The organism is Lacrimispora sanguinis (assembly GCF_044987295.1).
Classification (GTDB): Bacteria; Bacillota; Clostridia; order Lachnospirales; family Lachnospiraceae; genus Lacrimispora; species Lacrimispora celerecrescens_B.
Map to the genome: position 1 here is coordinate 5,022,920 of NZ_CP173277.1, position 230,686 is coordinate 5,253,605.

The 230,686-nt window shown below is 43.5% G+C and carries 223 protein-coding genes and 1 other annotated feature (2 of these 224 cut by a window edge); of the genes, 184 read left to right on the forward strand and 39 right to left on the reverse strand.

Going from position 1 to position 230,686, the window contains the following annotated elements; genetic code table 11:
- The 4 genes from ACHZES_RS23465 to ACHZES_RS23480 form a co-directional block, all read left to right on the forward strand.
- A protein-coding gene (locus ACHZES_RS23465) for a hypothetical protein (protein ID WP_395547622.1) crosses the window boundary here: on the forward strand, positions 1–593 show its 3' portion. The gene continues 4 nt to the left of window position 1, outside the view; 593 of the gene's 597 nt are visible here — the last part of the coding sequence; its start codon lies off the left edge, out of view; the stop codon is at positions 591–593.
- A gap of 24 nt (positions 594–617) precedes the next feature.
- The gene (locus tag ACHZES_RS23470; RefSeq protein ID WP_395547621.1) at positions 618–1,184 is read left to right on the forward strand and encodes a GGDEF domain-containing protein; all 567 of its coding nucleotides are present in this window, start codon (positions 618–620) and stop codon (positions 1,182–1,184) included.
- Positions 1,185–1,297: 113 nt separating this feature from the next.
- Positions 1,298–2,110: a DUF2785 domain-containing protein gene (locus ACHZES_RS23475; protein ID WP_395547620.1), complete on the forward strand. Its 813-nt coding sequence runs from the start codon at positions 1,298–1,300 to the stop codon at positions 2,108–2,110.
- A 117-nt stretch (positions 2,111–2,227) separates the two neighbouring features.
- Positions 2,228–2,860 carry a type 1 glutamine amidotransferase family protein gene (locus ACHZES_RS23480; RefSeq protein WP_395547619.1) on the forward strand — a complete coding sequence of 211 codons (633 nt, stop codon included), beginning with the start codon at positions 2,228–2,230 and terminating at the stop codon, positions 2,858–2,860.
- A gap of 131 nt (positions 2,861–2,991) precedes the next feature.
- On the opposite strand, the gene ACHZES_RS23485 is transcribed toward ACHZES_RS23480, so the two are convergent.
- The 3 genes from ACHZES_RS23485 to ACHZES_RS23495 all read right to left on the reverse strand — a co-directional run bounded on the left by ACHZES_RS23485 (position 2,992) and on the right by ACHZES_RS23495 (position 5,769).
- Positions 2,992–4,152, reverse strand: coding sequence for a cobalamin-independent methionine synthase II family protein (locus ACHZES_RS23485; protein WP_395547618.1), 1,161 nt, complete (start codon positions 4,150–4,152; stop codon positions 2,992–2,994).
- 109 nt (positions 4,153–4,261) lie between these two features.
- Positions 4,262–5,191: a LysR family transcriptional regulator gene (locus tag ACHZES_RS23490; protein WP_395547617.1), complete on the reverse strand. Its 930-nt coding sequence runs from the start codon at positions 5,189–5,191 to the stop codon at positions 4,262–4,264.
- Positions 5,192–5,205: 14 nt separating this feature from the next.
- Positions 5,206–5,769 (reverse strand): TetR/AcrR family transcriptional regulator, encoded by a 564-nt coding sequence (locus tag ACHZES_RS23495; RefSeq protein ID WP_038279712.1) that lies wholly within the window; start codon positions 5,767–5,769, stop codon positions 5,206–5,208.
- A 179-nt stretch (positions 5,770–5,948) separates the two neighbouring features.
- On the opposite strand from ACHZES_RS23495, the gene ACHZES_RS23500 reads away from it, so the two are divergent.
- On the forward strand, positions 5,949–7,844 hold the full coding sequence (locus ACHZES_RS23500) for a heavy metal translocating P-type ATPase (protein ID WP_395547615.1): 1,896 nt from the start codon (positions 5,949–5,951) through the stop codon (positions 7,842–7,844).
- 126 nt (positions 7,845–7,970) lie between these two features.
- Here ACHZES_RS23500 and ACHZES_RS23505 read toward each other — a convergent pair whose 3' ends face one another.
- A complete protein-coding gene (locus ACHZES_RS23505; protein ID WP_154521098.1) occupies positions 7,971–8,123 on the reverse strand; it encodes a hypothetical protein in 153 nt (50 codons plus the stop codon).
- A gap of 334 nt (positions 8,124–8,457) precedes the next feature.
- On the opposite strand from ACHZES_RS23505, the gene ACHZES_RS23510 reads away from it, so the two are divergent.
- The 4 genes from ACHZES_RS23510 (at position 8,458) to ACHZES_RS23525 (ending at position 18,930) form a co-directional block, all read left to right on the forward strand.
- A complete protein-coding gene (locus tag ACHZES_RS23510; protein WP_395547614.1) occupies positions 8,458–14,577 on the forward strand; it encodes a glucoamylase family protein in 6,120 nt (2,039 codons plus the stop codon).
- Positions 14,578–14,596: 19 nt separating this feature from the next.
- Positions 14,597–17,029 carry a GH36-type glycosyl hydrolase domain-containing protein gene (locus tag ACHZES_RS23515; RefSeq protein ID WP_395547613.1) on the forward strand — a complete coding sequence of 811 codons (2,433 nt, stop codon included), beginning with the start codon at positions 14,597–14,599 and terminating at the stop codon, positions 17,027–17,029.
- Positions 17,030–17,102: 73 nt separating this feature from the next.
- Positions 17,103–18,026 carry a metallophosphoesterase gene (locus ACHZES_RS23520; protein ID WP_038279703.1) on the forward strand — a complete coding sequence of 308 codons (924 nt, stop codon included), beginning with the start codon at positions 17,103–17,105 and terminating at the stop codon, positions 18,024–18,026.
- A gap of 151 nt (positions 18,027–18,177) precedes the next feature.
- Positions 18,178–18,930 (forward strand): SDR family oxidoreductase, encoded by a 753-nt coding sequence (locus ACHZES_RS23525; protein ID WP_154521092.1) that lies wholly within the window; start codon positions 18,178–18,180, stop codon positions 18,928–18,930.
- Between the two features lie 30 nt (positions 18,931–18,960).
- Here ACHZES_RS23525 and ACHZES_RS23530 read toward each other — a convergent pair whose 3' ends face one another.
- Genes ACHZES_RS23530 through ACHZES_RS23540 form a run of 3 tightly spaced genes read right to left on the reverse strand, consistent with a single transcriptional unit; the run spans position 18,961 to position 20,518 of the window.
- The gene (locus tag ACHZES_RS23530) at positions 18,961–19,200 is read right to left on the reverse strand and encodes a hypothetical protein (RefSeq protein WP_038279700.1); all 240 of its coding nucleotides are present in this window, start codon (positions 19,198–19,200) and stop codon (positions 18,961–18,963) included.
- A 29-nt stretch (positions 19,201–19,229) separates the two neighbouring features.
- Positions 19,230–19,379, reverse strand: coding sequence for a hypothetical protein (locus ACHZES_RS23535; RefSeq protein ID WP_166429703.1), 150 nt, complete (start codon positions 19,377–19,379; stop codon positions 19,230–19,232).
- Between the two features lie 56 nt (positions 19,380–19,435).
- Entirely contained in the window at positions 19,436–20,518 is a 1,083-nt protein-coding gene (locus ACHZES_RS23540) for a beta-propeller fold lactonase family protein (RefSeq protein WP_084719553.1), read from the reverse strand.
- Positions 20,519–20,752: 234 nt separating this feature from the next.
- Between ACHZES_RS23540 and ACHZES_RS23545 the strand changes: the two genes are divergently transcribed.
- Positions 20,753–21,865, forward strand: coding sequence for a cysteine desulfurase family protein (locus ACHZES_RS23545; RefSeq protein ID WP_395547612.1), 1,113 nt, complete (start codon positions 20,753–20,755; stop codon positions 21,863–21,865).
- A 67-nt stretch (positions 21,866–21,932) separates the two neighbouring features.
- Here the strand turns inward: ACHZES_RS23545 and ACHZES_RS23550 are convergent, their stop codons facing one another.
- Complete coding sequence (locus ACHZES_RS23550; RefSeq protein WP_154521086.1) at positions 21,933–22,340, reverse strand: MerR family transcriptional regulator; 408 nt, start codon at positions 22,338–22,340, stop codon at positions 21,933–21,935.
- Between the two features lie 160 nt (positions 22,341–22,500).
- On the opposite strand from ACHZES_RS23550, the gene ACHZES_RS23555 reads away from it, so the two are divergent.
- The 3 genes from ACHZES_RS23555 to ACHZES_RS23565 all read left to right on the forward strand — a co-directional run bounded on the left by ACHZES_RS23555 (position 22,501) and on the right by ACHZES_RS23565 (position 25,540).
- Positions 22,501–23,352, forward strand: a complete 852-nt coding sequence (locus ACHZES_RS23555; RefSeq protein ID WP_395547611.1) for an aldo/keto reductase — start codon at positions 22,501–22,503, stop codon at positions 23,350–23,352.
- Between the two features lie 90 nt (positions 23,353–23,442).
- On the forward strand, positions 23,443–24,570 hold the full coding sequence (locus ACHZES_RS23560) for an iron-containing alcohol dehydrogenase (RefSeq protein ID WP_404820288.1): 1,128 nt from the start codon (positions 23,443–23,445) through the stop codon (positions 24,568–24,570).
- 55 nt (positions 24,571–24,625) lie between these two features.
- Entirely contained in the window at positions 24,626–25,540 is a 915-nt protein-coding gene (locus ACHZES_RS23565; protein ID WP_395547609.1) for an aldo/keto reductase family oxidoreductase, read from the forward strand.
- 106 nt (positions 25,541–25,646) lie between these two features.
- Here the strand turns inward: ACHZES_RS23565 and ACHZES_RS23570 are convergent, their stop codons facing one another.
- The gene (locus tag ACHZES_RS23570; protein ID WP_395547608.1) at positions 25,647–26,477 is read right to left on the reverse strand and encodes a class I SAM-dependent methyltransferase; all 831 of its coding nucleotides are present in this window, start codon (positions 26,475–26,477) and stop codon (positions 25,647–25,649) included.
- A 488-nt stretch (positions 26,478–26,965) separates the two neighbouring features.
- Here ACHZES_RS23570 and ACHZES_RS23575 point away from each other — a divergent pair, with 488 nt between their 5' ends.
- The 13 genes from ACHZES_RS23575 (at position 26,966) to ACHZES_RS23635 (ending at position 35,417) form a co-directional block, all read left to right on the forward strand.
- A complete protein-coding gene (locus ACHZES_RS23575) occupies positions 26,966–27,514 on the forward strand; it encodes a flavin reductase family protein (RefSeq protein ID WP_038279678.1) in 549 nt (182 codons plus the stop codon).
- A gap of 132 nt (positions 27,515–27,646) precedes the next feature.
- Entirely contained in the window at positions 27,647–28,402 is a 756-nt protein-coding gene (locus ACHZES_RS23580) for a MerR family transcriptional regulator (protein ID WP_154521079.1), read from the forward strand.
- A 202-nt stretch (positions 28,403–28,604) separates the two neighbouring features.
- Positions 28,605–29,168, forward strand: coding sequence for a helix-turn-helix transcriptional regulator (locus tag ACHZES_RS23585; protein ID WP_395547607.1), 564 nt, complete (start codon positions 28,605–28,607; stop codon positions 29,166–29,168).
- A gap of 62 nt (positions 29,169–29,230) precedes the next feature.
- Entirely contained in the window at positions 29,231–29,719 is a 489-nt protein-coding gene (locus ACHZES_RS23590) for a flavodoxin family protein (RefSeq protein WP_395547606.1), read from the forward strand.
- On the forward strand, positions 29,719–30,321 hold the full coding sequence (locus ACHZES_RS23595; protein WP_395547605.1) for a class I SAM-dependent methyltransferase: 603 nt from the start codon (positions 29,719–29,721) through the stop codon (positions 30,319–30,321). Before ACHZES_RS23590 ends, ACHZES_RS23595 begins: the two co-directional genes overlap by 1 nt.
- Complete coding sequence (locus tag ACHZES_RS23600; protein ID WP_395547604.1) at positions 30,305–30,472, forward strand: hypothetical protein; 168 nt, start codon at positions 30,305–30,307, stop codon at positions 30,470–30,472. The genes ACHZES_RS23595 and ACHZES_RS23600 overlap by 17 nt, the downstream gene beginning before the upstream one ends.
- A gap of 326 nt (positions 30,473–30,798) precedes the next feature.
- On the forward strand, positions 30,799–31,245 hold the full coding sequence (locus ACHZES_RS23605) for an N-acetyltransferase (protein WP_395547603.1): 447 nt from the start codon (positions 30,799–30,801) through the stop codon (positions 31,243–31,245).
- 95 nt (positions 31,246–31,340) lie between these two features.
- A complete protein-coding gene (locus ACHZES_RS23610; RefSeq protein WP_395547602.1) occupies positions 31,341–31,667 on the forward strand; it encodes a CD3324 family protein in 327 nt (108 codons plus the stop codon).
- A gap of 145 nt (positions 31,668–31,812) precedes the next feature.
- Positions 31,813–33,096, forward strand: coding sequence for an RNHCP domain-containing protein (locus tag ACHZES_RS23615; protein ID WP_395547601.1), 1,284 nt, complete (start codon positions 31,813–31,815; stop codon positions 33,094–33,096).
- A gap of 153 nt (positions 33,097–33,249) precedes the next feature.
- Positions 33,250–33,717: a MarR family winged helix-turn-helix transcriptional regulator gene (locus ACHZES_RS23620; protein ID WP_195841079.1), complete on the forward strand. Its 468-nt coding sequence runs from the start codon at positions 33,250–33,252 to the stop codon at positions 33,715–33,717.
- Between the two features lie 17 nt (positions 33,718–33,734).
- Positions 33,735–34,259: a nitroreductase family protein gene (locus ACHZES_RS23625; protein WP_395547600.1), complete on the forward strand. Its 525-nt coding sequence runs from the start codon at positions 33,735–33,737 to the stop codon at positions 34,257–34,259.
- 8 nt (positions 34,260–34,267) lie between these two features.
- Positions 34,268–34,558 (forward strand): putative quinol monooxygenase, encoded by a 291-nt coding sequence (locus tag ACHZES_RS23630; protein ID WP_395547599.1) that lies wholly within the window; start codon positions 34,268–34,270, stop codon positions 34,556–34,558.
- Between the two features lie 19 nt (positions 34,559–34,577).
- The gene (locus tag ACHZES_RS23635) at positions 34,578–35,417 is read left to right on the forward strand and encodes a nitroreductase family protein (protein WP_395547598.1); all 840 of its coding nucleotides are present in this window, start codon (positions 34,578–34,580) and stop codon (positions 35,415–35,417) included.
- Between the two features lie 49 nt (positions 35,418–35,466).
- On the opposite strand, the gene ACHZES_RS23640 is transcribed toward ACHZES_RS23635, so the two are convergent.
- Entirely contained in the window at positions 35,467–36,009 is a 543-nt protein-coding gene (locus ACHZES_RS23640) for a hypothetical protein (RefSeq protein ID WP_395547597.1), read from the reverse strand.
- A 216-nt stretch (positions 36,010–36,225) separates the two neighbouring features.
- Between ACHZES_RS23640 and ACHZES_RS23645 the strand changes: the two genes are divergently transcribed.
- Entirely contained in the window at positions 36,226–36,714 is a 489-nt protein-coding gene (locus tag ACHZES_RS23645; protein ID WP_395547596.1) for a pyridoxamine 5'-phosphate oxidase family protein, read from the forward strand.
- Positions 36,715–36,837: 123 nt separating this feature from the next.
- On the opposite strand, the gene ACHZES_RS23650 is transcribed toward ACHZES_RS23645, so the two are convergent.
- Entirely contained in the window at positions 36,838–38,028 is a 1,191-nt protein-coding gene (locus ACHZES_RS23650) for a coenzyme F420-0:L-glutamate ligase (protein ID WP_038279649.1), read from the reverse strand.
- Between the two features lie 243 nt (positions 38,029–38,271).
- On the opposite strand from ACHZES_RS23650, the gene ACHZES_RS23655 reads away from it, so the two are divergent.
- The 16 genes from ACHZES_RS23655 to ACHZES_RS23730 all read left to right on the forward strand — a co-directional run bounded on the left by ACHZES_RS23655 (position 38,272) and on the right by ACHZES_RS23730 (position 51,698).
- Entirely contained in the window at positions 38,272–39,132 is an 861-nt protein-coding gene (locus ACHZES_RS23655) for an effector binding domain-containing protein (protein WP_395547594.1), read from the forward strand.
- A 34-nt stretch (positions 39,133–39,166) separates the two neighbouring features.
- Positions 39,167–39,925: a bifunctional 2-polyprenyl-6-hydroxyphenol methylase/3-demethylubiquinol 3-O-methyltransferase UbiG gene (locus ACHZES_RS23660; protein WP_154521070.1), complete on the forward strand. Its 759-nt coding sequence runs from the start codon at positions 39,167–39,169 to the stop codon at positions 39,923–39,925.
- Positions 39,926–40,156: 231 nt separating this feature from the next.
- Positions 40,157–40,465 (forward strand): DUF6506 family protein, encoded by a 309-nt coding sequence (locus ACHZES_RS23665; RefSeq protein WP_038279641.1) that lies wholly within the window; start codon positions 40,157–40,159, stop codon positions 40,463–40,465.
- A 37-nt stretch (positions 40,466–40,502) separates the two neighbouring features.
- Positions 40,503–41,003, forward strand: coding sequence for a GNAT family N-acetyltransferase (locus ACHZES_RS23670; RefSeq protein ID WP_038279638.1), 501 nt, complete (start codon positions 40,503–40,505; stop codon positions 41,001–41,003).
- A 52-nt stretch (positions 41,004–41,055) separates the two neighbouring features.
- Entirely contained in the window at positions 41,056–41,718 is a 663-nt protein-coding gene (locus tag ACHZES_RS23675; RefSeq protein WP_038279636.1) for a response regulator transcription factor, read from the forward strand.
- The gene (locus ACHZES_RS23680; RefSeq protein ID WP_154521067.1) at positions 41,715–42,725 is read left to right on the forward strand and encodes a sensor histidine kinase; all 1,011 of its coding nucleotides are present in this window, start codon (positions 41,715–41,717) and stop codon (positions 42,723–42,725) included. Before ACHZES_RS23675 ends, ACHZES_RS23680 begins: the two co-directional genes overlap by 4 nt.
- A 103-nt stretch (positions 42,726–42,828) precedes the next feature.
- The gene (locus ACHZES_RS23685; protein WP_395547593.1) at positions 42,829–43,290 is read left to right on the forward strand and encodes a VOC family protein; all 462 of its coding nucleotides are present in this window, start codon (positions 42,829–42,831) and stop codon (positions 43,288–43,290) included.
- 173 nt (positions 43,291–43,463) lie between these two features.
- Entirely contained in the window at positions 43,464–44,093 is a 630-nt protein-coding gene (locus tag ACHZES_RS23690; protein ID WP_154521065.1) for a biosynthetic peptidoglycan transglycosylase, read from the forward strand.
- A 184-nt stretch (positions 44,094–44,277) separates the two neighbouring features.
- Positions 44,278–45,090, forward strand: coding sequence for a TraX family protein (locus ACHZES_RS23695; protein ID WP_154521064.1), 813 nt, complete (start codon positions 44,278–44,280; stop codon positions 45,088–45,090).
- A 17-nt stretch (positions 45,091–45,107) separates the two neighbouring features.
- Positions 45,108–45,872: an ABC transporter ATP-binding protein gene (locus ACHZES_RS23700; protein WP_038279627.1), complete on the forward strand. Its 765-nt coding sequence runs from the start codon at positions 45,108–45,110 to the stop codon at positions 45,870–45,872.
- On the forward strand, positions 45,862–47,835 hold the full coding sequence (locus tag ACHZES_RS23705; RefSeq protein ID WP_395547592.1) for an FtsX-like permease family protein: 1,974 nt from the start codon (positions 45,862–45,864) through the stop codon (positions 47,833–47,835). The genes ACHZES_RS23700 and ACHZES_RS23705 overlap by 11 nt, the downstream gene beginning before the upstream one ends.
- Positions 47,836–47,973: 138 nt before the next feature.
- Complete coding sequence (locus tag ACHZES_RS23710; RefSeq protein WP_038279624.1) at positions 47,974–48,585, forward strand: hypothetical protein; 612 nt, start codon at positions 47,974–47,976, stop codon at positions 48,583–48,585.
- A gap of 102 nt (positions 48,586–48,687) precedes the next feature.
- On the forward strand, positions 48,688–49,242 hold the full coding sequence (locus ACHZES_RS23715; protein ID WP_395547591.1) for a GNAT family N-acetyltransferase: 555 nt from the start codon (positions 48,688–48,690) through the stop codon (positions 49,240–49,242).
- A gap of 228 nt (positions 49,243–49,470) precedes the next feature.
- Positions 49,471–50,553, forward strand: coding sequence for a DUF1648 domain-containing protein (locus tag ACHZES_RS23720; RefSeq protein ID WP_395547590.1), 1,083 nt, complete (start codon positions 49,471–49,473; stop codon positions 50,551–50,553).
- A gap of 32 nt (positions 50,554–50,585) precedes the next feature.
- Entirely contained in the window at positions 50,586–51,149 is a 564-nt protein-coding gene (locus ACHZES_RS23725) for a methyltransferase family protein (RefSeq protein WP_395547589.1), read from the forward strand.
- A 210-nt stretch (positions 51,150–51,359) separates the two neighbouring features.
- On the forward strand, positions 51,360–51,698 hold the full coding sequence (locus tag ACHZES_RS23730; protein ID WP_404820289.1) for a GNAT family N-acetyltransferase: 339 nt from the start codon (positions 51,360–51,362) through the stop codon (positions 51,696–51,698).
- Positions 51,699–51,732: 34 nt separating this feature from the next.
- Here the strand turns inward: ACHZES_RS23730 and ACHZES_RS23735 are convergent, their stop codons facing one another.
- Positions 51,733–53,415 (reverse strand): flavin monoamine oxidase family protein, encoded by a 1,683-nt coding sequence (locus ACHZES_RS23735; protein WP_395547588.1) that lies wholly within the window; start codon positions 53,413–53,415, stop codon positions 51,733–51,735.
- A gap of 194 nt (positions 53,416–53,609) precedes the next feature.
- Here ACHZES_RS23735 and ACHZES_RS23740 point away from each other — a divergent pair, with 194 nt between their 5' ends.
- The 11 genes from ACHZES_RS23740 (at position 53,610) to ACHZES_RS23790 (ending at position 62,991) form a co-directional block, all read left to right on the forward strand.
- Positions 53,610–54,572: a helix-turn-helix transcriptional regulator gene (locus ACHZES_RS23740; protein WP_395547587.1), complete on the forward strand. Its 963-nt coding sequence runs from the start codon at positions 53,610–53,612 to the stop codon at positions 54,570–54,572.
- Positions 54,573–54,586: 14 nt separating this feature from the next.
- The gene (locus ACHZES_RS23745) at positions 54,587–55,597 is read left to right on the forward strand and encodes a GNAT family N-acetyltransferase (RefSeq protein WP_395547586.1); all 1,011 of its coding nucleotides are present in this window, start codon (positions 54,587–54,589) and stop codon (positions 55,595–55,597) included.
- A gap of 43 nt (positions 55,598–55,640) precedes the next feature.
- The gene (locus tag ACHZES_RS23750) at positions 55,641–56,333 is read left to right on the forward strand and encodes an aspartate/glutamate racemase family protein (RefSeq protein ID WP_395547585.1); all 693 of its coding nucleotides are present in this window, start codon (positions 55,641–55,643) and stop codon (positions 56,331–56,333) included.
- Positions 56,334–56,359: 26 nt separating this feature from the next.
- The gene (locus ACHZES_RS23755) at positions 56,360–57,235 is read left to right on the forward strand and encodes a metallophosphoesterase family protein (RefSeq protein ID WP_395547584.1); all 876 of its coding nucleotides are present in this window, start codon (positions 56,360–56,362) and stop codon (positions 57,233–57,235) included.
- Between the two features lie 61 nt (positions 57,236–57,296).
- Positions 57,297–57,722: a GNAT family N-acetyltransferase gene (locus ACHZES_RS23760; protein WP_395547583.1), complete on the forward strand. Its 426-nt coding sequence runs from the start codon at positions 57,297–57,299 to the stop codon at positions 57,720–57,722.
- A gap of 55 nt (positions 57,723–57,777) precedes the next feature.
- Entirely contained in the window at positions 57,778–58,497 is a 720-nt protein-coding gene (locus ACHZES_RS23765) for an MBL fold metallo-hydrolase (RefSeq protein WP_395547582.1), read from the forward strand.
- Positions 58,498–58,681: 184 nt separating this feature from the next.
- Positions 58,682–59,086 (forward strand): VOC family protein, encoded by a 405-nt coding sequence (locus ACHZES_RS23770; RefSeq protein WP_038279605.1) that lies wholly within the window; start codon positions 58,682–58,684, stop codon positions 59,084–59,086.
- Positions 59,087–59,283: 197 nt separating this feature from the next.
- Positions 59,284–59,826 carry a hypothetical protein gene (locus ACHZES_RS23775; RefSeq protein WP_395547581.1) on the forward strand — a complete coding sequence of 181 codons (543 nt, stop codon included), beginning with the start codon at positions 59,284–59,286 and terminating at the stop codon, positions 59,824–59,826.
- Positions 59,827–59,869: 43 nt separating this feature from the next.
- Positions 59,870–61,237 carry an MBOAT family O-acyltransferase gene (locus tag ACHZES_RS23780; protein WP_395547580.1) on the forward strand — a complete coding sequence of 456 codons (1,368 nt, stop codon included), beginning with the start codon at positions 59,870–59,872 and terminating at the stop codon, positions 61,235–61,237.
- An 11-nt stretch (positions 61,238–61,248) separates the two neighbouring features.
- Complete coding sequence (locus ACHZES_RS23785) at positions 61,249–62,355, forward strand: DHHW family protein (protein ID WP_395547578.1); 1,107 nt, start codon at positions 61,249–61,251, stop codon at positions 62,353–62,355.
- Positions 62,356–62,394: 39 nt separating this feature from the next.
- Positions 62,395–62,991, forward strand: a complete 597-nt coding sequence (locus ACHZES_RS23790; protein WP_154521050.1) for a DNA-3-methyladenine glycosylase — start codon at positions 62,395–62,397, stop codon at positions 62,989–62,991.
- A gap of 27 nt (positions 62,992–63,018) precedes the next feature.
- Here ACHZES_RS23790 and ACHZES_RS23795 read toward each other — a convergent pair whose 3' ends face one another.
- Positions 63,019–63,750: a bifunctional 2-polyprenyl-6-hydroxyphenol methylase/3-demethylubiquinol 3-O-methyltransferase UbiG gene (locus ACHZES_RS23795; protein ID WP_154521049.1), complete on the reverse strand. Its 732-nt coding sequence runs from the start codon at positions 63,748–63,750 to the stop codon at positions 63,019–63,021.
- Between the two features lie 335 nt (positions 63,751–64,085).
- Between ACHZES_RS23795 and ACHZES_RS23800 the strand changes: the two genes are divergently transcribed.
- The 5 genes from ACHZES_RS23800 (at position 64,086) to ACHZES_RS23820 (ending at position 68,867) form a co-directional block, all read left to right on the forward strand.
- Positions 64,086–64,664, forward strand: a complete 579-nt coding sequence (locus ACHZES_RS23800; RefSeq protein ID WP_404820290.1) for an NUDIX hydrolase — start codon at positions 64,086–64,088, stop codon at positions 64,662–64,664.
- A gap of 20 nt (positions 64,665–64,684) precedes the next feature.
- Positions 64,685–65,635 carry a peptide-methionine (R)-S-oxide reductase MsrB gene (msrB, locus tag ACHZES_RS23805; protein WP_038279590.1) on the forward strand — a complete coding sequence of 317 codons (951 nt, stop codon included), beginning with the start codon at positions 64,685–64,687 and terminating at the stop codon, positions 65,633–65,635.
- A gap of 37 nt (positions 65,636–65,672) precedes the next feature.
- Complete coding sequence (locus ACHZES_RS23810; protein ID WP_395547574.1) at positions 65,673–66,215, forward strand: beta-class carbonic anhydrase; 543 nt, start codon at positions 65,673–65,675, stop codon at positions 66,213–66,215.
- Positions 66,216–66,282: 67 nt separating this feature from the next.
- Positions 66,283–67,272 carry a Gfo/Idh/MocA family protein gene (locus ACHZES_RS23815; protein WP_395547573.1) on the forward strand — a complete coding sequence of 330 codons (990 nt, stop codon included), beginning with the start codon at positions 66,283–66,285 and terminating at the stop codon, positions 67,270–67,272.
- Between the two features lie 54 nt (positions 67,273–67,326).
- Positions 67,327–67,581, forward strand: a binding site (T-box leader).
- A 68-nt stretch (positions 67,582–67,649) separates the two neighbouring features.
- A complete protein-coding gene (locus tag ACHZES_RS23820; protein ID WP_089987784.1) occupies positions 67,650–68,867 on the forward strand; it encodes a pyridoxal phosphate-dependent aminotransferase in 1,218 nt (405 codons plus the stop codon).
- A gap of 57 nt (positions 68,868–68,924) precedes the next feature.
- Here ACHZES_RS23820 and ACHZES_RS23825 read toward each other — a convergent pair whose 3' ends face one another.
- The 8 genes from ACHZES_RS23825 to ACHZES_RS23860 all read right to left on the reverse strand — a co-directional run bounded on the left by ACHZES_RS23825 (position 68,925) and on the right by ACHZES_RS23860 (position 77,215).
- On the reverse strand, positions 68,925–69,890 hold the full coding sequence (locus ACHZES_RS23825) for a hypothetical protein (protein WP_038279578.1): 966 nt from the start codon (positions 69,888–69,890) through the stop codon (positions 68,925–68,927).
- Between the two features lie 11 nt (positions 69,891–69,901).
- Entirely contained in the window at positions 69,902–71,485 is a 1,584-nt protein-coding gene (locus ACHZES_RS23830; RefSeq protein ID WP_395547572.1) for an MBOAT family O-acyltransferase, read from the reverse strand.
- A gap of 3 nt (positions 71,486–71,488) precedes the next feature.
- On the reverse strand, positions 71,489–71,716 hold the full coding sequence (locus ACHZES_RS23835; RefSeq protein WP_395547571.1) for an acyl carrier protein: 228 nt from the start codon (positions 71,714–71,716) through the stop codon (positions 71,489–71,491).
- 13 nt (positions 71,717–71,729) lie between these two features.
- Positions 71,730–72,902, reverse strand: a complete 1,173-nt coding sequence (locus ACHZES_RS23840) for a diaminopimelate decarboxylase family protein (RefSeq protein WP_395547570.1) — start codon at positions 72,900–72,902, stop codon at positions 71,730–71,732.
- Positions 72,903–72,904: 2 nt separating this feature from the next.
- Positions 72,905–74,416: an amino acid adenylation domain-containing protein gene (locus tag ACHZES_RS23845; protein ID WP_395547569.1), complete on the reverse strand. Its 1,512-nt coding sequence runs from the start codon at positions 74,414–74,416 to the stop codon at positions 72,905–72,907.
- 6 nt (positions 74,417–74,422) lie between these two features.
- Positions 74,423–75,751, reverse strand: a complete 1,329-nt coding sequence (locus ACHZES_RS23850; RefSeq protein ID WP_395547567.1) for a histidine kinase dimerization/phospho-acceptor domain-containing protein — start codon at positions 75,749–75,751, stop codon at positions 74,423–74,425.
- On the reverse strand, positions 75,741–76,454 hold the full coding sequence (locus tag ACHZES_RS23855; protein WP_395547565.1) for a response regulator transcription factor: 714 nt from the start codon (positions 76,452–76,454) through the stop codon (positions 75,741–75,743). Before ACHZES_RS23855 ends, ACHZES_RS23850 begins: the two co-directional genes overlap by 11 nt.
- Positions 76,455–76,576: 122 nt before the next feature.
- The gene (locus tag ACHZES_RS23860; RefSeq protein WP_395547564.1) at positions 76,577–77,215 is read right to left on the reverse strand and encodes a DUF1801 domain-containing protein; all 639 of its coding nucleotides are present in this window, start codon (positions 77,213–77,215) and stop codon (positions 76,577–76,579) included.
- 96 nt (positions 77,216–77,311) lie between these two features.
- Between ACHZES_RS23860 and ACHZES_RS23865 the strand changes: the two genes are divergently transcribed.
- The 15 genes from ACHZES_RS23865 (at position 77,312) to ACHZES_RS23935 (ending at position 90,699) form a co-directional block, all read left to right on the forward strand.
- Positions 77,312–77,914: a rubrerythrin gene (locus ACHZES_RS23865; RefSeq protein WP_395547563.1), complete on the forward strand. Its 603-nt coding sequence runs from the start codon at positions 77,312–77,314 to the stop codon at positions 77,912–77,914.
- A 142-nt stretch (positions 77,915–78,056) separates the two neighbouring features.
- Complete coding sequence (locus ACHZES_RS23870; RefSeq protein WP_286173271.1) at positions 78,057–78,923, forward strand: MBL fold metallo-hydrolase; 867 nt, start codon at positions 78,057–78,059, stop codon at positions 78,921–78,923.
- Between the two features lie 440 nt (positions 78,924–79,363).
- The gene (locus ACHZES_RS23875) at positions 79,364–81,271 is read left to right on the forward strand and encodes an NADH-quinone oxidoreductase subunit L (RefSeq protein WP_395547562.1); all 1,908 of its coding nucleotides are present in this window, start codon (positions 79,364–79,366) and stop codon (positions 81,269–81,271) included.
- Position 81,272: 1 nt separating this feature from the next.
- Complete coding sequence (locus ACHZES_RS23880) at positions 81,273–82,133, forward strand: respiratory chain complex I subunit 1 family protein (protein WP_395547561.1); 861 nt, start codon at positions 81,273–81,275, stop codon at positions 82,131–82,133.
- 48 nt (positions 82,134–82,181) lie between these two features.
- The gene (locus tag ACHZES_RS23885; RefSeq protein WP_089991004.1) at positions 82,182–82,604 is read left to right on the forward strand and encodes an NADH-quinone oxidoreductase subunit B family protein; all 423 of its coding nucleotides are present in this window, start codon (positions 82,182–82,184) and stop codon (positions 82,602–82,604) included.
- An 18-nt stretch (positions 82,605–82,622) separates the two neighbouring features.
- Complete coding sequence (locus ACHZES_RS23890; RefSeq protein WP_038279556.1) at positions 82,623–82,964, forward strand: NADH-quinone oxidoreductase subunit C; 342 nt, start codon at positions 82,623–82,625, stop codon at positions 82,962–82,964.
- A gap of 36 nt (positions 82,965–83,000) precedes the next feature.
- Positions 83,001–84,080 carry a nickel-dependent hydrogenase large subunit gene (locus ACHZES_RS23895; RefSeq protein WP_038279554.1) on the forward strand — a complete coding sequence of 360 codons (1,080 nt, stop codon included), beginning with the start codon at positions 83,001–83,003 and terminating at the stop codon, positions 84,078–84,080.
- Between the two features lie 69 nt (positions 84,081–84,149).
- A complete protein-coding gene (locus ACHZES_RS23900) occupies positions 84,150–84,500 on the forward strand; it encodes a 4Fe-4S dicluster domain-containing protein (protein ID WP_242843073.1) in 351 nt (116 codons plus the stop codon).
- Positions 84,467–84,805: a hydrogenase maturation nickel metallochaperone HypA gene (locus ACHZES_RS23905; RefSeq protein WP_038279551.1), complete on the forward strand. Its 339-nt coding sequence runs from the start codon at positions 84,467–84,469 to the stop codon at positions 84,803–84,805. The genes ACHZES_RS23900 and ACHZES_RS23905 overlap by 34 nt, the downstream gene beginning before the upstream one ends.
- Before the next feature lie 14 nt (positions 84,806–84,819).
- Positions 84,820–85,482, forward strand: a complete 663-nt coding sequence (gene hypB, locus ACHZES_RS23910; RefSeq protein ID WP_038279547.1) for a hydrogenase nickel incorporation protein HypB — start codon at positions 84,820–84,822, stop codon at positions 85,480–85,482.
- Positions 85,446–87,788, forward strand: coding sequence for a carbamoyltransferase HypF (gene hypF, locus ACHZES_RS23915; RefSeq protein ID WP_395547559.1), 2,343 nt, complete (start codon positions 85,446–85,448; stop codon positions 87,786–87,788). The genes hypB and hypF overlap by 37 nt, the downstream gene beginning before the upstream one ends.
- A complete protein-coding gene (locus ACHZES_RS23920; RefSeq protein ID WP_038279545.1) occupies positions 87,761–87,976 on the forward strand; it encodes a HypC/HybG/HupF family hydrogenase formation chaperone in 216 nt (71 codons plus the stop codon). Before hypF ends, ACHZES_RS23920 begins: the two co-directional genes overlap by 28 nt.
- A 3-nt stretch (positions 87,977–87,979) precedes the next feature.
- Positions 87,980–89,017, forward strand: coding sequence for a hydrogenase formation protein HypD (gene hypD / locus ACHZES_RS23925; RefSeq protein ID WP_395547558.1), 1,038 nt, complete (start codon positions 87,980–87,982; stop codon positions 89,015–89,017).
- A 23-nt stretch (positions 89,018–89,040) separates the two neighbouring features.
- The gene (gene hypE, locus ACHZES_RS23930; RefSeq protein WP_395547557.1) at positions 89,041–90,018 is read left to right on the forward strand and encodes a hydrogenase expression/formation protein HypE; all 978 of its coding nucleotides are present in this window, start codon (positions 89,041–89,043) and stop codon (positions 90,016–90,018) included.
- Positions 90,019–90,129: 111 nt separating this feature from the next.
- Positions 90,130–90,699 (forward strand): N-acetylmuramoyl-L-alanine amidase, encoded by a 570-nt coding sequence (locus ACHZES_RS23935; protein ID WP_154521034.1) that lies wholly within the window; start codon positions 90,130–90,132, stop codon positions 90,697–90,699.
- Positions 90,700–90,809: 110 nt separating this feature from the next.
- Here the strand turns inward: ACHZES_RS23935 and ACHZES_RS23940 are convergent, their stop codons facing one another.
- The gene (locus ACHZES_RS23940; protein ID WP_395547556.1) at positions 90,810–91,772 is read right to left on the reverse strand and encodes an aromatic acid exporter family protein; all 963 of its coding nucleotides are present in this window, start codon (positions 91,770–91,772) and stop codon (positions 90,810–90,812) included.
- Positions 91,773–91,922: 150 nt separating this feature from the next.
- On the opposite strand from ACHZES_RS23940, the gene ACHZES_RS23945 reads away from it, so the two are divergent.
- From ACHZES_RS23945 to ACHZES_RS23990, 10 genes are all read left to right on the forward strand, one after another.
- Complete coding sequence (locus ACHZES_RS23945) at positions 91,923–92,441, forward strand: DUF1456 family protein (RefSeq protein WP_395547555.1); 519 nt, start codon at positions 91,923–91,925, stop codon at positions 92,439–92,441.
- Positions 92,442–92,653: 212 nt separating this feature from the next.
- Positions 92,654–93,433: a hypothetical protein gene (locus ACHZES_RS23950; RefSeq protein ID WP_038279530.1), complete on the forward strand. Its 780-nt coding sequence runs from the start codon at positions 92,654–92,656 to the stop codon at positions 93,431–93,433.
- 157 nt (positions 93,434–93,590) lie between these two features.
- On the forward strand, positions 93,591–93,914 hold the full coding sequence (locus ACHZES_RS23955; RefSeq protein WP_038279528.1) for an RNHCP domain-containing protein: 324 nt from the start codon (positions 93,591–93,593) through the stop codon (positions 93,912–93,914).
- A 14-nt stretch (positions 93,915–93,928) separates the two neighbouring features.
- The gene (locus ACHZES_RS23960; protein ID WP_084719547.1) at positions 93,929–94,615 is read left to right on the forward strand and encodes an MgtC/SapB family protein; all 687 of its coding nucleotides are present in this window, start codon (positions 93,929–93,931) and stop codon (positions 94,613–94,615) included.
- 127 nt (positions 94,616–94,742) lie between these two features.
- Positions 94,743–95,420: a DUF554 domain-containing protein gene (locus tag ACHZES_RS23965; protein ID WP_353655100.1), complete on the forward strand. Its 678-nt coding sequence runs from the start codon at positions 94,743–94,745 to the stop codon at positions 95,418–95,420.
- A gap of 151 nt (positions 95,421–95,571) precedes the next feature.
- A complete protein-coding gene (locus tag ACHZES_RS23970; RefSeq protein WP_038279522.1) occupies positions 95,572–96,441 on the forward strand; it encodes a shikimate dehydrogenase in 870 nt (289 codons plus the stop codon).
- A gap of 414 nt (positions 96,442–96,855) precedes the next feature.
- Complete coding sequence (locus ACHZES_RS23975) at positions 96,856–101,577, forward strand: Ig-like domain-containing protein (protein ID WP_395547554.1); 4,722 nt, start codon at positions 96,856–96,858, stop codon at positions 101,575–101,577.
- A 60-nt stretch (positions 101,578–101,637) separates the two neighbouring features.
- Positions 101,638–107,145, forward strand: a complete 5,508-nt coding sequence (locus ACHZES_RS23980) for a polysaccharide lyase family 8 super-sandwich domain-containing protein (RefSeq protein WP_395547553.1) — start codon at positions 101,638–101,640, stop codon at positions 107,143–107,145.
- Positions 107,146–107,162: 17 nt separating this feature from the next.
- On the forward strand, positions 107,163–108,182 hold the full coding sequence (locus ACHZES_RS23985; RefSeq protein WP_395547552.1) for a hypothetical protein: 1,020 nt from the start codon (positions 107,163–107,165) through the stop codon (positions 108,180–108,182).
- A gap of 289 nt (positions 108,183–108,471) precedes the next feature.
- A complete protein-coding gene (locus ACHZES_RS23990) occupies positions 108,472–110,082 on the forward strand; it encodes a response regulator (protein ID WP_395547551.1) in 1,611 nt (536 codons plus the stop codon).
- Between the two features lie 141 nt (positions 110,083–110,223).
- Here the strand turns inward: ACHZES_RS23990 and ACHZES_RS23995 are convergent, their stop codons facing one another.
- Both ACHZES_RS23995 and ACHZES_RS24000 read right to left on the reverse strand, forming a co-directional pair.
- Positions 110,224–110,808 (reverse strand): class I SAM-dependent methyltransferase, encoded by a 585-nt coding sequence (locus tag ACHZES_RS23995; RefSeq protein ID WP_051835086.1) that lies wholly within the window; start codon positions 110,806–110,808, stop codon positions 110,224–110,226.
- Positions 110,809–110,826: 18 nt separating this feature from the next.
- Positions 110,827–112,635 (reverse strand): aminotransferase class I/II-fold pyridoxal phosphate-dependent enzyme, encoded by a 1,809-nt coding sequence (locus ACHZES_RS24000; protein WP_395547550.1) that lies wholly within the window; start codon positions 112,633–112,635, stop codon positions 110,827–110,829.
- A gap of 189 nt (positions 112,636–112,824) precedes the next feature.
- Here ACHZES_RS24000 and ACHZES_RS24005 point away from each other — a divergent pair, with 189 nt between their 5' ends.
- From ACHZES_RS24005 to hcp (ACHZES_RS24015), 3 genes are all read left to right on the forward strand, one after another.
- Complete coding sequence (locus ACHZES_RS24005) at positions 112,825–113,436, forward strand: sugar O-acetyltransferase (protein WP_154521024.1); 612 nt, start codon at positions 112,825–112,827, stop codon at positions 113,434–113,436.
- A gap of 150 nt (positions 113,437–113,586) precedes the next feature.
- The gene (locus ACHZES_RS24010) at positions 113,587–113,808 is read left to right on the forward strand and encodes a hypothetical protein (protein WP_038279507.1); all 222 of its coding nucleotides are present in this window, start codon (positions 113,587–113,589) and stop codon (positions 113,806–113,808) included.
- A gap of 241 nt (positions 113,809–114,049) precedes the next feature.
- Positions 114,050–115,681 (forward strand): hydroxylamine reductase, encoded by a 1,632-nt coding sequence (gene hcp / locus ACHZES_RS24015; RefSeq protein ID WP_395547549.1) that lies wholly within the window; start codon positions 114,050–114,052, stop codon positions 115,679–115,681.
- Between the two features lie 80 nt (positions 115,682–115,761).
- On the opposite strand, the gene ACHZES_RS24020 is transcribed toward hcp (ACHZES_RS24015), so the two are convergent.
- Both ACHZES_RS24020 and ACHZES_RS24025 read right to left on the reverse strand, forming a co-directional pair.
- Positions 115,762–116,133 carry a nuclear transport factor 2 family protein gene (locus ACHZES_RS24020; RefSeq protein WP_395547548.1) on the reverse strand — a complete coding sequence of 124 codons (372 nt, stop codon included), beginning with the start codon at positions 116,131–116,133 and terminating at the stop codon, positions 115,762–115,764.
- A 47-nt stretch (positions 116,134–116,180) separates the two neighbouring features.
- Positions 116,181–116,588, reverse strand: coding sequence for a cytidine deaminase (locus ACHZES_RS24025; protein WP_089987470.1), 408 nt, complete (start codon positions 116,586–116,588; stop codon positions 116,181–116,183).
- A gap of 273 nt (positions 116,589–116,861) precedes the next feature.
- Here ACHZES_RS24025 and ACHZES_RS24030 point away from each other — a divergent pair, with 273 nt between their 5' ends.
- The 8 genes from ACHZES_RS24030 (at position 116,862) to ACHZES_RS24065 (ending at position 125,651) form a co-directional block, all read left to right on the forward strand.
- Entirely contained in the window at positions 116,862–117,050 is a 189-nt protein-coding gene (locus tag ACHZES_RS24030; protein WP_038279497.1) for a ferredoxin, read from the forward strand.
- A 99-nt stretch (positions 117,051–117,149) separates the two neighbouring features.
- Complete coding sequence (locus ACHZES_RS24035) at positions 117,150–118,373, forward strand: DUF438 domain-containing protein (protein WP_395547547.1); 1,224 nt, start codon at positions 117,150–117,152, stop codon at positions 118,371–118,373.
- A gap of 675 nt (positions 118,374–119,048) precedes the next feature.
- Complete coding sequence (locus ACHZES_RS24040; protein ID WP_395547546.1) at positions 119,049–120,722, forward strand: methyl-accepting chemotaxis protein; 1,674 nt, start codon at positions 119,049–119,051, stop codon at positions 120,720–120,722.
- 395 nt (positions 120,723–121,117) lie between these two features.
- A complete protein-coding gene (locus ACHZES_RS24045) occupies positions 121,118–121,900 on the forward strand; it encodes a shikimate kinase (protein WP_154521021.1) in 783 nt (260 codons plus the stop codon).
- A 114-nt stretch (positions 121,901–122,014) separates the two neighbouring features.
- Positions 122,015–122,440, forward strand: a complete 426-nt coding sequence (locus tag ACHZES_RS24050; protein ID WP_038284448.1) for a bacteriohemerythrin — start codon at positions 122,015–122,017, stop codon at positions 122,438–122,440.
- Positions 122,433–122,879 (forward strand): chemotaxis protein CheX, encoded by a 447-nt coding sequence (locus ACHZES_RS24055; protein WP_038284446.1) that lies wholly within the window; start codon positions 122,433–122,435, stop codon positions 122,877–122,879. Before ACHZES_RS24050 ends, ACHZES_RS24055 begins: the two co-directional genes overlap by 8 nt.
- Before the next feature lie 141 nt (positions 122,880–123,020).
- Positions 123,021–124,898: a sulfite exporter TauE/SafE family protein gene (locus ACHZES_RS24060; RefSeq protein WP_395547545.1), complete on the forward strand. Its 1,878-nt coding sequence runs from the start codon at positions 123,021–123,023 to the stop codon at positions 124,896–124,898.
- 195 nt (positions 124,899–125,093) lie between these two features.
- Positions 125,094–125,651, forward strand: a complete 558-nt coding sequence (locus ACHZES_RS24065) for a DUF2318 domain-containing protein (protein WP_395547544.1) — start codon at positions 125,094–125,096, stop codon at positions 125,649–125,651.
- On the opposite strand, the gene ACHZES_RS24070 is transcribed toward ACHZES_RS24065, so the two are convergent.
- Positions 125,648–126,016, reverse strand: a complete 369-nt coding sequence (locus ACHZES_RS24070; RefSeq protein WP_038284442.1) for a helix-turn-helix domain-containing protein — start codon at positions 126,014–126,016, stop codon at positions 125,648–125,650. The two genes, ACHZES_RS24065 and ACHZES_RS24070, sit on opposite strands and share 4 nt — an antisense overlap.
- A 228-nt stretch (positions 126,017–126,244) precedes the next feature.
- Between ACHZES_RS24070 and ACHZES_RS24075 the strand changes: the two genes are divergently transcribed.
- The 9 genes from ACHZES_RS24075 to ACHZES_RS24115 all read left to right on the forward strand — a co-directional run bounded on the left by ACHZES_RS24075 (position 126,245) and on the right by ACHZES_RS24115 (position 134,591).
- Positions 126,245–128,725 (forward strand): heavy metal translocating P-type ATPase, encoded by a 2,481-nt coding sequence (locus ACHZES_RS24075; RefSeq protein ID WP_038284439.1) that lies wholly within the window; start codon positions 126,245–126,247, stop codon positions 128,723–128,725.
- Positions 128,726–128,732: 7 nt separating this feature from the next.
- The gene (locus ACHZES_RS24080) at positions 128,733–129,455 is read left to right on the forward strand and encodes a hypothetical protein (RefSeq protein WP_154521017.1); all 723 of its coding nucleotides are present in this window, start codon (positions 128,733–128,735) and stop codon (positions 129,453–129,455) included.
- A 24-nt stretch (positions 129,456–129,479) separates the two neighbouring features.
- Positions 129,480–129,686 carry a copper chaperone CopZ gene (gene copZ, locus ACHZES_RS24085; protein WP_038284435.1) on the forward strand — a complete coding sequence of 69 codons (207 nt, stop codon included), beginning with the start codon at positions 129,480–129,482 and terminating at the stop codon, positions 129,684–129,686.
- 84 nt (positions 129,687–129,770) lie between these two features.
- A complete protein-coding gene (locus ACHZES_RS24090) occupies positions 129,771–130,478 on the forward strand; it encodes a response regulator (protein ID WP_395547543.1) in 708 nt (235 codons plus the stop codon).
- Complete coding sequence (locus ACHZES_RS24095; protein WP_154521015.1) at positions 130,475–131,860, forward strand: HAMP domain-containing sensor histidine kinase; 1,386 nt, start codon at positions 130,475–130,477, stop codon at positions 131,858–131,860. The genes ACHZES_RS24090 and ACHZES_RS24095 overlap by 4 nt, the downstream gene beginning before the upstream one ends.
- 127 nt (positions 131,861–131,987) lie before the next feature.
- Complete coding sequence (gene pta / locus ACHZES_RS24100) at positions 131,988–132,959, forward strand: phosphate acetyltransferase (RefSeq protein ID WP_154521014.1); 972 nt, start codon at positions 131,988–131,990, stop codon at positions 132,957–132,959.
- 191 nt (positions 132,960–133,150) lie between these two features.
- Positions 133,151–133,543 carry a YbaN family protein gene (locus ACHZES_RS24105; RefSeq protein WP_038284430.1) on the forward strand — a complete coding sequence of 131 codons (393 nt, stop codon included), beginning with the start codon at positions 133,151–133,153 and terminating at the stop codon, positions 133,541–133,543.
- A 13-nt stretch (positions 133,544–133,556) separates the two neighbouring features.
- On the forward strand, positions 133,557–133,841 hold the full coding sequence (locus ACHZES_RS24110; protein WP_038284428.1) for a DUF4491 family protein: 285 nt from the start codon (positions 133,557–133,559) through the stop codon (positions 133,839–133,841).
- A 363-nt stretch (positions 133,842–134,204) separates the two neighbouring features.
- Positions 134,205–134,591, forward strand: a complete 387-nt coding sequence (locus ACHZES_RS24115) for a hypothetical protein (protein WP_395547541.1) — start codon at positions 134,205–134,207, stop codon at positions 134,589–134,591.
- Between the two features lie 146 nt (positions 134,592–134,737).
- Here the strand turns inward: ACHZES_RS24115 and ACHZES_RS24120 are convergent, their stop codons facing one another.
- Positions 134,738–135,412: a DUF5680 domain-containing protein gene (locus ACHZES_RS24120; RefSeq protein WP_154521011.1), complete on the reverse strand. Its 675-nt coding sequence runs from the start codon at positions 135,410–135,412 to the stop codon at positions 134,738–134,740.
- A gap of 582 nt (positions 135,413–135,994) precedes the next feature.
- Here ACHZES_RS24120 and ACHZES_RS24125 point away from each other — a divergent pair.
- The gene (locus ACHZES_RS24125) at positions 135,995–136,648 is read left to right on the forward strand and encodes a class I SAM-dependent methyltransferase (RefSeq protein WP_404820291.1); all 654 of its coding nucleotides are present in this window, start codon (positions 135,995–135,997) and stop codon (positions 136,646–136,648) included.
- A 64-nt stretch (positions 136,649–136,712) separates the two neighbouring features.
- Here the strand turns inward: ACHZES_RS24125 and ACHZES_RS24130 are convergent, their stop codons facing one another.
- A complete protein-coding gene (locus tag ACHZES_RS24130) occupies positions 136,713–137,261 on the reverse strand; it encodes a GNAT family N-acetyltransferase (protein WP_038284420.1) in 549 nt (182 codons plus the stop codon).
- A 290-nt stretch (positions 137,262–137,551) separates the two neighbouring features.
- Here ACHZES_RS24130 and ACHZES_RS24135 point away from each other — a divergent pair, with 290 nt between their 5' ends.
- The 9 genes from ACHZES_RS24135 (at position 137,552) to ACHZES_RS24175 (ending at position 147,905) form a co-directional block, all read left to right on the forward strand.
- Positions 137,552–138,490: a UbiA family prenyltransferase gene (locus ACHZES_RS24135; protein ID WP_395547539.1), complete on the forward strand. Its 939-nt coding sequence runs from the start codon at positions 137,552–137,554 to the stop codon at positions 138,488–138,490.
- A 410-nt stretch (positions 138,491–138,900) separates the two neighbouring features.
- Positions 138,901–139,752, forward strand: a complete 852-nt coding sequence (locus ACHZES_RS24140; RefSeq protein ID WP_395547538.1) for an N-acetylmuramoyl-L-alanine amidase family protein — start codon at positions 138,901–138,903, stop codon at positions 139,750–139,752.
- Between the two features lie 192 nt (positions 139,753–139,944).
- Positions 139,945–141,981 (forward strand): BglG family transcription antiterminator, encoded by a 2,037-nt coding sequence (locus ACHZES_RS24145; protein ID WP_395547537.1) that lies wholly within the window; start codon positions 139,945–139,947, stop codon positions 141,979–141,981.
- Complete coding sequence (locus ACHZES_RS24150) at positions 141,975–142,250, forward strand: PTS sugar transporter subunit IIB (protein WP_025233773.1); 276 nt, start codon at positions 141,975–141,977, stop codon at positions 142,248–142,250. Before ACHZES_RS24145 ends, ACHZES_RS24150 begins: the two co-directional genes overlap by 7 nt.
- A 37-nt stretch (positions 142,251–142,287) precedes the next feature.
- On the forward strand, positions 142,288–143,646 hold the full coding sequence (locus tag ACHZES_RS24155) for a PTS ascorbate transporter subunit IIC (protein WP_395547536.1): 1,359 nt from the start codon (positions 142,288–142,290) through the stop codon (positions 143,644–143,646).
- Positions 143,567–144,265, forward strand: coding sequence for a tryptophan synthase subunit alpha (gene trpA, locus ACHZES_RS24160; RefSeq protein WP_395547535.1), 699 nt, complete (start codon positions 143,567–143,569; stop codon positions 144,263–144,265). Before ACHZES_RS24155 ends, trpA begins: the two co-directional genes overlap by 80 nt.
- 339 nt (positions 144,266–144,604) lie before the next feature.
- A complete protein-coding gene (locus ACHZES_RS24165; protein WP_038284412.1) occupies positions 144,605–145,168 on the forward strand; it encodes a TetR/AcrR family transcriptional regulator in 564 nt (187 codons plus the stop codon).
- A gap of 115 nt (positions 145,169–145,283) precedes the next feature.
- Entirely contained in the window at positions 145,284–147,701 is a 2,418-nt protein-coding gene (lon, locus tag ACHZES_RS24170) for an endopeptidase La (protein WP_395547534.1), read from the forward strand.
- A complete protein-coding gene (locus ACHZES_RS24175) occupies positions 147,702–147,905 on the forward strand; it encodes a DUF1858 domain-containing protein (protein WP_195841074.1) in 204 nt (67 codons plus the stop codon).
- 80 nt (positions 147,906–147,985) lie between these two features.
- Here the strand turns inward: ACHZES_RS24175 and ACHZES_RS24180 are convergent, their stop codons facing one another.
- On the reverse strand, positions 147,986–148,369 hold the full coding sequence (locus ACHZES_RS24180) for a DUF6483 family protein (protein ID WP_051835355.1): 384 nt from the start codon (positions 148,367–148,369) through the stop codon (positions 147,986–147,988).
- 182 nt (positions 148,370–148,551) lie between these two features.
- Here ACHZES_RS24180 and ACHZES_RS24185 point away from each other — a divergent pair, with 182 nt between their 5' ends.
- The 3 genes from ACHZES_RS24185 (at position 148,552) to ACHZES_RS24195 (ending at position 152,395) form a co-directional block, all read left to right on the forward strand.
- Positions 148,552–149,676 carry a CdaR family transcriptional regulator gene (locus ACHZES_RS24185; RefSeq protein WP_395547533.1) on the forward strand — a complete coding sequence of 375 codons (1,125 nt, stop codon included), beginning with the start codon at positions 148,552–148,554 and terminating at the stop codon, positions 149,674–149,676.
- A 120-nt stretch (positions 149,677–149,796) separates the two neighbouring features.
- Positions 149,797–151,188 (forward strand): GntP family permease, encoded by a 1,392-nt coding sequence (locus ACHZES_RS24190; RefSeq protein WP_395547532.1) that lies wholly within the window; start codon positions 149,797–149,799, stop codon positions 151,186–151,188.
- A gap of 49 nt (positions 151,189–151,237) precedes the next feature.
- On the forward strand, positions 151,238–152,395 hold the full coding sequence (locus ACHZES_RS24195) for a glycerate kinase (protein WP_395547531.1): 1,158 nt from the start codon (positions 151,238–151,240) through the stop codon (positions 152,393–152,395).
- A gap of 51 nt (positions 152,396–152,446) precedes the next feature.
- On the opposite strand, the gene ACHZES_RS24200 is transcribed toward ACHZES_RS24195, so the two are convergent.
- A complete protein-coding gene (locus tag ACHZES_RS24200) occupies positions 152,447–154,702 on the reverse strand; it encodes a methyl-accepting chemotaxis protein (RefSeq protein WP_395547530.1) in 2,256 nt (751 codons plus the stop codon).
- Between the two features lie 362 nt (positions 154,703–155,064).
- Positions 155,065–156,060, reverse strand: coding sequence for a spore photoproduct lyase family protein (locus ACHZES_RS24205; protein WP_154520999.1), 996 nt, complete (start codon positions 156,058–156,060; stop codon positions 155,065–155,067).
- 159 nt (positions 156,061–156,219) lie between these two features.
- On the opposite strand from ACHZES_RS24205, the gene ACHZES_RS24210 reads away from it, so the two are divergent.
- A complete protein-coding gene (locus ACHZES_RS24210) occupies positions 156,220–156,921 on the forward strand; it encodes an ATP-binding protein (protein WP_395547529.1) in 702 nt (233 codons plus the stop codon).
- A gap of 86 nt (positions 156,922–157,007) precedes the next feature.
- Here the strand turns inward: ACHZES_RS24210 and ACHZES_RS24215 are convergent, their stop codons facing one another.
- Complete coding sequence (locus tag ACHZES_RS24215; protein WP_038284401.1) at positions 157,008–157,685, reverse strand: Crp/Fnr family transcriptional regulator; 678 nt, start codon at positions 157,683–157,685, stop codon at positions 157,008–157,010.
- 112 nt (positions 157,686–157,797) lie between these two features.
- Here ACHZES_RS24215 and ACHZES_RS24220 point away from each other — a divergent pair, with 112 nt between their 5' ends.
- From ACHZES_RS24220 to ACHZES_RS24275, 12 genes are all read left to right on the forward strand, one after another.
- Positions 157,798–158,133: a cupin domain-containing protein gene (locus ACHZES_RS24220; protein ID WP_038284400.1), complete on the forward strand. Its 336-nt coding sequence runs from the start codon at positions 157,798–157,800 to the stop codon at positions 158,131–158,133.
- 44 nt (positions 158,134–158,177) lie between these two features.
- Positions 158,178–159,770, forward strand: a complete 1,593-nt coding sequence (hcp, locus tag ACHZES_RS24225) for a hydroxylamine reductase (protein ID WP_395547528.1) — start codon at positions 158,178–158,180, stop codon at positions 159,768–159,770.
- Positions 159,771–159,807: 37 nt separating this feature from the next.
- Positions 159,808–159,990: a DUF1858 domain-containing protein gene (locus tag ACHZES_RS24230; RefSeq protein ID WP_025233757.1), complete on the forward strand. Its 183-nt coding sequence runs from the start codon at positions 159,808–159,810 to the stop codon at positions 159,988–159,990.
- A gap of 15 nt (positions 159,991–160,005) precedes the next feature.
- Positions 160,006–160,626 carry a hypothetical protein gene (locus ACHZES_RS24235; RefSeq protein ID WP_154520998.1) on the forward strand — a complete coding sequence of 207 codons (621 nt, stop codon included), beginning with the start codon at positions 160,006–160,008 and terminating at the stop codon, positions 160,624–160,626.
- The gene (locus tag ACHZES_RS24240) at positions 160,614–161,162 is read left to right on the forward strand and encodes a hemerythrin domain-containing protein (protein ID WP_395547527.1); all 549 of its coding nucleotides are present in this window, start codon (positions 160,614–160,616) and stop codon (positions 161,160–161,162) included. Before ACHZES_RS24235 ends, ACHZES_RS24240 begins: the two co-directional genes overlap by 13 nt.
- Before the next feature lie 78 nt (positions 161,163–161,240).
- A complete protein-coding gene (locus ACHZES_RS24245; protein WP_038284392.1) occupies positions 161,241–161,648 on the forward strand; it encodes a hemerythrin domain-containing protein in 408 nt (135 codons plus the stop codon).
- A 204-nt stretch (positions 161,649–161,852) separates the two neighbouring features.
- Positions 161,853–162,422 (forward strand): helix-turn-helix domain-containing protein, encoded by a 570-nt coding sequence (locus ACHZES_RS24250; RefSeq protein ID WP_084719838.1) that lies wholly within the window; start codon positions 161,853–161,855, stop codon positions 162,420–162,422.
- A 22-nt stretch (positions 162,423–162,444) separates the two neighbouring features.
- Positions 162,445–165,144, forward strand: a complete 2,700-nt coding sequence (locus ACHZES_RS24255; protein ID WP_395547526.1) for a cation-translocating P-type ATPase — start codon at positions 162,445–162,447, stop codon at positions 165,142–165,144.
- A 188-nt stretch (positions 165,145–165,332) separates the two neighbouring features.
- Positions 165,333–166,103, forward strand: a complete 771-nt coding sequence (locus ACHZES_RS24260) for a ThiF family adenylyltransferase (protein WP_395547525.1) — start codon at positions 165,333–165,335, stop codon at positions 166,101–166,103.
- A 4-nt stretch (positions 166,104–166,107) separates the two neighbouring features.
- Positions 166,108–167,277, forward strand: coding sequence for a rhodanese-like domain-containing protein (locus ACHZES_RS24265; protein ID WP_395547524.1), 1,170 nt, complete (start codon positions 166,108–166,110; stop codon positions 167,275–167,277).
- A 24-nt stretch (positions 167,278–167,301) separates the two neighbouring features.
- Complete coding sequence (locus tag ACHZES_RS24270) at positions 167,302–167,733, forward strand: Rrf2 family transcriptional regulator (protein ID WP_038284388.1); 432 nt, start codon at positions 167,302–167,304, stop codon at positions 167,731–167,733.
- Between the two features lie 139 nt (positions 167,734–167,872).
- The gene (locus ACHZES_RS24275; RefSeq protein ID WP_195841071.1) at positions 167,873–168,661 is read left to right on the forward strand and encodes a CAP domain-containing protein; all 789 of its coding nucleotides are present in this window, start codon (positions 167,873–167,875) and stop codon (positions 168,659–168,661) included.
- A gap of 497 nt (positions 168,662–169,158) precedes the next feature.
- On the opposite strand, the gene ACHZES_RS24280 is transcribed toward ACHZES_RS24275, so the two are convergent.
- The 3 genes from ACHZES_RS24280 to ACHZES_RS24290 form a co-directional block, all read right to left on the reverse strand.
- On the reverse strand, positions 169,159–169,650 hold the full coding sequence (locus ACHZES_RS24280; protein WP_038284386.1) for a DUF6773 family protein: 492 nt from the start codon (positions 169,648–169,650) through the stop codon (positions 169,159–169,161).
- Positions 169,647–169,847, reverse strand: coding sequence for a helix-turn-helix transcriptional regulator (locus ACHZES_RS24285; RefSeq protein ID WP_038284384.1), 201 nt, complete (start codon positions 169,845–169,847; stop codon positions 169,647–169,649). Before ACHZES_RS24285 ends, ACHZES_RS24280 begins: the two co-directional genes overlap by 4 nt.
- Positions 169,848–170,155: 308 nt before the next feature.
- Positions 170,156–170,623, reverse strand: a complete 468-nt coding sequence (locus tag ACHZES_RS24290; protein ID WP_038284455.1) for an exosporium glycoprotein BclB-related protein — start codon at positions 170,621–170,623, stop codon at positions 170,156–170,158.
- A gap of 460 nt (positions 170,624–171,083) precedes the next feature.
- On the opposite strand from ACHZES_RS24290, the gene ACHZES_RS24295 reads away from it, so the two are divergent.
- The 21 genes from ACHZES_RS24295 (at position 171,084) to ACHZES_RS24395 (ending at position 202,523) form a co-directional block, all read left to right on the forward strand.
- Positions 171,084–171,896: a ParA family protein gene (locus ACHZES_RS24295; RefSeq protein ID WP_395547522.1), complete on the forward strand. Its 813-nt coding sequence runs from the start codon at positions 171,084–171,086 to the stop codon at positions 171,894–171,896.
- A gap of 3 nt (positions 171,897–171,899) precedes the next feature.
- Positions 171,900–172,916, forward strand: coding sequence for a ParB N-terminal domain-containing protein (locus ACHZES_RS24300; RefSeq protein WP_395547521.1), 1,017 nt, complete (start codon positions 171,900–171,902; stop codon positions 172,914–172,916).
- An 861-nt stretch (positions 172,917–173,777) separates the two neighbouring features.
- Entirely contained in the window at positions 173,778–174,056 is a 279-nt protein-coding gene (locus tag ACHZES_RS24305) for a TnpV protein (RefSeq protein WP_404820405.1), read from the forward strand.
- Between the two features lie 4,883 nt (positions 174,057–178,939).
- Positions 178,940–180,805 carry a DUF6908 domain-containing protein gene (locus ACHZES_RS24310; protein ID WP_404820406.1) on the forward strand — a complete coding sequence of 622 codons (1,866 nt, stop codon included), beginning with the start codon at positions 178,940–178,942 and terminating at the stop codon, positions 180,803–180,805.
- An 8-nt stretch (positions 180,806–180,813) separates the two neighbouring features.
- The gene (locus ACHZES_RS24315; RefSeq protein WP_395547519.1) at positions 180,814–181,254 is read left to right on the forward strand and encodes a hypothetical protein; all 441 of its coding nucleotides are present in this window, start codon (positions 180,814–180,816) and stop codon (positions 181,252–181,254) included.
- Between the two features lie 11 nt (positions 181,255–181,265).
- Positions 181,266–181,937, forward strand: coding sequence for a hypothetical protein (locus ACHZES_RS24320; protein ID WP_395547518.1), 672 nt, complete (start codon positions 181,266–181,268; stop codon positions 181,935–181,937).
- Positions 181,927–183,306: a hypothetical protein gene (locus ACHZES_RS24325; protein ID WP_395547517.1), complete on the forward strand. Its 1,380-nt coding sequence runs from the start codon at positions 181,927–181,929 to the stop codon at positions 183,304–183,306. The genes ACHZES_RS24320 and ACHZES_RS24325 overlap by 11 nt, the downstream gene beginning before the upstream one ends.
- A complete protein-coding gene (locus ACHZES_RS24330) occupies positions 183,303–187,430 on the forward strand; it encodes an S-layer homology domain-containing protein (protein ID WP_395547515.1) in 4,128 nt (1,375 codons plus the stop codon). Before ACHZES_RS24325 ends, ACHZES_RS24330 begins: the two co-directional genes overlap by 4 nt.
- Before the next feature lie 75 nt (positions 187,431–187,505).
- Positions 187,506–188,189, forward strand: coding sequence for a DUF4314 domain-containing protein (locus ACHZES_RS24335; RefSeq protein ID WP_395547514.1), 684 nt, complete (start codon positions 187,506–187,508; stop codon positions 188,187–188,189).
- Between the two features lies 1 nt (position 188,190).
- The gene (locus ACHZES_RS24340; RefSeq protein WP_395547513.1) at positions 188,191–188,745 is read left to right on the forward strand and encodes a hypothetical protein; all 555 of its coding nucleotides are present in this window, start codon (positions 188,191–188,193) and stop codon (positions 188,743–188,745) included.
- A gap of 37 nt (positions 188,746–188,782) precedes the next feature.
- On the forward strand, positions 188,783–189,805 hold the full coding sequence (locus ACHZES_RS24345) for a DUF3991 domain-containing protein (RefSeq protein WP_395547512.1): 1,023 nt from the start codon (positions 188,783–188,785) through the stop codon (positions 189,803–189,805).
- Between the two features lie 12 nt (positions 189,806–189,817).
- On the forward strand, positions 189,818–189,940 hold the full coding sequence (locus tag ACHZES_RS24350; RefSeq protein WP_404820292.1) for a hypothetical protein: 123 nt from the start codon (positions 189,818–189,820) through the stop codon (positions 189,938–189,940).
- Positions 189,941–190,582: 642 nt separating this feature from the next.
- The gene (locus tag ACHZES_RS24355; RefSeq protein ID WP_395547511.1) at positions 190,583–190,912 is read left to right on the forward strand and encodes a helix-turn-helix domain-containing protein; all 330 of its coding nucleotides are present in this window, start codon (positions 190,583–190,585) and stop codon (positions 190,910–190,912) included.
- Between the two features lie 339 nt (positions 190,913–191,251).
- Positions 191,252–193,837 carry a LuxR C-terminal-related transcriptional regulator gene (locus ACHZES_RS24360; protein WP_395547510.1) on the forward strand — a complete coding sequence of 862 codons (2,586 nt, stop codon included), beginning with the start codon at positions 191,252–191,254 and terminating at the stop codon, positions 193,835–193,837.
- Positions 193,838–194,174: 337 nt separating this feature from the next.
- The gene (locus ACHZES_RS24365; RefSeq protein ID WP_395547509.1) at positions 194,175–194,510 is read left to right on the forward strand and encodes a hypothetical protein; all 336 of its coding nucleotides are present in this window, start codon (positions 194,175–194,177) and stop codon (positions 194,508–194,510) included.
- 434 nt (positions 194,511–194,944) lie between these two features.
- A complete protein-coding gene (locus tag ACHZES_RS24370) occupies positions 194,945–197,029 on the forward strand; it encodes a methyl-accepting chemotaxis protein (protein WP_395547508.1) in 2,085 nt (694 codons plus the stop codon).
- Between the two features lie 47 nt (positions 197,030–197,076).
- Complete coding sequence (locus ACHZES_RS24375) at positions 197,077–197,754, forward strand: hypothetical protein (protein WP_395547507.1); 678 nt, start codon at positions 197,077–197,079, stop codon at positions 197,752–197,754.
- Positions 197,755–197,790: 36 nt separating this feature from the next.
- Positions 197,791–198,675 (forward strand): methyl-accepting chemotaxis protein, encoded by an 885-nt coding sequence (locus tag ACHZES_RS24380; protein ID WP_395547506.1) that lies wholly within the window; start codon positions 197,791–197,793, stop codon positions 198,673–198,675.
- Between the two features lie 27 nt (positions 198,676–198,702).
- Positions 198,703–199,209 (forward strand): methyl-accepting chemotaxis protein, encoded by a 507-nt coding sequence (locus ACHZES_RS24385; protein ID WP_395547505.1) that lies wholly within the window; start codon positions 198,703–198,705, stop codon positions 199,207–199,209.
- A gap of 16 nt (positions 199,210–199,225) precedes the next feature.
- The gene (locus ACHZES_RS24390) at positions 199,226–199,726 is read left to right on the forward strand and encodes a chemotaxis protein CheW (protein ID WP_395547504.1); all 501 of its coding nucleotides are present in this window, start codon (positions 199,226–199,228) and stop codon (positions 199,724–199,726) included.
- A 268-nt stretch (positions 199,727–199,994) separates the two neighbouring features.
- Positions 199,995–202,523 carry an HD domain-containing phosphohydrolase gene (locus ACHZES_RS24395; RefSeq protein WP_395547503.1) on the forward strand — a complete coding sequence of 843 codons (2,529 nt, stop codon included), beginning with the start codon at positions 199,995–199,997 and terminating at the stop codon, positions 202,521–202,523.
- 292 nt (positions 202,524–202,815) lie between these two features.
- Here the strand turns inward: ACHZES_RS24395 and ACHZES_RS24400 are convergent, their stop codons facing one another.
- Positions 202,816–203,685 carry a helix-turn-helix domain-containing protein gene (locus ACHZES_RS24400; protein WP_395547502.1) on the reverse strand — a complete coding sequence of 290 codons (870 nt, stop codon included), beginning with the start codon at positions 203,683–203,685 and terminating at the stop codon, positions 202,816–202,818.
- 204 nt (positions 203,686–203,889) lie between these two features.
- Positions 203,890–204,369: an SAM-dependent methyltransferase gene (locus ACHZES_RS24405; RefSeq protein WP_395547501.1), complete on the reverse strand. Its 480-nt coding sequence runs from the start codon at positions 204,367–204,369 to the stop codon at positions 203,890–203,892.
- Between the two features lie 381 nt (positions 204,370–204,750).
- On the opposite strand from ACHZES_RS24405, the gene ACHZES_RS24410 reads away from it, so the two are divergent.
- From ACHZES_RS24410 to ACHZES_RS24435, 6 genes are read left to right on the forward strand one after another with little or no spacing between them, the layout of a single operon-like run.
- Positions 204,751–205,224: a hypothetical protein gene (locus ACHZES_RS24410; RefSeq protein ID WP_395547500.1), complete on the forward strand. Its 474-nt coding sequence runs from the start codon at positions 204,751–204,753 to the stop codon at positions 205,222–205,224.
- A 19-nt stretch (positions 205,225–205,243) separates the two neighbouring features.
- A complete protein-coding gene (locus ACHZES_RS24415; RefSeq protein WP_395547499.1) occupies positions 205,244–205,738 on the forward strand; it encodes a hypothetical protein in 495 nt (164 codons plus the stop codon).
- Between the two features lie 12 nt (positions 205,739–205,750).
- Positions 205,751–206,272, forward strand: coding sequence for a hypothetical protein (locus tag ACHZES_RS24420; protein WP_395547498.1), 522 nt, complete (start codon positions 205,751–205,753; stop codon positions 206,270–206,272).
- A 16-nt stretch (positions 206,273–206,288) separates the two neighbouring features.
- Positions 206,289–207,509: a MobP3 family relaxase gene (mobP3, locus tag ACHZES_RS24425; RefSeq protein ID WP_395547694.1), complete on the forward strand. Its 1,221-nt coding sequence runs from the start codon at positions 206,289–206,291 to the stop codon at positions 207,507–207,509.
- Between the two features lie 20 nt (positions 207,510–207,529).
- Positions 207,530–208,201, forward strand: coding sequence for a hypothetical protein (locus ACHZES_RS24430; RefSeq protein ID WP_395547497.1), 672 nt, complete (start codon positions 207,530–207,532; stop codon positions 208,199–208,201).
- Between the two features lie 11 nt (positions 208,202–208,212).
- Positions 208,213–208,896, forward strand: coding sequence for a hypothetical protein (locus ACHZES_RS24435; RefSeq protein ID WP_395547496.1), 684 nt, complete (start codon positions 208,213–208,215; stop codon positions 208,894–208,896).
- 29 nt (positions 208,897–208,925) lie between these two features.
- Here the strand turns inward: ACHZES_RS24435 and ACHZES_RS24440 are convergent, their stop codons facing one another.
- Positions 208,926–209,234, reverse strand: coding sequence for a helix-turn-helix domain-containing protein (locus ACHZES_RS24440; RefSeq protein ID WP_395547495.1), 309 nt, complete (start codon positions 209,232–209,234; stop codon positions 208,926–208,928).
- 145 nt (positions 209,235–209,379) lie between these two features.
- On the opposite strand from ACHZES_RS24440, the gene ACHZES_RS24445 reads away from it, so the two are divergent.
- The 27 genes from ACHZES_RS24445 to ACHZES_RS24575 form a co-directional block, all read left to right on the forward strand.
- On the forward strand, positions 209,380–210,216 hold the full coding sequence (locus tag ACHZES_RS24445; protein ID WP_395547494.1) for a hypothetical protein: 837 nt from the start codon (positions 209,380–209,382) through the stop codon (positions 210,214–210,216).
- A gap of 98 nt (positions 210,217–210,314) precedes the next feature.
- Positions 210,315–210,992 carry a hypothetical protein gene (locus ACHZES_RS24450; RefSeq protein ID WP_395547693.1) on the forward strand — a complete coding sequence of 226 codons (678 nt, stop codon included), beginning with the start codon at positions 210,315–210,317 and terminating at the stop codon, positions 210,990–210,992.
- The gene (locus tag ACHZES_RS24455; protein WP_395547493.1) at positions 210,989–213,280 is read left to right on the forward strand and encodes a VirD4-like conjugal transfer protein, CD1115 family; all 2,292 of its coding nucleotides are present in this window, start codon (positions 210,989–210,991) and stop codon (positions 213,278–213,280) included. Before ACHZES_RS24450 ends, ACHZES_RS24455 begins: the two co-directional genes overlap by 4 nt.
- A complete protein-coding gene (locus ACHZES_RS24460) occupies positions 213,252–213,614 on the forward strand; it encodes an Mbov_0395 family pilin-like conjugal transfer protein (protein ID WP_395547492.1) in 363 nt (120 codons plus the stop codon). The genes ACHZES_RS24455 and ACHZES_RS24460 overlap by 29 nt, the downstream gene beginning before the upstream one ends.
- Before the next feature lie 157 nt (positions 213,615–213,771).
- Positions 213,772–213,987, forward strand: a complete 216-nt coding sequence (locus ACHZES_RS24465) for a DUF6133 family protein (RefSeq protein ID WP_395547692.1) — start codon at positions 213,772–213,774, stop codon at positions 213,985–213,987.
- Between the two features lie 8 nt (positions 213,988–213,995).
- A complete protein-coding gene (locus ACHZES_RS24470) occupies positions 213,996–214,337 on the forward strand; it encodes a SpoVG family protein (RefSeq protein WP_395547491.1) in 342 nt (113 codons plus the stop codon).
- A gap of 57 nt (positions 214,338–214,394) precedes the next feature.
- The gene (locus ACHZES_RS24475; protein ID WP_395547490.1) at positions 214,395–215,237 is read left to right on the forward strand and encodes a conjugal transfer protein TrbL family protein; all 843 of its coding nucleotides are present in this window, start codon (positions 214,395–214,397) and stop codon (positions 215,235–215,237) included.
- A gap of 13 nt (positions 215,238–215,250) precedes the next feature.
- On the forward strand, positions 215,251–215,463 hold the full coding sequence (locus ACHZES_RS24480; RefSeq protein ID WP_395547489.1) for a mercury transporter: 213 nt from the start codon (positions 215,251–215,253) through the stop codon (positions 215,461–215,463).
- Between the two features lie 137 nt (positions 215,464–215,600).
- Positions 215,601–216,062 (forward strand): hypothetical protein, encoded by a 462-nt coding sequence (locus tag ACHZES_RS24485; RefSeq protein ID WP_013274137.1) that lies wholly within the window; start codon positions 215,601–215,603, stop codon positions 216,060–216,062.
- An 87-nt stretch (positions 216,063–216,149) separates the two neighbouring features.
- The gene (locus ACHZES_RS24490) at positions 216,150–216,473 is read left to right on the forward strand and encodes a hypothetical protein (protein ID WP_395547488.1); all 324 of its coding nucleotides are present in this window, start codon (positions 216,150–216,152) and stop codon (positions 216,471–216,473) included.
- Positions 216,458–218,194: a DNA (cytosine-5-)-methyltransferase gene (gene dcm, locus ACHZES_RS24495; RefSeq protein ID WP_404820293.1), complete on the forward strand. Its 1,737-nt coding sequence runs from the start codon at positions 216,458–216,460 to the stop codon at positions 218,192–218,194. The genes ACHZES_RS24490 and dcm overlap by 16 nt, the downstream gene beginning before the upstream one ends.
- A complete protein-coding gene (locus ACHZES_RS24500) occupies positions 218,191–218,766 on the forward strand; it encodes an MT-A70 family methyltransferase (RefSeq protein WP_395547486.1) in 576 nt (191 codons plus the stop codon). The genes dcm and ACHZES_RS24500 overlap by 4 nt, the downstream gene beginning before the upstream one ends.
- Before the next feature lies 1 nt (position 218,767).
- Positions 218,768–219,331, forward strand: a complete 564-nt coding sequence (locus ACHZES_RS24505; RefSeq protein ID WP_395547485.1) for a prepilin peptidase — start codon at positions 218,768–218,770, stop codon at positions 219,329–219,331.
- A 24-nt stretch (positions 219,332–219,355) separates the two neighbouring features.
- The gene (locus ACHZES_RS24510; protein WP_395547484.1) at positions 219,356–220,207 is read left to right on the forward strand and encodes a Flp pilus assembly protein CpaB; all 852 of its coding nucleotides are present in this window, start codon (positions 219,356–219,358) and stop codon (positions 220,205–220,207) included.
- 18 nt (positions 220,208–220,225) lie between these two features.
- Entirely contained in the window at positions 220,226–221,077 is an 852-nt protein-coding gene (locus ACHZES_RS24515; RefSeq protein WP_395547483.1) for a hypothetical protein, read from the forward strand.
- Entirely contained in the window at positions 221,077–221,550 is a 474-nt protein-coding gene (locus ACHZES_RS24520) for an XF1762 family protein (protein ID WP_395547482.1), read from the forward strand. The genes ACHZES_RS24515 and ACHZES_RS24520 overlap by 1 nt, the downstream gene beginning before the upstream one ends.
- A complete protein-coding gene (locus tag ACHZES_RS24525; RefSeq protein WP_395547481.1) occupies positions 221,535–222,890 on the forward strand; it encodes an ATPase, T2SS/T4P/T4SS family in 1,356 nt (451 codons plus the stop codon). The genes ACHZES_RS24520 and ACHZES_RS24525 overlap by 16 nt, the downstream gene beginning before the upstream one ends.
- A gap of 14 nt (positions 222,891–222,904) precedes the next feature.
- Positions 222,905–223,774 carry a hypothetical protein gene (locus tag ACHZES_RS24530; protein ID WP_395547480.1) on the forward strand — a complete coding sequence of 290 codons (870 nt, stop codon included), beginning with the start codon at positions 222,905–222,907 and terminating at the stop codon, positions 223,772–223,774.
- A gap of 4 nt (positions 223,775–223,778) precedes the next feature.
- Complete coding sequence (locus tag ACHZES_RS24535; protein WP_395547479.1) at positions 223,779–224,711, forward strand: type II secretion system F family protein; 933 nt, start codon at positions 223,779–223,781, stop codon at positions 224,709–224,711.
- 14 nt (positions 224,712–224,725) lie between these two features.
- Complete coding sequence (locus ACHZES_RS24540) at positions 224,726–225,403, forward strand: secretion protein F (protein ID WP_395547478.1); 678 nt, start codon at positions 224,726–224,728, stop codon at positions 225,401–225,403.
- 139 nt (positions 225,404–225,542) lie between these two features.
- Complete coding sequence (locus ACHZES_RS24545; RefSeq protein ID WP_395547477.1) at positions 225,543–225,944, forward strand: DUF4320 family protein; 402 nt, start codon at positions 225,543–225,545, stop codon at positions 225,942–225,944.
- 14 nt (positions 225,945–225,958) lie between these two features.
- Positions 225,959–226,495, forward strand: coding sequence for a hypothetical protein (locus ACHZES_RS24550; RefSeq protein WP_395547476.1), 537 nt, complete (start codon positions 225,959–225,961; stop codon positions 226,493–226,495).
- A gap of 131 nt (positions 226,496–226,626) precedes the next feature.
- Positions 226,627–227,166: a DUF6550 family protein gene (locus ACHZES_RS24555; protein ID WP_395547475.1), complete on the forward strand. Its 540-nt coding sequence runs from the start codon at positions 226,627–226,629 to the stop codon at positions 227,164–227,166.
- Positions 227,167–227,236: 70 nt separating this feature from the next.
- Positions 227,237–228,916 (forward strand): hypothetical protein, encoded by a 1,680-nt coding sequence (locus tag ACHZES_RS24560; RefSeq protein WP_395547474.1) that lies wholly within the window; start codon positions 227,237–227,239, stop codon positions 228,914–228,916.
- 8 nt (positions 228,917–228,924) lie between these two features.
- Positions 228,925–229,566 carry a hypothetical protein gene (locus ACHZES_RS24565; RefSeq protein ID WP_395547473.1) on the forward strand — a complete coding sequence of 214 codons (642 nt, stop codon included), beginning with the start codon at positions 228,925–228,927 and terminating at the stop codon, positions 229,564–229,566.
- A complete protein-coding gene (locus ACHZES_RS24570; protein ID WP_395547472.1) occupies positions 229,567–230,262 on the forward strand; it encodes a hypothetical protein in 696 nt (231 codons plus the stop codon).
- Positions 230,255–230,686 carry the 5' end (the start) of a VirB4 family type IV secretion system protein gene (locus tag ACHZES_RS24575; RefSeq protein WP_395547471.1) on the forward strand. The gene runs 1,407 nt beyond the window's last position, so only the first 432 of its 1,839 coding nucleotides appear in the window; the start codon lies at positions 230,255–230,257; its stop codon lies off the right edge, out of view. The genes ACHZES_RS24570 and ACHZES_RS24575 overlap by 8 nt, the downstream gene beginning before the upstream one ends.

Sequence of the window (230,686 nt, forward strand, 5' to 3'; positions counted from 1 at the left end):
AGGTGGGGAGCAATAAAATGAGTTTAGACTTCAGTATCAAAACTCTTATATTTACAATTGTTATAGGACATCTTTTTTCTGGAATATTAGGTATCGCCTACATGATCCAGCATAAAAAGGATTCTTCTTTATATATCTTTTTATTTGCAAGACTGTTTGATACAATTGCATGGGTTTTTCTTGGGTTACGGGACGTTATCAATATATTTATTTCAATATCCCTTGGTAATTCCTTTTTAATTATAGCTCAGACCACGCAGATTATTGCGTTCCTAATTATAAAGAAACGCTGTAACAAATTGATAAAACGGGCATATGTTATTGCTTCCGCCATTTCTATTGTGGTGATCCATCTAGCCATATTGCTGCAATATACAGAGGGTGTGCGGATTTCAATTATGTCTATCAGTATGATTATCCTTTGGTGCTTCCCAATCTATGTATTTTTAATGGATAAAAATTCATCGGTTTTACAAAAGACAGTTGCTTTTATTTATTTAGCAGGATTTATTTTACTTATTCTAAGGGCCTATATGGGAATCGGTTTAAGAGAATCCGTGTCTTTGATGTCGAATAATATATACAATGTTTAGTTTTTCCTTTGCTTATATCTGATTATGCTGATCGGAAATATTGGTTTTATCCTTATGGCAAAGGAAAAGTCGGATTTGGAATTGACTAAGGTTGCTACATATGACGAATTGACGGGTATATTCAACCGAAGAGAATTTTTACTGCGGGCTAAAGAGAACGTCTCATTATTCTCAAGAAGAAAGGAGCCTATTTCATTCTTTCTTATTGATCTGGATAATTTTAAAAAGATCAATGATGTTTATGGTCATTTTGCAGGAGATATGGTGCTGAAAGATTTTGCAGTGAAAATAAAAAGTCAATTAAGGGATTATGATCTGTTTGGCAGAATTGGCGGCGAAGAATTTACAGTACTGCTTCCGGGAACGAATGAAAAGGAGGCCCTGGAAGTTGCAGAAAGATTACGAAGGATTTCAGAGAAAGCTACTGTCAACGTTGGCAGAGATCATATTATAAAATATACAATAAGTATAGGAATTGTCACTGTTATTCCAGATGAACACACTTCTATAAACACACTATATAAAATAAGTGATGATGCCTTGTATGCGGCAAAAAGAAATGGACGGAATCGGATTGAAGTAGTTAAATAGTAGCAAGAGCATTAATCTTTCATTTATTAAAATATGCAAAAGGAGTAGAGCGGTTGAACTATAAAAGAGAACAGCTTATATTAGAATTAAGAAAGATCCAGGAAAATCAATACATGGTGTCAGAAGAACAGGACCCCTGGGATTTTGTATTGCAGATGCTTGATCATATCGGTGATACGGATTCAGAGTTTCGTGATGATTTAATATATAATACTTTTAGTGAGTGGATAGAAGGGAAGGAATTTTTCAATGAAGAGCAGCTTAAATATATTCTTTCCGTTCTTATAGATAAAGAACATTTATTTTATCAAATAGGCAGCGACGGGAATGACAGTGTTTTTACAAGGACATTCTCAGCGCTTGTCGTGGTTCTGATTTTAATTAGACATAGAAAAAAGGCATTTTTAAATGTTGATGAGTTTATTGAAATCAAGAACAAAGTGTTAGAATACTATATTTCGGAAAAAGACTTAAGGGGTTATATTCCGAAATCGGAATGGGCACATGCAGCAGCGCATGGCGCCGATTTAATGGATGAGTTGGTACAATGCCGTGAATGCAACGAGGATATAACGAAAGAAATTTTAAATGCTTTTAAGAAAATTTTGCATAATGGAAAATATATTTTTCATACGGAAGAAGACGAGCGTATCTGTCGTGTTGTTTTTAGAATCATGAAAGGGAATCTTTTGTTAAACCAGGCGATGATCAATTGGATCGAAGAGCTAAGCGAATGTGCTGAATGGCAGAATGGCCGGAAACAGTATATTGCCAGAGTCAACTCAAAGAACTTCTTAAGATGTTTGTATTTTAAAACAATGCACTACGACAGTACATTGAACCTAATAAATGTAATGTTTAAAGCAGAAGAAAAACTAAACCGCTTTCTTAAAATTGATAAGGAATTAATAGAAGATCAATTTTAACAGCTTCACTGACAGTAGTTGTCAGTGAAGCTGTTTTATAATAAAGATAACATCGTTTTTTCTTGCGGCTGGCCATTTGGTCCGCACTGAGAAATTAAAAAAATGGAGGATAAGTATATGAATAAAAACGTTGTATATCTTTATGTTTTTGATACAATGGCTGATTGGGAAATAGGTTATTTAACTGCGGAACTGGCCTCCGGAAGATATTATAAGAAAGGCCTGGCCCCTTCGAAAATCGTTACGGTTGGAACGAAAAAAGCTCCTGTTATAACAATGGGAGGTCTAAAAATATTACCGGATATAGAACTTGATGAGTGTACCATGGAAAACGCAGATGCCTTGATATTGCCTGGAGGAGATACATGGTTAGAAACGGTTCATGACCCCATTTTGTCTATGGCAGAGCAGTGTTTAAAGAAAGGTATTATTGTGGCTGCTATTTGCGGAGCTACAATGGGCCTTGCCCGGAAAGGATTGTTGGATTCAAACCGGCATACAAGCAATGACTTGGGATACCTTAAAATGATCTGTCCAGGCTATGGAGGAGAACAGTACTATAAGCAGGAGGCTGCCGTAACGGATGGGAACTTAATAACCGCTTCCGGAATCGCTCCCCTGGAATTTTCTCTCCATGTACTGAAAGCTTTGGATGTATTTTCTGCAAAAACACTAGATCCCTGGTATAATCTTTATAGGACACAGAAAGCCGAATATTTTTATGCGTTAATGGATTCAATCCAATCATGAAATTACTATTTAATCGTGTCCCGAACAAATTCAAAGTACAGGAATTATAGTGAAGCAGTTAAACTGCTAATAAACATAACGCCAAGGGCGCATTTTGCGTCCTTGGCGTTATGCTTATTTTTGCTTTAAAATCATTCGCCCCAGAATGACAGAGCAATCCTCTGCCCCTGATCAATTTTCGCCCACTGTTCTTCTTCTGTCAGCTCGTTGCCGCCGTCACAGGAAGCAAATCCACACTGGTGAGAGAGGAGCAGACGGTCCTTTGGGATTATTTCAGATGCCTCGTTTAGCAACCGGATCACACGGGCTTCGTCGTCCAGTGTGTTGGTTTTTGATGATAATAAGCCCAGCACAATCTCTGTATCTGGCTTATCCTGAAATACTTTTAACGCTTCAAGTGATCCAGCCCGGTCGTCATCCCATTCCAGGAAAAAGCGGTCATATTTTAACTGTTTTAAAAACAGGTTGGCAATCTTAACATAGGAGCCGCCGCCCATATTTCGTGAATCGTAGTTGCCGCGGCAGTTGTGGGTCCACATAGCAAGCCCCAGGCTGTGCCCGAAATCAATCACTGCATTATTGATTTCAATAAATTCGGCGGCAAGTGTCCTAACTTCCTCCTGGTTGATGTGTTCACCCGTATACGGGGAATTGGGATTATCGTCTGCGAAAAGTTCCCAAAGACAATCATCCAGCTGCAGGATTTTTCCGCCGGCAGCAGCATATTCTTCTACAAATTCTATGTAGGCCCGGGTCAGTCCAGCTTTCAGCTCCTGCGGGTTATTGTAAACAGAATTATCACCGCCGATGTTATCTGACCACAAAAGCTCTCCAAAGATATGGGATGGTGATGGGATACATAGCTTTGTTTCTCTGTTTTCGGCAATGGATTTCAACTGCTCAAAAACTTTGATGAAATGATGATTCCTGCCGCTTAACGGTTCCGTGATCCTAAGGCCGATGTCCCGGCGGGTTTCGTATTTCTGGGTATCATCTTTGTCGCGGAAGAAGTAGCCGTGCTCTGCGATGTAACGGCTTACGCCATGAAATCCCCAAACAAAGTCCAGATGCCACATGGACTTGGAATACTCGCCATCGGTAATGACGGTTAATCCATGCTCGATTTGTTTTGCGATGACATCTTTCGTTGACTCGGTTTCGCACTGTTCATAGCCCTCAAATTCTTTATAGAACGGGTAGGTAATATCATCCCGCTTTTCAATCTGGTTCTTGTATTTCAATAAAGCTGCCGGGCGCAGCAGACTGCCTACTGTCTGGAATTTTTTGCTCATTGGAAAGTCCTCCTTTATCAGGTACATCAATTATTTAGTAAACTGATTGTATCATCCAGGGAGGACTTATTGGTAACATGAAAAAAGTATGTCGAGTTATAGCTTTAGACTATAACCCGTTTTTAACATCAACACCGTATTCGGCCACAACCGTTTTCAATTCCTCAAGGTACATTGCCGCCTGACGTGATAACTGAATATCTTTGTGGGAAATCCAGCCAACCTCAATTGAATCGTTAACGCGGAGCGGTACTGCCGTGATATTATCGCCGTTTAAGTCTGCGCTTACAATTCCTGTGGAAATTGTATAACCGTTAAGTCCTATCATAAGGTTAAAAATAGTGGCTCTGTCACCGACATGAATGTCTTTCTTTGCGTATTCCGTGCTTAGTATTTCCTCTGAGAAATAGAAGGAGTTGTAATCCCCCTGCTCAAAGGACAAGCGGGGGTAATCAGCCAGGTCTTCAAGAGTCACGTATTTTTTCCTGGCAAGGGGATTGGAGGTACTTATAAAAACATGAGGAACGGCGGTAAACAGCGGGTGAAATGTCAGATTGTTTTCCCGCATCAGCTTTTCTAACACCTGGCGGTTAAAATTGTTCATGTAGAGGATACCGAGTTCGCTGCGCAGGCTTTTCACATCCTCCACAATCTCAAAAGTCCTTGCTTCCCGCAGCGTGTATTCATATTCTTCTGCATCGGTTTTCTTCACCATATTAACAAATGCATTCACGGCAAAGGCGTAGTGCTGAGTGGATATGGAGCACAAACGCCGTGACGGTTTCTTGTTCAGCCAACGTTGTTCTAAGAGGCTCGATTGTTCAATCACTTGACGGGCATAGCCCAGAAACTCCGCTCCGTCAGTGGTCAGAGAGATGCCTCTGGGAGTCCGGGTGAGAAGTTCGTGTCCTATTTCTGCCTCTAATTCGCGAAGTGCGTTTGAAAGGCTTGGCTGGGCAATAAATAAGCGCTCGGCAGCTTTGTTAATGGAACCGCAGTTAGCCACTTCGATAAAATATTTTAACTGTTGTAATGTCATCTCATATTCCTCCCTTACACAACCGGCTGTATTACCGCCCAAAAATATTCTGCGATTTCCTCCGGCGGCTGTTTCATTTGATTTTTCAACCACCATCGTACCAGATTGACAAAGCTCCCTGAAATATGATCGATGAGAAAGTCATCCGGTACAATGGTATTTTTACGGGTGTTTCCACGAAACATATGCAGCGTCACAAGCTCATGGAAGTATTGATGAAAGTAGCGCTGGAACAGTTCCCCGTTCTCACAGGTCAATAGGATAATCATGGTCCGTCCATGCTCTCTTAAATGATAAAGGATATGAGTGACAATTGTTTTAGGATCGCCGGTCGCCATTGAAAAGTCATGAGTCGGTTCGGCCTCCGGCTTATGAGAGAAAACATGTTCAAAAAGTTCCGCACACATTTCACGCAAAAGATCGTCCTTTGTAGGAAAGTGTGCATAGAAGGTTGTTCGGCCCACGTTAGCCTCATCAATGATTTCCTGTACGGTGATTTGTGAATAGCTGTTATGAATCAGCAGTTTGCTGAATGCATCGAAAATAGCTTCTCTTGTTTTACGTTGTCGTCTGTCCATATACATCTCCATTTTGAACAAATTTACAAATTTGTTCGGTATCGTACATTTTAAAAAAATCGTTTCTTGTATCGCTAATATGTCATTGTTATACTACTTAAAGAACAATATGTTCTGTTGTGAACTTATTGTACTGAAAAGTAACGAAAGAATCAAGAGACAATTTTGGAGGACAGATCATGTTAAAAAAAATAAGCGACTTATTTGCCGGGCCTGCAATGACTATCGTTTCCGGCGGGTTTCTGGTGCTCAGCCTGATGTTTCTGTTTACGGGGAAGGGATTTCTTTTTAACCCGGCATGGATAACCATTGCTTTGTCCGGATACCCGCTTACATATCTTGCAATCACTCGATTGGTATATGAAAAATGGATCTCTTCCGCATTACTGATTTCTATTGCAATGGCGGCCTCCATTGCCATTGGCGAGCTTTTTGCTGCCGGTGAGGTTGCCTTCATCATGTCCATAGGCGCAATTTTAGAGGAAAAAACAGTTGAGCGGTCAAAAAGGGGATTAAAACAGTTAATCAGTCTTACACCCATGATGGGAAGAAGAATTCTTTCTGATCCATCGGGTATCCATGAAGAAATAATCCCGGTGGAACAGATCAAAGAGGGTGATATTCTTCGTATACTGCCAGGGGAAACAATTCCCGTAGACGGTGAAATAGCAGAGGGAAATACATCAATCGACCAATCGATCATAACCGGAGAATCACTTCCAGTGGATAAAAGCGTGGGAGATCAGGTCTTCTGTGGTACGATTAACCGTTTCGGCTCAATTGAAATTGTTACAGCCAGGGTTGGTGAGGATTCTTCCCTGCAAAAACTCATCCGAATGGTACAGGAGGCTGAAAATAAAAAAGCACCTATGCATCGTATCGCGGATAAATGGGCTGCATGGCTTGTGCCGGTGGCATTAGGCATTTCTGTGGCAGCATTTGGTATTACATGGGCTCTTGGAAATGAAATCATGGAAGCTTTAAACCGCGCCGTTACCGTCCTTGTGGTTTTCTGTCCATGTGCGCTGGCTCTGGCTACTCCCACTTCCATTATGGCGGCCATCGGCCAGGCAACTAAGCACGGCATTATCATTAAATCCGGTGAAGCTTTGGAAAACATGGGAAAGGTGGACTGCATTGCTTTTGATAAAACCGGGACTCTGACCAACGGTAATCTTGTAGTCACAGATGTGGTTCCTTTGAACGAAGAAGTAGGGAAAGAACAGCTTTTAAGCTTAGCAGCATCTGCGGAAACCTATTCAGAACATCCCTTAGCCAAAGCAATTGTTGCTCATGCGAAGGAATTGCAGATTGCAATAGGGCCTGCAGACAATTTTCAGATGATGCCGGGAAAAGGTATCTCGGCAACGATCAGCGGACAGACACTGCTTTGCGGAACTGTAAAGTTCTTAAAAGAGTATCAGATACCTATGAATGAATTGGTGTACATCAAATTGAATGAGTTTCGTACACAGGGAAAGGCGATGATACTTGTTGCAAAAGAAAGGTCATTGATCGGAGTGATAACCCTTTCCGATACACTGCGGGATACGGCTCATAGCGTGGTAAGTGAACTCCATGGAATGGATACCCAGGTCGTTCTGCTGACCGGTGATCATATGCAAGCGGCAGGTTATTTTGCTAAACAAATCGGCATTTCGACTGTGAGAGCTGAGCTGCTTCCCGAAGATAAAGTCAGCAGTATTGCGGAACTTAAAAAACAAGGAAAAAGGGTGTGCATGATCGGGGATGGCGTCAATGACGCACCGGCACTTAAACTCGCAGATGTAGGTGTGGCTATGGGGAGTATGGGAAGTGATATCGCCATCGAAGCGGCAGATATTGCTTTGACTGGTGACGATATTTCAATGATTCCATATTTGAAGAGGTTGTCCAATGCCACGGTTCGCACCATAAAATTCAACATCACTGTGTCAATGACAATTAATTTTATCGCCATACTTTTATCCGTAACAGGCGTATTAAACCCGGTTACCGGTGCATTGGTACATAATGCTGGTTCTGTATTGGTGGTATTGAATGCGGCACTGCTCTATGACCGGAAATTCACATAAAAAGGAGACCATGTATTTGCGTGGCTTTATATATGCTATTTTACCAAATTTAATGGAAAATAAATAAGAGTGCAGACCCATAATAATTCGATAGGTCTTGCACTCTTTCATGAATTTATTTTTATTTTATGCAATTACATTTATTTTTTCTTTGATTTGCCTAATTTCATTTTCTAGTGTTAACTGAAGATCAGTTACATTATTTTCAATGGAATTCAAACGGCTTTTTAATTCTTGCGTATCTTTATATATTGCTTGCAATAATTCGTTATCGGTCATGCGTCTGTCCTCCTTTTTATATGTAAAGATTATATCATGACCAAAGTATAAAGTCTATTCAATTATCAAAATACTGGTGTTTCCGTTTGGAGAGCGAGTAATCTATTGTTAAATGCCTGCTCAGGAATTACACCTGACTTTAACGTTGAGTTACTATTTTGCCCACATACCAGTAGGAACGCGGATTTCGTATAAATTTTACAGGAAATTAATAAAAAAACATAAAAAGTGCTACAATATAATATTGCGCTATTTTTTATTGAAAAATAGGCAAACTATCTGTAAAAGAATATCGCTATATCAGAAGGATTTCTTAAATAAGGAGGAGCTTCAATTGCAGAGCTTTTTGGAAAAAACTAATTTTTATATAAATTCCCCGTTTCTGCTGAATAGTTTATTCATATTGGCAGCTTTGATTTGTATTGTGCTATTCCTATTGTATTACCGCCGTTATCATTTTAGTAAGAAGGTGCGTTTCCTGGCCTGCTTCCAGGGAGAAGATAATAAACTTGATCCTGGCGAGTGGGAGAAGCAGATGCTTGATCTGGCAGAAAGCCATAGCCAGGTCAGACTGGTGGGCCATAGCTTTGTTCTTAATGATTATAATCAGGCCGCCTACAAAAAGCTGAATAATATTAGAGACAGCATTTCTGCCGTTTCCACAGATATTATTTCCCTGATTCCGGCAGCACGATGGCTCTTTGATAATTTCCAGATGTTGTACCGGGAAATTAAAAAAGTCCGTACATCGGGAACCAGTTATGCCGTATTGCCGGTTCTGGAAGGAAAAGAATACCGGAACTTTCCCCGTATTTATGTTGTGGCAAAAAAGATGGTGGCTCTTTCCGGCGGACACTTAAGTGAAGAAAATATTTCCGTGATGTTAAAGGCTTATCAGCAGAAAATCCCCCTTACGGACAAGGAGATCTGGGTTCTGCCGGAAGTGCTGGGCTTTTGTATCCTTGAAGAAATCATTGTAATCGCAGATGAAATTCTTCATATGATTGAAGTAAAATCTAAGGCTGAAAAGTTTCTGCGGGATAAGTTAGCGGATAGGAAGGGACCAGCCGATATATCAGCACTGCTTTGCAAAACAGAGGATAACTTAAGACAGAATTACTCGTTCCATGCCCATGTAATACATCTGTTGAAAAACTTATCTTTTGATGAAGCTTCCATTCAAAAATATCTGGAGCATCATTTCTCTTCCCTTGAAAGGCAGGTAAAAACCTCCGGCATTTTCATGGAGGAAGGAAGAATTGAATCATTTCTCGAGACAACCATCCGTACATTAATTGTCAGTCTGAGGGATATTAATGAGGTTGATGAAGAAAAATTCTTTGAGGAATATTCTTGTCTGGAGCGGATTTTATCACAGGATCCGGATGGGGTATATCCAAAGATGGATTTGGAATCCAGAGGTATGTACCGCGGGGTTATCGTTAAATTATCCCATCGTTATCGGCTGCTGGAGGAAAAGATAGCCGGGGACTGTCTGGAACTGGCGGATCAGGGCAGGGAGGACTTACATTGTTCTCATCATGTGGGAGCCTATCTATTGGGTAAGGGTTATCCGATTTTAAAAGCAAAGGCGCTAGGAAAACCGATTCCTCAAACCATTAAGAAAAGGATGAATGTAAATGGCTTCCTTTATTTCCTTACCTTATTCCTTATTATTCCGGGACTTTGCGCCTGCTTCCTCTATGCTTTCCGGAACCTTGGCGGACTTTTAAAGATCAGCCGGCAAGTAATTACCCTTCTGGCGGCACTGCCGCTTTTAATGGGTATTTCCATAGAGATCACAAATTTTATTTTTACAAGAAGAATTAAGGTCAGGAAGATTCCTTCCCTGAATTATCTGGAGGAAATACCAGAGGAAGCAAAAACGTTTGTAGTTATGCCGGTTATTGTCTCCTCAAAGGAACAGGGCCTTGGGTATATGGAACGGCTTCAAAAGCATTATCTGGCAAACCGGCAGCAGGGCCTTTTCTATGCATTACTGTTTGATTTTTCAGATTCTCCGGACCAGTTCATGGAACAGGACCAGGTGATTGAAAATGCCCTTGTTGTACGTATGAAGGAGTTAAATGAGCTCTATCCGTCGGAACAACAGCGCTTTTCCCTGTTTTTTCGCTGCCGCAAATGGAATAAAGCAGAGAACTGTTATATGGGCTGGGAGCGTAAACGAGGAAAGCTTGAAGAGTTTAATAACCTTTTAAATGGAGCGGAAAAGGAGAATACCACCTTCACCTCCATTTACTGTGACGAAAAGCTCCTAACCACCTTCCGGTATGTTATTACACTGGACGCGGATACCAATCTGCTTCGCGACAATGCAGCAAAACTGGTCGGACTGATTGATCATCCTTTAAATAAACCGATTCTGGATCCGGAAGGCCAAAAGGTGGAAGAGGGCTATGTCATCATTCAGCCATCGGTCAGAAACCATATTGTGGATAAGAACGGCAGCAGGTTCACGAAAATCTTTGGAGGAGAATCGGGACTTGCCCATTATGGAACCGTAATATCAGATATTTACCAGGATATTTTTAATAAAGGAATCTATACCGGGAAGGGTATCTATGATCGGGAAGCCTTCCACAAGGTGCTTCAGAACAAAGTACCTGAAAACAGGATTCTCAGCCATGACCTTTTTGAAAGCTGCTATGCAAAGACGGCTTTTTCCAGTACGGTCAAGATTATGGACAATTTCCCGACCAGCGTTTTATCCTTCACCAAAAGGGAACACCGATGGCTGCGCGGGGACTGGCAGCTGCTGCCCTGGCTGTTTTTAAAAAATACCCGGGACGGGAGAAGCTTATGTGCGCTGTCAAAGTGGAAAATCTTTGACAACTTAAGAAGAAGCATGGTTCCTTTCAGTAAGACGTTATTTGTACTACTGAATCTGGCATGGATGCCAAAGGCATATTATCTTTGGTTACCCATTGTTTTCTTTAATGATATATTTACCCTGGTGATTCTGCTGCTTGCAGTAATCACCCAGAAGCTGTTCCGGCCAAAGCTTGCCCTTGTTTATAAATGCTTTTTCAAGGAACTTGCTGCGATGTTTTATAGAGCATTCCTGGAGTTTACAATCACTCCATATCGTGCTTATGTCGCAACGGATGCAATGATCAGAACTCTGTATCGGATCTTTATCAGCAAAAAGAATCTGCTTCGCTGGAATACGGCAGAAGCAGTGGACGCCTCCATTGTCAATACCAGAAGAGGTTATTTTCTTACCATGTGGAGTTCTCTTCTTCCGGCGGCTGCCCTCGTTATCGTTTTATTTATGGGATATTTAAGCCCGGCAGGAATGATCTTAACAGCAATTGTAATCGCTGACTGGTGCTTTGCCTATGAAATCGCCTACCGGATCAGTCAGCCGGATAAACAGCTTCATCTTAAGAATAAAGCACAGAATAATGAACTGCTTCTGGATACTGCGCGCAGAACCTGGCAGTTTTTTAAGGAGCTTTCCACAAAAGAAAATAACTGGCTCTGTCCGGATAATTACCAGATCTCAATGGTTGAAAAAGTCAGTGATAAAACATCACCGACCAATATGGGGCTTCAGTTTCTGGCAATTTTATCAGCCAGGGATTTGGGATTTGAAACCTTAAGCTCTACGGTAACAGCCGTGGAAAACTTAATGGACACGGTTCAGAAAATGCCGAAATTTAATGGGCATCTCTATAACTGGTATCATATCGGGACTCTGGATGTATTAAACCCTGCCTATATTTCAACCGTAGACAGCGGCAATTTCCTGGGTCATTTGGTAGCTTTAAAAAATGGACTTTTGGAACTGATCGACAGGCCGGTTTATCCGGAGAATTTTCTATCCGAACTCAGAATTGCGGTTGAAAACAGCAATGAGGAAATTCGTATGAAAACAGGCAATCCTGCCGGTAATGAACTGAAGACCAGGTATCAAAAGATCGGGGAGCTGATAGACGATATTACGGAAATCAGGGAAGATTTAAACGACAGGGAGCTTATACCGCGTGAAGATTACCAGTGGACCAGACAGTTATTGAATCTAATTGACAGCACGATAAAGGAGGCTGAGTCCTTAAAACTGAAGGAAGAGGCCTTTTCTTCCAGTCCTTCTCTTCGTAGTATTACGTCGGAGGATAATAAAATTGTGGTTGGCATAATGGAGCGGATCAGAACGCTCAGCAATAAAATAGACGGCATTTTAACAAATGTCGATTTCCGTTTTTTGTTTAATGAAAAGCGAATGCTGTTTCATATCGGATATCATGTTTCTTCCCACACGCTGGATGAGGGCTGCTATGACCTGATGGCGTCGGAATCAGCACTGACTAGCCTTCTTGCCATAGCCATGGGAGAAGTTCCGTTAAAGCATTGGTATAAACTGGGAAGACCGCTGACCATTGTGGGGGGCATTCCCTGCTTTGTGTCCTGGAGCGGTACGATGTTTGAATATTTGATGCCAAATCTCGTATTCAAAGAATATGAAGACTCCGTCTATGCCCAGACCGCCAGGGCAGCGGTGCTCCAGCATATGAAGTATGCAAAGGAGGCGGAAATACCCTGGGGAATATCGGAGTCCCAGTATTACCGGTTTGACTTAAATTCAAATTACCAGTATAAAGCTTTCGGAGTTCCAAAGATAAGACTCCAGCCGGTCCGTAAGAACTCCATGGTTGTCGCCCCCTATGCGACGATGCTGGCATTGGATATTGCAGAAGAGGAATGCATGGGAAATTTAAAACGGCTGAAGGAATTAGGCGCTTACGGCACTTACGGTTTCTATGAATCCGTCGATTTTAATGTACCGAATTCTGTGGACTTAACACCTTATTGTATTGTTAAATCCTATATGGCTCATCATCAGGGAATGAATCTGGCCGCAATTAATAATTATCTAAATGGGGGAATCCTTCGGGAGAGATTTCACGGAGAGATGATGATAAAAGCCACAGAGGTTCTGTTGGAAGAAAAACGCCAGTCCTATTTGATTTCCATTGCAAAGCAGGGATATACAATAAAGATCGGAAAGCCTCTTTTTAAAGAAGACATCTACAGCAACCGGTATGTTAACCGTACCGGTATGAGTTCACCGGTTGTTAATTATTTATCAAATGGCACCTATTCCCTGATGATAACCAGCGATGGGGACGGGTTCAGTAAATACGAAGACCGGATGCTCTACCGTTTCCGGTCGGATATTTATGCGAATACAGGTAATTATATCTATATCAAAGACATGAAGAAAGGGAAGGTCTGGAGTGCTGCCTATCATCCGACCAAAAAGTCGCCGGATGATTACCAGGTGGTATTCAGCCCGCACCAGGCGGAATTTAAGCGCAGGGATGGGGATATCTCATCACACATGATTGTCAGCTTGAATGCGGACCAAAACTATGAGATACGTAAGATTATATTTACCAATCACGGGAATGAGGAAAAGCATTTGGAGGTGACCAGCTACCTGGAGGTAGTGGATGATACCCATCTGGCAGAAATAAGCCATCCTGCATTCAATAAGCTGTTTCTGGAGAGTGAGTACCTGGAAGAACAGGACATCTTCCTTGCAAAAAGACGGCGGAAAGATGAGGATGATAATTCTTATGTGATGCACATGGTAAGAACAGGAACAAAGTTATGTAAAAAGTTAGAATATGAAAATGACAGAAAACGTTTCATCGGAAGAAACAACACCTTAGAAAATCCGGATTCTGTGGTTAACAGCATTGCTTTTTTAAATAATTCCGGTTTTTGTAATGATCCGATCATGAGCCTGCGGGCACAGATCTGCATTGGGGCAGGTGAGACTGCCTGCATCTCTTTCATTACCGGAGTATGCCAGAGTAAAGAGGAAGCAATAAAAATCGCCGGGGAATTAAATGTAAGTTACCGGATCGATGACATCCTGGAGAAATTCCGGCTTCAAACGAATCTGGAGTTAAAGTATCTGGAGATTACCAGAGCACAGTTAAACGCTTTTCAGGATCTGATCAGCCCGGTATTCTATCCTTCGGGTATTTACCGGGGCCCGGATGAAAATATTAGGCGGAACTTTATGAATCAAAGCTTTCTATGGAAATTCGGAGTATCCGGCGATAATCCCATTCTGCTTTTAATGGTCCGGTCCATGAAAGAGGAGAGAATTGTAAAGGATGCATTAAAGGCTTACGAATATTTACGAATCAACCGTGTAATGGTGGATTTAGTTATCCTGATTGATTCCAAGCATGGTTATCATCAGGAGGTGGATGAACTAATCAATGATATGACAAGCTCTCTTCGGATTTATGATTCCAGAAGTGAGAAGCCAAGCTTCTTTACGCTTCATACGTATGAGATGAAACCAGCGGAGCTGGATTTGCTGTATACGGTAGCGAGGGTCGTATTTTCAGGGAAAACGGGGATCTATTTTACCAATGTCAAAGAAAAACAGTATGAATTACTTGAAGAATATTAGGCTTTAAGGAGGAAGGGCTTTGGACACAGCATATGCACCTACAACAGAGGAGAAAGAAACAGAGAATTATGAATTTTTTAACGGCTTCGGGGCATTTGCCTGTGAAGGCAGGGAATATGAAATTCTGCTTGAGGGTAATAACAGGCCGCCGGCACCCTGGATTAATGTTGTCTCAAACAAGAATTTTGGATTCCAGATATCAGAGTCGGGTGCCGGCTTTACCTGGAGTATCAACAGCAGGGAGAATAAGCTGACTCCATGGTCCAATGACCCAGTCAGTGACAGAGCCTCTGAGGCAATCTATATTCTGGATGAAATATCTGGTGAGGTAATGACTCCCATGTCCCTAGGAAGATCTGACCGGGGCACTTACCGGGTAAGGCATGGCTTTGGATACAGCAGATTCCTTCATGAAGAAGCGCAAATTAGTCAGGAGCTGACTGTTTTTACTCCTTTAGATGAGTCATTGAAGCTATGGAGCCTTACCCTTACAAACCGCTCGGATCGGGTGAAATATGTAAGCCTGACCTATTATGTGGAATGGGTTTTGGGAACCCAGGGGGAGCAAACCAATCCCTATATCCTGACCTCCTATAACAATGAACATGAATGCTTATTTGCAAAGAACATTTATACCATGAACTTTCAAAACACCTATTCCTACCTGTTCTCCAGTGAAACCATTATCGGTTATACCGGAGACAGGCAGGAGTTTCTGGGGCAGAAGGGCAGCGTCCGGGAGCCGCGGGGCGCGGAGGTCAAGCTATCCTGCAATACGGGGGTATCCTATGATCCCTGCGGAGCAATTCAGGTTTCCGTCGCAATACAGCCGCAGGAGTGCAAAACGGTGTTATTTGGGCTGGGGCAGAGCACCAGTCTTGAGGAGATATACAGGATCAAAAACAAATACAGGGAGATTACCGCTTCTGAAAAGGAACTTGACAGGGTAAGAACCTATTGGGATGGATTATTAGGGACGGTTAAAGTCAAAACAAAGGACCGGGCGGTGGATATCCTGGTTAACGGCTGGCTGCTCTATCAGACCGTGTCCTGCCGCATCCAGGCAAGAGCAGGCTTTTATCAGTGTGGAGGAGCCTATGGATACCGGGACCAGCTGCAGGACACCCTTTCCCTTCTCTTTGCAGATTCTAGTATACTGCGCGGGCAAATTCTGATTGCCTGCAGCAGGCAGTTTGAAGAGGGAGATGTCCAGCATTGGTGGCATCCTCCCATGGGGATCGGGGTAAGAACCAGAATAACTGATGACCTGCTGTGGCTGCCATATTGTACCGCCGCATATATACGAAGTACCGGAGATACCACAATTTTAAAGGAGAAAGTCCCTTACATTAAGGGGCCGGTGCTTCAGGAAGGGCAGCATGATGTGATGTTTACCCCGGAGATATCCCAAAGTTTCGCAACTGTTTATGAACATTGCAAAAAAGCCATCGACCGGACCAGCTTCGGAGAACATGGACTTCCTCTCATGGGAGGCGGCGACTGGAATGACGGCATGAATGAGGTAGGAATAGAGGGGAAGGGAGAGAGTGTCTGGCTGGCATGGTTTTTCTATACGGTGCTGGGGGACTTCATTCCTTTGTGCCATAAGGAGGATGATGAGGCTTACGGCCGGGAACTGGAGCAGAAACGGGAAAGTCTGCTTCAAAGCATCGAAGAACACACCTGGGATGGGGAGTGGTATCTTCGTGCCTTTTACGACGATGGCTCGAAACTGGGGTCAAAGGAAAATGATGAGTGCAGGATCGATTCCATCAGCCAGTCCTGGAGTGTGATATCAAAGGGGGCGAAAGAGGAACGTGCAAAAACAGCAATGCAGTCGGCATGGCGTTATCTGGTAAGAGAGGAAGAGGCCATTTCCTTACTTTTGACACCTCCCTTTAATAAAACAAGCAAAAACCCAGGTTATATTAAAAATTATATTCCCGGCATGCGTGAAAACGGAGGCCAGTATACCCATGCTGCGGTTTGGCTGGCCATTGCCACATCAATGCTCCGTGACTATCACATGGCACAAACCCTATTCACCATACTTAATCCGATTCATGTGACACAAACCAGGAAGGATGTGCTCAGGTACGAGAAAGAGCCTTACGTTATGACGGCGGATATCTCTTTAAGCCCGCCCTATACCGGCAGAGGCGGCTGGAGCTGGTATACCGGTTCCGCAGGCTGGATGTACCAGGGGTTATTAAGCTGGTTTCTTGGCATTCGGAAAGAGGGAAATGAACTGATTATTGATCCGGCCACGCCGGCAAGCTTCGGTGACTTTTCCGTTGAGTATAAGTTTGGCAGGTCACTCTATGAAATCAGGGTTGAAAGCAGAAGTAAGGGAACACTGACAACGGAAGCAATCACTGTGGATGATAGTCTCATTCAAGGGAACCGGGTTTCGTTGGTGGATGATGGAGAAAAACATCTGATTATCGTATAGTACCTTGTTCACCATTCCTGGGAAACAAAAGTCCTATTGCGACAGGAATGGAAAAATCGGAAAGGAGGGTAACATGAAGACTGACAGACGATTGAATCAAGCTTACAAAAATGCTGAAGTTGTGTATTTTGATGATAATTCAAAATATATATTTTTTAGTGATATCCACAGAGGGGATGACAGCATCTCAGATGAATTCACTAGAAATCAGAATGTTTTTTTGCATGCATTAAATTATTATTATAAAGAGGGATATGAATATATAGAAGTTGGGGATGGAGATGAACTTTGGGAATATAAGAATTTCAGCGTGATTCGTTTAGCCCACAGCGATGTTTTTACAGTAATAAAAAAGTTTTATGATGAAGGCCGCTTTATCATGTTATATGGGAATCATAATATTTATTTAAAGTCAAAGCTATTTATCAGAGAAAATTATTATCAATATTATGATGAATATAATCAGATAAAGGTGGACTTATATAGGGGATTGAAGCCGAAGGAGGCGATCATTCTCAAACATAAGAAAACGAAACAGAAGATTCTTGTACTGCATGGGCATCAGGGTGACATTATGAATGATCAGCTATGGCTCTTTTCCATGTTATTACTTCGATATTTTTGGCGGTATCTGCATATCGTTGGATTTGGCAATCCAACCAGCCCAGCCCGTAATCTATTTAAAAGACATAAAGTAGAGAAGGTTTATGACAGATGGATAGAAAAAAATAAAATGATGCTGATCTGTGGACATACTCACAGACCAAAGTTCCCGAAAGCAGATGACCTCCCATACTTTAATACTGGCTGTTGTATCCGTACCCGTGGGATTAATGGAATTGAAATTATAAATGGTATGATACAGATGGTTGATTGGAGAATTGCTGCGAATGAAAAAGGAGAATTGCGTGTTCACAGGACAGTAGTTAGAGGACCCATGCCACTTGAAAATTATGATTATAAAAACAATCCTTATTCAACTCATTATAATAACTAAAATGTCGTTATCCCCCCTGAACTGCCGGAAAGGCTGGAACCCTTGCCATAAGGCTGTTTCAGTATCTTCACAAAATAATCTCTTGACATGAATCATAGCTCTAATGTTATATTGTCCTTATAATCATTTTTGGAAAAATAAGGAGGATATCATGAATAGAGGAATTGTCGTTACCGGAGGCGCACATGGGATAGGAAAACAGATATGTCAGGATTTTATTCAAGCTGGCGATCAAGTGTGTTTTATTGATATAGATGAAAAGAAATCGGCTGATTTTGCGAAAGAGAATCCAAATCTGTTTAACTTTTGCGGAGATGTAGCAGATCCACTGACATTAAAACGGTTCATTGATTTTTCCCTTGAAAAGCTGAAACGGATTGATGTTTTAGTCAACAATGCCTGCCGTGGAAATAAAGGTATTTTATCCGGTTTATCCTATGAAGAATTTGATTATACCTTATCCATCGGATTGAAAGCTCCATTTGAATTAAGCCGTCTATGTAAAGATGAATTAATCAAAAATCACGGTAGAATTATTAATATTGCTTCATCACGTGCATTTCAGTCTGAGCCTGATACAGAAGCATACGCAAGTGCGAAAGGCGGAATTGTTGCATTGACACATGCTCTGGCAGTATCACTTGGGCCGGATGTTCTTGTTAACTGTATAGCTCCAGGCTGGATCAATGTAACGGATCAGCAGGAATTCAGCCGTGAAGACCGCTTCGCAATTCCGGCAGGAAAAATAGGAACGCCAAAGGATATATCGAATATGGTATTGTTTTTATGTGAGCAGGATTTTATTACAGGGGAGACCATTACGGCAGATGGGGGAATGAGTAAACGAATGATTTATCATGGAGATTGGAATTGGCATTATAAATGGAAACCGCAATCCTCTTAAAAAGGACTGCGGTTTTCATTTACAGTTCATTTACTTCCAATCGGAAAGCCAGGACTTGTCATTTGCAATCGCATTTACGATCTCTTCCCCTGATTTGAAATTATCAAAGGTGCCCCTGTTGATTTCACTAATGGCTTTACCTAACAGGTTTTCATAGTACGCTTCCGGTGTTATTTCGGTTGTGGTCTGGTGGAAATGCTGTTGGGATTCAGAAGAAGCGATTCGTGCATATTCGTTTTTTACTTGGGATATGAGCTTATCACGGTTCATACAATTTACTCCTTTGCATAGAAAGTTAATTATTTATCATTGCCGGGTTTGTGACGGCTGCCGGACTGTTTCTTTGTATTTCGGCTTTCTCCATCTAATGCGCTCTCAGCCATGGTAGGGCCTCCATTGGCTTTTTTCTTACGGATTGATTTTGGGTCAAGTTGTGAATCCTTTGCCATAATTATTCTCCTTAATATTAATAGGATTATTATTTACAGGTAAAAGGATATTATTCTTATTTAAATTTGTTTGGCAAGCATAAGATCGCCATACCTTGTGAACCCAATTCCGGTAAGTGTGTATCGCGGATAACCTGTGTCAGGATAAGTCTGCCATCACGGTCAGTTCGGAGAACGCTGATCGAGCCCTCATTACCGTTGAGTACATAGAAGGTATTGGAACAAACGCCGCTGTCAATTGGTGCACCAGATCCATTTTTCGTACTATAGACAACGTTTGAAACCCTCAAGCGTCCATTTCTTTCAACTTCATATGTCGTTATTGTATGGCTGCCGGCATTGGAAGTATAGGCAAAACGTCCGTTTTCAGATAGCGAAACCCAACAGGTAGCTGACTGGAAATTCAATACAGATGGACTGATTACAGAAAGAGTTCCATCCGGATTAACTTTGTAAGAAGATAATGCATTGATTCCAACTTCAGTAACCAACAAGATTTCATTTGTTAAGAAAACAGAGCCAAAAGGTCCGGGACCGCTGGAATTGCTGAGGATCGGGTCAGTGAGGGTTCCATCTGGTTGAACGGTAAATACACTGATTAGGTTCGTGTTCTGCTCGGAAACTGCTATTCTTTTGCCATTATAATTAATGACAATGCAAGTAGGCTTGGCATTTACTGAACTCAATGACTTAGTAGAGCCTATGATTTCGGCAAGATTGCCGTTTTCGTCTATATGAAAACCGGTAACATTGGACGCAATACTGCTTCCGTTGCCTGCATTTGCCACATAGAGAAGATTACGGTGGGTTGTCAGGCTTATTGGAAGAAAGCCGCCGGACGGCTTCTCGTCTGCGAGGATCAAGGCTCCCGAACTGGTGATTTTGAAGCTGGAGATACTGTTGCTGCCTGCGTTCACGACGAAAAGGAAACGTCCGTCATGGGATAGTACAATCGATCCCTGTGAACCAAGTGGATCAACTATCGGGTTTCCAGTACCTTGACCACCTGTTTTGTAAGCCTTAATAAATGTAAAATCATCATTGAATCTCTGGCGTATAGCGATTACTTCATTAAAATCAGCGGCATTTGTCATAGAGTAAAGGGCGTATCCATGCCGACAGTTTGTCATATCATACATTTATTTATGACTCCTTTATATGAACTATTTATAATAGGAATGTGCGTAATATGGTGTTTACGCTAATACTAATATATGCTATATTTATTAAAATGCGATGATATCAAAATACGGCTCAACAGATTATTTTATCATATATAAAAAAGTAATGAAAAGTACAAATTAACCAACATGAAACTTATTCTGTGCCGGTTAATTAAATGCGAAATATTATCTGTGCAAGGAGGATCTTTTATGATTTATTTAGACTATAATGCAACAACCCCTATTGACAAAGATGTATATCATGCCATGCTTCCCTATCTGGAGTCAGAGTTTGGAAACCCATCCAACAGCTACGATTTAGGACAGCTTGCGAAATTTGCCGTTGAGAATGCCAGAAAACAGGTCTCAGAATTGCTTGGTGCAAAAAGCAGCGAGATTTTATTTACAAGCTGCGGCAGTGAATCCAATAATGCTATAATCAAGGGAGTTGCCTACACTTATAGGAGCAAGGGTAAGCATATCATTACCTCTTGTATCGAGCATCCTTCAATCATGGAACCACTCTCATTTTTAAAGAAAAACGGTTATAACGTTACCTATCTTCCAGTAAACCGGCAAGGCTCTGTGAATCCGCAAGATTTACGGAATGCCATCTGTGAGGAAACGATTTTGGTCAGTATTATGCATTCCAATAATGAGGTGGGGACCTTGCAGCCTATCAGTGAGTTGGGGGAAATTTGCAGGGAGCAAGGCGTTTTGTTTCACACAGATGCATCTCAGTCCATTGGGAAAGTGGAGATAGACGTTTCCCGGTTACCAGTAGATTTTCTAACTCTTGCAGGACATAAACTCTATGCTCCAAAAGGAATTGGTGCATTATTTATTCGAGATGGAGTTGTAATGGAATCATTTCTGCATGGCGCAAGCCAGGAGAATGGCAGGCGTGCCGGTACGGAAAATGTGCCTTATATTGTGGCTTTGGGAGAAGCTGCGGCTCAGGCAAAGAAACACTTGGATCAAAATGATTTGATGCCAAAAAGAGATTATTTTTATGAAAAATTACTGGAGGCATTCGGCAGTAATATTCACTTAAACGGTGATGCAGTCCACCGCCTGCCCAATACTCTTAATATCAGTTTTGTAGGAAAAAATGGTGCCCAAATATTGGCGGCACTACCTGAACTATGTGCTTCCACTGGTTCTGCCTGCCACTCTGGCTCAAAAACCATTTCGCCTGTTTTAGCAGCAATGGGTGTTGAAGAAGAAATAGCATTGGGCGCTATACGTTTTAGTGTAGGCAGGTATACCACAAAGCAGGAGATTGATACGGTTGTGAATATGTTGAAAGAGCACTTTAGTTAAGCATAAAAGATAAGAAGCCATTCTTTTGGATATCCCAAGAGAATGGCTTCCTTTTTGTAATTTATCATTATACTTCTTGCATTTCTAATTTCTGATGAGATTCGACATTTTTGTATTCATTATACTGCTTTGTATAATGGTCAATTTTATGGGATACCTTATCAAGATGCTTATGCATTTCCTGAATCTGAGCTTCCACATTCTTTTTGTGCTCAATCAATATATCACAGCGCTGTTTCAGGGTCTTCTTGCCTTCCGCACTTAGATCCATAAATTCTTTAATTTGTTTGAGGGACATGCCTGTATTCTTAAGACAGCAAATCAGCCCCAGCCATTCCAGATCGTCTTCGGAATAACTGCGGATGCCGCTCTTGCTTCTGTTAATATTAGACAAAAGACCTTCTTTTTCGTAAAAACGCAGTACGTGTGCGCTTAGATTAGTTCGTTCCGATACCTGCTTGATTGTATACCCCATGTGGATATCATCCTCCCCCTATTTTGAAATTGTTTTATTATTTTTCAAATGTTTTTAAGTTTTTTGAAATTTGTATTGACTTAGAGTTAAGGTTAAGGTTTATAGTACAAATATACTATCAAATAAACAGTTTGTCAAATTATAGATAGGGGGAAATATAGTGAAAACATTAACAGATTGTTATGAACTCTCAGGCGGGGTAAAGATTCCCTGTATTGGTTTCGGTACATGGCGGGCAGAAAATGGGGATATGGCCACCACATCAGTGAGAGAAGCTTTGAAATGCGGTTATCGTCATATTGATACGGCTGCAGGTTACGGGAATGAAGAGAGCGTTGGCATGGCAGTAAAGGAGAGCGGTATTGCCCGCGAGGATATCTTTATTACCAGCAAACTGCAAAATGATATGCATGGATACGAAAATACCATGAAGGCCTTTAAGCAGACGTTGGAAAATCTTGATATGGACTATCTGGATCTTTATCTGATTCACTGGCCGAATCCAGTCAAGTACCGCGATCATTGGCAGGAAGCCAATGCCGGCACCTGGAAAGCTTTTGAAGAGCTGCACAAAGCCGGACACATTCGTGGGATAGGTGTCAGCAATTTCCACCCACATCATCTTGATGCTCTTATGCAGACGGCAAAGATCCAGCCGATGGTTAATCAGATCCGGCTTTGCCCCGGCGATACACAGGATAACGTGGTGGATTATTGCAGAAAGCACTCGATTCTTCTGGAGGCATACAGCCCCCTTGGCGTAGGCAAGATTTTTGAAGTTCCGCAGATGCAGTCACTGGCAGAAAAGTATGGAAAGTCCATCGCCCAGATTTGCGTGAGGTGGAGCCTGGAACGCGGATATCTGCCGCTGCCCAAATCCATCACACCGAAACGTATCCAGGAAAATGCTGATGTATTTGATTTCCAGCTTACCCCTGAGGACGTTCAGATCATAGCCGACTTGAAAGGCTGCTGCGGATATTCTGCAGATCCTGATACCATCACATGGTAAAGCAAAATAAAAAATAAACCAAAAGAAAGGGTAAAAATAATGCTTAATTTTGATTTCTATTCACCGGCACGTATACTATTTGGAAAAGATATGGAGAAACAGATTGGTGCGCTTTTAAAACCCCATGCAAGCAAGGTTTTGCTGCATTACGGCGGAGGCAGCATTAAAAAGAGCGGACTATACAACACAGTGACCACTTCACTGAAAGAGAATGGGCTCTCTTATGTAGAGCTTGGTGGCGTAGTGCCAAATCCCCGTCTTTCACTGGTACATGAAGGAATTGCTTTGTGCAAAGAAGAAAAGGTGGATTTAATCTTAGCTGTGGGCGGCGGAAGCGCAATTGATTCTGCCAAGGCCATTGCCATGGGTGTATATTATGATGGCGATGTATGGGAGATTTATGAGCAGGGCAAAGCAATCGAAAAGGCGCTGCCTGTAGCCACGATACTTACCATTCCTGCTGCAGGAAGCGAAGCAAGCGGTGACTCAGTCATAACCAATGAGGAGAAGCAACTGAAATACGGTTATGGCAGCCCCCATCTGCGTCCCTTACTCAGCGTCATGAATCCAGAATTGTTCTACACCCTGCCAAAGAATCAGATCGCCAACGGTGTGGCTGACATGATGAGTCATGTTTTTGAACGCTACTTTACCAACACCATCCATACCGATTTAACGGACGGTTTGTGCGAAACAGTATTAAAGACCATCATAAAGAATGCCCCCCTTGTCCTTGAAAATCCCGGGGACTACGATGCATGGTGCGAGGTAGGTTTTGGAGGTACCGTTGCTCATAACGGTTTAGTGGGTATGGGCCGTGAACAGGACTGGGCCTGCCATGGTATGGAGCATGAACTCAGTGCCATCTACGATGTGGCACACGGAGCAGGTCTGGCTGTACTGACTCCTGCATGGATGCAGTATGTATACAAGGACAATGTGAACATGTTTGTTCAGTTTGCAGTCAATGTCATGGGTGTGAAGGGCAGCTATCGTGATCCTGACGCAATGATTCAGGAGGCTATTTTGCGCCTGCGTGAATTTTTCAATAAGATGGGACTTCCGGCAACCCTCGGAGAACTTGGAATCGACGCAAGCCAGCTTGAAGTAATGGCTAAAAAAGCGACAGGTGCTGCATTTGGAAATGAGGCGCCAATTGGCGGCTTGAAAAAGCTATATTGGCAGGATGTGCTTGAGATTTATAAGCTGGCTCAATAAAAACAGTTTGGAATAATGAGAATACAATTTAATTCTGTAAAGGAGGTTCTTTGCCATGAGAACAGTTAAGTTAGGAACTTTGCAGGTACCGACGATTGCAGTCGGATGCATGCGTATCAATAAGCTGGATAAGTCCGAAGCTGAGCGCTTCGTACAGGAAGCACTGGATTTAGGTACTAATTTTTTTGATCATGCAGATATCTATGGCGGCGGTGTGTGTGAGGAAATATTTGGAGAAGCGGCACATATGAACGCAACCGTGCGTGAAAAGATGTTCCTGCAATCCAAATGCGGAATCCGTCCAGGTATTGCTTTTGATTTTTCTAAAAAACATATTTTGGAAGCAGTAGAAGGCAGCTTGAAAAGACTGAGAACGGATTATCTGGATGTATTGCTGCTCCATCGTCCGGATGCTCTGATGGAGCCGGAAGAGGTTGCCGAGGCATTTGACATTCTGCAAAGCACAGGTAAGGTACGTAATTTTGGCGTTTCCAACCAGAATCCCATGCAGATACAGCTTCTGAAGAAATTTGTTAAACAGCCGATTATTGCGAACCAGCTGCAGTTAAGCATTACAAATGCCAACATGATCTCCCAGGGCATTCATGTCAATATGCTCGATGATCAGGCAGTGAACCGGGACGGCAGTGTCATAGATTTCTGCCGAATTCATGACATCACCATTCAGCCATGGTCTCCTTTCCAGTACGGATTTTTTGAGGGTGTATTCCTGGGCAATGAGAAGTTCCCGAAACTCAATGCAAAGATTAATGAAATTTCTGCGAAATATGAAGTTAGCAACACTACCATTGCTATGGCGTGGCTGCTGCGCCATCCGGCCCATATGCAGCCTGTGACCGGGACTATGAATGTGGAGCGTCTGAAAGATTGTGCCAAGGCTGCCGATATTAAGCTTACCAGAGAGGAATGGTACGAGATCTACCTTAGTGCCGGGAACATTTTACCGTAAGTAAAAAGATGTATAGATACGGCGGTTATCTTCCAACCACCATAGACCACCCTGCCGGATTGCAGTTTTTTATTCGGCAGGGTGTATTGATGAGATACCGTTCCATTTATTTTTCCAGCAGTATAGAAATCGTTGTGTTATCTGTACGATAAGTGCTGCCTGCAATATCTCCAAACACTTCGCATACTCTAAAACCCACATCAGTTGCTTCTTTCATCAACATTTCTCTGGTAAAACAGGTATTCCATAAATAGTAAGAAATTGCCCCTGTATCAGAAACAACAGAAGTTTGTTCTAATGTTACATTCTCTGGATACCGATAGCATCCGTTAAATGCAATATAGTTCTCTTTGCACCAAAATCCCCCATCCTGACAAATTTCCCATGTTTGCCTTTCTTCAAAATCGTTATACTTAGACATTGAAAAAACATCCAATAAGAACCTTCCCCCAGGCTTTAGATGATGATAAACCGCTGTCATTACCGTTTGCCTGTCTGCTGTTGAAAGTGCACCATAGTCACAGTAGATCATTGTTGATAAATCATAGTTACGATTCAAACTCATGGTTAAATAATTCTGATATAAGTAATGAATATCTAAATTACTTTTTTTCGCAGATTCTATGGCGTAATCTATAGATCGTCTGGAAAAATCAATTCCTGTTACCTGATAGCCCATTTGTGCAAATCGTTCCGCATATATTCCTGGCCCGCAGCCAATGTCAAGAAGCTGCCTGTACTTTGACGGTGGTGCAATCTCTTTTATCCAAATAGCAGATTTATCAATGAACGCAAACTTTCTGCTGGCACCTTCAAAGCCAGGATCCAGATGGGCGATGAGCATTTGCTTGGATATATGCTCATCATCCCAAAATGGAACTGCTGTTTTCGTATACAGTGGCGGTCTTTCTAAAATTGGAATTAAGCTTTTAAACATAATGTTTTCTCCTTTCAGAATGAACAAAAGAAAAAGCCGTAGATTTTACTCTACGACTAATCTTCCTAAGATAATAAGAAGTTAAGAGTAAAATAAAATCAAACATCAGGCACAAAAACAAAACTGTGTTAACAGCCCGTTTTTAAACCTATTGAATTGATTTTATCTGCTCTTTTCCAGTAATATTCATGCCACCGATTATGTGGCATCAGATATGCCGGACTTCCATCACCTTTTCTTTTAAATTTTATGTTTTCATTTTATAGTACATAACTTACTTTGTCAACAATGTCTGACAGATGTATGGGTTCCCTTTTGAGGGTATAATAACTTTAACATAAGATATCAAATAAAAAAAGAGTATTCCCATGGGGCGCACTCTATCTATATGATAATCGATCAGAAAGAAAAAGTCTATATCTTTATAAAATTTTATTATATAATTTTCACTGTTGCAACAAATATAAATGATTGATAGGAGAATAAAAATGACAAAAACAAAGATAGCCAATATCCCTTATGGACCGTATGTTACTGTTTTAGCAGGGGCTTCTGTAAAGGGAAAGCCAAACTATGCCACCATTGGAGCGTACGGAGTAGTAAGTCAAAAGCCTGTACTTTATATTTCTCTAAAAAATACCCATTACACAACAGCCGGAGTCATAGAAAACGGATACTTCTCTGTAAACATTCCCTCTTCCGATGACATAGAAAAAACGGATTATTGCGGGACTGCAACAGGAAATAAAACAGATAAATCAAACATTTTTGAATCATTTTACGATGATGCAGGTAATGCACCCATGATAAAAGAGTGCCCGGTAAATTATCTTTGTAAAGTAATTCAAACGATCCCAATCTTTGACTTTACAATGTTTCTTGGAGAAATTGTTGCGGCATATGCGAATGAAGATTGTCTGGAAAATGGCAAACCAAATGCTTTAAAGGTCAACCCTACCATCATGATGGGCTCTGGGTATTTTGATATAAAGGACAGAGTAGGTTCCATATTTCAAACATGCAGCATGAATCGATAGAATTTAAAAGTTAAATAGGTATTTGCCTGAACCGACTGAAGAAAAATCTGGCATCAGAATAAATCTTTCATAAAACGGTTGACATTGACGCTGCGTAATAGTTTATAGTGGTTTTTGCAAGGGGGTGATAAGATGGAATACACCATAAATAAGCTGGCGAAATTAGCGGGGATAAGTACAAGAGCACTGAGGTATTACGATGAGTTAGGATTGCTTTCACCCGCCCGAGTCAGTTCCAATGGATACCGGATTTACGGGCAAAAGGAGATCGATCGGCTGCAGCAAATCCTTTTTTACCGTGAACTGGGGGTATCGCTGGAAGAAATCCGAAATATTCTTGCTTCCAAAGACTTTGACGGACTATCGGCGCTGGAGAGCCATTTGACTGCCTTGCTTGCCAGGCGAGAGCAATTGAATTTGCTGGTCGCCAATGTCGAAAAAACCATTAAGACCATGAAAGGAGAAATGATAATGAGTGATCAGGAGAAGTTTGAAGGCTTCCTTCAAAAGCTGGTGGACCATAACGAGCATCAATATGGAGAGGAAGCCCGGGCAAAATATGGAGATGAGCGCGTAAACCGCTCCAACGCCAAGGTTTTAAATATGAGCAAGGAACAATTCACTGAATTGGAAAGGCTGACGGAAGATTTGAACGAAACATTAAAAGCGGCCTTTGAGCAAGGCGACCCAGCCAGTGAACTGGCGCAAAAAGCCTGTGAGCTGCATAAAAAATGGCTCTGCTTTTATTGGGACGATTACAACAAAGAAGCTCATAAAGGCGTGACGCAGATGTATGTGGATGATCCTCGCTTTACTGCGTATTACGATAAGATTGCACCCGGCTGCGCAGCGTTTTTGCGGGATGCGGTAGCGATATACTGCAAATAATTTTATAGAATGATAGAAAGTCCACTTGCTGGAAAGCAAGTGGGCTTTTTCGCCTCCGTGATTGTACTACGAGAAACGATTACCGGTATTGCTGTATTCGGGATTGTGCTTATTTGAAAAATTTGCGATCAGAAAGTCTTGACAGTACATATCATTATGATATATCATGATGATATATATAAAACGAACAAAAGGTATAGAGATGAAAGAAAATACAGGTAAATCGAAATATGTAATGCTAGGTATGCTTGCCCGCATGCCGCAGACTGGTTATACCATAAAAAAATGGATAGAGAACGAATACAGCCATTTCTGGCAGGAGAGTTTTGGTCAGATATATCCGACTCTCAAGAAACTGGTAGCTGAGGGGCTTGCCGTCACCTCAAATCATACACAGAATGGAAATGGACGGGGACAGATCGTATACACTATCACTGACGCAGGCAGAAAAGAGCTTTCAGATTGGCTGAGAGAGGAACCGGAAATCGAGAAGATCCGGTACGAACTGTTACTAAAAGTTTCCTTTGGTGAAAATACAGAACCAGAGGTGCTGCTTGGTCATCTGGACAATTTTATCATAAGAAATGATAAGCTTGTCAAAGAAATGAACGGCTATATCGAACTTTGCGGACAGTTTAAGGAGCAAGATATTGACTGCTCCTACAGTCAGCTGACCGCACTTTGCGGTGCTTATATTTATTCCGCAATGAGGGATTGGGCTGTTGAGGCAAAGAGAATCATTAAAGAGAAGGAAGATGATAAATAACAGTACAATTTTATTTGAAATGTAACAATTAACCGTATCGATGAGTTAAGAGGAGAATAGCTATGAACACTCTGGTTGTATATTTTTCGTTTACCGGCAGTACAAGATCCATTGCAAAAAAGATTGCAGAAACGCTAGGCGCTGACATTACGGAGTTAAAAACAAGCAAAAACTATCCGACAGAAGGATTTCGGAAATACTTTTGGGGAGGAAAGAGCGTTATTTTTGGTGAGAAGCCTGAATTAATTAACAAACGCATTGATTTAAGCCAGTATGATACGATTATCATCGGAACACCGGTCTGGGCCGGTTCGTTTACACCACCCATAAAAAGCTTTATCAGCCAATATAAGATCCAGGGCAAACGGATCGCGTTGTTTGCCAGCCATGCTGGTGGCGGAGCTCAAAAGTGCTTTACGAAATTAAAGAAAGAACTCTCAGGGAATGAGTTCATCGGTGAAATAGATTTTGCAGAGCCGAAGAAAAGCCTGGAGGAAAATCTATCTGAAACTGTCAAGTGGGCCAAGTGCCTGCCTATGGAGATGCAATAATGGGCAATACGGAAAAATTTGAAATGATAGCAGATAAATATGACACTCCTGAAAGAATCCAAATTGCAAAAGTATCATCAAACGCCATTCGTGAATACGTAGTTGATGCTAAGAGTAAGAGTGCAATTGATTTTGGGTGCGGAACCGGCCTGGTTGGAATGAATTTGCTCAATGATTTTAGTTCGATGCTTTTTCTGGATACATCACAAAACATGATTCATCAAATAGAGCATAAGATTTCCGGCTCTAATATACAGAATGCAGCTACCTTGTGTTTCGATTTTGAAAAGGATCATCTTTCGGACTTACAGGCTGACTATATTTTTATGGCCCAGGTTTTGCTCCATATCAATGACATTGAATTAATTTTATCAAGATTATATGAGACCTTAAATGAACATGGGCATTTGCTAATCGTAGATTATAATAAAAATGAAAAAGTAGCTTCCGATATGGTTCATAATGGATTTGATCAAACAGAGTTAGCGGCTGTTATGACAAAAATAGGTTACAGGGAGATTCAATCTAAAACTTTTTACACTGGAAGTAAAATATTCATGGGGCAGGATGCATCTTTGTTTGTCCTTGATTCACAGAAATAAAATATTTAAAATCCCAGATAAGCTGGGTGAAATGGACAAAAGCATTAGAAAAGCAGTGAATTACAAAAAACATATTGCAAAATATAAAGATATTCGTTATGATGAATTTAATTATGCAAAGGGAGGTGGCTTGATGTCGTCTATTCGCTAAGATAATGAACAATAAAATTTTAGCTCTCAAATCACGAGGGGTCTTTTGTTGTACTTATTTTGTGGATATAGGCTCAGGCTGCCTGTAATTTGATTAAGCAAATTATAGGTTTTATTTACGCAGGCAATGAGCCAGGTGGACTTACATGTAAGTTCATTTGGTGGCTGTCACAATAACGTGAGAAACCGGAATAGCAGGTTTCTTTCTGTTAATGTATTATAAGTAAGCAGACAACTCTAAGTGGCAGAGTTATCTGTTTTTTTATTGTCCAGAATAAACGTAATTGAAACAATTGATTTTTAATTAAAAGGAGAAAGCATTGTATTATGATCCGAGACTTTAAAAGTACCGATATCGAGCAAATTATGAAGATATGGCTTAATGCTAATATTACGGCTCACCATTTTATTGACAGCAGCTATTGGGTAAACAGCTATGCCACAGTCAATGAAATTCTGCCCCAGGCGTCTGTCTATGTGTATAGTTCAAGTGGTCAGATTCAAGGATTTCTTGGACTTAACGAAGATTACATTGAGGGAATCTTTGTTGATTCAGAATACCAATCCAAAGGAATCGGCAGGCAGCTGCTCCACTATGCCAAAGAGAGGCATAATAGACTTCTTTTAAATGTTTATAAGAGAAATGAGCGGGCAGTAACGTTCTATTTAAGAGAAGGATTCAAGATCTTAACGGAACAAATTGAGGAGGAAACAAAAGAAAGCGAGTTCACAATGGTATGGGAGTCGCTTGAAGCAAGAATTAGTGACGTTTAAAGATAACCTTTACGAAGGGGGGAAGCATTTTATGAAATTTAGTTCGGCTTGCTATGCATAGCAAAGGCTATCGCATAGCATCAGAAAATTGATACTTGTATAGCCTTTGCTCAGTCCTGAAAACATGGATTAGGAGGAGCATAATGAGCTATATCAAAGCAGCCGATGTGCTGCCTAAAGAAATTATAGACTTAATACAAAATTATATTGACGGTGAATATATTTACGTCCCAAGAAAAGAAATTAACCGTAAGACCTGGGGAGAAAATACTAAAAGCAAAGAAATGATTCTTTGCAGAAACATGGAGATTTACGAAAAATTTACAGATGGAATATCGATTGACCATCTTTCGAAAACTTACTATTTATCACCGAAGAGTATACAAAAAATTATTGCAAAAATTAAGCTGGATAACCAGTAAACAAAGAAGCGCCATGAAGCTGCATGGTGCTTCTTTGCTTCTGAAACGTCAATTCGGTTGCGGCTATTCCCAAATAGAACCTATAATATTACCTGAAGCGGGCAAGTGCATCCTCAAAAGCTTGCCTATATCAGGAGGAAACAAAGTGAAGAAGAAAAAGGAATCAGAAGTTTTTCAGGCTACTGTTGTAAATGTCATGAATAAACAAGTCCATATATTATCAGAAGGTGAAATCATTACTTGCCTGCTTCCCGGTTCTATGATCTCGAATAAAAATACTCTGATCGTCGGGGATCAGGTTGAAGTAGGGCTTGCAGGAAAGGATCAATATAAACTGATTCATATTCTGCCGAGAAAAACCGCCTTATATAGGGGAAATCGCCGCTCCAAAGAGGAAAAAGTACTGGTAGCGGCGAATGCTCACTGTCTTTTGGCAATCGTGACTGCTGATTATCTGCTCAATCAGGCAGGTTACCTGGAAGCGGCGATCATTGCCGCCAAACGGGCAGGAATTCAAGCCGGTGTATTTATCAGCAAATGGGATATGATTGGGGAGAGAGCTCAGGCTCTGTTAGAAGGCAAACTGGCCCTATATCAAAATACTGCTGACTTTGTATTTAAAGGTTCTGCCCGTGAAAAACAAGAGAATCTAATTAAAATAGTTGAGGGAAAAACGGTTGTTGTCGTCGGTGACAGGTCTTGCGGCAAAACATCTTTAATTCGTGGGAGTTTAAACGAACGATTAGAAAAAGAAGATTGCTACTGTACGACGCCTAGCACACATACCAGTACTTTGCAGGTAGGCTCCAGAGGGACCTTATGGATCGATACACCAGGCTTCCGGGATTTTGCCCTGCAGCAAATCACCGAGGAGGAACGAAACGCAGTATTTCCGGAAATAACACAATTGATTGAAGGATGCTATTTCCGGAACTGTACCCATGTCCATGAAGATGGCTGCCAGGTTCTTGAGGCGCTTCGAGCGAAGAAGCTTAAAAGAGAACGATATGATGCTTATCAGAAAATGGGAGACACCAAAATTGTTTCCGGTAATGTACCTAAAATGGATTATCGGCATTCTGCCTGCGCAGAGAGCTTCACTTGCAAAGTCTGTGGGTCGCTTGTGGTGCCGGAAGGTGCTGGGAGCCGGCACCGCAACCATTGTCCCAAGTGCCTGTCCAGTGTTCATGTAGACAATGAACCGGGCGACCGGGCCTCCCTATGCCAGGGAATTATGGAGCCGGTCAGTGTTTGGGTGCGCAAGGGTGGTGAATGGGCGATTATTCACAGATGCCGAATGTGCGGAACCCTAAGTTCAAATCGGATCGCTGCAGATGACAATCCGGCCCTGCTCATGTCCATCGCAGTGAAACCTTTGGCTATGACTCCTTTTCCGCGCAATAAATTGGACGATATATTCGCACAATGATTTTATAAAACAATATATATAAATACCATAGTTATTAGGGCGGAATACATTCACGCCCTAATTTTTTTGCAGAAGATATAACCACTATAATCTTACTTGACAGCAAAATACGGAAATGTTATATTTGTATGTACAAACAAAGGAGGGAATATCTTGAGTTGTAATTATGAATCAGACGATCAGGAATGTAAGCTTAATGGCTGCCTGTTTTTTACTTCTACAAAACTCGCCAGGGAATTCGGTAAAATAGCGGATGAAGCGTTCCGTAAAACAGGTTTTTCACCCAGTCATGCAATACTCCTGTATCATGTAAATCTAACAGGCGGTATACAACAGAAGGAAATTGGTGAAATACTGCATCTAACACCATCTACCATAACCCGTTTGCTTGAGAGTATTGAGCGAAAAGGGCTTATTGCGAAAAAGGCGGAAGGAAAGAATGTATATCTTTGCACCACACAAGAAGGCTTGGCTATGCAAAGTGAAATTATAGCAGCATGGAATCAGCTTCAGGATAAGTACAAGGATGTATTGACAGAAGAAGAAACCCGTAGATTTTTAGAGATCAGCAACAAGCTGCTTAAAAGTCTGGATAATAGAAAATCAGATAAGAAAATATAATTCAGGAGGTCATGTCTATGGAAGAAATATTTATCAGAAGAAGCATTCGCAAATTTAAAGCCCAGGAGGTAGAACCTGAAAAGATTGATAAGCTGCTCCGGGCCGCCATGCAGGCTCCATCGGCCGCCAATCAGCAGCCGTGGGAATTCATTGTGGTACAGGATAAGGAGCGATTGGCTCAAATTGCTGAAACCTCACCTTATGCAAAGCTGGCTGCGAATTCCGCTGTAACCTTTGTTTTACTGGCTAATGATAAAGATCTGACTGTACCGACCGGATGGGAACAGGACATGAGCGCTGCGGCACAGAACATGCTTTTAGAAGCCGTTCATTTGGGTCTTGGCGGTGTATGGCTTGGCGTTGCTACATCGAATGTTGTTACAGAAAATGTGAGCCGTTTGTTTGGACTTCCGGATCATATCCGGCCCTTTGCACTGATTTCCGTAGGCTACCCGGATGGGCAGAAAAATCAATTCATTGACCGTTATCAGGCGGATCGAGTGCATTACGAAACCTGGAACCAAATCGAAAAGGAGAGCTAATAAGAAAAATGATTAAAATCGTTGCGGAGAATTTCATCAAATCAGAAAAAGTAGAGGAATTTATCTTATTAGCAAAGCAGCTTGTACAGGATACCCGGCAGAATGACATTGGCTGCCTCCGTTATGAGTTGCTGCAGGATATAAAAGACCCACAGTTGCTGACAATTCTCGAGGAATGGGAAGATCAGGAAGCGTTAAACAAACATATGGCGGCTAAGCATTTTAAGGAAGCCATTGCATTGTTTGCAGATCTCGTGGAGAAACCAGGTAAGATCAATCTTTATAAGATGTTAGTCTAAAAGGGAGGAGCAGTAAAATATGAACGTGGATTTCCCTGTTGAAAAAACAGTTATGGCTCGCAGCAGCGTCCGGACATATGAGAACCGTGTCCTTACAACCAATGAAAAGGATCAACTAAACGCCTATATTGATAGTTTAACCAACCCATTTTCCATAGATATTACCTTTCGTCTGCTGGAAAAAGCTGCATCAGCCGATGGAGAAAAGCTGGGGACCTATGGGATCATTAAAGGTGCTGAGAATTATATTGGTGCTTCTGTGGCAGATAAAGAACTGGCTTTGGAGGCATTGGGCTATTCATTTGAAAATTTGATTTTGTACGCTACATCCCTTGGGCTTGGCACATGCTGGCTTGGCGGGACTTTTAACCGGAGCGGTTTTGCAGCAGCCATGAACCTAAAAGATGGAGATCTTTTCCCCTGCATTTCCCCCGTTGGTTATCCAACAGGTAAAAAAAGGACGCTGGAATCCGTGATGAGGTGGGTAGCAAAGTCAGGAAAAAGAAAAGAATGGAATGAATTGTTTTTTAAGCAGGAGTTCTCAAAACCCTTGACGAAAGTTGAGGCAGGGGACTTTACTTTTCCGCTGGAAATGGTACGCCTGGCTCCTTCCGCCGTTAATAAGCAACCCTGGAGAATTGTGCAGGATAAAGATACGTATCATTTTTATCTGGCAAGAACCCTAAAAAACGACAACGAGAAAATTGATCTCCAAAGGGTCGATATAGGAATCGCTGCCAGCCATTTCCATCTGGCCGCATTGGAAAAAGGATTACCTGGAAAGTTTCAAAAACTTGTAAAACCCGAAATTCAAAGTCCGGATCAGGTGCAGTACATTTTTTCCTGGACCGCAGATTAATATTATGGAGCCGCTGATCAAAACCTACCGGTCAGCGGCTTTTTTATGATTAGCAGCTTAAATATCTAAATTCAATGCTGGTTATAGCTACAGGGCCAGCATAGTCATCAAAAGCTGGAATACGGGCAATGCTCAATAATGCAAAATCTTCTGCATTGAAAAAATCATCTAATATAAATTCTATAACATAATGATTGTATTGCTGGTTACCCGGCGAGTTTTGAACCGGAATATCGATTCTTTCAACGGTTCTCAAATCATCGATGCTGATTACTCCATTAGCTCTGGTAAATAAGGATGAAAGTCTAATTGAAAATCTGGTTCCAACTGGTATACTTGAATTATCACTGATCAGATGAACAAATATTTTAGCCTTTGGGAATCGTTTGCGCGCATCTTTTGGTACGCTGAACGTTAATGAATATTCATCTGTATCGCCTTGGGGCATTTGCCATCCTAATATAAAAATGCCGGATTCTCCCAGTTGTTCCGTATCAGGTCCAGTGGTATTTGCATCATTCATATTTCCTGCATTGAATATTAAAGATTTAAAAACGAGTTCTTCATGATTATGCTCATAACCATATGCCATATTAAAACACCTCCTTTCATAATATATTGTATTACGCATGTCCAATTAATGTTACTCATTATATAAACTTCACTTTCCTCCATAAATCATTTATAATTGAGGTAGTTTGGAAACATGTTTCAGACGAGCAAAAGGATATGGAAAGAGTACAATTGTTTTCTAAGCAATGAGAAGTTCAAAAAATTAAATGGATTATAGAAAAGAGAGGAATACGATATGTTTAGAGAAATGAGAAGAATCAAACAATTATTATCGCCTGAAGATACAAAAGCGGTAATGGACAGATGTACTAATGGGGTATTGGCCTGCTTAGGTGATGAAGATTATCCGTATGCTGTTCCCCTAAGCTATGTTTATTTTAATGGAAAGATATATGTCCATTCAGCAAAAGCCGGGCATAAGGTTGATGCTGTCATGAAATATCCAAAAGTATCTTTTTCCGTCATTGATGAAGATACGATTGTAAGTAAGGAATATACTTCTTACTTCCGCAGTGTTATCGCCTTTGGAAAAGCCAGAATTGTGGAAGGTGATGAGAGAGTGGAAGCATTTAAGGCTCTGGTGGAAAAGTATTCAGGCGATCAGCCGGAAGAGGCCAAGAATAAGGAAATAGACGGTTGCACACATGCTTACATTATTGCGATTGATATTGAACACATAACCGGCAAGGAAGCAATGGCATATGTCAGAGCGAAACAGCAATAATTTTTATACACATATACATAATAAAAAGACAATGGCTGAATGAACTGCCCCCCATAAGTTGGATTTTTATGTCTAACTTATGGGGGCACCTCAGTATGCCATTGCCTTTTTATTATATCCGATTTATTTCGTGTAATTATCGAAGTAGCCTTGTACTAATACGATAGGCGTTCCTTTATCACCGCTTCCGGAAGTAAGGTCACAGAGAGAACCGATTAAGTCGGTTAAACGGCGAGGGGTAGTTCCCTGAGAAACCATGCTGCCGACTAAATTGTTGTCTTTGCTTTGAATATAGTTTGAAATAGCAGCCTTTAATTCCGCACCGCTTAAATCAGCAAAATCATTATCAGCAAGATATTTTAATTTGACTTCATTAGGCTGGCCTTCCAGACCTTCTGTATATGCCGGAGAAACCACCGGATCTGCCAATTCCCAAATTTTACCCATAGGATCTTTGAAAGCACCGTCGCCATAAATCATGACTTCAATATGTTTTCCAGTTCTTTCAAGGAGTCCATCCTGAATGCTTTTAACAATTGGTTCGCAATTGCGGGGGAATAGCTTAACCGTATCTTCGGTAGCTTTATTGCTTCCAAGCAAACCATAATTTTCGTTATATCCACTGCCATTAACCTGTGCGGTTAAGATATCGTCAAGACCAAACACAGTCTCTGCTCCGGCAGCATTTAATAAGCGTTTGGTTCTAAAACGGGTATGAATATCGCAGTTAAGAACATGCTTGGTGTAATTTAAAATTGTGCGGCAGTCATTTGCAAGAATAACTTCTACTTCACAGCCTTCTTTTTGAATAAGCTCTTTGTAGTATTCAATGTAATCAACTCCGGTAAAGGTATGCTTACGGAAGCCAAAAAGCTCACGGTAACGTGCCTCAGTTAAAACATCAGTCCAGGGGTTAATCCCTTTTTCATCTAAAGCATCGAGATCGATTAAGTGATTACCTACCTCATCGGAAGGATAGCTTAACATGAGTACGATCTTTTTTGCACCTCTTGCAATACCCTTAAGACAAATGGAAAAACGGTTGCGGCTTAAAATAGGGAATACAATACCGATGGTTTCATTACCGAATTTATCTTTAATATCAGCAGCGATCTGGTCAACAGTAGCATAATTTCCCTGAGCACGGGCAACAATGGCCTCGGTTGCAGCAACAACATCTCGGTCACGTAATTCAAAATTCTCACTTTTTGCTGCATCAAGTACACTTGTAATTACTATTTCTGCAATGTCGTCTCCCTGACGGATAATTGGAGCACGTACACCTCTTGAAACAGTACCTATTAATCTCTCCATATGCATGACTCTCCTTTAAACCCATGACAAATGCTCATGGGGTGTATTTAATTCACCTTATTATAACACGATAATTGATATTGGTAAACTTAATGCTTTTTATATATAACATAACTTCTACTTATATCAGATTTGATTATTAATGCAGTAACTAATAAAATTCAGCAAAGCAGGAACATTTTATTTTAATATTAATGTTATAATTAACTTATTAAATATAGAAATATCAGGTGGGGGTATGCATTGAATTACAGAGAACATATAGAAAAAAGTATTAAATTTATGGAAGACCATATGAAAGAAAACGTTACAATAGAAGAAATTGCAAGTCAATCCGGGTATTCTCTTTATCATTTTTGCAGAGTTTTCAATTTATGTATGGGTGTATCTGTCATGGAATACTTAAGGGCGCGCAGATTATCCTTAGCAGCCACGGAACTTTTTAAAGGTAGGAAAGTCATAGACATTGCTGTGGATTATGGGTTTGAGACATCAGGAGGTTTTACTAAAGCGTTCCGTAAAGCGTTTGGCTATACCCCCACACAGTATGTGGAGAGGAAGACCGGGTATTCTGATGTGAAAAGTGTATGTCCTGCGATTGTAGAAAGGCCTGCATTTAAGGTGGCCGGATATGGAATTAAAACAGATATTACGGGAGCATCCTATACAAAGGATATTGCTTCTTTCTGGAGCAATTATAATGGCGAAAACTTAGAAAGTAAAATGTACAAAGTTTTGAATCCCACAAAACATGGGGAAGTGGGGTTATACGTTCCTTTATCGGAGGATGGCAATGCAATCTATCTTTTGGGTGTGATTGTGGAGGATTTTACAAATGTAGGGGAAGATATGCTGACAGTAGAAATACCAAATGCAGAGTACGCTGTTTTTACAACCAATCCTGTGGATACCAGCAATGATTGGGAACAAAAAGAGTTTGCAGAGGTTATTGCAGGTACATGGAAATATATATTTGAAGATTGGTTCCCGGGCAGCGGGTATATTTTCGATGAAAGTAAATTTGATTTTGAATTCTATGATGAGCGTTGTCATCATAGGCAGGATACGGTTATGGATATCTATATCCCAGTCAAAAAAGAATAGTTACATAATAATTATGGAAGAAAGGTGATAAAGAATGTTGAACTATTATGGTAGATTGTCTTCCGAAGTATATGATATGGATAAGCCTGTGGGCCATTCTTTTGGAGATATCGAATTTTATACGGATAGGCTAAAGTCATGTAAAGGACCGGTTCTTGAGCCTGCGACAGGAACCGGACGAATGTTGATCCCCCTTTTAGAAAAAGGATTCCATGTCGAAGGTTTTGACAGTTCAAAGGATATGCTGGGTATCTGTCATGAGAACTGCAAAAAGAGAGGCCTGGATCCTAAACTTTTTGAGGAAAAGATGGAGTCTTTTTCTCTGGATACAAAATACGATGCTATTATCGTACCGACGGGAACATTTCTTTTATTGTACAAAAGAGCTGATTCTATAAAAGCTTTAAAAAACTTTTATGAGCATCTATCTGACGGCGGCCGGCTAATTGTAGACATATTTTTGCAAAATAAAATATCAACAGGGATAGTATCCACAAGAACTTGGGAATGTTCCAATGGGGATATCATTACATTAGAAAATAAAATTGTAGAGATTGACTATATCAATCAATATACAATTTCTCATGGACGATATGAAAAATGGCGTGATGGCGTGCTTTTGCAGACGGAATTAGAGCATTTTCCGTTACGGTGGTATGGAGTGGAAGAGTTTCGGTTAGTGCTTGAAAGCGTCGGATTTAAAGATATCAAGATTTCTTCAGATTATAAATTGGGAAAATATCCATCATCATCTGAAGATATGATCACTTTTGAAGCCGTAGCAGTGAAATAAAAATGATCCCAATGCAAAGAACATTGACGAATGGTCTAATAAAATATATAATAATACCAGTTTAAAAGGTCTGGGACCAAGAGAGAACTCACAGTTTTAAAATGAAAAAGGCCTGGGAGATATCAAGATGATATCTTTCAGGCTTTATTGATATTTGCAGCTGAATCGCCGGCATTGGGAGCGGGCATCGGACAGTTTTGGATTACAAATTATATATAAGGAGAAAATAATATGAAGAAAAAATTCGCTTTTTTATTGATGGGAAGTCATTATAATCCGGCGGTACATCAGGCTTGTTTTGAAACAGAGAAACAAATCAGCTATATTGTTACAGTTAAGAATTTCAAAGAAGCCTGTGATAAGATTACTTTCTTAGAAAGTGAAGGGGTTGGCGCTGTTGAACTATGCGGTGCATTTGGCGAAGAAGGTGCACAAAAGTTGATTGAACTGACAAACAATAGAATCGCTATAGGCTATGTCACTCATAAGCCTGAACAGGATCAGTTGTTTGCTGATTTCTTTTCAAACTTTAGTCGATGAAGCAGTACCGTTTACAAAAGAGGAGGTATAAGATTTTATGGGTGTTATCGTCAGACCTATTGAAGAAAACGACGCTGAATCACTTTGGCAAATGATGTCTGCGCTGGATTCTGAGACAAAATACATGATGTACGAGCCGAATGAGCGGACGAAAAATATTGATAGAATAAAATCTACCATCAATGAAACTGTCACAGGCAATAATCTGTTTTTAGTTGCCGAAGCAGATCATGAAATCGTTGGATATATATCTGCGCAAAAAGGCATTTTTAAAAGAGTAAAACATTCTGCATATATCGTTGTGGGCATTCGTGCATCTTATCAGCGGCAAGGGATCGGCACCTCTTTTTTCAAACAGCTGGACATATGGGCCAGTGAGAAAGGGGTTACCAGACTTGAACTAACGGTAATGTGTATCAATGATACCGCAAAACACCTCTACGAAAAAAATGGTTTTGTTGTAGAAGGGATCAAAAGAAATTCCATGGTAGTAGATGGAACATATGTGGACGAATATTATATGGCAAAACTATTATAAGCAACAAATATGGTGTCAAAATGATAAATAAGAATCTGGAGGTGATTTCAATATGAAGCTGTTTATTATTGAAGACGATATCGTTCTAAGAACAGAATTAATTTCGCTGCTGGAAAGCTATAACTATTCTTGTGAAACAAGTGATAACTTTAAAAACATTATATCGGAGGCCGTGGATTCAAATGCAGATTTAATTTTGCTTGATATCAATCTCCCTTATTATGATGGGTATCATGTATGCAGGGAAATCCGCAAGATATCGGATGTACCGATTATGGTTGTGACAAGCCGCAACAATGATATGGATGAACTGATGAGCATGAATCTGGGTGCAGATGATTTTATAACAAAACCCTATAACATTCAAATCCTACTTGCCAGGATCGCCGCAATACTCAAACGCACCAACCAGAAGAATTATTCATCAGAAGTAGAATATAAGGGCTTAACATTATCAATGGCAAAAAGCACAGTATATTACGAAAGCAAAGAGGCTGAGCTTACGAAAAATGAATTGCGTATTCTCTCTGTTTTAATGCAAAATGCAAACAGCATCATTTCACGGGATGATTTGATGGATGAGCTTTGGCAGTCGGATGAATTCGTCGATGACAATACACTGACAGTTAATGTCAACCGCTTGCGTAAAAAACTTGAAGAAATCGGTGCTGCAGATTTTATTAAGACCAAACGTGGACAGGGGTATATGATATGAATTTATCAAGCTTTTTGAAAGATAAGATCCTGTTTTTACTGGCGCAAAGCTTTATCATTGTTTTTTTAGTTTTAATGTTAGATGTCTACCATATCAGTCGCTATGCCACAATACTTATTTGCATAACCATTGTCTTCATCTCTTTCGCTGCATTGGCATACGAATACCTGATTCGCAGCAGATATTATAATAGACTAAATAAAACGCTGGAATCAATGGAGCAAAAGCAGTATATCGCTTCCCTATTAGAGGCACCTAATTTCGCTGAAGCGGAAGTTTTATGCGAGATTCTTAAGCATGTTACAAAAGCCATGAACGATGAGATTGCCTCCTATAAGATATCCCAGGATGAATACCGGGAATATATTGAAACATGGATCCATGAGATAAAGATCCCTATTTCCTGCATCGACCTTATCTGTCAGAACAACCGCAATGACATAACTAAGAAAATATCCGAGGAAACAGTACGGGTGGATTCTTATATTGAACAGGCTCTTTATTATGCCCGGAGCAAAAACGTGGCGTCTGACTACAGTATCAGAAGACTTTCTCTTGACAGCTTGGTGAAGGCTGCTGTTAAGAAACATTCAAAACAGCTGATAGGCTGCGGTGCGCAGGTGAAACTGGACAATCTTGATTATACGGTTTATGCTGATGAAAAGTGGCTGGATTTTATCATTGGACAGATAATAGCAAACAGTATCAAATATAAAGAGGATGCCTTGACTCTATGGTTTTCTGCTTCAGAAAACCAGGAGAATATCATTCTTTCTATCCGGGATAATGGAATCGGCATATCTGAAAGCGACCTTGGGAGAGTGTTTGAAAAGGGATTTACGGGAGAAAATGGAAGAGCGTTCGCCAAATCTACTGGGATCGGCCTGTACCTTTGCAAAGAACTTTGTAATAAGATGTATCTGGGATTGGAAGCCCAGTCATCTGTCGGGAACGGTACAACAATTCATATAATATTTCCAAAAGACAGGCAGTCATTTCTACAGTAAAGGGTTCCGCTTTCGCATATGCGGAGCCGTGCAGTATAATTAAGTTTGAAGCAGAGATAAGTAGAAAATTATTATTTAAGACAGAAGAGGGGGAATAATGGTCATGCTTCGTTATGTACACACAAATATTATTGCTAAAGATGCAAACAAACTGATTGATTTTTATAAAAAGGTGTTTCACTGCAAAAGCATCAATGAAACACGTGACCTGCGAGGGGTGTGGTTAGACGGACTAACAGGACTGAATGATGCACATATTACAGGAGAGCATCTTCTTTTGCCAGGATACGTAGAAGACCACCCGACGCTCGAAATATTTTCATACGACAAGCTGGAAGGAACTATACCTTCGGAGATTAACCGCCCGGGAATTGCACATATAGCTTTTGAAGTGGATGATGTGGAAGCAACCTTGGCAGAAGTCATTAGGGCGGGAGGAAGTAACTTCGGAGAGTTGGTTACTGCGGCTTACCCAAACGGCAAAGAAGCAGTATTTGTTTATGCGCGGGACCCTGAAGGCAATATTCTTGAACTGCAAAGCTGGAGACAGATAAATCAAACCTAAAGAATGAGGCTAGCGAAGTCGTGTGCCAACAAAAAAAGGCTGTATGTTCCCTATGCGGGAGCATACAGCCTTTTTATCTTACAAATTTGTTCGTTTACCGTAAGTAAAATCTATGGTTCCATGATTCTTTCCCTGTTATACTGAGGAAGCAAAACACGAAAGGAGTAATTTTGATGAAAAATAAAACAATTAGTATCAGTATATTGTTACTTGCTGTCATCAGCTTCCTTATGGGTAGTGTAAAAATATCTCCTATGGTTTCTGCCGGATATGAAATGTATAGGAATGCGACAGATGCCATAAGCGTGCCGGATAGAATAGAGGAGCTTAAACAGCAAAATGGTTATATTACATTTGATGAGATACCCGAAGGATATAAAGAGCAGGTGTTAAATTCAGAAGATAAACGTTTTTACTATCATTTCGGCTTTGATCCCATTGCGACAGCAAGGGCCATGGCAAACAATCTGATCGCAGGAAGCTTTGTGCAAGGGGGGAGCACCATCACCCAGCAGCTTGCAAAAAATATGTACTTTTCTTTTGAAAAGAAATATGAGCGAAAGGTAGCAGAATTATTTGTTGCTTTTCAGCTTGAAAGAGATCTTACAAAAGATGAAATACTGGAACTCTATTGTAATATTGCTTACTTCGGAGAAGGATGCTATGGACTAAAACAAGCGGCGAATCACTATTACGGTGTTGAGCCATTAGAGTTGACAACTACGCAGATCAAAGCCCTTGTCTGGACAATTAAAAGTCCAAATAACTACAACCCCAATGCTTACAAAGCGATTCCGGTATAATATATGTGACATCAATTATCGTGTTGCATTTGCCATATGCCTCTTTACGGCGTTTAGCTCATTGCTTTTCACGGTATAATGAAAAGTGACAAAAATGTTCGTTCCTTGTAAGCAAAATCAATGGCTGACAGAGGCAGATGGAATTATAATAGACATAAGTTAGAAATAGAAAAGGAGATCATAAATGTTACAAAAAGGATTAAATAGTTTTCAGATTAAAATAATTGCTTTGGTGCTCATGGTATTCGATCATATTCACTATATTTTTACAGGTGTTTTCCAAGTTCCCCTGTGGTTTACCATGCTGGGCAGATTATCAGCACCTTTATTCATCTTTGCTACGGCCAATGGCATGAGATACACAAGAAACCCGGTAAAATATTTAATGCGTTTATGGTTTGGATTTGTATTTATGAACTTTGGCAATGATCTGATTAATCAATATTTCCCGTTGCCTAATGGGGGTATTATCATAAATAATATATTTTCCACACTGTTTGTAATATGCCTGATCATATTCAGTATTCAGCGTATTTCTGTATGCAGGAAAGAGAATCGTCCATTTTTGCAATATATATTTTTAATGCTTGTTCCTGTTTTCAGCAGTATCATTATTTTTATGACCATGTCTAATCCCAGCTTATTTTTTATGGTAAGAGGAATAATGTTCTTTGTCCCCTCTCTCTTATTCTGTGAAGGCGGTATTATACTGGTTGTTTTAGGCGTCGGATTATATTTATGCAACCAGGATAAAAAGAAAATAGGTATATTTTATCTGGTGCTCAGTATTTTAGTCTTTGCAATGGGTTATAACCCTGAGATCGGTGTGGAAAGCATGTTTTTGGATAACATCCAGTGGTGCATGGTATTTGCTTTACCATTTATGCTGCTTTACAATAAGCAAAAGGGCCGTGGAATGAAATATTTCTTTTATGCCTTTTATCCGGCCCATATCTATATTTTTACAATTTTAGCCAATATAATTTCTAAATACTAGGGGAGAGGATAGACAATATGAATACAATCTTAAAGGTTGAGAACCTTCAGAAATATTACGGTAATAAAGGGAATGTCACAAAGGCTGTTGACAATATCAGCTTCAATGTTTTAGAAGGAGAATATATCGGTATTATGGGGGCATCGGGCAGTGGAAAAACTACCATTCTTAATTGTGTTTCCACCATTGATGATGCGACCTCAGGTCATATTTTTATAGATGGAATGGATGTCACTGAGATGAAAGCAGAAGCTTTATCAAAGTTCAGACGTGAAAAGCTTGGCTTTATTTTTCAGGACTTTAATCTTTTAGATACCCTGACTGCCCATGAAAATATTGCCCTGGCCCTGGCAATTATGAAAGCTCCAGCAGGAGAAATGGATGAGCGGATCCACCAGGCTGCCTCCCTTTTAAACATTACGGAGGTATTGCAAAAGTACCCATATCAGATGTCAGGCGGCCAAAAGCAGCGTGTAGCTGCAGCAAGAGCCATCATTACAAATCCGACCCTGATTCTTGCCGATGAACCTACCGGAGCCCTGGATTCTAAGTCTGCAAAGATGCTTTTGGAAAGCTTCAAAAATTTAAATGAACAGATAAATGCTGCTATTTTAATGGTAACCCATGATGCATTTACTGCCAGCTATTGCAAACGCATTTTGTTCATCAAAGACGGAAAGCTGTTTAATGAGCTTATCCGGGGAAATGAATCACGCAAGGAATTTTTTGACCGGATCATGGAGGTTATGGCCCTTCTTGGAGGTGATTTAAGTGCTGACTAAGCTTGTTTTTAAAAATGTCGGAAAAAGCATGCAGGATTACACGGTATATTTTTTCACTCTTGTTTTTGGCGTTTCAATCTTTTATATGTTTAACTCCATCTATGCGCAGCAGGATATCATGGTTGTGACGGAAATACTGACCGATTCTATGATTGCACTTAGAAAGATATTATCAGTCATATCTGTGTTTGTTGCAGTGATCCTGGGTTTTTTGATCGTATATGCAAACAGTTTTTTTATCAGACGCCGTAAAAAAGAAATGGGTATTTACATGACTCTGGGGATGAGCAAAGGTAAAATTTCTGCCATTCTTGTATCTGAAACATTTCTCATGGGACTTATTGCTTTAATTGCAGGGCTGATCATCGGTGTTTTCGGCTCCCAGTTTATGTCTGTGTTCACTGCTAAAATATTTGAGGCAGACATGACCGCCTATAAATTCATATTTTCACCAGATGCAGCGGTGAAAAGTAGCCTATATTTCGCAGTTATTTTTTTGACCGTAATCATTTTCAATACAATTACAGTCAGCAAGTATAAACTGATTGACTTGATCTACGGCGGTCGGAAAAATGAAAGCTTAAAAATTAGAAGTACCAAATTATCGGTTCTGGTTTTCCTGGTATCCATTGTTTTCTTAGGTACCGCCTATGCATTGGTTTTAAAAAATGGAATTATTAATATTAACCGTATCTTCCTTTGGTCCATTATTTTAGGAACGGCCGGTTCGTTACTTTTTTTCTTTTCTCTTTCGGGAATACTTACAAAGCTGATACAATCAAATAAAAAGCTTTATTATAAAAACCTGACCATGTTTGTAACCCGTCAGCTCACCAGTAAGATCAACACAAATTTTATATCCATATCCGTGGTCAGCATTGTCTTGCTTCTGGTAATCGGTATTTTTTCAACCGGTTACAGCATGAAAAATATTCTGTCAGCCAATTTAAAGGAAACTGCACCCTATGATGTCAGTTTTTATGGCGATGGGAAAGGGAATTATAAGACCATATATGAAAGCCTGCCTATGTCAATAAAAGGTATTGATGCAATTAGCCATGAATATAGTATTTACCGCGGGGACCTTCATTACAAGGATTTTCCGGTTGATTATTCTTCCCTGTCCTTTGATATAGGGAAACGCGGCCTCGATTTTGTTATGTTTTCTGATTACCAGAAGTTTTTAGAAATGCAGGGAATGGAAAAAGCCGATCTTCCTGGAAATGGATATTTCATTGTTGCGACCGGCGATGTTTACCAGCATGCTGCGCAGCAGTTTCTTGATAGAAATGTATCAATCTCCCTTGGAGGTAAAACGCTCCAGCCAAAGGGGAAAGTACAAAACATAAAGCTTTCCAACAGTGATTCCGGTATCACGTTTGTTGTAAATGACGGGTTTTCTGAAACCCTTAGCAAGTCACCGGATCAGGTGCTTAACATGATATGCAAAACCGGGGAAGGATCAAAGGAACTTCAGGAAAACCTAAAACAATATAGTAACAGCGAGGATTATCAGGAAAAGGGCTTTTGGTACTATTCAAGCAGAGAAGAGATCTATGCTTCATCGCTTGCCATGAAAGCCATCATATCTTTTTTAGCCATTTATCTTGGCATTGTGTTTATGGTTGCCTGCGCGGCAATTCTTGCAATCCAGCAGCTTGCCCAGGCATCGGATAACAAGGAGCGTTATGCACTGTTAAGGAAGCTGGGTGCTGAAAAGAAAATGCTGGACAGAGCATTGTTTGTACAAATACTTTGTTACTTTTTACTTCCTTTTATACTTGGAATTGTTCATTCCATTGTTGGGCTTACTGCTGTAAATAATGTAATGATGGCCTTTGAACGTGTGAATGTGATGGATAGTGTTTTTATCCCGGCGTTGTTTATTGTTTTTATTTATGGCGTTTATTTTGGATTGACTTATATCGGGTGTAAGCATATTTTAAGAAGAGATCAATATTAAATGTGTTTGAAAACCTAAAACAGGTCCGTGTTTTTCACATATTGAAAAACATGGACTTTTTGTAACATTGTTTTTCTTTACGAAACGCAAGACTGGTACTATAATTCATCTATAGTATAAATGAAGTGAGGAGAAAAGATGAAGAAAGAATTGTCCTATTTTAGAGTCGGAGATTCCTTTGGCGGAAATCAGGATTGGTTCCGGGACCCTATGATGCATCTGGGTGGCTGTGGGGCGGCTGCAGCCTGTGATGCCTGCATCAATTTGGCGCTCCATGATAATAAAACCCATCTGTATCCCTATGATATCCAAAGACTTGACAAGGAAGATTATATAAATTTTTCCAAGATAATGAAGCCCTATTTGAAGCCCCGATTTCATGGAATCGATACACTGGATATATTTATGGACGGGTTTTATAAATATTTGCAGGATGTGGGTGCACCGAATATACAGCTGGTAGGCTGTCCAGGAAAGGTTCCTGCAAAGGCAGCCGCCAGGGAAGTCATGAGCCAGATTGACAAGGGAATCTCGATTCCTTTCTTGCAGCTGCGGCATAAGAATGTTAATTTTAAGGATCTGGTCTGGCATTGGTTCATGTTAGTGGGATATGAAGAATTCGAAGATGAGTTTTATGTAAAAATTGCAACTTATGGTGGGTTTCGCTGGCTGTCCTTTTATGAGCTGTGGGATACTGGTTTTGAGCGCAAAGGTGGGATGGTATTGATAAGAATGAAGCAGTCACAGTAAAGTGGCGGCTGTTCTCTGATAAAGAAAGCGGCTTTTGGATATATGAAGAACCTCCAATCCAAAAGCCGCTTAAGTGATATTCTTTAACAAAAGGAGATTGTTATGAAACATATGATTTATGATACGGAACGATTGACTCTAAAAGTGTTGGATACATCTTCAGCGAAAATGGTTTTAGATTATTATTTGAGAAACAGGTCTTTTTTAGGAGCGTGGGAGCCTGTGAGGAACGAGAAGTTTTATACAAAGGCATATCATGAGGAGCAACTTGACAATGATCGGTCTCTAATAGAAAATAAAGATCTGTTAAGACTATGGATTTTTAAGAAGAATGATGAAAGCCGTATTATTGGGACTATAGGTTTCAGCAACATTGTGCGGGGTGCTTTTTTATCTTGTTACCTTGGTTACAAGCTGGATCAAGATGAAATTAATCAAGGATATATGACCGAAGCAATTCAAAAAGGAATTGATATCGTTTTTAATGAATACGGATTACATAGAATAGAAGCCAATGTCATGCCTAGAAATCAACGTTCTCTGAGGGTGACCGAAAAACTGGGGTTTTACAATGAGGGGATTGCTCAAAGGTATTTAAAAATAAATGGGATATGGGAAGATCATGTCCATATGGTTTTATTGAATGATAAGGTGTAGATAATCATGAGGGAGTGTCAAGGATAAATAAGCGGCTTTGCCGTCCTTGACACTCCTCATGTCGTTTCTGGGTAATCAAGGCCGTGTAACATTAATTTTAATGGCTACAAATCATGAAATTGACAAATCCTATTTTAGTGCTATATTTGTTGTATGATGAATACAAAGAATGGCTTGCAGTTTTACTGAATGACCGATTGAATAAAAGCATAGAAGGAGGAAGTTGTCTTGAGTGAAAATTTAAGTTATATAATTGGGATAATGGGATTCTCATGGGTACTTGTATTGTTTGCCACTGCTTTAACTCCATATTTTATGCAAAAAAATATATGCTTTGGTATTTCTATACCGGTAAGCGAATATAACGATCCTAAGATAAGATTATTGCGGCGCAATTACTGCATCAGCTGTCTTTCGATTGGTTTGGTTTTGGGAATTGGAAGCACGATTTGCTATATCTGGATGCCGGCAGAACGGGGGCTATGGCTCCAGCTTAGCGGTATAATCCTGTATCTCGCTGCCAGTACTATCATATATTTTTTCGCACGTTCAGAGATAAAGGCGATCAAACTAGAACGTGATTGGGAATTTGATACGGAAACAGTAATAAAAACCAGTGGAAAGTCTGGTAAAACAATTGGCACTGCGTGGTATCTTTTATATTTTGTTCCGATTGCCATTGCCGTTTTTGCAGCAGTGCTGAAATATCCATCTTTACCCGGGCATATCCCCATGCATTACAACCTTGCAGGAAAAGTGGACCGCTATGCTGCTAAATCCATAGGAACTTTTGCAGTGATGCCATTGATCCAATGCTTCACCGGCCTTTTGTTTGCAGGAATCAACTTTGGCATTGGTACAGCCGGGCATCAGCGGAATTACCGGAGAACTCAGGCATTCCAGGGGATAATGAGTATTTTCTTATATACGATCGGATTTATGGTAATGCTGTTATTTACCTGCATTCAACTTACTATGCTGTCCGTAATAAATGAAAAGCTCATGATGGTTCTGCCCTTTGCCTTTTTAGTTATTATTTTTTTGAGCTGTATTTATCTCACGGTAAAGGTCGGTCAAGGAGGAAGCCGGTTGGATATAAGGGATGATGCACCACTAAACCGAATGGACGATGACCGTTATTGGCTGGGAGGTTTTCTGTATTGCAACAAAGATGATCCGTCTCTTTTTGTAGAAAAACGATTTGGAATGGGTTATACCTTAAATTTTGGAAACCCTAGAAGCCTCATTGCAATTGCCGCATTTGTAGTCTTTATTTTGGCAGTTACAGTGATTCCATTCATGTTAGAATAAAATAGGTTGTGTTTCCAAGAGGAGTGAATAACATGGTAAGATATGTTGCAGCATCAACATTGGTTTTGCTTGTAATGCTTGTTATGATCCGGACCCTTCAATTAAAAAGGCTGGGGATAAAAGCCGTTCAATTTGGCGAGAAGGATAAAAAAGATTTTCTAATCCTGCCATTTGCTTTTCTATTATTTTACATTGTATTTGCCAGCGCTTTTGGCCTGCCTGAAATAGGCGCCCAGTTGTTCGATGATACATTTACCGGCTGGATAGGCGTGATTGTATGTATAATGGGTATTTTATTGTTTATATACGCACTGAATTCATTTGGAAAAAGCTTTCGTGTAGGTCTTGATGAAGACCATCCGGGAGAGCTTGTGACCACAGGCGCATTTTCCATAAGCCGTAATCCCATATATACCGCATTTGAATTGGTTCTGGCAGGCATATTTTTAATTATTCCCAATTGGATCGTATTGATATATGTTTTTGCCGGAATATGGCTTTTTAACCGTCAAATCCTGCTTGAGGAACAGTCGTTAAAAGGAATATACGGGGAAAAATACATGGAATATTGTAAAAAGGTCAGACGGTTTTTATAACTAGGGAATAGGAGAGGGAGGTTAAGGTTGATAGGAAATAAAGTAATAGGGAGACATGAATACAATATCCGGTTATTGTCAGGCGCTGATGAGACCGATGTACAGGATCTATGCGAAAGATGTTCGGATTTTTTTGAGTTATCAGAAGGCAGGCCGCCTGAAAAGGATGCGGGAAAAAACCTTCTGTTTGACTTGCCACCGGGTAAAACCATGAAAGATAAGTTTGTTTTTGGAGTATATAAAAAGAATGTTTTAATTGCTATCATTGATATGGTTAAAGATTATAAAGCAACCGGAGAGTGGATAATAGGATTATTTATGCTTGATCCAAAGGAAAGAGGAAAAAATCTGGGCAGAAAATTGCATGATTCTATAAAAGACTGGGTTTTGGAAGAGCATGGAAGGGCATTAAGAATTGGGGTATTAGAAGATAACCACAGGGGATATCAGTTTTGGTGTAAGATGGGATATATTGAAGTAGACCGTGTGAAAATGACCTACGGAAATAAGGAACATAACGTAAAAGTCATGAATTTATTTCTCAAATGAACCGCTGCCCTTATTTATGGGGCAGCGGTTTTGCTTATTTAAGCTGCTTGTGAAACGTATTCGCCAGCTGATTAGCGGCTTCCTTACCGGTATATAATGCTCCCTGCATCCAGCCATGTTTTGTGGATAAGTGTTCTCCGGCAAAGTACACTCTTTGATTAAATTCCGGCTTCAGCATCTCATAAGCAAATAGTTTTTTCTGGCCTGGAAGTGTCATTGCAAAAGCTCCCCGGTTATTGGGTTCATTATCCCAAACCACAGTCTTATGGTCTTCCACAATGGAATCTAAGAATCCCCTTGGCAATCCGTGAACTTCCTCCACATTTCTCTTTATCAGTCTATAACGGAGGGATTCTTCCATATTTCCCACCCTTGTTGCATTTAAATGATAATTATAGGAAGCCACCAGCGCCCCAGGTTCATACGGCGAACAGGAAGAAACATCAGGGCAAAGAATATGATCTCCCGGATAGAAGATGGACTGAATAGGCAGGTCTGTCTGGGAAAATCCACCTACCATTCTTCCGTAATCGGTATCCTGCTCCCAAAAGCGTTTATTACACATAAAAAGTGTTTTTTGCGAATTAATATAGTTAAATTCTAAAATGGCCTGCATCTTGATGTTGCTGAAATATGGTTTGATCTCAACCTCCCTTAAGGTGGAGTAGGGAAGCGCGCATACAACATAATCAAAAATTTCGACAGTTCTCTTAAGATTCCGTACATTGCGATGAGTTAGTATGATTTGGTTGTTATACGGTGACTGATAAATACCTATAACCGTCTGTCCGGGCTTATAAGTAACTGTGCCAAGCTGGGAAACCGGAATATTTTGATATTGGGTCGGATTGTCTGCAAGAAGGGATTGGATAAAAGCATATGGTAGATTTACAATTCCGCCTTCTATGTTATAAGTGTTACGGTAATCAAGAGTATATTCTTCATTGGTGATTTCATCATAACTAACATTCAGTAAAGCACCAGTACCTGGGTTGACCCCTGAGATCAAGCTGATCGCTCCCTGGCTTAACCCCAGATTTTCCAGGGTCTGCCGGACGGAATATTTTGTAAGAGTTAAATATTCCGGGGAATACTCCGGTAAAATCTGTATTAGCTCTGACCGGATATCAGGCGGTAGCTGCATCATCAGATACAAAAAAGCATAGTCATCAAGCTCAGACCAGGGAGTGCTTCTTTCCTGTGGGGTTAAATCGTATAAGGGATAAAGCATTTGCTCAATGGAGTCCGATGTTCTCAAACGTGTATTATGTACGTATAAAAAGTTGTTTCGCTGCCTTACGGACAGTGGACGGGTGTTAAGGCCCAACAAATTGATATAGTGCCAGGTGGTTTCATGAGTTGCCGGAATTCTATGAGCGCCGAATTCATTGTAGTATTTGCCTTCCGAATCAAAATAATAGGTATAAACTCTTCCCCCGATTCTATTTTCATTGGCTTCCAGAATTGTAATATCGGCTCCCAGCTTACGAAGCTCGAATGCGGCGGACAAGCCGGCCAGGCCGCCTCCTATGACACCGATCTTTACTCCTTTCATCTCTCCCGGCGATGCATAATTTATGATATCAGCTGGAGGACTCAGTAATTTAATAATATATTCGTAATCTTCCGGCCGGCCTGCCGTTTTCAATGAATTTCTGATCATTTCGTGCCGTTGTTCATTTGTGGGGTTTATAACCTGATTTAATGGAACCGCCATTGATTATACCTCATGATATCATTACAGTTTAATATATTGGAAACCTTACGCGATTATCACAAAATAGGGGCGTCATAAGCTGCAGGTCATCACATTAGAACTTGTAATTTCGATATTTATTGTGTAAATTAATTACAGAGTATATACTGTTTCTAATGATGAATTGAAAATAGGGGAACAAATGAGGTTAAGCAATGTCTAAAAACGATAATATGCTGGCAATTCTCTGGATGCTGAATTCAGAATCAAAAATTACTGCAAAACAAATAGCAGAAAGGCTGGAGATCAATATACGGACTGTTTACCGCTATATTGACTCGCTTTGTGCCAGCGGGGTACCCATTGTATCCGATGCAGGCCAGAATGGCGGATATAGTCTGCTGAATGATTTTATCAATGCGCCCTTATTTTTTGATGTTGAGGAACAAAAGGCGATTCTCCATGCAGCAGTATTTGCAAAAGAATCAGGATACCCTTTTAACGAAGTATTAAGCAGGGCAACTGAAAAGCTGAAGATGTATACCAACCGGGAGCAGGAACGCATTCTGAATCGCCATTTAACCGGCTTTGAAGTGATAAGCCGCGGGATCGATTCTTCTGTTAAGCAGAAATTGGTAGAATTAGAGCGGGCTGTGGCAAATGAGTACTCCGTAGAAATTGAATACCGTACAGGCCATGAGGAAACAGCCAGACAAAGGGTAATTGATCCTTATGGCGTAATTTATTGGAATAATAAATGGTATACCATTGGATTTTGCCACTTGAGAAATGAGATCCGTAGCTTTCGCGCTGAAAGGATTTTGCAGATAAATCGGACGCAAATGACTTTTAAAAGGCCGGAAGCCTTTTCTGCCAAGGAATTCTTCTTACAAAATCTTTTGCCTGACCTGGCTGATAATGATAAGGTGGTTTCAGTCGTGATCGGGGGCAGGGCAGAGGCCTTGGATGACTTGAGCATTCACTGGTTTTTAGGCCATCATCTGAAAGAGAGGACTCAAAACCAGGCAGTCTTTTTACTTGATGAAAGAGTAATGAATGGATATGTACCATATTTTCTCTTACCCTATGGGAGAGCTCTTGAGATCATAGAACCCGAGGGCCTGAAGAAAAGGATGGTGGACGTTGCGGCGGAGCTAATGGAATATTATCAAAAATAAGAGGGGGAGTAGATATGAAATTGTATGAATTCAGGCCAATCAGTAATGATGATGTGCCGGCTATGACTGACCTGATGATGTGCCGGCAAAATCTTGAGAGTAATGAATTTCCATTTTTAAGAAACAGCTGTCTCAATACAAAATATATCGGGGATTTACTTGAAAAGCTATTTATGACTAATAAAGCAATTGGGATAGGTGCATTTGTTAATGATGAACTGGTCGGATATATCGCAGGAAAGATAAAGATCGATCATGAAAGAGGCAGGCATGTCTGGGTGCCTTATGAAGGGATAGCGGCAAGGACGGACCAGCCCTCAGAACTCATAAGAACTCTTTATGCGAAAGTTTCTATCCTATGGATCCACCAAGGATGTTTTCACCATTATGCATTGATACCTCTTGGAAGCAAGGTGTATTATGAGGCTTTCCTGGGGTTGAGCTTTTCTATCCAGCAAGTGCATGGGATAATGAATATTAGAGATTACAATACATTTGAAACTGCATCTGATGCAAAAGTCAGGCTAGCCAATAAAATGGATAGGGAAGCAATGGGGAGAATGTCTGATATCATCTTTTCCTATCAAAATTCTGCGCCTGTGTTTGAACCAGCCTTACCTGAGCTTGTAGGGAGAATAAGGGAAGGGTACAAAGGGCTTGTGGAGGATGAGGAAGCAGTGATCCTCATTGCGGAAAAAGACAGAAAGGAATTGGGATTTCAGGTATACGAGCCAGTTATTCCGGATTTAATGGCGCCTGATGATGGAGTGGAGCTAAGTATCGCAGGCATTTACCCGACTCAAATGCGAAGTGGTGTTGGGAAGAAATTAATGAATGAAGGCAGCAGGCTGGTGAAAGAAAAAGGATATCAGAGAATCATAACTGACTGGAGGATAACCAATCTTGCCTCTTCAACATTTTGGCCAAAGTGCGGATTTAAGCCAATGGCTTACAGAATGGTTCGGTGTATTGATAATAATTTCACATGGGCAAACTTCAACAATCCATGTTTGAAGGAGTTGTAGGGCTGGCGGCTTTTATATTATTGATAAGGGGGAGGAAACAAAAATGAAAACAATTGGATTGATCGGCGGAATGAGTTGGGAAAGTACGGTCACTTATTATAAAATTGTGAATGAAACAGTGAAAAAGGAGTTGGGAGGATTACACTCAGCTAAGGTATTGTTGTATAGTGTGGATTTTTCTGAAATAGAGAAGTGCCAGGCAGACGGTGACTGGGATAAAAGTGCTGCTATTTTATCAGCGGCTGCTAAAAATCTTGAAAATGCAGGGGCAGACTTTATTGTGATCTGTACAAATACGATGCACAAGGTAGTTCCCCAGATCCAAAACAGCATTACGATTCCTGTAATTCATATAGCAGAGGCAACGGCAGATGAGCTGAAATATCATAACATTACAAAAGTCGCATTGTTGGGTACAAAATATACCATGACTCAGGACTTTTATAAAGACAAGTTAATGAATGCAGGAATTACAGTTCTTATCCCAGATGAAGAAGAAATTGAACTTGTCAATGATGTGATTTATAATGAATTGTGTTTGGGAATTATTTTTGAGGCTTCAAAAGATAAATACCTCAGTATTATTCAAGGCCTTGCAAAACAAGGTGCACAGGGAGTTATTCTCGGATGCACAGAAATTGGCCTGCTGATACAGCAAAAAGATGTGGAATTGCCTGTTTTTGATACTGCACAAATTCATGCAGTAAGGGCTGCAATGTTATCCATTGAAGAATAAGTGCCGATGTAAGGAGGTAATCAATAATGGATCTTGCAGTACTTTCAGATATCCATGGAAATTACATTGCTTTGGAAAAATGTGTGGAATACGCGTTGTCAAGAGGCGTAAAATCCTTTGCTTTTTTAGGAGATTATGTTGGTGAATTAGCATATCCGGAAAAGACAATGAAAATTATTTTTGAAATGGCTGAGAAGTATGACTGCTATTTTATCAAAGGAAATAAAGAAGATTATTGGATCGATTATTATAATAATGGTGAACTTGGCTGGAAAGATAAAGATTCCACAACAGGTTCTTTGCTATATACATATCAGCATTTAGTTGAAAAAGATTTAAACTTTTTTAAAGGATTGCCAATTTCGAAGAAAATTTCTATTAAGAATATGCCCTCATTTACCATATGCCATGGTTCTCCATACGCAGCGAATCAAAAATTGGTACCTGATAATGATAAAATATTTGAAACTTTAAATGCTGTAGATACGTCTATGATAATATGTGGGCATACTCACATCCAGGCCAAATTTGATATTAACGGAAAAACGGTATTAAATGCTGGATCAGTCGGAGTTCCTTTGTATAGTAATAGAAAATCTCAATTTTTAATTTTACATCAAATAGACAAACAGTGGAAAGAAGAATTTATTAGCATGGAATATGATGTAGAAAAGGTAATTGAGGAATTACATTTATCGGGGCTCAACAAACACGCACCATACTGGTGTATTATGACAGAAAATTTATTGCGTAACGGTAATATACCGCACAGCGCAGCATTGAAAAGGGCTATGGCATTATGCAACGCTGAAACAGGTACTTGCATATGGCCTGATATACCTGAAAAGTATTGGAGACAAGCGGTAGAAGACATTTTGGTAAGTAAACAAATGAAAGTCTGATTTAATAATCAGGCTGTGAACGTTTCTATTATATAAAGTTAGAAAGTTGAGGGAGGAAAAAATGGATATACAGATAGTATATGAAGCTCCGGAAGCCCAGGATTACATAAGTCTTCGGTTACGTGCCGGAATGAATAATAAAGATTTGGAAAGAAGCAAAATAGCTTTACAGAATTCTTTGTTTACAGTTTCACTGTATGATAAAGAAAAATTGATCGGTTTTGGAAGAGTAGTGGGAGATGGCGGCATCACCTACGTCGTAAGTGACATTATGGTTGATAAAGATTACCGGCGGAAAGGTTATGCGGAACAAATTATGAAGGCCATTGACGGTTACTTCGAAGAGAACTCACATGAAGACAGCTATATATGTCTGATAGCAAATTGTCCTGCTGATCTATTGTATCATAAGCATCATTTTGAATATTTACCGGACGATAAATGCGGAATGCTGCGGAATCAGAAAAAAGAAAACAATAATTGCTAAATGTGAAAGGCTAGTCTATGGATGTAAGATTTAAATATTCAGGAGGTTTTTATTTATGGAATTTAGACAACTAACAGATCGCGTATTTTACAGCATGTTTGATAAACCGGCCGACAGACCGGTTCTTGGATATGTAAACGGACAGAAGTATTCTTTAATGATAGACGCAGGCAATTCCCAAAAGCATGTGGAATCATTTTATGAAGCTCTGAGCAAGGAAGGATTAAAAAAACCAGGTTTTACTGTGGTCACCCATTGGCATTGGGATCATACATTTGGTATGCATTCGGTGGAAGGGATCACAATCGCTCATAAAAAAACAAATGCCAAATTAGCAGAAATGGCGAAATGGGAATGGACGGATGCAGAAATGAAAAAAAGACTGGAAGCAAAGGTTGAAATTGAATTTGCTGATACGAGTATCCGTACAGAGTATCCCCTGCTTTCAGAGATACGAGTAGTAACCTCAGATCTTACTGTTGGCGAATCAATGGTAATTGACTTAGGAGATGTAACTGCAGAACTTCATCATGTGGAATCTCCTCACAGTGAGGATTGCATTTGTGTACTCATACCTCAGGAAAAAGTACTATTCATCGGAGATGCGGTTGGAGTGGATTATTATAACAACTGCTTCTTAGATAAAGAGAAACTTCGTTCATTAATTACGTCAATGGAAGGATTTGATTTTGATACTTGTGTCATGGGACATGCCGAACCAATGAGCAAACAAAATATCCTTACTATCATGAATTCTCTTATGGAACGCCAGTAGAATGTATGACAAACAAGGACTGCATAAGTAAAGCTTATGCAGTCTTTTTATGGAGCGTAAAGTTTATTTAAGAAAATCGTTGGTTTGCGGGAATTTATTTTCATGGTATATTTAAAACGAGAAAGTAAAAAATAACAATGATCATTAAAATTACTTGATACAGATGAAAACAGGAGGTTTTACTATGCTAGGTCATTATTTGATGTTTAATAGAAACTGTGAAGAAGCAATTAAAACGTATGAAAAAGCATTTAACGGTACAATTACTGAACTGCGGAAATATAGTGACATGCCGTCAAATCCCGCTTTTCCTATTCCCGAAGAAAACAAAAATCTTGTTCTGCATGCACGCCTTCAGATTGATGGTATGGAAATCATGTGTGCCGATAGTTCTGAGAAAAGCACAAAAGGAACGAATATGTATGTTTCCATTACAACAAAGGATGAGGCGCTTGTTAAAAATGCCTGGGACCTTTTAAAGCAGGATGGTGAGATCTATATGGATCTTAACCCATCATTTTTTGCAGCACTGCACGGATCTTTACAGGATAAATACGGCATCAACTGGATGTTTACAGCTTTAAAGTAGACACTAGTCTGCTTTATGAAATCCCCATCTCAATACATTGATGAGAAAATTGAAGAACTGGGTGATTGGAGGGTAACACCAGGAGGGCCATCGACTTTCACGAAGGAGAGGAAGTGGACGAGGAGGCGTTTCAGGAACTAATCCTGGCCGCCGTTACCTTAAACCGGTTCGGTAAAAAGAAATAAAGGAGATCGTTTATGAAGATGAGAAATAAGATATCAACAATTTTTATATTTGCGGCCATGGTTATGGTTTTAGTCACCGGATGCAAGAAGACAGAGGGCGGCGGCAATATGCCGGAGGCTCTGAAAGGAGATTTGACCACAATCATTGGTACAATTTACGAAAAAGCAAAGGTTGATTTAAGGCTGGAAAATACACCAATTGATTTAACGAATAAGGATATGGTGAAATATAACATGGGACTTGACGATGCTTCTAAAGTAAAGGAAGCCGTTGTATCTGAGGCGATGATTGGTTCACAAGCTTATTCACTGGTGCTCGCCCGCGTAAATAATGCATCCGATGCAGAATCAGTTGCAAAGGCAATGCTTGACGGAATTGATCAGAGAAAGTGGATTTGTGTTATGGCAGATGACCTTCAGATTGTTACCTACAATGATCTGGTAATGCTTGTTATGGTTGATTCTAATTTAAAGGATGCGGTAACCTCCCAAAAGGTTGTAGATGCCTTTGGAGAAATGTGCGGTTCAGATTTCGATCTTAAGTTATCTAAATAGTGACGGCATGGTATTTTCAAGTATAACATTTTTATATTATTTTTTGCCGTTAGTTATTGGCTTATACTTTGTATGTCCGAAGAAGTTAAAAAATGGTGTGTTGCTTTTTTCTTCCCTCATATTCTATGGCTGGGGAGAGCCGAAGTACATCATATTTATGGTCCTATCCATAGTGGTGAATTACATTCTTGGTTTGCTCATTGAGCGGCACTCCGGTTCGGCATGGGGGAAGAGATGGCTGATTGTTTCAGTGGTCTTTTCCCTGGGAATGCTGGGGTATTTTAAATATGTGGATTTTTTTATTGAAAACGTCAATTCTCTGACCGGATTATCAGTCCCTTTGCTGAAAGTAGTTCTTCCCATTGGCATCAGCTTTTATACGTTTCAAATTCTAAGCTACACCATTGATGTTTACCGAAAAAGCACAAAGGCCCAGAAAAATCTATTATCATTGGCCACCTATGTGGCTTTCTTTCCTCAGCTGATCGCAGGTCCCATTGTAAGATATACGGATATCGCACAGGCTCTTGACAGCAGGGAACACAGTCTTATGAAAATCCGCATTGGAATCCGCAGGTTTTTATTTGGAATTTCAAAAAAGGTACTGATTGCCAATTCCCTTGGAGAATTGTGCAAAATCTTTGCAGATTCTCAGGAACGAAATGTATTATTTTACTGGCTTTATGCAGTGGCATTTACTTTACAGATTTACTTTGACTTTTCCGGATACAGTGATATGGCAATCGGTTTAGGAAAAGTATTTGGCTTTGATTTTCAGGAGAATTTCAATTATCCGTTTATTTCCCAAAGCATTACTGAGTTCTGGCGCAGGTGGCATATGTCCCTGGGGACCTGGTTTCGGGATTATTTATATATTCCCTTAGGAGGAAACCGTGTTGGCAGGATGCGCTGGCTCTTTAATATCTTTCTGGTATGGATGTTGACCGGCTTATGGCACGGCGCTGCATGGAATTTTGTCATCTGGGGAATGTTATTTGCTGTTCTTCTGATGATTGAGAAGCTGTGGCTTGGCAGTTTTCTAAAGAAAATGCCCAAAAGTATTTCACATTTGTATGTCATGCTTCTTGTAATAATAAGCTTCGTCATATTCGATGCTCCTGATTTAAGTACATCAGCAGAACGGATTCGTTCCATGTTCGGAATGAGCGGACTGCCGTTTACAGGAGTCCAGTCAGTCTATTATTTAAGAAGCTATCTTATTATATTTGTGTTAGCCATAATCGGAAGTACCGATTTGCCAAAGAGGATCATAGGCCGCATCCGTAAAACGCCATTTGGTTCATTAGCCCTAACCGGGGCAGAGCCTGTGGTATGTGTGGTGCTGCTTTTGCTGACAACGGCGTACTTAATCGATGCTTCCTTTAATCCATTTCTGTATTTTCGCTTTTAAGGAGGGCAGGAATGAAGAATAAAAAAACAAATAGGATGTTAGTGATTTTGGTAGGAACGGTATGGGTTCTTTTGGCGATTTCCTCATGGCTTTCCCCGTCACAGGAAATATCAGCCAGTGAAAGAAGAAAGCTTGCCGGTTTTCCGGAAATCACCATTAAAAGTCTTGTAACGGCAGATTTTATGGAGGGTTTTGAGCAATATGCCAAAGATCAATTCCCCGGCCGCTTTTTATTTCGTACCATGAAAGCATATGTTAAGTTTTATCCATTGGGTCAGAAGGATAATAACGGTATCTATATTCAGGATGGCTATGCCGTTAAAATGGAATACCCTTTGAATGAAGCTTCCATTCAAAACGCGGCGGATAAATTCCGGTATCTTTATGAAAAATACATGGAAGGCAAAGACGTGAAAACGTATCTTACCGTAGTTCCTGATAAGGGATATTTTCTCTCCCAGGCAAATGGTTATCCCTCCATGGACTATCCAAAACTGTTTGAAATGATGAAGGCAAATACAGACTTTGCGAAGTATATTGATCTATCGGATATTCTGGAAATCGAAGATTATTATAAGACAGATATTCACTGGAAGCAGGAGAAGATTGCAAAGGCAGCGGATATAATCCGGGGAGAATTAGGGGAAGAGAAGGAACGTGCCGGTCAATATAAGACCATCGAAGTGGAAACCCCTTTTTACGGAGTATATTATGGGCATTCTGCTCTTCCAATGAAACCGGATAACCTGAAATACCTTACCAATGATCTCATAGATGCCTGTACCGTTTATAATTGGGAGACAGGAAAAACTACGACTGTATATGATACCCAAAAGCTTACGGGAAATGACCCTTATGACGTATATTTATCAGGTGCGGCGGCTCTTTTGGAAATCACCAATCCTAATGTAAATAACGGAAAAGAGTTGGTGATATTCCGGGATTCTTTTGGAAGCAGCCTGGCGCCCCTTTTGCTTGACGGGTACTCCAAAGTGACCATGGTCGATATCCGTTATATTGCCAGTGATTTAATCGGTGATTACATCACCTTTGATGATCAGGATGTGCTTTTTGTATACAGTACTTCCGTATTAAATTCCAGTGCAATGTTCAAATAGAAAGAATCATAATTAGAATGCGAAAGGAAGGCCGCTGGGATGAAAAAACTAGACAGAGAATTCTATAACAGGGATTCGGTCCTGGTTGCCCGGGAGTTATTGGGGAAGGTGCTTGTGCACGAATGGGAAGGACAGAGAATCGCCGCTAAGATTGTAGAGGCAGAGGCATATATGGGCGTTGAAGATAAAGCTGCCCATTCTTACGGCGGGAAGAGGACACCAAGAGTGGAAGTGATGTATGGAGATCCCGGTTTTGCTTATATGTTTCTAATTTATGGGATGTACTGGTGCTTCAACGTAGTGACGAGAGAGAAGGGGATTCCGCAGGCAGTCTTAATAAGAGCTGCTGAACCATTGGAGGGAATCCAGCTAATGGCGCAAAAGAGATTTGAGAAAGAGTATGAGCAGCTTTCTAAAAGCCAGCGCAAGGGCCTTATAAACGGCCCGGGAAAGTTATGCATGGCATTATCGCTGGATAGAAGCGTTAACGGCATAGACCTATGCGGTGATCAGGTATATTTTGAGGAAGGCACAGACGAGAATTTCAATATCATAGCGACAAAACGAGTGGGAATCGATTACGCGGAGGAAGCCAAAGACTACCTCTGGCGGTTTTGTATCGAAGGGAGCGAATAAGCTCCCTTTTTTTCTTTCGGATACCGGTTATTTTTTCCTTGCTGAAATGATCAGCATCATGGGCCTGCGAAGCTCATCTTCCATGCCTTCCACGGTCTGAAGAAGGTGTTTCGATGGCTGAGGCTCCACAATACCGGTGATTTCAAACCCTGCCAGTATCAAACCATTCAAATAGGTGGTCAGGGTCTTATGATATTTTGTGACATGTTCACCGAGAAAATTGGCCTGTCTTTGTCCCTCAAAAAAGTAATTGTCAACTGGAAAGTGAAGAATCTTACCGGTTTCGTCGTAATACCATTCCTGGCTGCCGTACGCAGTAAAAACCGGATGCTCCACAGAAAAGACAAAATCGCCTCCTTTTACAAGGCAGCAGGACACCTTTTCAACAATCTGCTCAAAAGATTCGATATAGTGGAACGCAAGAGAGCTGATGACTGCATCAAAGGAATTTTCGCTGAAAGATATTTCTTCAATTGGCATTTGGCGATAGCAGATTTTATCACTTGTCTTTTCCTTTGCAATAGCAAGCATTTTTTCGGAAATGTCAATGCCTGTGACAGTTTTTGCACCATGCTCTATGGCATACTGGCAATGCCAGCCAAATCCACAGCCCAAATCCAGCACCCGCTTGTCTTTAAATTCAGGCAGCATTGATTCAAGAGTTTTCCATTCCCCTGCACCGTCAAGCCCTTTTGTGGAACGGTCCATTTGGCTGTATTTTTCAAAGAATGCTTTGTTATCGTAAGGGTTCTGTTTCATTGTTAATTTCTCCCGTCCATATAATTTTATCGCGTATCCGCATGGATATGTTTTTCTTTTATTTGTATTAAAGGGATTATATCACAATTATCTACAAAAAGCATAAAATTCCGATCATGTTTCGTAATAGTCATACATTAGCTCAATATCATTCTGTCAGTCTATAACATAGTAAAAAAGGATGAATATATAGTATGTAAGTAGGAATTACTATTGTTATTATATTAGATTTAGTGTAGAATTTATATAGCATTTATCCCATGGTTTTTGGGATCAATCCTAGGAAGGAGGCCATTATTCTGGAGAAAGAACAATTTTTAATCCGGCGTCCAGGAATGATCGGAGAAGAAAAATTCAGACAGTATGCAGTACTGATTCCCCTGATCCGTATTTCAGGAGTCAATTATCTGCTTTTTGAAAAAAGGTCTAATGAGTTAAAACGGCAGCCGGGAGAGGTTTGTTTTCCAGGCGGAAAACTGGAAGCCGGGGAGTCCCTTCAGGAATGCGCGGTGCGTGAGACCGTTGAAGAACTGATGGTATTGCCGCAGCAGATTGAGGTGATGGGGCCGGGAGATATTTATCTGTCCCCCTTTAACTTGATGATCCATCCTTTTATTGGCGTTATAAGCGATTATCATGATACATTCAGCAGAGATGAAGTAGAAGAGGTCATAAAAATACCACTGGATTTCTTCCGCAGTCAGGAGCCGGAGCGATTTGTGAGTAAACTGATTTCGGAGCCGCCGGAGGATTTTCCGTATGAATGGATTCCGGGAGGGGTAAAATACCCTTGGGCAAAAGGAACTTATGACGTCTTGTTTTACAAATATGAAGACTGGATCATATGGGGCATGACGGCTCAGATCGTAAAGTCTGCAGTTAAGCTAATGGAAGAATATCATTTGATACCATAACAGAGAACGAGGTGATTACTATGAAGAAGGAAATTTATCTGGCAGGCGGCTGCTTTTGGGGAACAGAAAAGTATCTGGAGAATATTCCGGGCATCCTGTTTACAGAGGTAGGATATGCCAATGGAAATACGGAGAATCCAACTTATAAGGAAGTGTGCAGCCATAATACCGGGCATGCAGAAACGGTGAAGGTGGAATACGACGACAGCATAATAGGTCTTACCTATTTACTGCAGCTTTACTATGACGTGATCAATCCCATAAGCGTGAACCGCCAGGGAGGCGATGTTGGTTCCCAGTACCGGACAGGAATCTATTTCACGGATGACAAGGATGAGGCGGTAATCCGGGATTCCATCAATGAGCTTCAGAAAAAATATAAAGAGAAAATAGCGATTGAAGTAAAGCCTCTTTCCTGTTACTACCGGGCAGAGGAGTACCATCAGAAATATCTGGATAAAAACCCGGGCGGATACTGCCATATTGGAGCTGATAAATTCGAAAAAGCAAAGAAGGCAGAGGATAAAAGCAAAAAGTACGGTAAAAAGCCAAAAAGTGAATTGAGAGAAAATCTGACTGACTTACAGTTTGAAGTAACACAAAACAGTGCAACAGAGCCTCCCTTTCAAAATGAATATTATAATAAATTTGAAGAAGGAATTTATGTGGATATTACAACAGGGGAACCGCTTTTTATGTCCACTGATAAATTTGAATCAGGCTGCGGCTGGCCCAGCTTTTCTAAGCCCATTGACTTAGATACTCTTAATAATGTTGAGGACCGGAGCTTTGGAAGGCTCCGCACGGAGGTCAGAAGCAAACTGGGAGATGCCCATTTAGGCCACGTATTTGAAGATGGTCCGATAGACCGGGGAGGACTGCGCTATTGTATTAATAGTGCTTCTTTAAGATTTATTCCCAAAGAAAAGATGGAAAAAGAAGGATATGGGAATTATTTAAAGCTGTTTTAATGATAGGCTGAATAAACATGCGGAAGAGGAATGAAGGATGATTAACGAGATACTGAAATTTAATAGGGAATTTGTTGAAAACAAAGGATATGTAAAATATATTACCAATAAGTTCCCGGATAAAAAAGTCGCAATCGTATCCTGTATGGACACTCGATTAACAGAATTACTGCCCATGGCTCTGGGGATTAAAAATGGGGACGCCAAAATTATAAAAAATGCCGGAGGAGTGATATCCCACCCATTCGGAAGTGCCATGAGAAGCCTTCTGATCGGTATTTATGAATTAGATGTCAAGGAGATCCTCGTAATCGGTCATACCGATTGCGGGGCCAGACATACGGACAGTAAAAAAATCATAGAAAAAATGAAACAGCGGGGAATCGAACAAAGGAATATTGACCTGGTAAAATACTATGGCATTGATTTTGATTCATGGCTGGGAGGATTTAGAGATTTGGATTTGTCTATTAAAAATTCCGTTGAGCTGATACGCAATCATCCCTTTGTCCCGGAGGAGATCATGATATACGGTCTGGTAATAGATTCTGTAACAGGGGAATTAAGAAAGGTTATTTAAGCATTTGGGAATGGTAAGGTCATATGGGATAAAGGTATCACAAAATTGTACTTGAGAGGTGATTAGGATGAAATTAGGTATTGTTGGATCAGGAATGATTGTAAAGGAGTTTCTGCCAATCGTTCACCATTTAGATAAGATGGAGCTTACGGCCATTTGCTGTACGAAAAGAAGTGAAGCAGTGGGAAGGGAGCTTGGAGAAAAATATAGCATCAAACATATTTTTACGGAATATCAGGACTTCTTAAACAGCGATGTGGATACGGTTTATGTGGCGCTCCCCAATCATTTGCATTTCCAGTTTACAAAAGAGGCACTGGAGGCAGGAAAACATGTGATTGTTGAAAAACCCTTTACTACAACCTTTAAGGAGTCCTTGATATTAAGCGGACTGGCCAGAGAGAAGAGGTTGTTTTTGTTTGAGGCGGTTACAACCCTGCATTTGCCGAACTATAAAAGAATAAAAGAACTTCTGCCTTCCCTGGGTAACATAAAAATTGTGCAGTGTAACTATTCTCAGTATTCCAGGAGATATGACAGCTTTAAAGAGGGCCGTATTCTGCCCGCCTTTGATCCCAATTGTTCCGGCGGTGCACTCATGGATATTAATATTTATAACATCCATTACGTTGCGGGTTTATTCGGCAGGCCGCTTAAGGTAGAATACTTCCCCAATGTAGAGAGAGGGATTGATACCTCGGGAATTTTGATTTTGGACTACGGTACTTTTAAATGCACCTGCGTTGGCGCAAAGGACTGTAAGGCTCCGGTTGCAAATTACATTCAGGGGGAGAAGGGGGTTATCCATCAGGATACGCCTGCCAGCATCTGCAGAGGCTTTGAGTTGATCATGAATGATGAGACTAAAACCTTTGTGAATGAAGATAACTTTGAACATCGCATGATGAATGAATTCATGGATTTTCAGGATATGATCTGCGGCAATGATTTAGAAATGTGCTATCAGCTCTTAGATCATACCCTGCTTGTAAGTGAGATACAGACAACTGCAAGACAAAAAGGAGGAATCCGGTTCCCGGCTGATGAGGAAATTTAAGTACTTTTAGTAATTGACAATTTCTTCTGCCTGTGTTATTATTGCGGAAATAGTGAAAAGGCAATGAAGAGAAATAGTACATATACAATGAATTTCAGAGAGAAGATGGTTGGTGCGAATCTTTATTTTAGTATATCGAAGCAGTCTCGGAGCTTTGAACCGAATAATGGTTTCCCTGATACCAGGGAGATGGTTTAGTAGGCTTCAACGTATTCCCACGTTACAGGGGCACGATATGCTTGTATCGTAGAGAGTGCAGAGATTTCTCTGAATTTAGGTGGTAACACGGATTGTACATTCGCCCTAAACGTTTCGACGTTTAGGGCGTTTTTTTATTACCTTCACTTATTAAATTACTTAGAAAGAGGAGAGCAATGATGAGAAATTTTGAAAAATCCAGTAAGCTGGATCATGTGTGTTATGATATCAGAGGACCGGTCATGGATGAAGCAAACCGGATGATTGATCAGGGAGTTGATATATTAAAATTAAATATTGGGAATCCGGCTCCCTTTGGTTTTCGTGCGCCGGAGGAACTGCTTAAGCGAATGAACGAAAATCTGTCCCATACGGAAGGCTACTCGGATTCCAAAGGGCTGCTGTCAGCCAGAAGGGCCATCGTAAAATACTGTAAGAAAAAAGGGATTGAACAGGTTACTGTGGATGATGTATACACGGGAAATGGCGTAAGCGAGCTGATCACCTTAGCCATGCAGGGGCTGTTAAACAGTGGGGATGAGATTTTGGTCCCTTCTCCAGACTATCCTCTGTGGACGGCTTCGGTAACCCTTTCGGGAGGAACTGCGGTCCATTACATGTGCGACGAAAAGGCGGAGTGGTACCCGGATATCAATGACATAAAAAGTAAAATAACAAGCAGAACCAAGGGAATTGTCATCATCAATCCCAACAATCCTACGGGTGCCCTGTATCCCAGGGAAGTTCTGGAGGAGATTGTGGAAGTATGCCGGAAACATGGGCTGATCATCTTTGCAGATGAAATTTATGACAGGCTTGTCTTTGACGGCTTGGAACATAGATCCATTGCCTCTTTGGCACCGGATCTTTTGACCATTACATTCAACGGCCTTTCAAAGTCCCATTTAATTGCAGGATACCGTTGCGGCTGGATGAGTCTCTGCGGCGATAAATCCTTTGCAAAAGGCTATGTAGAAGGAATAAACTTATTATCCTCCATGAGGCTTTGCTCCAATGTTCCGGCCCAGTCCGTGATCGAAGCTGCACTGGAAATGGAAGAGGAAACAGAACGGTTGATGATACCGGGCGGGAGAATATACGAACAGAGAGAATACACCTATCAGGCATTGAATGAGATTCCGGGAGTTTCCGTAATAAAACCCAAAGCAGCCTTTTACATGTTTCCTAAAATACAGACCAGTAAATTTAATATTTATGATGATGAAAAGTTTGTATTAGACTTTTTAAAGGATAAGAAGATCCTCTTAACTCATGGAGGCGGGTTCCACTGGGAAAAACCGGATCATTTCCGGGTCGTTTACCTTCCAGAGCTTGACCAGTTAAAGATGGCATGTGATAAGCTGGCGGATTTCATGTCCTATTACATACAGAAATAGTGAAAAAAGAGCATTGGAGACAGCCTGTTTTCCAGCTGCCCCAATGCCCTTTACCTGTTAATTCTGTTCCGTCAGTTTGAGATAATTTTTTAACTCTTTGTTCCAGCCTGCAAACAAATCATCCTTGCGATGGTCGGTTAAGTCTGCGTGCTCTGATAAATAGTTTCCCATGTAGTCTGACACTTTTTTTGCTCCAAAGTAGTTTAAGTGATCACCGTCATCCCGGGAGTCTTTTGCCCAATCAATGCCAAGGGTATCGATATCTAAATTTAAGTCAATGTAAGTCAGCTGGTTTTCGTTGGCAAAGGCTGCGGCCGCATTGTGTTTGGCGTAGGACCAGCATTTTGGCGATGGTGCGCTGTATAGGATCAGCTGAATATCCTTATCCTTGCACAGGCTTGCAATTTTATTTAAGTATAATAAAGGCTGCTCGTCAATCACATAAACATCATCTGTTTCAGTGACATAAGGCCCGCGTTTGTAGGGATTCACGATTGCGCTGTACTGATATCCCTTATATACCGTGATCTGCTCCTGCTTTATCTTATGGCCTAATGCTTTCAGCATATAAAAGTGAAAGTATTTCCAGTTATCATGGTATTTGTAAATGGGAAATATTTTTTTAACTGTTTCTTCAATGGAAGTTTCAAGGGTGTTGATGTATTTGAAATCCCGGTAAAACGCATTGGTTTCCAGGAAAACAACTTTCGGATGCTGGTTTTTAAGCAGCCGTTCCAGCAGATAGTAAGTATCCTGCAGCTGCTGGCTTGGGACGCCGCAGTTATATCCTGTGTAGCCGTAATCATTCCACACCTCCATGGGTGAAATGCTGGCGCTGCATTCGCTGTCCCCGATCGCCACATAGTCTATGGTGTTTTTGGGTTCCTTTAGGATGCCGTTTGCCTTTTTATATAGGCTGTCTCCCATATTGTTGTAGGGAATAAGCAGGTATGAGGCAATGTACAATAAAAGGAAAAGCCCGGTTAAAAATGAAATTGATTTTATCCTATTTTTGTTTTTCATCACATCACCTCTTAAAATCCGGCATAAATAAGTTTTGCAGGTAAGTATCCGTCGCCGTAAGCCCCTAAAACAATGACAAGGAGAATGGCAACGTAAAGAAAGCTCCAGCGGGCGAACACATTCCACCCGGCAATCCTTTCACGGATAGAGATCCCCCGTTCATGGATCACACCCACCGTATATACCGCAATAAAACCAAAGAATACGGCAATGAAATCCGGCAGAGTCAGACCAAGCTTAAGCAGGGAACCGTCAGTGATCGCAGACCAGTGAAAGCCGGTGAAGATAGACCGGAACATATTCATGCCGGCAGTTAAGTTGTTGGCCCGGAAGAAGAGTTCTCCCGTAAACACGATTATAAGCAGCTTTACGGTCTGAAACCCTCTGTACAAGCTGTTGGTCCTGTCAATCCTTAAAGAGCTTGTAATCCGTTCCACCGCCGGTTCCAACAGATTCCCCATGAGAATGAGGACAAAATAATACATTCCAAAGAAAATATAGTTCCAGCCTGTTCCGTGCCACAGTCCGTTTAAAATCCATACGCCAAACAAGGCGACAGAAGAGGAAAGGATCTGCCCAAAATGCTTTCCGAATTTAGCCCGGGATCTCTTCCCCAGATTCTTAACGAATTTGGTTAAGGATATGGGATAAAAAATGTAATCCTTTAACCAGGCACCAAGGGTAATATGCCAGCGTCTCCAGAATTCCGATGCGGTCTTGGAGAAAAAGGGCTGACGGAAGTTTTCGGGAATGGTTACCCCAAACATTTCCCCGGTTCCGATGGTCATGTCAATACAGCCGGAAAAATCTGCATATAGCTGAAAAGTATATAAAACAGCACCTGCGATCACGATAATGCCGCCGTAATGATTGGGGGTGTCGAAAATCGTTTCCACAAGCAGATTAAGACGGTCTGCAATCACAAGCTTTTTAAATAATCCCCATATCATTCGCTGAAGGCCGTAAGTAACGTTCTTGTATTCCAAAGGCTTTCCCAGACAAAGGGCTTCGGCAGTCTGAGAGTAGCGGCAGATAGGGCCTTCCAAAAGGGTTGGAAAAAAAGCGAGATACAAGGCCAGTCTGCCTAAATTGTCATCGGCTTCTATTTTTTCATAATAAACGTCAATCAGGTACGAGATCGCCTGCAAGGTGTAAAAGGAGATACCGATAGGCAGAGCGAACTTCATGGCAGGCAGAAGCCTTGGGAAAGATATTGCCTTTAACACCAGATTGAAGTTTTCAAAAAGGAAGCCGGAGTATTTTAAAATCAATAAAATGCTAAGCTGCAATCCGATCCCAAGCCATAAGATTCTGCGGCGTTTGGCCTCATAAGCTACTTTTTCTGCCTTTTTATTCTCAGGGGCGTGAGATGCCGATAAAAAGTCCTTTTTACAGGAAGTAAGCCATAGACCGATATGGTGAATGGAAAGGGTAGAAAAAAGCAGGTATACCAGCAGCTTTCCGCTAAAGGAAAGGAAAAAAACATAACTGGCAGAAAGCAGTACTTTATAACGGAAGTTTTTGGGCGCAAGCTGGTAGGCCAGCAATACAACCGGCAAAAAGATGAAAAGGTATAGGAGTGAATTGTAGGCCATCTTTTATTCCTCTTTTAAACGATGGATCATATCCCACATTGCTTGTGCAGAGTTAAAATTAGCGGGTACCATGTCTATGGGAGTGATCTCAATGCCAAATGCATTTTCAAGCTCCGGGATGAGAGAGAGAATGGAAAATGAGTCTAAGAGCCCTCCGTCAATAAGCTTTGTTTCTGTTTCATAATCAAGGCTTGGGTTTATATCGTTTAAGATTTCTAATAATTGTTCCATGGTTTTATCTCCTTTATAGTTGAAAATAATTTAAAACATTCGTTTGTAAATGAGGTCTTGCAATACGGAAGCCATCTTTTGCAGAATAGATAAGAATCTGCGGTAAATCCCGGCTTAAAAATAAGGACATGCCTTCTGTTGCGGAATAAGCACCGGTTTTTTGGAAAATAAGCCGGTCTCCCCCCTGGAGGTTTTGGAAAGGGTATTTCTTTACAAGCACATCGTTCACCGTGCAAAGGGAGCCGCATACCGTCCATTCCTTTTGCTCTCCCTCCCGGTGATTAACATGAAGGATGTTCGGCTTTTTCATGGCGAGCATTTGCCCGTAATAATTTAGCTGGTGGATCCCGCCGTCAACAATGCAGTAAGGTTCCCCCTTGTTTGTCTTCTGATCCACCACGCTGGTCACGTAGAAACCGCAGGGGGCAGCGATGAATCTGCCCATCTCCAGTGCGACCGTTCCGCCAAACGTAAGATTTTTGATAGAAAGGGCAAGGCTGTTTAACATCAGTTCTTCTTCATTTTTCTCTTCTTCAAAATAGCAGATAGGAAGTCCGGGACCATATTCCAGCCTTTTGACAGGAAAACCGTAATCCTGATATAATTCCCGGCAAAACTGATCCAGCATATGAAGTTCATTTTCCAGTTTTGTTATTGATTTCTTTTGGGTACCGGAAAAGTATTGGATTCCTTCAATGGTTATAAATTCATGGGCTCTGCCTTCCACGATTTGGCGGATCAGGCTTTCATCCATACCGAACTGGTTTCCGGAGGTCAGGCGGAGGAGGACCCGGATGGGTGTTTGAAGCAATGTGCTGCAGGCATCAAGTATCTGCCAGTGGGAGAGGGACTCGACGGTGTAAATGATCTTATCTCCATAATGGTTCAATGCGTATTCCACGTCCTCAAGTTTCTTATGTACGCCAGACATAATAACTTTCCCCATGTTGATTCCGGCTCTTTCGCAGATGGCGAATTCACCGGGAGAGCAGACCTCAAAGGAATCCACTACTTCCTCTAAATCCTTAATTACAAATGGATTGGCCTTCATGGCATAGCATAATTCTACATCCTCTTCAAGGACACCCCTGATTTTGTTGACCTGTTCTGCCAGGATATCCGTATCAAAAATGTAGAAGGGGGTCTGGTACTCATGAATGTCATATTCAAACTTTTTCTCGTTCATGGCTATTTTCCTTTACACATTTCCAATAATTTTTTTCTGTCTATTTTACCGTTTGCCGTAACCGGCAATTCCGGCAGAGGATAAAATGCAGACGGGATCATATAAACCGGCAGGGATTCCCTCATCCGTACCGAAATTTCCCTTCCTTCCATCTCGCCAACATAAAATGCCCCAATCCTGCTTTTCTCCTCATCAAAGACGCAGCATGCCCGCTGAATAAGAGGATAGCTGTTTATAACGGCTTCGATCTCTTCCAGTTCTATGCGGTGGCCCATGTGTTTGATCTGAAAGTCCTTGCGTCCGGCAAAGCAAAGCTCTCCGTTCTCCACATAGAAGGCCAGATCACCGGTCCGGTAAATCGTTTCCAGGCAGTGAGTGTTAAGGGGATTCTGGACAAATGCCCGTTTTGTCTGCTCCGGATTGTTATAGTATCCAAGCGCCAAAGCGGTTCCGGATACACAAAGCTCTCCAATCCGTCCCTTTTCAGTGACTGGTTTGTCATCCTGATCCAGGAGGAAGACCCTTTCATTGGGGAACGCCTTTCCTATAGGAAGGGTTTCATGGGATTCAAATTTCCGTTCAACAGGGTAGTAGGTACAATTGCATGTGATTTCTGTAGGTCCATATAAGTTTACGTATCTCGCGTCAGGAAGGTATTTCTGCCAGATCGTTAAATGCTTAACAGGCATTGCCTCGCCGCTGAATAATACCTTATTAACCCTGGAGGGAACCTTATAGGTGAACCCCTTTAACTGGGTAATCAGACACAGGGCGGAAACCGCCCAGATCAGAGTGGTTACCTTACGTTCGCATAAGAAGTCAAGGAGCTGGGTTGGAACTAAGAAAAATTTTTTCGGGATAATGACCATGGTGGCTCCCATTTTAAATGTGGAGTAAATATCCTTAACAGACACATCAAAATCAAAGGGGGCCTGATTCCCGATAATGTCTTCTCCGGTTATGCCGAACATGGAAGGAAAATATTCCATAAAATCAATAACGGAACGGTGGCTGACCAATACTCCCTTAGGAACGCCGGTAGAGCCTGAGGTAAAGTTGCAGTACAGAGGATCGATGTCCAGGGACAGATCACGGATAAGTTTTAGGCGCTCCTCCATAATTTCGGTTTTTATTATCTCATGGTAATCAAGCAGATTGCCGGAAAATTCCACGCCTTCCGGCAGGATCTCGGTATCCCCTAAGGTGATGATGGAGTTTGCTTCCAGCACCTTAAGTATCTGATTGATCCGCACGGCCGGCTGCACCGGGTTGATCAGGACATAGAAGCATCCGGCATATACAATGCCCATGAATGCTGTAAGTGCCTCCACACGTTTATCCATAAAAACCACAACAGGGTTTCCGGGTGATTCAAAACCGGAAAGAAAGCTGCCGATTTGTTTGGCATGTAATAACAGTTCTTGATAAGAGCAGCTTTTATCCTGATCTTCCACAGCAATTTTCTCCGGATAGATGCTTTCTGAGTGTTCAAGGTATTCCAATACGTTTCTCATAGGTTTTTACTCCTCTCTGACTGGTTCGATTGGAAACGTGACTCGAACTTTAAAATTAGTCCGGTTTTTTTGTATCTTAAAAGTGCCATTCATTTGTTCTACTATTTTCCGGCAGGTTTTAAGTCCTATGTTGGTGCTTTCTAAAAACATGCTGTCCATGCGGATCATATTGGAAATGATGATGATCAGGTCATTGCCGTCCGTGTAACTTTTGACCAAGACCGGTCCATCCATGCCGGCGTATTTTCTCACATTGGAAAACAGATTATCGAATAGCCGTCTTAAATATTGGATATCAGCGGTTATGCTGCAGGATTCCTCTACATATTCTGTTTTTACGTCAAGTCCTAAGTTGCTAAGATCAAAAACGTACTCCATAAGAAGCTGCTGGAGAAGGATCTTAGCGTCGAAGGTCTCCATTTGCATCAACATCTTCTCTTTGCCGAACACAAGAAAATACTGGAACAGACGGTCAGATAAATCCTTTAGCTGAATGGACTTTTCCCTGCAGCTTTTGATGTATTTGTCAAACTGTTCTTCCGATTGATAGCTTTTTGAATCCAGTATTTCTAAGTAGCCGATCAGTGAAGTTAGGGGAGTCCGGATGTCATGGGACATGGAAGTGATCAGCTCACTGTTTGCCTCCCAGGCTTCTTTTTCGCTCTTATATCTTGTTATGATAGAATTTCTCATGTTATCCGCATTTTTAGCAAGTAATGCGATTTCATCGTTTCCTTTATAAAAAATCGGCTGCTCCAAATCCCCTTTTTCAATTAAGGACACCTCTTTTGATAAAAGCATGATCCTGGCAATGATCCGGTGGTTATAGAAAATTAGGATCACAAACAGAAACAGGAAGAAGACTCCCCAGGAAATATAAGTGACCAGGTTATACCATTTGATTTCCGACGAATCTATGATGGATACGGAATAGGTACCGTCGCTGAAGGAAATATCCCGTATGGCCTGTTTGCTGCTTTCCCCAATGGAGCTGGCAGTTTCATAGGGCGCATATGCATCATTCCAGAAACCGGATTCGTAGATGATCTCGTTGCCGTTAAAAATGGTCACGTAGACATATTTATGGTTCTTTACCCATTTGGATATGGATCTTACATTTTTCACTGATATGTTGTATTTATTGATGTAATTTTCAAAAGAGTTTTGATAACCGGTCAGTCGTTTCCAAGCGGCATCTTCATTCAGATGGTTTCTGGATACCAGATAATCACCGAAAGCCTGGGAAGCAAAGTACATCCCAAAGCTGATGACCGCTCCAAGGATCAATACAAATATTTGTTTATATCGTAAAGATGAGATCCATTTATGTTTCATCGATCTGATAGCCCTTTCCCCAAACGGTTCGTATGATGGTAGGATTGTTAAAATCCAATTCCAGTTTTTTCCGAAGCTTTAAAATATGTACCATGACAGTGTTCGTGGAAGAGGGTAGGAACTTGTCATTCCATACGCCCTCGTAGATGGCCTGTGCATCCTTGGCTTTTCCTCTGTTCTTGACCAGATACATCAAAACCTGGAACTCTGTGTCCGTAAGCTCAATTTTTTGATTTTCCCGATAAACAAAATGGCTTGCAGTGTCGATCATAAGATCCTGCAGCCGGATTTCTGAACTATTAAAGGGAGATGTCCCTTTCCCTTTATAAACAACATATCGTCTCAAAAGAGAACGGACCTTCATGAGAAGCTCTGCCTGAGAAAATGGCTTTACAAGATAATCATCGCCGCCGTTTTCATAGGCCTCTGTTTTATCACTTTCTTTTGATTTTGCTGTTAAAAACAAAACGGGGGCAGAAGATATCCTCCGGATCAGGGTACAGGCGTCGGTTCCTGATAAACCGGGCATCATGATGTCTAAAATAATAAGGTCAATATCAGGATTGTCTGTGACGGCTGCGACCGCATCGTTTCCGTTTGCTGCTTCTGACACGGAATAGCCTTTGTTTTCCAGCTGGATGCGAAGGACTTCCCGGATGTCTGCATCGTCATCCACTACCAATATCTGCTGCGCTGAACTCATGGATCGACAGCCTCCTTATCTATATTTAATATGAAAAATTATATCATTTATGGATAGAATAACAATGAAATTTAAGGGAATTAAGAATTATTAAGATTTGGTCTGTGAGTAAAAAAGACCGGTCAGGAAAGACCGGTCTTTGTGTTCTTTTTAGGGGAATATGCCATGCCCATGTAGGCATCACCGGATCGCAGCTCTTCAAGCATCTGATCGATCCGCTTTCTGCGGGTTTCCGGACGCCTGGCCCTTGTGATCCAGCCGATATAGTCATTTTTCTGATAAGGTGGACGGGTATCGTAAGCCCCTGTTAAATCCTCTCTCTGAAGCTCCGCCATTACATCCTCAGGCATGGGATAGCGGGGACGCAATGTTTTTTCCTTTGTTATTCCCGCTTTTTTCTCCTCTAAAAGTACGGCCTGTTCGGCTGTCCGAAAGCGGACCATTCGTTCAATGAGTTCAAGGGGGAGGGGCTTGTCATATGGAAACTGAACCGTGCCCTTTGAGTAATGGTATTCCTTCAGTTCTTCATGAAAGGCAATGATTGCGGATGGGGCCGGATGAAATCCGACATGCCTTTTCCCCGCTGAGAAATGTACCAGATTACCGTGATAGACAAATGTGGCCATTCCCCAGCTGATTTTTTCCGTTGCTTCCGGTGCGGCCTTTTTTATGGTCTGGTACAGCGTTTCCAGGACGGGCTGTATATCCAGGCTTTGGCCTGCAATGTATTCTCCAATGGTATTTGGGAGCTTCTGTTCCATATCATACCTCCTCTTTCTGCATCTTTGTTATATCATATCACATTTCTAATATTTTTACCTGAAACCAGCACTGGTTATACGGAAATATCATAAAATATGGAAAGACTCTTATTTGGAGATTATAAAATGGGTTATTACGACTACGAAGGTTACCAGCCTTATTCTTATGACTACATTCCTCAATACTGGAATACGGTGGCATCTCCTCTGAACTTTCAGCAGGTGATGAACCCTGACATTTTCACATATCCCCAGAATCTGGATGGTGCCCTTGAATTGATTCTGGAAGCACTTTCGGGTGAAACGGAGGACCGGGTATTTTATATGTGGCTCATAAACCAGGCTTCCTCAGAAGCGGATAAACAGATTATATCCGGCATCCGTGACAATGAAATAGGACATTATGCTTTATTCCGGCAAATTTACCAGGATTTGACCGGCGAGATGCCCCCATCTACAGAAGGGGAATCTTTTGTAGAACCTGAAAGCTATTGCGCTGGTTTGTCAAGAGCCTTGTTAGGCGAGCAGAATGCAGTACAAAAATACCGTAAGATCTTTTATGCCATGCAGTCACGTATTCATATAAATATGATGGTTGAAATTATTACAGACGAAATCAGGCACGGAATTCTTTATAGTTATCTTTATTCTAAAAATGGCTGTGGTAGCCAGAACCAGAATCAGACCAAAAATGCCTAAAAAAATATATAAAAGCAGCCGGATCTTATGAAATCCGGCTGCTTATTTCTCGTTCATTTTTGTATGATATGTACCTTCGCAAAGGAAATCGTGTTATGATATATATACGATAGAAAGCAGAAAAACGAAAGGTGGATTATATATGGGCATTTCGGAAAGCAATATTCAAAACGATGGTACCGGGATTATGAAAGAAGGTAAGGAATTAATACATGAGATAAATGAGAGTGCACCGGCTTTTGGAGAAGCAGCAATTTGGTGGCTTGGACAGATGGGCTTTGCCGTAAAGCTTGCCGGCAGGACTTTTTATCTGGATGCGTTCTTATCCCAGCATCCGAACAGGAGGATACCGTCCCTGTTAAAGCCTGAGGAAGTGACCAATGCGGATTACATCTTTGGCAGCCATGATCATACGGACCACATTGACAGGAAGGTCTGGCATCAGCTGTCGGTCAGCTCTCCAAATGCCAAGTTCATAGTGCCAAAGCTGCTTATTCCTTCCCTTTCCAATGATTTACATATAAACTTGGACCGGTTCATTGGCCTTGATGATGGGATCACCCTGGAGCTTTTGGATAATATCCGCATAACAGGAATCGCTTCTGCCCATGAATTCCTTGACCAGGACCCAGAGACAGGTTCCTACCCCTATATGGGCTGTGTTTTGGAGGGGGGCGGATGCTCCCTGTATCATTCCGGCGACACCTGTGTTTATGAAGGAATGTACGGAAAGCTTAGGAAATTCGGGAAACTTGATGTGATGTTCCTTCCTATTAATGGGCGTGACGGAAGGAGATACAGAGAAAACATCATCGGTAACATGACGTTTCAGGAGGCGGCGGATATGGCAGGGACTTTTCGACCCGGCCTGGTAGTTCCGGCGCATTATGAGATGTTTGCAAAAAACAGGGAAGACCCATTGCTGTTTGCGGATTATCTTGCGGCCAAATACCCTGGCATAAACCACTGGATCGGCAGACATGGAGAGAAGTTTCTGATTAAGCACTGAGGAGTAAAAAAAGGCATCCGAATGGCCATACGGATGCCTTTTTTCTATTATTTAACGGTTTCTTTACACCGCGATTTTCTGTATTGAAGTTAAAATTTCGTTAAAAATTGATGCATTATTTTTTGAAGTCTGTTAAGAAGTTGTATATATTTTTGCAAAAATATATGGTTTATTCTTGTATTTTCCCGTTTTATCCTGATTTGTGGGAAGCTCTCTCTTTCTTTTGAAATGGTTTTTTATACTGTGCTTTTGAGTGTAAAAACTGTGTAAATTGTACATAAAACAAAACATTGACAACCACTTTTAGTGTGTTATAATGAGCACGAATTAATCGATGATGCGGTAGAGAGCATACAGCTGGAGAATTTTGACGGTATCGTTGATTTTTTTTATTCTCAATTGTGACAGATATAATAAAACAAAAACAAGGTGATGAGTGTATGGGTGCGATTACAGGTTTAATTTTATTTCCATTGGCTGCAGCATTAGGAATCTTACTGGTCAAAAATGATGAGGTAAGAAATATGATTGTCAGGGTAGGAGCCGCAGGTACGGCTGTTTTGACTCTGGTAGTTGTAGGGTTATATTTTAAGAGCGGAATTGCTTTGTCCTTCCGTTTGGAAAAAGCAATTGAGGCTGTTATGGCAATTGCAGAGACGGCTATCGCTGTGTATGTGATTTCCATCGGCATCAAGTACAAAAAGTATGTTATTTCGGTTTTATCGTTTGTTCAGGCATCAGCAATGCTTTGCTTTGAATTTACGGTAAAACATAATATTGAAGTGAAACATGCCATGATTTTCGATAAACTGACGGCAATTATGGTACTGGTTATTGGACTGGTAGGAAGCCTGATTTGTATTTATGCGGTGGGATATATGAAGACTTATCATATCCACCACAAAGAATATAAAGAAAGGAAAAACTTCTTTTTCGCAGTTCTATTTTTATTCCTTTCCGCCATGTTTGGAATCGTATTGAGCAATGATCTTACCTGGATGTATTTCTGCTGGGAGCTGACCACACTATGCTCATTCCTGTTGATCGGTTATACCAGGACAAAAGAAGCCAGAAACAATTCCTTCCGTGCCTTGTTGATTAATCTGGGCGGCGGAGTTGCTTTTGCAGCTGGTATCATTTTCATCGGTATTTATTATAAAACCTTAGAATTGTCAGTGGTTACTTCCATGAAGCCGGAAGCGGCAATGATGATACCCGTATTTTTCCTGTCCCTGGCTGCACTGACCAAATCAGCCCAGCTTCCGTTTTCCTCCTGGCTTCTTGGAGCGATGGTGGCACCAACTCCTTCTTCTGCATTGTTGCATTCCGCTACCATGGTAAAAGCAGGTGTGTATTTAATTATCCGTCTTGCGCCACTCTTAGGAGCGACTCCTGTTGGAAAAACCGTAACCTTTGTGGGAGGAATTACGTTCCTTGCCTGTTCCCTGATGGCGATTTCCCAAAGTGACGCCAAGAAGATTTTAGCTTATTCCACTTTGGCTAACTTAGGGCTCATCGTAATATGTGCCAGCATCGGAACCCAGGAATCGTTATGGGCTGCCATCCTTTTGATTATATTCCATGCAGTATCCAAATCACTGCTTTTTATTTCCGTTGGTTCCATCGAGCATCAGATTGGAAACCGGGATGTGGAAAATATGGATGTACTCCTTGGGATTTCAAAAAAGCTTGCGCTCTATATGATGATCGGAATCGCAGGAATGTTTCTGGCCCCGTTTGGAATGTTGATTTCAAAATGGGTTGCCATGAAGGCGTTTATAGATTCTAATAACGTTATTATTGTTATTATTCTGGCCTATGGAAGCGCCGCAACATTGTTTTACTGGACAAAATGGATGGGGAAACTGGTTTCAAGGGCCAATATGAATCAACAGAGTGAGAGCAAATTCCATCTTGATGAGGAGATTCCCATTACAATCCTTGCGGGAATGGTAGTGGTATCCTGCTTTACCTTTCCACTTGTGTCAAAATACGCTCTGATTCCTTATCTGACAGATGTGTTTGGAAGGACGGCATTGATCCCAATCGGAACGAATGACATTAAGCTGATGCTGTGCATGTTGAGTATGCTCATCCTTCTGCCTATCAGTTTTATTCCGATTTATAAAAATGATAAAAGAAGAAAAGTTCCGGTTTATATGGCAGGAGAAAACACCGGAGATAACGAAACATTCTACGGTGCCATGAATGAAAAACGAAAGATGGAACTGAGTAACTGGTATATGGTAGATTATTTTGGGCCTAAGCGATTAACTCTGTGGAGTGATGTCATCGCTGCCGCAATTTTAGTTTCCGGAGTTATCATGATGATAGGAGGAATGGCGTAATATGAATATTTTAATCTTGATAGGGATCGCCATGCTTGCTCCTGTTGCCGGAGGGTTGCTGACCGGTATTGACCGTATTATATCAGCCAGGCTTCAGGGGAGACAGGGACCGCCCTTACTTCAGCCATTTTATGATGTACTGAAGCTGTGTCAGAAGGAATCCATTGAGGTGAATTCCATGCACCGTTTCTTCGTGTATATCTCCCTTGCATTCGTGATATTTACCACTGTGATCCTGCTTTCAGGGGGAGATATCCTGTTAGCCATATTTGCTTTGACTCTTGGCTCCGTATTTTTCGTATTGGGCGGTTATGCCTCCAATTCTCCTTATAACACCATTGGTTCGGAACGGGAATTGCTGCAGATCATGGCTTATGAGCCTATGGTACTGCTTACCTGCGTTGGCCTCTATTATGCGGAAAACAGTTTCTTTGTAAAGGATATCGTAGCGGCACAAACGCCTTCGATCGTCTATCTTCCGGGAGTGTTTGTTGGACTTATATTTATCCTGACATTTAAGCTTAGAAAATCTCCCTTTGATTTAAGCATGTCCCATCATGGGCATCAGGAAATCGTAAAGGGAATTACCACGGAGTATTCCGGTAAGGATCTGGCTGTGATTGAGGTAACTCACTGGTATGAAGTGATTATTGCTCTGGCACTTGTTTATGTGTTTTTTGCAACGGCTGCGCCTATGAGCCATGTATTTGCGGTCATCGTATGTCTGTTGGTTTATTTTCTTGAGATCATCATAGATAATGGAGCTGCCAGGGTGAAATGGCAGCAGGCTCTTAAATCAGCGTGGATCGTTACCGGAATCATGGGTACGGTAAACTTAATCATCCTGTCATTTTTTAAGTGATTTTCCGGCAGGTCATGAAAGCTGCCAAGAGGCGGAATGGAGGATATTATGAGTGTTGTAAAAAAATCGCCATGGATTCTGCATTATGACGGAACCAGCTGCAACGGCTGTGATATCGAGGTACTGGCATGTCTGACACCTCTTTATGATGTGGAACGTTTTGGAATCATCAATACAGGCAATCCAAAGCATGCGGATATTTTACTCATTACCGGCAGCGTAAATGAGCAGAATATCCCGGTTGTAAAACAACTATATGAACAGATGCCTGATCCAAAGGCAGTGGTGGCTGTTGGAATCTGTGCCACCTCAGGAGGCATTTTTGCAGAGTGCTATAACGTGGTTGGCGGAGTAGGGAAGGTGATCCCGGTGGATGTTTATGTACCGGGCTGTGCAGCTCGTCCGGAATCGATTATTGACGGCGTAGTGAAAGCGCTTGATATTCTGGAAGAAAAGAGAAAGAAACGTTGATGCATTAGGAGGCAAATTATGGCTGAACAGATATTAAAAGAGATCTCCGCAAATGATCTGCTGGCGGAGACACTGAAAATAAAAAATGACGGTTACCGGCTTGTTGCTGTAACCTGTACCAATAAAGACGGCATGGAATTGACCTATTCCTTTGATAAGGATCATGAGCTTTTAAACCTTCGGATCTTAACCGATACAGAGACAGAACTGCCAAGTATCAGTATTATTTATCCGTATTCCTTTCTATATGAAAATGAGATAAAGGAACTGTTTGGAGTAAAGATCACAGGTATAATGCCGGACTTTAACGATAGCTTGTATAAGATTCCGGTCAAAACACCGTTTCAAATGAACGATTAGGCATGATGCCATCTGGCGTCAGAATGGAGGCTACTTATGGGAAACAGGACAATTGTTCCGTTTGGTCCTCAGCATCCGGTGCTTCCGGAACCGATCCATTTGGATCTGGTTTTGGAGGATGAAAGGGTTATTGAGGCGATCCCCAGAATCGGATATATTCACAGAGGTCTGGAAAAACTGGTAGAAAAGAAGGATTATCAGCAGTATGTCTATGTTGCGGAGCGGATCTGCGGCATCTGCTCCTTTATGCATGGCATGGGATACTGTATGTCTATAGAAAGCATTATGGAGGTGGAAATCCCGGAACGGGCAAAATTCCTGCGGACCATATGGGCAGAGCTTTCCCGTCTCCACAGCCATCTTTTATGGCTGGGCCTTTTGGCAGATGCTTTTGGATTTGAAAGTCTGTTCATGCAGTCCTGGAAGTTAAGAGAGCAGATTCTGGATATTTTTGAAGAGACTACCGGAGGCAGGGTTATATTTTCCGTATGCGAAGTGGGCGGTGTGAAAAAGGATATCTCTTCTGAGACCTTAAATAAGATGAAAGAGGTCTTAACCGCCATGGAGAAGGAATTAAAGGAGGCTGCCGCCGTATTTTTAAACGATTCAACCGTAAAACTCCGTACAAAAGGAGTTGGCGTACTGTCTAGGGAGGCGGCTTTCGAACTGGGAGCGGTCGGTCCCATGGCAAGGGCCAGTGGGATTGAAATGGATATAAGGTCCCAGGGATATGCAGCATATAATCAACTGGATTTTAAACCGATCACAGATCAGGGCGGGGACTGCTATGCAAGAACCAAAGTCCGGATCGGGGAATTGTTCCAGTCCATTGATCTGATCAGGCAGTGCATTGCCATCATACCCGATGGTGAGGTAAAAAGAAAAGTGACGGGTAATCCAAAGGGAGAGCATTTTACCCGTTTGGAGCAGCCGAGAGGAGAGGTGCTTTATTATGCAAAGGCAAACGGAACAAAATTCTTAGACAGAGTCAGGGTCCGTACTCCTACCTTTGCCAATGTCCCGGCCTTGTTAGAGACGTTAAAGAACTGTTCTCTTGCCGATGTGCCGATTCTGATCCTTACCATTGATCCATGCATCAGCTGTACCGAGCGATGACAGGCCCGGTCCATAGATATCATTGCTGGAAAGAACAGCGGAATTGAGGATAGTATGTCTATATTAAGGATGTCAAAGACGCTTTTAAAAAACCTGTTACATGGTCCCTATACGGTTCCATATCCGGTTAAGCGAAAAGAAACATATGAACGCACCAGAGGAAAAATCGAGATATCGATAGATGATTGTATCTTCTGTGGGATGTGTGAAAGAAAGTGTCCCACAGGAGCCATTCAAACAGATAAATCGAAAGCTCTTTGGAGCATTGAGAGGCTTCAGTGTATTCAATGCGGTTATTGCAGCGAAGTATGTCCGAAGAAATGTCTGAGGATGGAAAATCAATACACAGAGCCATCATACGGAAATGTAAGGGATGAATATGTAAAATGCATGAATACCCAATCACCCAGCGAATCATAGAAATTGCCGGAGAATATGCTGAAAAAAACCATGCAGAGGAAGTAAAGGTCATTCATCTGGTGGTGGGAGATACTTGCGGTTATGTGGCCAGTTCCATTGAACTTTATTTTGATATAATAGCGGAAGGAACTCCTTGTGAGAAAGCAAAGCTTCATATTAAAAGGGTAACACCTGAGCTTAAATGCAGTGCCTGCGGCAAATTATTTGTCCGGAAGCCCTTCACCTTTGAATGTCCTTTCTGCAAAGGAGAAGGCCGTCCCACAGAGATTGGACAAGAATTTTATATTAAGTCGATTGAAGTTTAGAAATGGAGGAAACGATGTCTGAGAATAAGGAAATAGAAATCATGCAGTCGGTCTACGACAAGAATGACCAGGTTGCATCACAGATCAATGCATCATTAACAAGTAAAGGCATCTATGCCATCAATGTAATGGGAGCACCGGGAGCGGGAAAAACTACCTCCTTAATACAGATTATCAAACGCCTTACAGATGTGACCTCTTATGTAATCGAAGGAGATATTGAGGCGGACTTTGATACGAAAACTCTCCAGTCCCTTGGAGTAAAGGCCATTCAGATCAATACAGGCGGAGCCTGCCATCTGGATTCTCCCTTGATCGGAGAAGCGGTGGATGAACTGAATATCAGCGATGGAGTTTTGTTTATTGAGAATATCGGCAATTTAGTGTGTCCTGCCGAATTCATGATCGGTGAACATGCAAAGATGCTGATTTCTACCGTAACAGAGGGCAGTGATAAGCCCTATAAATATCCCCTTGCTTTTGAAAAAGCCGACTTGATTTTATTGAATAAATGTGACCTTCTGCCATATATTGATTTTGACGAGGACTTTTTTATGAAGGGAGTCCGGGCTTTGAATCAAACGGCTCCGGTGATCAAGGTATCTGGAAAGACAGAAGAAGGTTACGAAAAGGTAGTAGAATGGATTGTGGAAAAAACAAGGTCATTGCAAAAATAATAAAGGTTTACGGCATTGTACAAGGGGTTGGATTCCGGCCCCTTGTTTATCGTGCAGCCAAACAATACGGGATAAAGGGGACGGTCCGCAATGTGGGCGGCTATGTTGAGATCGTGGCACAGTCCAAAGAGGCAGTTCTTGACCGGTTCCTATCTGACCTTAAGGAAAACAAGAGGGGCGGATATGAAATCATAAAGATGGAAACTGAGGAACTTCCTTTCATGGAGTTTAAAGATTTCCTCATTATAAAGAGTGAGTCCAGTGCGGAAATACTAGTGATCCCGCCGGATCTGCCGGTTTGTCCGGAATGCATGAGAGAGCTTTCCGACGCATCGGACAGAAGATACCAAAATCCCTTTACCAGCTGCATGTCCTGCGGCCCCAGATATACCATCATGGAAGATTTGCCTTATGACAGAAACAGAACTTCCATGGAGGATTTTCCCATGTGTGATGCCTGCCGGGAAGAATATACCTCACCGGAAAGCAGACGTTTTCATGCACAGACCATTTCCTGCAACGACTGCGGCCCCTACCTAATCTATCAGGATAAGGTAAATGACTTTCATGAACTGTTAGAAAGGGAAGCGTATGAAAAGACGGTAAAGGTTCTGTCACAAGGAGGCATTGTTGCGGTAAAGGGGATTGGGGGCTTTCATCTGGTTTGTTCTCCTTTTTTGGAAGAAACCGTAAACCGGCTTCGTAAATTAAAGGGGAGGGAGGAAAAGCCTTTTGCGGTCATGTTTCCGAATATTTCGGAGATAAAAAAGCACTGTCTGGTCTCTGAGGAAGAAACGGCATTGCTGGAATCAAAAGCAAGGCCAATCGTGCTGCTTTCCTTGAAACAGGAACTTATGGCACCTTCTACTGGGAATGGTAGTCTTTCTTGCGGTGCCTTTCTGCCGTACACGCCCCTTCAGCATATGCTGACTGAAGAACATGGACCTCTTATCATGACAAGCGCCAATTTTTCCGGACAGCCTATTATACGGGAGGATGGCCCTATGCTGGCTCTCTCATCCCCTTATCTAAGCGGAGTATTATATAATAAAAGAAGGATCGTCCGTTCTGTTGATGATTCTGTTGCCAAAATCATAGAGGGTAAGCCTCAGCTGATCCGAAGAAGCAGAGGCTATGTCCCTTATCCTGTTTTTCTTTCTCAGGAAGAAGGAAAGGATAATGGGACAAACACCGGGATTTTTGCGGCGGGTGGAGATTTAAAGGCTGCCTTTTGTCTTTGCCAAAAGGGAAATGCAGTGGTATCCCAGTATTTCGGGGACCTGGAGGAAGACGCAGTGATGGAGGAATATCAAAGATCCTATGAAGATCTGACCAGGCTGTTACGAATGGCTCCGGGGTTAGCGGTATGTGATCTCCATCCCAATTATCATTCGGCACGTTTTGCGGAAGCTTTGGGGCTTCCTGTTCTTAAGGTACAGCATCATCATGCTCATATTGCATCGGTCATGGCTGAGCACGTTTTAAAGGGGCCTGTAATCGGAGTTGCGTTTGACGGGACCGGCTATGGAACGGACGGGAACATATGGGGCGGAGAGTTTCTTGTCTGTGAGGGAAGTGACTTCATACGGGCAGCCCATGTAAGCATGTTTCCCATTCTGGGCGGTGACGGGTCTATGAAGGATGCCAGGAAAACGGCGTCCTGCTTTCTGCTTCATGAAGGCCTTGAAGCTTATGTCCAGGATGAGAGAATCGGAGTGATAAAAGCCGCACTGGAGCATAACGTCAACAGGGTGTTTACTTCCAGTATGGGGCGTCTATTTGATGCAGCAGCATCTGTTTTAAATATCGGACATGAGAGCCGTTATGAAGGGGAATGCGCCATATTGTTTGAAAAAGAGGCTGTGCTTGCAGAAAGAGGAGATATAAAGCCGGCTGACTTGTGTTTTGGCATAAAGGATAAGGAGGGGATCCTGGAATTAGATCCCCGGCCGGTTTTTGAGGCTCTTTGCTGTATGAGGAATAAGGTGGAGACAGGGGCTCTTGCCCTTGGCTTTCATCTTGCCCTGGCGCAAGCCGCCGCATCTGTGTGCGAAAGGCTGGAGAAAAAATACTTAAGCAATAACGTAGCCTTAAGCGGCGGAGTTTTTCAGAATTCCCTGCTGACAGAGCATACGGTCAGGCTTTTAAAGGAAAAGGGATTTAACGTTTATTTGAACAGGTCTGTTCCTCCAAACGATGGAGGAGTGAGCCTGGGTCAGGCTTATCTGGGAAATAACTATTTAAAATCCAATTATGGATTTGGAAAGGACAGGATGCCATGTGTGTTGCAGTACCGGGAAAAATAATACAGATAAAAGGTGATTATGCAAAAGTCAATATTATGGACAACATTACCGATGCCAATATAAAACTGGTGGATGCGAAAATCGGAGATTATGTTCTCATACATGCCGGCTGTGTGATTGATGTCTTAAAGGAAGACTTAGCCGAGGAAATTCTCTCGATATTTTCCCAGCTTCAGGAGGAACAGTAGAATATGATTGACCAGGTGATCGATGAATTAAAAAATTATGATGGAAGGCCGGTAAAGATCATGGAAGTATGCGGAACCCATACGTCCAGTATCTTTAAAAACGGCATCCGTTCCATGATCTCTCCCAAGATCCAGTTGATTTCCGGTCCGGGCTGTCCGGTCTGTGTTACCCCCTCCGCCTATATTGATAAGCTGACTGAATATTCCCTAAAGGAGAACCATTGTGTGCTGACCTTTGGAGATATGATGAAAGTCAAAGGAAGCAAGATGACACTGACAGAGGCAAAGGCGGCCGGAGGCAAGGTAAAGATCCTCTATTCTCCACTTATGGCAGTCGCGGAAGCGGAACAAAACAGAGAGATCCAATATATCTTTGCGGCAGTGGGGTTTGAAACCACGGTTCCTGTTTATGCCCTGCTTCTTGAGGAAATCCGGCAGAAGAAACTAAATAATTTAAAACTCATGACTTCCTTAATGACCATTGTACCGGCTCTTTCCTTTATTTGCGAAAATGAGAAAAACATCGATGGATTTTTAAGCCCCGGACATGTCAGCGTAATCACCGGAAGCAAAGCATACCGGGAACTGGCGGACAGATACCGAAAGCCTTTTGTAATAGCAGGCTTTGAAGGAGAGCATATCCTTGCCGCCATATATGAGATCATGACCCAGATCAAGAAGCAGCGCTATGAGGTGAAAAATATGTATGCCAGTGCTGTGACAGAGGAGGGGAACCAGAAAGCAGCCGCTTTTATCAAGGAATATTTTGAAGCAGCCGATGGCTTTTGGCGGGGAATCGGGATTATAGAAGGATCTGCTCTGAGACTTAAGGAAGAATACGGAGCCTATGATGCAGGAAGCGGGGAAGAAGAGACTAAAGAGGATATGCCAATTGGCTGCAAGTGTACGGATGTGATTCTTGGACGGATCAATCCGTCAGATTGCCCGCTGTTTAAGATCGTCTGTAATCCGCTTCACGCAGTTGGCCCCTGTATGGTGTCTCCGGAAGGATCCTGCGGCATCTGGTATCAGAATTCATGATCATAGGAAGAGGAGGCAAAGCTATGAAAATCGATATGTCCTACGGCAGCGGAGGAAAGCAGACCGGCAATCTCATTAACGAGGTATTCCTAAAACACTTTAATAATAAAACCTTAAATAAACTGGAAGATGCCGCGGTATTAAATATAACGGGGAAAATTGCCTATACTACGGATTCCTTTGTAGTCACACCCCTGTTTTTTAAAGGTGGGAATATAGGAAAGCTTGCGGTATGCGGGACAGTGAACGACCTTTCCATGATGGGAGCTGCTCCAAGATTTTTGACTGCAGGGTTTATTATAGAAGAAGGCGCGGAGCTTGAGATCATCGAGCAGATTGCTGCCTCCATGGCCCAGGCGGCAAAAGAGGCTGGAGTAAGGATTGTAGCCGGTGATACAAAAGTGGTGGAAGGAAACGGTGGAATTTATATCAATACTTCCGGAATAGGAGAGATCCAAAAGGAAGGGATCAGCATCTCGAACTGCAGGCCCAAGGATGCCATTATTCTATCCGGGAATTTAGGAGAGCATCATGCTGCCATTCTGTCTCACCGGATGGGAATTGAAAATCAGATCGCAAGTGACTGCGCTCCCCTCTATTCCATCGTAAAAAATCTTTTTGACGAAAATATCCGGGTCCATTGCATGAGGGATGTTACCAGGGGCGGACTTGCTACGGTCCTTAATGAGGCAGCAGACCAGTCCTCCTGCAAAGTGGAGATATGGGAGGAAGCTCTTCCGGTCAGCGCCCCGGTGAGAGGCTTTTGCGATATCCTTGGCCTTGATCCTCTCTATATGGCAAATGAAGGGAAAATGATAGCAGTTGTTCCTGAAAATCAGGCGCAAAAGGCTCTGCAGGCAATTCAGAAAAGCAAATATGGAAAAAATGCCAGAATTATTGGTACTGTTATGGAAGGCAGGGGCGTAACAATGAAAACCAGGCTGCAGGGAAGCAGAACCATTGATGTTTTATATGGAGAGGGCCTGCCCAGAATCTGCTAGGGGAAACTCGTGTTTTTATATGTAATAATAGCCAAATAACTGGATAAAATGTGGCATTCGCAGGATTATGTCATATATTTATTATAGTTAAGTATGAAAGGAAATGCTAATATGGCTATTAAAATATTTATCGATCAAGGTCATAATCCTAGCGGCTTTTTTAACAGTGGGGCGGAGGCCAATGGTTTAAGCGAGTCTGAAATTAATTTTCAGGTTGGAATTTATCTGCAAAATTTGTTAAACAGTGACCCAAGGTTTGAGGCGCGCGTATCAAGGCCGGAACCCAATACCGTATTAGGAACCAATAATACTACCAGTTTGGCGCAGAGAGTAGCGATGGCAAATGATTGGCCGGCCGACTATTTTATCAGTATCCATTGTAATGTGAATCCGAATCCGGCAATTAATGGAACGGAAGTATATATTTATCAGTATTATACTCAGTCTCAGTGGCTGGCGGAACATCTCATGGAAGGGATAAACCAGGTGGCTGGTACGGCAAACAACGGGATCAGGGAAAATCCGTCCCTTTATGTATTAAGAAATACAAATATGCCGTCCAACCTTATTGAATTGGGTTACTTAAGCAACTTGTCGGATGCCGATAAGCTGCGTAATGATCAGTATGGATTTGCCTATGGCATTTTCTTAGGCTTTATGAGGTATTTTGGTTTCGCGTAATGTTTTTAATCAGGCTGCTGTGATATGCTCCCTTTGTGGTAATTGGATGAGGAATTCATCTATTTGCTGCAAGGAGGGCATTTTTCTGTGGGTGGGATGTCGGGCGGCTCTTATCTGCGATGGGCCAGAATAAATTCCCTCTTTATCACCAGCAGTTTTTTTGTCTGCTTTAAAATATAAAACAGAATTGCTCTTGCTTCAAATTCCTCCCGGTTGGAAGGAAGCTCATGGCTTTTTAAATCCTGAAATAAAAGGTCTAAATCCTTTAGAAGTCCTTCTGCTGTATTTTCCCTGTGGTACCCCTGTTCAATTCCTTCAAAAAGCAGTGCCACCTGTTTTGCCTGCCTGGGCAGGCAGGTGATGCTTTTGATATTTTCATAGATTTCCTGAAGAACCATGCTTTGCTGCTGACGCATCTGGATATAATCCACCTCATAAGAATCCTTTTTCCAAAGGGCATTGTTGTAATTATTAAGCGCACATGTTCTGGCAAGGTCCAGGCTTTCCTTAAGCTGTATCAGACAATCCGGGCTATATCCGCTTTTATCTTCTTCCATCAGCCAGAGAGACATGCGGCTTAAGATCCCCTTTATCTGTAAATCCACAACATCTGCCAGTTTCTGAAATACTTTTTCCTTCTTCCGAAGGTGCATATTGACCAGAACCCCAACGGTAGTACCAATTAAGAACAGGGCAATCTCATTACCTATGAGAGGCACAGACATGGATCGCTCGGACAGAAAATGAGTGATTAAGACAGAATCCATGGCAATTGCTTCTCCCCAGTCCGCATACAGGCAAAGCAGGGCGAATAATAGAAGGTACCAGGCAAATGCAAAAAGCGTAAAGCCCAAAAGATGAAAAGAAGCGGCAGCCAGTATTAACGCGCATACAAAGGCAAGCGTCCGGTTCCTGGCGCTTTTAATGGTTTCTCTCTTGGTATTCTGTATGCTGAGCACCGTGATGATGCCGGCCGTAGCAGAATACTTTAAACCAAGCTCAGCCGCAATGGTAATTGCAAGCACGGCGGCTGCGGCGATTTTAATGCTTTTTATAATCTTTTCTTTGTCCATATGTGTTACCTCTAAAAATGCAGTTTATAATACCAGTATACCATATTTTTAAAAACATCCCATTAGAAAGATTGCTATTTCCTTCACAAGTTAGTATAATTCCTATATTGCAGTTTTCATGTAAAAATGTATTTCCTAAGGAGGAACCGAGTGGATAACAACGATATATTAATAAGATTGCGGTATGCGATGGATATTAAGGATTCTGATATGATTGAAATATTCAAACTGGGCGGAATCACGATTACTAAGGAAGGGGTCCGAAGGCTTCTGACAAAGCCTCAGGCCGATATAAGTCCTTCCGCAGAGCAGAAGGCAATTGATGATAAAGACAGGGACATCTGCAATGATTTTACGCTGGAGTCCTTTTTAAACGGTTATATTATTTTTAAACGGGGAAAGCAGGAATCAAAGACGGGTGAGCCGGAAAAACAGCTGTTCATGGTGAAGGATCACCGATCAGTCAATAATGTCCTGCTTAAGAAAGTTAAAATCGCTCTGTCCCTCACCGGTGAAGACATGCTCGATATTTTTAATTCGGTAGGAATCAATTTGTCCAACGGCGAATTAAGTGCACTTTTGCGGAGGGAAGGGCAGCGCAATTATAAGGAATGCCAGGACCGGTATATCAGGAATTTCTTAAAGGGCCTCGCGATCCGATACAGATAGTTGTCTGAAGATACAGGGGGGGGCCTTGCTTATTATTTTTTTTGTGTTATAATGTAATTAGACGTTAAATCCGAGCGTTACAGAAGATTTGATGTTTCATGAACAATCTTATAATTGACATGTAAAGAACCGTCTTTTTAAGAAGGGCTTTTAGTATTGTGCCAATGGCATGGATATGAAAAGCCCTTCTTTTTTTTGAAAGGAGGAACATTATGCAGTTGGAAGGAATGGAAGTCAGTCACATGAAGTTCGGTGAAGGGAAGGTTATGGAGCTTCAGGAGAAATACATCACGATCCTGTTCCCTCAGGGTGAAAAAAAGTTCTTGTATCCTAATTCTTTTAACAAATTTCTGACACTAAAGGATAAAAAAGTACAAACAGAAATGAACAATATGCTGAAGCATATCATGGAGGAAGAAGAAAGCAGACGGGCGGAGGAAATCAGTGAGCAGGAACGTCTGGAAGAAATACAGAGCTTGAAGATCCGTCCCGATTCTCAGGCTGCTTTTGGATTTGTAGAGAATGATAAGGGAAGTGTTTTTTCTACCTGGTCAGTCTATGCAGGTTCCTATCAGAGCGGTGCCTCCAAAGGAAAACCTAAACTTCCGGTCCGGCTTAAACTGAATTCGGCCTGTCTCCTTACGGAATGCCCTAAGGGGGTAGCAGAAAAGAGAAGGCGCATTATAGGGGCCTTTATGCTGCAGGACAATTTTGAAAGCTCTGCCTGCAGGGATGGGATGATTCAAAGCAACGAAAAATACAGGATTCAGTTAAATGATAAAGAAACTCTGTTCTACTGGGATTATTTTTCCGATGGAGGGGAGATTTCAAAATGGGGAAATGTGGAGCTTAAATATTTTTCCAATATGATTATGCAAAAGATTCTTTATGATATGCAAAATGGTCTGACTGATGCGGAGCGTCGGAAAGATGCAGAAGAATTTTACCAGTACTTCTGCCTGGTGAACAGGTTAAAGCCCTTGGGCCAGTAGAGAGTTGGGGAAAGAAAAGGAGTGATGCGCATGGAATATGAGCGTAACAGAAGAAAAGAATATGAAAAACGGAGGCTGCATAGATTCTAATATGCGGCTCATTGTGATAGAATCATGAGACATTGCCTCCGTTTTTTAAAAATGGAGGCGATTTTTTATGCAGAAAAGAATATTGAATACAGCATTCATCTGTCAAAATTGTAAAAGAGAGGTATTGCCCATACCAAACGGCACTTACAGAAACCATTGCCCCTTTTGCCTGTTTTCTCTCCATGTAGATGGCGAAATCCCGGGTGACAGAAAAAACAGCTGCAAGGGGCTTATGGAGCCGACAGGGATCCGATACCATACGAAAAAGGGATTTCAACTGATCCACCGGTGTACCAGGTGCGGGACATACAGACACAATGTCATTTGTGAAGGTAAGTGCCAGCCAGATAATAAAGAATTGATTCAGGAACTTATGTATTTGATTACATAGAGCGGGAGAGGTGATTGATTCATTATATGTTATCGCAGGTAAATATTGCCTCCATTGCATTCCGGCTTTTTCTGTCCATTATATTATGTGGGGCAATCGGAATGGAAAGAGGTTTAAGAAACCGACCGGCAGGTTTTATGACTTACCTCCTGGTAGGGTGCGGCTCAGCCCTTATTATGATTACCAATCAATATATTGCAACAATCTATACCAATGTGGATCCTACCCGAATGGCATCCCAGGTAGTAAGCGGAATTGGTTTTTTAGGAGCCGGAACCATTATCACTACCTCTAAAAACGAGATCAGGGGCCTTACAACTGCGGCGGGCATCTGGGCGGCTGCAGCGGTTGGCCTGGCGGTTGGAATCGGTTTTTACGGCGGAGCCATTATAGGAAGTATTTTTATTATTTTTTCTCTAATGTATTTAAAAAAGATTGATCTTTACATAAAAACCCATGCAAAAACTATGGAAATATATTTGGAATACAACGAAGAATTTTCCATGCAGAATCTATCCCTGTATACAGAACAATCTCATTTCGAAATTTTTGATATGGAAGCCGGTAAAATAAAGACTTTAAACGGGGAATTTGGCACCCTGACCTTTGATGTCAATTTCCACCATAAGGTAAACCATATAAAGATCATAGAAGAAATCAGGCAATTGCCTGGTATTCTTTATGTAAGAGAGGTGGCATAAACCGGCAAAGAATCGCAGAACCAATGATACAATGTCTTGCAAAATGGAAGGAATCTGTTATACTGTTTTTCATAGGAAAAACATGAAAACTATGGAAGACTAGTTATGACAGAGAGGAAGAGCGAACGTGATCGGGACCATTGTAAATACAGCTGCGATTCTGACCGGCAGTGTAATAGGAACTTGTTTGAAAAAGGGGATCGACGAGAAATATCAGGATGCATTATACAATGCCATGGGACTTTCCGCCTGTGGACTGGGCATCAATGCAGTCGTACAAAATATGCCTAAAAGCAGCTTTCCTGTGTTGTTTATCATCAGCCTTGCAGTAGGCAGCCTCCTTGGAGCCAGGTTAAATCTGATGGAGAAGTTTGACAAGGTTGTAGCCCGTTTTTCAAAAGGAGATTTGAGTCAGGGGCTGTCTACGGCCATATTACTGTTCTGCATTGGAACGCTTTCAATTCTGGGTCCCATGGAAAGTGCTCTTCATGGAAACAATACCTATCTGTTTACAAATGCCACCCTGGACTTTGTAACATCCATGGTTCTGGCATCCACCTATGGGATTGGGATTGCAATATCCGCAGTAATTCTGTTTTTGTGGCAGGGAAGTATCTATCTTTTTTCCGGCCGCCTGTCTGTTTTTTTAACTCCCGAATTATTAACTGAGATTTCACTTGTGGGCGGCTTTTTAATCTTTAGTTCCGGTCTTTCCATATTAAAGATTAAGAACTGTAATACGTTAAATATGCTTCCTTCTTTATTGGTGCCTGTCTTATGGTTCTTAATAAAAGCCATTCTATGATTGTACCGATTCTAAGCCTGACGAAAGGAAATTGTTGACAAGCCGGTGAAAGAAGTGTATCTTATCGTTAATACAGGCATACCTTTACACCCGCTAAAACGGGGTGGATCCTGCCCGGAAAAGATGGGCAATCGATGAAGGAGAAAAGACAATGGAAAAAAGAATTTCGGGAAAAACAGGTTTGTTAGGTTTGATTGGTTCACCGGTAGGGCATTCTGGTTCACCGGCTATGTATAATTATTGCTTTGAGAAGCTGGGTCTGGATTATGCATATCTTGCTTTTGATATCAAGGTGGATGAGGTTGAAAAGGCAATTGAAGCCATAAAAACATTCCGCATGAGGGGCTGCAACGTGACCATGCCCTGTAAAAATGAAACAGTGAAATACATGGATGAGTTATCACCCGCCGCTCGTATCATTGGCGCGGTCAATACCATTGTAAATGAAGATGGAAGGCTGATCGGGCATATTACGGATGGCAAGGGCTTTGTGGATAATCTCCGTGACCACGGAGTAGAAATTGCCGGCAAGAAGATCATTGTCTGCGGCGGAGGCGGAGCGGCTGCCGCAATCCAGGTGCAGTGTGCCCTGGAGGGAGCCAGGGAAATTTCCGTCTTTAACATAAAGGATGCATTCTTTGAGAGAACCCTTCAACTGGCCGAAAAGATCAGGCAGGAAAAGCCGGAATGCATTGTAAACGTATATGACATTGCAGATATTGAAAAGATGAGAGAAGAGATTGCTTCCAGTGATATTTTGGCGAATGCCACCATTGTCGGGATGAAGCCAATGGATAATGAGAGCGTGGTAAAGGATGTTACCATGTATCACCCTGGCTTAGTCGTAGTTGATGCGGTATACAATCCAAAGGAAACGAAAATGTTAAGAGAGGCAAAGGCGGCAGGCTGCACATGCATTGACGGACAGGGAATGCTAGTATGGCAGGGAGCCGAGGCCTTTAAGCTCTATACAGGGCAGGAAATGCCTGTACAGGAAGTAAAGGAACTGTTCTTCAGTTAATGAGTCAGTAATTAAATACAGCGGGCTAAGTCCGGGGACGGTGTGGAATATAGGAGAAAGGTTCAAAGGATCGGTAACGGTTCTTTGGACCTTTTTTGCTGAGACGGATGAGATCTGTTCGAAGGGTATTGCTTATTATTTGTTTGTGCTATAATGTAATCGGCCTAAGGCAATCCTAAGAAATATCAAATATGAAAAGATGATGAAAATATAAAAATCGTAAAATTCTGTAATAAATAAAAACAGAAAAATGAAGATAATGCCAAAAACCTTAAGATGATTTATTTTTACACCGATCCATAAATGCTATACTTTTTATAGAAACAAGCGCCATAACTCCGCTGTTTTATAGAAAGTACTTATGGTTTCAATCGAAACGGATATGGGCGTAAAAAGTAAGGGGGATCTTTTCTTATGCTTAAAAGCAGCAGGCTTTTCAAAAGAAAAGCGGCTGGCATGATGGCAGCAGTGATGATGATCGGCATCTTGCCCGTAAACATGATCGGATTTGCTGATGTCCTGGAAATGTCGCCGGACAGCTATGAAGACTTGGATGAACACAAGGCGACAAGGTCCAATGCCAGCTATGCCACTGCATCCAATGCACAGAAAACACAGGAACTTAAAGAAGAGGGAACGGTGTATTACGTGGATGCCCAAAATGGCATGGACAGTGGAGACGGAAAAACAGAAGAGACTGCGTGGAAGACCTTTGACAGGGTCAATTCTAAAACCTTTTTACCTGGGGACAAGATACTGTTAAAAGCGGACGGTATCTGGAATCAGGCACTGAATCCCAAAGGAAGCGGCCGGGAGGGCGCACCCATCACCATTGATACATATGGAGCAGGCAGCCGCCCGGTGATTAATGGCAATGGTACCTCCGGTCCTTCCATTACCGGCGCAGTGACGATCTACAATGAAGAGTACTGGGAAATTTACAATCTGGAAGTAACGAATTTAGAAGACACGGATAAGATGGGGGAAGCCATGGACAGCGGTACCAGTGAACGTGCCGGGATCCTGATCTATTCTTCCAATCAGAAAAAGAGATACAAACACATTACTGTGAAGAATTGCTATGTACACGATGTCAACTCCAACTTCAAAGGCGGAAAAACTTCCGGTGGCATCATCGTTATGGGCCATTACCTGGATAAAGACGGAAACCGGGTTACGATCGATGACAACGGTAATCCGACTGCAAAAGCCATGGGGCGGGCAGCTTTTGAGGATGTGCTTATTGAGGGGAATTATGTAAAGAACGTGGCGATTGAAGGAATCCGGAATAAATGCAATACGGATATATCCGGTTCCGGCTGGGGAAAAAACGAATTCCTTAAAAACTATTCCAATGTGACCATTCGCAATAATTATCTGGAAAATGTCGTGGGCGACGGCATCGTTCTGACTGAAACCAAAGGCGGACTGATCGAGGGAAATATGGTAAATTCCTCCTGCGGCTTTGACCGGGGTTCAGTAAACTACGCCCAGTGCTGGACCATGTTTGCTGATGACGTCACCGTACAGTACAATGAAGTTTACGGCAACCGGTACGGGTACGATGACGGCGAGGCCTTTGACTCCGATATGATGAATGTGGACAATATTTTTCAATATAATTTAAGCCATGACTGCGGCGGCGGTGTCATGCTGTTCATGTCGAGCCAGAAAAATACCATATTCCGTTATAACATAAGCATTAATGACGGTACAGGCACTTACCCCGGAGAAAACAGGATGCAGCAGCAGACCTTCCATTATGACAATACATCTTCTGCGGGATCCGGCGTAGGCAAAATTTATAACAATACCATCGTTGTTTTTGGAGAAGATAAAAAAACCTCATTGTTTGGCGGAATGAGCAAAAGAACTTGTTTTGTGGATTTTAAAAACAATATCGTTCTGGCTAAAGATGGAGCAACCATTGATTTTGCAGTTTTAGCCCAGGGATCTACCATACATAATGACAGCGTGATAGAAAATAACTGTTTTTATCCGGATACCATTGCAAACACCAGTGCAGGTCCTGTTTTGAATAAGGAGAGCCTGGTAGCCAAAGGAAATGTATTTAAGGATCCCATGCTCATCGATTATAAGGCGGGGAAAGATTATTCCAGATTTAAGTATCCTCTTGAGGAACTGGAAGACCTTATGGATTCCGATTTTACCAAAGACAGGATCCGGATGCTGGCAGAACCTTATCAACTGACGGATGAATCTCCCTGTATCCGCGCTGGTCAGAGGCTCGAAGGCATGCCTACTGAAGATATTATGGGTAATACCATTGCCGGACGTGTGGATATAGGCGCTCTGGAATATTCCAGCGAAGATGAACTGGCAGAGGAAGTGGAGGAGGTTCATATTGTAACGACTCCCGGAGTTGTGCCGAAACTGCCGGCAACCTTAAAGATCATTCTGGATGGGGAATCCTATGACTATCCGGTTAAGTGGGATGAACTGACTAAGGAGGACTGCATACAGACGGGAGTAATCGAACTTGCCGGAGTCCTGCCGGGATTGTCCAATCAGGTTGTGGCTTCTATCATTGTGGCAGATGCACCGGAACGCTTTGAGCCGGTTGAAGTATGGACATTCGCAGGAATTTACCCGGTACTCCCTGATAAGGTCACAGCAGAATTTACAGGCGGTCTGACCCTGGAGCTTGGAGTGACATGGGAAACCCTTACCCTGGAACAGTATTCCCATGAAGGTGAGATCACGGTAGAAGGGACCGTTTCAGGTCTAAAGGAACGATTCAGGGCAAAGGTAACGGTCATCGGTGAACTGGGAGATGGAACAAGCGTAACGGAAAAGGTGACTTCAAAAGATGCCTATACCCAGCAAAGCGACGGAAACAAGGCTTACGGAAGCTCCGACCCCAATGTGATTAAGGTCAAAACAGCCAATAACTCGCCTTCCTACACCAGAAATGGGCTGATTGGCTTTGATTTAAGTGATGAAGAGCAGATGCTAAGATCCGCCTCCAGCATTATCATAAAGCTGCAGATGACAAGACCGGTTTCGGAGGCGGATTATAAAACCATTAACAATCATTTTTATCTCAAGGTTTATGAGGTGGATGACCTTTGGAATGAAGGAACGGTGACGTGGAATTCCTCTCCCAATGCATCTTCTGAGAACATGGTGATCAAAGATAAAAAAATCGTATATGCCAACATCCGGGATGTCCATGAGAATATTGTAGAACTGGATGTGACCGATTGGGTAAAAAATGCTTTTGCTAAAAAGGGTCAGACAAAGTTTTCCTTCCTTATGACAACTGATTATTTTGGCGAGTATGCAAATGGTGATAACGGCGGCATTGATTTCGCTTCCAAAGAGACTAGCGGAAAGATGGCTCCTACCATGGTATTAAGCAATGTTTACGAAAGAACGGTGGAAGCTGTTTCCGTATCAACACCGGCAGGGAAGAGTCCGGTTCTTCCGGAGACGGTATCAGTCAGTTACTCAAATGGAGAACAAAAGAATGTCACTGTAGAATGGAACAGCATTGATTCCGCAAATTACCAGAGCGAGGGTAACTTTGTAGTGTATGGGAAGGCAAATGGGGTTAAGCTTCCCATAAGGTGCACGGTTTATGTCATGGAGGCGATGCATAAAGTTGTCTCGGTCAGAGATATGGCTCCGATCATCCAACTGGTTGGAACGCCATGGGAGGATCTGGGACTTCCGGGAACAGCAGCAGCACGGTTAGATAATGGGCAGGAAGCGGAAGTACCCATTGCATACTGGTTCCCGGATCATGCATATGACCCGGAAAAGGTGTTCACCTATACCTGCATCGGATATCTGGATCTTACCGGCCATGAGGCCATTGAAAATCCGAATCAGAAGTTTGCCGCAGTAACCGTGAACATCATTGAACCGGAAGACAAGAATGCCCTCCTTGTTCTCTATACCGAAGCAGCGGATCTGGTCAATCAGGGCGCATTGGATAAGCTGACCGATGTGGCTAAAAACCGCTTTATAAAGGCATTCAACCAGGCTGCTTCCGTACTGATCAATGAGAAGGCTACCGAATCAGAAGTACATAAGGCATATATTAGTTTGATGGAGGCAATCTGGTATCTGGATTCAGAAGAGAATTTAAAACCGGATACTTCCGCTCTCCGGGATCTGGTGCTCATCGCGGAATCCAAGAACAAGAAGGATTATACCGAGGAGTCCTATGAGGTGTTAAAGGATGCTCTTTCAGAAGCTAAGTCCGTCTTAAAGGATAAGACGCTTACAAAGGGCGATCAGGAGCGGGTAGACCAGGCGTATGACAATTTGAAAGAGGCTGTCGAAGGCCTGGAATTTAGCGGGAATTCGGGAACGGAAACCAGAATTGTCACAGGGATTAAAATTATTGCATTGCCGAACCAGACAAAATACAAAACAGGAGAGCGAATCAGCCATGTCGGATTAAAGGTGGCTGCCGTGTACAGTGATGGCTCATTAAAAATCATAAACGGCTATGAGATATCAGATGTAAACACTTCGGTGCCGGGAGTAAAGGATGTGATCATCACTTATCGTACAGCGGTCAATAATGCCATTAAAGTGTTCACAGACGTCTTCCAGATAACGGTGATAAAGGAGAATTCCCAGGGAGGCGGTTCCGGCTCAGGCAGTTCGGGAGGAGGCACGTCTTCTCCAAGGACGGGGGGCAGTATAAATGGACAATGGCAGAAGGTCAATGAAATGGCCTGGAGATTTTTAAAGGCAGACAAAACCTATGCTTCCAACGAATGGGCAAGCATTAATGGGAAATGGTACCGATTCGATCAAGACGGTATCATGCAGACCGGATGGATCGTGGATCAGGGCACATGGTATAGACTAAGCCAGGATGGTTCCATGGAGTCTGGCTGGGTAAAAGAAGAATCAGATGGATACTGGTATTACCTTGATTCGTCCGGTGCCATGAGAACCGGCTGGGTATTTATCAATGGGGTCTGGTATTACTTTAATCCTGCTACCAAAGGAGAAACCGGCTGGCATAAGACAGAAGACGGCAAATGGGGACATCAGACTGGAGAAAGCGGAAGCAGACCAATGGGAGCCCTTTCTACCAGTACCACAACGGCAGACGGATATCGGGTAGATGATAACGGAGCCTGGGTCCAGTGATCAATTTGACCTGAAAGAGGGAGTTCCCTCTTTCAGGGACCATTTGGGGGAAACGGTCTTATGAAGGTGAAATGGAAAAAAATGTGCGGGACAGCGCTGATTTGTTCTATACTTATGGAGACTCTTATTTATGCAGCTCCTTTACCCGGGAGTCCTGCGTCTGATACGGATCAAAACGGTCTGGAGACGATTTTAAATGACGGGCTGGTCATGCATTCTTCTTTTGATGAAAGCAGTATATCCGGGAGCAGGGTAAAAGATCAGACCGGAAGAGGAAATGATGGAATCATTAACGGACAGCCTGCCTTTACAAAGGGGATTCGGGGCAACGGCGTTTCCTTGGATAACGGAAGCAAAGCCGGGCAGCCAAACACCAAAGCCGACCATTATATTTCTTATGGTCAGACGGCGGATTTAAAATTTGGAACGGAAGATTTTTCCTTATCCTTTTGGATGAAGACGGAAAATCATGGGCAGAATAACGGTACCATCCTTTCCAATAAAAACTATATAAGCGGCAGCAATAGGGGTTGGGCATTTGGAAATTTTAACAATGTCAGTGATGTGGATATGAGAATGAACTTTTCCGGAACAGGAAACAGCCGGGTGGAATTAAAGGGAATCCCAGCCAATGATGACAAATGGCATCATATAGCCGGCAGCTTTGACAGGGATGGCGATATGACGGTTTATCTGGATGGCGAGAAATATTCGTCTACTTCTATGACAGGACACAAAGGAAAATCTGTTGATACGGGACTGGACTTCATTTTAGGCGGTGATGGCAGAGGATGCTATGGCATGAGCGGCTGTATCGTCGATGAACTCCGGGTTTATAAGAAGGCAATCAGTGCCTCTACCGTAAAAACAATTTATGAAGCAGAAGGAGTGATGGCAGCAGTGGAACAAATGAAAAAACAGTTGGCCTCCATCAAGCCGGGTTCCCAGTATTCTCTGGATGGGATCCGTGCAATGGAGCAGGAAATTGAGAATGTAGAAAAGGAACTGGAGGGCATGACAGCCGCCGCAGCCATGGCAGCCGTCAGCAGTCTGAAAGAAAAGTACAATGAATTTTTGGAAGGTAGTGAGCCGCTTTGCAGCTTCCAGGTGGTATCCGATGTCCATATAAAATCTGACAACTTATCGGAAACCAATGCAGTGAATTTCATAGCAGGGTTAAAGGATATGAAAACCATTGCCCCTGACTCTCTGGGGGTATTAAATCTGGGTGATTTTACACAGAGCGGTACAGAAGCCCAGTATCGTGGGATTTATAATATCATGGATCAGTATTCGCCGGTTTCTGACGATAAGGTTATTATGGCCCTTGGAAATCACGATGTCAGGGGATTCAATTCTGCTGACTGGAACAAGGATGAAACGGTTATCAGCGCATACTGGCCTACCGCAAAAGCTCTTTATCTGAAACATAATAAAAGATATATGCCGGGAAACGGTGAAGCCCTCTATTTTGACCGGTGGCTGGGAGGGTATCATTTTATCGTACTCAATACGGAAAACGGCTTAAAAGATACCATGTACCTTTCCGGGGAACAGTTAAGCTGGCTGGAAAAGACTCTGGCTGAAAATGCCAGCCAGGATAAGCCGATTTTTGTCATGGGACACAATGCATTAAAGGATAGTCACTGGAGAAGCAATATCCTGCTGGATTTCGGCAATCAGGATTCCAAAGTAAAGGAGATATTTGCCAAATATCCCCAGGTGATTTACATGTCCGGTCATATTCACAACGGTTTCGGCGTGGCAGAGGCCATTGACAGGGAATACGGCACCTTAATTGATCTGCCCTCTTATAATGAGACGGAAAACGGAGTAACAGAAGCCGGAACAGGTTACCATGTAAAGATTTATGAAGACAGTGTGGTATTTAAAGCAAGAAACTTTAAAACCTCTGCCTGGCTGCCGGAGTACGATATAACCGTGACGCTTCCCGGTCTTCCATCCCTTTACAAAAAGGCCAAGAGCTTAAATCCCGGTGCTTATACGCCTGAGTCTTATGGGAAAATAGTGCAGCTTATGGAAGAGGGCAAATCGCTTTTCCAGAAGGAATACGATCAGAGTAAGCTGACCTATGAAAATGTGGCTCCACCTGAAGTCAGCCTGTTTACCAGAGAGGTGAGGGAAAGAATCAATGAACTTGCGTCGGAGCTTTCCGTGGCGATGAATGCACAACCAGTTGATTCCCAGTTTCAGGAACTAAGGGAAAGGTGGCTGGTTACGCTGCTGGGCGGTGAACTGGATACCGGTAATGAGGCGGTCCGCACCTATATCCGGGTGCTTGATGAAAAGGCCGGGGAATACTGGAATGCCATGATAAAGGAAAATGATGAGTCCAGGACAAATCTCTGGAGCGACCTGGATATGAGCTACATCAAAGGAACCGGCGCAGAAGCCAAGGTCCACTCCGGCAATGTAGCTGTGACCTTCTACCGGTTAAAAGATGTGGCGATCGCATGGGCAACAAAGGGAAGCCGGCTGTACCAGAATGAGGAAGTAAAAAAAGAGCTGATCAAAGCCCTGGATTTTATGAATGAACATCATTATAACAGCAGTGATGAAAAGAATCCGGTATTCGGAAACTGGTGGCACTGGGAAATCGGAGGTCCCATTGCATTTCTGGATACGGCTCTGATTCTATATGGAGATTTGACACCGGATCAAATTGATCGCTATGCAGCGGCAGTCAACCGGTTTACCAGCGTATGCGACCGTCCCTCCGGTTATCCTGGTTCCCCGGCCATGACAGGGGCAAATCTAATCGACAAAGGCATGGTGGTAGTCCAAACCGGTATTTTGACCAATAATCGGGATAAACTGGATCATGTGAAAAAGGCATATAAGACCGTATTTGAGTATGTGACCACAGGAGATGGATTCTATGAGGACGGGTCCTTTATCCAGCACCAGGCTCTTTCCTATATGGGCGGATATGGTTCCCAGCTGTATGAGAAGCTGAGCATTCTATTTTCAATATTTTCCGGCACTGATTTTGAACTGACCTATGAGGATCACGCAGAACAGCTGATCTTTGATATGGTATTTGAAGGGATCGAGCCATTTATTTATAATGGTCTGTGCATGGATATGGTATCGGGAAGAGATGTTACCAGGAAAACCTCAAATGACAAAACAAGAGGCGCTGGAATCATGGATGCCATGATGCTGATGGGGGATGCCATGCCTGCAGAACAGCAGGACCGCTTTAACAGCATGATGAAATATTACATTGGGGTGGATGAGGGTTATTATTACAGCCACAGTACCCATATTGCTTCTTTAATGAAGGCTAATCAGATTATGAACGATGCTTCCATTGAACCGAGGAGTGAGTATGTGCTTCACAAACTGTTTGCAGGTATGGATAAGCTGGTACATATAATGCCGGAATTCGGATTTGCTTTATCCATGCATTCCAGCCGTACGTACGGACATGAGCTGATCAACGATGAAGGCAAGCGCACCTGGAATGTTTCCGATGGAATGACATACCTCTACAACCGTGACAGAGAACAGTACGGGGAAGGCTACTGGGCTACCGTAGATCCAAAGCGTCTGGCAGGAACGACCACGGAATATGTCACCCGCCCCGACGGCGCCGGTGACCGGACAAAGAATATTTACAGCTGGGTCGGCGGTTCCAGCCTTGGCAGTTACGGCGCGGCAGGAATGCATTATAAGACCCTGGGCAATAGCGGTAGTACCAGATCAGGCACGGACGCTAAAAAGTCCTGGTTCATGTTTGATGACGAAATCGCGGCAGTGGGAAGCGGGATTACTTCTTCCACCGGCAATTACGTGGAGACCATTATTGACAACCGGAAACTTAATGAGACTGGAAGCAACGAGGTACTGTTCGATGGGGAAGCAAAGGATATCAGGGACGATGGTGAGGAACGTGCATCAAAAGGAACGAATATACCCGGCGTTTCCTGGATCCATCTGGAGGGAAATGCGTCAGGCTCCGATATCGGCTACTATTTTCCTGAGAAAACTGATGTCATGGCCTTGAAAGAAAAGAGGACCGGTAACTGGAATTCCCAGGGTACCAGTGAAGGAGAGGAGACAAACCAGTTTGCCTCATTCTGGTTCGAGCACGGGAAAAGGCCATCAAACGCGGACTATTCTTATGTGATTCTCCCTGGTAAGAATGCGGAAGAAACGGCACAGTACTGCGAAAATCCGGACATTGAAGTCCTTGCGTGCAGCGAGGATGCTCATGCAGTCAGAGAAAGGGCTCTGGGAATCACGGCAGTGAATTTCTGGAATAACAAGGCAACGACTGCGGCGGGGATCACCTCTAGTAAAGCCGCTTCTGTAATCATGCAGATCAATGGAGACGAGGCAACCGTAGGGGTGTCGGATCCCACTCAGGAGAACCATGGTACCATTGAGATTTCACTCCCTTATATAGGCGGAGACATTATAGAATCCGATACCAATGTAGAGGTGCTTCAGAAAACTCCGTTTATCAAGCTGACTGTAAGGACAGCAGGAAGGGTAGGCCGGACCAGCAAGATCACAATAAAGGTTCAGGAACCTAATACATGTGAAATCATCGGCATTTCCAGTGAGTTTGACCGAATGAGGGCAGATCCCGGAACAAAGTTCACGGATCTTCCGCTTCCAAAGACAGTGGAAGTCTATGACAACGCCGGAGGGACCCACACACTGGATATCCTGTGGGAGAGAGGGGATTATCAGAAAGACGTATTTGGGACCTATGATTTAACCGGGCAGCTGATATTGCCTGAGGGGCTCTGCAATACGGCTGGGTTTACCCCGCAGATTCAAGTACAAGTCGGTGACGAGTCCGCACCGGTATTGGATAATGTATACGTACAGGGCGGATCGGACAGCAATAAAAATTTCAGCGGATCTTCCTCCCTGATTGTAAAAAATGATGCGGGAGCACAGAATTATACCAGAAAAACTCTTATGAAGTTCAGCCTGGAACAGGTACCGGAATCCGCTCAGGCAGTTTACCTGACCTTTGAGCTGTCCGGCATACCAAGTGCGGATTTTACCAGCGCAGATATTTATCAGGTGGAGAGTGATTGGGAAGGCGCAACGGTAACCTTCAACACTTTCCCAACCCGTATAGGCACCAATCCGGCAGCCTTCTTTACAAAAGCCATGACATCGGATAGCCTGATCCAAAAGCTTGATGTAACGGAAGTTGTCAGCAGGGCTAAAAAGAACGGAGACACTGATATCTCCTTTGAGATCAGCATACCCACAGCAGCAAAAAATAATTACCTGGACATTCACTCCTCCAGAACTGCCAAAGAAGGAGCCATAAAGCCGTTACTGGTGTGGAAATCCGATTATGTGCCGGAAAAGGTAATAAAAAAGAATTTAAGCTTTATTATGGATATGGCTTCCAATATCAATGCAGAAGATTACAGCAATGTGGATGAGGCAGGTCTGACACAGCTGCTTGAAGAAGCAAAACGTATTCTCCAGGATCCGGATGCAGAAATGGAGGAGATTCATGAAATGGAGAGACGTTTGACTCAGGAACTGGTAAAATATAGAAGAAAGCTGTAAGGAGCAGGGGGGAAACAATGAAACAAAAAGCGCACAGATGGAACGTGATAATGGGAACGGTTGTATTCTTAGCATTATTTATAGCAGGGATCTGGTGGCTGAAAGGCCCTTCCCATAAAGTGCTGAAAATTGGAAGTTACACCATTACTCAGGACCATCTGGCGCTTTATGAAAATGACTGCCGGGCCGAAGTTACGTCCTATTTTTACAATAAATATCAGCTGGACCCTAATGACAGCGGATTTTGGGAGACGAATATCCAGGGCGAGGTTCCTGGGGAGGTATTAAAACAAAAGGCAACGGAACGTCTTGTCCGAGATACAGTAGAACGGTTAAAAGCTTCCCAATATGGGATCCCTGCGGATATCGCTTTGAAAGATATAAAAAGATCTCTGGGGGAAGAAAATAAAAAACGGCAGTCTTCCCAAGGTATTTCTTATGGCCCCAGCCAGTATGGGTTGATGGAATATATCTCCAGAACACAGATGGAAGTGAGAGATGAATTGAAGGGAAAACTCATAGAGGAAAAACTGAAGCCTTCTGAGGATCAGCTGAAGGAGCTCTACGCCAGTGCAGATCCATCCTTGTTTGATAAGGGTTGCAGAGCCAGGATAGGAATCTATATGTATTACGGCATGAAGGCAGGAGAGTATCCGGAGGAACTTAAAAAAATCTGGAGCTTTGTGGAGAAAGGATTTGCCGAAGAAAAAGAGCCTGCAGATCTCATCAATGAGATCAATGAAGTATCAGAAGTTAAAATTGAATACGAAGAAGCAGAATATGATACAGCTGATCTTCCAAGAGATAATCAGGAAATGATCTGGCTGGCAGAACAGACCCGGTCTATGGAGCCTGGGCAAAGCAGCGGCGTATTGGACTACGGCCCCTCCCAGGGTATCTTAAAGGTACTGGATAAGCATGACAATGGAAGGGCGGGCTATGGGGAATCTATGACGCTTTTAAGGAATTTGTGGCTGGAAAGTGCCTATGAGGAATACATAAAGCAGTGTATGAAAGAGTATGGCTATTCCTTTTAAATAATTCTGTTTTATGAGGGAATGAGCCTGGAGAAAAAGAGCGGAGTAAAAGAGCGAAGTAAAAGAACGGAATAAAAGAACGGAATAAAAGAACGGAATATAAAGAGCAGAATAAAAGAACGAGATATAAAGAGAACGATTAAGAGATACGAATTACGATACGGGATAATGAAAATGGAATACCATAAGAGAAGATACCTCGGCCCATCAATCAATGGGATAAGCACAAGGGAAACCGATGCGGAGGTATAAATGCAGGTAACCGTAAAAATTCCTTTGGAGTATAAATATGTATCGGATTATGATCGTAGACGACGAACCGCTAATTCTGGCAGGGGTATCTTCCCTTCTAAAGTGGGAAGAGCATCAGTGTAAAATAGTCAGAAAGGTCTCAAATGGCCGTCAGGCTCTTGCACAAATGGAAGCCCTTCGGCCGGATATTGTGATAACGGACATAGGGATGCCTGTCATGGATGGGATAAGCTTTATGAAGGCATCAGTTGAACATGGATATGCGGCATCTTTTATTCTCTTGACAAACCTGGAAGAGTTTTCTCTGGTGAAAGAAGCTCTGCGTTTGGGCGCTGTTGATTATCTTGTAAAGATGGAGCTTGATGAGAAGGCATTGCTTGCAGCTCTGGAACGAGCCAAAGACAGATGCAATCTAACCCATCGGAGGATAGGGCTGATGGAAGGCGGAGAGGTAACTGCGGACGAGCGGATTCAAAATTATTTCAGGCATATTTTGATTTGTGATTCGGATGCCCATCCGGATGAAAGGCTGTCTGTAATGATCCGGGAGCGTTATCCTGTGCTCCTTTTGATGCTGATTCATTTTAATTACAGGCATGAGGGGTTTTCCGAGAAATTTAACAGGGCTGATCAGAAAAGAATTATAAATTTTGCGGAAAATATGATTCATGAAATGGTAAAAGGTTTTTTTGACAGATGCTGCCTTCTGAAAAAGGAGCAAAAAGGTTTTATCCTTGTTCTTTCCCTGGAGAGAATGGATGATTATAAAGAATCGGTTGAAGCAATGAGTGTCAAGTTCCGTAAAGCGATGAGGGATTATTTCGAGATTCCTGTGTCCATTACGGTCAGCCGGCCGGTAAGGGAAGCAGAAGGAGTTCAGGATCATCTTTACCAGGCTATGAGTGCAATGAATGAAACATATTATGACAATTCCGGCTCGATTGTATATTATTTAGAAAATTGCAAAGAAAATTTCTATCACAGCAGCAGCTTTAATATTAATTTTTTAAAGAAGGAATTAACAGGCGTTATCCGTCAAAATGACCGAGACGGCTTTTCCAATATCATGAACCAGATCATTCAGCTGTTTGCTCAGTGTAAGCCCTCCCGCTCCCAGGCAGTAAATGCATGCAGCAATCTTTATTACTATATTACATTCCTTTTGGAAGAGAGAGAGGATCAGAGCTTTCCCTATATTTTAGATGTGGCAGGTCAGTTAAACCGGCTGCCAGATTTGAGCGCCGTGATCTCCTGGCTGGAACGGTTCCGTGATCAGGTTGCAGAAGCTTTGGAGACCTATAAGGAGAGCAGGAAGGACAAGTATATTGAGCTGGTTCAGGAATATATCCGGGAGCATTACCGGGAAAAGATAACCTTAAATCAGATGTCCGCCCTGTTAAATATCAGCCAGGGACATTTAAGCAGCATTTTTAAAAAACAGACTGGGAAAAATTTTTCAGATTATGTCTCAGAGGTTAAAATAGAAAAGGCAAAGGAGCTGATAGGAACGTATCAATATATGATGTATGAAATATCAGATATGCTTGGTTTTGATACGCAATACTATTTCAGTACCGTATTTAAAAAGATCACGGGTCATACTCCAAAGGAATATGAGAGTATAACAATCAAAAAGAACTGCTGCTGAATAGCAGCGGGCTGTATCCGTAAGGGTATGATATGGCGTAAAAGGAAGAAAAGAAAGGGAAAGGCGTTTGCCTTTCCCTTAATCTGATTCTTTATTCTATTTCATGTATGATGACTGCACGAAACAGCCATAACACATTCCTTAGGAGAAGATATAAACTGCATTGAACCGGTCTTTTCTATAAGGATCATAAAAACCATCGCTGATATCCCAGCCGCGAAATTCTTCCTTGGAAAACAGCAGGTGTTCCTCCCGGTGAGAGCGCATGGGGATTTCTCCGATCAGCACTCCTTTTCTGGCAACCCGCAGCAGCTCTTTCGTTGCTCTCTCAGCATAATCTTTATTTTCAAAATAAAGGTAAACGCCGTAGCAGATCACTTTATCAAAGGATTTATCCTTAAACGGTAAGTCGGCAGCTTCGCCGGTCAGGACCGAATTCTGCAAAAGCTCGATGTGCTTTTGGACCAAGGTAGGGGAATAGTCAATGCCCACATAATCACAGTCCAGATATTGAGCCAGGGCCCCCGCACCGCATCCCACTTCTAGTACCCTGTCATTTTTATGTATATCCAGCCGCTTGATGATCTGGCTGGCCACTTCTTCCATATCCACCTTGGTGGCCTCATATCCATCGTATGCCAGTAAGTCTGTAACGGAGCTATCTGCCCGGCCTTTCCGGGTCCATATCTGTTTCCAGGTTTCCTTTGATTCATTTTGCATATTCATAATAATTACCTCCTTTTATTAGCGTAAAATGTGTTTCAGCGCATCCGCCAGACGTTCGTTGTCTGCCTCTGTCCTGACTGCAATACGGATAAACTCCCTGCCTTCCATCCCCGGTTTGTGGGACAGATCCTTTACCAGAATGTTATAGCGGTTTAACAGCAACTCGGCAATCTGGGTGGCGGAACAGCCATCAGTGATTTCGCACATGATGAAGTTGGCCTGAGAGGGGTAAAGCTTTAACTGCCTGATGGAATGAAGGGACTGGTATAATTTTTCCCTGGTCCTTTTAAAATTCGCCAGGGCCTCCTGATAGTCAGATTGATACTTTTCAAAAATCTGCAGAAAATACTCAGCCAGAGAGTTGATGTTCCAAATGGGCAGCTCGTTCCGTACAAGACTGATGATTTCCGGGTCACTGCAGGTGAGGAGTCCCAGCCGCAGTCCTGGAACCCCATAGGACTTTGAAATGCTTTTGATAAGAACCAGGTTCGTATACTCATCAAGTATTTCCTGACACATGAGCGACGGCGATTCCTCCGCAGAGGAGAAGTCAATAAAGGATTCATCCAGAATGAGTGTGATGCTTCTTGCCTTGCAGTACTTGGCAAGAGAAAGGACCTCATTCTTTAGAATGTAATTTCCCGTGGGATTATCCGGGTTGACTAAAACCAGAGCATCCAGTTCCTTATCTTTATAAAAGTCCATGATATCCTGGGCGGTATACGTATAATCCGGAGTTGTAACGGTAAAATAAATGGCATTCTGGGAACAAGCTCCATATTCATCAAAGGAAGGGCGCAGGACACCGACAGAATTATTAAAGCTGCGGAGCAAAGGCCTTATTAATTCCGCCGCCCCGTTTCCGGTGAGAACCTGATTTCTGTCCAGCCCCAGAGATTTTGCGGCCAGTAAGTTATTAACGTCAAGACCGGAGGGATAGCTGGTGGTAAGGACTTCAAAGCTGGCCTTGATTTCTCCCATGAAACGGCTGTTTGGAAAATAGGGATTGACCAGGTAACAGAAATCCAGAAGGCCGGGATACCGCCAGTAGCCGCCGAATCGTTTCGATAACCGGGTTAATCTGCTTTGGGAATCTGTAAATATGGATTCCGCAATATCTAAATCCTGCTCATCGTCGATTTCATACCAGAAGCCATTTTCCAGTCTGGTGGCTTTTAAATCGTGGTCATCCAAAAGTGATATGACCTTTAATACCTGTTCATAATATTCATTGTTACCCAAGGCCTTGCTGTACGCTTCCAGGAAGGGAACATAATGGGTGGTGGAAAAGCTGCGGCTGAACTTATAGATGTTGACAGTTTTGTAATAGGAATGAATATCCTCAAAACGGAAATCCTTCCGCGTGAGGAATTTCATAATATTGTCCTGTTCATCAAGAAGAACCACCGTCCCATCCATCCAGCTTTCAAAATGGGCCACAAGTGCCAGATTGGGATAGGGATCGTTTATGATCTGAGTCAGCACTTCCTGCTCGAAAATCAGGTCAGACTCCAGTAAAATGGTATCATCCATGAGAAGCTGGTCCTTTGCAAGATAAAGGGAGTAGATATTGTTTGTTGTTTTGTAAACCGAATTGTCTATGTAGGTGACCGGAGTTGAGAGGGGGAGAGAGGATACAAAGGATTGCAGCTCTTCACCCTTATGTCCGGTTACAATGATGATTCGGTCCAAATGGCAATGATCCAGCTGTTTCATCATGCGTTCGATCATAGGAATGCCATTTACGGTGATCATGCATTTGGGCTGGTCTTTCGTTAACTTTTTTAAACGCCGTCCCATTCCGGCGGCCAAAATAATTGCCTGCATCGCATACTCCTTTGTTCAAAAATGTAATATTTTATAAATTATTGAACATAATACCAGGTTATTCATGATCTGTCAATAGATTTGAAATAAAAATATCTCCAAACAAAAGTTATAGTGGACTAACGGTTGATATCCTGCGGTTCATGATTTATCATTATGATTATGATGAAAGAAAGAAGGGTAAAGAGCATGAACCAAAAAGAAAGAATGCTGGCTGGCCTGCCTTACAAGGCCTGGTTAGATGGGCTCCGAGAGGAGCGAATGGAAAACAAGCTTAAAATACACAAGTATAATCAGCTGCGCCCGGATGAAGAAGAAAAGATTGAAGAGCTGATCCGGAGTATTCTTGGAAAGGCGGGAAAGGATGTTCATATTGAAGCACCGTTTCACTGTGATTACGGGTCTAATATTGAGGTCGGGGATTATTTCTATGCAAATTATAACTGTACGATCCTTGATGTAGGTAAGGTGATCATCGGAGACAATGTCATGCTTGCGCCCAATGTATCGATCTATACTGCCGGCCACCCCATTCATCCGGATTCCAGAAATTCAGGATATGAGTACGGCATTCCTGTCACCATAGGAAACAATGTGTGGATCGGAGGCAACGTTGTCATTAATCCGGGAGTTACCATAGGAAACGATGTGGTGATCGGCGCCGGAAGCGTTGTGACAAAAGATATCCCGGATCGTGTGGTAGCTCTGGGAAATCCCTGCAGAGTAGTACGGCAGATTGTGGAGGATGACAGAAAGTATTATTATAAAAATAAAGAATTTGATGTGCAGGATTATCGCTGACAATTGTTTAAGCCAGGGCTTAATTTAGAACAGGGATTTTCTGTTAGATTATAATAATATTTTTCCAAAGGCGTATACTAACTATGAATCAAGCAAACAGGTCGTGACTAAAAAACTATGGAAGAAAATTTATGAAAGGAGACGGTGTAGATGAAAGAGATTTGTGAGTGTGCAGATGCATTTGTACAAAAGTGCAGTATAAAAGATTTTGCACTATTAAAGATATGCCTGTGCGCAGTAGGGATCATGGTTGGATTATCGATTCCGGAAAAAAAGAGAAAATGGCCTCTTATGGCCGCAGGTTTTGTTTTCATTTTCAGCTATATTTTGATTATGGCGAAATTTGTGAAGATTTGCATGGATGAACGTTAAATGGTTCACAAAGCTTGCCGCAAGTAGCGGCGCTGTTCTCAGATACGAACGGCTGTATCAGCATTTTGGGTAAAACAAATTGCTGATATGGCTGTTTTTTATGGGAAAAAAAATAAAAATGATAGTATGTTGTAATAACAACGGACATAATTTTATTCCAGTGGTATCCTTTTAAAAGAAAGCAAGAGCACTGAAAAAAAGGTGCTGTGCATAGAAAATATACAATAGGAGGTAATGGAATATGAGCATGTTTTGCTATCAGTGTCAGGAGACAGCAAAAAACACAGGCTGTACCATTAAAGGTGTCTGTGGTAAGAATGAGGAGGTTGCAAAGCTTCAGGACCTGCTCGTTTATGCAGTAAAGGGCATTTCTGAAATTGTTGTAAAGACAAAAACAGATGCTGCAGAGCTTCATACAATCAATCACGAGGTACTTACAAGTCTCTTTATTACGATCACAAACGCAAACTTTGATGCGGATGCAATAGAAACACAGATCGTAAAGGTTCTTGGATTAAGAGACCAGCTTGCAAAGGATACAGGATACAACGGAAATCAGGATGCAGCAGTATTTACTGTAGATTCCAGAGAATCCATGCTTTCCAAGGCTTCTTCCGTAGGAGTTCTTGCAACAGAAAATGAAGATATCCGCTCCTTAAGAGAGCTGATCATCTACGGAATTAAGGGTCTGGCTGCTTATACAGAGCATGCATACAACATCGGAAAAGAAGATGTGTCCATTTATTCCTTTATATACGAAGGAATGGCTGCAACTCTTGACAATAGCTTAACAGCCGATGATCTGGTTGCCCTGACCTTAAAGACCGGTGAATACGGTGTTAAAGGAATGGCTCTTCTTGATGAGGCCAATACATCACGCTATGGGAATCCGGAAATCACATCCGTTAATATCGGTGTCAGAAAGAACCCGGCCATTCTTATTTCCGGCCATGATCTGACTGATATGGAACAGCTTTTAGAGCAGACAAAGGGAACAGGAGTGGATGTTTACACCCATGGAGAAATGCTTCCTGCTCATTATTATCCTGCATTTAAGAAATATGACAACTTTGTAGGTAACTACGGAAACTCCTGGTGGATGCAGGTTGGTGAATTTGAGTCCTTCCACGGACCGATTCTTTTTACCACAAACTGTATTGTTCCTCCAAAAACTCCTGAAGTTGCAGGCAGAATCTTTACAACAGGCGCTGCAGGCTTCCCAGGATGTCCAAACATTCCTGCAGATGAAAACGGAAAGAAGGATTTTTCAGCTATTATTGAAATGGCAAAGAAGCTTCCTTCTCCTGATGAGATTGAAACAGGCAGTATTGTAGGCGGTTTTGCCCATAATCAGGTACTGGCACTTGCAGATAAAGTGGTTGATGCTGTGAAATCCGGAGCCATTAAAAAGTTCTTTGTTATGGCAGGATGCGACGGCAGAATGAAATCCAGAGAGTACTACACAGAGTTTGCAAAGCAGCTTCCGAGCGATACCATCATTCTTACAGCTGGCTGTGCAAAATACAGATACAACAAGCTGGAACTGGGCGACATCGGCGGAATTCCAAGAGTCCTGGATGCAGGACAGTGTAATGACTCCTATTCCCTGGCAGTCATTGCGCTGAAATTAAAGGAAGTATTTGGTCTTGATGATGTTAATGAACTTCCAATTGCTTATAACATCGCATGGTATGAGCAGAAGGCCGTTATCGTACTTCTTGCACTGCTTTACTTAGGAGTGAAGAATATTCACTTAGGACCGACATTACCTGGTTTCCTGTCTCCAAACGTTGCCAAGGTTCTTGTTGAAACATTTGGTATTGCAGGAATAGGTACTGTAGAAGATGACATCGAATTCTTCATGAATGAATAATAACCGGCTACCGGCATAATAAAAGAGGGGCTGCATAACTAACGTGAGTTGGTTTTGCGGCCTCTCTGTTTTGCTCTGATTTATTCCTCGTAGGGAAAATAATGTTCTGCTTTCGATTGAAATTCTTTTAATACTTTAATTTTCTTATTACCATCAAAATCAATTATTGAAACTCCATCAAATCCATCGATTACATTGTTATAATCGCACTTAAAATACCATTCTACAACCGTTGTATTTCCTTCTGAAACAAACCGCTTCATCGACCACTCTAAAACGGTTCCTGCCTTATTCCAATCAACAAACCATTTTAAAATCTGTTGGATTCCATGATATTCCGGACCATAACATTCACTGTATATAATTTCATCTGAAAAGATCGTCTTTAGCATATCTGCATCTTTTTCGATCCATGCCTGAAAATAATTTTCAACTAATATTTTCTTCCACATTTTAAACTCCTGTTAGTTTAAATCATTAGTCACATTCTTTTGGTGCTTCAGATTTGATTAAAACGGCTGTCTGTCCACCAATTCGGGCATAAATCGCCAAGTTTCATTGTTTCTAAAGTATCATAATTCATAAGCACATCAATGTTTTTACTATCCTTATCCAGCTGCATCATAAATTCCCTGCAGGCTCCGCAAGGCGGGCCGACGTTTCCGTCAGGCATAATTGCAAGTACTTTCATTATTTTACTTTCCCCATGGGTTATCATATTTGCAATAGCATTGCGTTCCGCACACATTCCAAGCGAAGAACTGGTATCGATGCAAACCCCAACATAGATGTTGTTATTTGCTGTTAATATAGCTGCGGCAACTCCGCCCGCTTCAATAAACGGTGAAATTGTTCTTGAATTTTGAACCTGTTTTGCCCTGTCATACATCTCGCTCCATGTGTTCATCAATTATTCTCCTTTGCCCAATCGATTCGCTTCCTATCAACATCGCCTGTTATCAAAAAATGTATCATATTTATGCCAAAACTTCTATACAATTTTATATTCTGCCATGTATTTTGATGATTTTATTAATAAAAATGGAAAATGTTGTAATTACAACATACAGGAAACCATGGAAGTGGTATTCTGAAAAAAATAAAACATATCTTTAAAAAATGGATAATTTGTAAAGAAATTACCAACAATAAAGATATCTTTGGGAAAGGAGTTGTTGATATGAAAGCAACGGTAGATAGAGAGGGTTGTATTGAATGCGGGCTGTGTGCATCGGTTTGTCCTGAGGTGTTTCGAATGGGAGATGACGGACCTGCGGAAGCATATGTTGATGAAGTGCCGGAGTCTGCGGAGCAAACAGCAGTAGAAGCGCAGGAAGGCTGTCCTGTTTCGGTAATTACAGTAGAATAATCAGGAAGAGCGCCTCCCTCTGAGGGAAATGATCCAATCAGACGGGGGCGTTTTTTATACTAAGAAGTAGATTCGCCCCGTGGGAGAAGGAGGAATTCTATGAGTGAATATATTAACAATCGCGAAATGAGACAAAATGCGATAAAAGAGATCATTAAAAAACTACATGAAGGAAAATCAGTAGAAGAGGTCAAGCAGCTGTTTGAGGAAGCTTTTCATGGAGTGTCCGCCTCTGAAATTTCTGCAGCTGAAACAGCCCTGATCGCAGATGGTTTGCCGGTGGAGGAGGTACAAAAGCTTTGTGATGTCCATGCCTCAGTTTTTAAAGGTTCTATAGAGGAAATCCACCAGCCTGATAATGATCCAACGTTAATTCCTGGACATCCGCTAAATGTGCTGATCAGAGAAAATAAGAAAATTGTTCATATTATTGAAAACGGAATCCGTCCATATCTGGTTCTGGCAAAAGATAATGTTAAGGAAGAATTTATTAAGCTTAAAGAAGGTGTAAATCAATTAAAAGACTTATCCATTCATTATGGAAAGAAGGAAAATCTGCTGTTTCCATATATGGAGAAGTACGGAATCACGGCACCTCCAAAGGTTATGTGGGGAGTGGATGATGAAATCAGGAATCAAGTGAAAGAAACAGTGGAATTACTTGATATGAACGCAGAAGTCAATGAAACCCTGATACAGAAAATTGAAAAATTACTGGATAAAATCTCTGAAATGATATTTAAAGAAGAAAATATCATGGCTCCCATGCTTTTAGAACAACTGACCCAGGAAGAGTGGAAAACAATTGCTGATGAAAGCGGAGAAATAGGTTTTATGATTGACCATGTACCGAAGTGGAATCCTGCCGCAGACGACAAGGGAAAAGAGAAGACGGAGATAAAGGAAGAAAGAGAAACAGGTCTTATTAAACTTCCTTCCGGAGAATTTAAGTTAGAAGAACTGACATCTATGTTAAATACGCTCCCCTTTGACATTACCTTTGTAAATAAGGATGATGTGGTAAAGTATTTTTCAGAAGGAAAGGAGAGAGCTTTCCCCAGAACAAAAGCCATTATCGGCAGAAATGTTTCCAACTGCCATCCGCCGGCCAGTGTTCATGTTGTTGAAAAGATTGTTGAAGATTTCAAAGCCGGAAGAAAAGACCAGGAAGACTTCTGGATCAAAATGGCTGGAAAATATATCTTGATCCGCTATTATGCGGTGAGAAGTCATGAAGGAGAGTATCTTGGTGTTCTGGAAGTGACTCAGGATATAAATCCAATACAAGAGATCACCGGGGAAAAGAGGCTGCTTTCCGAATAGAAATTTCATATGTATAGCCGTCCGGCCAGAGACTTTTATGCTCTGGCCGGTTTTTTTGAGTCATGTTTATGACTTGATCTGAGCTGATTTAGCTAAAATATATACAAAAAGCCCTATATAATATACGGGAAAGTTATTTAATTAGCATAATAAATCAAATAAAAAGCCGCAGTATATTTGGTACTGCGGTTACAAAATTATGTATATTTCGACAACATTTATTATACAATGGAATAATATTATTTGTCAATTATCAAATAAAGTAATAAATTGAGGCAATAAAAAAGAACTTTTGTTTGAATAATCGTGCCAGATTGCGAATGTTTTTCTGAAAAATTGTATATCAGCCGTCAATAACATCGTCATTTTGTGGCCCTATGTATTTTCACTTTTTTATTTGGTGAAAACAAAATGTACTGTGTCTGCGCTTTTTCATGTAGAAAATGTAACCTTGTTTCACAAGACGACACTACAATCAATCCGGTAGGCAGAAATTAAAAGCCGTCATATTCTCCGTCATAGACTTATTTAACCCTTTAACTATCATGTTATTTCTTCTGAACCGCAGTACCAAATATACTGCGAATCCGTTCGTAAGGACAGCATCGCGCTCACAGATGGGGAAGCAGATTGTCCTATTTTTAATTATACCTAAGAGAACAGGGAGGAAATAAAATGAAAAGCTTTAAGGATTTCAGTATTTCGCGAAAGCTGCTGACGGGGTTTTTAAGCCTGGCACTTATTATGTTGCTGGTCGGGGGCGCGGGAATTGCCGGACTTGCCAGGATCAGCCAGATGGATACTTACTTGTACAAAGGGCAGACGGCTCCAATGAAAGATCTGTTTCAGGCGCTTGAAAGTCTGTACCAGTTCCGGGTGGACTCCAGAGCCATGGTGATCTATGCGGGAGATGCCCAGAAACTTGATGAACTGAAGCAAAGCTTTGACAGTGGGTCGGAGAATTTTTTGTCCAGCATAGAGGATTACCGCAAGACCATAACCAATCCGGAATCCTCTGCCCTTTTGGATGAGTCTGTTTCGCTATTTAATGAATCCTTTAAGCCAGCCGTAGAGAAGTGTATGGATGAGGCTAAAGCCGGTAATGGGGATGCCGCATGGGAGGCACTCTTTCAGGAAACAAATAATATTCAAAAGATGTTTGATAATTTCAATAAATTAATCGATAACCGAATGGCGGAAGCCGGAAGGACCAATAATTCCAATCATGATACTGCATTCTGGCTGACCGTTGTTCTGGTTCTTTTTGTTGCAGCCGGAGCTGGTGTAGCAATATTTTTAGGAATAAGAATCTCGAAAATGATCAGTCAGCCAATTGAGCAGGTAGTGGAGGCCGCCAACCGGATTGCCCTGGGACATGTGGATGTGGAGCTGGGTAACATTGACTCAAAGGATGAGACCGGCCAGCTTGCCAATGCCTTTACTAAAATGATCGACAGCATTGGTAAACAGGTAGAGGCTGCCGATAGGATCAGCAACGGCGATTTTACCAATGAAGTCCCCCTGCGTTCTGACCAGGATATCCTTGGGCTTGCATTGCAGAAAATCAGAAAAGATTTAAACCGCACACTGCTTTTAATAAGTTCTGCATCCGATCAGGTTAATGCAGGGGCTGAACAGGTTTCCTCTGCGGCACAAGCTCTTGCTTCCGGAACTGCAGAGCAGGCGGCTACGATTGAGGAACTGAATGCTTCCGTCAGCAGCGTAGCAGAACAGACGGAAGAAAATGCGAGAAATGTTCAAAGGGCTGCTGCCTATGTTGGACAGGCCGGTGCCGGGATGAATGAGAGCAACGAATACATGAGAAAACTGAATGAGGCGATGAAGGAAATTGGATCGGCCTCTGATAAAATTTCAAACATAACGAAAGTGATTGAAGATATTGCATTCCAGACGAACATTCTTGCACTTAATGCGGCTGTGGAATCCGCTCGTGCAGGAGAGGCTGGCAAAGGATTTGCAGTGGTCGCGGACGAAGTCAGGAGCCTTGCCGGAAAATCTGCGGAGGCAGCCAAGCAGACGGCTGATTTGATCAGACATTCGGTGACTAGTGTTGCAGAGGGTGAGAAATTAGCCGATGAGACGGCAAGAGTTCTTAAGGGAGTAGCAGAGCAGGCGGAGCTTGTGGAACAGGCGATCAGAGGAATCGAAGAATCCTCTTCCCAGCAGGTACAGGTGATCGAGCAGATCAATCAGGGATTATACCAGGTTTCCGCAGTTGTCCAGACAAACGCTGCGACCGCAGAAGAAAGTTCTTCCTCCAGTGAAGAACTGGCTGCCCAGGCGCAGATGCTTCAACAGGAAGTGGGCAGATTCAGACTCTTAAAATAGAGGTACTGTATTCCCGGTAAAGCGGAGCAGATGAATCATAATTCAGAAAACGGATGAAGCGATATATTATTCGCGTCATCCGTTATTTGTACCTTATTATATAAAACCTTGCAAGCAGGGAAAAGACATTTACTATCTCAATAATAATTCTCTCATATTACTTGATAATCGGATAGCGAATTATTGTTTTCAGTTTGTCGGGAGATGTTTTACGCGGGTCGTTTAGATACAATTCGTGATGTTTGCGCGTGTCATTTCCTCCAAACAACGAATTTATATGAAAAATGAGTAAATTTGTTCTACTTAATTCCGAAGGAATTGCTTTACAGTTTACCTCTATATTATGTATAATGTAAAAAATATAAAGGAACGAAAAGATTATTATGGAGGGACATATGAGAGAGCTGAATGATATTAAAAAAGATTTGGGTCGCTGTGATATGGAAATTTTAGACCTTCTGATGCGGCGTCTTAGTTACGCAGCAGAGATCATGAAATGCAAAAAGGAGCAAGGACTTTCTATATTTCAGATGGAAGAGGAAAAACGCAGGAACGAAACCTTACTTGCCGCAATAGGAGATCATGCTTATTACGCCGAATTATTAAGAATATTTGAAACGATTGATGAGGAAAGCAAATGCGTACAAAGCAAAAGTCTGTTTGACCATAACATTGCTTTGATTGGGTTTATGGGAACAGGTAAGAGTACGGTATCCAAATACTTAAGGGATATGCTGGCCATGAAGGAAGTGGATGTAGATGCCATGATCGTGGAAGATCAGAAGATGCCCATCCGTGATATATTTGATAAATACGGAGAGGATTACTTCAGGGACTGCGAAAGCAATGCGATCCTTAATCTGCAAAGCTGCCGCCAGACCATTATTTCCTGCGGGGGCGGTGCGGTAATACGTGAGGAAAATGTTAAAAATCTAAAAAAGAGCAGCTGTATCGTACTTCTGACTGCCAGCCCTGAAACCATTTTGGAGAGAGTAAAGGACGATGGCGGACGTCCAATTTTAAATGGAAATATGAACGTGGAATTCATAAAAGAGCTTATGGCAAAACGTAAGGATTTTTATGAAAAAGCAGCGGATATAATTGTAGAAACGGATCATAAAAATGTACAGCAAATATGTGAAGAATTGTTTCTTTCTCTGTTGCAATTTGAACATTGACTTGTAACCGAATCGTGTTATAATACAGGCATAAACAAAATTAAATCAGAACTAATGATAAGGAATATACCGGCTTGAGAGCCGGTATATTTTAACAGAAAGGACAGGAAAACAATGCTTTGGAAGGATAAGTATGAGTTGGGAGTTCCGTTGATTGATGTACAGCATATGGAACTGTTTCAGCGGGTCGAGGTTTTTATGAAAGTGTTACGTTCCTCCGCTTCCTGGGATGAGAAAGTAGAAAAGGTTAACGAAACATTGGAATTTATGAATGCATATGTGGTAGAGCATTTCCGCGATGAGGAAGCTTACCAGGAGAAAATCAGTTATCCGGGCAGGGAGGAGCATAAGAAGATCCATACCGATATGGTAAATTATGTTCTTGCAGTTACGGAAGAATATGAGAGCAGCGGTTATGACGAGCAGCTGATGCAGAAGTTTGCCGGAAAGCTAATGGCATGGCTTATCAACCATGTAGCAGCAGAAGACCAGCGCATCGCCGCTTATGCGATTTCAAAGGGGGTAGCGAAGAATGACTGATCTTTATGGACCCTTTCTAGAAGCAACCCGGAATGTATTTAAGCTGATGCTTGAACTTAACGATGTTTCAGACCACCCTGCTGATTCCTTTTCATGCGATGATGAACTAGATGTATCCATCGGCTTTATTGGAGATTTAAAGGGGGAAGTGATTTACCGTCTTCCTCATGAGACATCTCTCGGCATCGTAAATATTATGAGCGGCATGGAATTTGATGCAGTGGATGAGTTTGTTACCTCTGCCGTATCTGAGATTGCCAATATTATCAGTGGAAACGTTCTTACCATGCTTGCAGGTGAGGATTTGACCTGTGATATCCTTCCCCCGGTTTTACGTAAGCCGGATGAGAGCGGAGAATATACATTCCATAATGCCTGTTGTGTGACCACATCCATCGGAGATGTTTGTCTGGATATAAGGCTTAATCAGGCAGAGTAATTTTAAATACATAATAGACACGTGTATACTATTTGAACGGATGGTATATACGTGTATTTTTTTGAAAAAAAATCTCATCTACACAACTTCTACATATCGCCCTGCTATTCTTTTTTCAGAAATTGAAAAGGAGGACAGACGATGGGATCTGCTGTAAGAACTAAAAAAATACGGATCGGCGGGATGACCTGTATCAGCTGTCAAAATAAAATTGAAAAAAAATTGCGCAACACGGCTGGAATTGAAAACGTGGAAGTGAGTTACAGCGCTGGAACTGCTGTCATTACCTTTGATACGGATATCATTTCGTATAAAAGCATTGTGGGGATTATTAAAGGTCTGGATTACGAGGTAATAACAGATCAGGAAAAGAAGGGACCTGATGGCAATCGGGCCATAGGAATCCTGCTCATCATTGTTTCCTTATATATGCTGATCCAGCAATTCGGGCTTTTAAATCTGCTTGCGCCCAGCCAGCTGGCAGACGAAAAGATGAGTTATGGAATGCTGTTTGTCATCGGCCTTGTAACATCCGTTCATTGCGTGGCGATGTGCGGCGGAATCAATCTGTCCCAGTGTATTCCGAAAAGCGGAGATGCTGCTTCAGATAAGAGCCGTTTTTCCACATTCCGGCCGACCTTTCTTTATAACCTGGGACGGGTGATCTCTTACACTGCGGTAGGCTTCCTGGTGGGAGCGTTGGGTTCCGTAGTTACGTTCTCTAATACTCTTCAAGGAGTATTAAAACTGGCTGCCGGATTATTTATGGTCATTATGGGCATAAACATGTTGGGTATTTTCCCGTGGCTTCGCAGGTTGAATCCCAGAATGCCTCAAATTTTTGCAAGAAAAATTGATAAAGAAAAATCAAAAAGCAGCAGTCCATTAATCGTAGGTCTGCTAAACGGTCTTATGCCATGCGGCCCCTTACAGGCGATGCAGATCTACGCATTGTCTACCGGCAGCCCTTTTTCCGGCGCGCTGTCCATGTTCCTGTTCAGCCTTGGTACCGTACCTCTGATGTTCGGACTTGGAGCACTCTCCTCAGCATTGGGGAAAAAGTTCACGAGCAAGGTCATGACAGTGGGAGCGGTGCTGGTTGTGGTATTAGGTATGTCCATGTTTTCCCAGGGAATGAGTCTGTCAGGATTCCAGGTACCAGACTTATTCCCAAATGGCAGGAATAACGCCTATGCCGCCGGTGACCAGGAGAAAAAGAACGATACAAAAATAGAAGACGGAGTACAGATCGTAAACAGTACGCTTTCTCCAGGCAAATATCCCAACATCAATGTTCAGAAGGGGATTCCGGTAAAATGGATTATCGATGCACCCCAGGGAAGCATAAACGGCTGTAACAACCGGATGATTATCCGGGATCTTGGCATTGAATATTCCTTTAAGACCGGAGAAAATGTCATTGAATTTACTCCTGAAAAAACAGGGAAGATCTCTTATAGCTGCTGGATGGGGATGATCCGCGGGTCCATCTCCGTGACAGAAGAGGGAGATGTAAAGGGCGATTCAGGCTCTGATGGTGAGGGTGTATTGAAGCAATATGCGCCGCAAGAACCGGTAGCCGCCGGTTATACGATTCCAACGGATGAGATTGCAGTTGCGGAAGACGCCACAGATGAATATGGAAACAGCATTCAGAAAATTACGATGGAACTTACGGATGAAGGTTTTAAACCTGCAGCGGCAGTGGTGAAATCCGGTGTGGATGTGGAATGGAATATTATTGACAGTACCTCAGGTGACACCTATGGAACCCAGCTTCTTGTTCCGGATTTTGCAACCCAGCTTCCCCTTGAAGAGGGGGAAAACAGCTTTTATTTCACACCCGCGGGAAGCTTTGACTTTTCTACCGGGGACAATGCCTTTTATGGGTATATCAAGGTTGTGGATGATTTAAATAATATAGATATGGACGCAATCAAGAAGGAAATAAGCGGCTTTAAGACCCTTATCTGGCCCGAAGATACCTTCCAGGGAGCAGGCGGTTCCTGCTGCGGATAAACAGGGAATCGATCCAGGAATACCTCAATGTCCTGGAAAGATGGGCAAGAAAGAGGAAAGGAGAACGGATTTTGAGCTTATTATTAAGTCACTGGCACTGCATACTCCCGATTTTTGGTATTATCATAGCAATGTTTTTTATGAGAGATAAACAGAAAAAGAATTAACAAAGTATAAATTCAGGAGGACATTTACATGTTACAGAAATTTAAGAACGGATATGACAAGGGAAACGGAAAGAAACGCAGCAGGTTTGCAATGAAGCTGGCAGCTATGGTGATAGCTGCCGCAGCTTTAACCGCATGCGCTCCCAAGGAAAAGGCAGAAGAGACAACAGAACCAACCAAAGCAGCGGCAGAAAATGCTCAAAAGGTAGGGAGTGGAGATGCACTTGCAATTCCAGTAAAGGATATTTCAAGTACGGCCCAATTTTATCCGGTTGATGTAGACGGTACCCAGATGGAGGTCATTGCAGTTAAGGCTCCGGATGGAACGATCCGGACAGCGTTTAACACCTGCCAGGTATGCTATGATTCAGGAAGAGGATACTATAAGCAGGAAGGAGATGTTCTTGTGTGCCAGAACTGCGGAAACCGTTTTCCTATGAGCCGGGTGGAAGTGGAAGCAGGCGGATGCAATCCTTGGCCTATTTTTGACAAGGAAAAGACCGTGACAGACGAGTCCATCACGATCTCTTATGATTTCCTTAAGGAATCTAAGGAGATATTTGCAAACTGGAAAGTTTCTTATTAAGAATCTTTTGTGGGGAATTTCATGGAGCAGCTTACGGTAAGGCCATTCTCCCTTAAGTAATCTGCTCCCCAATTATACATGGTTTCCAGTATCGGACGGATGCTGTTACCCAGATCCGAAAGCATATACTCCACTTTTGGCGGCACTACCGGATATACGGTTCGGATGATTAAATGATCTTCCTCCAGTTCCCGCAGCTGCTGGGTGAGCATTTTGGGCGTTGCCTGGGGGATGAGCTTACGCAGCTCTCCAAACCGAAGGGTATTGCCTATTAAGTGCCATAAGATGAGGGCTTTGTATTTCCCTCCGATCATATCCAATGTGGCATCCACCGGGCAATGATAAGTTGTGCAGTCGCTGTTCATCGATAGTCTCCTCCTTTAGTATCATTTTGGGTACTATAACACAAAAAAGTGCATACTTGCAAATTTCGCAATTAGTGCCATAATAATAACATGAGTACTCGAAAAATACAAGATAACAGGATAGCATATTTTTGGAGACCATGGAAAAATTAGTATTATTGTGATCTTTGCCAACGCCGGAGGGGACGCCCAAAGGAAGGGGCAGTAAAAAATAGTGAGGTGAATTAAATGGAAAGTCAAATTTTAAATATAAGAGGCATGACCTGTGCGGCCTGTGCGCAGAGAATTGAAAAAACTGTGCGAAAGCTTTCCGGTATCAGCCAGGCGAATGTCAATCTGGCAAGTGAAAAGCTGTTTGTGGAATATGACAGCAGCGCACTTGAACTTTCTGCGATTAAAGCAGCAGTATCAAAAATCGGTTATGAGGTGGTGGAAAAATCCGAAAATGCCAATGTGACCATACCAATCGGCGGCATGACCTGTGCAGCTTGCGCCAAGCGTATAGAAAAAGTTGTGGGAAAGCTGGAAGGTGTGATAAGTACATCGGTAAATTTTGCAACAGAAAAAGCTACGGTTACCTACGATCCTCAGAAGGTACGAATGTCGGCCATACGGGCAGCCATTGAAAAGGCAGGTTACAAAGCCCTGGAAGTAAACAAAGCAGATGCAGCGGATGAGGACCGGGTTCGCAAGCAGCGGGAGATTAAGACCCTTTGGACGAAGTTCATCGTGTCTGCGGTGTTTTCCGTACCTCTTCTCTACGTTGCTATGGCACCCATGATTAAGTTTGTCACTCTGCCTTTCCCTGCTGGAATTGCACCTATGGAGTACCCCCTGATCTATGCTCTGGTGGAACTTCTGCTGGTGGTTCCAGTCATAGGCGTTGGTTATAAATTCTATACCATTGGTTTTAAAGCCCTGTTTCAGAGAAGTCCAAACATGGATTCCCTGATAGCCATAGGAACTACGGCTGCTGTTCTTTACAGCATCTACAACACGTTCCAGATTGCAGAAGGCCATTTTATGGCAGTGGATTCTTTGTATTTTGAATCAGCTGGAGTTATCATCACCCTTATCCTGCTTGGAAAATCCCTGGAGGCAGTTTCAAAGGGAAGAACCAGTGAGGCGATCAAGAAGCTGATGGGGCTTGCTCCCAAGACAGCAATCATTCTTGAAGACGGTGTGGAAAAGGAGATTCCTATTGACGAAGTAGAAATCGGTGATATGATTTTAGTAAAGCCCGGCGAAAAGATCCCGGTAGACGGGACTGTGCTAGGCGGCCACACTGCAATCGATGAGTCCATGCTGACCGGTGAAAGCATGCCGGTGGATAAAAAAGAAGGGGACCAGGTTTATGCTGCTTCCTTAAATACTACAGGAACCATTCAGTTCAGAGCGGAAAAAATCGGCAGCGATACGGCCCTTGCTCAGATCATCAAGCTGGTAGAGGACGCTCAGGGCTCAAAGGCTCCGATTGCGCAGATGGCTGACATTGTTTCCGGATATTTTGTTCCGGTCGTTTGTGTGATTGCCCTGCTTTCCGGTATTGCCTGGTATATTGGTACCGCCGGAGACTTAAAGTTTGCCCTTACCATATTTATTTCAGTTCTGGTTATTGCCTGCCCATGTGCGTTAGGTCTTGCGACACCTACTGCTATCATGGTTGGAACCGGAAAGGGTGCGGAAAACGGTATCCTGATTAAGGGCGGAGAGGCTCTTGAGACAGCTCATAAAATCAACACCATTGTATTTGATAAAACAGGCACCATTACCGAAGGAAAACCGACGGTGACTGATGTTCTGGCCATAGAAGGGGTCTCCAAGGATCTGCTGCTTCAGCTTACAGCTTCTGCGGAAAAAGGCTCCGAGCACCCTCTGGGGCAGGCAATTGTCCACGGTGCGGAAGATGCCGGACTTACCTTATTTGCAACGGAGCATTTTGAGTCCTTAACCGGACGGGGGATAGAAGCGAAGATAAACGGAGAAGATATCCTTGCCGGAAACCGGAAGCTGATGACGGAACGCAGCATTTCTTTAACAGGAATGGAGGAAGCATCAGACCAGCTGGCCGGGGAAGGAAAAACACCGATGTATGTGGCTATTAACGGCAAGCTGGCAGGTATTGTAGCCGTTGCGGACGTTGTAAAGGAATCCAGCCGGGCTGCCATTGAACGCCTGCATAAGATGGGCATAGAAGTAGCCATGATCACCGGAGATAATAAGAGAACTGCAGAGGCGATTGCAAAGCAGGTAGGAATCGACCGGGTATTGTCCGAGGTGCTTCCTCAGGATAAATCCGACGAGGTCAGGAAGCTGCAGGCCGAAGGCCGCAAGGTAGCCATGGTTGGTGACGGAATTAACGACGCTCCGGCTCTTGCCCAGGCTGATATCGGTATCGCGATCGGTTCCGGTACAGACGTAGCCATGGAATCCGCTGACATTGTTCTCATGCGTTCTGATTTAATGGATGTGCCCACAGCAATCAACTTAAGCAAGCAGACCATCCGAAACATTAAACAAAATCTTTTCTGGGCCTTCGGGTATAACGTGATTGGAATCCCCATTGCTGCAGGGCTTTTACATCTGCTCTTTAACGGGCCGCTTCTTAACCCGATTTTTGCGGCAGCAGCCATGAGCTTAAGCTCAGTTTCCGTGCTGACGAATGCATTGCGGCTGAAACGATTTAAACCAACCACAGGAACGAGGTGATCCGGAAATGAACAAAAATGGAAAATTAATTGCAGCAGTGGCCGCCGCCGCAGTATTAGTGGTAGCGATCATTGCAGCGGTTGTACAGACGGCGGGGGGAAATCTGGATGTAGTCGGAAAACAATCTATCACATCCTTTGAAACAATTTTAAACACGATTCCCGACAATGTGAAGGAAGATGAAATCAATGGAGGCTGGTCCTTAAACGCACCGGATGGAAGCGTAAGCTTTATTTGGGCCAAAGATTACAGCCAGAGTCCTCTTCATGACGTAATGCTGGAGCTTGATGCGGCCCCGTTTGTGAGTGCAGGGCTTGATACGGATAAGCTGCCGGATAATTACTCAGCCTATGATGGAATGCTGATGGTTGGAACAAAGCTTGGAACGGAAAAAACGGTTAATGAGGGAGAGGCAACTCCTCTTGCAGCCTATGAGCAGATCGTAAATAAGCACCGCAGCTTTATCAACTACCATATGGACATGGATCACTACGGCGTAAAGCTGGGAGATGACAATATGTTTGAATGGGCAAAAAATATGGAAACAAATACCGTGAAAAACCAAAATCAGGATAAGGATATTGTTTTCGCATTAAATCCCGAACCTCTCATTGCAGCCGGTGTTGATCCGGAGAAAGTGGAAGGCTGGGTATATGCACCGGTATCTGTCATGGAAGGTGCAAAGACTTTAGAGGTTTATAAATTTTTAAAACCTTTTAATTTAAAATAATAAAATAAATCGGAGGTAACTAAAATGGCAAAATCAGTTATAAATGTAGATGGAATGGCATGTGAGCACTGTGTAAAGGCAATCACCAATGCGGTAGGTGCTTTATCAGGAGTATCCGGTGTATCGGTGGATCTGGCAGCAAAAACCGTAACCGTGGATCATGACCCGGAACAGGCAACCGTTGATAAGATCAAAGCCGAGATTGAAGATCAGGGATATGATATCATTTAACTAATAAGTAGAGAGGACGGGAACCGCACAACCATGCGGTTCCCGCCTTTCGCATTTCAATTTCTGACAGATAGAGGTGCAACAATGCTTAAAAGCAGTAAAAATGTATTGGTTGTGGATGATGAACCTAAAATACTGGAGGTCGTCTGTCTGCTTTTGGAAAGTAAAGGATTCCGCACATTCCCTGCCGAAAACGGCAGTCAGGCCCTGGAGATATTTGATACGGAAAATATTTCTCTTGTTATTCTGGATCTTATGATGCCAGATATCTCCGGAGAAGAAGTGTGCATTGCTATCCGTAAAAAATCCCGGGTTCCCATTATCATGCTGACTGCCAAGGTGGAAGAAGGTGATGTGGTGGATGGGCTGGGCCTTGGGGCCGATGATTATGTTACAAAGCCTTTTGGTTTAAAAGAACTGTATGCCAGAGTTGAGGCAGTTCTGCGCAGGACAGAAAGCGACCTGGTACCCCTTGTAAAAAGGAATTCCTGGAGAAACGGAGATCTGGTCATTGATTTTGAGAAGAATGAAGTTCGTAAAAAAGGAATCAGCCTGACTCTGACGCCCAGCGAACTGAAGATCCTGTCGGTGCTCATCAAATACCCCGGAAAGGTCTTTACCCGGGAGGAGCTGATCGAGGCGGCTTTGGACAAGAGCTTTGCCGGATATGACCGGGCGATTGACAGCCATATTAAAAACATTAGGAAAAAGGTTGAGGATGATCCCAAAAACCCGGTGTATGTACGGACAATCCCGGGACTGGGATATAAATTCGGAGGGGATGGAGATTGAAGAGCTTAAGAAAACAGCTGTCTCTATCTATTTTGTTGACGCTTTTAATCACCATCGGGCTGATTGGCCTTCTTTCCAACTGGTTTATAAACCGGGAGTTTGAGAAGTATATCACTGAGCTGGGACGGGAGCGCCGGGAAAATATCGTAGATGATTTAGGCAGGCAGTTCGATGGGTTCAAACGGAACTGGAAGCTTGATTACGTTCATGCCATCGGTATGAATGCCTTGTATGACGGCTATATTTTGAAGTTGTATGATGCAGGAGGAAACATGGTATGGGATGCGGAAAACCATGACATGAGCCTATGCGGACAGATTATGAATGAGATTTCGGCGCGGATGGAAGAGAGGGGCGCTGAGGGCGGCTTTGTGGACAACACCTATGAAATTGATCAGAACGGGAAAAAAGTAGGGGCTGTCTCGATTAAGTATTACGGACCGTTTTTTATGAACGAGGCTGACTTTAATTTTATCAATGTCATGAATACAGTCCTTCTTGTTATAGGAATCTTATCCAGCGCCTGCTCGGTGGTGGTAGGGTGTCTCCTTGCTCGCAGAATATCCCGTCCTGTTACAAAAACGGCCTATATTGCCAAACAAATATCAAAGGGCAACTATGACATCAGGTTCGAGCCGGGAACAAGAATACGGGAGCTTGATGATCTTGCAGACGCAATCAATCACCTCTCTGATGCCCTTAAATCTCAGGAAAAACTGCGCAAACAGATGACTGCGGATGTGGCTCACGAGCTGCGGACACCACTGACTGCCTTGAGCTCCCATTTGGAAGCAATGATAGAAGGCTTATGGGATGCAACACCTGAACGGCTGAAAAGCTGCCATGAAGAGGTAAAGCGTCTTGGAACACTGGTTGAGGATCTGGGCCAGTTAGCAAAGATAGAGGGTGAAAATCTGGTCTTAAATAAATCCAGGATAGATCTGTTTGAAATTGTGCATACGGTGTCAGATACGATGAAAGGAGAAATCAGCAAGAAAAATTTAACTCTATCCATAGAGGGAAGTCCGGTCTTTGCCGAAGCAGATAAAAACAGATTCAGCCAGGTCGTAGCCAATCTGTTGTCCAATGCCGTCAAATATACGCCAGAGGGCGGTGCGATAGGAATTGAAGTATATGAAACGGACCGTTTAGGAATTGTTAAGGTAACGGATACGGGAATCGGAATTCCTGAAACAGAGCTGCCGCTAATTTTTGAACGTTTTTACAGAACCGACAAATCCAGGAACCGGAAATCTGGAGGTGCCGGAATCGGTCTTGCCATTGTTAAATCCATTGTCAATGCTCATGGTGGAACTGTGACGGCGGAGAGCATAAAGGAGCAGGGAAGCTGTTTTACGGTAAGTATTCCGAAGGAAGGTTAAAGAAATTTACAGTATGGAAGATCCTATTGATAAGTTTTGGGCAGTTATGGAAACATTGTTGATTTTTTCATTGGATTTGGTTTATACTTGATAAAGAAGTATTATTTAACCAGAGGAGGAAATGAATATGTTCGAAAATATGGTTGCCGCATTGAAAGTACAAAAAAGAAAAATCGTATTTACCGAAGGCACTGATCCAAGAATTCTGGAAGCAGCCAGCCGCCTTTACAAAGAAGGTGTTCTTACGCCGGTCCTTCTAGGCAATCCTGGTAAAATAGACGCCGCTGCAAAAGAACTGGGCTGGCCCGTCGACGGCATTGAAAAGATTGATCCGCTTAATTATGATGGATTTGAAGAAATGGTTGCCAAAATGGTAGAATTGAGAAAAGGCAAAATGGATGATGCAGCTTGCCGGGCAGCACTTGAAAAGTCCAATTATTTCGGAACCATGTTAGTCAAAATGGGAAAAGCAGACTGTTTATTAGGCGGAGCTACTTATTCTACTGCTGATACGGTGAGACCGGCTTTGCAGCTGATTAAGGCCAGACCTGGCAGCAAAATTGTTTCCAGCTGCTTTATTTTATATCGGCAGACAGATAGCGGGAATGAAATGTATGCCATGGCTGATTGTGCCATTAATGTTGACCCCGATGAAAACGAGTTGGTGGAAATTGCATTAGAGACAGCCAGAACGGCCAGCACTTTCTCTATTAATCCCAATGTTGCACTGCTTTCTTATAGTACGCTAGGTTCCGGTAAGGGTGAATCCGTTGATAAGATGCGCAATGCGGCTGAAACGTTGAAGGCCATGAATCTGGATTTTCCGGTAGACGGAGAGCTGCAGTTTGATGCCGCTTTTTCTCCCACAGTAGCTAAAGTAAAGGCGCCGGACTCTCATGTGGCCGGGCATGCCAACACATTCATTTTCCCGGATATCGATGCAGGCAATATCGGCTATAAAATTGCACAGCGTTTAGGTGGTTTTGAAGCTTTCGGCCCCATTCTGCAGGGCCTCAATGCTCCGATCAACGATCTTTCAAGAGGCTGCAATGCTGATGAGGTCTATAAAATGTCAATAATTACGGCGGCTTTGATATAAGCCAGCTTTAAAATGTATAGATAACATGAATCGTCAAAAGCATCAGAATGGAATATTTTGATGCTTTTGGCGATTTGTCAATCCAATGTCCCGAATAATCAACTCATAGCTCCAATACTATTATATAGATCATGAGAAATATATCCGGAGTATGGGAAGCATCAGCGGGGAATGAACAGGGGGCTAGTTTATTGAAAAAAGTTATATATGTTTGTATTGGAATCGCAGCCATGGCCCTGGGTGCTGTTGGAACGGTGGTGCCTGGCCTGCCTACCACACCGTTCTTATTGCTGGCCTTGCTCTGTTTTACAAAAGGATCTGTAAAATTCAATTGCTGGTTTAGGGGCACAGGCTTGTATACAAAATATGTGAAAGGTTATGAATACAACCGGTCAATGACAAGAAAGCAGAAGCTTACCACTCAGGCTGCCGCAGGATTGATGATGTTTATCTCCTTTCTATTGACCGGTAATCTGGCTATCCGTTTGCTTCTTATCATAGCCTTTATTCTGCATAATTATGTTTTTATTTTTGTTATTAAAACGCGTCAGGAAGGTAGAATGGAAACGACAAAAAAGGGATAGGTTGGTGACAAATATGAATTATGATGGAATTCTTATTGGTATCGGAACGTTTCTTATCATCGGATTATTACATCCTGTTGTTATCAAGGGTGAATATTACTTTGGCAGTAGAATCTGGCCATTTTTTCTGATAGGGGGAATCCTGTGCATTGGCTTCTCTCTTGCATGTGCAAAAGGAGTATTATCCGCACTTTTGGCAGTATTGGGCTTCTCACTTTTATGGAGCATTAAGGAGCTTTCAGAACAGAAAGACAGGGTAGAAAAAGGCTGGTTCCCCAAAAATCCTAAAAGAAAATGACTAAGACGTGTAAAGACCATCTACTTATTAGGACAGATAAAGCAAAAATCAAGCGTATCGCTCATTTGAACGACACGCTTGTTTTTAGACATCATACTTGGCAGCCGCCCATAAACAGTTTAGTCTTTATACTGTCTTATGCAGGACTACCTCAAAGGATCGCTTTTTGAGTTAAGTGGAAATAGTCGTCAGGTGCAGGTAAACATATCGATTCGGTTCAGTGAAATTCCGGTATATGACCAACCAAATCTTCGATCCCAACGGAACCCTACGACGGTATTTGCCCAGATCTGAACAGGGAAAAACCAAAATTCCAATCCGTTGCTTAACCAGACATAAGTAAATCGCCCAATGCAATTTCTCATGGACCCAGGAGAGACAAATGGTGTGACTCCACCGCGCGGTTGCCCAGGCCTTCGAGGAACGCTAGACGGCGGAGGTCCCATAGGTACCGGTCCGCCTCCGCTTGGCGGCCTGCCAGTAGGTGGAGAAGGCGGTCTTCCAGTAGGTGGAGAAGGCGGTCTTCCAGTAGGCGGAGAAGGCGGCCTGCCAGTAGGCGGAGATGGAGGCCTTCCGGTAGGTGGAGACGGAGGCCTTCCGGTAGGCGGAGAAGGCGGCCTGCCAGTAGGTGGAGAAGGCGGCCTTTGTGGCCTATCAATAGGTGAGGTTGGAGATCTATCGGTAGGTGGGAATGGGGGCATAATTTTACTTCCTTTCCGAATGTTGATATTTATATTATATGAGATATAGGAAAAGGAATTGACATGAACCGGTAGGAAAATAAGGATTACGTCAAATCGGATATAGTTATAGACGGTTCTCATTTTAATAAAAGTTCAATCATTATGAAGAGAGTTATACCGATAATTAGTAAATATGGGTATTATTTCATTATCTTACTTTACGATTCCCCCATGAAAATAACACTCGTAAACCTGTAAATTCTTATAGTATATTTCTTCGTATCCCTGATGCCATTTCAAATCTCCGCATACTTTGCAATTATAAAAATAATCATTTTCTACATAGAAATCAGGGCCTCGGAAAGGTTTATCATTGGGGACGGCCATTAAAGCCGCCTTTAAGAAATCACTGCTAAAATTACTGCTTGTTACCCGCCCAGAGTAATTCATTGCATAGATTGGGATGTTGTTTTTCCACACAGCCTCTTCTCCGGAAAAACACTCGCCGCCGACATACGTGTCTAAATACAAGAAAACACCTTCTTCATATCGTAAATCATGGGAGTTTGGCCTTGAAGAGGCACATTCCCTGCCTTTTGCAGCATAAGTATTGCATTTTGCCTTAATAAGAAAATCAATTAATTCTTTGCTATCGCAGGAATCCTGTTTGACGATGGAAGTAATGCAGGAATCATTATCCTTTACCAAATGGTCAATCGTAGTTTTGAAAAATTCTGATATGCTGATGAGGTTGGAGATATCAGGATATGCCTGGCCGCTTTCCCATTTAGTTATGGCTTGACGGGATACGGATACTTTTTCAGCCAGTTCCTCCTGTGTTAAGCCTTTACTTTTTCTTAGAAGCTGTAATTTTTCCGGAAAAATCATAGAAATCCACCTCCGTGTTTTTTATTATCTTACCATATTTGAATCGTACTTTTGTAGTCCCTTATGGTTGCTTTTTTGCTACTTTTACTTGCTTATTATAAATAGGATGCACCGTTGACATTTTTGTATAATGAGAGCATTATATTGACAGCTGGCGGTTTTAAGGTGAATAGAATATAAATTAGTAAGTATGGAGGGATTATGAAAAGATGCAAGCTCTCTTATGATGAGTGGAAATGTATTATTTAAAAAAAAATATCTGGAATGGCTATACAGAATAACTATATAAATGGATACATAGGGTGGTATATCCTGATGGAACGATTATTGAAGATGATATGAATGAATTGGAGGAGGCACTAAGAGAGAATGTGATTAATCCACAGCAATATGAATTAGCTATTGAAACGAGCAAACGGCTGAGAAATACTCTGTTATTCAATATTGAATCCTTTATAGATTATACCTTTTCATGTTATGACTTAATTATTAGGTATAAATAAGTTTAGGATTGATAGTTCGTCAATTAGTTGATAGTATATTCTTGATACTTATTTCTATTGGAAATACGGGGGAGACTTTATGATACTTGAAAAGATGGAAGAATTTTTTGACAATCGTTTAGAAGGGTATGAGGACCACCAACTTAATGGTATTGATTCTGCAAAAATATTTTATCCCTATACGGCATCCCAGCTACCTATGACCGAAGGCTGTAACGTGCTTGACCTGGGCTGTGGAACAGGGCTTGAACTAAATGAATATTTTAAACTTAATCCACTTGCAGTAATAACAGGAATCGATTTGGCAAATGGTATGTTAAGAACACTGAAAGCCAAATTTCCTGACAAACAGCTTACGCTTATCAATGGTTCCTATTTTGAGGTTCCTTTTGGGGAAAATGTTTACGACGCTGCGGTTTCTGTAGAATCATTGCATCATTTCACTCTGGAACAGAAAATTCTGCTTTATAAAAAGTTGCATGATTCGCTGAAAGAGGGCGGATATTTTATTCTAACAGATTATATGGCCGAAAATGATGAAGAAGAAAAGAAAAACTTTTTAGAACTTTCCCGGTTAAAAAAAGAATTGGGAATATGTGATGGTGAGTTCTATCACTATGATACGCCGCTTACACGGACGCATGAAACAGAGGCGTTATGTGCCGGAGGATTTTCAAAGGTCGAAGTACTGAATAAATGGCAAAGTACGAATATTCTGAAAGCATATAAATGAATGAAAGGGAGGACTGCTGACTTAATATCAAAATCAGTGGTCCCCCCTTTACCTTATGTCTATACTATAGTTTGCATATCATCATAAGTAGATCCCGATATGTTCCATCCTTTAACTTTTCGGCATCAATAATAGTCCCACATATCTTAAATCCATGTTGTTCATAGACATGGATAGCTCTTTTATTATCTGCAACGACCTGAAGCTCGACCTGTTCATAGCCTAGCTTTTTCGCATGATTGAGGCAGCATTTTGTTAACATATTTCCTATTCCCAGATCCCAGTAATCTTTTAATACTGCAATTCCATAACCAGCTCTGTGTTTTGATTTCATATTTTCCCTAATGCAATAAATAGTCCCATTAGCAACCAGATTATTATCTACAAAAGCTGAGACTTCAAAGCCTTTTTCGTCTTTCAGATATTTAGAAATATGAGAATTTTGCTCATCAAGGGTGTTATTAATTTCCTCGGGATATCTCCCTAAATAATCGGTTTCACCGGCGCATTTCACTAAATATTCAAGTAAATCTTTGGAGTCGGATAGCTCTGGACTTCTTAAAACAACTTTTTTACCATTGTTAGATACATATGTAATTTCCTCTATTCTCATTATTCTCCTCCATGATTTCCATATTTATAGTTAAATAGATTTTTTGTAAATATCATATTATCAAATAAGTTATCACTGATCAATATAAATTTCTATAATATAGCGTTCAGTTAGATCTTACAGTAGTTTAATCTTTTTTGAATGAGTAACCATCACTCTGTTTAATTTGACTATTTTTTTCAGTATTGTTATAATATTGACGAGCCCATTCCTTACCTAACCGGATCTATCATGTTTTGTTAGGAAGCTCTCACAATTACCATTTGATTAATAGATGAAAGAGGATTGCAATGCAAACAAAGATAGCTGTAGTAGATGAACATTCTAAAATGAAAAAGTTTCTTGAATTTACTGAGATACGCACTAAGATCACGAGTCTGCTTCCGTTTTTCATGTCTCTGGCTTATCTGTTTTACCGCAGGCAGCAGGTAAATGCGGAACGTATGATTTTGTTTTTTTGTTCCATGTTTTTGTTCGACTTAACGACAACCGCGATCAATAACTATATTGATACCAAAACGAACGGCCAAGAGCTGCCTTATCCACGGGGCAGAGCGAAGCTAATCATATATCTGTTGTTCGGCGTTAGCTCTGTTTTGGGCCTTACCCTGGCGTACCGCACGGATTTGGTTGTACTGTTGTTGGGCGGACTGTGCTTTCTCTGTGGAGTGTTCTACACCTGGGGACCGGTTCCGATTTCCCGTTTGCCCCTGGGTGAGATTTTTTCAGGACTGTTTTATGGTCTTTTTATCCCTTTTTTAATGCTTTATATGAACATGCCTTCTGGAACGTTCCTGACCTTAGCAGTGGATTGGCATTCAATTCAGTTTGTTTTAAACATTGTACCTGCGTTTTCCCTGCTTTTGCTTACGGCTGGACCAATCTGTGCGACTGCCAATATTATGTTGGCTAACAATATCTGCGATCTGGAAAAGGATATTACGGTAGGGCGGTACACGCTTCCTTACTTTTTTGGAAAGAATGCACTGGGGGTTTTTGCCGGGCTATATTATATCACTTATTTGACATGGGCGGCATCCGTTGCACTTGGGATTCTATCACCGATCTGTTTGCTGGCGCTGCTTACCATTATTCCTGTGCATAAAAACATCTGCCGATTCAGAGCAGAACATATCAAAGAGAAGACCTTTGTCCTTTCGGTACAGAATTATATTATCATTGTAGGTGCGCAAACTTTGACGATCTTTTTAAGTGGTTTATTTCTTTGATGGGAAACCGCACTCAAGAGCATTTCTTTTTTTCCTGACCGGAGCTGCGGCTCCGGTCAATTTTAGTTAACCCGAGTAAATTATTGCATATAAAAACTACTAACTAAATAATTATTAGCTAGTAGTTTTCTTACATACTTAATATGTCCATAATCAGCACTTTGTTTCATATTAAAATGAAAATCATGTTGTCTTAATATTAACGATCAATGATAAATCTCCAGTGTACTATACTCTATATAAATTATATCTAAGAATATCAGTTTTTACACCAACTATCAATATTAAACTCTATGTAAAGGAATCGTATAAATCCTTAACTTCATTAATTAAATTGTAAATATATCGTAATGCCAAAATCTGGATTCTGCTGTTATAATTATATTATAAAAAATGAAGGAGGACAAATTTTGAAAAAATTTTTAAAGTTATTGTTAACCGGTATAAGCTCTTTCGCATTAGTCCTATCAGCGAGTGCTTTTACAACACAAGCAGAGGAACAGGTTTCATTGCCAAGCTCTATACGCATTTACGGAACAGTAACCCAGGTTTCTGAAAACAGACTCCGTATGATAAGGAAAGACGGTGCCGGTGCAGACCAGGAAATCATTTTAAACCTTTCCTCTGAGATAAAGATTTTAAACTCCGTCAGCGGAGATCCAGCTGCAGTTGATCAAATACAGGAAGGTGAATTTATCTACGCTGACATTAGCCCGGTTATGACCCTTAGTCTGCCGCCCATGTCAAATGCCTTTACTGTACTATGTAAAGTCCCAGCTGACTATCAGGTTCCGGAATACATAACAGTAGCGTCTATGTCCATAAATTCAGATGGGCAGACAGGTATCCTTACTTCTGATACAGGGAAACAATACAGGATAACAGAACAAAGTAATTTGTTTCCATACTTAACCCGTAACATTGTTACGGTCCATGACCTGTCAAAAGGGCGTAATTGCCTGGTCTGGTCAAAGGATAATACGATTTCAAAAATCATGGTATTCCCAAATTCCGGCACATCGGATATGCAAACCGGCTGGATAAAAAAAGACGGTAACTGGTATTTCTATGATATCAATGGCTTATTATATACGGGCTGGCTGAATGATAACGGTGACTGGTATTACTTAGATCCTGACAGTGGAGTTATGCAAACAGGATTCATCACCCTGGAGGGCAAAACATACTATCTTCAAAAAGATGGCCGCATGCTTACAACGGCCAAGACATTTATTCCCGATGAAAACGGCGTATTAAGATAATCCATTGCAAACTTTCAAAAAATAAATATAATTAATAAATAAGCATTAAGGTGAGAGTAATCCCCGCGCCTTAATGCTTATTTTTGTAATAGATAACCCGCCATATACCTATCCATTCAAAAAAAGTGAAGCAAATTGGATTTGCTGATGATTTCAATGGAATGCTATACTTATCACATAAAGGAGGAAACCATGGAAAACCGACTTTTAGAAATATTCCACCTTGTATGCCAGAGCAATCGTGAGTTTACCGTACGGGAACTGGCACAGCAGTTTTCTGTAAGCAGCAGGACTATTTACAGTGATATAAAAAAATTAAATGAATTACTGGAGGCTTCCGGATACCCTGAAATCAATGCAGATAAGGGAAAGATGTTTTATATGGAACCGTTGATGATTGAGTTTGAAAGTCTGATCCATTCAACCCCGGCTTTTATTCTATCGAATTTAAGAATCCGGCGCCTGCGGATCGCCACATCCATTCTTTTGTCCGGCGATCAGTTCACGGTGGATGACCTGTTAAAGGAACTTGATATATCAAGAAACACCCTCATCGGCGATTTAAAGGAAGTAAGGGAAATGCTCAGCTTTCATTCCATTGCAGTAGAGTCCACGCCCTTTAAGGGGTACCGGATCTCCGGTAAGGAACAAAACATCAGAAATCTATTGATTCTTTCAATCAGTGAAGATCCGCTGTTCTTTGAGGACAGGGCAGGAAAAGAAGATATGCAGATTCTGTATTCCTGTGAGGCTTTTCTCGATGATGTAGCCAGACAGCTTAATGTAGAACTAAGCGACGTATCATTTAACCGTATGTTGATCGCATGTTATGTCACTTATGCAAGGATCTCCATCGGAAAGGCTTTTACCGAGGGACCCAGGGATGTTTTAACGAGAGAAGAAAAGGCATTTGTGGAGCGGCACGGGGAGATTGAGGAAATATTCGGCAGGGAAGTATCTCTTGATGATTGCTTTTATCTGGCAAATAAACTGGCAGAAGCATCGGTCGTAAAATCCGAGGAGCTGCTATCCGAAAAATGGCTGCCATTTAATCTGGTTACGAATCAGTTTATCGATGCCGTGGCACAAGAATACCCGTTTGAAGCGTTCCGCACCGATTCCAAGCTTTATGAGGGATTGCTCAATCATCTGCGTCCTGCTTATAAGCGGGCTTTGGCTGGGGAATGGGCGGAAAATCCATTGTTGAGCTATGTTTTGGAGAATTTCTCCCAACTTAACATTGCGGTTGCAAAAGGCGTAAAGGTGCTTGAGGAAAAGCTGAAAGTTCATTTTAATGAGCATGAGATATCCTATTTCACGTTGTTTTTTGCTTCAGTAATCGAACGAAATGAAAAACAGATCCGAAGGACGCCGAATGTCATCATCGTCTGCAATGCAGGGATCAGTACCTCTGAGATATTAAAAAGCAGGCTGCAGGCCATTTTCCATGTGAATATATTGGGAACATTCAGTGTCAGAAATGCGGCACTATGGCTGAAAGAGCACGTTCCGGACCTGATTATATCCACGGTTCCGTTCAAATGGAAGGACACAAAGGTACTAAAGGTAAGTCCTTATTTATCAGACTATGACATAAAGGAAATACAAAGCCAATTATCGTTTCTCACTGCCAGGATCCATATCTCAGAGGTGATGAACATTATTGGCAAATATGTGGAGATTGAAGAACAAAAGCTAGCTCCTTTAAAAAATGAATTGAGTATTTATTTGGGAATTACAGAAAATTCGCAACCAAAGAAAGGAATATATCAACCGATGTTAAAAGAAATTTTGACTACAGATTTAATTAAAGCAAAATTTGAGGCGGTCAATCGAGATGAGGCCGTTACGGAAAGCGGCAGGCTCCTTGTTGATAGGGGAATGGCAGATGAGTCTTACATCCAGGCAATGCTAAAAAATGTTGAGGTGAATGGAACCTATATCGTCATCTCACCAGGAATCGCAATGCCTCACGCCAGACCTGAGGAAGGCGCACTGGATATCGGCCTGAGCATTGTAACACTAAAAGAGCCCGTTGTTTTCGGACATCCGAAAAACGATCCGGTTAAAATCGTGGTCGGCCTTTGTGCCATTGACCATCAATCACATTTAAAAGCGCTTACCGAGCTTGCGGACATTTTAATGGACGAGAAAAAGGTAAATGAAATAACCAATGCGGATTCCGCAGAGGAAATATTACAGATCATAAAGGGGGATTCACTATGTTAAAAATTGTTACAGTATGTGGTGCGGGAGTAGGAAGCTCCATGATGCTTCGCCTGTTTACCCAGCAGATCCTTGATGCAGAGAAGATTGAAGCAACCGTAGATGCTTCTGATATCGGTTCCGTCAGCCCGGATTCCTATGATATTCTAATTACGACTTCAGATTTTGCCGATGTTTTAAGAGATTCTAAGGCGCACATTATCCGGATCGACAATATGATGGATAAGCAGTATTTAAAAGAACAGCTTCTTGAGGCAATAAACAAGAGATAATCGGGAGGCTGATGGCAGCCTTAGAAGGGAGAGAAAAATGGGAGTAGTAATGTATTTGATTAATAATGTTTTCAGCCAGGCTGTTTTCATTATAGGAATTGTTGTGATCGCCGGTATGGTTGCCCAGAAGAAAACCTGGGATCAGATCCTACCCAGCGTGATTAAGACGATGATCGGCTTTACCATGATCAACGTAGGAGGGCAGACCCTCGGTATGTCCCTGCTGCCTTTGCAGGGAATGATTTCAAAGATATTCAATATGCCACCTGTGTCAGTGGATATTGGTGCGGCTCAAGCCGAAAGCCTTACCGGGATCGGTACGGAGATGGCGTTGATCTTTGCACTGGGCTTTCTTGTGAACCTTTTGCTGGCAAGATTTACGCGCTTTAAATATGTGCATTTATCAGCCCATGTATCCTTCTTCTATGCTGGATTGATTGCGGCGCTGTTAAAATTCGGAACCAATTTGGCTTTTGTACCGCTTGTAATAACCGGTTCCATATTGTTAGGCTTTTATATGACCTTTTCCTGCGCTTATGTGGCGGTATTTATGAAGGAAGTAAAGGGAGGAGAGGGCTTTACCCTTGCCCATTCCAGTTCCATCGGAATCCTGATTTCTTCCCTGCTTGCCAAAGCATTTGGGAACAAGGAACATGATCTTGAAAACTTAAATGTTCCAAAGAAGCTTAATTTCTTAAGAGAGATGACCATTTCCTTAACCATTGTTATGACGGTTCTCTTTTTGATCATAAGCCTTATTGCCGGCCCGGCCTGGATGCTTGAAAACATTACCGGCGGACAGGATATCGTTGTATTCAGCTTTTTACGAGGTTTATCCTTCGGTATGTGGATCACAGTTATTATAACAGGTGTAAGAATGATGCTTTCTGAGATCATTTCCGCATTCCACGGCTTTGCCAATAAGATCATACCCAATTCCGTACCAGGGCTTGATATCCCTCTGCTTTTCCCCAATTATCCTAATTCCGTGATATTGGGCTTCCTGACCAGCTTAATCGCCGGTCTGATCGGTATGATGATTCTTGGATTTATCAATTATCCGATCGTGGTGTTCCCCGCTCTGATCCCCACCTTTTTCACCGGTGCGGTAACAGCCATCTTCGGAAATGCCCACGGCGGACGCAGAGGTGCAATTATCGGCTCCTTTGTAAACGGTTTGATTCTTATTTTCGGACAGGCTCTGCTTCTGCCTATGATTGGAACGTATGCGCCGATCATGCGTATTTTAAGCGAGACAGATTATTCCTTCTATGGTCCGATCTTAGGCTGGTGCTTAAGTTGTTTGGAGGCATTTAATGAAAAATTTAGTGTTTTACCTTACTTTGCATTATCCGGACAGGGAAACCTTTTTTCAGATATTAGAGCTATTGGATAATGAAAAGGCCGGTTATGTGGAAATCGGCATACCGGTTGAGAATCCTTTTGTGGACGGAGTTGTGATAAGGCAGACTCATCAAGAAGCGTTGGAGCAAACGATAAGCTCAGCCGATGTGATACACACGCTGGAAGAAATCCGCAGGCGTTTCACGTTTAAAGTTGTGTTAATGACTTATAAGGAAGGCGTTGAAAATTTTTGCCTTACCGATGTACCGAAAGATTTATATGACGGTTTTCTGTGTGTGGATGGAGAATATCCAACCGGAACCTTTCCAAATCAGATCACTGTGCTTGGGCGGTCCCTTGATGATGAGGGCATAGCTAAGGCTCTGGAGCATAATGACCTGTTTGCCTATATCGTTTCCGGGGAAGGGAAAACCGGTTCGTTTGATAAGCTTCCTACGGAATACGTTGATGTTGTAAAAAAAGTAAAATCTGTTTCAAAGACACCGGCCTATGTAGGCTTTGGTATTAAATCTGCTGAGGATGTGAAGGAAGTCATGAAACATGGTGCCGATGGTGCTATTATTGGCACAGAGTTCATAAAGCGCTATCAGCTTGGAGGTATGGATGCGTTAAACGCTTATCTGGAAGAGTTTAAGAAAGCCGATGCATAGGCTGGTCTTCCAACCTGCTAAAATAACAAGGGGAGTGTTATATATAGCAGAGAAGAGGGCGGACATGATTTTAGTATTCAACTCCATGCTGCCTGCATGATCATGATAAAAAAAAGACAGAGTGCTGTAAAATAGGTCTGTCAAAAAGGAATGTACGAAAAATGAGTCTTGAATGGCCTGAAAAGTCATTATCAAGACTCATTTTTCATGTCGTAAAAGCTGTTATGCTATGCAAATACGCATTTCAGATAGGGGTACTATGATTTGATCTTGAAAATATAAAAAATAGGTTGACAATAAGTGAATGATCATTTATTATAAAAATATAGAGGTGATGGCATGAGAAAAAAAGACGACGAAAAAGTGAAAAGCATAAAGGAAGCAGTAATCAAGCTGATCCTGCAGGAGGGCTTCCATGGCACTTCTGTCTCTAAAATCGCTAAGATGGCAGGGGTTTCGCCGGCAACGGTATATATCTACTTTGAAAATAAAGAGGATATGCTGCACGATATTTACCTGGAATACTCGGAAGAAATATATGATTATTTATTGGACAGCGTAAAACGGGAGATGGAGGGACGGCAGCAGATCGAAGTGCTCATCCGAAGCTACTATAACTATATATTAGAGAACAAGGAAATCTTCAGCTTTGTGGAGCAATTTTCCAATTGCCCCTCATTGGCCAACAACTGTTCCGGGAAAAAGGGCATTTGTAATATTTACAGCCTGATGTCGGATATGAAGAGGAGTAATCTTATAAGGAATTACAAAGAGGATAATCTTTTGGCCATCATTTTTCAGCCGGTGAAAGCAATTGCTGTTGATAACCGCAAGAACGAGGCACAGAAAGAGGATTTGCTGCAGGAAATGATTCAAATTATACAGGATGCAATATTGCTTTAGGTTTTTACAAGCGAGATTATTTTGTGAATTTATTTTACAAAAAAGGTCTCGCATAAAAACAAATCCATATTAAATGAACATTCACTTAAGAAATACGCACAGAAAGGATAAAACTATGACCAATCATGATAAAAATAGAATAGGAATCGTTTTCCCAATTTCCAATAAAGTCTTATTGCCTGACGTCGTAACTACGGTTCGTTTAGAGGCTCTTGACGAAACACATATGATGTATCTGGAAAACGAAGAAACCGTAAAGATAGCTTTGCCGTTAAAACAGAATTTTGGTAAAAACCCAAAGAATGAGGAAGATTTTTACCAGACTGGTTTAACCTTTGAGGTCACTGGAGTGGACCAGACGGATAAAGGGATTCTGCTTTCCGTAAGGCTGGAGGACCAGATCCATGTAAAAGAGCTGCACATGGAAAACGGCGTTATCTATGCCCAATACGAGCTTAGTCAAAAACAAGATGATTTAGATGAGAAGAGCCGTGACGAGATGCTTGGCTATATCAAAAACGTTACCAGTGAGATAAGCTCCAAATTTTCAGGAGGAGAACAGTACCAGCGGATTGTCAATGAGTTTAAGGATTTGAATTCCATTATCGTATATCTGTCTCAATTTATTCAGATAACCAACGATGAAAAGCATGAGCTGTTAGAAATGTCCTTAAAAGAAAGAAGCCTTCGTTTCCTGGATTACATGCTGAAACAAAAGGAAATGATCGAGCTGCAGATGGAGATTTCCGAGAAATTCTCCGAGAAGGCAAACCGGTATTACAGGGAGTCCGTACTTAGAGAACAGTTAAAAGCTATTCAGGAAGAACTGGGTGAAGGCAAAAAGGACGAAGGAAAAAAGGAACCGGATTATTTAAAGAAGATTGAAGAAGCAGGTATGCCGGATGAGATCAAAGAGGCAGCTCTTGAAGAACTGGATAAGCTTGATGATCAGGGTCCCAATAAGATGGATTACAACGTGATCCGCAATTATCTGGATCTTTTGGTTCAGCTTCCATGGAAAAAGGAAGAGGCTAAGGACATTGATCTTGACGAGGCAAGACGGATACTCGATGAACAGCATTACGGGCTGCAAAAGGTGAAGGACAGGATCATTCAGCATCTGGCAGTTATGCAGTTAAACAAGGCTAAAAAAGGTTCCATCCTCCTCCTTGTAGGGCCGCCGGGAACCGGAAAAACAAGCCTTGGAAAAAGCATTGCAGAAGCCCTTGGCAGAAAATATATCCGCTTAAGTCTGGGCGGCATCCGGGATGAATCGGAAATCAGAGGACATCGTAGAACTTATGTAGGAGCTATGCCGGGAAGAATTATCCAAAGCATCCGAAAGGCAGGGAAAACCAATCCTGTTATGGTGTTAGACGAAGTGGATAAGATTATGTCCGGTGGTTTCAGCGGAGACCCTGCCAGCGCACTTTTGGAGGTTCTTGATCCGGAGCAGAACAACAGCTTTACCGATCATTACATGGATCTTCCTTATGACTTATCCGATGTATTCTTCGTGGCTACGGCCAATTCATTGGAAAGCATTCCAGGTCCCCTCTTAGACCGGATGGAAGTCATACAGATATCCAGTTATACCATAGATGAAAAGTTTCATATCGGCAAAAACCATCTGATCCCAGAGGTCCTTAAAGAACATGGTTTAAAACAGGAGCAATTGGTAATTGAAGATGAAGTATTGCAGAAGATTATCAGTGATTACACGCTGGAAGCCGGTGTGCGAGGGCTGAAAAAGCAGCTGTCCAGCCTGGCCAGAGTCACAACGGAAAAAATTGTATCCAAAAAAGCGGAGCTGCCTTTTGTAATTAAGACAGAAGATCTGGAGGAATATCTTGGCAGCCAGGTATCCCGTCACGACAAAGCCCAGCAGGATAATCCTCCGGGAGTAGTTACAGGCCTTGCATGGACTCCGGTGGGAGGAGAAATACTCTTTATCGAGGCAACTGATATGCCGGGAAGCGGGGCGGTCATATTGACCGGAAAGCTGGGAGATGTGATGAAGGAATCTGCTAAGATTTCTTTAAGCCTGTTAAAATCCAGACTGCCTTTAAATGCCTTTAATTTTAAAGAAAGAGACCTTCATATCCACGTTCCGTCAGGAGCGGTCCCTAAAGATGGTCCTTCAGCCGGAATCGCATTATTTACTGCTTTGGCCTCTCTTGTTACCGGCAACAAGGTGGATTCAAGGCTAGCCATGACCGGAGAAATCACTTTGCGGGGAGCGGTCTTGCCCATTGGAGGTTTAAAGGAAAAACTTCTGGGTGCACAAAGAGCTGGTATCAACAGGGTATTGATTCCAAAAGACAATGTAAGTGATTTAAAGGATGTACCGGAGGAAGTGAAGAATCAGCTTACAATTATACCTGTGGAAACGGTAGAGGATGTACTAAAAGAGTCATTAGGGATTTTCCTGCCCAGAATCGAACATGTATATCTCCAAAAAGGAGGCAACGGATTATTTTCCGAAGGATTAAACACACCACATAAAAATATTGAAAGAAAAGGGGTAATTTAAATGAATATGACAGTGACAAAGGATACTTTAATCGGAGAGGTTTTGGAAGCAGACCGTACCACCGCACATTTCTTTTTTGAAATGGGAATGCATTGCCTGGGCTGTCCCGCATCTGCTGCGGAGACTGTGGAAGAGGCCTGCATGGTCCATGGCGTTCCGGCACAGGAACTGATCGACAAGTTAAATAAGCATATGGCAGAGTAATGGTCTTATTAATTTAAAAGGAAGGCGTCTTCAGTTGAAGATGCCTTCCTTTTTTTAATGAATGTAATATGGCTGATCAATTAACCTCTGCCCAGAAGAGCTTCTGCCATGCTGTCATAGCCATAAACTGATGATACGTATCTTAAACCGTCTGTAATTTCGTTTTTGGAATAATTGTGTTCTTCAAGAAAGTTAAAATCAATCTCATTTAAATGATAATAAAACATGAGCGCCATTTTAAAATGCTCCATATCGTCGGAATCCAGCTCATCCAATAATTTATTTTCTGCCTCATTAATCTCACCAGCCTGGATGAGAGCTAAAAGCTCAAGATAATTTGATGCTGTCTCTTGGTCTTTAAAATTCTGTTCTTCATTTTCCCCTAATTCAATATGAAAAATAAGCTTCAGTAAAGTCGTTACCATTTCATGAATCATACGCATGATAAAATCATCTTGTAACATAAAAATCTCCTTTTTTAACCGTCGTATAGAATAAATAAAAAATGTTATGATAAAAAATAATTTACCACAAATATTAAAAAAAGTAAAATGAATATAGTAAGAAAAAGGATAAATCCACTGCTATTGAAGGAAAAAGCAAAGTATGGTAAGCTGTTTAAAGTTTAAGCTTCGGGAGGATGCAGATGATAGAAACAGAATTGGCTAAAAAATTCATCGAACAGATCACACAATATACAGAATACAATATCAACATAATGAATGAGCAGGGGGTCATCATCGCCAGCCGGGATCCAAAGCGGGTGGGGACGTTTCATGAGGTTGCCTATTATATTGTAACCGGAAGCGAGGATATTGTGGTCACTTCCACAGAGGAGGATTATCCGGGAGTAAAGCCTGGGATCAACATGGTCATTAACATCGACGGCAGACGGGAAGGAGTGGTAGGAATCACTGGAAATCCGGGAGAGATAAAGCCCGTCGCCCTAATCACTAAGATGGCCATCGAAGCCATGCTGAAATACGAGAAGCAGCAGGAGGAACTGAGACGCAGAAGGAATCGGAAGGAGCATTTCACAAACCTTTTGATCCATGTGGAATATCCGGATCCGGGGGAACTTCGGAGCGTAGCAAAGAAGCTTAATTATTCGGAAAACATCGTAAGAATCCCCATCTTGTGTAAGCTGGATGACATTAAGCCGGAGCCGTTTCTGGACATGATCAAGAACAGCCCCAGGCACGGGACAGAGGATATCAGCCTTGTCCTTGACAGCAGCCATATCCTCATATTTAAAACAATGCCGGATCAAGAACGAAAATTATTTGCCGATTACAAATACATTATTGCAGAATATTTAAGCACTGCCTTAAAATGGCTTCGGGAGCAGGAGAAGAACTGTAAATTCTACATTGGTACATTTCAGGGAAGCTTTACCCAGTATTATAATGCCTATCGGCACTGCAAGTGGCTGGAAGAAAATGCGGATTCCGGCTCTGCTGCTTTCTTTTATGATTATACAGGAAATTATGTGCGTTCCATCGTGCCGATGAATGAGCTGCAATGGATGTTCAACGTTTATGAAAGAGAGCTGAGTGAAGGATTTTTAAAGACATTCATGGAAATTGCAGGGGCTCTTATAAAGACAAATTATAATCTGGTATCGGCATCAAAAGAGCTTTTTGTGCATAAGAATACGCTTTTATACCGGTATAATAAGGTGAAGGATACCTTAAATATCAATCCCATAGAATCATCAGCAGACCGGTTTTTTATGGAAACCTTTTATAATTTTTTAAGAAAAGAATACTAGTTTTGTATCGACAATACAAAAAACAAGGTTATATTGATACTCATGGCATTAGAAATCTGGGGCGCAGTGGTGTTATGATAGCAGTATAAACTTTTGTATTGTTTGGAAGGGGGTCATTTTATGACAGGTTTACCACTGATTTTTATTTTTGTACTGGCAATTATCCTGATGATTATTTCAATCTCCAAGTTTAAGATTCATCCGTTTATTGCCATCATGAGCATCTCACTGCTTCTGGGACTTGTTGCAGGAATTCCGCTGGTGGATAAGACATTGGAGGATGGGACCAAGGTGAGCGGGCTTGCGAATGTAATAGGAGCCGGATTTTCCGGTACGTTCACTAGCATCGGTATTGTTATCATTCTTGGAGCTCTGATCGGGACCATATTGGAGAAAACAGGGGCTGCCCTTAAGCTGGCTGATATGGTGATCCGGCTTGTGGGGAAAAACAATCCGGTCCTGGCAATCGAGATGATGGGCTGGGTGGTATCCATCCCAGTATTCTGCGATTCCGGTTTCGTAATTTTAAACCCGATCCGGAAAGCCCTGGTAAACAGGACTGCCGCATCATCCGTAGCAATGACCGTGGGTCTTTCCTCCGGACTTTATATTTCCCACGTTTTCATTCCTCCAACGCCAGGTCCTATTGCGGCTGCTTCAACTCTTGGCATTGGGGAAAATCTGCTTCTTGTTATGGGAATGGGCGCATTATGTTCCATCTTCCCTCTGATCGCCGGGTTCTTCTTCGCAAAATACATTGGTGGAAAAGTACGGGCCGACGATGAAGCCGATATGGGCGAGATTGCAAAAACCTATGATGAGCTGGTTGCCGAATACGGGAAACTTCCAGGCGGTTTCAATGCCCTTGCTCCAATCATTCTTCCAATCCTTCTTATGGCTCTTTCCTCAGTTGTGGCAATGGCCAATATGCAGGGCTTTGGGGCTGATGTAGTTAAATTTTTAGGTACTCCTATCATAGCTCTGGCAGCAGGTACCGTGTGCGGAATCCTTCAGTTAAAGGGAGCCGGCAAAATGGAAGAATTTTATGAGATAACCAATGACACTTTAAAGACTGTTGGACCAATTCTGTTTGTAACGGCTGCAGGTGGCGTACTGGGCAAGGTAATTGCTTCCACCGATATGGTGAACTACATTAAGGATCATGCTTCCGTACTTAGCACCATGGGCATTTTCTTCCCATTCTTCTTGGCCGCTATCTTAAAGAGTGCTCAGGGTTCCTCTACGGTGTCTTTGACCACTACCGCAGGAATTGTAGCTCCGCTGCTTCCAATGCTGGGTCTTGAAAGCCCTGTACGTGTAGCACTTGCCTGTATGGCAATCGGCGCAGGAGCCATGACCGTTTCCCACGCAAACGATTCTTATTTCTGGGTGGTGACGAATTTCGGAGCCATGTCTCCGGAAAAAGGATATAAGACTCAAACGGTAGCAACACTGATTTTGGGAATCGCAGGAATCCTGGAAATATTTATTTTGTCTTTAATCCTGCATTAATATAAAGAAATGAAGATTAAAATTCACTGGTCTAGGGAGGACTTTGTATATGAAATTATTGTTTGCATCTGACTCGTTTAAGGGGACTCTTTCCAGTGAACAGACCATAGAACTGCTTAAAAAGGCTGCGGCAGAAGTGTTTGACCAATGGGAATGTACCGGAATACCCGTGGCTGATGGGGGAGAGGGAACCACGGATGCAGTGATCGCAGCCATTCAGGGAGAGAAAATTCCGTTAACTGTCTGCGGGCCTCTTCTTACTCCTGTTAATGCTTATTATGGAAAACTGGATGAGAAACGTGCCATTCTTGAGATGGCAGCGGCTTCCGGGCTTCCCCTGATCCCGAAAGACTTAAGGGATCCAAGAAACACAACAACCTATGGAACCGGGGAACTGATCAAAGATGCTTTGGACCGGGGCTTTACCGATATTTCTATAGCAATCGGCGGTTCGGCAACTAATGACGGCGGAATGGGATGTATGAAGGCGTTAGGAGTAAAATTCCTGGATTCAGAGGGAAGAGAGTTAGAAGGAACGGGAAAGGATCTGGAAAAGGTTGCACATATAGATATTTCCGGCCTCCACCCAAGAGTTTCTCAGGTGAAACTGACTGCCATGTGTGATGTTAATAATCCATTATGTGGAAAAGACGGCGCCACTTATACCTTTGGAGAGCAGAAGGGCGGTTCGCCCCAGGTCCTTGATGAACTGGAAAAAGGAATGCGAAACTACCGGGATGTGATGATACGGGAATTGGGGATTGATCCCGATAAAATACCTGGTTCCGGAGCCGCCGGGGGCTTAGGCGCAGCACTTCTTGTATTTCTACATGCGGATTTAAAATCAGGAATTGAAACGGTTCTGGATTTAATAGATTTTGATTCCCGCCTGGAAGATGTGTCCCTGGTTGTGACCGGAGAGGGGCGTACGGACTGGCAGTCCTGTTTTGGAAAGGTGATGCAGGGCGTTGGAATGAGGTGTAAGAGCAGAGGGATTCCGGCTGTTGCTCTGGTTGGGGCTATGGGAGAAGGGGCAGAGAAGATTTTTGACTATGGGATCTGTTCCATCATGACAACAGTCAATGGGGTCATGGAACTGGATACGGCACTGGAAAATGCCGAAGACTTATATTATCGGGGAGCTCTTCGGATGTTCCGTTTTATAAAGACTGGTATGGAAGTACAGAAAAAGGCTGCGGATATTTAAATCCGCAGCCTTTTTGCAGGCATTTGTCAGTAGACAGAAATCCTGAGACTATTAATATTTGTCATAAGTATCTTCTGTGGAAGAATCCTCCCAATCAGCAGGTTCTTCCCAATTAGCAGGCTCCTCCCAAGAAACAGGAGCCTTCCATGCTTCTTGTGGCTGGCTGGTCGTGGAAGGTTCTTTATCCATCAACTGAAACTTTCCAACCAGGGATTTAAGATTATAGGCCTGGGCGGTCAGCTCTTCGGAAGTTGCCGCACTTTCCTCTGATGTTGCGGAGGTGGTCTGTACAACGGCGGATATCTGGTCAATGCCGGTTGTAATCTGCAGCAATGCGTCAGACTGGGCGGCGGATGCTTCCGCAATTTCTGCGACCCTGACGGAAGAAATATTTGATTTTTCAACTACAAGCCGCAGAGCTTCTGCCGTATCACCTGCGATTTTTGTTCCGTTTCCAATGGCAGTAATCGCATTTTCAATAAGAGCCGTGGTATTTTTAGCAGCTTCCGCAGATTTACCGGCCAGATTGCGGACTTCATCGGCTACCACCGCAAATCCTTTTCCGGCGGAACCGGCTCTTGCAGCTTCTACAGCCGCATTTAATGCCAGGATATTGGTCTGGAAAGCGATATCGTCAATGGTTTTAATGATCTTGCTAATTTCACTGGATGTACTTGAGATTTCATTCATTGCTGAAATCATATCCTTCATCTTCTGATCGCTTGCCAGCATGCCTTCGCAAGCTTCCATAGACAGGGAATTTGCCTCTAAGGCGTTGGACGCATTTTCCTTTACCCGTTCTGAAACCTCGTTAATTGCTGCGGACAGCTCTTCGATGGAAGAAGCCTGTTCGGTAGCTCCCTGGCTGAGGGACTGGGAAGCGTCAGATACCTGGGAGGCCCCGGTGGAAACCTGTTCGGAAGCCTGGTCAATCTCTAAAAGTGTATCGCTTAAAGTAAGGCGGATATTCCTCATTGCTTCCAGGATATACTGGTAGGCGCCGGTGTATTTTTCCTCATGAATGGACGTTGCCTTGAAGTTGCCGTTGCTCATTTCGCCCAGAACCTCATTGATATCCTGGATGATGAATTTTAAGTTTTCCGCCATATCCATAAATGTTCTGGAGAGTACACCTATTTCATCCATGGACTGAACCTCCAGCTGGATATCCAAGTCACCGGAAGCGATGCTGGCTGCAGCGGACATCACACCGTCAATAGGACGAAGAGTCTTTTTTAAGAAAACAATGACAACCGCATTAATTATGATCAGTGCCAGGACTGCAAGAAGATTCATTACTTCAATGATCTTTACTACATCCTTTGTCAGATCTTTCTTTTCCAGACTACTGGCAGCCCACCAGGTCTGTGATCCGCTGGTAATCGGGTAATAATATCTGGATTCCATGGTTCCGTCGGATCTTTTGGTATCAATCTGGAATTCGGTTTTAGTCTGCTGCAGGGCTGTAATTTTAGCATAATCGGAAGGAGAAATCATCTCACTTAGGTTTCTGCCGATGTTATCGTTTGATTGGCTGTCATAGACAATCATGTTTTCTTCCGTGTAGATATCAACATACATGGTATGATATTTTGAATCTGTAGTTTTTATCTTAGAAAAGTTAGAAACGTTAATATCGGCCAGAATAACTCCGATGACGTCGTCCCCTTTCATAACAGGAAAAGCAATGGTACTCATCATAATTCCGTCGTAAAAATAAGGATCGGTGATATAAGTAGCCTTTGTTTCCTTGGCAACACGGTAATAATCCTTTGTGGAATAGTCGCTGTATGCTCCAAGAGACTGAGCGGTTTTATTTTCAGCCTCTTTTTTGTCTACATAGAGGGAGTAATCCTTGACACCGGGATCAAATTCTAATGGCTCAAAAAATGCACCGATCCCATAAATATCAGGATTGGTGTCCACGGTTGACCAGGCAGAATTTAAGATATAATTCTCGATCGCATAATTAATTTCCTTAAGTCCAACATCGTATACCCTGCTCTTACGGACGGTGCTTTTCCAATCGCCGATAGCGTTCTTATCGTTGTATGCACGGTATAAGTAATCCTGCAAATTTTTAGCGGTTCCAGAAGCATCGTTGATGATGGCCTGTACCATGAGGCCATTCTGGGCGGATATTCCTGAAAATTCACCGTTGATTGCCTTTGAAACTGCTTTACTTGCCTGCATTGCAGAGATCGTAATGAGCAAAATCAGGCTCGCGACCAGAATGATTCCCATAGCAATGGAAGTTTTTGCAGCAAGTTTCAAATTGCTGAACTTAAGCTTTTTCAATATCTTCATAATTGTATTACACTCCCTTTTATTTAATGATCGGTCCGCTCTGTGGAAAAAGCGGAAAATTTTACCAGCAAATGAGTGAAAAAATATACTGCATGTTATGCAGTAAAATTTTATGGTCTTATGCGGGTAAAAGAAAAGATCCTCCTTTCGTATTTTAAGCATGGTTTGTGACCTTGTTATACTACCTATATAACAATTATATATTCGACATAAAAGGACAAAAAAATAATAGTATATCTTGATTTTTCAAGAATCGCAGCAATTACTGCGGCAATTCTCAAGGCTTACAGGAAGAACTTTGGCCGCCCATAACTTATGGAAGCGGCCATTTTAAGAGAGCTTGAAATGCTCCGGGTATTTTTTTAAACTACATATAAAATCGTCATCCCTCTTAGCTTTTCTTCGATTTGCTGTCTTAAAAACTGTTCCCCACTGCTTCTTAAATCATCACGATAGCAGTATTTTCCCCGTCCACGCCCGGTCATGAGTTCTTTGTCATAAAGGCGTTCTGCCTGAGGAAATGCCTCTGTGTTGATTGCGTTTTGAACATAGCTGTAAGTCATGAAAATGATTTCAATGGGTGCTTGTTCTCTTACCTTTTTGGAAAGTCGGTCTGAGAGCGTATCAATCAGTTGAGAATACAGGTCTTTCCAGTCTTCGGTCATAATGATGGGAGCAATCAAAAGTCCTACCCGGTATCCGGCGTCACACATACTGTTTAAGGCGGTAATTCTGGCATCTAAGCCGGAGGTACCCGGTTCAAACCGGGTGATGATGGACTGGGGGTTGACACTCATCCGCATGATGACACGGCCTCCGTGGCTGATGCCGAGAAGGGGTTCTACCTTATTGAATTTCGTTGGGAAGGTGAGAAAACCATAGTTGCTCTTACTGAAATTTTCAATTGTCCATGCCAGATTTCCGGTTATGGTATTTTCAAGAACAAGATCACTGTTGCTTCCGATCTCATAGGTGTAATCTTTTTCAGAACGGGCTCCGTGGTCCATGATTTTTTTCAGCATCTGCTCCCGGTTTACAAACAAACGCAAATAAGCGCATTTGTTGTAGTTGCATACCAGATAGCAGTAGTGGCACATGGCGGTGCAGCCGGAAGAGGTATAAGGAACAAGAAAGTCCGATACCTTGTGATTGGGAACGAAGTTGTGGGTTTTGCGGACCCCTATGATGAGATGGTGCTTCATGGCCGGAAAATCACTATTTGGGCGGGTTCGCAGCTCGTCTATTTTATTGTGGCTTTTAATGGGAATCCATGGAATCGTGCTGTATTTTTCCTTTAGACGCTGGCCCAGCTCATATTCAAGGGATTCTGGTTCGTAATATATCTTATCTGGGAACATGGGATACCTCCGATAAGGAGTAGTATGTGTGAAAAGTTAAGAGGTAAACCCGTAAAACAGCATAATTTTTTATGAAATTTTTGTTGTAATTACAACGGACAGAAACAAAAGAGCATAGTATGATAGCTTCAGAAAGCAAATATGAGGAGGATATAAGGAATGGTTCGTAGAATTATTCAGATCGATAAAGAGAAATGCAATGGCTGTGGTCTTTGTGCGGCAGCATGCCATGAGGGAGCCATTGGAATGGTAAATGGAAAAGCAGAGCTTATGCGGGATGACTACTGCGATGGATTAGGGGACTGCCTTCCCACATGTCCTACCGGAGCCATTACATTCATAGAGCGGGAAGCTGCCGCTTATGATGAAGCAGCAGTGGAATTAAACAAGAAAAAGGCTGAGGCAAAAGTACACGCTTCCTTTAGCGGCTGCCCAGGAAGCCGGGCTATGCAGATAGAACGTACTGCCGAAACAAAGGAAATGGCTGAGGCTTCTGTCCAGTCCCAGTTAAGGCAGTGGCCGGTTCAGATCAAGCTGGTTTCTGTGAAAGCACCTTATTTTGAACAGGCGGATTTATTGATCGCTGCGGATTGCAGTGCCTATGCATATGGAGATTTCCATCAGAAATTCTTAAAGGGAAAGGTCGTTCTTGTTGGATGTCCGAAGCTGGACCAGGTAGATTACAGTGAGAAGCTGACGGAGATTATAAAGAACAACGCCATTCAAAGCATTACGGTCGTCCGAATGGAGGTACCATGCTGCGGTGGTCTGGAACATGCGGCCTTAAGAGCCCTTGCGGACAGCGGAAAAGAAATTCCATGTGACGTAGTTACCATATCTGTTGATGGGAATATATTATAAAATTAAAAGCGGAATCCGGGGATAGTTGAACCGGATTCCGCTTTTTAAATAGTAATACGAGATAAGGTCTGTCAGGCAGGAAGAAGTTATCCTTCATGGAGATCCTCTTTTAACGTGAACCGGTTCTTCTTATAGGTTAAAATCCCTTCGTCCTGCAATTTGCTCATTTCATTGGACAGGGCACTGCGGTCAATGGATAAGTAATCCGCCAGCTGCTGCCTGTTAAATGGAATATCAAAGGTGGAGGAATTGTTTTTTAAGGATTCAGCGGAAAGGTAGGAGAGCAGTTTTTCCCTGATGGTCTTTTTGGACATATGCTGCATTTTTTTCGTGAGGATTAAATTCCGCCTGGCTATGGAAGATAAAAAATTTTGCAGCAGGCGTGTGTGGAAGGTGCATGCGGAGGTGCACACGTTCAGTATCCTGTTAAAATCCATGAACAGCACATCGCATTCGGAGTCAGAGATAACACTCATTTCAATGGGTATAGAGGGGATGCAGGCATAGGTTTCCGCAAAAAGAGCGCCGGACATCGCCTCAGAAATAATGGTCCGTTTGCCCCAGAAATCCTCTTGTATGATAAGAGCAGTCCCGGTCAGCACCATTCCAACGGAACGAATGTAATCTCCGCTTCTTATGATAAATTCATCTTTTTTATAATGTTTAATCCGGGCAGACAGGCATTTTAACATTGCGCTTATTTCCTCTGGCTGGACTCCGGAAAACAGGTTTGACTTTCTTAATATGGATAAGTACTCCTCCATTTGCCGTCTCCTTTTAATTTATTTTTATAATGTTGTAATTACAACAGAAATGATGAGATTATTATATTATAATCGGCTTATAAAAGCAATAGAAAAACAAGGAGGAAGCCAAATGTCAGAGAAATTCATTAAAAATATAAAGCACGAAGAAATCGTAATGTTATCTGATCTGGTTCAGGCTAATGAAGGCCAGATCGTCAGCAAGACCCTTGCACAGAATGAAGCCCTTAGCATTACGTTATTTGCATTTGATAAAGGGGAAGAAATCAGTACCCACGAATCCAACGGAGACGCCATGGTGACTGTTTTGGAAGGAACCGGGAAATTTACGGTAGATGGAAAGGAATATCTGTTAAATGAAGGAGAAACTCTTATCATGCCTGCCAAAAAGCCTCATGCGGTTTATGCAGAAGAACGCTTTAAGATGATATTGGTTGTAGTGTTTTAACCAGTTGAAATAAAAAGGACAGAATAGAAAGGTTGGATATAGATATGGATAGTAAGATGTTTTGCTTTCAGTGTGAGCAGACGGCAGGCTGCAGCGGATGTACGGGCAGCGCAGGAGTGTGCGGCAAATCTGCCAGCACTGCAAATTTACAGGATGAACTGACAGGCGCCCTGATCGGTCTGGCAAAGGCATGCGGCAATAATTCCCCTTTGGAGACTACCACAAGAATCCTTATAGAAGGGCTGTTTACCACCATCACAAATGTAAATTTCAATGATGAAGTTTTAGTAGAGATGATTAAAAGGGTACGGGAAGAAAAAGAAAAGATCGTGCCGGATTGCAGCAAATGTACCTCTGTCTGCGGAAATACTTCCGATTATGATATGAAGAACATTTGGGAGGCAAAGGAAGATATCCGTTCCTTAAAATCTTTGATTTTATTCGGACTTCGGGGCGTTGCAGCCTATGCCTATCATGCTATGGTTTTAGGATATGAAGATGAAGGGGTCAATCATTTCTTTTATAAGGCATTGTCAGTCATTAGCTATGATCTGACCATGGAGCAGTTGCTTCCGGTGGTTCTTGAAGTGGGAGAAATCAATTTAAAATGTATGGAATTGCTTGATAAAGCAAATACCACCGCATTTGGAACTCCGGAGCCAACCAAAGTGCCTCTTACCATTGAAAAAGGTCCGTTTATCGTAATCACCGGACATGATTTATATGATTTAAAGCAGCTTCTTGAGCAGACAAAGGATAAGGGGATCAATATCTATACCCATGGAGAGATGCTTCCGGCCCATGGCTATCCTGAATTAAAGAAATATCCTCATTTAAAGGGGAATTTCGGAACTGCCTGGCAGAATCAGCAAAAAGAATTTGATAACCTTCCTGCACCCATTCTTTTTACCACAAACTGCCTGATGCCTGTGAAGAAGAGCTATGCTGACCGTGTATTCACCACAGAAGTGGTTTCCTATCCGGAAATGGTCCACGTAGGAGATGACAAAGACTTTACTCCTGTCATTGAAAAGGCGCTGGAGCTTGGCGGATATGAGGAAGATCATGAAATGACAGGAATCAATGGCGGCAAAGAAGTTATGACAGGATTTTCCCATGGAACCGTATTGGGAGTTGCAGATCAGGTCATTGATGCAGTGAAGCAGGGAGCGATCAGCCACTTCTTCTTAGTAGGCGGCTGTGACGGTGCTAAGACAGGAAGAAATTATTATACCGATTTTGTAAAGCTGACTCCTAAGGATTCTATTATTTTAACTCTTGCCTGCGGAAAATACCGTTTTAACGACCTTGACCTTGGAACCATTGGAGGCCTTCCGAGAATTATGGATATGGGGCAGTGTAATGATGCATTCAGCGCCATCAAGGTAGCGGTGGCTCTGGCAGAAGCCTTTGGATGCGGGGTCAATGAACTTCCCTTGTCCATGATATTATCCTGGTATGAGCAGAAGGCAGTATGCATTCTTCTTACCTTGCTGCACCTTGGAATCAAGAATATCTACCTGGGGCCATCTTTACCTGCATTCTTATCACCAAATGTATTAAACTTCCTTGTTGAAAACTACGGAATATCACCCATCAGCACACCGGAAGAGGATTTAAAGAAAATTCTTGGATAATATAAAATAATAAATAATAAATCAGGAGGATTATCATATGATAACGAAAGAAATGTATATCGGAGAAATTTTAAGAAGCAACCCAAAGGCAGCAGAGATTTTAATGGGCTGCGGCATGCACTGTCTGGGATGTCCGTCATCCCAGATGGAATCCTTAGAGGATGCTTGCATGGTTCATGGGCTTGATGCAGACACAGTGCTGGACAAGCTGAACCAATAAGGAAAGAGGTGTAACATGAGTGCCTTTTTAGGACCGATTCATACTTGGTTATATAACAAAATAAAATTTCAGGATGCAATGACTGACGCAATTTTAGACTTCGCAGAAGAAAATGGCTGCGGCAAAGAGCTTAGAGCCAGGACTGACGGTAGATACGGAGTGCTTGAAAAGGGAAATCTGGAGGATATGATCGATACAGGCAATATCCACGGCTGGCTGCAGGAAAAAGTGAGCCTGGTGGAAAACAGACTTGCTTATGTGGTCACCGAACTCATAGAACCGGATCAGGAAAGATTGTCTCATATCGTTCATGCTGTCATGGAATTTGGAAAAAGAAATTCTGCGGATAAAAATATCACAGTCCGCAAAGCCTATGATTATCTGGAAAGCACCTTGTTAAACGGCATGCCCTGTGACAGAGTGAACGAACTGGTCCAGGAGACGGAAGACAATCTGGTATGGAGACAGACCCAGGATATCCATGGTGCTTATTGGACGATGATCCATGGAGATGTAACACATTATTACGCCTTAAGAGAATCTCTGATAAAAGGAATGTTTGAGGATTCTGAACTGGAATTTCATCAGATCGAGGATCAGGTATATGAATTGAGGAGACGCTTATGTACGGAATAGATATATTAATGAAGGAGCATGAGAACATTCTGGTTTTCACCGACTTTTTAAGAAGAATTTCCGCCGATATCCTGGAGGGGAAACCGGTGGATGCCCCATTGCTTCGGGAATGTCTTGAATTTGCAAGAAATTACGCGGATAAGCATCATCACGGAAAGGAAGAAAAGATCCTGTTCCGGATTATGATGGAAAATATGGGGCCTGTTGCGGAAAAGCTAATCAGGAATGGCATGCTGGTTGAGCATGATCTGGGAAGATTGTATCTCTCCGAGCTGGAAAAAGCCATTGATGAATATGAGAAAAATCCAGGAACAGAGCCAAAGTTAGATATCATCTCCAATGCGGTTGGCTATGGCGCCTTATTAAAGCGCCATATTGAAAAAGAGGATGAGGCCGCCTATGCATTTGCAGTTCGTGCACTGGCAGAAGATAAATTAAAAGCTGTGGATGATGAGACGGAATCATTTGAGAGGCAGGCAAAGGATCAGGGCGTACAGGATAAGTACGAGTCCTGGATCCGCGAAAAAACAAGGTAATAAGGAACCGGACGGCCTGAAGGGGAAACAGGCCGTCTCTCCTGTTACAAGGAAAATACAAAAGAAAGGGGCTTACAGGTGGAATTAAAAAATTATATGGAGCAGCATGATCGGATCCGAGAAGAATTAGTGATCTTGAAAACGCTGTGTAAAAACAGGGACTTAGAACAAACGGCATCGGAAATCGCCTTACATATAAACAGTCTTGCCGGAAAGCTGAAAATACATTTATCTTCGGAGGATCAGTATCTTTACCCGGCCTTCCTAAGATCCGGTGATTCAAAGCTGGTGAGTCAGGCGGAGGAATATCAAAGGGAAATGGGGAACCTGCTTTCCATGTTTACGGAATTTAAGGAAAAGTATAATACGAAGATAAAAATCCTTTCAGAAAAGGAAAGCTTTTTCGGCGAAGCTGAAAAAATCATGAGAAGCATTGATATGAGAATGCAAAAAGAAGAAAGCGGTTTATACCGTCTGGTAAGATAAGAGAAAAGGGCCCGGAGGCTGTGCACGAATACTTAGTGCAACAGTCTCTTTTTTTGTTATAAAACCGTAAAAATGGGAAGGCTAATTCTAGATTCCTTCGTATAAAGAAAGGGTAAAGATTTGCTAATATTCAATATCATTTAATAAAAACGATTTACATTGTTATCATTTTTTTTTATACTTTTTCAGAAAGGTGTGGTAACAATGATAGGAAAACGTATTAGAACTCTACGCGAAGAGCGGCATTTGAGCCAGGAAAAACTGGCTGCGGAGCTTGGAGTGAGCCGAATGACGGTGAACAACTACGAGAATGAGAAACGGGCACCGGACATTGATTTTGCCGGGCATATAGCGGATTATTTCGGAGTGACGGTGGGATATTTAATGGGAGCGACTGAGTATCGCTACAAGCAGGATGAAATCATTTCTCTTAAAAGAGCGGAAACGCTGTTCCGTATCATGGAGAAGCTTCCCCAGCCGGAGATACAGGAAATGATCTCTTCTCTTATTGAGACCCTGGAAAAGTCCGTCGAGTTGGATATGACCGATGAAATTGTGCATGTAGTAAATATGCTCTGTGTACAGGTACGAAGGCTTTTATACAGCTATGAAAATTTAAAGGGTGAAATTGCGGACCCAAGAGTCGTTTATGATGCAGCATTCCAGTCGATCAAGCAGATCACGCAAGAGGTGGACCACTGTGCGGAAACCATGGAGCGGAGACTGGAACGGTTGATGGAAAAGAAATTAAAGGAGCCAGTGAATGAAGAATAATAACTGAAAGGAGGATGATTAAGTGGAAAATTGGTATGTAGCTAGCATAGCAGAGACACTTGAACATTTTAACACGAACGAAAATACTGGAATATCGGATCAAGAGGTGGCAAACCGGCAAAGCAAGTATGGTAAAAATGAGTTTGCGCAGCAGGAAAAAACTAGTCTGATCAATGAAATTTTGCACCATTTAAAAGACATTTCAACCATAATCCTGCTTCTGGCTGCCTTGCTGTCTTTAGGGCTGGCATTGAAGGATGGTCATGGCTTTATAGAGCCGGTTGTAATTGTTTCTATTGTTGTCTTAAATCTTATACTTGCAATTACCCAAGAGCGAGGCGCTGAAAAAGCCTTAGAGGCATTGTCCAGCTTAAACTCTCCTAACTGTATTGTTATGCGGGATGGCATTCAAAAAGAGATGGATACAAGTGAATTGGTTCCGGGTGATATTATTAAGCTTCAGCTGGGAAGCATTGTTCCTGCTGACGCACGCCTGATTATCAGCACCAATTTACAGGTGGATGAATCGGCGCTCACAGGAGAAAGCGAGCCTTCGGAAAAAGATGCAGATATTCTGCTGCAGGGTAGTATTCCCCTGGGAGATCAGCTTAATATGGTATTCTCCAGCTGCCATGTAACATCAGGACATGGATTAGCCGTTGTTACTGCTACCGGAATGCAAACGGAGATGGGGAAGATTGCAGGATATTTAAATGATTCACAGAAAATAAAAACACCGCTGCAGCAGCGCTTGGAGCGCGTTGCAAAGTCTATAAGCATTGTGGCGATTGCCGCCGCCGCATTGCTCTTTGCCATCGGTCTTTTACAGGGAGAATCCGTTTGGTCCATGGTTATGCTTGCAGCCACTCTGGCCGTAGCAGCGGTACCGGAAACCTTAAATTTAATTGTAACCTTATCCCTTTCCCAGGGTGTAAAAAATATGGTGAATAAAAATGCGCTGATCCGCAAGCTTTCTGCAGTAGAGACACTGGGAAATACCTCGGTCATCTGCTCAGATAAGACCGGAACACTGACTCAGAACCGAATGACCATAGAAAAGCTATGGATTCCTGGAAATGAGCCGTTTGAAGCGGGAGATGAATTTGTTAAGGATCAGACAGAGCTACTGACACTGTTTGCTCTGGCAAGCAACGCTTCTGTTCAGGAAGAAGAGGATGGCACCTTAACTATCATGGGAAATCCGACCGAGAAAGCCATCATGCGCCTTCTGCATGAAAAGGGCTTATCCAAAGAACGTATATCGAAGCAATACCGTATGGTAGGAGAAATCCCTTTTTCTTCCGAACGTAAGATGATGACCATTGTTTTGGAGGCTTCCTCAGGAGGATATGTAATCCTTACCAAAGGTGCTCTTGATCGATTGCCTCTCAAAGCTTTTGATGAGAAAACTAAAAAAGAGGTTGACTCCGTTCATAAGATTTTTGCCGAGGAAGCACTTCGTGTCCTGGCCCTTGGAATCCGGCATGTGAATGAGGCTCCTTCCATGGAAACACCGGAAGAAATTGAACGGGATCTGGAATTATGCGGGCTTATTGGTTTAATTGATCCGGCTCGTCCGGAAGCAGCCCAGGCAGTGGAAAGGGCAAAGATGGCCGGAATCCGCACCATCATGATTACCGGGGATCATGCGGCAACAGCTAGTGCGATCGCAAGAAACATTGGAATTCTTGGTGAAAATGAAAAGGTTCTCACTGGTCAGCAGCTAAATGATATGCCAGATGAAGACCTTTGCAGGAATATCCATCATTACTCTGTTTATGCCCGGGTTTCCCCTGAGGATAAGATCCGCATTGTAGAAGCATGGCAGGAAAACGGGGAAGTTGTTTCCATGACGGGTGACGGTGTCAATGACACACCGGCATTGAAGGCAGCAGATGTGGGAATCTCCATGGGTCAAAGCGGGACTGAGGTAGCAAAAAGTGCTTCTGACATGGTATTAACAGATGATAATTTTGCTACGATTATCGATGCGGTATCAGAAGGAAGAAATGTTTTCTCGAATATCAGAAAAACTGTTTACTTTCTGCTGGTTTGCAATATTTCGGAAATTGTCATTATGCTGGTTGCCCAGTTAAAAGGCTGGGGGATCCCTGTAACACCAATCATGCTGTTGTTAGTCAACGTGCTGGGTGACGGTATTCCGGGAATTTGCTTATCCAGAGATACTTCGGATCCTCGCCTTATGGATCGGGAGCCTATCCGCAGAGACGAAGGATTTTTAGCCGGAGGCCTTCTTAAAGTAATTATACAGCAAACCATTGCATGTTCGGTTGTGGTTCTGATTGGATATTACATTGGTACGTTCCGGGCACTTCCGGGAATGGAGGGACCCTCTCAAGCAATCGGGCAAACCGTTGCCTTCCTGGTTTTAGGTTGGACCTCTATCCTTCATTTATTTACAGTCCGCAGCAGAAAGTCCGTCTTCAAGCGGGCAGTTATGGATAATCCGCCGGTATTATACAGTACCATGGGTATGATCGCAGTATTCAGCCTTCTTGTGGCATTCCCGCCCATTGGAAAAATTTTTGGTTTAACTGCCATAGGTTCATATCACTGGCTCCTTGCAGCTGGTCTTTCCCTAATACCGACGGTAGTAGCTGAGATTGGAAAATTAATCGATAACCAGACAAGCATTCGCGAGATCAATGAATATCGGAATCGTTTGATCCGACACCGGATAAGAAAAGACGATAGCTTTTAAAAAAAACCTAAAAATAGCAGGCAGCGAGAAAACCACTGAGCAATCAGAGGTCCAGTAGCTGTTTGCTATTTTGATTTTATTCAGATGTAAAAATCAATTGCCCAAATAAGCATTTAGAAGTATAATAATTGAAGTGCTTTTTTATTCCTACTAAATTGATAGAAAATTAAAGAAAGAGGTAGAATTAAGTGTTGAACCAGTTTTCAAGAACCCAGTTGTTATTGGGTGAAGATGCCATGGAAAATTTAATGAGTGCAAAGGTTGCTGTATTTGGAATCGGCGGCGTGGGCGGATATGTGGTAGAAGCCCTGGTAAGAAGCGGAGTCCGTTCCTTTGTACTGGTTGATGATGATAAGGTTTGCCTTACGAATATAAACAGGCAGATCATAGCCACCAGAAAAACGGTAGGCAAATATAAAGTTGAAGTAATGAAGGATAGAATATTGGAAATCAATCCGGATGCCGAAGTGGAAATGCACCAGTGCTTCTACTTACCGGAGAATGCGGATGATTTTGATTTTAAAAATTATGATTATGTAGTGGATGCAGTTGATACCGTAACCGCAAAGCTTGAACTGATCATGCGGTCCAAAGAGGCAGGCGTACCGGTCATCAGCTGTATGGGTGCAGGCAATAAACTGGATCCTACAAAATTTCAGGTGGCGGATATTTATAAAACCACCATGTGCCCCCTTGCAAAGGTTATGCGAAGAGAGCTTAAGAAGCGGGGCGTAAAGAAGCTTAAGGTTGTTTATTCCACAGAAAAGCCAACAAGGCCTTTAGAGGATATGTCCATCAGCTGCAGGACAAACTGCATCTGCCCGCCGGGAGCCAAACATAAGTGCACGGAGCGGAGAGATATTCCCGGAAGTGTGGCCTTTGTTCCTTCTGTGGCAGGGCTTATAATAGCCGGAGAAGTGATCAAGGATCTGTCACTGAATGGAAAGATGGGGAGGTAATCACATGTTTGACGGCAATATGGCTCATGAACACGATCTGTCTTTAGAACAAATGAAGAAAATGAGCCCGGAGGAATATGTGCTTGTAGACGTCAGGGACCAGACGGCATACAACCATGGATTTATACCGGGAGCTATTAATATAGAAAAAGAAGCATTGTTAAACGGAGAGCCTTCCATTCCAAGGGATAAGAAGATCATATTATATTGCTTAAAAGGAATCATCAGTGAAGAGGCTGCAGAGCATCTGACAGAACAGGGATACGAAGCATATAATCTTCGCGGCGGCTATGGAGAATGGCTGCTTCGCGCCATGGAAAAAGAGGATACGGGAAAAGAACGCCTGGAAGAAATAGAAAAGAGCATCCGGAAGAAATTTCATAAGGAACTGTTCAGTAGATTTGCCAAGGCCGTCAATGAGTATGAGCTGGTAAAAGAAAACGACAGAGTTGCCGTTTGTATTTCAGGCGGTAAGGATTCCATGCTCATGGCAAAGCTGTTCCAGGAATTAAGGCGGCATAATAAGTTTCCTTTTGAACTGATCTTTCTTGTTATGGACCCAGGCTATAATGAAACCAACCGGCAGGTAATCGAAAGCAATGCAAAGCTTTTGGATATTCCCATCACCGTATTTGAAACCCAGATTTTTGATGCGGTTTATGACGTGCAGAAATCCCCGTGCTATCTGTGTGCCAGAATGAGACGGGGCTATTTATACAGCAAGGCAAAGGAACTGGGCTGTAATAAGATTGCCCTGGGACATCATTATGATGATGTGATTGAAACAATTCTGATGGGAATGATGTACGGAGCACAGATACAGACCATGATGCCCAAGCTGCACAGCACGAATTTTGAAGGAATGGAACTCATCCGCCCGATGTATCTCATACGGGAGGATGACATTAAGGGCTGGAGAGATTACAATGATCTGCACTTCATTCAATGTGCATGCCGGTTTACCGATACCTGCACGACCTGCAGGACTGACGGCAGCACAGGATCCAAAAGAATGGAGATAAAGAACTTAATCAAGCAGTTAAAGGAAGTTAACCCGTATATTGAAAGTAATATTTTTAAGAGCGTGGAAAATGTGAATTTAAATACCATCATTGCTTATAAGGAAAATGGAAATGTACATCACTTCCTTGACGGTTATGATTTGGACATATAATAATGAATCCGGAGGCTATGTCTTATGAAGATTTCAACAAAAGGCCGCTATGCGGTCAGACTTATGATAGACCTGGCTGAGCACAATCATGGAGAATTTATTCCTCTCATGGATATTGCAAAGAGACAGGAAATATCGGAAAAATACTTAGAATCCATTGTTTCTGTTCTGAGTAAAAGCAATCTGCTCATTTCCTTAAGGGGAAAGGGCGGCGGTTATAAGCTTGCAAAAAACCCGGAGGATTACACTGTGGGCAGTATATTAAGGCTCACAGAAGGATCTCTTGCTCCGGTTTCCTGTCTGGAAGGAGAGGTGAATGACTGCACAAGGGCTTGTCATTGCCGGACACTTCCCATGTGGGAGGGATTCAATAAACTGATTAATGATTACTTTGACGGAATAACCATCGCTGATCTGGTTTCAGGCAGCGATTATTCAGACGATTACATTATATAATTCAAATGCAAAAGAGTGCTAAAAGAATTCCCAATTATTTCCACTGGAAAAATGGTAACAAGAGTGTTATTATATGTTTGTAACATAAATGACATACAAACGTAACACAAATGTAACAATTTCAAAGGAGGCAATTGAATTGAGAAAACTAACGGCACTTGGAATGATTACACTTACTTTAACAAGTATGATACCATTGACAGCTAATGCGGCGGTAACAAGACCTTACAGCCAGTGCAACAATGGGAGAAATGTAGTAGCAGTGAGCAAGAACTGTAATTTAGATGATTTAAAATCCAGATTGCAGCAATTAGGAGTTGATGGAAGTAACTGCGATTGGTCTAAGCTCATCAATAACAGCAATAACGGCAAGAATTGTAACAATGGTAATACTGGTAATACTGGCAATAACGGTAATACTGGCAATACCGGAAATACTGGAAATAATGGAAATACCGGAAATACCGGAAATAATGGTAATACCGGTAACAACGATAATACTGGTAATAATGGAAATACCAGTACTACTCCAGATGACTCAACTACAACTAATAAGTCCTATACCCAGCAGGTAGTAGACCTTGTAAATGCTGAAAGAGCAAAAGAAGGACTGGCTCCTCTTACCATTGATCCTAATGTAGAGAAGGCTGCAACCGTCAGAGCTAATGAAATTCAGTCAAATTTTGACCATACACGTCCAAATGGCAGCTCATTCTCAACCGCTTTAAAGGAGCAGGGTGTGAATTACCGTGGCGCAGGTGAGAATATCGCATGGGGACAGAAAACTCCTCAGGATGTTGTAAATGCCTGGATGAACAGTGCGGGTCACCGTGCAAACATCATGAATAAGAGCTATACACATATCGGTGTAGGTAATACTCAGAATAACTCCGGAACACAGTACTGGGTACAGTTATTTACATACTAAAATATTAATGCCTTGTAAATCAAGGTAATATAAGAAATGGGCGGCTTTCATTTGACAACTCTTTATTAAGATGTTGGCAAATGGAGGCCGCCTTTTCGAATATATCCATTGGAATACCACATATGAGTCTGTACATCTATTATGCCGGCACCATTTTCTATCAACACTGTAGTTTGTATCAATTCCGTAATAACCTCTGAAAATATTACGAAATTATTACAAGATTATTACACTGATTTTGTTATTTCTGACATTAGTACTAATGTTTCCGTCTTTTATTTACATCTTTACAAAATCATGGTACGGTAAAATCAAAGGGGAGTAGTTACCAATGGTCTACTGATTATGAAATATTATACGGTAATTTATCTTCCGGTCAGTATCGAATAATAAAAGGTTTTAGAATCGAACTACAACAGGGGACTCCTAAAGAATATTTTATTTGTGCTGAGTTTTCAATTTAAGTAGAAGAAACCGCTGATTTAACAAGAACAGGGCTATTCGCCCTGTTCTTGTTCGTCTAACTGCTTTTGAATTTTTGCCTGATTTTTCTTGTTTAAATAATTAAGGCAAGACATTACAACAAAAGTTGAAATGGTCGCGCTTATAAAAGTAATTGCCAGCACGGCGATAAAATACACGATTCCTTCTTCTTTATATTTTTCTGCGTACTGGACATAGTTCAAAACACCGTTAATTACCGTTACTACAAGTCCGGCTACTATACTGTTCACAAAAGGAATGGCTTTAGCCCGTTTACCTTCGCCGTATATGTCAAGTCCCAAGGTCATGTACCGTATTGTCATATATAGTGACATACCAAAAAAACAGATAACCTCAACGGCATATTGCTTAAACGGAGCGTTTAGCAGAAATTGTTGTACAAGTATTGAACCGAGAAGTACAATCATTAAAATACCGTATGCTTCACTATTTATTTTACGACGTTGTGCTACAACTCTTTCGTCTTGCATATCTTGTTTTTTCATTTCGTTTCCTCCCAAAATAAATCATTTAATGTTTTGCCAAGCGCCTTACAAATCGATATACAAAGGTTTAGTGTGGGGTTATATTCCCCTGATTCTATGAGCCCGATCGTTTGTCGGGTAACTCCTACGGCTTTTGCCAAATCATCTTGTTTCATATCAGCTTCCATTCGGGCGATTTTCATTCTCTTGTTTTTCATGGAATGCCCCCTTTCGTAGTCATATGATACATCATATATTACATTATGTCAAGTATATATTGCATTTCAGACTACACAGGATGGAGCTCTGGCGGGGGATAAGCCCGTCAGATTACCCCTATCGAGGTGTCGTACTCTCTTGCGGAGAGAAACGCATGAGAGTATGATACAACCAAAACAGAGGAACAACACTGCATAAGGAAATCGGGACGTCTGCGAACAGACGCCCCGCCCCTATCCTACGATTTAATCGAAGAAGCGTTATCGTATTATAAATACACGATTGTAAAGGGTGCTATATGAGCCCTTTAAGATATACCAAGGCCAGCACTGGTATAGCCTGAGATGGTGGCTGCTACGTCGAGACCAGCAGTGACCTCTGCGGAGAATAATAAAAGCAATCTAGTTCCTGCGGTAACAGGAATGTTCAGTCCGGTGGTGATACCGCTGCTGATACTACCGACAGATATTGCTCCTGTGAGGGAAGGCGACAGTGTGACCACTGCGCCCGGCACAGCAACGAAGGTGTTGTTAGGTGTAGTGGACTGGAACAACTGAGCAGTTACTGTTACAGTTGAGCCAATCAGGCTGAGAGCAGCACTAATGCTCAAATAACCTGCCAAAGAGGTAATAATCCCATTCCTGGGCATGGAAAATGCCATGTTTGTCAGCCCCAGCAAATTGACTGTTCCGCTGGCAGCGGAAATGCCTGAAAAGTTGATTCCGAATCCAACTGCGCTTGAAGTGTTAAGCAATCCACCGAGTACTGTGGTCAAAGTAACAGGTGTACCGGAGGCAAACGGAATAATTGCTCCATTGCCCGCTAAGCCGGTAGGTCCAGTAGGCCCGGTGGGTCCGGCTATGCCAATAGGCCCAATAGGCCCAGTAGGCCCAGTGGGTCCGGTAGGTCCAATAGGTCCAGTGGGTCCGGTTACGCCAATAGGTCCAGTAGGTCCAATAGGTCCAGTAGGCCCAGTGGGTCCGGTTACGCCAATAGGTCCAGTAGGTCCGGTAGGTCCAATAGGTCCAGTAGGCCCAGTGGGTCCGGTTACGCCAATAGGTCCAGTAGGTCCCGTGGGCCCTGCTAAGCCAATAGGCCCAGTAGGTGCCTCTGTTATAATTGGACTAAGTAAGTGAAAGCCGCTATATCAAAGGGTTTTCGCTAATCTTAGTCCAATTTTTTTACCCTATTTACCCATTACCCAAAATCTTTTTACCTAAGAAAGGAGAGCGCCGATGGCGAAAATCATTGCAATTATCAACGAGAAAGGCGGAGTGGGCAAAACAGCCACGGCTACCACCCTTGCCTATCTCCTGTCCAAGAGAGGACACCGTACCGCCTTGCTTGACTTTGACGGTCAGGGGCATTCCAGCATTATCTTTGGCGTGAAGAACCCCAATAAACTGGAGGTCACAATTAACACCCTGTTGCGCAAGCTGGTTGAGGACGAGCCTTTACCCGCACCTGAAAGCTACATCATCAAAACCGAGTGCGGTGTTGACCTAATCCCATCCAATACCCAGCTTTTCACCCTTGAACGCAATCTCTGCAATGTAGATTTCAGAGAGAGGATTCTGACCCAATATATTGACACCATCAAGGACAGTTATGAGTACATTATCATCGACTGTATGCCGCAAATGGGTACGCCGATGATTAACGTGATGATGTGTGCCGACAGCATTATCATCCCGACACAGGCGGAGCTTTTGTCGGCCCAAGGTCTTGCAGAGTTGCTCAAGCACCATCAGGCAATTCAGCGTAATAGTAACCACCGCCTGCGTATCGAGGGCATCTTGATTACCATGGATTCCCCCAACACGATACTTTCAGCACAGGTGAACGAACTGATTCAACGTGGTTTTGCTGACAAGGTTCCCATTTTCAAGACCCGCATTCCCAGGTCTATCAAGGTTGCGGAGGCCGTGCTTCACCATCAGACTATTTGCGAGTTTCTGCCAGGAAACCCTGCGGCAATCGCCTATGGGAAATTTGTGGACGAACTGCTTTTGGGTGGACACAGCAAAATTGCGGAAAGGAGCGTTTAACCTATGGCTATACCAAAGCCCAAAGCAGCCCTAATTGACTTTGATGAAATGCTGGGTATAGAGCCCCAGCAAGATGCCGCCCCTGCTCCTGTGCAGGGCGGTATCTTGGAAATGGATTTCAGTTTGATGGAGTCCTTTCCAAATCACAGGTTCAAACTCTATGAGGGACAGCAGCTTGACGATATGGTAGACAGTATCCGCCAGTTTGGTATTCTGCTCCCCATTATCCTGTGGTACACTGAGGACGGACGGTACATTATTCTCAGCGGACATAACCGTAAAAACGCCGCCCAGCTTGCCGGGTTTACAAAAGGTCCCGTTATCATCAGAGAAAATCTGACCTATGAGGATGCCGTCCTGATCGTGACGGAAACCAATCTGCGCCAGCGTTCTTTCTCCGATATGAGCCATTCGGAACGTGCCTACTGTCTTGCACAGCATTATGAAGCCATGAAATGCCAAGGCAAAAGAAACGATCTTTTAGCAGAGATTGAAATGCTCTTAAACCCGCAGGACACCAGCGAAAATGAAACCTTGGCTGAACCTCAGACGAGGTTTAGAACAGACGCAAAACTTGGTCAGGATTACGGGCTTTCAAGGGACAAGGTGGCAAAATACATCCGTATTTCAAATCTTATCGAACCTCTCATTTTCCGTGTTGATAGTGAAGAGATTGCCTTTCTTGCCGCCTATGACCTCTCTTTTGTAGAGGACGAAACACAACAGCAGAGAATAGCCGACCTCATGGAGTCCGACAGCTACAAGGTAGATACGAAAAAGGCGGAGTTGTTCCACAGCTACTATAAGGCTGGCAAGCTAACTGATACCGCCATTGTGCAAATTCTTTCAGGGGAGAAAACCCGCAAACCCAAAAGCAACAAGCCACAGCCGGTCAAAATCAAGCCTGCGGTCATCTCCAAATATTTTACCGCACAGCAGACCCAAAAGGAAATTGAGGAAGTCATTGATAAGGCTTTGGCCCTGTACTTTGAAAACCAAGAATCGGAGGTGACAGTTTGAACAAGGCGACCATTCTTGCCGACCTATATAAAAAGTCGGTGCAGGAATACACGAAAAACCCTGTGGAGTGGAAAGGTCTGCTGTCCTGTGTGGCGAGGTATTACAAGCGTTCCTTTGATAGTGCGGTACTCGTTTACGCACAGCGGCCTGATGCAACCCAGCTTGCCACCTTTGACGAATGGCATGACAAGCGAATTGACCGTAATATCAATGCAGGGGCAAAAGGTATAGCTGTCATCGACATGACAAACCCCACAGCAAGTTTGAAGTATCTGTTTGATTTCATGGACACCAACGGCAGTGAGCAGAGTTTCAAAAAGGTTATGAGCTACCTGTGGGAGTTGGAGGATCAGTATAAACCCAGCGTGTTGGCGAGATTTCACGAAAAGTACAATACCCCAACCTCCAGTATCGAAATGTGCCTGTATAAGCTGGTACAGCAAAGGGTTCGTCAGGTTTTAGCTCAGTACATGGACAATTTCAAGGTGCGTGACGAGAGTAGTGTACTCTACGATGCTCCCATTGAAGCGGTAAAAGCGGAGTTTATGGAGCTTGTCACCGACAGCGTAGCTTATACGGTGTTCTGCAAATGTGGGCTTTCCACCGAGATGTTTGATGAACACACCTTTGAGAACATCAGCCACTTTAACAGCATGGAGCTGTTTATGACTATGGGAAGCTGTACGGTTTCCCTTGCAAGACCCATCCTGAGAGAAATCCATCAGGAAATCCAACAAATTAAAATCGAAAGGAGCCAAATTTATGAGAACCGAACCGTTAATGAACCTCAATTACCGGAAGGGCGAGGACGGTCTGCTCTACCCCGAACTGCAAATCTCGGAGAACGTGAAAACCGACCAGATGCCGGTGGGCAGATTCGGGAACCTGTGGAAGAACTTCATGCTGGAGAACCACCCGCACCGCCTGTCGGAGCTGGTAGCACAGGGCAAAATCAACGAGATTATTTTGAAAGTGGACGAGGAAACCGAGAGCCGCAAGGAACGGCTGATACAGGAGCTTCTCACCGCACAGCCGATGCCGGACACCGAGGACACGATGGAGAGAGCCGCCCACATGGGCATGATAACCGACACAGCGGAGGAAATCGTGATCAGCGAAGTGGTACTGCAAATCCGATAACACATAGCACAGAGCCGCCCTCAGATGGTAAACAGCCGTCTGTGGGCGGCTTTTTTTCTGTCCCGCCTACATCGAAACCACCTGAACCTGTTTCCGTGCAGGAAGCCCCTGAACAGGTTTCTGCACTGGACGAAGAAGAAATCTCCGACCTCATTGATATGGTGCTGTGTGCTGATGACATTACCCCTGATACAAGGGAATGGACAGCGGAAATCCATAAATTCTTTGAGGGCGGACACAAGCAGACTACGAAAGCCAAAATCCTGAAAGCCTTTTATGGCAAACTGGATACCGAATATATTACAGAAACCGGGGAGCATCTATATCTCACCGCAAGTGATGATGGGCTGACTTTTGAAATCGGGGATCAGCAATTCACCGAGGACTATGGCAGGCTCACAGACCGGATTGACCGATTGATTCTGACCGGGGCATATCCGTTCAGCTCCGCAGATACTGTGATTGATGATTATGCCATCCCCGATGAACAGGAGGAAATGCAGGGTTTTACAGACGAGGACGAAAATAGTCCTGATGAACCGCTTGCGTCTGTCGGGTTGTCGGAAACGGACAGACAAAAAATCATTGACGAATACCTTCAGCATGGCAGCGGCACACAGGGCGGCAGGCAACGGATTTTTCAAGTGATGCTGTCCATGCCTGCCAAGAAGGATCGTGTGTCATTTATTAGGAAGGAATACAATTCCTACGGCTGTTACAGCAAATCCCCCAATGGCGACCAATGGCATTTAGAATCTACCCCCAAGGGGCTGGCGATTGATTATCGGCTTGGTTCGCTGGAACTACATGAAGTCCTTTCATGGAATCAGGTGGAAAGTGGTATCTCTGACCTGATCCGTCAAGACCGCTACCTTGCGGAAAAAGATAAAGCGGAGATGGAAGCCGAGGGCAGAGCCGTATATATCCCTGCCCCCGAACCGGCGCAGGAACCTCCCGACAGGCAGCTTACCTTGTTCGACATGGCTCCCGTTTCACAGGACAGCTACGAGGACGGTACAGACGATAACAATGACAGCGTGATTGATGGGAATTCCGGCGAACCACAGCCCCTGCCGTTTGTGGAGGGCGAACGCATTTATTATAACGACCGTGTATATGAAATCGTTAAATTCCTGCATGATGGGCGCACGGTTGAAATCGGGGATATTGCACAGCTTATAAACCTCAACAGTCTTAAAATTACCGAGCGTGTGCCGCTGTCTGCCATTGCGGATTGCAAGCCGCTGAAAGACCATTACACTGATGGTGAGATTGCTACCATGGTGGTAGAAAGCGTGCAGAGTGGTGATTTTTCAGAGGAAACGCAGGCTGCCATCCAAGCCGCCGCCCTTGTCAACCAGTCCAATGATGAGTACAACCGTACCATTATGGATGATTTCCATGCCCGTGCTTGGGGCGAGGGTTTCAATTACCGCTATTCCCCCGACCATCATCTTTACGACGACGGCCGGAAAACCAAATTCAAAAACAACATTGCAGCCATTCGGCTTCTAAAGGAGTTGCAAGCACAAGGGCGCCCAGCAACAGCGGAGGAACAGATCACCCTTGCCCGATTTGTCGGCTGGGGTGGGCTTGCAAATGCCCTTACACCGGATAAAAGCGGATGGGAAACAGAATACGCGGAAATTAAAGAACTGCTGACAGACGAGGAATTGCAGGCGGCACAGAAAAGCACCCTGACTTCCTATTATACGGAGCAGAGCATCGTCAGCCATATCTATAAAGGGCTGGAGCGAATGGGGTTCCGGGGCGGCAACATCTTAGACCCCGCTCTTGGTACGGGCAACTTCTTTTCCGTATTGCCGGAGAGCATGGAGTCCTCCAAGCTTTACGGCTGCGAAATCGACCCCATCCCCGGACAGATCGCAAAACATCTTTATCCCAATGCGGATATTCAGGTGATGGGCTTTGAAAAGACGGCTTTCCCCGACCATTTTTTCGATATGATGGTAGGTAACGTGCCGTTTAACTCCATCAAGGTGGATGACCCCCGCTACAATAAACACAACTTCCACATTCACGACTATTTTATAGCAAAATCACTGGATAAGATCCGTCCGGGCGGCATGATGGCGCTGATTACCTCCAAATTTACCATGGATAAAGTAAATTCCAGTATGCGCCGTTATATCGCAGGGAAAGCCGAATTGATTGGAGCTGTCCGCCTGCCGAACAATTCGTTCAAACAGGTTGCCGGAACTGAAGCCACCACAGATATTCTTTTTCTGAAAAAGCGGGAACGGGAAATTGTGCCGGACGAGGAAAGCAGTCCTTGGCTGACCGTAGAGCAAGACGAAAACGGCATTCCCATGAACACCTATTTTATCGACCACCCGGAAATGGTGCTGGGTGAGATGGTGTTTGACGAGTCCATGTTCGGCAACGAAAAGACCACCGCCTGCCACCCGATAGCCGGAGAGGACTTGAATGAACGGCTGGAGCGTGCCATTTCCTATCTGGACGGCGAATATACCGAGGCCACCTCCGAATATGAGGGCGAAAAGGAAGTGCTGCCCGAATCCATTCCAGCCGACCCCAATGTGCGTAATTTCAGCTATGGGCTGGTAGACGGTGAGTTGTACTACCGTGAAAATTCTCGGATGTATAAGCAAAACATCACCGGCCGGAAAGCCGAGCGTATTCAAGGCATGGTGGAGGTCACGGCAGCCATCCGCAGTCTGATTGACTTCCAAAACAGCGAATATGCAGACCTCCATGAACTGCCCACCATGGAATATGAAAAGCAGCTTCAGGAGCATATCGCCCATCTCAACCATGTTTATGATGGCTTTGTCAAAAAGCAGGGGTATCTCAATTCCTATGCCAATGTGATTGCATTTTCAAGGGATTCCAATGCCCCTCTGCTCCGTTCCATTGAGGTGGAGAAGAAGGACAAAAAGGATGTATGGGAAAAGACCGCTATCTTCTACAAAGCGACCATCAAGCCCAAGGTCATGCCCAAAACGGTGTTTTCGGCGGAGGAAGCCCTGATGGTTTCCCTCAATGTGAAGGGCAAGGTTGACCTTGCCTATATGTCCTGGCTCTATCAGTATCCCGATCACCGCAAGGCTACACCGGAGGAAATCATTGATGAGCTGGGGGATAAGATTTACCAAGACCCCAATGATTACACCGGCAACCCGCACACTGGCTGGAAAACCGCTGACGAGTATCTAAGCGGCTATGTCAAGGATAAGCTGGTGACGGCAATTTTGAAAGCAGATGAAGAACCGGAACGGTTCAGCCGAAATGCAGAGGCATTGAAGCTGGTGCAGCCGGTTCCCCTGACTCCGCAGGACATCAGCTTCACCCTTGGCTCTACATGGATTCCCCCGGAGATTTACCAGCAATTCATGTATGATACCTTTCAGACCGCACCCAGCCTTCAAGACGGCCGCTTTAGCATTTCCCTTGAATTTTCCAAATACAGCGGCGCCTATTATATTTCTAATAAAAGCGCTGAAAGCAATTCCGTAACAGTCAACCAGTCTTACGGCACGGAACGGCTCAATGCTTACGAAATACTGGAAACCACCCTCAACCTCCGACCTGTGGAGGTCAAAGACCCGGTTGATTATATTGACCCGAATACCGGGGAGGAAAAAACGAAGTACGTTCTTAATAAAAAGGAAACCATTCTGGCCCGTGAAAAACAGGCAGAAATCAAGATGGCCTTTGAAAGCTGGCTGTTTGCCGATCCAGAGCGTGGAGCAAGCCTGACAAAGCTCTACAATGACCGTTTCAATAACATCCGTCCCCGTGAATACAGCGGTGATGCCCTGCTCATGCCGGATATGGCAGAGGGCATCAAGCTCCGTAAGCACCAAAGTGATGTCATTGCCCATGGGCTTTACAGTGACGGCAATCTGCTGATGGCACACGAAGTTGGCGCTGGGAAAACCTACGCCGCTGTCGGCCTTGGCTACGAAATGAAACGGCTGGGAGCAGTCCACAAGCCCCTGTATGCCGTACCAAATCATCTTGTTGGCGAATGGGCAGCGCACTATATGAAGATGTATCCCAACGCCAATATTTTGGTGGCCGAAAAAAAGGATTTTGAGCGAAAGAACCGCCGCCGATTTGTCAGCAGGATTGCCACCGGTGAGCATGACGCCATCATCATGGGGCATAGCAGCTTTGAACTGATTGGCTTATCCAGAGAGCGCCAGCTTGCGGCTATGGAGTCGGAAATGGCGGCTATTACAGAAGCAATCGCAGAGGTAAAAGCCCGTGACGGCAAGGACTGGACACTCAAACAGATGCAGATTTTCAAGTCCAACCTCCAGTTTCGCTATGACAGGCTGTTTAATGCAGAGAAAAAAGACGGTGTTATCAACTTTGAGGAATTGGGTGTAGACGCCCTGATTGTGGATGAAGCCCATGCCTATAAAAACAACTTCTCCTATACGAAAATGCGGAATGTGGCCGGAGTTACCGGGGTCAGCAGCCAGCGCGCCATGGATATGCACCAAAAATGCCAGTACATCAATGACCTGAACAACGGCAAAGGTGTGGTTTACCTGACCGGCACTCCGATCTCCAACACGATGGCGGAGTTGTATGTCCTGCAAAAGACCTTGCAGCCATGGGAGCTGGAAAAGCGTGGCTTACTGATGTTTGACGCATGGGCAAGTACCTTTGGCGTGGTGGAGTCCTCATTGGAAATCAAGCCGGAGGGCAACGGCTACCAGATGAAAAACCGTTTTGCTCGGTTTCACAACTTGCCTGAGCTGATGGCTATGTTCCACATGATTGCAGACATCAAAACCGCTGATATGCTGGACTTGCCTACTCCAAAACTGAAAACCGGCGGTCCACAGGTTATCAAAACGGAATGTACCCCGGAGCAGAAACGCCTTGTAATGGAGTTGGGAGAACGGGCGGAGAAAATACGCAACGGTCAAGTGGACAGCTCCGAGGATAATTTCCTGAAGCTCACGCTGGAGGCCCGCCTGCTGTCCACTGATCCGAGAGCCATTGACCCGGATTTACCGGATGACCCCAATACGAAACTCAACGTCTGCGCACGGAAAGCGGCTGAAATCTACCATGAAACCGCTGAGAACCGATTGACCCAGCTTATTTTCTGCGATCAAGGCACACCCAAGGGTGACGGCAGCTTTAATTTTTACGAGGCTACCAAGGCGGTGCTGATAGCACAGGGGGTAAAGCCGGAGGAAATCGCCTTTATTCACGATGCCAAGACGGACGTACAGCGGGAGCAGCTTTTTGAAAAGGTACGAACCGGTGAAATACGCATCTTGATGGGCAGCACCGGGAAGATGGGAACCGGCATGAATGTTCAAAATAAGCTGGTGGCGCTCCATCATCTCGATGTGCCGTGGCGCCCCTCCGACCTCATTCAGCGCAACGGCCGCATTCTCCGTCAGGGCAACGACAACGAGGAAATTTCCATCTTCAACTACATCACAGAGAATACCTTTGATGCGTACCTGTGGCAGATTTTGGAACAGAAACAGCGGTATATCAGCCAGATTATGACAGGTCGTTCTACCCTTAGAACCTGTGAGGATGTGGACAGCACTATGCTCCAGTATGCTGAATTTAAGGCCCTTGCAACCTCCGACCCAAGAATTAAGGAGAAGATGGAAACTGATAACGAGATCAGCCGCCTGACGGTGCTGAAATCCGCATGGCAGAGCCAGCGCAACGACCTTCAGTACAAAATCGGAAAGCACTATCCAAGCAAGATTGCCGCAACCGAGCGTAAAATAACAGGAATGGAAGCTGACCTTGCCGACTATACAGGAAACAAGCCGTCCGAGTTTCAAATGACCATAGACGGCAGGCTCCATGATGAGCGAACCAAGGCTGCGGAACACTTCATGGTTCGTTCCCGCAAGCTGGGTCGAAACACCGGAGATACCCTTGATGTGGGCAGCTATGCAGGCTTTCCAATCCGTTTGATACGGCGCATGGGAGATGGTGTAGAAATTCAACTATGCGGCAAATGTACCTATACCACAGATTTGGGTGAGTCGGAGCTGGGAAACATCACCCGCATCGAGAACCTTGCGGAACGCATTACATCAGAATTGGAAGTCGCCAAGAACGAGCTTGCGGATTTGAACCGCCAGCTTGAGGCGGCAAGGCTGGAAAGTGAAAAGCCCTTTACCGGGGAAGAAAAACTGGTGCAGTTACAGCGGAAAAAGGTTGAGCTTGACCTTGCCTTAGAATTTAAGGATACCCCTGATCCTGTTTTAGAGCCGGACGAGGATAATGAGGATGTTATGAATTATGAGCCAGACGAGGAAGCAGATGCGCCAATCAGAACGGCTCCCCCCTCTGCACACCTCACGCTGGAACAGCGGCTGTATCAGAAGCTGGCGGTTTTCGCAGGTCCCATCCTTGAGGGGGAAGCATATTACATGAAGCTAAAAAGCGAAGATTTTGAGGATTTGGTGCTGGAAGCCATAGGCGGTGATGAGTACAGTATCGCTCATTATTACAGACAAAACGGTGATTCCATGCGTGACCCTGAGATTACCTTTACCATTGAGAAACAGACATGTTCCATTCACCCTACATCGTTCTTGCAGGACGATATAGGGCTTTTTTATGAAACTGACAGCGTACCGCCATCAAGGGTGCGTGATTTGAAGGATTTCATGTCACAGTGGTTTACCAACATCAAGCATCAGGGCTTTGAGCCTGAAAAAGTGTCCGTTTACGCATCGGAAAACGATGAAAACGAATTTGAAAGATAGGAGGATATATGAATCAGAAATACTTAGCAGCTTACACGCAGGGGATGGACGAGGACATACAGCTTTGCATCAAGGCAGACGCAGAAAACATTGCTGCCTTTATCGCAAAATACCCCTTTGCATCTAAAATAACTATGGAAACCTTGGAAGGTCATTTTCTTTTGAACACACGGATGGGTTTCATTGATAGGTGCTATGACCAAAGCTATTTGGCTACCCAACTTATCCCGGTTCTTGCACCTATGCAGATGGGAGAACGTGATATACCGGAAATCATCAGCCTGTCCGATTACTCAGAACTGTCCTCGGAGGATACTTCTCTGCTCCCTGACTGGAATGCTTGGCGTGACTACGGTATTTCGGACGAGGATTTCCCGGCGTTCCGAGAAAGCCTGCTTGAAATGGAGAATGACCCTGTTGATGTAGATTCAGAAGAAATGGATAGATAGGAGGGATTTTTTTGAAACACGATATTTCGCCCGAACTGGCCGAGCTTTTCAAGAAAAAAGCATCAGTCTTAGGGTATTCTGTTCGTGAAGAAGCTGCGGAGCATGACCCGCAGCTTCTTTTGTCTGCTTTTCGGAATCAGGAGGAAATCTGCAAATTTGAAAAGACCGGCGCCATGCGTTTCAGGCGGGACAGCCCTTTTGTGACGGAACGTAAGGAACTGCACAATCTGCTGTTAGACCTAAAAGAGCGTTATGACTTATACCTGAACGCAAAACCGCTTGACTGTGAAGGGGTCCGTGACTTTCGGCTGATTTCAGAGTTTGGAAATCATCTTCTTGCCGCCAAGCAGTCCAAGGATAATGAAATCCGCTTTGTCACATGGCAGTACGACTATGACCGCACCGGAGTGACCCTCGGACATTATTATGAAACCAATTATGAGGGCGCTTTGAAGGATTTTGCCGTGCGCTCTGGCCTGATTGACGAAAACCAGCTTTTCTCAGAGGATGAGATGGCGGTTCTGTATCAGTCCTGTGTGTTTCGTGGACGGCATGACGATGACCTGACCTTTGAAAGCGAAAAGGAATTGCAGGCCGTCATAGAAAAACTGGAAAGCAATCTACCCCAGCAGAGTATGGCGCAAGAAGCCGCGCCGGAACAGGAGGTTGAACATGGAATATAGCCAAATCAACACCATTACCAAATTCGGTCCGGACGATTATTCCCTGTGGACGCTCACCATGCCCCGCGACCAGTTAGGGCAAATCCGGCAAGGTACACCTGTTGTGGAGGGCGATATGCGCCGGGTTTTTGAGGAAATCCGTTCCGTCGATGAACAGCCGGAATCCATCTGCAACTTTGTCCTCCCCCAAAGCAAGGGTTTACGCCTGTTTCGGGTTGATATGGGTGAAGATTTTGCAGATAGAAACCGATACAACGGCTGCTCAGTCCGTGGCTCCAGAGAACAAATCATGGCGGAACTGCGGGACACGCTCAAAGGGCAGGGCTACCACCTGTATGGAAACGCCCATTTTTTGAATGTGGATGTGCTGGAAACCCTCCAAAAAATTGTGGAGCATAACACCGACTATTATCAAACGGACTTCAACTACGATATGGAAAAACTGCGGGCGGCCGCCAATGACCGTAATGCCCAGCGGCATTTCTTCTGGATGAGCAGGGGCGGCGGAACATGGTGCTTTGCAGAACCGGATGTCTACATCCGCAGAACCAATGCGCATAACACATGGAATTACTACGGCGCCGGGAATAGGAGCGAACACGTTAAAACCTTTTGGATTGAACTGAAAGGTATGCGGGATGAAAAGGTTATGGGCGATATTGTGGAGATAGATTATCAGAAGCACTTGGACTATCTCTGCACCCATTCCTTTGAACCGGCTACCGTAGAAGTAGTGTTCAAGAATCCCAACGATTTGCGCACCTTTTCATATCAGGAGTATGACGAGAATTATCAATCTATCGCCCAGCGTTACGGTACAGTGGAACGAATTGCATTTCAGGTGGAAAACTCCGTTCAGTTTGCCCGTGCGGTCATAGAAGCACACGGACTGTTTTGGGATGCCACCGAGCCGATGGGGATTGATGATTATGTGAAACGACTGGATCGTGACCGGCTCCATGATTATGGCTATACCGCCGATGATCTGGTTCTAACCGGCCCTTTGGATGCGGAAAAGGCGGTAAAAAACGGTCTTTCCTGCTATGCTCTTTCCCCGGATTGCTCCAAGGAGCTGCTTGCCGACCGGAAAAATTATCAAGAACACCATTACAGGGGCGCTTTGTTCGGCATGACAGCCGAGGAACGGGACACCTTGCAATATTTCAAGCAGGACTGCACCCCGCTGTTTTCCCATGAGGAAATGCGGGAAATCTGCTCTCTTGCGGTACAGGCAGGGATGGAGAACAATTCCGAAAAGGCTCCCCTGCTGGATCGCATCATCCATAAAGCAGAGTGCGCCATGTCAAAGGCAGAAATCGAATCTGCTTTGGAGCAAGAACATGAATTTGAAATGGAGGATAGAGAATGAAAAAGAAGATGAATCCCAAAACCAAACGGGCGGTGGTGGTGCTTTCCATCATCGCCCTCCTTATTTTTATTATCGGGCTGGTAAGCTGCTCCATTCAACTTTCACAGAAAGACCCGTCACTGCCTGCTGTGACGGACAGCGGCAATCCGGCTCCCACCCCCGGCGACAAAATCGTAATCCCGGAAATTGACCAAGGAAGCCCCGGCAATCTGCCTGATGACACAATTCAACAGGGCATTGAGGATAGCAAGCTGGATGATACCGAGAACGGCGGCAGGGATACGGAACAAGGCAAGGATAGGCCTTACCCTGCAAAGCCTGCGGAAAAACCGTCAGCGCCGCTCAAGCCTGCCGACCCCACTGTACCGCCTGTAACCCCGACACCCAAACCTACCGTACCGCCTGTTACCCCCGCACCTAAGCCAAGCGAGCCTGTGGAGCCGACAAAGCCCACCGAGCCGCCGAAACAGGAAGAAAAGCCAAGTACGCCTGACAAACCGGGCGGCGGCGGTTCAGGCGGCGGCAGTACCAGTTATCCCGCCGCTGTGGTAGAAATCCTTATCCCTGAGTACAGTCACGCGGATATGGAGTTTGAGGTAAAGACCACACTGCGCAACGTGAAGTCGCTGGATTGGAATGTTGCCGAGGACGGGAAAGATATCCCACAGGGGGATTTTCTGAAAGGCACGCTTGATAAGAATGGCGGAAAAATCACCATTACCCAGCCGGGACAGTATGTTTTGACTGCCGCAGCTCAAAACTATGGCAACCGTGCCTATACCTTTACCAAGAAAATCACCATTCACCCTACCTTTGACATTAAAATAGAGGCAGACAAAACCGCCCATACGGATCAATCCTTTGTGGTAAAAACTACGCTTTCCGACAATGTGAAGCAGCAATTAAACTGGCACATCTACAAGGATGGCAGCGAGGTGAAATGGCAGGAAGCTGTAACAGGCTCCCTTGCCAATGATGGCGGCTCTATCCAAATCAAGGATAAGGGCAGCTATATCCTGAAGGCTGCCGCCTACGATGAAACCAGCCGGGAATTTTTCGGCAAAGCTGATGTAGAGGTTTATCCTATTATCGAAATTGGCATACAGGCTCCTGTCGCCGCCCACACCGATACCCCTGTTACCGTTGCTGTGAATACCAAGGAGTTGGGCGATCTTACGCTTGCATGGACTGCAACCAAGGATGGGGAGGAAATCTCCCTGGCTGACTGTATGGAGGGCAAGCTGGACAATACTGGCGGCACGGTGCGTTTCCTCGGCAAAGGAGATTACAGCCTGACCGCCACAGCTACCGATAAGGCTGGCAGAGCGTTCAGCAGAAAAGCAGATATTAAAATCTACCCTGTAGCAGCCTTTGTGTTTGAACTTCCCGCCACTACCCACACCGATAAACCCATTGAAATAAAGGTAGTGTCCTCTGAATTGCAGGACATGACCGCTGACTGGACGGTACTTTACAATGGAGAAATCACACCCCTCACATCGGTGCTGGAGGGCAGCCTGACTAATGAGGGCGGCACGGTCCGCTTTAAGCAGAAAGGCACCTATACGCTGAAAGCTATTCTGCTTGATGCCCTCGGACGGGAATACAGCCATGAGGCCAGCATTGTTATTTATCCTGTTGCGGAAACAGGCTTTTATATCCCCCCTCAGGGCCACACCGACACAGCCGTGGAGGTCAAGACCAGCTTTCAGGAAACAGCGGGATTGACTGCCGAATGGAGCTTGACGAAGGATGGCAAGCCAATCACACCGGAGAACGGCTTTGACGGAACGCTCACCAATGAGGGCGGCAAAATCCGCTTTTCCGAGATTGGTGAATATGTTTTGCAGGCGGCTGTTACCGACAGCACCGGCCGCAGCTTTACCTACACCGCCCCTGTAAAAGTATATCCTGTCATCACGGTTGCAATGGAACTCACCAAGGAAACCCACACGGATAAGGTGGCAACGGCTTCTGTCAAGCTGTCAAACGCCGGTTCCCTGCCTGTGGCTTGGAGCATGGCGAAAGGCAATGTGCCGATACAGCCGGAGCATGAACTGACCGACAAGGGCGGTTCTATCCGCTTTTTAGAAAAGGGCAGTTACACAGTGACCGCAGCCGTAACCGATGAGGCCGGGAGGACTTTTGAGGACAGCAAGACTGTCAAGGTTTATCCTATCCCCGGCATGGCGTTCAATCTGCCTGCCGCCGTTCACACCGATGATATGGTGACGGTTGATACTGCCCTTACCGATATGGAGGGGCTGACGGCGGTATGGTATGTTGACAATACTTATGGCTTTCAGGATTGGGCGGTTTACATCGACGGCCAACTCAGCAATCAGGGCGGCTCCATTCACTTCAAACGTGCGGGAGTATATGATTTGCAGGCACGGGTGACAGACGCCACAGGACGGGTATTCCATTTTAACAGCGGAAGATGCGAAGTCTTGCCGGTGCTTTCCCTCTCCTTTGAACTTCCTGCCACCGGGCACACCGATACGCAGATTGAGGTCAGAACGAGGGGAAACAACAATGTGCTGCCGGTGGAATGGTCACTGATGAAAAACGGTAAGGTCATTCCTTTGGAGCAGGCTGTCAGCGGCTCTCTCAATGCACAGGGCGGTAAAATCCGCTTTACAGAGAATGGTGAATACCGTCTGACCGCAACCATGATGGATGCGCTGGGCAGGATGTTTACTGCCAGCAGACAGATCAGTATTTTCCCCCTTTACAACTGCGATTTCTCTATGCCAGCGGCGATTCACACAGGGCAAAACTTTGTTGTCAACATGAGCAGCTCCATCAATCTGAACGGCAAGAGTATTGTATGGACGGCAACGAAGGATGGCGAGGCCGTGGCAGTTTCCGACTTTTTTAAGGGGACGCTGGGCAATGGCGGCGGCACGGCTCATGTGGATACAGCAGGAAGCTATCAGCTCACCGCATCCATCACGGATGAACTGGACAGAGTGTTTGTCTGCACCCAAACTATCACGATTACCAATACCGCACCCAGCAAACCGACCCTAACGGCCGATGTGACAAGGACATATGCTGACGGCAAATTTTTGGTGAACCTCACTGCCGCCAGCACCGACCCGGACGGGGATACGGTCATTTATGAGTTTGAGGGCAAGAACGCAGACAATTATTATCCCATCGGAAATCACACCGTCAGGGTAAGGGCGAAAGACAGCTATGGCGGTGTTTCCGATTGGACAACGGCAACCTTTACTGTCGCCAATGCCGCACCCGGCAAGCCCGCTTTTTCGGCCAGTGTGACGAGGACAGCCAAGAGCGGCAGCTTTCTTGTGAATTTCTCCGTAAGCAGCACCGACCCGGACGGAGATACTGTTATTTACGAGTATCAGAACATGACCGCTGACCGTTATTATCCTGTTGGTACGCATACTGTCAAGGTAAGAGCGAAAGACAATTATGGCGGTGTTTCCGATTGGGCGGCAGCTACCTTTACCGTTGCCAACTCTGCGCCGACAACGCCGGTGATTACCAGAACGCCAAATGGAAACAGCGTGGCGCCCGGAACAGCAGTTACCATCAAAGCAGCTTCTACCGATCCCGATGGTGATGCAATTACTTATGTTTGGGAAGGGCGAAATGCGGAAACGCAGACCTATCCTCTCGGAAAAAATACTGTTCGTGTCAAAGCGGTAGACAGTACCGGCGCTGAGTCTTCATGGGCGGCAATCATCTTTTTTGTCGCTGATCCCAACCGTGGCGGAGGCATGACCTTGACCGGCCCGGAATCCACGATTATTGAGGATGGCGTAGATGGTGCAACCATCACATCATGGACATTTACGGTTCCGGCTGTCAGTGGGCACAGTGCAAGCTATGATTATGGTCAGGTAAGAGGCTACAACCGGCTGACCGGAAGATGGGAGCAGTTGCCAACCGTGTCCTTCGATTCTTCAATCGGATCATCCTTTGCTGCTACGGATGGAAACCCCGCACGGGTTTACAGTTATAATGGTGTCCATATGTATGGAACATTGCAGGCTGGTATTTACACAAAACTTGAATTTTACTATTATACGCCGCACACCTGTATGTATAACAAGAGCAACATCACATACAGCGTGGAGTTTTTCTTTGAATAAGTGAAAAACATTTGTTACGGGGCATCGCCAGTTATGGTGATGCCCCAATATTTTTTCTTGGAACAGGAGGTCACAATGCAGGGATTTTTGAAACCTTATCAGGTGGAGCAGATTAAAAAGAAATATCCGCCCGGCACACGCATCCAGCTTGACCACATGGAGGGAGAGCGTGATATGCCTGATGGCTTGCAGGGAGTGGTGAAGCACATTGATGACCAAGGCCAGCTACACATGGAATGGCAGAATGGGCGTTCACTTGCGCTTATACCAAATGAGGATCAGTTTCATATTATACAGCCTGAACAGCAGATGGAGGACAATAAAATCCGTGTGCTGGTGGTAGAACCGGGAAAGGCCCCTTATGCCCAGCAGATAGAGAACGATTATCGGACTATGCAGAAGCTGGTGGACGGCTGTATTGAATTTGTTCCCTTGCCGGAGCTGGGTTGCTGCCTTTACTGTAATGAGGAAGGCAAACTGATTGGTATGCCCGGAAACCGCCGCCTTGGCAACAAAGATATTATCTGCGGTACATTTTTCATCTGCGCTGGTGATGGGCATGGAAATGACATTTCTCTGAATGATGAGCAGCTCCAATACTACACTAAACGTTTTCTGGAGCCGGAACACTATACCAATGCGGAAGCTCATCATGCAGAGTGTGAAATCAAGATTATGCCCTCCGCAAGCAACAGCATAGAGGATGTAATGCGTATGCTTGGGTTTTTGCAGGACGGCAATGACGGAATGGAGAGATAACATGGAAGAAAATCAAAGTAAGCTGGACAGCTATATTGGCTATATCAATGCGCATATCCTGCCCTTTATCGACTACAACGAGCTTGACCGTTCCTACCGAACGAAGGAAAAGGCGTATGCAAAAGGGATTTTGAACCGCCTGCATACGGCCATGCTGGAGCAGTATGGAGATACCCGGCTTGTTTGCGGTCATGGCGATATACAGGAGGACTATGCCGTCGTTCCCGGCGTGGTACAGGGAAAGAAAACCGGAGAAATCGCCCTTGTGCTGTTGGGCATAGACCTTTCATCCTCCGGGGAGCACTGCCAGACAGAATTTCTCTGTAAATATGGCGTGGTTTCACAGGGGCATAATGATTTACCGAAGGCCCTTGCCGGTGAAATCACCGCAAGGTATTTACCCTATGACTACTGCTACACAGCGGATATTTCCGGTGACATTCATATTTCCAAGAGTAGGCTGCCGGAGGGTATCAAAGAGATTCTGCAAACCTTTCAGGAGCATACGGCGGAGATTTTGTCTGAAGAAAACAAGGATATGGATATGGAACGCTGACCGTCCTGCTTTTAGGGCGGTTTTATGATGGAGGTGAGTGAGATTGAGAACACAGTCAAGGCCCATGCCATTTACCGAAGAACAGATGAAACAGGTCTTTAACACGAATATGATTGATTTTGCCTTACAACACGGCTTTGAGATTGAAAAAGGCGACCGCCATTCTGTTCATGTGAAGAACAGCGGCGGTCTTTACCTTTTCAACCATGGACGGGGATATTATTGTTTTACGACCGAGCGAAAAGGAAATATCATCGACTTTGTGAAGGACTATTTTGGGCAGGATTTCAAGGGCGCGGTGGAAATGATTTTAGGTTGCCGCGCCTATGAAATGACCGAACACTATATCCCGCCCAGCGAAAAAAATCCCAAAGGCGATTTGATACTGCCGCCCAAGGACAAGGATTTCAACCGCACCATTGCCTATCTGACTAAAACCCGTGGCATTGACAAGGAAATCGTCTATGCCATGATAAATGCGGGAAAGGTTTATGGCGCCAGGACGGAAGCCAAAAAGGACGGCCGTACCTACGCTTTTCATAACTGTGCATTTGTCGGCTACGACGAAACCGGAAAAGCACGCTATTGTGCTTTACGGGCGCCCAGCGTAGATAGCAGCTTTCGGCAGGATGTGGAGAACTCGGATAAGACCTACGGCTTTTGCATGGAGGGGCACTCCAACCGAATATATGAGTTTGAAGCACCCATTGACGCCATGAGCCATGCCACCCTGTGTAAGCTGCACGGCATTGACTGGCGAGAGGATCACCGGGTGGCCGAGGGCTGCCTGGCGGATAAGGCCCTGTACCGCTATTTAGAGCGGCACCCGGAGATTGAGGAAATCGTGTTCTGCTATGATAATGATACCGATGGCAAGAACGCCAAGGGACAGCCCCATAACCACGGGCAACTTCAGGCGGAGATGTCCGCTGAAGTCTTTGCGGATTTGGGCTACAAGACCTTTATCCAGACACCGCAGACTAAGGACTTTAATCAGGATTTATTGACCTTTCGGAAAATGACGGCACAGGAGCAGCCGCAGACAGTGATGGAGCGGTAACAGCACCATCCTATGTCTGGCAGATACTCGGGGTATGACAAGCAAAGGCAAAGAGCTGTTATTTTACAGGGCGTTGCCATAATAAGCGCAGAGACCAGAAGTAATTTAAGCAGCAAAGAAAAAGAAGAAGTTTAGAGAATAGAAACTCTTTGTGAACAATTTTGAGATGCTAACATTAATGTGCCGGTAGCACCGATGTGGAGCCTTTCCTTTCCTGCACCAGTAAAGGAATATATTGATTGCATCGTCCCAGTCTGGTAAAACTAAAGGATATGAAAACAATAAATCTCATAGACTTTTGGGTAATAAGCATAGAGCTTTAATCTGTGTGCAGTCCTCTGGAGGGAATATTCCTTGGATTCTGCGTCCCCTTTTAAATAAGAGATTGAATTATTGAATTATTCAAACAGTAACCGGCAAATCATTGTAGCAAAGTACTACCAATGCTTGATATCAACAATTCTGAGTAGAATTGCACATTAAGAAAATATTGGATGCAGTATTATAAACGAGAAACCCAGTCATAAGAAGTTAGTGAAGGCACTCGTGAGTGGGTTTCTCTTATCTAAAAATATGTCAAAGATGTGTAAAAAGCGAATGACTTTAGAATTAGTTTTATTGTTCACATCACCCTATAAACCTTATGGCAGAAAGACTAAACGTAACTTTATATTTTTTTGTGTAGCATGGCAAGCGCTATTTATAGAAATATTGATTTTGTAAACTAATGCTATACAAATTAAAGTTTCAAGGTACAAAAGTGAGGCGAGAGATTAAATGCAGCAATCATTTGGGAAAAGAATTAATCAATTACGTAAGAGTAGGGGCTTAACCTCCGAGCAATTATCAGAGTTATGTGGAGTTAATGCAGTGCATATTCGTAAAATCGAGAGCGGTGGTAGCCTGCCCAGTTTTTCTCTTTTTCTGAAGATATGCAACGTGTTAGGAACGTCGGCCGATTACCTGCTGGGAGATCTCCTGCAAAATCCCATTATTCCTGATAACGTGGAGCAACTTGGCAAGCAATTTAAGCATTTGGAACCAGCTCAGATAGACATGATAAATGAAATGGTTGAGGTAATGATTCGACACATTACAAAACAATAGTAAAATCAACCCAACATGGCGAATTTGTCTTGATTTCATCTAATAAAGTAGCTTATAATAATACAAACAAAAACAAAAAACTACAGGTAATAAAATATCAGCTTTGATAAGATTTTAGACGCAATGTAATACACAAAAGGTAAAAAATGTTGTGAAATGAAATTTTCTTAAAGATGGATTTTAGGTACAGAAAAAATAGGATAACGGGGAGTTCAAAGCAGAATTGCGTGATTAACCAAGCAAGGGGTAGAATAGAGACATTAAAAGGCTAATATCTCTTTATAAATAAATACTGCAGCAGATTGGAATTTTCCCCACTGGTGGAATGGAGGCGACAAAATGCATGAGGGATTGGGTCAGCAACAAAAATACTATTTTCCGGATATCCTTAAAAGACAACTAGAAAAAATATCATATTATCCATTAACCATTATTGAAGCACCTTATGGTTTTGGCAAAACAACGGCTATTAGGGAATACTTGAAGGAAAATATATCTGATTCTTCGCGCCAATTATGGTACACCTGTTTAGGGGAATCCGCATCTGCTACATGGTTACGTATTTGTGAATTGATTTCAAATGTAAATAGAACAGTTGCGGATGATTTAAAAAATCTCAAGATGCCCACGAGGGACACTTTGTTTTATATGATGTCATATCTTAAGAATATCAACTGTGTAACAGAAACGTATATTGTAGTTGATAACTATCAGCTTATTAACTGCGATATTCCTCATGAATTAATAAATGTATTTTCTCGCCATGGCAATCCGAATCTTCATATGATATTTATTACTCAGCAGATTAACGCGAGACAGAAATTTTTAATACGCAGTGATACTATACATTTAATTGATACCTCGTCGTTCTTTTTTGACAGAACCGGGATTTCCAGCTTGTTTCATATGAGAGGTATCCGTCTTTCAATCGATCAAGTGGAAGATATATTTATGAGTACTGAAGGATGGATAGCGGCTATTCGCTTGCAAATGATCAGCTATATGCAAACGGGTTCATTTACAGTTGCAGCAGATATTGAACAACTGGTAGAACACGCCATATGGAATCATCTTGATCCGGAAGAAAAAAATTTTTTGCTATCAATTTCAGTATTGGATAGCTTCACGGAACATCAGGCGGCACTTATGAGTGGTGAGGAAGTGCTAACAGAGAATGCTCAAAATCTCCTTAAAAATAACGACTTTATAAGATATCTGCCGGATAAATGCTATAGTATTCACAGTATTTTACATGATTATTTGAGGAATCTGTTTTATAACCAAACATCTACAGCGTATCAGAATGTGATTTACAGGAGGGCTGGTGATGCATGTACTGATAGATCACAGTACCACCGGGCAGCGGAGTTTTATTATAAGGTTGGTTGTTTTGGCGAAATTCTGTCTTTGCCCTTCACTCTTGATTATTTTGCACAACAAAAAGAAAAAAACCAATTAGGATTTTATATAAATCTAATTAATGAATGCCCGGATGCAATATTATGTAAGTATCCTTTTACTTTGATTGTGTTTGGATATATGACTCTAATGAAGGGCTATCATAATGAATATCAAAAGCTGTACGACCTTATTTATTCTGTAATCCAAAGTAAAGTTGGTTATAGCAAAGCTCAATTGCAACGAATAAACGGTGAATTTATGCTTTTGAAAAGCATGGGAGAATTTAATGATATTAACAAAATGCAAAAGACTCAAAAAAAATGTTGGGAGCTTTTGGGTAGGCCATCCGATATAGTCAAAACAAGTATGCCTATTTTTTTTGGTGGGGTGTCTGTACTAAATATGCTCTGGCGTGAATCTGGTAAACTAGATGATATGTTAAAATATATGGAGGAGGAAAGTTCATTATATCTTAAATCTACGCAGGGGCATGGTGCAGGGGCTTACTATGTGATATTAGCGGAAGTAAGTCTCATGCGCGGTAATTATAACGAAGCCGAAGTGCTATGCCATAGTGCTCTCTATGAAGCTCGAAGTTACAAACAAATTGAAACGTGCCTTCGCACAGATCTGATTCTTACCCGTATTGCAATTTTGCGAGGCGATGTTGAGGGTTATTTCAGCGCAGTAAAGAGAATTCAAGACTACCCAAAAGAAAATTCCAGTCTTTATGTACTGCGTATGGTCGAGTATTGCATGTCAATTATAAGCCTAATGATTGATTCTAAGGATTTTGTTTCTCATTGGTTTTACGATATGGAGGATATCAGAAAGACAGTATATGCTCCGGTAGTACCACATGCTCAATTAATACACTTATTGCTCCTTATGTTAGAGAAACGATATAATGAATTTTATGGTATTTGTCAGTATGAAATTGATCGTGCGAAGAATTCTACAGAAAATGCAAAATATGTAATGCCCCAAGTTTATCGGCTAATCTTTCTTGCTGTAGCAAAACGCAGGAATGGAAAACAGATGGAGGCACAGGCTCACTTAAAAGAAGCCCTTAGTTTAGCTCTGCCCGACCGCATCTACCTTCCATTTGCTCAGCAGGAATGTATGGAGGATTTCCTATCTGAACTAAATATGGACTTTTATGAAGGCGATCAGGCACAAGTAGCCACTTCTCTTGAGGATAAGATAACAGATTATACAGAATTCCCCCCTGGTGAGGTTCGCAGTATTCCGTTCAGAGAGACTAATAGCTACGCGAACCTGATGGCACTCTGTAAACGTCAGAAAAAAGGTGTAAGCGTTATAAAAAAAGCGATTTACCTAGATAGGTCTCCCCTGACTCCAAGAGAAAGGGAAATTGCACTGCTTGCTAAAGAACGGTTAACTGCTAAAGAAATTGCAGGTAAGCTTTACATATCTGATATGACAGTCAAAGCCACTCTTAGAAATGTGTATAGTAAACTGGATATCCATTCAAGAGCTGAGTTGTTTTTAAAAGAATTTTGACGAAAAATAGAATTTACCACCGAAATAGGTATGAAGAAAAAAGTAATCTACTGTATTATTATAGTAGATTACTTTTGTTTTTTTTTACAATAAGGAGGGCAAATACAGCTGATTTATTAAACTTACGAGAAAATGAGGGCACTTTGAAAGGGAAAAACCTTGGTTTTAACATTAATACTGAACTGTATGGAATGGAAATCACATATATAACCGAAATTATTGGGATACAGCCCATTACTGAGATTCCAGACTAGTAGGTCATAACTGAAGACTGCGATAACTATCTATCTTTTACAAGGATTTAGGATTGGAAATCATTTACGAAAGGAGATAGACATTGAAAATCTTAATTGCTGAAAATGATAAGCATGTTAGAGAAAATATTGAACTTAATGATGATCTTCCTTTAGAAAACAGTAGGAGTTACTTCATAAATGCGTATGCTTTACCTGAATACAGATTAAAAGTAATGATGGGAACAGGTGCAACTATTGATTTTAATTTCAAGTACAGATTAGATACTATGCGCTTTGGAGCTTTAAGGGATGAGGAAATGTTCCAAAGTGTGCGAACAGATGGGAACTGTTTGATTTTCGAGAAGAACGGTAAAATTCCCATAAAAATTACAGCATCCGAGTTCATGGATCTTGTTTTAGTTGATCGTAGAAGATAATATTGACAGGATTTTAAAAATTAGAAAGGAAATGTTAAATTGAATAATCAAAAGTTGCGGGAAGTATTACGCAAGATGCCTGCGAAGATTTTGCACAGAAAAAAGCACAGTATGTCCAATAATCAATATATGATTAACCTATATTGGTTGGTTCACCAGCCTATAATCGTATTCTGATGGACGAAAGTATAATGTTTGAAGGAAAACTTTTTTGAAGCGGCTTCCAAAAGAACAGGGGCATCACGTTTGCGGTTGCAGATAAAACGGTGATGCCACTGCTTTAAATAAAAACGTGAAGCTATCAACATCAAAGTGTGATAGTAACATTAAAATCTTAGCAATATACGCTGTAAACTGTATGCATTATCATTTTAAATATTTATTGTCTAATTGGTAATAAAATTAGCAACTATAACAAAAAATTAGGAGGACATATGAAATCTTTAAGGACTAAGCTGGTACTTGCATTCACCATAATAATTATTGCTCTAATTGCAGGTATGAGTTTACTAACAATTAACATGGTGAAGGATACCTTAATAAAGGATGCATTTGAAAACATAGAGGTTGTGGCCCAGGAAGAGGCTAAATATACTAGTGAAATGGTGCAAGCAGAGTTGAAGTATATTGAAACTCTCGCACAAAACCCTGTATTAAAAGATAGTGAATATACACTCGAGAAAAAAACGGCTTATTTTACTGAGGAAGCTAAGAGGTCGGGATATTTGGCTTTCTATTTTGCAGATTTAAATGGTAAATCTACCGAACTGTTAGAGGGAAATAACAGTCTCGAAATTAGCGATCGCCCATACTACACGACAGCATTGGCTGGTAATTCTACAGTTTCTGACGTTATAATTAGCAAGCTCACAGGTGAAGTAATTCTTATATACGCCTCTCCTGTTTATGTAGACGGCCAAATAAAGGGCGTGTTTTACGGCACTAAGGACGGTAGTTCATTATCCGAAATATGTAACGAATTTGAATATAAGAAAACAGGCTTTGGATACCTAATTAACAACTCGGGTACAGCCGTTGGTGACCGTGATAAAGAACTTGTTTTAAATCAGGTAAACTATGTGGAGTTAGGAAAAACAGACCCGGATTTTTCTGCACTTGCCACACTTATAGAGGATATTGCCATGAAAAGGCAAGTTGGGAGTGGATCATATGCCTATAAAGGTGTTGACCAAATGGTTGCTTTTGCTCCAATAGACGGCACGGAATGGATTGTTGCAGTAGGTGTTTTTACATCGGAAATTATAGCAGAGACCTCTGCTATTATAACCACAATTATTCTTGCTTCAATAATTGTTATATTAATAGGGATGATGATTATTTTCATCATAAGCGGAACTATTTCGAAACCTGTAAAGAAAATTACCATAGCTGCACAGAGCATTGCAAGAGGTAATTTTGATGTTAACCTAAAAGTAAATTCAAAAGATGAGGTTGGAAAATTAGCTGATGCGTTCAATATGACCATTAACCAACTCGTTAACTATCAAGATTATATTGATGAGATTTCTAATTCCCTTGAAGAAATGTCAAATGGAAATCTTGCGATATCACTGCATATGAATTACGAGGGACAGTTTGAAAAACTTAAAACCAACATGATTGCTTTTATTGAGAACCTAAATAGTACCCTATATACAATTAATCAGGCAGCCGATCAGGTTGCAAGTGGCTCTGGTCAAGTGTCGGATGGAGCACAAACCTTATCACAGGGTGCAACCGAACAGGCAAGCTCAGTTGAGGAGCTGTCAGCATCCATTGCGGAAATCACATTGCAAATCAGGCAAAATGCAGAAAATGCCAAGTTGGCAAGCAATAAGGCAGAATTTGCAGGCAAAGAACTTCATAACAGCAATGAACAAATGAAGGATATGCTTGTAGCAATGGAGCAAATCACCTTAAAATCATCGGAAATTTCTAAAATTATTAAAATCATTGACGATATTGCATTCCAAACAAATATTCTTGCCTTAAATGCTGCGGTTGAAGCCGCAAGAGCAGGAGCTTCCGGCAAGGGCTTTGCTGTTGTTGCCGATGAGGTCCGGAATCTTGCAGGCAAATCGGCAGATGCAGCAAAGAGTACATCGGTCCTGATCGAAGAAACTATTGACGCAGTTAAAAACGGTTCGGGCATTGCAGGTAGAACCGCAGCTTCCTTAGTAGAAAATGCTACAGTAACAGGCGAAGCGGTCGAGCTGATTGAAAAAATTGCCAAAGCTTCTGTTGAGCAGGCGACATCAATTGCACATGTGAGCCAGGGCATCGAGCAAATTTCCTCAGTTGTTCAAACAAATGCCGCCACCGCCGAGGAAAGTGCTGCAGCAAGTGAGGAGCTTTCCAGCCAGTCAGATTTGTTAAAAGATCTGATTTCAAAATTTAAACTAAAAGAAGTTGAAGAGTCAATGAGTTTAACACATAACTTACTTCATACTGAAGAACACAATTTTGCGGACTCACAGCAAATAACCGCTGACTTTTCGAAAACCATTAGTAAATATTAACTGTTTGCTTAGATGTTTTTTTATTACATATAAAGGGGTGTGAGAAAATGAAGACTATTTTAAATTTTAAAAATAGAAAAGTGAGGACTAAAATACTACTGTCATTTGCAGCCACCATCGGCATAATGTGCTTTGGTTTTATTTTTATTATTTTAGCTAGCTTTAAAATCTTGGAAAGTGTAAATATCATCAACGAAGATATTACTTTTCAGAATGAGTTAAGTGTTATGTTGGAGAATTATCAAATGGCGGATATTGATGCAAATGTTTTGTATCAGATATTGGACAAGGAGACGAACGAGGAATTTTCCAAGCATGCTTCTTCTACAGAACAGGAGTTCCAAGTTGTCTTTGCTCATATCGATTCATATGCTGAATTTGAAAAATTCCGTCCGGAAATAGAGTCAGCTTACACACAATTTTCTGCTTGGAAAAAAGCTGTGGAGGAAATGATTGCGCGCAACAATGATTTGGATAAAGGGCGTGAGAACTTTGCTTCCATCGCAGATAAACTGTCAGAAAGCCTCACTGCATTTATGGACTATCAAATAGCAGGCAACGTGCCACAAGATCAATTATCACTGGCTAATCAGATTAACAACTTGGTAACTGATTTTCGAATATCTTCTCTCTTGTTCCAGCACACCTTCGATACCAGTAGTGCTGATCAATCCTTAAAAGGAATGGTCGAAGCTATAAGTTTATTGGAAGAATATCAAACATAGACAGGCTCAGGTCAGGCAACAGAGACTACACAGCATTTGGTTGAGGCCATAAAAGCAACTAAAGGTTATACAGATGATTTTTTAACTGCAAATACTGCTAGCGATGCAGCCATGACTACTGCCATACCTCTTGGAGAAGCTACCACAGAAGAAATAAACGTAGCACTAAATTATGTTTATGACAATGTTGAGGAAAGGGTATCCCATACTAAGGCAAATGTTATTTTTTCCTTAATTGTAGTTATTGCTACATTGCTACTTACCAGCATAGCCGCAATCTTCATTGCCTTTGTCCTCGCCAGGGCGATCACCCGTCCTCTCGCAAAGATGCAGGCCGTCATGGAACAGGCAGGTAAAACAGGTAATCTGGATTATAGCGAGAAAATAAAAAAAGATATACTGCAGGAAGCTCAAGCAAAAGATGAAATTGGACAATCCCTGCAGTCTTTTGCAGGCTTTGTAGACCACATGGTGTATGCCGGTGGGTGCTTGCGCAAGGTAGCAAACAATGATTTAACAATAGCGGTTAATCTACTTAGCTCTGAGGATACCATGGGCGTTGCTCTTAAAACTTTAGTCAATAACCTTAACGCTGCATTTCAGAATATTTCTACTGCTGCAGATCAAGTTAACACCGGTTCTCAACAGGTATCGGATACTAGTATTGCGCTTTCTCAAGGTGCTACTGAACAAGCAAGCTCTGTAGAAGAACTTTCTGCTTCCATGGAAGAAATCTCAGCACAAACCAAACAGAATGCAGATAATGCAAATGAGGCTAACAGTTTGGCCGAAACAGTCAAGGCCAATGCGGAACAAGGAAATGGGCAGATGCAGGAGATGCTTCGAGCTATGCAGGGAATTAATGAAGCCTCAAGCAACATTTCTAAGGTCATCAAGGTGATTGACGACATTGCTTTCTAGACCAACATATTGGCTTTGAACGCCGCTGTGGAAGCTGCACGAGCTGGAGAAGCCGGCAAGGGCTTTGCAGTTGTTGCAGATGAGGTGAGAGGTCTAGCAGCACGCTCGGCAAGCGCAGCAAAAGAGACCACCGAGATGATTGAAGGATCTATTCAAAAGGCTGAGAACGGAACCAAGATTGTGAACGAAACAGCCGATGCTCTTGCTAAAATTGTAGCAGGAATTGAGCAGGTCGCCCAATTGGTAAGTGGGATTAATGTGGCTTCCAATGAACAGTCATTGGGAATTGCTCAGGTAAATCAAGGAATTATGCAGGTATCTCAAGTAATCCAAACAAATGCGGCGACATCAGAGGAAAGTGCTGCTGCAAGTGAGGAAATGAGTAGTCAGGCACAATTGTTAAGAGATATGATTGGACAGTTTATACTCTCTGATACCATAGACGCGCAAGATAATAAGCAATACAATGCCGAAGAATCATCTTCAGCAATAAAGTACAACTCAACCCATTTTTCTTTATTAGGAAAATATTAAAGCAGGAGGATATGAGATGAGCGCACCCATGCAAGATGTTAATCAACTGATAGATACTACCTCGTTACAGGATATAGAAAATAAGTTTCTGACATTCTTTTGTGACCAGCAACTTTTTGGTGTTCCTATTTCCCATATAGTGCAAATTGTTGGGATGCAAGAGATTACCTCACTTCCCGAATCGCTTGATTATTTAAAAGGGATAATAAATTTGCGTGGCAGCATTATACCCGTGATTGATACAAGACTTCGATTAAAAAAGCCAGAGATTAGATATGATGAACGTACCTGTATTATAATTACTACCATCAAAGATATAACCACTGGATTTATCGTTGATGGAGTGGATGAAGTAATCAATGTTGACCCGGAATTAATCGTACCTACTCCAAAATCTACGATTAATACTGAGAACAAGTACATAACAGGCATTGCAACCATTCAGAACAAGGTCATTCTCATTATGGATATCCAAAAGTTATTTACATCGTCTGAAATAGAGTTAATTAGACAATAAGGTTTAAAGTCAAAATTAAAGGGATCAAATATCATGCCCTTTCGGCTAAGGGGGTAACCAAACCAGAACTGTTTGATTACTCCCTTTAATGTACTATATAAATTTTTCTCAGTTGCCGTTGTATAAACTTCTATGTAAATATAACGGATTATAGCTTAAATGAATTAAGCTATAATTTAAATATATTAAAGTTTACGTTGTGTAACATGCAGCTCTATAAGGTGATTATATTTCTACTATTGGATAATCGATGAAGAGGAGGTTAAATATGAATTCAATTAAAAGTAGGTTGGTACTAATATTTACCTCAGTGATCCTTTCTTTGCTGTTAGGGTTAGGTGGATTGTTCATATTTAAAGTTATGGGGGATATTACACAAGATACACGCGAAGATTTGATGGACATGGCACAGCAGGAAGCACAGTATATCCATGCAAAGGTGAATGAACGAATAACTTATATTGGTTCACTTGCCCAGAACCCTATTCTGACGGACAAAAACATGACATTTGAGGAAAAAACAGATTTTTTTGAAACGGAGGCTCAAAGGACAGGATATCAAATCTTTGCATTTGCCGATAAGGGTGGCAATGCAACAATTTTCAACAAAAAGTGCGAAACTACCAATATTGCTTCCCGAGATTATTTTCAAACGGCTTTAAACGGTCAGCCCGCAGTTTCAGACTTAATTATCAGCTACACCACTGGGGAGTTGGTACTTATCTTTGCTACACCAGTTTATCGACAGGGTGAAGTGATAGGTGTCCTCTACGGCAGAATGGATGGTAGTGCCCTGAGTGAAATTATAAGCGAAGTAAGTTACAAGCAAACAGGCTACGCATACATGGTCAATAATCAAGGGGCTACAGTGGCACATAAGAACATCGACTTGGTTTTAAAACAGGATAATGATATTGAAAACATGAAAATAGATGAGTCTTTACGAGAACTTGGAGAGCTTACCAAGAGTATGATTACCCGTACAGTCGGCAGTGGTACATATACCTACAATGGAGTTAAAAAAATTGTGGGTTATGCACCTATTGAAGACACTCCATGGATTGTTGCTTATGGACTTGAGGAAGCAGAGGCATTAACAGACGTCCGAATCCTAGCCAACATTCTCTGGGTATTTGTTCTTATCGCAAGTGTAGTTGGAGCATTAATAACATACATCGTAAGTGCTCGTATTACCCAGCCATTGATAAAGATTTGCAGAGAATTGAGGAACTATATCGATAATATTTCTATTTCTTTGCCACAGAAATATTTAGATAGAAATGATGAAATTGGGGTTTTGGCTAAAGGGGTTACTCTTATGCTAGATAACATTTCATGGCATATTTTAAATCTTGAAGAAAAAAACAGAGAAGTGTTACGTGCCAAAGAAGTAATAAATTCGGAGCGTTTGTTATTCGGGACGACACTTCATTCGCTGGGTGACGGTGTCATATCTGTAGACCTAAATGGTAATGTACAAATTATGAATGAGGTTGCAGAAAACTTAACCGGCTGGAAGCACGAAGATGCATATGGGAAACCATTTGAAATTGTTTTTCATATTATTAATGAGTTTACACGAGAAAGGTGCCCAAGTCCTGTAAAGAAAACTTTTGAAAATGGTAAAATCAATAAGCTTGATGATAATACAGTACTAATTAGCAAAAAAGGAGATGAGCTTCCAATTGAAGATAGTGTAGCTCCAATTTCCGATAGCGATGGTAATATATCTGGCGCAGTGCTTGTGTTTCGAGATTGTACAGATAAAAAGCAATCACAAGCAGAGATTTTATATTTAAGCTATCATGATCAACTAACAGGGTTATACAATCGGCGCTTTTTTGAAGAGGAATTAAAAAGACTGGATGCAAATGCCTATTTACCATTGACGCTGGTTATGTTTGATGTAAACGGTCTGAAGCTAACAAATGATGCTTTTGGTCACCAGACGGGAGATAAGCTTTTGCGAGCTGTTGGCGAAACGATAAAGAATATCTGCAGAAAGAATGATATTGTTTCGCGTATAGGTGGTGATGAGTTTGTCTTAGTTTTGCCCCAAACAAGTTATACCGAGACAGAGATTATAATGAGACGCATTTATCGCGAGCTTGAGCAAATCAAACTAGATAAAGTTGTTATTTCTGTTTCTGCCGGTTGGGAAACGAAAAACTCCGATGAACAAGATATTATGGAGGTTTTTGCAAGAGCAGAAGAAAGTATGTATCGGAAAAAACTTATTGAAAGTCAAAGCATGAGAAATAAAACTATTCAAGTTATCTTAAAAACCTTAAATGAAACAAATAAAAGAGAACGAATTCATTCTGAAAATGTAAGTAAGATAAGTCGAAAAATCGGGGAAGCACTCAACCTTAATCAAGAACTTTTACGTGAAATTGAGACGGCAGGTCTTTTACATGACATAGGCAAAATTGCTATTGATAACAATCTACTAAACAAACCCGGTAAGCTGACAGATACAGAATATGAAATGATAAAAAGACACTCGGAAATTGGATACCACATATTAAAATCGGCGGATGCATACACAAGTATCTCAGATTATGTATTAGCCCATCATGAACGATGGGATGGGACAGGGTATCCCCGCGGACTAAAAGGTACGGAGATCCCTTTAGTAGCAAGAATTATCTCTATTGCAGATGTGTATGAGGCTATGACAGCTGAGAGAACGTATAGGCAAACAAAAAGCAAGGAAGAAGCAATCAACGAGCTAAGAAGGTGTGCTGGCACGCAATTTGATCCTGATATTGTACAAGTGTTTTGTAAAAATATTTAACTTAGTAAAGTGGATATATCGATCAATAAAGATGTACCATGTTGGATTATACTTATGGTAAGAGAACACGTCTTGAAGTTAAATCCCAAGACGTGTTCTTTTTGTGTTGAGTTTGCATGTTTTAGTTTTCCTCTACGACGCAGTGGATTTAACATTGGAATTTTTGCATTTTGTGTTTGAAAACAAAACTATAACTACCCCTTTGCAAGGTTACCCTGGAGTATATTGGGCTTATAGAAAAAAACCGCACACGGTACTCTTACAGTTACCGTGTGCGGATTGCGTTTGCTGACTATTTAATTGCCAGTAATTCGATGTAGCCTCTGGTTCCGATTGGTTCAAGCTGTATGCGTGGGTTTTCTTTGTCCCACGCATAGCCGATGACAGCAGGATCGTATTTCCCCGTTGCACACTGTACCTGCTCAATGGCTCCGCAATAATCTTCCTCGGCAAAGGGCTCACCTTGGAACATTATATACTTTGCGGCAGGGAGCTCAATCATATCAAACCCATCGGGAATCACTCCGTCATAATCCGAAGGCACTTCAACTCCCTGCACATATTCCGATGTTCCCGGTGCAATGTATGCCGCAGGCAGCCATAGACAGACCGGCTCGCCGCTGATGGACTTAATGCTGGTGAGCAACCCCCACACATCACAGCCAACCTCCTCGCAGTAGGCAAAATAGTCGGTAGCCTGAATCCCTCTTTTGATTAGCACCTTTCTTGCAGGTTTTTCGATGACCTGTACAAATACACTTTTTACGCTTTCCATCTGTTTCTCCTTTCGCACTGCTTGATACTTCACTCCGTAGGGCGTGAACAGATATAGAGGAATGGGGGCTGTGGCATATTGTCTCGGGTTACAGCCAAACTCACGAAAAAAGGCACGCTGGTAGCCATCCACGCTGCCAAAGCCAAGCTCCAGTGCAACGTCAAGGATTTTGTAGGATTCGTCCCGCAGCATGAGAGCAGATTTAGATAACCGCAACCGACGAATGTAGTCAGCCGGGGTCATATTTACCCACTGTGAAAATAGCCGGTAGGAATACCACGGTGAAAATAACGATGCTGTTGATAAATCCGCAAGCGTGATATTTTCACGCAAATGCTCTGCAATATAATTCTGCATCCGTTGTACTGCTTCTCTATGTTCCTCCATTGCTTCACCTCCCTCGTGAGTCCTATCGTACCATTCGTTAGAGGAAAAACTCTCGACCTTTTTTGCTAACAGGATATTTGATTTTCAGTTTACCATACAGTCAAACCTAAATCCACCGCCTTTATGCAAGCATTGTCTGGACTATTTTGGGAATGTAAGAAAGATGCACAGGGCAGCAATGAACCACCCTGTGCATCTCTTTTATCAGAAGTTAAACTCAGATTCCCAGTTAAAATCGCCACTGGTTTCCACATTGCTTGGCCAATGACTGCACCATCCCGGAACCTGTGGTGCTTCCACCCGATCAAGGCTCGGTGTGTAGGGCTTGATGTCCAGCACTGGGGTTTGATCATCCGCATCAATATATGCAAGCCCAATTACACCATGCTCCACATCAATATAAGTGACATAGACGCAAGATAAGGCGATGGGGTTCGGGCGCTGTGGCGAGCGTGTGGCAAATGTCCCCATAGTATCCGGCCCTTTTGTATATGGCTTTGCTTCAGATATGACACTTCGGTCGGCCTCGTTATCACAACCAGAGAACCACCAAAGAATGTTGATGTAAGAAAATCCATCTAAACTGATCAGCGCATTTTTATATGCAGGTGAAAGATCTATGCAAAACCCACTGTCGTCACAACGAATTACGCCGATTTGCTTTACTGTAAAATTGTTTTCCATAAAGAATCTCCTTAAAATTAGATTTTTTACGGTACCGTTAATTCCAGTATAGCAATGTGTTTTTATACTACAAGCCTTTTTTTAAAAAATTAAAACGACCATCTTTATGCAAGTATAGACTGGACGATACTTGGAACGCAGCATTAGACTTCTGTTTTCGCTCTTTTCAGGGAGCGAAGCGACCACGCCCCCACCGCTTGCCGGTGGGGGCTACTTAATGCCAAAATCTTAGATTTTGGAGTTAAGGCAGGAATAGGCGAATGTCCCATTCGCCGGAAAACCGCTTGCAGGCAAAGCCTGCAACGACATTAAGCATAGATTGCCGACAGTAAAAGGACTGTCGGCTGTTTTTATGCCATTTCTCAGAAATGGGGTGAGTTTTTGAAACAGGAACCGACAATCCAACTCTGCGTGAAAGTGCCTGCCCATACTGCCGAGCAGATCAAAAAGCTGGCAGCCGCAAACAATATCGGCATTGCCGAGCAGTTACGACAATTTATCGAAAAGGGCCTTTCTGTTGAGGGGTACAGCCAGAACATCGACTTCATAGCCAGCATCATCCGGCAGGAGCTGATGGCGGTCTATCATCTTGAGGACATCAAAACCGTGGTGGAGCAGCAAACCAACCGCATTGCCAAAATGCACATGAAATCCGGCAAGGTGGACGCCGCCGCTTTCTTCCTGCTGATAAAGGTCCTGATGAATGTGGCCCATGAGGGTACGGAGGATCAATTTGACCAAATGCTGAATGAGGCCGTCACGCTGGGCGTTGACTATATGCAAAAAAAGGATTTTCAAATCAACAGCTTTTTGCAGGACACAGACAATCTGCGCCGTCTTGCGGATAAGCTGTGATTAAGAAATGGAGGCATTTATGACACAGGCAAACCGATACAAAGAACTTGCCGCACTGACAAAACGGGCTGACAACCTCGACCCTGCTTATCATGCGGCTTTTTATCTGCTGTCCTATGACCCGGAGCTTTACGAAACCGCCCGCAGATTTGTGAGTGTGGATGGCATCGGCTTCTCCGGCATGAAACGGGCGGCCCGTGACTTTGACGAGCGCACACGCTTTGTCGTTGACATTGCCCACAACCTGTTTTCCTACAACAGCCCTTGCAAGGCTACTCCCTTTGAAATCTCACGGCTGGGCTATCCCTACTTGGAACTGGTGTGCAATTCCTTTTATATTGCCACAGGAGAGGTTCAGGTTGTTTTGGAGCCGGGGCAGGACGGGCAAGTGGGAATTAAGCTGGATGACAGCAATTATCAGCAAAGCAAGCGTATCCAGCAGCAATTTGAGCAGCTTCAAAAAGCCATGATTGCGGACATGGTGCAGGACGAGGCCACAGAGCCGGAAAGGTAAGGTGAATTTATTATGATTACAGGAGTTATCCGTTATCAGGGCGGCACGCTGGTGGTGGAGCTGCCCTGCGGAGCTTATGAGCTGGCGGAACATTTGGGCAGTATCGGCATCCGTTCCCCGGCTTCGGAGATTTTAGCCCATGGCACGGAACAGGTTGAGGTAAAGCTGGCAGCCGGTGAGCCAATCGGAGCAATCATTCTTGCCAACCTTCAGGACAGCGACACGCTCTCCGGGGTGAACCTTGCCTGTCAGGAGGTAAACCGTGTCTGCCCCTTTGGATATGAGGAATTTTTGGATATGCTCGATCCCGACTCGCAAGCCGGTTTCAACCGCTATGCGTTTTACAAGCCTTACGAAACCCTGCCGCCCAGCACCGCAGGGGGCATGAAATTCATTTTGGAGGAAAGCAGGCGCTACCATTCCACGATGGAGAATTACCGCACTGTATGCGAAGCTGAGGCCGCGGAGTACGACTGCAATATCAGGGAAGTAAACCGCATGATGGAGTCCGGTGAGGATGAATGGGAACGCTGACGGGAGGTGATGGAAAATCTCCCTTTTAGTCTATAAGCAGAGATTCAAAAATCCCAATTATAAAAGCACCGCTGGCAAGAATTATGCTCATGTACGCTATATTGCCACCAGGCCGAGGGTTGCAAAAAACGAGGGCATGAACCACGGACTGTTCGGGAAGCTCTCTCCTGGTCCCGTTACCGAGTTTGAGGACTGGCGGGATGTGGCAAGGCTGGTATATGCCAATTCAAAAAAGCATATCACCATGTACCGCAGCGTGATTTCCTTTGACGAGGAAACGGCTGCCGAGCTGAACCTGACCGACCAAAAGGCATGGCAGAGGTATATTGAAAACCACATTATGACGATTGCCGAAAAAAACAATATCCGGCGGGAGCATTTACAATGGGCTTGTGCGCTCCATAAAGAAAGGCACCATCCCCATATCCATGTGGTGTTTTGGGATACCTCATCACGGGTCAAAAATCCCTTTACCCCGCCTGCTATCCCCAATGCTATCAGAAAACAACTCATCAAAGATACCTTTGCCGAGCGCATCCGTGCCTATGGGGAGCAGAAAAACAAGTCCACCGCTGAACTGCGCAGTATCAGCAATGAACTGGTAGACGAGTTTGAACAGCATCTGCGGCGGCTGGGTAAGGATCAGTATAAGCGGCTCCGTGCTGACTATGACGAGGAAAATGAACTATCCGGCAGCTTTGATTTTGATGATGAGGTGCTGAATGAAACCGCCGACCGTGTATTCCGGCTTAAATCCGCACTCCCGCCCACCGGTCGCATTGCCTATCAGCTTTTGACCCCGGAGATCAAGGCCAAGGTGGATGAGCTGGTATCGTATCTTCTTGAAAATGTTCCGGCACTTAGGGAGCAGAAAGAACGCTACATAGACAGCAAAATGAAGATGACCCTGCTATATGGCGGCAGTGATGAATACCTCGGCAGCCTGCGGAACCGCTTTGCCGGGGAAGCGGACAAAATCATTGCAAACCGTGTGCTGGGCATGGTAAAGACCTTGAACCGGCTGGACTATGAAATAAAGTCCGAGGAATACCAAAGCGCCCGCCGTTCCTACTTTGCTGAGCAGATGTTAATGGAGGCGCTGGATATGCTTTCAGGTCTGACCCGTGATAATGACAGCCGATTTGATGATTGGGAGAAGAAAAACGGCCGGGAGCTGTCAAAGGACGCGAAAAAGGAACTGTTTTTGAAGTTGCAGGATAAAGGCTATGAACATTAACCTTCAGGGAGGAATGTAGATTGAAAACGAGACAAGAATTTTTTGAGGATTTTTTTGCACGGCTGACCCGAACGGGTTTCCGTGTGGAAAGCATTATGGAAAGCGATGTAGCCGCTGAAGTCTATGACGAAAGCTCCCTGTTCTGTATGGTTACACAGGATGGGGAGCTTATCTTTGAAACCTATGGCGGCGATAAGGTCCGGGCTTTGGATCAGGCGGCCGGAGAAACCCGCACCGACCTTTCCTGCTGTATGCAGCCGCCTTTTGCGGATATGGAACGGACGGAAACGGTCCTCCTGACAGGCGGCTCCTACATCAAGGTGTTTGAGAGTGCCGGGGTGGTGTTGCTCTGCCGCCGCACGACGCTGTTTGGATATGAGTTTGTCACCTGTCAGAAGGCCATGCCGAAGCACAACACCAAACGTTTTTACAGGGAACATTTCTTCTATGATCCCGTATTGGCGCAGGACGATTTTTTGGAGCGCAGCGGCTTAAAAATACCGGCTCCGCTTTCCTTTTCCCACGATGAGCTTCGGGCGCTGGTGTCCTGCTGTGCAAGGTGCGTCATGCTGGATAATGAGATGGACGGCGGACAGGAAAGTCGTATCCGTGAACTGATGGCAAAGATTGAGGAAAGCCTGCCGGGGCAGCTTGACCTCTCCCCCCGCCATTATTTTCAGAATGAAATGTAAGGAGTGTGCCTATGAAAACTAAAACCGAGTTTTATCAAAGCTATTTTGAAATCCTGCAAAAGAAAGGGTTTACCGTGCAGCCCTCCACTTCGCCGGATTATGTGGCGGACATTTACCACAAGGATAAGCTGATCGCCTTTTTTACCAAAAACGACATGGTGATGAAAAACCCCTTTGTGGAGGTACAGGATAAGCTCATGGACAGGATACAGACCCTTGCCAAATCTACGGCGGTAGCTTGTGGGGTCTGCTCGGATAAGCCCTTTGACGAGGAAACCGCCGTGAAGCTGCCCAACAACCTATATAAAATCAATGAGCATAACGGCGTGGTGCTGGCCTGCAAGCATCATCCCCTGTTTGAGTATGTGCTTTCTACCTACCGCTGTGATGAAAAGAAGAACCCGATCCAGCGTCAGTATTTCTACAACAAAGAGGACGCCTTTGAGAGCTTCGCTACCAGAAGCGGCCTGATTGATGAAAAACGGCTTTTTTCCGAAACTGATTTGAAGGTCATCTATGCGGGGCTTGTCAAAATGCGTACCATTGACAATGACATGACGCAGGACGATCTCAACTCTGTGGAACGGCTGGTGGATAAAATTGAGGACATTGTACCGGAGTTGCAAAAAAGAGAAAAGGCGCTGGATTTCTCTTGGCTCTTTGGCAGCATGGAACGAGGGATTGAACGAGAATAAAAAAGTGGCTGCCTTGTTAGGGCAGCCGTTTACTTAGCCATCAGCTTTGCGAAATGGAGAACCGCATCAGCCTTTTCTTGATTCAGCACACGGACACTTTCTACAAGCTCCCGTTCGTATGCAGTGGGGTACAGCACATCGTTACTTTCGTTATAGAATTCCGAAATCGTTGTGCCAAGGCGTTTCAATAGTTTTTCAAGCACCAGCACAGACGGCTGGCTTTCGCCTTTCTCAATTTTGCGGATGTAATTTTGCGATATGTCAGTGTCCTTTGACAGCTTATAGACGCTAATGCCCCTTTTCGTTCGGAGCTGTTTGAATTTTTCTGCTAAATCCATCGTTATCCTCCTATACTCTATACTTCTATTATTATGCTGGATAACACAACAAAATATAAGCTAACGATAGTGGTTGATTATAGGGATATATAGTTGTATTATATAAGTGTGGTCGAGTAACCTATCAGATAAGGAGCGTGATTTTATGAACCATCCAAGTGGAGAGTCGATTTGGGGCAACATCAATACTGCCCTTGAAGTCGCACTGAATATTTATGTCATTGTGGCAACGGACGAAACCGGTGTTGAGCGTGAGGGCATTATGGTCCCGAAAGATAAAGCCAAGGAGGTATTGTCGGACAAAGCCATTTCCATGGCAGAACAGGACGGGGATTGGCTCTGCTACGGGGAGGACATCAAGGATATTCCCATGTATGAAATGCTTCAGCGGCGTGTGGCCGCCTGCAAGCGCATGGAAGCCAAGGCGATGGAGATGATGGAGGAAATCAGGCGTGACGGCAAACTGCGGCTGACCGATTATTTTGGCGAGTGTGCCCCGCCTGCCCAGCAAGGGAAAGACAGTACCGCACCCGTTCAAGTGAGAAACGGTATCTATTTCGTACAGTCAGGCGGACAGGACTTCTTTGCTGTCCATGAGGCGGTAGCCGATAATTTCATGTCTGATATGGCCGTAGCGTTTGGAAACCGTCAGGGCGAATATCTGCTTTACGATCTGACCACCGCTGCTGTCCCTCTTTTTGAACTGCGCCAGCTTTATGAGGAAGTCAATGACCTGATTGTTTCCGAGGACAGCCTGCTGTCTACGCTGAACACAAACTTCAAAACCTACGTTTTGTACTACAACGAGTTGATTCAGGAGGAGGCGAAAATCCCGCCTGTGAACGCCCCTGTCAGCTTGTTTTTACAAAAGCAGCTTGACCGGTCAGCCAATGAACCGGAACCCTCGGACTTCAAGGAAGATGCCGCAAAGGAGTCCCATGACCATGGTGAGGAAGCAGAGGACTTCGGCTATGAGCCTTAATATTTGAACTATCCATAGAATAACCGCAACCGCCCCCCTGCGCCGCCTTGATGGTGCAGGGGACATTTTTTTGTTTTCAGGAGGTGAACAACTTGAACATGGTGTATATCGCAAGTCCCCTGCGTGGGGACTATAACACCAATATAAAAAATGCTGTGGAATACTGCCGCCTTGCCGGGGAGCAGGGTGTCCTTCCCCTTGCCCCTCACATCATTTTCAGCCAATGGTGCAACGATACCATTCCTGAACAGCGTGAAAAAGGCTTGCAGCTTGGTCTTGCCCTGCTGGAAAAGTCCGATGAACTTTGGGTCATGGGAACTGAATTCAGCCAAGGGATGCAGGGTGAGGTGGCATTTGCTCTGGAGCATAAAATACCGATATTTTTCGTGAGCCACCCCCATGATCCGGCTTATTATCCAGTCAGTGCCGATGAAAACAGGCTTTTGACTTCGGTTAACTGTAGCCCTGAAAGCAGACGGGAAAATTACGAGGGGCAGTTTGTGATACTTCGGCATGAACATCTAAAGCCGGAGTATCGGACGCCCCGCAACCAGATATGGACTGTTACCCATGGCCCCGGCTGCCGCCCGGATTATGTCCATAGCGACACCATTCATCTAACACATCCCGTGGATGGGGATCGCATGGCGGTTGGACGCGGCGATGTTTGGGGCGCTCCTACGCCTGAAACGATGAACTGTATCAGGCAGGCTTATCCAGAATTTGATGCTGCATTGCAGTCAGCCGCAGAGCCGGAGGGGGAGCTTTGCCGATGAAAAAAAAGGAAAAGCTCATTTTAGGCTCTATCATCATCGGCCTTGGCACAATTTTCAACCTGTTCTTTACTGCGGCTCTGCATGGGCTGCTGTCGCATCGGGTCCGTACCTTGACTTTACTCCCGTTATGGGATTGTGTTGCAGGGCTGTTCACCCAGCGCCAGCAGCTTTTGCTGTTCTTATCCTTTGAGGGATTTCTGTGCCTATGCTGTGTCCTGTTTTGGGTGCAGAACAACCGCCCCTACCAAAGCGAGCTTGTGCGGGTAGCCGAGGACATTTTTACCCCTGCCCCGGTAGGACAGTATCAGCACGGTTCGGCCCGGTGGCTGCGGGAAGAAGAAAAAGGTAAGGTGTTTGGAACACAGATCATCCATCCGGCAAATCCCATTATTCACGAGCTGCTGGACACAGGATTTGATGATCTGCCCTTTGTAAAGAAAAGCGAAAATAAAGGTATGCTCTTAGAGCAAGTGGAAACCGGGCAAGGTACGGCGGCACAGGACGAGCCCGCCGCACTGCCTGTTCCTATAAATCCAAAGGAAGAAAAGGAGGACTTGATACAGGATGAGGACTTTGAAACGGTGGATTATGACCTTGCGGCTGCGCATTTAACCAAAGCACAGCCGCAGGATACCCCGGTCGCCCAGCAGGATAAACCGGAACCGGAGAAAGAAAAAGCAGACCCCTACAAGCTGTTTGATGAGGGCGGCATCGTGGTAGGCACGGAGAAAATCAGAGCGAAAGAGCTTGGAGAGCCGTCCGAACGGCTTTACTACATTCCAGATGATACCCATACCCTGACCATCGGCGCCACCCGTTCCGGCAAGACCCGGTGCCTTGTCATCCAGTCCATCTGCCTGCTGGGGCTTGCCGGGGAAAGCCTTGTCATCAGTGACCCCAAGGCCGAGTTGTTCCACTACACATCTGTATTTCTTAAAAAGCTGGGCTATGAGGTAATCTGTCTGGATTTTAAGAACCCGGAAAAAAGCACCCGTTACAATCTCCTTCAGCCGGTTATCGACGCGGTAAACAAAGGGGATTTGGAACGGGCGGAAATGTATGCGTGGGATATTACCAATATCCTTGTGGGAGATGATGTTTCCAACGAAAAGATTTGGGAAAACGGTGAGAAATCCACCATAGCAGCGGCGATTCTCTGCGTGGTAGTGGACAACAAAAAGCGGCCGGAGTATCAGAACCTGACCAATGTGTACTGGTTTATTGCGGAAATGAGCAAGTCCGTGGGCGGCAAGACACCTATGAGCGAGTACATGAAGAAGCTGCCCAGCAGCCACCCGGCACGGGCGCTCATGTCCATTGCCGAGGTTGCGCCAAGCCGCACTAAGGGCAGCTTCGATACCTCGGCCCTGACTACCCTGCGCCTGTTTACCAGTCGTTCGGTTTATTCCGTTACCCATAAGAGCGACTATAACATATCGGAGATCGGACAGAAAAAACAGGCTCTGTTTATGATTTTACCGGATGAAAAAACCACCTATTACCCCATCGCCAGTCTGATGGTATCCCAGCTCTATGAGTTGCTGGTCCGTCAATCCGATCAGCGGGGCGGCAGGCTGGAGCGCCGGGTCAATTTTGTGCTTGATGAATTCGGAAATTTCACAAAATTGAATGATTTCCCCAATAAATTGACAGTAGCGGGGGGGCGCGGGTGCAGATTTAACCTCTATCTGCAATCCTTTGAACAACTTTCCCTAAAATACGACAAAGAAACGGCGGCTATTGTTAAATCCAACTGCCAGACATGGATTTATCTGCAAGCGGACGATAAGGAAACCTTGCAGGAGGTGTGCGACAAGCTGGGCAAGTACACCACCAGCGCCTATCAGCTTTCCAGCCAGCACGGGAGGTATGTCAACCCATCCAGCTCCCACAGCATCAGCCTTGTGGCAAGGGAGCTTTTGACAACGGACGAAATCCGTAGAATCCAGCGACCGGCACAAATCGTCATCAGCCGTTCCCATCCGGCTATGATGAACGCTCCCGACCTGTCGGAGTGGTATTTTAATCAGATGTGCGGATTGGGCGGTAAGGAGCATAACCGTCTGGTTCGGGAAGCAAGAGAAGCAGCCCGGCCGGTGCTATCTGACATGACAGGCGATATTCCCCTGTGGAACATTTGGGTGTATTACGCCAAGGACTTGCAGATGAAAGAAGCCCAGCAGAAGTCACAGGCTTTTGCTTCTCAGATGGGTGCTATTTTTTCAGAAAAAGGGGTTCGGAAAGGAGGTTCCAAACACAATGAAAATGAAGATGGAACAGATGATTAAAAAAATCAGAGCCAAAGGTAAGGCGGTGAGTGCGGTAGCGCTCACCGCTTTTCTTTTACTCCAAAACAGCACAGTTGCCTATGCCGCTGGGATTGGCGACAGCCAGATAGCCAAGGGTACGGAAAAGCTCATTCAGGATGCCACTACATGGCTGATGATTCTGGCTCCCGTGGTGGCGGGTCTGCTCATTATCTATTTCTGTATCAGGCGAAGCGCAGCGGACGAGATGGATCAGAAAAAATGGAACAACCGCATTGTGGTTGCGATTGTGTCCTGTATCGGTGCGGTGCTGGGCAGCGCCACCCTCAATATCATCATCGGCTACTACCAGTAAGCCGATGAACCCTTCGGTATAAGCCAGGGAAACCTCTCCCGGCGCTATCATAACTCAAAATCTATCAATGAAAAGGAGATCAAACACGATGAAAAACTTTATGAACAAGGTCATTTCTAAGGTAAACGATGTGAAGGAAAAGGCAAAAGACACCGCCATGGCGGTCGTTTGGAAGCTCCAGCAGCTCAAAGCAAAATCCGGTGAGGTTCTTGCCCATCAGTCCGGAGAGGGCTTTGTGGACACGGCACTGAAAATTTTGATTTCTGTGGTGATCGGCGCCCTCCTTCTGGCAGGGCTTTATATGCTGTTCAACGACACTGTACTGCCTACGCTGGTTGAGCGCGTCAAAGAGCTTTTCAATTACAGGGGGTAAGACCCACAATGACCCATGCTGCCGTTATGATGCGGCGGCATGGGATTTTTATAAAGGTAAAGGAGAAATTGAAGATGAAAGTAACTGCTAAAATCGTTGCGCATTTGAGTGACGAATGCAGACTCAAGGCCATTGCCACGGTCTGCTTAAATAATGAGTTTTTGATTACCGGGGTGCGCATTGTCGAATGCGAAAAAGGCCCCTGCGTATTCATGCCCAGCAGGAAAACCAATGCCGGGGATTACCGGGACATTTGCTTTCCCATCACGCCGGAGCTGCATGGTCAAATCAAAGACACCGTGCTGGAGGTTTATCACAGCCAAGGGGGAGAAACGGTCCCAGCAGAGTAAGCCGCATGGAATTTATGCCCTGCGGGATCTACCGCAGGGCAAGGAGGTGATTTTCAATTGGAAGTAATTCTTGTATTGCTGATTGTGGCCATTCTAAATGGCGCCGTGGCGTTTATTGATGAAATGCTCTCCGGTCTTGTCCCCATGACATTAAACGCCGACCAGTACATGACGGCGGTAGGCGGCGGCAGTATGGTGAGCGTGTTATTTGATATTCTGCTGGGCTTTGGCGTGTCCCTCATTATCCTCAAATTTCTGAAAAAGGGATTTGAATGCTATGTCATGTGGACGGACGGCGACCCGGACGCAGAACCGGTTTATTTGGTCATTCGTTTTATCCAGGCCATTGCCGTGGCAGTCTGCTTTCCGGTCATGTACGGCTGGCTTGCCGAGATCACGCAAAGCCTGACGGATGAACTGATGGCGGCAATCAGCGCAAGCACAGGCTATGATTGGCAGGCTTGGGTAAACGGGATTAGCTCACTCGGACTGGTGACAGCCATTTTCGGGTTGGTTTTCGTGATATGCTACTTTGTGCTGTATTTCCAATTCCTGATGAGAGGGCTGGAAATTATGATTCTGCGCATTGGCCTGCCTCTTGCCTGTGTCGGCTTACTGGACAGCGACAAGGGCATTTTCAAGACCTATATCAACAAATTCTTTCAGACCACCTTTGCGGTGGTAGTGCAAATATGCCTTTGCAAGTTGGGTGTCGGCATGATGATGAATGTAAGCATAATGAATATCTTTTGGGGCATTGCCTGCATCGTGCTTGCCATCAAGACCCCTCGTTTCCTCAGTGAGTTTATGGTTCCCACCGGCGGAGGCGGCGCAGGTGTCATTAACAATATGTATCATTCCGTCCGCCTTGTGGGTATGGCAAAGGGTATGGTCAAGTAAAGGCGGTGATGAAATGATAACCCTCGACGATATTTCCACGGCGGTCATTTCCCTTATCCGCTTGGGTGCGGTGTTCCGCTTTATTTACTGCATGATCTGCCTGCAATCGGCAGAGGAAGAACAGGCGCGGTATAAGAAGCGGGCGAAAAACATCGTAGTTTTCTATGTGATTGCCGAGTGTATCTGGCAGATCAAAGAGATTGTGTTCTACTATTACAATATATAGGTACAACTCATCTTTTTCCGAACAAAATATAACTTGACAAACAAATAAAACTTTGTGTTGACAAAGGCAATAATGTCAGGTAATATAAACATAGCAAACAAAAATAAATTTGTTCGTCAAAGGAGGAAGATTGAAGTATGTACAACTATATTGTGAAACTAGAAATTGCAAATGACAAAAAAAGAGAGGAGTTTGATTTAAGAACTATCAAATCAGAAATCCAGAAAGCAATCGACAAGTACCATGCGTTGAAAACAGTCCGCAACAAAAAAAGTCTAACATTTAGCGTTGAGCAGAAGGTTCTCGAAATAAAAATTGAGTCCCCAGTACAACTTGATGTTCCTAGTAAAGCGTTGGCAAAGTTCACACGACTGTTACTCGAACTATCACCGGCTCTTGCTGGCACAATTAACAATGGGCGTGTATTTCAGTCAGTGCAAACAAGCATTCCCCCCAGCGATATAGATCGAATATCGTCATGTGATACGTTAAAAAAGATAATTGATTTATTCTGCGGGGAATTGCAAACAAACGCAAACTTGGAATTACAACGGAAGATTAAAGCCTTACTTTTTAATGTCGAAGAAGTGATAGACTAACTTATACCCTCACAGCACTCTCAAAGCATTTTTGACTTTGAGAGTGCTGTTTTTATAAATAAATTTTTCGTGAAGGAGGTTCTCTATGTGTTAAACGATATCAATCTGTACATTCCCACCGGAGTAAAGGCCGAAAACGAGCTGTTTAACGGGTTTGGCAGGCGGGAGCTTTTGCAGAGTGTTGTCGGCTCCCTATTTGGCGGTGCGGTTGCAGCGCTCCTTTGGCTGATTGCCGGGAATGTGGCGCTGACCGTAGTGGCAGTCTTATCCGGCATTTTCGGCTCGGTGATGATGTGTACCAAAGACCAGAACAATCAAAGCGTGGTTGACCAAGTCGGGGATATGCTCCGGTTCCGGCGCAGCCAGCAGATTTATCCCTACCGTATGCAGGACGAATGGGGTATGAGATAGGAGGAAGCATTTTGACGTTTCTTGACCTTTTTGCAGGAATCGGCGGATTCCGTAGAGGTCTCGAAAGAAGCGGACATACCTGTATCGGTCATGTCGAAATTGATAAATACGCAAATAAAAGCTATATGGCAATGTACGAGCTTGCACCTTGTCCTTATCGGGAAAATGCAGGCTCTAATTTTTCTATGATGTGTAAACCGGAGGTGAGAAAAAACTGTGATGGGAAAAACTGCACAGGCGAATGGTACGCCAAAGACATTAAACAAATCCGAGCAGGAGAAATTCCAAAAGCTGAAATCTGGACTTTTGGATTTCCTTGCACTGACATTTCCATCGCAGGACGCATGGAAGGTCTTAGAGGAAGCCGAAGCGGACTGTTTTTTACAGTCGTTGGCCTGCTCAAAAGCGCGAGTCCCGAAAATCGACCCCAGCGGCTTATCGTTGAGAATGTTAAGCATCTGCTGTCAAGCGAGAATGGCGGGGCATTTACCACCGTTCTCGCTGAACTATGGGAAGCTGGGTATGACTGCGAATGGCAGGCCGTCAATTCAAAGCATTTCGGCGTTCCCCAGCACAGGGAGCGAGTGTACCTTGTTGGACATTTTGGAGGAATCCGTGGACGAAAGGTATTTCCTATCGGCGGAGCAAACACGGCGCCTGTTAAGCAGCTTATCGGCGGAAGCCAAGGAAAACGGGTCTACGACATAAACGGTGTTTCCGTGACTCTGACAGCGGAGGGCGGCGGTTTTGCCGGACGTACAGGGCTTTATGCCGTGTCCGTCAACCGCAAAGAAGGAATTATCGGGGCTATCAATCAGGCCCATACCCTGACCGCCAGCGACACCCGTGGTCTAAACCGCAATCAGGATCAAAATGCTGTGCTGTCAGAGATTGCACCCTGTGCGGCGTTCACCGCCTTCAATCAAGATATCAAGCAGAGCGATCATACGGGGGGTATTGTCTGCTTGGGCAATACCAATCCGAGCGGCAATGGTATGAATGGAAACGTATACGGTACGCACGGCCTTTCACCAACACTCACGACGAATAAGGGAGAGGGATTAAAGGTCGCCGTTCCTGCACAAATCCAGACTTGTGCCGCTTTTATTGATATGAATGAGGATGCGGAGCTGACGCAAAACGCCCGGTGTATCCGGGCAAGGCAATATTCAGGCATTGGCAACCACCGGGGGGAAACCTCCGGTGTCTTTTTATGCCACGGACACCCGGACTGCGTGATGGCAGTTATCACTCCCGACCGCATGGAAAAGCGGCAGAACGGCAGACGGTTCAAAGAGCCGGGAGAACCCAGCTTTACACTGACAACGCAGGATCAGCACGGCATCCTGCTGTGCTGCTGTGAAGGCTGGAAAGAGGGTCTGCCTATCAGAGAGGACAAAAAAGACGGCTGCACGATGGCATACCCCGGCGATGGAATCAATCTGGCCTATCCCAACAGCAATAGGAGCAGAGGGCGTGTCGGCCGCCAGTGTTCCCAAACCCTGATGACAGGCGGGAGCATGGGCGTTCTCCTATGCTGCCGTATCCGCAGGCTGACGCCGAGAGAGTGCTGGAGGCTGCAAGCCTTTGAGGACTACCTGTTTGAACGTGCAAAAGCGGCAGGCATTAGCGACGCCCAGCTTTACCGGCAGGCCGGAAATGCCGTTACGGTCAATATTGTCTATGAGATTGGGGCGCGCCTGACGGGTGGCTGCCTATGAGGTTTTCTGTTCTTTATGTAGACCCTCCGTGGTCTTACAAAGTATATTCCAAAAAAGGACAGGGGCGAAGCGCTGAAAACCATTACCATACCATGAGCGCCGAGGACATTTTTAACCTTGATGTGGCAGGGATTGCAGATAAGGACTGTGTGCTGTTTCTGTGGGTGACATTCCCTTGTCTGCTGGAGGGGCTGAAAGCCATTGAGCGTTGGGGGTTTACTTATAAGACCCTCGGCTTTTGCTGGGTCAAGCGGTGCAAAAAACAGCAGAAAAAATGGTTTTGGGGACTTGGCTTTTGGACGAGAGCCAACCCCGAACTGTGCCTGATCGCATCAAAAGGCAGACCAAAGCGCCTATCCAAAGCGGTCCACTGCATTGTAGATACGCCGGTGGAATACCATAGCAAGAAACCGGATGAGGTGCGCCGCCGTATTGAGCAGCTCATGGGGGATGTTCCCCGTGCGGAGCTGTTCGCCAGACAGCAGTATGACGGCTGGGTGTGCCTTGGTGATGAAATCGACGGCCTTGATATACGGGAAGCTATTCAGCAAGTCAAAGAAATGGAGGGATGATATGGCATTTGAAGAACGGCTCTCACCATTTCTTGCTTGTCTGCTCCTTGCCCTGTTTGCAGGAAGCCTGTGCGACATGGCCATCAGCAGAATATTAAAGCAATCCGCACCGAAAACCGCCGTTCTCAGTATGACTGTGACGGCGGTTTTTCTCTGCTTGTACGGATTTACCCCAACGGCTCTGCACTGTGTCCTGCTGTGTCAGGTTCTGATGGTGGCCGGGGTCTTTGACCTTATGACCTATGAAATCCCCGACTGTCTGCATTTGATGATTGCCATGGCAGGGCTGATTCACTTTCAGCCCCTGCCTGCGCTTTTGGGGTTTTTAATCGTCCCCTTGCCATTCCTAATTGCCGCACTGAAAACGGAAAAAATTGGCGGCGGTGATGTAAAGCTCATGGCTGCCAGCGGCTTTTCCCTCGGCGTAACAGGCGGTATCTGGATGATGATATGGGGGCTTGCAATCGCCCTGCTTTGGAACCGTGCATTTTGCAGGGAGCAAAAAAGCCTGCCCCTTGCACCCTTTCTTGCTTTCGGGGCATTTCTGACCCTTTTCCCAACTTAAAAACGATATGGAGGATAAACCAATATGAAAGATTTACTCAAAAACAGAATTGTGGTGGGGCTGCTGTGCATTATCACAGCCCTCATCATTTGCTTTGGATTGACGCCCATGTTCAATGACGCCCTTAAATCCAAGGTGGAGCTGGTGCGTGTCACCACTGAAATCAAAAAGGGCGATGAAATTACGGCAGGCATGATTACCACCGTGGAAACCGGCGGCTATAATCTGCCCTCTGATGTGATCTATCAAAAAGAGGATGTCATCGGCAAGTACGCCAATGCCGACCTTTACAAAGGCGATAATATTCTGAAAAGCAAGCTCTCGGATACCCCCATGCTCAAAAATGAATATCTCAGTGGACTGGACGGCACGAACAGAGCCATTTCCGTTACCATCAAGAGCTTTGCATCCGGTTTGTCCGGCAAACTGGAGCGTGGGGACATTGTTTCCCTGATTGCCAGTGATGTAGGCGAGGCCCGAAAAACCCTTATTCCCGACGAACTGCAATATGTAGAGATTATTGCCACTACCGACAGCAGCGGCAACGACCGCAATATTCAGGAACAGTCCAAGGGCAGCGAGGACACCGAGCTTGCCAGCACCATCACCGTTCTTGCAACACCGCAGCAGGCAAGGCTTCTTGCGGAGCTTGAGCAGACGGGAAAACTTCATGCCGCCCTGGTCTACCGTGGCGGTGCTGAAAACGCACAGAAGTTTTTGACCGAGCAAGCCAAGCTGTTGGAGGCCCTGTATCCTGTAAAAAGCGAGGGCTTAACCTATGAAACCGAAAATAATGACAGCACCGGGGCACCGGCTCCCGACAGTGTGGCCGGGGGGGTGTCTGCAAACGGCAATATTCCAGATACACAGGATTAAGAAAAGGAGGCCAAAACCATGGAAGAAAGCAAAGTAATTGCCGTCATGGGCAGTCAGGGCAGCGGTAAAACCACCGCTGCCCTCAAGCTTGCCCTTGCGCTTTCGGCGGCGAAGAAGAATGTGATTGTGGTATTTTGCGACCCCTTTACGCCGGTGATCCCTGCCGTACTTCCCGCCCATGTGACCCATGATACCTCGCTGGGAAGCCTTTTGACGGCTCCTGCGCTTACACAGACCACTATCCTGAACGCCTGTGTGCCTACGGAAAAAAGTGATTATATCAGTTTGCTGGGGTATTGTGCAGGAGAAAGCCTGATGCACTATCCGCAGATCACAAGGGAAAAAGCAGTGGAGGTTTTTGTCCTGCTCCGATATCTGGCAGATTACATCATCATTGACTGCACATCAACCTTTGAAGCAGACCCGGCATCCATCGTAGCCATTGAACTGGCGGACAGGGTGCTAAAGCTGGGAACCGCCAATCTGAAAGGTGTTTCCTATTATCTGACCCACAATCCCATGCTGGCGGACAGCCGGTTCCGTAAGGATACCCATAGCACCGTTATCGGAAATCTCAAAACAGGACAGGATTGGGAGGCTGCGGCACAACAGCTCGGCGGCGCGGATTTTGTGCTGCCCTATGCACCTGAACTGGAACAGCAGTTTGACGAACTTGCCCTGCTGATGCCACTGACACAGACGGAAAGTGCAGGGTATTCTGCGGCAATCGGGCGCATTTTGGGGATACAGCCGGAGAAATCCAAACCCAAGGTCACATCTGAAGCTGTCCCGGCACCGGAATCCCCGAAAAAGGCAAAGAGCAAGGCGGTGTTTCGATTGCCTTTCGCCAAAGGCCGGGGGGAGTTTTGATGCTCTCCACCGGGCATATAGAGCTAAAGGACGCCAATGCCTATGTGACGCAGCACCACCGCCACCATAAAGCCGTAAGAGGACACCGCTTTTCTCTTGCCTGCTATGAAAATGGCAGGCTCTGCGGTGTTGCCATTGTAGGCAGACCTCGATCACGCCGTATTGACCAGCACATGACCGTGGAGGTTCTGCGGCTTTGTACGGACGGAACACGCAATGCCTGTTCCAAGCTGTACGGAGCCTGCCGCCGTGCGGCGAGGGCATTGGGTTATGGCAGGCTCATCACTTATATTTTAGATGGAGAAACCGGAAAAAGCCTTGTGGCAAGCGGATTTTCCTATTGCTACACCAATAAAGGCGGGAGCTGGAACCAACCGGGCAGACCGAGAACCGATAAGGCTCCGGTCTGCCCGAAACATTTATATGAAATCATCCTGAATCGAAGGGAGGACATAAATTGCAAAATGTCTTAAATATTCATAACAATGTGGGATTGATGGGCGGAGAAATCCGCCTGCGCCCCTTTGCCGAGGTCTTGAAGGATGTGCAGGAGTACATCACCAAGAACTATGCAGACCAGTTAAAAGATGACCCGGAGCAGAGCCGGACGCTGATCGGCAGCTACATCCGCAAGTATCTTGAGGAAAAGCAGCTCGGCGTGGACGGCACGGAACCGGAGGAGCTTGCCGAACTCCTGTATGGAGAAATGACCGGCTTTTCCTTTCTCTCTAAGTACCTCTATCGTGATGATGTAGAGGAAGTGAATATCAACCAATGGGACGATGTGAAGGTCATCTATGCAAGCGGCGAGGTACTCCCCACCAAGGAGTCCTTTACCTCACCCCAGCACGCCCTTGATGTCATCAAGCGTATGCTGCACAAGTCCGGCATGATACTGGATAATGCCAAGCCCTATGTGATTGGCCATCTTTCCAATAAAATCCGTATTACCGCCACATCCCCCGGCATTGTGGACGAGGACAAGGGGCTGTCCGTGTCTATCCGTATCGTCAACCCCCGAAAGCTCAAAAAAGAGGAATTTGTCAGCTATGGAACTGCCACCGTCGAAATGCTGGATATGCTTTCGGTGTTTTTTAATTATGGCGTTTCCATGTGCATGACCGGGGCGACTTCCTCCGGCAAAACGACGCTGATGAGCTGGATACTCGATCAGATACCCAACGATAAGCGGCTTATTACCATTGAAAAAGGATGCCGTGAGTTTGACAGCGTAAAGCGTGATGAATTGGGCAGGGTCCTGAATAATGTCATTCACTTCATTACCAAGGAGTCCGATGATCCCAAACAGGTGGTGTCTATGGTGAAGCTCTTGGAGCTTGCCCTTACCATGCACCCTGATTTTCTTGTGGTGGCAGAGATGAAAAGCGAGGAAAGCCTGCAAGCCATTAAAGCGGCAAACACCGGCCATACCTCCCTAACTACCATTCACGCCAACGGCTGTGAGGACACCTATTACCGCATGGCGGCGCTGTGCAAAGAAAGCAGCTCCATGGATGACGCTACCTTGATGGGACTTGCCACAAGGGGCTTTCCCGTGGTGGCCTTTGCCAAGAAGCTGGAGGACAACAGCCGCCGTCTGATGGAGATTGCCGAGTGTGTGAGTGTAAAGGCGGGCGCGCCCGTGATGCGTACCCTGTACCGCTTCAATATCACCGATACCCTCACGGAAAATGGAAAGCCCAAAATCATCGGCCACTATGAAAAGGTTCACGAACCGTCTGAGAGCCTGTGCAAGCGGCTCAGAGAAAATGGTATGCCGCTGAAATTACAGCAGCGGCTTTTAAGTGCGTGAGGGAGGTGCATTAGATGAGTATGGTAGCCTATAAAGAGCCCTATCTTCTGCAAATTATGATGGATGATGAACCGCTGAACCCCCGCACCGACTACGACAATTTCGGGCATATGATTTGCTGGCACAGCCGGTATAACCTTGGGGATCAGCATAATTTCGAGAACACCAATGATTTTCTCAAGGAGCTGGTGCGTGACAGTGCTTCGCCTGACACCCTCATTGCCTATGTGAAATCCGGCAAGACAGACAAGGTAAAGCTGGAATATGGCCGTTCGGCGGCAAACTGGGAAATCAGCAGCTATGATACCTATTTTAAGAAATGGTATCACGAGGCATCTGTCGGGGGCAGTTTGGAAGCGAATAAACAGGAGATTTTTGAGAGCCTTGTGGACGCCCTGCCAAACGCTGACCTCTATACGCTGGCTGCGGAGAAAAACATCATTCTGCCCTTGAACCTGTACGACCACTCTATGCTCAGTATGTCGGTCAGCTCTTTTATCGGAAGGGCGCAGCACGCCGAATGGGATTCCGGTCAGGTAGGCTGGATTTACGCCACGCCGGAGGATATTGAAAAGGAATATGGCAGCCTGACGTCGGAGAGCTACGACAAAGCAAAAGCACTTTTGAAATCTGAGGTGGAGTGCTATGACTACTATCTTTCCGGTCAGTGCTACGGCTTTCGGCTTTATGAAAACGGAGAGGAAACCGATAGCTGCTGGGGCTTCTTGGGCAGCTTTTCGGATATGGCAAAGGAGATTGCATCCCAAAGCCTGCCGGAAACCCATCGGGATATGGTGGCTGATTTGCAGGAAGTGTCCGACACCGTGACGAGGTATAAAGGCTATGAGGACTTGATGGAAGATTTAGAGGAAATGGAGGTTTGACACAGTGACAATACTTGTAACGATTGCGTTTTTACTGGCGGTAACGGGCAGCTTTATCCTGCTTTCGTTATCGCCCTTTTCTTTTTTGGAGGGGCTTGCGACTTATGTGAGGCCCCGAAACACCACACTCAAAAGCAGGATTGCCAAGAGCAGGAAGAATAAGCAGCCCAAAGGACTGAAACTGCTTTTTATTGAAACCAAGGAGATTTTGCGTATCACCGGAAAAAGCGGGCAATTTACGGCACTCTGTATTTTGTCCATGTTTCTGTTTGTGGTGGGGGCTATGATTGCCATCACCATGAAAAACAGCTTTCTTGTGCCGGTACTGGCGGTGGGGTTTGCGCTCTTGCCGTTCTACTTCGTGAAGCTGACCGCAGGCAGGCATAAGAAGCAAATCAATACCGAACTGGAAACGGCGCTGTCCATCATTACTACCAGCTACCTTCGGGGTAAAAACACGATTATCCGTGCCATTGAGGAAAACCAGCCGTACCTAAATCCCCCGGTGGCCGAGGTGTTCCGAAACTTTCTCTTGCAGGCAAAGCTCATCAATTCCAATACCAAGGAAGCCTTAGAGGGATTGAAAGCAGGAATTGACAACAGCGTTTTCCATGAATGGGTGGATGCGGTGATAGCGTGTCAGGATGATTACAACTTGAAAAACATTCTGCCGCCCATTGTTGCCAAGCTGTCGGATATGCGTGTGGTATCGGCTGAATTGGATTTGCTTTTGTTTGAGCCGGTCAAGGAGTATATCACGATGGTGGTACTCCTTTTAGGCAGCATTCCACTGATGTATTTTCTCAATCAGGAATGGTATCAGACCTTGATGTTTACGGACTTTGGGAAGATACTGCTGGCAATCTGCGCCGGAATGATTTTTGTATCAGTGGCGGCCGTTGCGAAACACACACGCCCCATTGAATACAAGCGATAAGGAGGCGCTGTACAATGCACAGTATGATTTTAATTTTCTTCGCCCTGTTTCTGACAGCAGGGCTTTATCTTATTATGGCGGAGCTTCTCAGCGTACCGACCTATAAGGCGACCAAGGCGATTCTCGGCATGGGCAAAAAGACAAAAAAACAGGCACGGGATTCCGACGCCTTTATTATGGAACTGGCGGTAAAACTGTCAAAAGTCCTGCCTATGGACGAACATAAAAAACGCAAGCTGACTGCCATTCTCAAATCCGCTGAGATCCCTATGACTGCCGAGGCATATGCGGCACAGGCAATCGTAAAGGCAGGACTGATTTTTTTAGGTGTTGTTCCATGTCTGCTGTTTCTGCCAATCCTGTCGCCAGTGTTCGTGATTATTGGGATTGCCGTGTACTTTACGGAAAGCACCAAGGCGGAAAAGCTCATTACCGCAAGGCGGCAGGACATTGAATACGAGTTGCCCCGCTTTGTGTCTACGCTGGTGCAGGAGCTGAAAGCAAGCCGTGATGTGCTTTCCATTTTGGAGCATTATCAGAAGAACGCAGGAAAAGCCATGAAAAACGAACTTGCCATCACAACCTCGGATATGCGTACCGGCAATTATGAGGGAGCATTGACCCGGTTTGAGGCCAGAGTGTCCAGTGCCAGCTCTCCCATGATCTCAAGCAACTGGAATTGCAGAGGCTGAAACGGCTGGCTATGGAACGCCCGCCCAAAATCCGAAAGTTTTCTTTCCTGCTCCTTGGCTGTATGCTGCTCCTATATATGGGGGTCATGGGGTATCAAATCCTCGGCGCCATGTCGGGAATGTTTTAGGGGGTGCGGCTATGCTTAGAAAAGTATTGAAATCAAAACGAGGTGAGGGATATCTGGATGTGGCTGTCGGCATTCTCTGCCTGCTACTGGTGGTGTCCTTTGCCGTTTCCCTGTTCCCGGTCTTTACCACAAAGCAGCAGCTTGATATTTTCGCCGCGGAGATTGTGCGTGAAGCGGAAATCAAGGGAAGCACCAGCGTGGAATCCCGTATTTCCGATATGCGGGATCAGACCGGCCTTGACCCGAACATCCGCTGGGATTGTGACTATTACAGCGGACGAAAGGTACAGCTTAACGGAGATATTGAGGTGGTTCTGACCGATACGGTGGACATTGGCTTTTTCATATTTGGTCCGTTCCCCATTGAGCTTCAGGCCAAGGCAACCGGAAAATCCGAAGTCTATTACAAGTAAAGGGGGCGGAGTTTATGCGACTAAAAAAAATCATAAAAGATAAAAAGGGCGGTTCAACGCCCCTGACGGTTGCCCTAATTTTAGGGCTGCTGCTTCTGATCTGTGCCATCTCGGAGTTTTTCAGGCTGGGGATCATCGTGCAGGGTGTCCGTGACGGACTCCAGCAGGCGGTTATCACCGTAGTCACCACCAATTATGACGAAGCCTACAACGGACTGCGTGAGGGGTATTCCGGCGGTTATATCCTGTCCGGCGATAGCTGGCAGGAGAACCTTGACTACGATGATGTGTATTACCGCCTTAACAATCTGCTTGGCACGGATGAGCAGGACGGCTACCACATCAAGCGGCAGGCCGAAGGCTACGAATACCGCCTGTCAGGGCTTTCCGTGGAATTGTCCAACGCACCCCTGACACCGGGGAACGCCGCCAACAATCTGGAAGCGGACGCCCGCATTACCATCGAAATTCCTCTGTCCTTTGGCTGGGAGAAGCTCCCGCCGCTACAGATGGAATTGCGTACACGGTCAGCCTATATGCCCAAATTCTAAAATGACGGTTTCTGCCCCCTGAAATGTCTGGACGCGCAGGAAGATTCAGGATATAATGAAGTTGGGTAAAAACAGCGATATGGGTAAATAGGGCTGAAACATTCATAACAGTATGAAAGTGAGGCCATCATATGAAAAAGAGTTATACAGCGAAGAAAAAAGCGGTTATTACCGCATTGTCCCTTGTGGCAATCTGCCTTGCAGGAGGACTTTTCTATTATATCAGTAATATGGGCGGTCAGCCGCCACAGGCTCCTGTAGAGAGTACACCCCCTGCCGAGGTTGAGGTTTTTGTGCCGGAGATTAAGCCGGAAACAACGCCAGAGGTCAAACAGGATGGTAACACATCTGAGGTCACGCCGTCAGAAACACCGGAACAGCCTGCGCCGCCTGCCAGCAATGAACCGCAGGGACAGGTAAGCAAGCCGTCTGATGGAAAACCGAAGTCGCCGGCAGAGGCCGTTCCTCCCTCCAGTCCCCCGCCAGCCGAGTCGGGAAACAATTCTGCTCCCAAGACTGAACCAAAGCAGGAGCAGCCGCAGGGCGGAGAAAAGCGTTCAGATGGCGCAATCTATGTTCCGGGATTTGGGTGGGTTGAAGATAGCGGAGAAGAAAACGAAACAAAAACTGCCCCCAACGCTGGAACCGGCGATCCGGTTGGCGATATGTAAAATGGAATAACCTATTCAGAGGGATACAGCGATTGACGGCTGTATCCCTTTTTACTTTGGAGGTGGAAACTTGAAACGATTGATTTGTGCATTGCTTTTACTGGCAATGCTTTTTTCTTTATCCGTTCCTGTCTTTGCCGCTGACCCCAACATTGACGGAGGTGGCGGTGACATGGGACAGGGAACCGGGCAAAACTCATGGACGCCGGGGCGTGATGGTGTACGCATCACGATTATTCGTGACAGCGACAACACACCAGTATCAACGCCAATTGATTTGTCGAATGACTCAAATGGAGATATAGCTATTCATTTTCAATATCAAAGCAAAATCAGCTATAAAAATGGTTCTACACTGTCACCAAAGCAAAACGGCTACACATCTTTTAAGCCAGCAAACGCCATGCCCCGCATTATCAGCTCAAACGGCTCCAGCAACATTACAGCCATCCGAAACTATTTTTGTCGTGCAGGAACCATTCGGGACATAGCGAATGCCGCAGGCTTTGACTATGACACCCTGATCGGTGGGGAGTACAAAATTCTTTTGGAGCCGATAGCGTATTTTAAGTACAACAGCGTTATGTTTGCCATGACTGCTACCGAAGCGGCTCTTTACAACAAACAGGTGGGAAACGGTCTGCGGAGCAAGATGGTATCCCTATCTCACAAAAATTTGCCGCTGTCCATGTTCCTTGAAACACCGGATTTGGGCTTCCCTGCATGGGGTGGGTCTACCACACAGGCGCAGAATGATGAAACCATTATTGCAAACTTGGGGCTGGGCATTATCCGCTTTTCCGAGCCTGACCCTGAGCCGCCAAGGGAAAGCAATGTGATTTACCGCTGTGATACCGAGGTGATCACGGCTGTTACGCTTTCGACCGGTTCACAAAAAACGCCGGATAATCCCGCATACGCACGGTTTTCCATCAACGGAAGCACCTATTCCCATAACAGTATCTATATCCCTGACGGCGGTTCACAGCTTGCGTGGGTAAAATGGCGTACCCCAAAGGAGCCGGGATATGTTACGATTACCGTTTCCAGTAACTGCTCTGTGAGCAGCAGCGAGATTGTGGCACAGATTGTAGACCTCGATAAGAATCCTCCGCCCGATCCGCAGGCCAATGACCGCAATGACGGGTTTTCTATCCCATCCAAGCCTAACAAGCCGAACGTGACTTCCCTGACATGGGGAGAATGGGACTGCTGGTGGCATGAGTATTGGGTATGGCACAGCGGTGGCGAGGATGAGGATGGTTGGTGGGAAGATGAGGGATGGTGGGAATACGCCTGGCTCTCTTATTCGGCCAGCCTGACCGCAGAGATGCAGACCAAGCCGGATGCAAAATCGCCTACGGCTTCCGGTAAGACAATGAAAAGCGGCTATGGGCTGAACGCCAATGTGTCGGCACAGATCCGTTCCTCCGCACCCAGCAGCCACATCACTGGTGCGCAGAACGTGGTGGCATACTTCCCTGAGTTTAACTATACGGCTTATTGGAGGTTGCTCAAACGGCTGAATACCGGATATTCCAGTACCTTTGAATTTCAGAAAAACAAGTACAGCACCTATGGCCGCCCCTGTCACTTTTCTCCGGTTTGGTTCCCTGACGGACGATACACGACCTATGCGGAGTGTATCGACGCATGGACACCGGCCGGAATGCTGCAAATCAACCTGACGGATGACTTGACCATTCGAGATTCACTTTTCAGTGATTGGCATATTCGTCCGATAAAGTGAGGTGGCGTATGGGAAACCGAGCAATTTACATCATTCGAGAAAATGGTGAGAATAACTACTTTTCGGCTCACTATGGGGCTAATGCCTTATCCCCGCTATTGCGTATGCTTCAGGCGCAGGAGCTTCAAAAGACATTTTCTCCGCCACAGCCCATACACCGGGTTTTTGAACATTTGGACTATGCTGGACAATATCAGAATCCCCGGCTGGATGATGCGGATATGTTCTGCCAAAGGATTGCTCCCACAGAAATATCCGAATACAATAAGTCTTATGCGGAGCGCAGCGAACTTGAAATGCGTATGGTATTCGACCTCGATCAGAATTGCTTTATGATGGAATACAATCCAAACTGCCCATGGTATCACACCATGGGCAGTTTTTCCATCGACCTTGATGTGGGGCTTGATAATGTGCGAAAGCTCCTTGCCCATGCGGAAGAACGAGGAATTGTGGATTTTAGCAGAATGCTTACTATCTATCAGCGCAGTACCGGCCTTGAGGAAAAGCTGGAGTCTGCCCGTGGAGATATGAGGCTGACGGAATACCTAAATTTACCGCAGGCACAGCAGGATAGAGAACGCTACCGACGGCTGCTCGATCAGGAGGCTTTTGACGAGGAAGCCGCCGAAGAAATGGAGGAACGATAAATGGAGGGACTTTTATTCCCGATTATTATGCTGACCGTCACCCTTGTGGGTGGCGGTCTTTTGCTTTTGTTCTTGAAAACGGCGAAGAAACGGCCGGTGTCAGACGAAACAGCAATCGCCATTCAGACTGCACAGCAGTTTATCAACGTGCGGGATGTAAAAGACAAATACCTATACACCAAGGATGGCTTGGTATTGGTTTATCTGCGTGTCCATGCAATCAGCATTGATTTATACAGCAAAGCCGAAAAAAACAACCTAATCAAGCAGATTACCGCCGAGCTATCAGACATTCAGTACCCGTTCAAGTTTATGGCGGTGAGCCGCCCTGTAGATATTTCACCTTTGATTTCCGATATGCAGGGAATGTTAAAGACCGCCGATGATAAGCGAAAAGAGCTTTTGCGGCAGGAAATTTTGCAGATGAGTAGTTTTGCCCTGTCCGGCGAAATTGTAGAACGCCAGTTTTATATTTCTGTTTGGGATCGCTATGAGGACGGCGTGGAAAAGGATTTACTCAAACGGGCATCCCTGCTGGCGGAGAAGTTTACCACCAATGGAGTCGGCTGCGACATACTGACGGAAAAGGAAATCGTGCGGCTTTTGAACCTTGTCAACAACCCCTCCTACACCCATTTAGAGGATACAGACTTTGAGGCCGGTATGCCCATGTTAAAGGAGGACATCTATGCCTAAAAAACAAATAGTACAAGAAAGAGATATTACAAATGCCGCCCTGCTCAATGTGATTACCCCTGTGGGGCTGGAGTTTACTAAGAACAGCCTTTCTGTGGGGGAAAATCTCGGTAAGATTTACGGCCTGATTCGTTATCCGCAAAAAGTGGAAACGGAGTGGCTTTCTAAAATAACCAATATCCCATCAACCATTGTATCCATTGGCTTTAAGCCGGTGGACAATGCCACCCTCATCAACGCCATTTCCCGAAGCGTGGTGCAACAGCGAGGACTTGCGGAAGGTGCCAAAGACCCCCTATCTCGTCAGCGTGCAGAAAAAGCCGCCGAGGACGGCGAAAAAATCATCATGCAGATTGACCGTGAGGGGGAAACCGTGGGGCTGATGAGCGTATCCGTCATGCCCATTTCAAAGGACGAACGCACC

What these genes read in the sequence shown, in the direction of transcription:
- ACHZES_RS23475 (WP_395547620.1), top strand. Translation starts at nt 1,298, where the DNA reads ATGGTGTCAGAAGAACAGGACCCCTGGGATTTTGTATTGCAGATGCTT.
- ACHZES_RS24120 (WP_154521011.1), bottom strand. Translation starts at nt 135,412, where the DNA reads ATGATTTTTCCGGAAAAATTACAGCTTCTAAGAAAAAGTAAAGGCTTA.
- ACHZES_RS23935 (WP_154521034.1), top strand. Translation starts at nt 90,130, where the DNA reads ATGGCTATTAAAATATTTATCGATCAAGGTCATAATCCTAGCGGCTTT.
- ACHZES_RS23800 (WP_404820290.1), top strand. Translation starts at nt 64,086, where the DNA reads ATGATCGGAGAAGAAAAATTCAGACAGTATGCAGTACTGATTCCCCTG.
- copZ (WP_038284435.1), top strand. Translation starts at nt 129,480, where the DNA reads ATGGCAAAATCAGTTATAAATGTAGATGGAATGGCATGTGAGCACTGT.
- ACHZES_RS23540 (WP_084719553.1), bottom strand. Translation starts at nt 20,518, where the DNA reads ATGTATGATATGACAAACTGTCGGCATGGATACGCCCTTTACTCTATG.
- ACHZES_RS23530 (WP_038279700.1), bottom strand. Translation starts at nt 19,200, where the DNA reads ATGAACCGTGATAAGCTCATATCCCAAGTAAAAAACGAATATGCACGA.
- ACHZES_RS23675 (WP_038279636.1), top strand. Translation starts at nt 41,056, where the DNA reads ATGAAGCTGTTTATTATTGAAGACGATATCGTTCTAAGAACAGAATTA.
- ACHZES_RS24125 (WP_404820291.1), top strand. Translation starts at nt 135,995, where the DNA reads ATGATACTTGAAAAGATGGAAGAATTTTTTGACAATCGTTTAGAAGGG.
- ACHZES_RS23730 (WP_404820289.1), top strand. Translation starts at nt 51,360, where the DNA reads ATGAAAGATAAGTTTGTTTTTGGAGTATATAAAAAGAATGTTTTAATT.
- ACHZES_RS24415 (WP_395547499.1), top strand. Translation starts at nt 205,244, where the DNA reads ATGACACAGGCAAACCGATACAAAGAACTTGCCGCACTGACAAAACGG.
- ACHZES_RS24250 (WP_084719838.1), top strand. Translation starts at nt 161,853, where the DNA reads ATGATAGGAAAACGTATTAGAACTCTACGCGAAGAGCGGCATTTGAGC.
- ACHZES_RS23880 (WP_395547561.1), top strand. Translation starts at nt 81,273, where the DNA reads ATGAATATTTTAATCTTGATAGGGATCGCCATGCTTGCTCCTGTTGCC.
- ACHZES_RS23775 (WP_395547581.1), top strand. Translation starts at nt 59,284, where the DNA reads ATGAAGATGAGAAATAAGATATCAACAATTTTTATATTTGCGGCCATG.
- ACHZES_RS23525 (WP_154521092.1), top strand. Translation starts at nt 18,178, where the DNA reads ATGAATAGAGGAATTGTCGTTACCGGAGGCGCACATGGGATAGGAAAA.
- ACHZES_RS24060 (WP_395547545.1), top strand. Translation starts at nt 123,021, where the DNA reads ATGGGATCTGCTGTAAGAACTAAAAAAATACGGATCGGCGGGATGACC.
- ACHZES_RS24005 (WP_154521024.1), top strand. Translation starts at nt 112,825, where the DNA reads ATGAACCAAAAAGAAAGAATGCTGGCTGGCCTGCCTTACAAGGCCTGG.
- ACHZES_RS24400 (WP_395547502.1), bottom strand. Translation starts at nt 203,685, where the DNA reads ATGGAGGAACATAGAGAAGCAGTACAACGGATGCAGAATTATATTGCA.
- ACHZES_RS24035 (WP_395547547.1), top strand. Translation starts at nt 117,150, where the DNA reads ATGAGTGAATATATTAACAATCGCGAAATGAGACAAAATGCGATAAAA.
- pta (WP_154521014.1), top strand. Translation starts at nt 131,988, where the DNA reads ATGTTCGAAAATATGGTTGCCGCATTGAAAGTACAAAAAAGAAAAATC.
- ACHZES_RS23770 (WP_038279605.1), top strand. Translation starts at nt 58,682, where the DNA reads ATGCTAGGTCATTATTTGATGTTTAATAGAAACTGTGAAGAAGCAATT.
- ACHZES_RS24450 (WP_395547693.1), top strand. Translation starts at nt 210,315, where the DNA reads ATGGTGTATATCGCAAGTCCCCTGCGTGGGGACTATAACACCAATATA.
- ACHZES_RS24065 (WP_395547544.1), top strand. Translation starts at nt 125,094, where the DNA reads ATGTTACAGAAATTTAAGAACGGATATGACAAGGGAAACGGAAAGAAA.
- ACHZES_RS23840 (WP_395547570.1), bottom strand. Translation starts at nt 72,902, where the DNA reads ATGAACGAGAAAAAGTTTGAATATGACATTCATGAGTACCAGACCCCC.
- ACHZES_RS23830 (WP_395547572.1), bottom strand. Translation starts at nt 71,485, where the DNA reads ATGGCCTACAATTCACTCCTATACCTTTTCATCTTTTTGCCGGTTGTA.
- ACHZES_RS23745 (WP_395547586.1), top strand. Translation starts at nt 54,587, where the DNA reads ATGAAATTGTATGAATTCAGGCCAATCAGTAATGATGATGTGCCGGCT.
- ACHZES_RS24165 (WP_038284412.1), top strand. Translation starts at nt 144,605, where the DNA reads ATGAGAAAAAAAGACGACGAAAAAGTGAAAAGCATAAAGGAAGCAGTA.
- ACHZES_RS23715 (WP_395547591.1), top strand. Translation starts at nt 48,688, where the DNA reads ATGAAACATATGATTTATGATACGGAACGATTGACTCTAAAAGTGTTG.
- ACHZES_RS23790 (WP_154521050.1), top strand. Translation starts at nt 62,395, where the DNA reads ATGAAAAAACTAGACAGAGAATTCTATAACAGGGATTCGGTCCTGGTT.
- ACHZES_RS23470 (WP_395547621.1), top strand. Translation starts at nt 618, where the DNA reads ATGCTGATCGGAAATATTGGTTTTATCCTTATGGCAAAGGAAAAGTCG.
- ACHZES_RS23765 (WP_395547582.1), top strand. Translation starts at nt 57,778, where the DNA reads ATGGAATTTAGACAACTAACAGATCGCGTATTTTACAGCATGTTTGAT.
- ACHZES_RS24390 (WP_395547504.1), top strand. Translation starts at nt 199,226, where the DNA reads ATGAGCGCACCCATGCAAGATGTTAATCAACTGATAGATACTACCTCG.
- ACHZES_RS23860 (WP_395547564.1), bottom strand. Translation starts at nt 77,215, where the DNA reads ATGGAACAGAAGCTCCCAAATACCATTGGAGAATACATTGCAGGCCAA.
- hypB (WP_038279547.1), top strand. Translation starts at nt 84,820, where the DNA reads ATGTCTGAGAATAAGGAAATAGAAATCATGCAGTCGGTCTACGACAAG.
- hcp (WP_395547549.1), top strand. Translation starts at nt 114,050, where the DNA reads ATGAGCATGTTTTGCTATCAGTGTCAGGAGACAGCAAAAAACACAGGC.
- ACHZES_RS24395 (WP_395547503.1), top strand. Translation starts at nt 199,995, where the DNA reads ATGAATTCAATTAAAAGTAGGTTGGTACTAATATTTACCTCAGTGATC.
- ACHZES_RS23500 (WP_395547615.1), top strand. Translation starts at nt 5,949, where the DNA reads ATGTTAAAAAAAATAAGCGACTTATTTGCCGGGCCTGCAATGACTATC.
- ACHZES_RS24440 (WP_395547495.1), bottom strand. Translation starts at nt 209,234, where the DNA reads ATGGATTTAGCAGAAAAATTCAAACAGCTCCGAACGAAAAGGGGCATT.
- ACHZES_RS24530 (WP_395547480.1), top strand. Translation starts at nt 222,905, where the DNA reads ATGAGTATGGTAGCCTATAAAGAGCCCTATCTTCTGCAAATTATGATG.
- ACHZES_RS23605 (WP_395547603.1), top strand. Translation starts at nt 30,799, where the DNA reads ATGATCCGAGACTTTAAAAGTACCGATATCGAGCAAATTATGAAGATA.
- ACHZES_RS23990 (WP_395547551.1), top strand. Translation starts at nt 108,472, where the DNA reads ATGTATCGGATTATGATCGTAGACGACGAACCGCTAATTCTGGCAGGG.
- ACHZES_RS23735 (WP_395547588.1), bottom strand. Translation starts at nt 53,415, where the DNA reads ATGGCGGTTCCATTAAATCAGGTTATAAACCCCACAAATGAACAACGG.
- ACHZES_RS23905 (WP_038279551.1), top strand. Translation starts at nt 84,467, where the DNA reads ATGCATGAATACCCAATCACCCAGCGAATCATAGAAATTGCCGGAGAA.
- ACHZES_RS23810 (WP_395547574.1), top strand. Translation starts at nt 65,673, where the DNA reads ATGATTAACGAGATACTGAAATTTAATAGGGAATTTGTTGAAAACAAA.
- ACHZES_RS24355 (WP_395547511.1), top strand. Translation starts at nt 190,583, where the DNA reads ATGCAGCAATCATTTGGGAAAAGAATTAATCAATTACGTAAGAGTAGG.
- ACHZES_RS24130 (WP_038284420.1), bottom strand. Translation starts at nt 137,261, where the DNA reads ATGAGAATAGAGGAAATTACATATGTATCTAACAATGGTAAAAAAGTT.
- ACHZES_RS23570 (WP_395547608.1), bottom strand. Translation starts at nt 26,477, where the DNA reads ATGTTTAAAAGCTTAATTCCAATTTTAGAAAGACCGCCACTGTATACG.
- ACHZES_RS24520 (WP_395547482.1), top strand. Translation starts at nt 221,077, where the DNA reads ATGCTCTCCACCGGGCATATAGAGCTAAAGGACGCCAATGCCTATGTG.
- ACHZES_RS23650 (WP_038279649.1), bottom strand. Translation starts at nt 38,028, where the DNA reads ATGGAGAGATTAATAGGTACTGTTTCAAGAGGTGTACGTGCTCCAATT.
- ACHZES_RS24550 (WP_395547476.1), top strand. Translation starts at nt 225,959, where the DNA reads ATGCGACTAAAAAAAATCATAAAAGATAAAAAGGGCGGTTCAACGCCC.
- ACHZES_RS23580 (WP_154521079.1), top strand. Translation starts at nt 27,647, where the DNA reads ATGGAATACACCATAAATAAGCTGGCGAAATTAGCGGGGATAAGTACA.
- ACHZES_RS23850 (WP_395547567.1), bottom strand. Translation starts at nt 75,751, where the DNA reads ATGAAACATAAATGGATCTCATCTTTACGATATAAACAAATATTTGTA.
- ACHZES_RS23760 (WP_395547583.1), top strand. Translation starts at nt 57,297, where the DNA reads ATGGATATACAGATAGTATATGAAGCTCCGGAAGCCCAGGATTACATA.
- ACHZES_RS23565 (WP_395547609.1), top strand. Translation starts at nt 24,626, where the DNA reads ATGAGAACAGTTAAGTTAGGAACTTTGCAGGTACCGACGATTGCAGTC.
- ACHZES_RS24295 (WP_395547522.1), top strand. Translation starts at nt 171,084, where the DNA reads ATGGCGAAAATCATTGCAATTATCAACGAGAAAGGCGGAGTGGGCAAA.
- ACHZES_RS23665 (WP_038279641.1), top strand. Translation starts at nt 40,157, where the DNA reads ATGAAGAAAAAATTCGCTTTTTTATTGATGGGAAGTCATTATAATCCG.
- ACHZES_RS23835 (WP_395547571.1), bottom strand. Translation starts at nt 71,716, where the DNA reads ATGGAACAATTATTAGAAATCTTAAACGATATAAACCCAAGCCTTGAT.
- ACHZES_RS24315 (WP_395547519.1), top strand. Translation starts at nt 180,814, where the DNA reads ATGAATCAGAAATACTTAGCAGCTTACACGCAGGGGATGGACGAGGAC.
- ACHZES_RS24000 (WP_395547550.1), bottom strand. Translation starts at nt 112,635, where the DNA reads ATGCAGGCAATTATTTTGGCCGCCGGAATGGGACGGCGTTTAAAAAAG.
- ACHZES_RS24480 (WP_395547489.1), top strand. Translation starts at nt 215,251, where the DNA reads ATGATAACCCTCGACGATATTTCCACGGCGGTCATTTCCCTTATCCGC.
- ACHZES_RS23495 (WP_038279712.1), bottom strand. Translation starts at nt 5,769, where the DNA reads ATGGACAGACGACAACGTAAAACAAGAGAAGCTATTTTCGATGCATTC.
- ACHZES_RS23875 (WP_395547562.1), top strand. Translation starts at nt 79,364, where the DNA reads ATGGGTGCGATTACAGGTTTAATTTTATTTCCATTGGCTGCAGCATTA.
- ACHZES_RS23725 (WP_395547589.1), top strand. Translation starts at nt 50,586, where the DNA reads ATGGTAAGATATGTTGCAGCATCAACATTGGTTTTGCTTGTAATGCTT.
- ACHZES_RS23995 (WP_051835086.1), bottom strand. Translation starts at nt 110,808, where the DNA reads ATGAATATGCAAAATGAATCAAAGGAAACCTGGAAACAGATATGGACC.
- ACHZES_RS24145 (WP_395547537.1), top strand. Translation starts at nt 139,945, where the DNA reads ATGGAAAACCGACTTTTAGAAATATTCCACCTTGTATGCCAGAGCAAT.
- ACHZES_RS24230 (WP_025233757.1), top strand. Translation starts at nt 159,808, where the DNA reads ATGATAACGAAAGAAATGTATATCGGAGAAATTTTAAGAAGCAACCCA.
- ACHZES_RS23485 (WP_395547618.1), bottom strand. Translation starts at nt 4,152, where the DNA reads ATGAGCAAAAAATTCCAGACAGTAGGCAGTCTGCTGCGCCCGGCAGCT.
- ACHZES_RS23920 (WP_038279545.1), top strand. Translation starts at nt 87,761, where the DNA reads ATGTGTGTTGCAGTACCGGGAAAAATAATACAGATAAAAGGTGATTAT.
- ACHZES_RS24070 (WP_038284442.1), bottom strand. Translation starts at nt 126,016, where the DNA reads ATGAACAGCGACTGCACAACTTATCATTGCCCGGTGGATGCCACATTG.
- ACHZES_RS24270 (WP_038284388.1), top strand. Translation starts at nt 167,302, where the DNA reads ATGAAGATTTCAACAAAAGGCCGCTATGCGGTCAGACTTATGATAGAC.
- ACHZES_RS24340 (WP_395547513.1), top strand. Translation starts at nt 188,191, where the DNA reads ATGGAAGAAAATCAAAGTAAGCTGGACAGCTATATTGGCTATATCAAT.
- ACHZES_RS24310 (WP_404820406.1), top strand. Translation starts at nt 178,940, where the DNA reads ATGGAGTTGGGAGAACGGGCGGAGAAAATACGCAACGGTCAAGTGGAC.
- ACHZES_RS23640 (WP_395547597.1), bottom strand. Translation starts at nt 36,009, where the DNA reads ATGGCATATGGTTATGAGCATAATCATGAAGAACTCGTTTTTAAATCT.
- ACHZES_RS23710 (WP_038279624.1), top strand. Translation starts at nt 47,974, where the DNA reads ATGAAGAAAGAATTGTCCTATTTTAGAGTCGGAGATTCCTTTGGCGGA.
- ACHZES_RS24185 (WP_395547533.1), top strand. Translation starts at nt 148,552, where the DNA reads ATGATAGAAACAGAATTGGCTAAAAAATTCATCGAACAGATCACACAA.
- ACHZES_RS24370 (WP_395547508.1), top strand. Translation starts at nt 194,945, where the DNA reads ATGAAATCTTTAAGGACTAAGCTGGTACTTGCATTCACCATAATAATT.
- ACHZES_RS23950 (WP_038279530.1), top strand. Translation starts at nt 92,654, where the DNA reads ATGCAGTTGGAAGGAATGGAAGTCAGTCACATGAAGTTCGGTGAAGGG.
- dcm (WP_404820293.1), top strand. Translation starts at nt 216,458, where the DNA reads ATGGGGTATGAGATAGGAGGAAGCATTTTGACGTTTCTTGACCTTTTT.
- ACHZES_RS23520 (WP_038279703.1), top strand. Translation starts at nt 17,103, where the DNA reads ATGAAGACTGACAGACGATTGAATCAAGCTTACAAAAATGCTGAAGTT.
- ACHZES_RS23660 (WP_154521070.1), top strand. Translation starts at nt 39,167, where the DNA reads ATGTTGAACTATTATGGTAGATTGTCTTCCGAAGTATATGATATGGAT.
- ACHZES_RS24330 (WP_395547515.1), top strand. Translation starts at nt 183,303, where the DNA reads ATGAAAAAGAAGATGAATCCCAAAACCAAACGGGCGGTGGTGGTGCTT.
- ACHZES_RS23825 (WP_038279578.1), bottom strand. Translation starts at nt 69,890, where the DNA reads ATGAAAAACAAAAATAGGATAAAATCAATTTCATTTTTAACCGGGCTT.
- ACHZES_RS23645 (WP_395547596.1), top strand. Translation starts at nt 36,226, where the DNA reads ATGTTTAGAGAAATGAGAAGAATCAAACAATTATTATCGCCTGAAGAT.
- ACHZES_RS24180 (WP_051835355.1), bottom strand. Translation starts at nt 148,369, where the DNA reads ATGTTACAAGATGATTTTATCATGCGTATGATTCATGAAATGGTAACG.
- ACHZES_RS24115 (WP_395547541.1), top strand. Translation starts at nt 134,205, where the DNA reads ATGGACCCAGGAGAGACAAATGGTGTGACTCCACCGCGCGGTTGCCCA.
- ACHZES_RS24280 (WP_038284386.1), bottom strand. Translation starts at nt 169,650, where the DNA reads ATGAAAAAACAAGATATGCAAGACGAAAGAGTTGTAGCACAACGTCGT.
- ACHZES_RS24240 (WP_395547527.1), top strand. Translation starts at nt 160,614, where the DNA reads ATGTACGGAATAGATATATTAATGAAGGAGCATGAGAACATTCTGGTT.
- hypE (WP_395547557.1), top strand. Translation starts at nt 89,041, where the DNA reads ATGAAAATCGATATGTCCTACGGCAGCGGAGGAAAGCAGACCGGCAAT.
- ACHZES_RS24235 (WP_154520998.1), top strand. Translation starts at nt 160,006, where the DNA reads ATGAGTGCCTTTTTAGGACCGATTCATACTTGGTTATATAACAAAATA.
- ACHZES_RS23630 (WP_395547599.1), top strand. Translation starts at nt 34,268, where the DNA reads ATGATTAAAATCGTTGCGGAGAATTTCATCAAATCAGAAAAAGTAGAG.
- ACHZES_RS24360 (WP_395547510.1), top strand. Translation starts at nt 191,252, where the DNA reads ATGCATGAGGGATTGGGTCAGCAACAAAAATACTATTTTCCGGATATC.
- ACHZES_RS24110 (WP_038284428.1), top strand. Translation starts at nt 133,557, where the DNA reads ATGAATTATGATGGAATTCTTATTGGTATCGGAACGTTTCTTATCATC.
- ACHZES_RS24150 (WP_025233773.1), top strand. Translation starts at nt 141,975, where the DNA reads ATGTTAAAAATTGTTACAGTATGTGGTGCGGGAGTAGGAAGCTCCATG.
- ACHZES_RS24195 (WP_395547531.1), top strand. Translation starts at nt 151,238, where the DNA reads ATGAAATTATTGTTTGCATCTGACTCGTTTAAGGGGACTCTTTCCAGT.
- ACHZES_RS24040 (WP_395547546.1), top strand. Translation starts at nt 119,049, where the DNA reads ATGAAAAGCTTTAAGGATTTCAGTATTTCGCGAAAGCTGCTGACGGGG.
- ACHZES_RS23670 (WP_038279638.1), top strand. Translation starts at nt 40,503, where the DNA reads ATGGGTGTTATCGTCAGACCTATTGAAGAAAACGACGCTGAATCACTT.
- ACHZES_RS23740 (WP_395547587.1), top strand. Translation starts at nt 53,610, where the DNA reads ATGTCTAAAAACGATAATATGCTGGCAATTCTCTGGATGCTGAATTCA.
- ACHZES_RS23560 (WP_404820288.1), top strand. Translation starts at nt 23,443, where the DNA reads ATGGAGAAACAGATTGGTGCGCTTTTAAAACCCCATGCAAGCAAGGTT.
- ACHZES_RS24445 (WP_395547494.1), top strand. Translation starts at nt 209,380, where the DNA reads ATGAACCATCCAAGTGGAGAGTCGATTTGGGGCAACATCAATACTGCC.
- ACHZES_RS24210 (WP_395547529.1), top strand. Translation starts at nt 156,220, where the DNA reads ATGGTTCGTAGAATTATTCAGATCGATAAAGAGAAATGCAATGGCTGT.
- hypF (WP_395547559.1), top strand. Translation starts at nt 85,446, where the DNA reads ATGGATTGTGGAAAAAACAAGGTCATTGCAAAAATAATAAAGGTTTAC.
- ACHZES_RS23505 (WP_154521098.1), bottom strand. Translation starts at nt 8,123, where the DNA reads ATGACCGATAACGAATTATTGCAAGCAATATATAAAGATACGCAAGAA.
- ACHZES_RS24540 (WP_395547478.1), top strand. Translation starts at nt 224,726, where the DNA reads ATGCACAGTATGATTTTAATTTTCTTCGCCCTGTTTCTGACAGCAGGG.
- ACHZES_RS24010 (WP_038279507.1), top strand. Translation starts at nt 113,587, where the DNA reads ATGAAAGAGATTTGTGAGTGTGCAGATGCATTTGTACAAAAGTGCAGT.
- ACHZES_RS24300 (WP_395547521.1), top strand. Translation starts at nt 171,900, where the DNA reads ATGGCTATACCAAAGCCCAAAGCAGCCCTAATTGACTTTGATGAAATG.
- ACHZES_RS23700 (WP_038279627.1), top strand. Translation starts at nt 45,108, where the DNA reads ATGAATACAATCTTAAAGGTTGAGAACCTTCAGAAATATTACGGTAAT.
- ACHZES_RS23975 (WP_395547554.1), top strand. Translation starts at nt 96,856, where the DNA reads ATGCTTAAAAGCAGCAGGCTTTTCAAAAGAAAAGCGGCTGGCATGATG.
- trpA (WP_395547535.1), top strand. Translation starts at nt 143,567, where the DNA reads ATGAAAAATTTAGTGTTTTACCTTACTTTGCATTATCCGGACAGGGAA.
- ACHZES_RS23590 (WP_395547606.1), top strand. Translation starts at nt 29,231, where the DNA reads ATGAACACTCTGGTTGTATATTTTTCGTTTACCGGCAGTACAAGATCC.
- ACHZES_RS23885 (WP_089991004.1), top strand. Translation starts at nt 82,182, where the DNA reads ATGAGTGTTGTAAAAAAATCGCCATGGATTCTGCATTATGACGGAACC.
- ACHZES_RS24190 (WP_395547532.1), top strand. Translation starts at nt 149,797, where the DNA reads ATGACAGGTTTACCACTGATTTTTATTTTTGTACTGGCAATTATCCTG.
- ACHZES_RS23545 (WP_395547612.1), top strand. Translation starts at nt 20,753, where the DNA reads ATGATTTATTTAGACTATAATGCAACAACCCCTATTGACAAAGATGTA.
- ACHZES_RS24335 (WP_395547514.1), top strand. Translation starts at nt 187,506, where the DNA reads ATGCAGGGATTTTTGAAACCTTATCAGGTGGAGCAGATTAAAAAGAAA.
- ACHZES_RS23890 (WP_038279556.1), top strand. Translation starts at nt 82,623, where the DNA reads ATGGCTGAACAGATATTAAAAGAGATCTCCGCAAATGATCTGCTGGCG.
- ACHZES_RS24500 (WP_395547486.1), top strand. Translation starts at nt 218,191, where the DNA reads ATGAGGTTTTCTGTTCTTTATGTAGACCCTCCGTGGTCTTACAAAGTA.
- ACHZES_RS23970 (WP_038279522.1), top strand. Translation starts at nt 95,572, where the DNA reads ATGGAAAAAAGAATTTCGGGAAAAACAGGTTTGTTAGGTTTGATTGGT.
- ACHZES_RS23785 (WP_395547578.1), top strand. Translation starts at nt 61,249, where the DNA reads ATGAAGAATAAAAAAACAAATAGGATGTTAGTGATTTTGGTAGGAACG.
- ACHZES_RS24305 (WP_404820405.1), top strand. Translation starts at nt 173,778, where the DNA reads ATGCCGGTGGGCAGATTCGGGAACCTGTGGAAGAACTTCATGCTGGAG.
- ACHZES_RS23690 (WP_154521065.1), top strand. Translation starts at nt 43,464, where the DNA reads ATGAAAAATAAAACAATTAGTATCAGTATATTGTTACTTGCTGTCATC.
- ACHZES_RS23535 (WP_166429703.1), bottom strand. Translation starts at nt 19,379, where the DNA reads ATGGCAAAGGATTCACAACTTGACCCAAAATCAATCCGTAAGAAAAAA.
- ACHZES_RS23955 (WP_038279528.1), top strand. Translation starts at nt 93,591, where the DNA reads ATGCAGAAAAGAATATTGAATACAGCATTCATCTGTCAAAATTGTAAA.
- ACHZES_RS24510 (WP_395547484.1), top strand. Translation starts at nt 219,356, where the DNA reads ATGAAAGATTTACTCAAAAACAGAATTGTGGTGGGGCTGCTGTGCATT.
- hcp (WP_395547528.1), top strand. Translation starts at nt 158,178, where the DNA reads ATGGATAGTAAGATGTTTTGCTTTCAGTGTGAGCAGACGGCAGGCTGC.
- ACHZES_RS24435 (WP_395547496.1), top strand. Translation starts at nt 208,213, where the DNA reads ATGAAAACTAAAACCGAGTTTTATCAAAGCTATTTTGAAATCCTGCAA.
- ACHZES_RS23845 (WP_395547569.1), bottom strand. Translation starts at nt 74,416, where the DNA reads ATGAGAAACGTATTGGAATACCTTGAACACTCAGAAAGCATCTATCCG.
- ACHZES_RS24135 (WP_395547539.1), top strand. Translation starts at nt 137,552, where the DNA reads ATGCAAACAAAGATAGCTGTAGTAGATGAACATTCTAAAATGAAAAAG.
- msrB (WP_038279590.1), top strand. Translation starts at nt 64,685, where the DNA reads ATGAAGAAGGAAATTTATCTGGCAGGCGGCTGCTTTTGGGGAACAGAA.
- ACHZES_RS24025 (WP_089987470.1), bottom strand. Translation starts at nt 116,588, where the DNA reads ATGAACACATGGAGCGAGATGTATGACAGGGCAAAACAGGTTCAAAAT.
- ACHZES_RS23755 (WP_395547584.1), top strand. Translation starts at nt 56,360, where the DNA reads ATGGATCTTGCAGTACTTTCAGATATCCATGGAAATTACATTGCTTTG.
- ACHZES_RS24350 (WP_404820292.1), top strand. Translation starts at nt 189,818, where the DNA reads ATGTCTGGCAGATACTCGGGGTATGACAAGCAAAGGCAAAGAGCTGTT.
- ACHZES_RS23625 (WP_395547600.1), top strand. Translation starts at nt 33,735, where the DNA reads ATGGAAGAAATATTTATCAGAAGAAGCATTCGCAAATTTAAAGCCCAG.
- ACHZES_RS24555 (WP_395547475.1), top strand. Translation starts at nt 226,627, where the DNA reads ATGAAAAAGAGTTATACAGCGAAGAAAAAAGCGGTTATTACCGCATTG.
- ACHZES_RS24505 (WP_395547485.1), top strand. Translation starts at nt 218,768, where the DNA reads ATGGCATTTGAAGAACGGCTCTCACCATTTCTTGCTTGTCTGCTCCTT.
- ACHZES_RS24455 (WP_395547493.1), top strand. Translation starts at nt 210,989, where the DNA reads ATGAAAAAAAAGGAAAAGCTCATTTTAGGCTCTATCATCATCGGCCTT.
- ACHZES_RS23490 (WP_395547617.1), bottom strand. Translation starts at nt 5,191, where the DNA reads ATGACATTACAACAGTTAAAATATTTTATCGAAGTGGCTAACTGCGGT.
- ACHZES_RS23680 (WP_154521067.1), top strand. Translation starts at nt 41,715, where the DNA reads ATGAATTTATCAAGCTTTTTGAAAGATAAGATCCTGTTTTTACTGGCG.
- ACHZES_RS23820 (WP_089987784.1), top strand. Translation starts at nt 67,650, where the DNA reads ATGAGAAATTTTGAAAAATCCAGTAAGCTGGATCATGTGTGTTATGAT.
- ACHZES_RS24420 (WP_395547498.1), top strand. Translation starts at nt 205,751, where the DNA reads ATGATTACAGGAGTTATCCGTTATCAGGGCGGCACGCTGGTGGTGGAG.
- ACHZES_RS23870 (WP_286173271.1), top strand. Translation starts at nt 78,057, where the DNA reads ATGGGCATTTCGGAAAGCAATATTCAAAACGATGGTACCGGGATTATG.
- ACHZES_RS24545 (WP_395547477.1), top strand. Translation starts at nt 225,543, where the DNA reads ATGCTTAGAAAAGTATTGAAATCAAAACGAGGTGAGGGATATCTGGAT.
- ACHZES_RS24470 (WP_395547491.1), top strand. Translation starts at nt 213,996, where the DNA reads ATGACCCATGCTGCCGTTATGATGCGGCGGCATGGGATTTTTATAAAG.
- ACHZES_RS24405 (WP_395547501.1), bottom strand. Translation starts at nt 204,369, where the DNA reads ATGGAAAACAATTTTACAGTAAAGCAAATCGGCGTAATTCGTTGTGAC.
- ACHZES_RS24515 (WP_395547483.1), top strand. Translation starts at nt 220,226, where the DNA reads ATGGAAGAAAGCAAAGTAATTGCCGTCATGGGCAGTCAGGGCAGCGGT.
- ACHZES_RS24265 (WP_395547524.1), top strand. Translation starts at nt 166,108, where the DNA reads ATGTTTGACGGCAATATGGCTCATGAACACGATCTGTCTTTAGAACAA.
- ACHZES_RS24570 (WP_395547472.1), top strand. Translation starts at nt 229,567, where the DNA reads ATGGAGGGACTTTTATTCCCGATTATTATGCTGACCGTCACCCTTGTG.
- ACHZES_RS24325 (WP_395547517.1), top strand. Translation starts at nt 181,927, where the DNA reads ATGGAATATAGCCAAATCAACACCATTACCAAATTCGGTCCGGACGAT.
- ACHZES_RS24215 (WP_038284401.1), bottom strand. Translation starts at nt 157,685, where the DNA reads ATGGAGGAGTACTTATCCATATTAAGAAAGTCAAACCTGTTTTCCGGA.
- ACHZES_RS24200 (WP_395547530.1), bottom strand. Translation starts at nt 154,702, where the DNA reads ATGAAGATATTGAAAAAGCTTAAGTTCAGCAATTTGAAACTTGCTGCA.
- ACHZES_RS23985 (WP_395547552.1), top strand. Translation starts at nt 107,163, where the DNA reads ATGAAACAAAAAGCGCACAGATGGAACGTGATAATGGGAACGGTTGTA.
- ACHZES_RS23585 (WP_395547607.1), top strand. Translation starts at nt 28,605, where the DNA reads ATGAAAGAAAATACAGGTAAATCGAAATATGTAATGCTAGGTATGCTT.
- ACHZES_RS23865 (WP_395547563.1), top strand. Translation starts at nt 77,312, where the DNA reads ATGGAAAGACTCTTATTTGGAGATTATAAAATGGGTTATTACGACTAC.
- ACHZES_RS23980 (WP_395547553.1), top strand. Translation starts at nt 101,638, where the DNA reads ATGAAGGTGAAATGGAAAAAAATGTGCGGGACAGCGCTGATTTGTTCT.
- ACHZES_RS24155 (WP_395547536.1), top strand. Translation starts at nt 142,288, where the DNA reads ATGGGAGTAGTAATGTATTTGATTAATAATGTTTTCAGCCAGGCTGTT.
- ACHZES_RS23635 (WP_395547598.1), top strand. Translation starts at nt 34,578, where the DNA reads ATGAACGTGGATTTCCCTGTTGAAAAAACAGTTATGGCTCGCAGCAGC.
- ACHZES_RS23855 (WP_395547565.1), bottom strand. Translation starts at nt 76,454, where the DNA reads ATGAGTTCAGCGCAGCAGATATTGGTAGTGGATGACGATGCAGACATC.
- ACHZES_RS23900 (WP_242843073.1), top strand. Translation starts at nt 84,150, where the DNA reads ATGTCAAAGACGCTTTTAAAAAACCTGTTACATGGTCCCTATACGGTT.
- ACHZES_RS23750 (WP_395547585.1), top strand. Translation starts at nt 55,641, where the DNA reads ATGAAAACAATTGGATTGATCGGCGGAATGAGTTGGGAAAGTACGGTC.
- ACHZES_RS23795 (WP_154521049.1), bottom strand. Translation starts at nt 63,750, where the DNA reads ATGAAACAGAACCCTTACGATAACAAAGCATTCTTTGAAAAATACAGC.
- hypD (WP_395547558.1), top strand. Translation starts at nt 87,980, where the DNA reads ATGATTGACCAGGTGATCGATGAATTAAAAAATTATGATGGAAGGCCG.
- ACHZES_RS24090 (WP_395547543.1), top strand. Translation starts at nt 129,771, where the DNA reads ATGCTTAAAAGCAGTAAAAATGTATTGGTTGTGGATGATGAACCTAAA.
- ACHZES_RS23940 (WP_395547556.1), bottom strand. Translation starts at nt 91,772, where the DNA reads ATGGACAAAGAAAAGATTATAAAAAGCATTAAAATCGCCGCAGCCGCC.
- ACHZES_RS24020 (WP_395547548.1), bottom strand. Translation starts at nt 116,133, where the DNA reads ATGTGGAAGAAAATATTAGTTGAAAATTATTTTCAGGCATGGATCGAA.
- ACHZES_RS24220 (WP_038284400.1), top strand. Translation starts at nt 157,798, where the DNA reads ATGTCAGAGAAATTCATTAAAAATATAAAGCACGAAGAAATCGTAATG.
- ACHZES_RS24080 (WP_154521017.1), top strand. Translation starts at nt 128,733, where the DNA reads ATGAACAAAAATGGAAAATTAATTGCAGCAGTGGCCGCCGCCGCAGTA.
- ACHZES_RS24175 (WP_195841074.1), top strand. Translation starts at nt 147,702, where the DNA reads ATGAATATGACAGTGACAAAGGATACTTTAATCGGAGAGGTTTTGGAA.
- ACHZES_RS23685 (WP_395547593.1), top strand. Translation starts at nt 42,829, where the DNA reads ATGCTTCGTTATGTACACACAAATATTATTGCTAAAGATGCAAACAAA.
- ACHZES_RS23595 (WP_395547605.1), top strand. Translation starts at nt 29,719, where the DNA reads ATGGGCAATACGGAAAAATTTGAAATGATAGCAGATAAATATGACACT.
- ACHZES_RS24285 (WP_038284384.1), bottom strand. Translation starts at nt 169,847, where the DNA reads ATGAAAAACAAGAGAATGAAAATCGCCCGAATGGAAGCTGATATGAAA.
- ACHZES_RS23480 (WP_395547619.1), top strand. Translation starts at nt 2,228, where the DNA reads ATGAATAAAAACGTTGTATATCTTTATGTTTTTGATACAATGGCTGAT.
- ACHZES_RS24465 (WP_395547692.1), top strand. Translation starts at nt 213,772, where the DNA reads ATGGCGGTCGTTTGGAAGCTCCAGCAGCTCAAAGCAAAATCCGGTGAG.
- ACHZES_RS24485 (WP_013274137.1), top strand. Translation starts at nt 215,601, where the DNA reads ATGTACAACTATATTGTGAAACTAGAAATTGCAAATGACAAAAAAAGA.
- ACHZES_RS23550 (WP_154521086.1), bottom strand. Translation starts at nt 22,340, where the DNA reads ATGGGGTATACAATCAAGCAGGTATCGGAACGAACTAATCTAAGCGCA.
- ACHZES_RS23695 (WP_154521064.1), top strand. Translation starts at nt 44,278, where the DNA reads ATGTTACAAAAAGGATTAAATAGTTTTCAGATTAAAATAATTGCTTTG.
- ACHZES_RS23815 (WP_395547573.1), top strand. Translation starts at nt 66,283, where the DNA reads ATGAAATTAGGTATTGTTGGATCAGGAATGATTGTAAAGGAGTTTCTG.
- ACHZES_RS24460 (WP_395547492.1), top strand. Translation starts at nt 213,252, where the DNA reads ATGAAAATGAAGATGGAACAGATGATTAAAAAAATCAGAGCCAAAGGT.
- ACHZES_RS24030 (WP_038279497.1), top strand. Translation starts at nt 116,862, where the DNA reads ATGAAAGCAACGGTAGATAGAGAGGGTTGTATTGAATGCGGGCTGTGT.
- lon (WP_395547534.1), top strand. Translation starts at nt 145,284, where the DNA reads ATGACCAATCATGATAAAAATAGAATAGGAATCGTTTTCCCAATTTCC.
- ACHZES_RS23895 (WP_038279554.1), top strand. Translation starts at nt 83,001, where the DNA reads ATGGGAAACAGGACAATTGTTCCGTTTGGTCCTCAGCATCCGGTGCTT.
- ACHZES_RS24055 (WP_038284446.1), top strand. Translation starts at nt 122,433, where the DNA reads ATGACTGATCTTTATGGACCCTTTCTAGAAGCAACCCGGAATGTATTT.
- ACHZES_RS23575 (WP_038279678.1), top strand. Translation starts at nt 26,966, where the DNA reads ATGACAAAAACAAAGATAGCCAATATCCCTTATGGACCGTATGTTACT.
- ACHZES_RS24375 (WP_395547507.1), top strand. Translation starts at nt 197,077, where the DNA reads ATGAAGACTATTTTAAATTTTAAAAATAGAAAAGTGAGGACTAAAATA.
- ACHZES_RS24050 (WP_038284448.1), top strand. Translation starts at nt 122,015, where the DNA reads ATGCTTTGGAAGGATAAGTATGAGTTGGGAGTTCCGTTGATTGATGTA.
- ACHZES_RS24205 (WP_154520999.1), bottom strand. Translation starts at nt 156,060, where the DNA reads ATGTTCCCAGATAAGATATATTACGAACCAGAATCCCTTGAATATGAG.
- ACHZES_RS24075 (WP_038284439.1), top strand. Translation starts at nt 126,245, where the DNA reads ATGGAAAGTCAAATTTTAAATATAAGAGGCATGACCTGTGCGGCCTGT.
- ACHZES_RS24565 (WP_395547473.1), top strand. Translation starts at nt 228,925, where the DNA reads ATGGGAAACCGAGCAATTTACATCATTCGAGAAAATGGTGAGAATAAC.
- ACHZES_RS24045 (WP_154521021.1), top strand. Translation starts at nt 121,118, where the DNA reads ATGAGAGAGCTGAATGATATTAAAAAAGATTTGGGTCGCTGTGATATG.